General features: G+C 45.2%; 233 protein-coding genes, 5 pseudogenes, 1 riboswitch and 4 other annotated features (2 of these 243 running past the window's edge). Of the genes and pseudogenes, 171 read left to right on the forward strand and 67 right to left on the reverse strand.

Annotated features, from left to right (window positions below; translation table 11 throughout):
- Positions 1-495, reverse strand: partial view of a LysR family transcriptional regulator gene (locus tag ACQVGT_RS01180; protein ID WP_015385046.1) — the 5' portion only. It extends 381 nt beyond the left edge of the window; 495 of the gene's 876 nt are visible here — the first part of the coding sequence; its start codon is at positions 493-495; the stop codon falls past the left edge of the window.
- A gap of 129 nt (positions 496-624) precedes the next feature.
- Here ACQVGT_RS01180 and ACQVGT_RS01185 point away from each other — a divergent pair, with 129 nt between their 5' ends.
- Both ACQVGT_RS01185 and galE read left to right on the forward strand, forming a co-directional pair.
- Positions 625-1131, forward strand: coding sequence for a YbhB/YbcL family Raf kinase inhibitor-like protein (locus tag ACQVGT_RS01185; RefSeq protein WP_015385045.1), 507 nt, complete (start codon positions 625-627; stop codon positions 1129-1131).
- A gap of 114 nt (positions 1132-1245) precedes the next feature.
- Positions 1246-2268 carry a UDP-glucose 4-epimerase GalE gene (gene galE, locus ACQVGT_RS01190; protein ID WP_015385044.1) on the forward strand — a complete coding sequence of 341 codons (1023 nt, stop codon included), beginning with the start codon at positions 1246-1248 and terminating at the stop codon, positions 2266-2268.
- A gap of 34 nt (positions 2269-2302) precedes the next feature.
- Here galE and ACQVGT_RS01195 read toward each other — a convergent pair whose 3' ends face one another.
- The gene (locus ACQVGT_RS01195; RefSeq protein WP_015483896.1) at positions 2303-3232 is read right to left on the reverse strand and encodes a zinc ribbon domain-containing protein; all 930 of its coding nucleotides are present in this window, start codon (positions 3230-3232) and stop codon (positions 2303-2305) included.
- 270 nt (positions 3233-3502) lie between these two features.
- Positions 3503-3605, forward strand: a riboswitch (guanidine-I (ykkC/yxkD leader).
- 76 nt (positions 3606-3681) lie between these two features.
- Between ACQVGT_RS01195 and ACQVGT_RS01200 the strand changes: the two genes are divergently transcribed.
- Entirely contained in the window at positions 3682-4518 is an 837-nt protein-coding gene (locus tag ACQVGT_RS01200) for a YitT family protein (RefSeq protein ID WP_015483895.1), read from the forward strand.
- A gap of 41 nt (positions 4519-4559) precedes the next feature.
- On the opposite strand, the gene ACQVGT_RS01205 is transcribed toward ACQVGT_RS01200, so the two are convergent.
- Entirely contained in the window at positions 4560-6017 is a 1458-nt protein-coding gene (locus ACQVGT_RS01205) for an aldehyde dehydrogenase family protein (protein ID WP_015385041.1), read from the reverse strand.
- A 183-nt stretch (positions 6018-6200) separates the two neighbouring features.
- Here ACQVGT_RS01205 and ACQVGT_RS01210 point away from each other — a divergent pair, with 183 nt between their 5' ends.
- The 3 genes from ACQVGT_RS01210 (at position 6201) to ACQVGT_RS01220 (ending at position 9256) form a co-directional block, all read left to right on the forward strand.
- Positions 6201-7094: a PucR family transcriptional regulator gene (locus ACQVGT_RS01210; RefSeq protein ID WP_015385040.1), complete on the forward strand. Its 894-nt coding sequence runs from the start codon at positions 6201-6203 to the stop codon at positions 7092-7094.
- 120 nt (positions 7095-7214) lie between these two features.
- Positions 7215-8312 carry a maltodextrin ABC transporter ATP-binding protein MsmX gene (gene msmX, locus ACQVGT_RS01215; RefSeq protein ID WP_003242648.1) on the forward strand — a complete coding sequence of 366 codons (1098 nt, stop codon included), beginning with the start codon at positions 7215-7217 and terminating at the stop codon, positions 8310-8312.
- Positions 8313-8416: 104 nt separating this feature from the next.
- On the forward strand, positions 8417-9256 hold the full coding sequence (locus tag ACQVGT_RS01220; protein ID WP_038829093.1) for a polysaccharide deacetylase family protein: 840 nt from the start codon (positions 8417-8419) through the stop codon (positions 9254-9256).
- A gap of 13 nt (positions 9257-9269) precedes the next feature.
- Here the strand turns inward: ACQVGT_RS01220 and ACQVGT_RS01225 are convergent, their stop codons facing one another.
- The 3 genes from ACQVGT_RS01225 to cimH all read right to left on the reverse strand — a co-directional run bounded on the left by ACQVGT_RS01225 (position 9270) and on the right by cimH (position 12687).
- The gene (locus ACQVGT_RS01225) at positions 9270-9467 is read right to left on the reverse strand and encodes a hypothetical protein (RefSeq protein WP_041520077.1); all 198 of its coding nucleotides are present in this window, start codon (positions 9465-9467) and stop codon (positions 9270-9272) included.
- Between the two features lie 57 nt (positions 9468-9524).
- A complete protein-coding gene (locus tag ACQVGT_RS01230; RefSeq protein ID WP_080341615.1) occupies positions 9525-11213 on the reverse strand; it encodes a M56 family metallopeptidase in 1689 nt (562 codons plus the stop codon).
- Between the two features lie 121 nt (positions 11214-11334).
- Entirely contained in the window at positions 11335-12687 is a 1353-nt protein-coding gene (gene cimH / locus ACQVGT_RS01235) for a citrate/malate transporter CimH (RefSeq protein ID WP_046340289.1), read from the reverse strand.
- 554 nt (positions 12688-13241) lie between these two features.
- On the opposite strand from cimH, the gene cydA reads away from it, so the two are divergent.
- From cydA to ACQVGT_RS01260, 5 genes are all read left to right on the forward strand, one after another.
- The gene (gene cydA, locus ACQVGT_RS01240) at positions 13242-14648 is read left to right on the forward strand and encodes a cytochrome ubiquinol oxidase subunit I (protein WP_003243795.1); all 1407 of its coding nucleotides are present in this window, start codon (positions 13242-13244) and stop codon (positions 14646-14648) included.
- Positions 14632-15648 carry a cytochrome d ubiquinol oxidase subunit II gene (cydB, locus tag ACQVGT_RS01245; RefSeq protein ID WP_015385033.1) on the forward strand — a complete coding sequence of 339 codons (1017 nt, stop codon included), beginning with the start codon at positions 14632-14634 and terminating at the stop codon, positions 15646-15648. Before cydA ends, cydB begins: the two co-directional genes overlap by 17 nt.
- The gene (gene cydD, locus ACQVGT_RS01250) at positions 15648-17351 is read left to right on the forward strand and encodes a thiol reductant ABC exporter subunit CydD (protein ID WP_015483890.1); all 1704 of its coding nucleotides are present in this window, start codon (positions 15648-15650) and stop codon (positions 17349-17351) included. The genes cydB and cydD overlap by 1 nt, the downstream gene beginning before the upstream one ends.
- Positions 17348-19075, forward strand: coding sequence for a thiol reductant ABC exporter subunit CydC (cydC, locus tag ACQVGT_RS01255; RefSeq protein ID WP_015385031.1), 1728 nt, complete (start codon positions 17348-17350; stop codon positions 19073-19075). The genes cydD and cydC overlap by 4 nt, the downstream gene beginning before the upstream one ends.
- Positions 19076-19417: 342 nt before the next feature.
- The gene (locus ACQVGT_RS01260; protein WP_015385030.1) at positions 19418-20248 is read left to right on the forward strand and encodes an NAD(P)H-hydrate dehydratase; all 831 of its coding nucleotides are present in this window, start codon (positions 19418-19420) and stop codon (positions 20246-20248) included.
- A 14-nt stretch (positions 20249-20262) separates the two neighbouring features.
- On the opposite strand, the gene ACQVGT_RS01265 is transcribed toward ACQVGT_RS01260, so the two are convergent.
- On the reverse strand, positions 20263-21636 hold the full coding sequence (locus tag ACQVGT_RS01265) for a cytosine permease (RefSeq protein WP_015483889.1): 1374 nt from the start codon (positions 21634-21636) through the stop codon (positions 20263-20265).
- A 211-nt stretch (positions 21637-21847) separates the two neighbouring features.
- On the opposite strand from ACQVGT_RS01265, the gene sigY reads away from it, so the two are divergent.
- From sigY to ACQVGT_RS01295, 6 genes are read left to right on the forward strand one after another with little or no spacing between them, the layout of a single operon-like run.
- On the forward strand, positions 21848-22384 hold the full coding sequence (gene sigY / locus ACQVGT_RS01270; protein ID WP_015385028.1) for an RNA polymerase sigma factor SigY: 537 nt from the start codon (positions 21848-21850) through the stop codon (positions 22382-22384).
- Complete coding sequence (locus tag ACQVGT_RS01275; RefSeq protein WP_015385027.1) at positions 22377-22697, forward strand: YxlC family protein; 321 nt, start codon at positions 22377-22379, stop codon at positions 22695-22697. The genes sigY and ACQVGT_RS01275 overlap by 8 nt, the downstream gene beginning before the upstream one ends.
- Positions 22694-22900, forward strand: a complete 207-nt coding sequence (gene yxlD, locus ACQVGT_RS01280) for a sigma Y negative regulator YxlD (RefSeq protein WP_015385026.1) — start codon at positions 22694-22696, stop codon at positions 22898-22900. The genes ACQVGT_RS01275 and yxlD overlap by 4 nt, the downstream gene beginning before the upstream one ends.
- Positions 22897-23085 carry a sigma Y negative regulator YxlE gene (yxlE, locus tag ACQVGT_RS01285; protein ID WP_003227293.1) on the forward strand — a complete coding sequence of 63 codons (189 nt, stop codon included), beginning with the start codon at positions 22897-22899 and terminating at the stop codon, positions 23083-23085. The genes yxlD and yxlE overlap by 4 nt, the downstream gene beginning before the upstream one ends.
- Before the next feature lie 6 nt (positions 23086-23091).
- Positions 23092-23979 (forward strand): ABC transporter ATP-binding protein, encoded by an 888-nt coding sequence (locus ACQVGT_RS01290; protein WP_046340287.1) that lies wholly within the window; start codon positions 23092-23094, stop codon positions 23977-23979.
- Positions 23976-24752, forward strand: a complete 777-nt coding sequence (locus ACQVGT_RS01295; protein ID WP_015385025.1) for an ABC transporter permease — start codon at positions 23976-23978, stop codon at positions 24750-24752. Before ACQVGT_RS01290 ends, ACQVGT_RS01295 begins: the two co-directional genes overlap by 4 nt.
- Here ACQVGT_RS01295 and ACQVGT_RS01300 read toward each other — a convergent pair.
- Entirely contained in the window at positions 24749-25951 is a 1203-nt protein-coding gene (locus tag ACQVGT_RS01300) for an MFS transporter (RefSeq protein WP_015385024.1), read from the reverse strand. The two genes, ACQVGT_RS01295 and ACQVGT_RS01300, sit on opposite strands and share 4 nt — an antisense overlap.
- Before the next feature lie 103 nt (positions 25952-26054).
- The gene (katX, locus tag ACQVGT_RS01305) at positions 26055-27698 is read right to left on the reverse strand and encodes a catalase KatX (protein WP_015385023.1); all 1644 of its coding nucleotides are present in this window, start codon (positions 27696-27698) and stop codon (positions 26055-26057) included.
- A gap of 128 nt (positions 27699-27826) precedes the next feature.
- Here katX and ACQVGT_RS01310 point away from each other — a divergent pair, with 128 nt between their 5' ends.
- The 7 genes from ACQVGT_RS01310 (at position 27827) to licH (ending at position 34173) form a co-directional block, all read left to right on the forward strand.
- Positions 27827-28417: a DNA-3-methyladenine glycosylase gene (locus tag ACQVGT_RS01310; RefSeq protein WP_003227303.1), complete on the forward strand. Its 591-nt coding sequence runs from the start codon at positions 27827-27829 to the stop codon at positions 28415-28417.
- A gap of 28 nt (positions 28418-28445) precedes the next feature.
- Positions 28446-28604: a small protein YxzF gene (locus ACQVGT_RS01315; protein ID WP_009968374.1), complete on the forward strand. Its 159-nt coding sequence runs from the start codon at positions 28446-28448 to the stop codon at positions 28602-28604.
- A 162-nt stretch (positions 28605-28766) separates the two neighbouring features.
- Positions 28767-30686, forward strand: a complete 1920-nt coding sequence (gene licR / locus ACQVGT_RS01320; RefSeq protein ID WP_041518112.1) for a transcriptional regulator LicR — start codon at positions 28767-28769, stop codon at positions 30684-30686.
- Between the two features lie 128 nt (positions 30687-30814).
- Positions 30815-31123, forward strand: a complete 309-nt coding sequence (licB, locus tag ACQVGT_RS01325) for a PTS lichenan transporter subunit IIB (protein ID WP_003218755.1) — start codon at positions 30815-30817, stop codon at positions 31121-31123.
- A 15-nt stretch (positions 31124-31138) separates the two neighbouring features.
- A complete protein-coding gene (gene licC / locus ACQVGT_RS01330; RefSeq protein WP_015385021.1) occupies positions 31139-32497 on the forward strand; it encodes a PTS lichenan transporter subunit IIC in 1359 nt (452 codons plus the stop codon).
- Between the two features lie 18 nt (positions 32498-32515).
- On the forward strand, positions 32516-32848 hold the full coding sequence (gene licA, locus ACQVGT_RS01335) for a PTS lichenan transporter subunit IIA (RefSeq protein ID WP_003227313.1): 333 nt from the start codon (positions 32516-32518) through the stop codon (positions 32846-32848).
- On the forward strand, positions 32845-34173 hold the full coding sequence (gene licH / locus ACQVGT_RS01340; RefSeq protein ID WP_003244285.1) for a 6-phospho-beta-glucosidase LicH: 1329 nt from the start codon (positions 32845-32847) through the stop codon (positions 34171-34173). The genes licA and licH overlap by 4 nt, the downstream gene beginning before the upstream one ends.
- 32 nt (positions 34174-34205) lie before the next feature.
- On the opposite strand, the gene ACQVGT_RS01345 is transcribed toward licH, so the two are convergent.
- From ACQVGT_RS01345 to ACQVGT_RS01375, 7 genes are all read right to left on the reverse strand, one after another.
- Entirely contained in the window at positions 34206-35297 is a 1092-nt protein-coding gene (locus ACQVGT_RS01345; RefSeq protein WP_015385020.1) for a branched-chain amino acid aminotransferase, read from the reverse strand.
- A 141-nt stretch (positions 35298-35438) separates the two neighbouring features.
- Positions 35439-36197, reverse strand: coding sequence for an SDR family oxidoreductase (locus ACQVGT_RS01350; protein WP_015385019.1), 759 nt, complete (start codon positions 36195-36197; stop codon positions 35439-35441).
- A 90-nt stretch (positions 36198-36287) separates the two neighbouring features.
- Entirely contained in the window at positions 36288-37466 is a 1179-nt protein-coding gene (gene dltD, locus ACQVGT_RS01355) for a D-alanyl-lipoteichoic acid biosynthesis protein DltD (RefSeq protein ID WP_003227323.1), read from the reverse strand.
- Positions 37466-37702 carry a D-alanine--poly(phosphoribitol) ligase subunit 2 gene (gene dltC / locus ACQVGT_RS01360; RefSeq protein WP_003227325.1) on the reverse strand — a complete coding sequence of 79 codons (237 nt, stop codon included), beginning with the start codon at positions 37700-37702 and terminating at the stop codon, positions 37466-37468. The genes dltD and dltC overlap by 1 nt, the downstream gene beginning before the upstream one ends.
- Before the next feature lie 16 nt (positions 37703-37718).
- The gene (gene dltB, locus ACQVGT_RS01365; RefSeq protein WP_003227327.1) at positions 37719-38906 is read right to left on the reverse strand and encodes a D-alanyl-lipoteichoic acid biosynthesis protein DltB; all 1188 of its coding nucleotides are present in this window, start codon (positions 38904-38906) and stop codon (positions 37719-37721) included.
- Complete coding sequence (dltA, locus tag ACQVGT_RS01370) at positions 38903-40414, reverse strand: D-alanine--poly(phosphoribitol) ligase subunit DltA (RefSeq protein WP_015385018.1); 1512 nt, start codon at positions 40412-40414, stop codon at positions 38903-38905. Before dltA ends, dltB begins: the two co-directional genes overlap by 4 nt.
- Before the next feature lie 17 nt (positions 40415-40431).
- Complete coding sequence (locus ACQVGT_RS01375; protein ID WP_003227330.1) at positions 40432-40581, reverse strand: teichoic acid D-Ala incorporation-associated protein DltX; 150 nt, start codon at positions 40579-40581, stop codon at positions 40432-40434.
- A gap of 149 nt (positions 40582-40730) precedes the next feature.
- Between ACQVGT_RS01375 and ACQVGT_RS01380 the strand changes: the two genes are divergently transcribed.
- The 3 genes from ACQVGT_RS01380 to ywaC all read left to right on the forward strand — a co-directional run bounded on the left by ACQVGT_RS01380 (position 40731) and on the right by ywaC (position 42738).
- Positions 40731-40865 (forward strand): hypothetical protein, encoded by a 135-nt coding sequence (locus ACQVGT_RS01380; RefSeq protein ID WP_003227332.1) that lies wholly within the window; start codon positions 40731-40733, stop codon positions 40863-40865.
- 163 nt (positions 40866-41028) lie between these two features.
- Positions 41029-41964, forward strand: a complete 936-nt coding sequence (locus tag ACQVGT_RS01385) for a 1,4-dihydroxy-2-naphthoate polyprenyltransferase (RefSeq protein WP_015250916.1) — start codon at positions 41029-41031, stop codon at positions 41962-41964.
- A 141-nt stretch (positions 41965-42105) separates the two neighbouring features.
- Positions 42106-42738, forward strand: coding sequence for a GTP pyrophosphokinase YwaC (ywaC, locus tag ACQVGT_RS01390; RefSeq protein WP_003222250.1), 633 nt, complete (start codon positions 42106-42108; stop codon positions 42736-42738).
- 28 nt (positions 42739-42766) lie between these two features.
- Here the strand turns inward: ywaC and ywaD are convergent, their stop codons facing one another.
- The 3 genes from ywaD to ywaE form a co-directional block, all read right to left on the reverse strand.
- Entirely contained in the window at positions 42767-44134 is a 1368-nt protein-coding gene (gene ywaD / locus ACQVGT_RS01395) for an aminopeptidase YwaD (RefSeq protein WP_015483881.1), read from the reverse strand.
- Positions 44135-44288: 154 nt separating this feature from the next.
- On the reverse strand, positions 44289-45530 hold the full coding sequence (tyrS, locus tag ACQVGT_RS01400) for a tyrosine--tRNA ligase (protein WP_080030703.1): 1242 nt from the start codon (positions 45528-45530) through the stop codon (positions 44289-44291).
- A gap of 40 nt (positions 45531-45570) precedes the next feature.
- Positions 45571-45785: a binding site (T-box leader), on the reverse strand.
- Positions 45780-46295, reverse strand: coding sequence for a tyrZ transcriptional regulator YwaE (ywaE, locus tag ACQVGT_RS01405; RefSeq protein ID WP_015385015.1), 516 nt, complete (start codon positions 46293-46295; stop codon positions 45780-45782). It overlaps the preceding feature by 6 nt.
- 149 nt (positions 46296-46444) lie before the next feature.
- Here ywaE and ACQVGT_RS01410 point away from each other — a divergent pair, with 149 nt between their 5' ends.
- Both ACQVGT_RS01410 and ACQVGT_RS01415 read left to right on the forward strand, forming a co-directional pair.
- Entirely contained in the window at positions 46445-47158 is a 714-nt protein-coding gene (locus ACQVGT_RS01410; protein ID WP_015483879.1) for a YwaF family protein, read from the forward strand.
- A 109-nt stretch (positions 47159-47267) separates the two neighbouring features.
- Complete coding sequence (locus ACQVGT_RS01415; RefSeq protein ID WP_015483878.1) at positions 47268-48128, forward strand: glycosyltransferase family 8 protein; 861 nt, start codon at positions 47268-47270, stop codon at positions 48126-48128.
- A 52-nt stretch (positions 48129-48180) separates the two neighbouring features.
- On the opposite strand, the gene sacY is transcribed toward ACQVGT_RS01415, so the two are convergent.
- The 3 genes from sacY to epr form a co-directional block, all read right to left on the reverse strand.
- Positions 48181-49023, reverse strand: coding sequence for a transcription antiterminator SacY (gene sacY, locus ACQVGT_RS01420; protein ID WP_003244589.1), 843 nt, complete (start codon positions 49021-49023; stop codon positions 48181-48183).
- 53 nt (positions 49024-49076) lie between these two features.
- Complete coding sequence (sacX, locus tag ACQVGT_RS01425; protein ID WP_015385012.1) at positions 49077-50456, reverse strand: SacY negative regulator SacX; 1380 nt, start codon at positions 50454-50456, stop codon at positions 49077-49079.
- Between the two features lie 426 nt (positions 50457-50882).
- Positions 50883-52820: a minor protease Epr gene (gene epr, locus ACQVGT_RS01430; protein ID WP_015385011.1), complete on the reverse strand. Its 1938-nt coding sequence runs from the start codon at positions 52818-52820 to the stop codon at positions 50883-50885.
- Positions 52821-53047: 227 nt separating this feature from the next.
- Here epr and celB point away from each other — a divergent pair, with 227 nt between their 5' ends.
- Positions 53048-54382, forward strand: coding sequence for a PTS cellobiose transporter subunit IIC (celB, locus tag ACQVGT_RS01435; RefSeq protein WP_046340285.1), 1335 nt, complete (start codon positions 53048-53050; stop codon positions 54380-54382).
- Between the two features lie 78 nt (positions 54383-54460).
- A pseudogene (locus ACQVGT_RS01440) lies at positions 54461-55139 on the forward strand (DUF2711 domain-containing protein).
- Between the two features lie 205 nt (positions 55140-55344).
- Here the strand turns inward: ACQVGT_RS01440 and glxA are convergent.
- A complete protein-coding gene (glxA, locus tag ACQVGT_RS01445; protein WP_015385006.1) occupies positions 55345-55725 on the reverse strand; it encodes a glyoxalase GlxA in 381 nt (126 codons plus the stop codon).
- Between the two features lie 120 nt (positions 55726-55845).
- On the opposite strand from glxA, the gene ACQVGT_RS01450 reads away from it, so the two are divergent.
- Positions 55846-57033 (forward strand): class I SAM-dependent rRNA methyltransferase, encoded by a 1188-nt coding sequence (locus ACQVGT_RS01450; protein ID WP_015385005.1) that lies wholly within the window; start codon positions 55846-55848, stop codon positions 57031-57033.
- A 33-nt stretch (positions 57034-57066) separates the two neighbouring features.
- Here the strand turns inward: ACQVGT_RS01450 and ACQVGT_RS01455 are convergent, their stop codons facing one another.
- The 4 genes from ACQVGT_RS01455 to ACQVGT_RS01470 all read right to left on the reverse strand — a co-directional run bounded on the left by ACQVGT_RS01455 (position 57067) and on the right by ACQVGT_RS01470 (position 59648).
- Positions 57067-57264: a YwbE family protein gene (locus ACQVGT_RS01455; protein WP_015385004.1), complete on the reverse strand. Its 198-nt coding sequence runs from the start codon at positions 57262-57264 to the stop codon at positions 57067-57069.
- 33 nt (positions 57265-57297) lie between these two features.
- Positions 57298-58500 carry an MFS transporter gene (locus tag ACQVGT_RS01460; RefSeq protein WP_015483875.1) on the reverse strand — a complete coding sequence of 401 codons (1203 nt, stop codon included), beginning with the start codon at positions 58498-58500 and terminating at the stop codon, positions 57298-57300.
- Positions 58501-58602: 102 nt separating this feature from the next.
- A complete protein-coding gene (locus ACQVGT_RS01465; protein WP_003227371.1) occupies positions 58603-59280 on the reverse strand; it encodes a CidB/LrgB family autolysis modulator in 678 nt (225 codons plus the stop codon).
- On the reverse strand, positions 59262-59648 hold the full coding sequence (locus tag ACQVGT_RS01470; protein WP_015385002.1) for a CidA/LrgA family holin-like protein: 387 nt from the start codon (positions 59646-59648) through the stop codon (positions 59262-59264). Before ACQVGT_RS01470 ends, ACQVGT_RS01465 begins: the two co-directional genes overlap by 19 nt.
- Before the next feature lie 105 nt (positions 59649-59753).
- Here ACQVGT_RS01470 and cidR point away from each other — a divergent pair, with 105 nt between their 5' ends.
- From cidR to ACQVGT_RS01505, 7 genes are all read left to right on the forward strand, one after another.
- Positions 59754-60659, forward strand: coding sequence for a cidABC operon transcriptional activator CidR (cidR, locus tag ACQVGT_RS01475; protein ID WP_015483874.1), 906 nt, complete (start codon positions 59754-59756; stop codon positions 60657-60659).
- Positions 60660-60666: 7 nt separating this feature from the next.
- A complete protein-coding gene (gene thiM / locus ACQVGT_RS01480; RefSeq protein WP_015483873.1) occupies positions 60667-61485 on the forward strand; it encodes a hydroxyethylthiazole kinase in 819 nt (272 codons plus the stop codon).
- On the forward strand, positions 61482-62150 hold the full coding sequence (thiE, locus tag ACQVGT_RS01485) for a thiamine phosphate synthase (protein ID WP_015483872.1): 669 nt from the start codon (positions 61482-61484) through the stop codon (positions 62148-62150). The genes thiM and thiE overlap by 4 nt, the downstream gene beginning before the upstream one ends.
- Before the next feature lie 156 nt (positions 62151-62306).
- Positions 62307-63752 carry a ferrous ion permease EfeU gene (efeU, locus tag ACQVGT_RS01490; protein ID WP_015483871.1) on the forward strand — a complete coding sequence of 482 codons (1446 nt, stop codon included), beginning with the start codon at positions 62307-62309 and terminating at the stop codon, positions 63750-63752.
- The gene (gene efeO / locus ACQVGT_RS01495; RefSeq protein ID WP_015384997.1) at positions 63749-64906 is read left to right on the forward strand and encodes an iron uptake system protein EfeO; all 1158 of its coding nucleotides are present in this window, start codon (positions 63749-63751) and stop codon (positions 64904-64906) included. Before efeU ends, efeO begins: the two co-directional genes overlap by 4 nt.
- An 18-nt stretch (positions 64907-64924) precedes the next feature.
- Positions 64925-66175 carry an iron uptake transporter deferrochelatase/peroxidase subunit gene (gene efeB, locus ACQVGT_RS01500; RefSeq protein WP_015384996.1) on the forward strand — a complete coding sequence of 417 codons (1251 nt, stop codon included), beginning with the start codon at positions 64925-64927 and terminating at the stop codon, positions 66173-66175.
- An 89-nt stretch (positions 66176-66264) separates the two neighbouring features.
- Positions 66265-66885 (forward strand): DsbA family oxidoreductase, encoded by a 621-nt coding sequence (locus tag ACQVGT_RS01505; protein ID WP_014478353.1) that lies wholly within the window; start codon positions 66265-66267, stop codon positions 66883-66885.
- 12 nt (positions 66886-66897) lie between these two features.
- Here ACQVGT_RS01505 and ACQVGT_RS01510 read toward each other — a convergent pair whose 3' ends face one another.
- The 3 genes from ACQVGT_RS01510 to slrA form a co-directional block, all read right to left on the reverse strand.
- Complete coding sequence (locus ACQVGT_RS01510) at positions 66898-68439, reverse strand: solute symporter family protein (RefSeq protein ID WP_003227390.1); 1542 nt, start codon at positions 68437-68439, stop codon at positions 66898-66900.
- Positions 68436-68744, reverse strand: a complete 309-nt coding sequence (locus ACQVGT_RS01515) for a DUF485 domain-containing protein (RefSeq protein WP_003222190.1) — start codon at positions 68742-68744, stop codon at positions 68436-68438. Before ACQVGT_RS01515 ends, ACQVGT_RS01510 begins: the two co-directional genes overlap by 4 nt.
- 442 nt (positions 68745-69186) lie before the next feature.
- On the reverse strand, positions 69187-69345 hold the full coding sequence (gene slrA / locus ACQVGT_RS01520; RefSeq protein WP_003243648.1) for a transcriptional regulator SlrA: 159 nt from the start codon (positions 69343-69345) through the stop codon (positions 69187-69189).
- Positions 69346-69699: 354 nt separating this feature from the next.
- Between slrA and slrC the strand changes: the two genes are divergently transcribed.
- The 4 genes from slrC (at position 69700) to galT (ending at position 73570) form a co-directional block, all read left to right on the forward strand.
- Positions 69700-70371, forward strand: a complete 672-nt coding sequence (gene slrC, locus ACQVGT_RS01525; protein WP_015384994.1) for a transcriptional regulator SlrC — start codon at positions 69700-69702, stop codon at positions 70369-70371.
- 17 nt (positions 70372-70388) lie between these two features.
- The gene (locus ACQVGT_RS01530; protein WP_003227398.1) at positions 70389-70772 is read left to right on the forward strand and encodes a GtrA family protein; all 384 of its coding nucleotides are present in this window, start codon (positions 70389-70391) and stop codon (positions 70770-70772) included.
- A gap of 80 nt (positions 70773-70852) precedes the next feature.
- Positions 70853-72025 (forward strand): galactokinase, encoded by a 1173-nt coding sequence (locus ACQVGT_RS01535; RefSeq protein WP_015384993.1) that lies wholly within the window; start codon positions 70853-70855, stop codon positions 72023-72025.
- 3 nt (positions 72026-72028) lie between these two features.
- Positions 72029-73570: a UDP-glucose--hexose-1-phosphate uridylyltransferase gene (galT, locus tag ACQVGT_RS01540; RefSeq protein ID WP_015483870.1), complete on the forward strand. Its 1542-nt coding sequence runs from the start codon at positions 72029-72031 to the stop codon at positions 73568-73570.
- Positions 73571-73636: 66 nt separating this feature from the next.
- Here galT and ACQVGT_RS01545 read toward each other — a convergent pair whose 3' ends face one another.
- Positions 73637-73882, reverse strand: coding sequence for a GlsB/YeaQ/YmgE family stress response membrane protein (locus tag ACQVGT_RS01545; protein WP_009968363.1), 246 nt, complete (start codon positions 73880-73882; stop codon positions 73637-73639).
- Positions 73883-74396: 514 nt separating this feature from the next.
- Here ACQVGT_RS01545 and qoxA point away from each other — a divergent pair.
- Genes qoxA through qoxD form a run of 4 tightly spaced genes read left to right on the forward strand, consistent with a single transcriptional unit; the run spans position 74397 to position 78343 of the window.
- Positions 74397-75362 carry a cytochrome aa3 quinol oxidase subunit II gene (gene qoxA, locus ACQVGT_RS01550; protein WP_010886637.1) on the forward strand — a complete coding sequence of 322 codons (966 nt, stop codon included), beginning with the start codon at positions 74397-74399 and terminating at the stop codon, positions 75360-75362.
- Positions 75363-75389: 27 nt separating this feature from the next.
- The gene (qoxB, locus tag ACQVGT_RS01555) at positions 75390-77339 is read left to right on the forward strand and encodes a cytochrome aa3 quinol oxidase subunit I (RefSeq protein WP_003227407.1); all 1950 of its coding nucleotides are present in this window, start codon (positions 75390-75392) and stop codon (positions 77337-77339) included.
- Between the two features lie 13 nt (positions 77340-77352).
- On the forward strand, positions 77353-77967 hold the full coding sequence (qoxC, locus tag ACQVGT_RS01560; protein WP_015384990.1) for a cytochrome aa3 quinol oxidase subunit III: 615 nt from the start codon (positions 77353-77355) through the stop codon (positions 77965-77967).
- Between the two features lies 1 nt (position 77968).
- Positions 77969-78343, forward strand: a complete 375-nt coding sequence (gene qoxD / locus ACQVGT_RS01565; protein ID WP_015384989.1) for a cytochrome aa3 quinol oxidase subunit IV — start codon at positions 77969-77971, stop codon at positions 78341-78343.
- Positions 78344-78384: 41 nt separating this feature from the next.
- On the opposite strand, the gene ywcE is transcribed toward qoxD, so the two are convergent.
- Entirely contained in the window at positions 78385-78648 is a 264-nt protein-coding gene (ywcE, locus tag ACQVGT_RS01570) for a spore morphogenesis/germination protein YwcE (RefSeq protein ID WP_003227411.1), read from the reverse strand.
- A gap of 496 nt (positions 78649-79144) precedes the next feature.
- Between ywcE and rodA the strand changes: the two genes are divergently transcribed.
- The 3 genes from rodA to ACQVGT_RS01585 all read left to right on the forward strand — a co-directional run bounded on the left by rodA (position 79145) and on the right by ACQVGT_RS01585 (position 82356).
- Positions 79145-80326 carry a cell shape-determining peptidoglycan glycosyltransferase RodA gene (rodA, locus tag ACQVGT_RS01575; RefSeq protein ID WP_015384988.1) on the forward strand — a complete coding sequence of 394 codons (1182 nt, stop codon included), beginning with the start codon at positions 79145-79147 and terminating at the stop codon, positions 80324-80326.
- Positions 80327-80431: 105 nt separating this feature from the next.
- Positions 80432-81181 (forward strand): oxygen-insensitive NADPH nitroreductase, encoded by a 750-nt coding sequence (nfsA, locus tag ACQVGT_RS01580; protein ID WP_015483868.1) that lies wholly within the window; start codon positions 80432-80434, stop codon positions 81179-81181.
- 173 nt (positions 81182-81354) lie between these two features.
- On the forward strand, positions 81355-82356 hold the full coding sequence (locus tag ACQVGT_RS01585) for an LLM class flavin-dependent oxidoreductase (protein ID WP_015384986.1): 1002 nt from the start codon (positions 81355-81357) through the stop codon (positions 82354-82356).
- Between the two features lie 37 nt (positions 82357-82393).
- Here ACQVGT_RS01585 and vpr read toward each other — a convergent pair whose 3' ends face one another.
- Positions 82394-84814, reverse strand: a complete 2421-nt coding sequence (vpr, locus tag ACQVGT_RS01590) for a serine protease Vpr (RefSeq protein ID WP_015384985.1) — start codon at positions 84812-84814, stop codon at positions 82394-82396.
- A 529-nt stretch (positions 84815-85343) separates the two neighbouring features.
- Here vpr and ACQVGT_RS01595 point away from each other — a divergent pair.
- Positions 85344-85646 carry a hypothetical protein gene (locus ACQVGT_RS01595; protein ID WP_080030757.1) on the forward strand — a complete coding sequence of 101 codons (303 nt, stop codon included), beginning with the start codon at positions 85344-85346 and terminating at the stop codon, positions 85644-85646.
- Between the two features lie 39 nt (positions 85647-85685).
- On the forward strand, positions 85686-86516 hold the full coding sequence (gene sacT / locus ACQVGT_RS01600; RefSeq protein WP_003227423.1) for a sac operon transcriptional antiterminator SacT: 831 nt from the start codon (positions 85686-85688) through the stop codon (positions 86514-86516).
- A gap of 38 nt (positions 86517-86554) precedes the next feature.
- On the opposite strand, the pseudogene ACQVGT_RS01605 reads toward sacT, so the two are convergent.
- Positions 86555-87329: pseudogene (locus ACQVGT_RS01605) on the reverse strand (formate/nitrite transporter family protein).
- Between the two features lie 301 nt (positions 87330-87630).
- Here ACQVGT_RS01605 and scrA point away from each other — a divergent pair.
- The 3 genes from scrA (at position 87631) to ACQVGT_RS01620 (ending at position 90794) form a co-directional block, all read left to right on the forward strand.
- Complete coding sequence (scrA, locus tag ACQVGT_RS01610; RefSeq protein ID WP_015384981.1) at positions 87631-89016, forward strand: PTS system sucrose transporter subunit IIBC; 1386 nt, start codon at positions 87631-87633, stop codon at positions 89014-89016.
- A complete protein-coding gene (gene sacA / locus ACQVGT_RS01615) occupies positions 89013-90452 on the forward strand; it encodes a sucrose-6-phosphate hydrolase (protein ID WP_491798035.1) in 1440 nt (479 codons plus the stop codon). The genes scrA and sacA overlap by 4 nt, the downstream gene beginning before the upstream one ends.
- A 93-nt stretch (positions 90453-90545) precedes the next feature.
- Positions 90546-90794, forward strand: a complete 249-nt coding sequence (locus ACQVGT_RS01620; RefSeq protein WP_003243437.1) for a hypothetical protein — start codon at positions 90546-90548, stop codon at positions 90792-90794.
- Between the two features lie 90 nt (positions 90795-90884).
- Here ACQVGT_RS01620 and ACQVGT_RS01625 read toward each other — a convergent pair whose 3' ends face one another.
- A complete protein-coding gene (locus ACQVGT_RS01625) occupies positions 90885-91700 on the reverse strand; it encodes a bifunctional hydroxymethylpyrimidine kinase/phosphomethylpyrimidine kinase (RefSeq protein WP_014665830.1) in 816 nt (271 codons plus the stop codon).
- 191 nt (positions 91701-91891) lie between these two features.
- Between ACQVGT_RS01625 and ACQVGT_RS01630 the strand changes: the two genes are divergently transcribed.
- Entirely contained in the window at positions 91892-92698 is an 807-nt protein-coding gene (locus ACQVGT_RS01630) for a glycosyltransferase family 2 protein (protein ID WP_015384979.1), read from the forward strand.
- Positions 92699-92711: 13 nt separating this feature from the next.
- A complete protein-coding gene (locus ACQVGT_RS01635) occupies positions 92712-93389 on the forward strand; it encodes a uracil-DNA glycosylase (protein WP_015384978.1) in 678 nt (225 codons plus the stop codon).
- Positions 93390-93413: 24 nt separating this feature from the next.
- Here the strand turns inward: ACQVGT_RS01635 and ACQVGT_RS01640 are convergent, their stop codons facing one another.
- Positions 93414-94784, reverse strand: coding sequence for an aldehyde dehydrogenase (locus ACQVGT_RS01640; protein WP_015483861.1), 1371 nt, complete (start codon positions 94782-94784; stop codon positions 93414-93416).
- Positions 94785-94949: 165 nt separating this feature from the next.
- Between ACQVGT_RS01640 and ACQVGT_RS01645 the strand changes: the two genes are divergently transcribed.
- From ACQVGT_RS01645 to ACQVGT_RS01655, 3 genes are all read left to right on the forward strand, one after another.
- Positions 94950-95267 carry a YwdI family protein gene (locus ACQVGT_RS01645; protein ID WP_015483860.1) on the forward strand — a complete coding sequence of 106 codons (318 nt, stop codon included), beginning with the start codon at positions 94950-94952 and terminating at the stop codon, positions 95265-95267.
- Between the two features lie 19 nt (positions 95268-95286).
- Positions 95287-96609: a purine/pyrimidine permease gene (locus ACQVGT_RS01650; protein WP_015384975.1), complete on the forward strand. Its 1323-nt coding sequence runs from the start codon at positions 95287-95289 to the stop codon at positions 96607-96609.
- 61 nt (positions 96610-96670) lie between these two features.
- A complete protein-coding gene (locus ACQVGT_RS01655) occupies positions 96671-97042 on the forward strand; it encodes a DUF423 domain-containing protein (RefSeq protein WP_003227446.1) in 372 nt (123 codons plus the stop codon).
- Between the two features lie 43 nt (positions 97043-97085).
- Here ACQVGT_RS01655 and gerQ read toward each other — a convergent pair whose 3' ends face one another.
- Positions 97086-97631 (reverse strand): spore coat protein GerQ, encoded by a 546-nt coding sequence (gene gerQ / locus ACQVGT_RS01660; protein WP_014481253.1) that lies wholly within the window; start codon positions 97629-97631, stop codon positions 97086-97088.
- 319 nt (positions 97632-97950) lie between these two features.
- Between gerQ and spsA the strand changes: the two genes are divergently transcribed.
- The 23 genes from spsA to bacF all read left to right on the forward strand — a co-directional run bounded on the left by spsA (position 97951) and on the right by bacF (position 122788).
- Positions 97951-98721, forward strand: a complete 771-nt coding sequence (gene spsA / locus ACQVGT_RS01665; RefSeq protein ID WP_015384974.1) for a spore coat dTDP-glycosyltransferase SpsA — start codon at positions 97951-97953, stop codon at positions 98719-98721.
- A gap of 4 nt (positions 98722-98725) precedes the next feature.
- Positions 98726-100150, forward strand: coding sequence for a CDP-glycerol glycerophosphotransferase family protein (locus ACQVGT_RS01670; protein ID WP_046340279.1), 1425 nt, complete (start codon positions 98726-98728; stop codon positions 100148-100150).
- 20 nt (positions 100151-100170) lie between these two features.
- The gene (locus ACQVGT_RS01675; protein ID WP_015384972.1) at positions 100171-101340 is read left to right on the forward strand and encodes a DegT/DnrJ/EryC1/StrS family aminotransferase; all 1170 of its coding nucleotides are present in this window, start codon (positions 100171-100173) and stop codon (positions 101338-101340) included.
- Positions 101341-102210: a GNAT family N-acetyltransferase gene (locus tag ACQVGT_RS01680; RefSeq protein ID WP_015384971.1), complete on the forward strand. Its 870-nt coding sequence runs from the start codon at positions 101341-101343 to the stop codon at positions 102208-102210.
- Positions 102210-103331, forward strand: coding sequence for an N-acetylneuraminate synthase family protein (locus tag ACQVGT_RS01685; protein WP_015384970.1), 1122 nt, complete (start codon positions 102210-102212; stop codon positions 103329-103331). The genes ACQVGT_RS01680 and ACQVGT_RS01685 overlap by 1 nt, the downstream gene beginning before the upstream one ends.
- Positions 103324-104046 (forward strand): glycosyltransferase family protein, encoded by a 723-nt coding sequence (locus ACQVGT_RS01690; protein WP_015483856.1) that lies wholly within the window; start codon positions 103324-103326, stop codon positions 104044-104046. Before ACQVGT_RS01685 ends, ACQVGT_RS01690 begins: the two co-directional genes overlap by 8 nt.
- Positions 104047-104048: 2 nt before the next feature.
- Positions 104049-105068 (forward strand): PseG/SpsG family protein, encoded by a 1020-nt coding sequence (locus ACQVGT_RS01695; protein ID WP_015483855.1) that lies wholly within the window; start codon positions 104049-104051, stop codon positions 105066-105068.
- Positions 105069-105092: 24 nt separating this feature from the next.
- Entirely contained in the window at positions 105093-105833 is a 741-nt protein-coding gene (locus tag ACQVGT_RS01700) for a sugar phosphate nucleotidyltransferase (RefSeq protein ID WP_014478328.1), read from the forward strand.
- Entirely contained in the window at positions 105833-106780 is a 948-nt protein-coding gene (gene rfbB, locus ACQVGT_RS01705; protein WP_015483854.1) for a dTDP-glucose 4,6-dehydratase, read from the forward strand. Before ACQVGT_RS01700 ends, rfbB begins: the two co-directional genes overlap by 1 nt.
- 13 nt (positions 106781-106793) lie before the next feature.
- Positions 106794-107645, forward strand: a complete 852-nt coding sequence (gene rfbD, locus ACQVGT_RS01710; RefSeq protein WP_046340278.1) for a dTDP-4-dehydrorhamnose reductase — start codon at positions 106794-106796, stop codon at positions 107643-107645.
- Complete coding sequence (locus ACQVGT_RS01715; RefSeq protein ID WP_003222100.1) at positions 107638-108093, forward strand: dTDP-4-dehydrorhamnose 3,5-epimerase family protein; 456 nt, start codon at positions 107638-107640, stop codon at positions 108091-108093. Before rfbD ends, ACQVGT_RS01715 begins: the two co-directional genes overlap by 8 nt.
- Positions 108094-108416: 323 nt before the next feature.
- Complete coding sequence (bslB, locus tag ACQVGT_RS01720; protein WP_003227472.1) at positions 108417-108881, forward strand: biofilm surface layer hydrophobin BslB; 465 nt, start codon at positions 108417-108419, stop codon at positions 108879-108881.
- 176 nt (positions 108882-109057) lie between these two features.
- Positions 109058-110332 (forward strand): glutamate dehydrogenase, encoded by a 1275-nt coding sequence (rocG, locus tag ACQVGT_RS01725; protein ID WP_015483852.1) that lies wholly within the window; start codon positions 109058-109060, stop codon positions 110330-110332.
- Positions 110333-110558: 226 nt separating this feature from the next.
- A complete protein-coding gene (gene pruA, locus ACQVGT_RS01730; RefSeq protein ID WP_015384963.1) occupies positions 110559-112106 on the forward strand; it encodes an L-glutamate gamma-semialdehyde dehydrogenase in 1548 nt (515 codons plus the stop codon).
- Between the two features lie 73 nt (positions 112107-112179).
- Entirely contained in the window at positions 112180-113880 is a 1701-nt protein-coding gene (locus ACQVGT_RS01735) for a M20 family metallopeptidase (RefSeq protein ID WP_015384962.1), read from the forward strand.
- Complete coding sequence (locus ACQVGT_RS01740) at positions 113880-115292, forward strand: amino acid permease (protein WP_015483851.1); 1413 nt, start codon at positions 113880-113882, stop codon at positions 115290-115292. Before ACQVGT_RS01735 ends, ACQVGT_RS01740 begins: the two co-directional genes overlap by 1 nt.
- A 211-nt stretch (positions 115293-115503) precedes the next feature.
- The gene (locus ACQVGT_RS01745) at positions 115504-116742 is read left to right on the forward strand and encodes an MFS transporter (protein ID WP_015384960.1); all 1239 of its coding nucleotides are present in this window, start codon (positions 115504-115506) and stop codon (positions 116740-116742) included.
- Between the two features lie 152 nt (positions 116743-116894).
- On the forward strand, positions 116895-117509 hold the full coding sequence (gene bacA, locus ACQVGT_RS01750; RefSeq protein ID WP_009968341.1) for a prephenate decarboxylase: 615 nt from the start codon (positions 116895-116897) through the stop codon (positions 117507-117509).
- Positions 117499-118206: a 3-((4R)-4-hydroxycyclohexa-1,5-dien-1-yl)-2-oxopropanoate isomerase gene (gene bacB / locus ACQVGT_RS01755; RefSeq protein ID WP_003244300.1), complete on the forward strand. Its 708-nt coding sequence runs from the start codon at positions 117499-117501 to the stop codon at positions 118204-118206. The genes bacA and bacB overlap by 11 nt, the downstream gene beginning before the upstream one ends.
- A gap of 2 nt (positions 118207-118208) precedes the next feature.
- The gene (gene bacC, locus ACQVGT_RS01760; protein WP_015483850.1) at positions 118209-118970 is read left to right on the forward strand and encodes a dihydroanticapsin 7-dehydrogenase; all 762 of its coding nucleotides are present in this window, start codon (positions 118209-118211) and stop codon (positions 118968-118970) included.
- 18 nt (positions 118971-118988) lie between these two features.
- Positions 118989-120407, forward strand: a complete 1419-nt coding sequence (bacD, locus tag ACQVGT_RS01765; RefSeq protein WP_015384957.1) for an alanine--anticapsin ligase — start codon at positions 118989-118991, stop codon at positions 120405-120407.
- Complete coding sequence (gene bacE, locus ACQVGT_RS01770; protein WP_015384956.1) at positions 120404-121588, forward strand: bacilysin exporter BacE; 1185 nt, start codon at positions 120404-120406, stop codon at positions 121586-121588. Before bacD ends, bacE begins: the two co-directional genes overlap by 4 nt.
- Positions 121589-122788, forward strand: coding sequence for a transaminase BacF (bacF, locus tag ACQVGT_RS01775; protein WP_015384955.1), 1200 nt, complete (start codon positions 121589-121591; stop codon positions 122786-122788).
- Positions 122789-122803: 15 nt separating this feature from the next.
- Here bacF and bacG read toward each other — a convergent pair whose 3' ends face one another.
- Positions 122804-123583 carry an NADPH-dependent reductase BacG gene (gene bacG, locus ACQVGT_RS01780; protein WP_015483848.1) on the reverse strand — a complete coding sequence of 260 codons (780 nt, stop codon included), beginning with the start codon at positions 123581-123583 and terminating at the stop codon, positions 122804-122806.
- Between the two features lie 132 nt (positions 123584-123715).
- A complete protein-coding gene (gene hemQ / locus ACQVGT_RS01785) occupies positions 123716-124480 on the reverse strand; it encodes a hydrogen peroxide-dependent heme synthase (protein WP_015384953.1) in 765 nt (254 codons plus the stop codon).
- A gap of 269 nt (positions 124481-124749) precedes the next feature.
- Between hemQ and pta the strand changes: the two genes are divergently transcribed.
- The 4 genes from pta to ACQVGT_RS01805 all read left to right on the forward strand — a co-directional run bounded on the left by pta (position 124750) and on the right by ACQVGT_RS01805 (position 128717).
- Positions 124750-125721 (forward strand): phosphate acetyltransferase, encoded by a 972-nt coding sequence (pta, locus tag ACQVGT_RS01790; RefSeq protein WP_015384952.1) that lies wholly within the window; start codon positions 124750-124752, stop codon positions 125719-125721.
- 145 nt (positions 125722-125866) lie between these two features.
- Positions 125867-126766, forward strand: a complete 900-nt coding sequence (cysL, locus tag ACQVGT_RS01795) for a cysJI operon transcriptional regulator CysL (RefSeq protein WP_014481233.1) — start codon at positions 125867-125869, stop codon at positions 126764-126766.
- A 48-nt stretch (positions 126767-126814) separates the two neighbouring features.
- The gene (gene lipL, locus ACQVGT_RS01800) at positions 126815-127660 is read left to right on the forward strand and encodes an octanoyl-[GcvH]:protein N-octanoyltransferase (RefSeq protein WP_015483847.1); all 846 of its coding nucleotides are present in this window, start codon (positions 126815-126817) and stop codon (positions 127658-127660) included.
- Positions 127661-127826: 166 nt separating this feature from the next.
- The gene (locus ACQVGT_RS01805) at positions 127827-128717 is read left to right on the forward strand and encodes a carboxylate/amino acid/amine transporter (RefSeq protein WP_015384949.1); all 891 of its coding nucleotides are present in this window, start codon (positions 127827-127829) and stop codon (positions 128715-128717) included.
- Between the two features lie 143 nt (positions 128718-128860).
- On the opposite strand, the gene rsfA is transcribed toward ACQVGT_RS01805, so the two are convergent.
- Positions 128861-129637, reverse strand: a complete 777-nt coding sequence (rsfA, locus tag ACQVGT_RS01810; RefSeq protein WP_015384948.1) for a prespore-specific transcription regulator RsfA — start codon at positions 129635-129637, stop codon at positions 128861-128863.
- A gap of 213 nt (positions 129638-129850) precedes the next feature.
- Between rsfA and ACQVGT_RS01815 the strand changes: the two genes are divergently transcribed.
- From ACQVGT_RS01815 to ACQVGT_RS01845, 7 genes are all read left to right on the forward strand, one after another.
- Positions 129851-130075, forward strand: coding sequence for a YuzB family protein (locus tag ACQVGT_RS01815; RefSeq protein ID WP_003222050.1), 225 nt, complete (start codon positions 129851-129853; stop codon positions 130073-130075).
- 159 nt (positions 130076-130234) lie between these two features.
- Positions 130235-131536 carry an HD domain-containing protein gene (locus ACQVGT_RS01820; protein ID WP_015483845.1) on the forward strand — a complete coding sequence of 434 codons (1302 nt, stop codon included), beginning with the start codon at positions 130235-130237 and terminating at the stop codon, positions 131534-131536.
- A gap of 35 nt (positions 131537-131571) precedes the next feature.
- Positions 131572-132072 carry a YwgA family protein gene (locus ACQVGT_RS01825; protein ID WP_003227524.1) on the forward strand — a complete coding sequence of 167 codons (501 nt, stop codon included), beginning with the start codon at positions 131572-131574 and terminating at the stop codon, positions 132070-132072.
- Positions 132073-132183: 111 nt separating this feature from the next.
- Entirely contained in the window at positions 132184-132654 is a 471-nt protein-coding gene (locus tag ACQVGT_RS01830) for an Rrf2 family transcriptional regulator (protein WP_014478304.1), read from the forward strand.
- On the forward strand, positions 132654-134063 hold the full coding sequence (locus ACQVGT_RS01835; RefSeq protein WP_015384945.1) for an MFS transporter: 1410 nt from the start codon (positions 132654-132656) through the stop codon (positions 134061-134063). Before ACQVGT_RS01830 ends, ACQVGT_RS01835 begins: the two co-directional genes overlap by 1 nt.
- Positions 134064-134109: 46 nt before the next feature.
- Positions 134110-134338 (forward strand) — a binding site (T-box leader).
- Positions 134339-134371: 33 nt separating this feature from the next.
- Positions 134372-134593, forward strand: a binding site (T-box leader).
- 31 nt (positions 134594-134624) lie between these two features.
- Positions 134625-134846, forward strand: a binding site (T-box leader).
- Positions 134847-134899: 53 nt separating this feature from the next.
- On the forward strand, positions 134900-136816 hold the full coding sequence (gene thrS / locus ACQVGT_RS01840) for a threonine--tRNA ligase (RefSeq protein WP_015483843.1): 1917 nt from the start codon (positions 134900-134902) through the stop codon (positions 136814-136816).
- Between the two features lie 119 nt (positions 136817-136935).
- The gene (locus tag ACQVGT_RS01845) at positions 136936-137355 is read left to right on the forward strand and encodes a MarR family transcriptional regulator (RefSeq protein ID WP_003227535.1); all 420 of its coding nucleotides are present in this window, start codon (positions 136936-136938) and stop codon (positions 137353-137355) included.
- Between the two features lie 42 nt (positions 137356-137397).
- Here the strand turns inward: ACQVGT_RS01845 and thmT are convergent, their stop codons facing one another.
- The gene (gene thmT / locus ACQVGT_RS01850; RefSeq protein ID WP_003222038.1) at positions 137398-137586 is read right to left on the reverse strand and encodes a 2-hydroxymuconate tautomerase; all 189 of its coding nucleotides are present in this window, start codon (positions 137584-137586) and stop codon (positions 137398-137400) included.
- Between the two features lie 108 nt (positions 137587-137694).
- On the opposite strand from thmT, the gene ACQVGT_RS01855 reads away from it, so the two are divergent.
- Positions 137695-138354: a site-2 protease family protein gene (locus tag ACQVGT_RS01855; protein ID WP_003243167.1), complete on the forward strand. Its 660-nt coding sequence runs from the start codon at positions 137695-137697 to the stop codon at positions 138352-138354.
- Between the two features lie 13 nt (positions 138355-138367).
- Positions 138368-138886, forward strand: a complete 519-nt coding sequence (locus ACQVGT_RS01860; RefSeq protein WP_003244446.1) for a YwhD family protein — start codon at positions 138368-138370, stop codon at positions 138884-138886.
- A 293-nt stretch (positions 138887-139179) separates the two neighbouring features.
- Here ACQVGT_RS01860 and ACQVGT_RS01865 read toward each other — a convergent pair whose 3' ends face one another.
- Positions 139180-141255, reverse strand: coding sequence for a transglycosylase domain-containing protein (locus ACQVGT_RS01865; RefSeq protein WP_015384942.1), 2076 nt, complete (start codon positions 141253-141255; stop codon positions 139180-139182).
- Positions 141256-141457: 202 nt separating this feature from the next.
- On the opposite strand from ACQVGT_RS01865, the gene speE reads away from it, so the two are divergent.
- Both speE and speB read left to right on the forward strand, forming a co-directional pair.
- Positions 141458-142288 carry a spermidine synthase gene (gene speE / locus ACQVGT_RS01870; protein ID WP_003227543.1) on the forward strand — a complete coding sequence of 277 codons (831 nt, stop codon included), beginning with the start codon at positions 141458-141460 and terminating at the stop codon, positions 142286-142288.
- Between the two features lie 60 nt (positions 142289-142348).
- Positions 142349-143221: an agmatinase gene (speB, locus tag ACQVGT_RS01875; RefSeq protein WP_003227545.1), complete on the forward strand. Its 873-nt coding sequence runs from the start codon at positions 142349-142351 to the stop codon at positions 143219-143221.
- A gap of 291 nt (positions 143222-143512) precedes the next feature.
- Here the strand turns inward: speB and ACQVGT_RS01880 are convergent, their stop codons facing one another.
- From ACQVGT_RS01880 to rapF, 6 genes are all read right to left on the reverse strand, one after another.
- Complete coding sequence (locus tag ACQVGT_RS01880; protein ID WP_015483840.1) at positions 143513-144076, reverse strand: hypothetical protein; 564 nt, start codon at positions 144074-144076, stop codon at positions 143513-143515.
- A complete protein-coding gene (locus ACQVGT_RS01885) occupies positions 144069-144716 on the reverse strand; it encodes an ABC transporter ATP-binding protein (protein WP_015384940.1) in 648 nt (215 codons plus the stop codon). Before ACQVGT_RS01885 ends, ACQVGT_RS01880 begins: the two co-directional genes overlap by 8 nt.
- A 1475-nt stretch (positions 144717-146191) precedes the next feature.
- Complete coding sequence (locus ACQVGT_RS01890; protein ID WP_236822444.1) at positions 146192-146878, reverse strand: hypothetical protein; 687 nt, start codon at positions 146876-146878, stop codon at positions 146192-146194.
- Positions 146879-147137: 259 nt separating this feature from the next.
- The gene (locus ACQVGT_RS01895) at positions 147138-147614 is read right to left on the reverse strand and encodes a DUF2712 domain-containing protein (RefSeq protein WP_015384936.1); all 477 of its coding nucleotides are present in this window, start codon (positions 147612-147614) and stop codon (positions 147138-147140) included.
- Between the two features lie 227 nt (positions 147615-147841).
- On the reverse strand, positions 147842-147961 hold the full coding sequence (phrF, locus tag ACQVGT_RS01900; protein WP_009968329.1) for a phosphatase RapF inhibitor PhrF: 120 nt from the start codon (positions 147959-147961) through the stop codon (positions 147842-147844).
- On the reverse strand, positions 147945-149090 hold the full coding sequence (gene rapF / locus ACQVGT_RS01905; protein WP_015384935.1) for a response regulator aspartate phosphatase RapF: 1146 nt from the start codon (positions 149088-149090) through the stop codon (positions 147945-147947). The genes phrF and rapF overlap by 17 nt, the downstream gene beginning before the upstream one ends.
- A 2-nt stretch (positions 149091-149092) precedes the next feature.
- On the opposite strand from rapF, the gene ACQVGT_RS01910 reads away from it, so the two are divergent.
- Genes ACQVGT_RS01910 through ACQVGT_RS01920 form a run of 3 tightly spaced genes read left to right on the forward strand, consistent with a single transcriptional unit; the run spans position 149093 to position 152088 of the window.
- On the forward strand, positions 149093-149323 hold the full coding sequence (locus ACQVGT_RS01910) for a hypothetical protein (protein ID WP_015483838.1): 231 nt from the start codon (positions 149093-149095) through the stop codon (positions 149321-149323).
- Positions 149320-150675 (forward strand): YncE family protein, encoded by a 1356-nt coding sequence (locus ACQVGT_RS01915; protein ID WP_015384933.1) that lies wholly within the window; start codon positions 149320-149322, stop codon positions 150673-150675. Before ACQVGT_RS01910 ends, ACQVGT_RS01915 begins: the two co-directional genes overlap by 4 nt.
- Before the next feature lie 39 nt (positions 150676-150714).
- Positions 150715-152088 (forward strand): YncE family protein, encoded by a 1374-nt coding sequence (locus tag ACQVGT_RS01920; RefSeq protein ID WP_015483837.1) that lies wholly within the window; start codon positions 150715-150717, stop codon positions 152086-152088.
- A 5-nt stretch (positions 152089-152093) separates the two neighbouring features.
- On the opposite strand, the gene albG is transcribed toward ACQVGT_RS01920, so the two are convergent.
- From albG to sboA, 9 genes are read right to left on the reverse strand one after another with little or no spacing between them, the layout of a single operon-like run.
- Positions 152094-152795 carry an antilisterial bacteriocin subtilosin biosynthesis protein AlbG gene (albG, locus tag ACQVGT_RS01925; RefSeq protein WP_015384931.1) on the reverse strand — a complete coding sequence of 234 codons (702 nt, stop codon included), beginning with the start codon at positions 152793-152795 and terminating at the stop codon, positions 152094-152096.
- A complete protein-coding gene (locus ACQVGT_RS01930; protein ID WP_015483836.1) occupies positions 152792-154072 on the reverse strand; it encodes a M16 family metallopeptidase in 1281 nt (426 codons plus the stop codon). Before ACQVGT_RS01930 ends, albG begins: the two co-directional genes overlap by 4 nt.
- A gap of 4 nt (positions 154073-154076) precedes the next feature.
- Positions 154077-155237 (reverse strand): antilisterial bacteriocin subtilosin biosynthesis protein AlbE, encoded by a 1161-nt coding sequence (gene albE, locus ACQVGT_RS01935; protein WP_080030755.1) that lies wholly within the window; start codon positions 155235-155237, stop codon positions 154077-154079.
- Entirely contained in the window at positions 155227-156537 is a 1311-nt protein-coding gene (gene albD, locus ACQVGT_RS01940) for an antilisterial bacteriocin subtilosin biosynthesis protein AlbD (protein WP_041518103.1), read from the reverse strand. The genes albE and albD overlap by 11 nt, the downstream gene beginning before the upstream one ends.
- Positions 156530-157249, reverse strand: coding sequence for an ABC transporter ATP-binding protein (locus tag ACQVGT_RS01945; protein ID WP_015384927.1), 720 nt, complete (start codon positions 157247-157249; stop codon positions 156530-156532). Before ACQVGT_RS01945 ends, albD begins: the two co-directional genes overlap by 8 nt.
- Positions 157246-157407 carry an antilisterial bacteriocin subtilosin biosynthesis protein AlbB gene (gene albB / locus ACQVGT_RS01950; protein ID WP_003222006.1) on the reverse strand — a complete coding sequence of 54 codons (162 nt, stop codon included), beginning with the start codon at positions 157405-157407 and terminating at the stop codon, positions 157246-157248. The genes ACQVGT_RS01945 and albB overlap by 4 nt, the downstream gene beginning before the upstream one ends.
- A 12-nt stretch (positions 157408-157419) precedes the next feature.
- A complete protein-coding gene (albA, locus tag ACQVGT_RS01955; RefSeq protein ID WP_015483832.1) occupies positions 157420-158766 on the reverse strand; it encodes a subtilosin maturase AlbA in 1347 nt (448 codons plus the stop codon).
- 24 nt (positions 158767-158790) lie between these two features.
- Positions 158791-158943 carry a bacteriocin-like protein SboX gene (gene sboX / locus ACQVGT_RS01960; RefSeq protein WP_010886632.1) on the reverse strand — a complete coding sequence of 51 codons (153 nt, stop codon included), beginning with the start codon at positions 158941-158943 and terminating at the stop codon, positions 158791-158793.
- Complete coding sequence (sboA, locus tag ACQVGT_RS01965; protein WP_003222002.1) at positions 158900-159031, reverse strand: subtilosin A; 132 nt, start codon at positions 159029-159031, stop codon at positions 158900-158902. Before sboA ends, sboX begins: the two co-directional genes overlap by 44 nt.
- Positions 159032-159343: 312 nt before the next feature.
- Between sboA and ACQVGT_RS01970 the strand changes: the two genes are divergently transcribed.
- The 4 genes from ACQVGT_RS01970 to fnr all read left to right on the forward strand — a co-directional run bounded on the left by ACQVGT_RS01970 (position 159344) and on the right by fnr (position 163576).
- Positions 159344-159772 (forward strand): YwiB family protein, encoded by a 429-nt coding sequence (locus ACQVGT_RS01970; protein ID WP_003243604.1) that lies wholly within the window; start codon positions 159344-159346, stop codon positions 159770-159772.
- Complete coding sequence (argS, locus tag ACQVGT_RS01975; protein WP_015384925.1) at positions 159769-161439, forward strand: arginine--tRNA ligase; 1671 nt, start codon at positions 159769-159771, stop codon at positions 161437-161439. The genes ACQVGT_RS01970 and argS overlap by 4 nt, the downstream gene beginning before the upstream one ends.
- Before the next feature lie 134 nt (positions 161440-161573).
- A complete protein-coding gene (gene narK / locus ACQVGT_RS01980) occupies positions 161574-162761 on the forward strand; it encodes a nitrate transporter NarK (protein WP_041518101.1) in 1188 nt (395 codons plus the stop codon).
- A 98-nt stretch (positions 162762-162859) separates the two neighbouring features.
- Positions 162860-163576, forward strand: a complete 717-nt coding sequence (fnr, locus tag ACQVGT_RS01985) for a fumarate/nitrate reduction transcriptional regulator Fnr (protein ID WP_003227573.1) — start codon at positions 162860-162862, stop codon at positions 163574-163576.
- 32 nt (positions 163577-163608) lie between these two features.
- On the opposite strand, the gene ACQVGT_RS01990 is transcribed toward fnr, so the two are convergent.
- A complete protein-coding gene (locus tag ACQVGT_RS01990) occupies positions 163609-164328 on the reverse strand; it encodes a YwiC-like family protein (protein WP_015483830.1) in 720 nt (239 codons plus the stop codon).
- A gap of 143 nt (positions 164329-164471) precedes the next feature.
- Here ACQVGT_RS01990 and arfM point away from each other — a divergent pair, with 143 nt between their 5' ends.
- The 9 genes and pseudogenes from arfM to ACQVGT_RS02035 all read left to right on the forward strand — a co-directional run bounded on the left by arfM (position 164472) and on the right by ACQVGT_RS02035 (position 175931).
- Entirely contained in the window at positions 164472-164948 is a 477-nt protein-coding gene (gene arfM, locus ACQVGT_RS01995) for a Crp/Fnr family transcriptional regulator ArfM (protein WP_003243032.1), read from the forward strand.
- 216 nt (positions 164949-165164) lie between these two features.
- On the forward strand, positions 165165-168851 hold the full coding sequence (locus tag ACQVGT_RS02000; protein ID WP_015384920.1) for a nitrate reductase subunit alpha: 3687 nt from the start codon (positions 165165-165167) through the stop codon (positions 168849-168851).
- Entirely contained in the window at positions 168841-170304 is a 1464-nt protein-coding gene (gene narH / locus ACQVGT_RS02005) for a nitrate reductase subunit beta (RefSeq protein ID WP_015483829.1), read from the forward strand. The genes ACQVGT_RS02000 and narH overlap by 11 nt, the downstream gene beginning before the upstream one ends.
- A gap of 25 nt (positions 170305-170329) precedes the next feature.
- Complete coding sequence (narJ, locus tag ACQVGT_RS02010; protein WP_015384918.1) at positions 170330-170884, forward strand: nitrate reductase molybdenum cofactor assembly chaperone; 555 nt, start codon at positions 170330-170332, stop codon at positions 170882-170884.
- Positions 170881-171552, forward strand: coding sequence for a respiratory nitrate reductase subunit gamma (narI, locus tag ACQVGT_RS02015; protein WP_015384917.1), 672 nt, complete (start codon positions 170881-170883; stop codon positions 171550-171552). Before narJ ends, narI begins: the two co-directional genes overlap by 4 nt.
- A 191-nt stretch (positions 171553-171743) precedes the next feature.
- A pseudogene (locus tag ACQVGT_RS02020) lies at positions 171744-171949 on the forward strand (YitT family protein); the annotation flags it as partial.
- A gap of 129 nt (positions 171950-172078) precedes the next feature.
- Positions 172079-173581 carry a cardiolipin synthase gene (gene cls / locus ACQVGT_RS02025; protein WP_015384915.1) on the forward strand — a complete coding sequence of 501 codons (1503 nt, stop codon included), beginning with the start codon at positions 172079-172081 and terminating at the stop codon, positions 173579-173581.
- An 88-nt stretch (positions 173582-173669) separates the two neighbouring features.
- Positions 173670-175397: an ABC transporter ATP-binding protein gene (locus ACQVGT_RS02030; RefSeq protein ID WP_015384914.1), complete on the forward strand. Its 1728-nt coding sequence runs from the start codon at positions 173670-173672 to the stop codon at positions 175395-175397.
- A 9-nt stretch (positions 175398-175406) separates the two neighbouring features.
- Complete coding sequence (locus ACQVGT_RS02035; RefSeq protein WP_015384913.1) at positions 175407-175931, forward strand: dihydrofolate reductase family protein; 525 nt, start codon at positions 175407-175409, stop codon at positions 175929-175931.
- Positions 175932-175971: 40 nt separating this feature from the next.
- Here ACQVGT_RS02035 and ACQVGT_RS02040 read toward each other — a convergent pair whose 3' ends face one another.
- The 3 genes from ACQVGT_RS02040 to cls (ACQVGT_RS02050) form a co-directional block, all read right to left on the reverse strand.
- Complete coding sequence (locus tag ACQVGT_RS02040; protein WP_003227597.1) at positions 175972-176244, reverse strand: hypothetical protein; 273 nt, start codon at positions 176242-176244, stop codon at positions 175972-175974.
- An 80-nt stretch (positions 176245-176324) separates the two neighbouring features.
- A complete protein-coding gene (gene uvsE, locus ACQVGT_RS02045) occupies positions 176325-177287 on the reverse strand; it encodes a UV DNA damage repair endonuclease UvsE (protein WP_015384912.1) in 963 nt (320 codons plus the stop codon).
- Positions 177288-177299: 12 nt separating this feature from the next.
- Positions 177300-178496: a cardiolipin synthase gene (gene cls, locus ACQVGT_RS02050; protein WP_046340277.1), complete on the reverse strand. Its 1197-nt coding sequence runs from the start codon at positions 178494-178496 to the stop codon at positions 177300-177302.
- Positions 178497-178650: 154 nt separating this feature from the next.
- Between cls (ACQVGT_RS02050) and ACQVGT_RS02055 the strand changes: the two genes are divergently transcribed.
- The 4 genes from ACQVGT_RS02055 to pyrG all read left to right on the forward strand — a co-directional run bounded on the left by ACQVGT_RS02055 (position 178651) and on the right by pyrG (position 184457).
- Positions 178651-180768, forward strand: coding sequence for a heterodisulfide reductase-related iron-sulfur binding cluster (locus tag ACQVGT_RS02055; protein WP_015384910.1), 2118 nt, complete (start codon positions 178651-178653; stop codon positions 180766-180768).
- Complete coding sequence (gene acdA / locus ACQVGT_RS02060) at positions 180765-181904, forward strand: acyl-CoA dehydrogenase AcdA (protein WP_015384909.1); 1140 nt, start codon at positions 180765-180767, stop codon at positions 181902-181904. The genes ACQVGT_RS02055 and acdA overlap by 4 nt, the downstream gene beginning before the upstream one ends.
- 182 nt (positions 181905-182086) lie before the next feature.
- Positions 182087-182608, forward strand: a complete 522-nt coding sequence (gene rpoE, locus ACQVGT_RS02065; RefSeq protein ID WP_015384908.1) for a DNA-directed RNA polymerase subunit delta — start codon at positions 182087-182089, stop codon at positions 182606-182608.
- 241 nt (positions 182609-182849) lie between these two features.
- On the forward strand, positions 182850-184457 hold the full coding sequence (gene pyrG, locus ACQVGT_RS02070; RefSeq protein WP_003227612.1) for a glutamine hydrolyzing CTP synthase: 1608 nt from the start codon (positions 182850-182852) through the stop codon (positions 184455-184457).
- An 81-nt stretch (positions 184458-184538) separates the two neighbouring features.
- Here the strand turns inward: pyrG and ACQVGT_RS02075 are convergent, their stop codons facing one another.
- Positions 184539-185060, reverse strand: a complete 522-nt coding sequence (locus ACQVGT_RS02075) for a DUF2529 domain-containing protein (protein ID WP_015384907.1) — start codon at positions 185058-185060, stop codon at positions 184539-184541.
- 165 nt (positions 185061-185225) lie between these two features.
- On the opposite strand from ACQVGT_RS02075, the gene spo0F reads away from it, so the two are divergent.
- The 11 genes from spo0F to ACQVGT_RS02130 all read left to right on the forward strand — a co-directional run bounded on the left by spo0F (position 185226) and on the right by ACQVGT_RS02130 (position 195770).
- Positions 185226-185600, forward strand: a complete 375-nt coding sequence (spo0F, locus tag ACQVGT_RS02080; protein ID WP_003227621.1) for a sporulation initiation phosphotransferase Spo0F — start codon at positions 185226-185228, stop codon at positions 185598-185600.
- Between the two features lie 180 nt (positions 185601-185780).
- Positions 185781-186638: a class II fructose-bisphosphate aldolase gene (locus ACQVGT_RS02085; protein ID WP_003243339.1), complete on the forward strand. Its 858-nt coding sequence runs from the start codon at positions 185781-185783 to the stop codon at positions 186636-186638.
- A 119-nt stretch (positions 186639-186757) separates the two neighbouring features.
- The gene (gene fsa, locus ACQVGT_RS02090; RefSeq protein ID WP_003227626.1) at positions 186758-187396 is read left to right on the forward strand and encodes a fructose-6-phosphate aldolase; all 639 of its coding nucleotides are present in this window, start codon (positions 186758-186760) and stop codon (positions 187394-187396) included.
- Positions 187397-187773: 377 nt separating this feature from the next.
- A complete protein-coding gene (gene murA / locus ACQVGT_RS02095; RefSeq protein ID WP_003227628.1) occupies positions 187774-189063 on the forward strand; it encodes a UDP-N-acetylglucosamine 1-carboxyvinyltransferase in 1290 nt (429 codons plus the stop codon).
- A gap of 30 nt (positions 189064-189093) precedes the next feature.
- Positions 189094-190059 (forward strand): class II fructose-bisphosphatase, encoded by a 966-nt coding sequence (gene glpX / locus ACQVGT_RS02100; protein WP_014481197.1) that lies wholly within the window; start codon positions 189094-189096, stop codon positions 190057-190059.
- Positions 190060-190273: 214 nt separating this feature from the next.
- The gene (locus ACQVGT_RS02105) at positions 190274-190435 is read left to right on the forward strand and encodes a hypothetical protein (protein WP_003227632.1); all 162 of its coding nucleotides are present in this window, start codon (positions 190274-190276) and stop codon (positions 190433-190435) included.
- Positions 190436-190465: 30 nt separating this feature from the next.
- The gene (gene rho, locus ACQVGT_RS02110; protein WP_003221939.1) at positions 190466-191749 is read left to right on the forward strand and encodes a transcription termination factor Rho; all 1284 of its coding nucleotides are present in this window, start codon (positions 190466-190468) and stop codon (positions 191747-191749) included.
- Positions 191750-191867: 118 nt separating this feature from the next.
- The gene (gene rpmE, locus ACQVGT_RS02115) at positions 191868-192068 is read left to right on the forward strand and encodes a 50S ribosomal protein L31 (protein WP_003151132.1); all 201 of its coding nucleotides are present in this window, start codon (positions 191868-191870) and stop codon (positions 192066-192068) included.
- An 88-nt stretch (positions 192069-192156) separates the two neighbouring features.
- A complete protein-coding gene (locus tag ACQVGT_RS02120; protein WP_014478269.1) occupies positions 192157-192744 on the forward strand; it encodes a thymidine kinase in 588 nt (195 codons plus the stop codon).
- Between the two features lie 288 nt (positions 192745-193032).
- The gene (gene malS, locus ACQVGT_RS02125; protein ID WP_015384905.1) at positions 193033-194730 is read left to right on the forward strand and encodes an oxaloacetate-decarboxylating malate dehydrogenase; all 1698 of its coding nucleotides are present in this window, start codon (positions 193033-193035) and stop codon (positions 194728-194730) included.
- 80 nt (positions 194731-194810) lie between these two features.
- Complete coding sequence (locus ACQVGT_RS02130) at positions 194811-195770, forward strand: AEC family transporter (protein ID WP_003242497.1); 960 nt, start codon at positions 194811-194813, stop codon at positions 195768-195770.
- Between the two features lie 33 nt (positions 195771-195803).
- Here the strand turns inward: ACQVGT_RS02130 and racA are convergent, their stop codons facing one another.
- Positions 195804-196358: a chromosome-anchoring protein RacA gene (gene racA / locus ACQVGT_RS02135; protein WP_015384903.1), complete on the reverse strand. Its 555-nt coding sequence runs from the start codon at positions 196356-196358 to the stop codon at positions 195804-195806.
- A gap of 121 nt (positions 196359-196479) precedes the next feature.
- On the reverse strand, positions 196480-196866 hold the full coding sequence (gloA2, locus tag ACQVGT_RS02140; RefSeq protein WP_041520071.1) for an SMU1112c/YaeR family gloxylase I-like metalloprotein: 387 nt from the start codon (positions 196864-196866) through the stop codon (positions 196480-196482).
- Positions 196867-196991: 125 nt separating this feature from the next.
- On the opposite strand from gloA2, the gene prfA reads away from it, so the two are divergent.
- From prfA to ACQVGT_RS02155, 3 genes are read left to right on the forward strand one after another with little or no spacing between them, the layout of a single operon-like run.
- A complete protein-coding gene (gene prfA, locus ACQVGT_RS02145; protein WP_003227645.1) occupies positions 196992-198062 on the forward strand; it encodes a peptide chain release factor 1 in 1071 nt (356 codons plus the stop codon).
- A gap of 1 nt (position 198063) precedes the next feature.
- Complete coding sequence (prmC, locus tag ACQVGT_RS02150; protein ID WP_015384901.1) at positions 198064-198930, forward strand: peptide chain release factor N(5)-glutamine methyltransferase; 867 nt, start codon at positions 198064-198066, stop codon at positions 198928-198930.
- A gap of 59 nt (positions 198931-198989) precedes the next feature.
- Positions 198990-199277, forward strand: a complete 288-nt coding sequence (locus tag ACQVGT_RS02155; protein WP_015483822.1) for a DUF5316 family protein — start codon at positions 198990-198992, stop codon at positions 199275-199277.
- A gap of 16 nt (positions 199278-199293) precedes the next feature.
- Here the strand turns inward: ACQVGT_RS02155 and ACQVGT_RS02160 are convergent, their stop codons facing one another.
- A complete protein-coding gene (locus ACQVGT_RS02160) occupies positions 199294-199656 on the reverse strand; it encodes a UPF0715 family protein (RefSeq protein WP_014478265.1) in 363 nt (120 codons plus the stop codon).
- A 140-nt stretch (positions 199657-199796) separates the two neighbouring features.
- Here ACQVGT_RS02160 and spoIIR point away from each other — a divergent pair, with 140 nt between their 5' ends.
- The 18 genes from spoIIR to ACQVGT_RS02250 all read left to right on the forward strand — a co-directional run bounded on the left by spoIIR (position 199797) and on the right by ACQVGT_RS02250 (position 214076).
- Complete coding sequence (gene spoIIR, locus ACQVGT_RS02165) at positions 199797-200471, forward strand: stage II sporulation protein R (RefSeq protein ID WP_003227654.1); 675 nt, start codon at positions 199797-199799, stop codon at positions 200469-200471.
- A gap of 66 nt (positions 200472-200537) precedes the next feature.
- Complete coding sequence (locus tag ACQVGT_RS02170; protein WP_003244265.1) at positions 200538-200981, forward strand: GNAT family N-acetyltransferase; 444 nt, start codon at positions 200538-200540, stop codon at positions 200979-200981.
- Positions 200982-201137: 156 nt separating this feature from the next.
- Positions 201138-202178 carry an L-threonylcarbamoyladenylate synthase gene (locus ACQVGT_RS02175; protein ID WP_015384898.1) on the forward strand — a complete coding sequence of 347 codons (1041 nt, stop codon included), beginning with the start codon at positions 201138-201140 and terminating at the stop codon, positions 202176-202178.
- Positions 202179-202254: 76 nt separating this feature from the next.
- On the forward strand, positions 202255-202812 hold the full coding sequence (locus ACQVGT_RS02180; RefSeq protein ID WP_003227661.1) for a manganese efflux pump MntP: 558 nt from the start codon (positions 202255-202257) through the stop codon (positions 202810-202812).
- Between the two features lie 75 nt (positions 202813-202887).
- The gene (prpB, locus tag ACQVGT_RS02185; protein WP_015384897.1) at positions 202888-203340 is read left to right on the forward strand and encodes a protein arginine phosphatase PrpB; all 453 of its coding nucleotides are present in this window, start codon (positions 202888-202890) and stop codon (positions 203338-203340) included.
- A 156-nt stretch (positions 203341-203496) separates the two neighbouring features.
- The gene (gene rpiB, locus ACQVGT_RS02190) at positions 203497-203946 is read left to right on the forward strand and encodes a ribose 5-phosphate isomerase B (RefSeq protein WP_003221910.1); all 450 of its coding nucleotides are present in this window, start codon (positions 203497-203499) and stop codon (positions 203944-203946) included.
- Positions 203947-203958: 12 nt separating this feature from the next.
- Positions 203959-204501 carry a TIGR01440 family protein gene (locus ACQVGT_RS02195; protein WP_003227667.1) on the forward strand — a complete coding sequence of 181 codons (543 nt, stop codon included), beginning with the start codon at positions 203959-203961 and terminating at the stop codon, positions 204499-204501.
- Between the two features lie 206 nt (positions 204502-204707).
- Positions 204708-205955, forward strand: coding sequence for a serine hydroxymethyltransferase (gene glyA / locus ACQVGT_RS02200; RefSeq protein WP_003227669.1), 1248 nt, complete (start codon positions 204708-204710; stop codon positions 205953-205955).
- Between the two features lie 134 nt (positions 205956-206089).
- Positions 206090-206719 carry a uracil phosphoribosyltransferase gene (gene upp, locus ACQVGT_RS02205; RefSeq protein ID WP_003227670.1) on the forward strand — a complete coding sequence of 210 codons (630 nt, stop codon included), beginning with the start codon at positions 206090-206092 and terminating at the stop codon, positions 206717-206719.
- 422 nt (positions 206720-207141) lie between these two features.
- Positions 207142-207525 (forward strand): ATP synthase subunit I, encoded by a 384-nt coding sequence (gene atpI, locus ACQVGT_RS02210; RefSeq protein ID WP_003243159.1) that lies wholly within the window; start codon positions 207142-207144, stop codon positions 207523-207525.
- Between the two features lie 7 nt (positions 207526-207532).
- Positions 207533-208267 (forward strand): F0F1 ATP synthase subunit A, encoded by a 735-nt coding sequence (atpB, locus tag ACQVGT_RS02215; protein WP_003242621.1) that lies wholly within the window; start codon positions 207533-207535, stop codon positions 208265-208267.
- Positions 208268-208312: 45 nt separating this feature from the next.
- A complete protein-coding gene (gene atpE / locus ACQVGT_RS02220) occupies positions 208313-208525 on the forward strand; it encodes a F0F1 ATP synthase subunit C (RefSeq protein ID WP_003151167.1) in 213 nt (70 codons plus the stop codon).
- A gap of 162 nt (positions 208526-208687) precedes the next feature.
- A complete protein-coding gene (gene atpF, locus ACQVGT_RS02225; protein ID WP_003244051.1) occupies positions 208688-209200 on the forward strand; it encodes a F0F1 ATP synthase subunit B in 513 nt (170 codons plus the stop codon).
- Positions 209197-209742: a F0F1 ATP synthase subunit delta gene (locus tag ACQVGT_RS02230; RefSeq protein ID WP_015384896.1), complete on the forward strand. Its 546-nt coding sequence runs from the start codon at positions 209197-209199 to the stop codon at positions 209740-209742. The genes atpF and ACQVGT_RS02230 overlap by 4 nt, the downstream gene beginning before the upstream one ends.
- A 16-nt stretch (positions 209743-209758) precedes the next feature.
- Positions 209759-211267: a F0F1 ATP synthase subunit alpha gene (atpA, locus tag ACQVGT_RS02235; protein WP_015384895.1), complete on the forward strand. Its 1509-nt coding sequence runs from the start codon at positions 209759-209761 to the stop codon at positions 211265-211267.
- A gap of 76 nt (positions 211268-211343) precedes the next feature.
- Positions 211344-212207 (forward strand): ATP synthase F1 subunit gamma, encoded by an 864-nt coding sequence (gene atpG, locus ACQVGT_RS02240; protein WP_015483820.1) that lies wholly within the window; start codon positions 211344-211346, stop codon positions 212205-212207.
- Positions 212208-212232: 25 nt separating this feature from the next.
- Entirely contained in the window at positions 212233-213654 is a 1422-nt protein-coding gene (gene atpD, locus ACQVGT_RS02245) for a F0F1 ATP synthase subunit beta (protein WP_003227686.1), read from the forward strand.
- A 23-nt stretch (positions 213655-213677) separates the two neighbouring features.
- Complete coding sequence (locus ACQVGT_RS02250) at positions 213678-214076, forward strand: F0F1 ATP synthase subunit epsilon (protein WP_015483819.1); 399 nt, start codon at positions 213678-213680, stop codon at positions 214074-214076.
- Positions 214077-214109: 33 nt separating this feature from the next.
- Here the strand turns inward: ACQVGT_RS02250 and ACQVGT_RS02255 are convergent, their stop codons facing one another.
- The gene (locus ACQVGT_RS02255) at positions 214110-214583 is read right to left on the reverse strand and encodes a hypothetical protein (RefSeq protein WP_015483818.1); all 474 of its coding nucleotides are present in this window, start codon (positions 214581-214583) and stop codon (positions 214110-214112) included.
- A gap of 169 nt (positions 214584-214752) precedes the next feature.
- Between ACQVGT_RS02255 and ACQVGT_RS02260 the strand changes: the two genes are divergently transcribed.
- From ACQVGT_RS02260 to ACQVGT_RS02355, 20 genes and pseudogenes are all read left to right on the forward strand, one after another.
- Positions 214753-214983, forward strand: a complete 231-nt coding sequence (locus ACQVGT_RS02260; RefSeq protein ID WP_015384890.1) for a DUF1146 family protein — start codon at positions 214753-214755, stop codon at positions 214981-214983.
- Positions 214984-215117: 134 nt separating this feature from the next.
- On the forward strand, positions 215118-215858 hold the full coding sequence (locus tag ACQVGT_RS02265; protein WP_015483817.1) for a YwmB family TATA-box binding protein: 741 nt from the start codon (positions 215118-215120) through the stop codon (positions 215856-215858).
- A 33-nt stretch (positions 215859-215891) separates the two neighbouring features.
- Complete coding sequence (gene murA / locus ACQVGT_RS02270) at positions 215892-217202, forward strand: UDP-N-acetylglucosamine 1-carboxyvinyltransferase (protein WP_003227695.1); 1311 nt, start codon at positions 215892-215894, stop codon at positions 217200-217202.
- A 195-nt stretch (positions 217203-217397) separates the two neighbouring features.
- Positions 217398-218429 carry a stage II sporulation protein D gene (gene spoIID / locus ACQVGT_RS02275; protein WP_015384888.1) on the forward strand — a complete coding sequence of 344 codons (1032 nt, stop codon included), beginning with the start codon at positions 217398-217400 and terminating at the stop codon, positions 218427-218429.
- 385 nt (positions 218430-218814) lie between these two features.
- Positions 218815-219498, forward strand: coding sequence for a vWA domain-containing protein (locus ACQVGT_RS02280; RefSeq protein WP_003227700.1), 684 nt, complete (start codon positions 218815-218817; stop codon positions 219496-219498).
- 130 nt (positions 219499-219628) lie between these two features.
- Complete coding sequence (locus tag ACQVGT_RS02285; protein ID WP_015384887.1) at positions 219629-219769, forward strand: hypothetical protein; 141 nt, start codon at positions 219629-219631, stop codon at positions 219767-219769.
- Between the two features lie 52 nt (positions 219770-219821).
- Entirely contained in the window at positions 219822-220496 is a 675-nt protein-coding gene (locus ACQVGT_RS02290) for a vWA domain-containing protein (RefSeq protein WP_003243553.1), read from the forward strand.
- Positions 220497-220590: 94 nt separating this feature from the next.
- The gene (locus tag ACQVGT_RS02295) at positions 220591-220752 is read left to right on the forward strand and encodes a hypothetical protein (RefSeq protein WP_003227706.1); all 162 of its coding nucleotides are present in this window, start codon (positions 220591-220593) and stop codon (positions 220750-220752) included.
- Positions 220753-220997: 245 nt separating this feature from the next.
- On the forward strand, positions 220998-221786 hold the full coding sequence (fdhD, locus tag ACQVGT_RS02300; protein WP_015483815.1) for a formate dehydrogenase accessory sulfurtransferase FdhD: 789 nt from the start codon (positions 220998-221000) through the stop codon (positions 221784-221786).
- A 15-nt stretch (positions 221787-221801) separates the two neighbouring features.
- Complete coding sequence (gene moaA / locus ACQVGT_RS02305) at positions 221802-222827, forward strand: GTP 3',8-cyclase MoaA (RefSeq protein WP_015483814.1); 1026 nt, start codon at positions 221802-221804, stop codon at positions 222825-222827.
- Positions 222828-223019: 192 nt separating this feature from the next.
- Entirely contained in the window at positions 223020-224153 is a 1134-nt protein-coding gene (gene rapB / locus ACQVGT_RS02310) for a response regulator aspartate phosphatase RapB (protein ID WP_015384884.1), read from the forward strand.
- 155 nt (positions 224154-224308) lie between these two features.
- Positions 224309-224788: a hypothetical protein gene (locus tag ACQVGT_RS02315; RefSeq protein WP_015483813.1), complete on the forward strand. Its 480-nt coding sequence runs from the start codon at positions 224309-224311 to the stop codon at positions 224786-224788.
- Positions 224789-224860: 72 nt separating this feature from the next.
- Positions 224861-225049 (forward strand): stress response protein CsbD, encoded by a 189-nt coding sequence (gene csbD, locus ACQVGT_RS02320; RefSeq protein ID WP_003227718.1) that lies wholly within the window; start codon positions 224861-224863, stop codon positions 225047-225049.
- 222 nt (positions 225050-225271) lie between these two features.
- Positions 225272-225475 (forward strand): annotated as a pseudogene (locus ACQVGT_RS02325) (urea ABC transporter substrate-binding protein); the annotation flags it as partial.
- Positions 225476-225741: 266 nt separating this feature from the next.
- Positions 225742-225938, forward strand: a pseudogene (locus ACQVGT_RS02330) (hypothetical protein).
- Between the two features lie 158 nt (positions 225939-226096).
- A complete protein-coding gene (ureA, locus tag ACQVGT_RS02335) occupies positions 226097-226414 on the forward strand; it encodes an urease subunit gamma (protein ID WP_015483811.1) in 318 nt (105 codons plus the stop codon).
- Positions 226411-226785 carry an urease subunit beta gene (gene ureB / locus ACQVGT_RS02340; protein WP_015384879.1) on the forward strand — a complete coding sequence of 125 codons (375 nt, stop codon included), beginning with the start codon at positions 226411-226413 and terminating at the stop codon, positions 226783-226785. The genes ureA and ureB overlap by 4 nt, the downstream gene beginning before the upstream one ends.
- On the forward strand, positions 226782-228491 hold the full coding sequence (ureC, locus tag ACQVGT_RS02345) for an urease subunit alpha (RefSeq protein WP_015384878.1): 1710 nt from the start codon (positions 226782-226784) through the stop codon (positions 228489-228491). Before ureB ends, ureC begins: the two co-directional genes overlap by 4 nt.
- A 134-nt stretch (positions 228492-228625) precedes the next feature.
- A complete protein-coding gene (locus ACQVGT_RS02350) occupies positions 228626-229027 on the forward strand; it encodes an Rrf2 family transcriptional regulator (protein WP_003227734.1) in 402 nt (133 codons plus the stop codon).
- Between the two features lie 67 nt (positions 229028-229094).
- Complete coding sequence (locus tag ACQVGT_RS02355; protein ID WP_015483810.1) at positions 229095-229736, forward strand: NAD(P)-dependent oxidoreductase; 642 nt, start codon at positions 229095-229097, stop codon at positions 229734-229736.
- Positions 229737-229770: 34 nt separating this feature from the next.
- Here ACQVGT_RS02355 and ACQVGT_RS02360 read toward each other — a convergent pair whose 3' ends face one another.
- Positions 229771-230154, reverse strand: coding sequence for a DUF5362 family protein (locus ACQVGT_RS02360; RefSeq protein WP_014478231.1), 384 nt, complete (start codon positions 230152-230154; stop codon positions 229771-229773).
- A 144-nt stretch (positions 230155-230298) separates the two neighbouring features.
- Between ACQVGT_RS02360 and mta the strand changes: the two genes are divergently transcribed.
- Positions 230299-230686 carry the 5' portion of a transcriptional activator Mta gene (mta, locus tag ACQVGT_RS02365; protein ID WP_015483809.1) on the forward strand. The gene runs 386 nt beyond the window's last position, so 388 of the gene's 774 nt are visible here — the first part of the coding sequence; its start codon is at positions 230299-230301; its stop codon lies beyond the right edge, outside the window.

Genomic DNA, 230686 nt, shown 5'->3' on the forward strand with positions numbered 1-230686 from the left:
AAGCGTACCTTCGCATATATGCTGATAATAAAGAGTGTTGGTGTTCGGGTCTTTCCGTGACAAACCAATATCAGCTGCATTGTGTTCCACCGCTTGTTTAATAGCGTCAGATCCAGCCACATGAGTTGAAAGCTCGACATGCGGATGTTTTTGGATATAGGCTGGCAGAAAGCGAGGCAAGATATAGGACGCAATGTAGGGGTGTACGGCCAGCGTGAGTGATCGGCTGTACCCCTGTTTCCATTGGCTGACTTTCTGCTTTCCAGCTTGGTAAACATGGATCATTTCTTTGGCATAAGGCAAAAAGAGCCTGCCTTCGTCAGTCAGTACGACTCGTCTTCCGCTATGCAAAAACAACCTCATGCCCAGTTCATCTTCCAATTTCCTCATATGCTGAGAAACGGCAGGCTGTGTGAGATACAGACGCTCAGCCGTCTTCCTGAAGCTCTCTGATTCCGCTGCGGCAATAAAGGTTTGCAGCCACTTTAAATCCATGAAATATCTCCTTCACTGCAAGTTATCCATAACAAATTGTTACGTTTACATGCGCATTTGTTTATCACTGATTATACATCGATTCGTTTAGTATACCTATAGGACGAGAAAATAGAGAGAGGGATTCATATGAACATATACGTAGAAGCAAATCCATATTTACATGACAAGTATTCAAAATACGCGGATGAAAAATATAAGAGAGAAGGAAACCCATTTGTCTCCTTTCCGATTCATTTTGATGACATCCCGTCCGGAGCAAAGACGCTCGCACTTACTTTCATCGATCATGACGCCATTCCCGTATGCGGATTCAGCTGGATTCACTGGACAGCGGCTAATATTCCGGCTTACATCGGAGAGCTTCCTGAACATGCGAGTGAGGAAAGACAGGACTTGATGATACAAGGGCAAAACAGCTTTGCTTCACCGCTTGCGGGAAGCAACGATCCAAAGGTGATTCACCAGTATTGCGGGCCGACACCGCCTGACAAGGATCATGCGTATACATTGACGGTCTATGCTTTAGATGCTGAGCTGAATCTTCAGCCGGGCTTTTACTTGAACGAGCTCTACCAAGAAATGAAAGAGCACATTCTTGCTGAAGCCTCTATCGAATTGCTGGCAAGGGTTTAAGCTAAAAAATATGAAAAAACTATTAATAAACGATTAAACTTCTTAAAAATGGATGTGGACCGGTTCTAAACACTATATAATGAAAATAGGTCATTTTTTAGGAGGGTTTACATCATGGCAATACTTGTTACTGGCGGTGCCGGGTACATTGGCAGCCACACATGTGTTGAATTATTGAACAGCGGCTACGAGATTGTTGTTCTTGATAATCTGTCCAACAGTTCGGCTGAGGCGCTGAACCGTGTCAAGGAGATTACGGGAAAAGATTTAACGTTCTACGAAGCGGATTTATTGGACCGGGAAGCGGTAGATTCCGTTTTTGCTGAAAATGAAATCGAAGCTGTGATTCATTTTGCTGGGTTAAAAGCAGTCGGTGAATCTGTTGCGATTCCCCTCAAATATTATCATAACAATCTGACAGGAACGTTTATTTTATGCGAGGCCATGGAGAAATTCGGCGTCAAGAAAATCGTATTCAGTTCATCTGCGACAGTGTACGGCGTTCCGGAAACATCGCCGATTACGGAGGACTTTCCATTAGGCGCGACAAATCCTTATGGGCAGACGAAGCTCATGCTTGAACAAATATTGCGTGATTTGCATACAGCCGACAATGAGTGGAGCGTTGCACTGCTTCGTTACTTTAACCCGTTCGGCGCGCATCCAAGCGGACGGATCGGTGAAGACCCGAACGGAATCCCAAATAACCTTATGCCGTATGTGGCACAGGTAGCAGTCGGGAAGCTCGAGCAATTAAGTGTATTCGGAAATGACTATCCGACAAAAGACGGGACAGGCGTACGCGATTATATTCACGTCGTTGATCTCGCAGAAGGCCACGTCAAGGCGCTGGAAAAAGTATTGAACTCTACAGGAGCCGATGCATACAACCTTGGAACAGGCACAGGCTATAGCGTGCTTGAAATGGTCAAAGCCTTTGAAAAAGTGTCAGGGAAAGAGGTTCCGTACCGTTTTGCGGACCGCCGACCGGGAGACATCGCCACATGCTTTGCAGATCCTGCGAAAGCCAAGTGGGAACTGGGCTGGGAAGCGAAACGCGGCCTTGAGGAAATGTGTGCTGATTCCTGGAGATGGCAGTCTTCTAATGTGAATGGGTATAAGAGTGTAAAATCATAAAAAGAAGGGCAGGGTTTTTCCCTAGCCCTTCTTTTTATTTATCTAAGTTTATTTCAAATGTAAATGGATTGATTGTAATATCATAGTTTTCGGAAGATCCTTCTAAAATAATGTTTGCCGTTTTGCTGTCGATTTTAGGGAAAACAATAATCCCTTCAGTTTTAACTCCCGGTAAGATTTCACTTTGGATTTCAGGATACTCAGAAAGGTCGGATTTAGGCTCAATCTGTTTATTATCAGCTGTAATTTTGGCATTGAAGTCATAAAAGCTGATTTCATCTTGTGATTTGTTTTCTATCTTTACATAAAGGCGAGTTTCTTTTTCAGCAAGTTCCACTTTTTGAAGCGTGAGTGCAAATCCGTGTTGATTCTGTGTTTTATTCACATTAATTGTTTTTTGAGCTGGAGCAAACGCTGTTGCATAGTCGCTTTTTTCAATGGAATCAGCAATGATTCTTGGTGCTGAAACAGAACCGCCCAAAGCGTTTTCACCATCATATTTGTCTTTCACCGTACCGACTACATGAATAATGTCGTCATCTTTAATGTCTAATTCAGGGTCGTCGCTCATTATAAGCGTATTTTTGCTTAACTTTTCTGGATTGTTGTAGCCTTGAAGATATGTACCATCATCGTCTTGTTCAACGTCAAAAACCTTTACATACAGATCAACTTTATAATTTTTAAATTGATCGGCATTGGTATATAGTTTTTCTATATCAGTCTTTTGTACTGTTTTTGTCGACTTTTTAGAATCGGAGCTGGTTGTTGTAGTAGAAGCTTGGGAATCTCCGCTGTTTCCAATGTTTGCAATAATGATAATGAGTACTATCGCTAGAATGATCGTAATGATTTTATGTCTCATAAAAAAATTACGTTGGTCTTTACCGCAGTTCGGACATTTTTTAACACCCTTTGCAATCTCTTGACCGCAAGCTTTACAGTGTGTTAGTTTACCTGACATTATATTTCCTCCTATGTAATTAAATGTTTAATATATATTCTATTTTGCCTATATATTTATGTGTAGTCAATGATAAATCAGAAATATTATTTTAGTTTTTTCTTAAAAAAGGTACTTTGTATTATATCGGTCAAATTTTTCATTTATTAACAGCAGTCATCTTTTTTATTCCTATTAATTTACCGATTAAAACTCCGCAAATACCCCTTGAACCAATTCGAACCGTCCCTTATAATGCTAATATTGGAAAGTGAAAAGGATATGATAAAAACAGTGGTTTTCTAGGGTTCCGCAATGCAAATTGGACTGTGACCGAGAGAAAACACATAGCAGCTTGGCTGTTATGACACGGTGGGATAAAAGCCCAGGAGTTTCTGCTCTTTTTCGAGAGCGTTCTCCTGGGTTTTTTTATTTGCTAGAACAGAAAAATGAGAAGGAGTGTTTTCGTGATGAAAAAGAGAATGCTGGATGTACTTATGCTTGTGATTGGCGCTTTTTTCTTCGCGCTTGCGGTTAATTTATTTGCGATTCCCAATGATCTTGGGGAAGGCGGAGTCACTGGGATTACGCTGATTTTGTATTATCTGTTTCAATGGTCTCCTGGTGTCACGAACTTTACCTTAAATGCGTTTTTGCTTTTAATCGGCTACAAGTTTCTTGATGGAAAAACAACGGTTTATACGATCATTGCGGTTGCGGCAAATTCGCTTTTTCTTCATCTGACACATGGGTGGAGCATTCCGTCTGATGAATTGATCATTAATACGATTTTCGCAGGTGTATTTGCCGGAGTCGGGATCGGCATGATTATCCGGGTCGGCGGGACGACGGCTGGTTCCGCGATTCTGGCCAGAATTGCTAATAAATATTTAGACTGGAATATCAGCTATGCACTCTTGTTTTTTGATTTAATCGTAGTATTTAGCTCTTATTTTATTATTGGTGCAGAAAAAATGATGTTTACGATCGTGATGCTGTATATCGGTACCAAAGTGATGGATTTCATTATTGAAGGTTTGAATACGAAAAAAGCCATTACGGTCATTTCAGAAAATAAGAGTGAGATTGCAGAGCAGGTAAATACCTTGATGGATCGGGGCGTGACGATTTTATCAGGGAAGGGAAATTATACGGGCCAATCAAAAGAGATTTTGTATATCGTCATTAACAAACAGGAGCTGTCTGTGCTGAAAAAAATCATTAGAAGCTGCGACAAAAAAGCGTTTGTGATCGTTCATGACGTACGCGATGTGTTTGGCGAAGGGTTTGTGGATATATCTAAATAAAGAAAAATCCCTCTGTACTTGAAGCAGAGGGATTTTTTCATTTAGAACGGATATTTGCGGTATTGCTTCTGTATCGAAATCCAATTGGTCACGGTAAATTCCTCGACGACCCACGGATTACCGAAGCGGCCGACACCGCTTGCTTTGTTTCCGCCAAAGGCAATATTCGGCGAGTCATTGACGGACTGGTCGTTGACATGGGTCATGCCGCTGTCAATTTGCAGGGCGAACTTTTCGCCTTTTTCTACATCAGAAGTGAAAATCGCAGAGCTGAGGCCGTATTCGGTATCATTTGCCATGTCAATCGCTTCCTGGTCGCTGCCAGCTTTAATAATGGTTGCGATTGGGGCAAACAGCTCCGTTTGGGCAATTTTGCTGTTGTTGTCCGCACCGACAAAGACGTGCGGCGTCAGCACGTTTCCGACACGTTTTCCTTCAACCGCAAGCTCAATGCCGTCTGCCTTTGCCTGCTCAATGATCTCCAGCGCTTTTTCGATTTGGCGCTCGTTGATCAGCGGGCCGACAACGGTTTTCGGATCGGTTTGATCACCGTACGGAAGCTGTTTGACACGGGCGGTGAACTTTTCTACAAACTCATCGTACACATCTTGATGAACGATGATCCTGTTGATAATCATACAGATTTGTCCCTGGTGAATAAATTTTCCGAAAATCGCGGCATCCACAGCACGATCGACATCCGCATCTGAAAGAACGGCAAGTGGATTGTTGCCGCCGAGTTCAAGGGCCATTCGTTTGAAGGCGCGACCGGCGATTTCACCGATGTGGCGCCCGACTGCGGTTGATCCCGTAAAGCTGATTAATCTCGGGATTGGATTGGTCAGCATGCCGTCCCCGATTTCCTTTACATCCGTCAGCATGACGTTAAGGACACCGGCAGGAAGACCGGCGTGTTCGAACGCTTTCGCAATGATGGTTCCGCCGGAAAGAGCGGTTTGGATATCAGGCTTGTGAACAACGCTGTTTCCCAGCGCAATCGCGGGCGCAATGGATCTCATGGATAGATTCATTGGAAAATTAAATGGGGAAGTCGATGAAATGACACCAAGCGGAAGGCGGTAAATCTTATTGGTTTTCCCTTCAATGTTGGATGGCACCTCTTTGACGCCGCCTAATTCGCCGGTATACGTCATGGCTTCATCTAAAATCGCAATCGTTTGTTCCAGCTCGATCGTTGATTTAATGATCGTTCCGCCAGTTTCGCGGGCGATCATCATAATGATGTCATCACGGTTTTCCTGTAAATAGCCGCGCGCTTTTTGCAGGACGGCTTTTCGCTCTTCCGTCGTGCTCTTGGCCCACTCTTTTTGGGCTTTCTGTGCAATGTCAAACGCATCCTCCAGCTGTTTGCCCGTTGCCAAAGATGCTGTTGTGATCACAGACTGGTCATACGGATTCAAAATGTCCTCCGTATGTCCGCTTTCTCCCTCAGTCCATTTTCCATTGATAAAACTTTTGTTTAACGTTTCGAAACTCATAAGATGTCCCTCCTTTGGTCCTGTATGTCCTCTTCTATTTCCGCTGAAGCCAATATGTAAACGAATGAGGTTTTTCTTTCAGTTTCTCGTCTATCTATACCGGATATACTCTTTTTTAGTGGAGAACATGTGTGTTTCGCCTTATACTGAATATACAGATCCTTACATAAGAGAGGAGACTCTATGAAATCGCTGCTGGCTATTTATCCCGGTTCGATTGTGTCTGAGGGGCTTTGCATAAGGGAAGGCTGTCTATGTTTTTTTGATGAGAGCAATCAGAGATATATCTCCATTCCAAAAACAGAGATCAGTGAAAAAGAAGTATTGGTGCTGCAGGCATTTTTGACGCCTGCGGATGAGGGCAATCAAATGTCTATGAAATCACCTGAGGAAAACAAGTGGTTTTCGTTCCTTTTTTCCAGAGGGGAATTGCCGGCGTACATAAAGAAACGGACGAGATTTGTTCACTTTCATTTATTCGGCAAAATAGAAAGGACGTCCTTTACGGAAGCGGTTCGCCATTTTTGGCCGGTGTCTTTTGTGATTGTGTGGATCCATGAGGACAGAGGCGTGATTGTCGAGCAGGAAAGTGAAGCGGCGGCGGAGAAGGACGAACTGGAATCGCTCGCAAAGGTTCTTGAAAGTGATTTCTACTTCAGTGTCCGTTTTTACGCCGGAAGATTTTACGAGCCGGATGAGTGTCTGCGAAAACATTTCGCTCGTGAACAAGCGTATTTCCTGTTTGCTGAAAAACGGCTGCCTCAGGTGCAGAGTGTGACCTTTGAGATGATCTTTCCTTTTCTATTATTAGAAACAGAAAAAGATAAACTGGAAACGCTGCTCTCTGAAGAAGCTGAGCTTTTATTTGGAAGTGAAGCTGAGCTAAGGAAGACCATTAAGCTGTTTATTGAAAACAACTCAAACGTCACATTAACAGCGAAAAAGCTGCATCTGCATCGCAACAGCCTGCAATATCGGATTGATAAATTTATTGAGCGGTCAGGGATAGATATCAAATCGTACAAAGGCGCGCTTCTTGCCTATTTTATCTGCCTGCAAAATGAAAGTTCAGAATAAATTGGAAATATGCACGAAAAATGGCTGGGTGATTTTATGAACGCTGCCCATTTTAGCGAGAGGAAATTGCTGTTACACTCAATATAAGAAAGCGTTTACAATAACAAAGGGGGATGTTAGATGGCTGAATTGCGGATGGAGCACATTTATAAATTTTATGATCAAAAGGAACCGGCGGTTGATGACTTTAACCTTCATATTGCCGATAAGGAATTTATCGTATTCGTCGGCCCGTCCGGCTGCGGGAAATCAACGACGCTGCGAATGGTCGCAGGACTTGAAGAAATTTCGAAAGGCGATTTTTATATTGAAGGAAAACGGGTCAATGATGTAGCGCCAAAGGACAGGGATATCGCGATGGTATTTCAGAACTACGCGCTCTATCCGCATATGACGGTCTACGATAATATCGCGTTCGGGCTCAAGCTTCGGAAAATGCCGAAGCCTGAAATCAAAAAAAGAGTAGAGGAAGCTGCTAAAATTCTCGGGCTGGAGGAATATTTGCACCGTAAACCGAAAGCGCTGTCAGGCGGACAGAGACAGCGGGTTGCGCTGGGCCGGGCAATCGTGCGGGATGCAAAGGTGTTCCTGATGGATGAGCCTTTGTCAAACCTGGATGCGAAGCTGAGGGTGCAAATGCGGGCGGAAATCATTAAGCTCCACCAGAGACTGCAGACTACTACGATTTATGTGACGCATGACCAGACAGAAGCGCTGACGATGGCGACACGGATCGTAGTCATGAAAGATGGGAAAATTCAGCAGATCGGGACGCCGAAGGATGTTTATGAATTCCCTGAAAACGTCTTTGTCGGCGGGTTTATCGGATCACCGGCGATGAACTTTTTCAAAGGAAAGCTCACGGATGGCTTAATCAAAATCGGTTCTGCGGCATTAACCGTCCCGGAAGGAAAAATGAAAGTGCTGCGTGAAAAAGGCTACATCGGCAAAGAGGTCATCTTCGGCATCCGTCCTGAGGATATACATGATGAATTGATTGTCGTGGAATCATATAAGAACTCTTCGATTAAGGCGAAAATCAATGTTGCAGAGCTGCTCGGTTCTGAAATCATGATTTATTCGCAGATCGACAACCAAGACTTTATTGCGCGGATCGACGCCCGCCTCGATATTCAATCGGGCGATGAGCTGACGGTCGCATTTGATATGAACAAAGGCCATTTCTTTGACAGTGAGACAGAAGTGAGAATTCGATAAGATCAAAAAAACCGGACATGGGGATGTCCGGTTTTTTGCTATTGAAAATCTCAGAATCAAACCGATGAAAAAGGAGGAAGAAATAGACAGAAAGCAGGAGAACGATGAAACGATTGTTTTTAAGCGTCTTTCTTTTGGGCAGCTGTTTGGCGCTTGCGGCTTGCGCTGATCAAGAGGCGAATGCAGAGCAGCCGATGCCAAAAGCGGAACAAAAGAAACCGGAAAAAAAGGCAGTACAAGTTCAGAAAAAAGAAGACGATACATCCGCATGGATCAAAACAGAGAAACCGGCAAAGCTGCCGATTTTGATGTACCACAGCATTTCTTCAGGAAACAGCCTCCGTGTGCCAAAAAAAGAATTCGAGGCGCATATGAAGTGGCTTCATGATAACGGCTATCAGACATTAACGCCGAAAGAGGCGTATCTCATGCTGACGCAGGATAAAAAACCGAGTGAGAAGTGCGTGCTGATCACATTTGATGACGGGTACACCGACAATTATCAAGATGCGTATCCGGTGCTGAAAAAGTACGGGATGAAGGCAACGATTTTTATGATCGGCAAATCGATCGGACATAAGCACCATCTGACAGAGGAACAAATGAAGGAAATGGCACAGCACGGCATATCGATTGAAAGCCATACGATTGACCACCTTGAACTGAACGGATTAACGCCTCAACAGCAGCAAAGTGAGATGGCTGATTCGAAAAAGCTGTTTGACAACATGTTTCATCAGCAAACCACCATCATCAGCTATCCGGTAGGGCGCTACAATGAGGAGACGCTGAAGGCCGCTGAAAAAACAGGCTATCAAATGGGCGTGACGACAGAACCGGGCGCGGCTTCGAGAGACCAGGGAATGTATGCCCTCCATCGTGTGCGCGTGTCCCCAGGCATGTCGGGCTCGGCTTTTGGTGCGTACATCGAATCAATGAAATAAAAAAAGGCGGCGTTTAATCGCCGCCCCCTCCGCCGCCACAGCCGGAATCGCTGAAACCTCCGTCACTGCCGCATCCATCATGGTGCGAGCTATGATCTGAATAACCGAAATACCCGCTGTCCGCCTGCTGGCGGCTTTTATTTTCCGATGACTGCGGCTGAATGACTGAAAGAAAAACAATAATAGCTATTATCAATAAGATCACTATCACTTCTGGTCACTCCCTTTTTTCACCATATCTGTTATACGGATGAAACGCTGACCGGTTTCATTTCAAAGTGATCGATTCTTTCAGTCGGTCTCTGAGCCAGCGCTTTAGCACCCCATGTCCTTTGTTTGACAATAAAGTGCCGACACGCCAATACATAGGGGGATGAGGAGCGAACTGAAAATCAATCAATCTGAAAAACCAGCTTTTATCACGGGTGAGAGAGTCAATTTGAAGCTCGTCTTCACCTGTTTCAGAGCTGTAGGCACTTTGTTTCTGTATGTCCTCATCCTGCCGAACCGCCAAGATTCTCAAGGCTTCAGCCATTTGTTTGTAACCGCCCTCCAGCAATGATGCGCCAAGGTTGTCAGCACGCACCTCCATCCATTGTGAACAAAAGGATTGATAGAGCTGGAACAGGATAATGATTGCCATAATGAAAGCCCAAAGCGCAATTTTGTGGGCCTCGGAATGGGTGATATGCTGCTCAAACAAGAGGAAAATCCCAACGACAGCTCCAAGAAATAGAAAACGCAAAAGCTGTGATGACAGAACGTCACGTTTTTTGATATGAATTGCCTCATGGGCCAGAATGCCTTCGATAACACGCTGTGGAAGTGTTAGTGTGGCGCTTGTCAGGATGACCATTGACCTCCCGACATTCATGCCTACTGCCATTCCGTTGTAATCATCACTCTCCGTTTCGTATATGCGGACATGGGAAATGCCGGCCGATCGGAAAATCTTATCGGCCGCTGCCTGTACATGCGGATGATGACAAGGCTTGGCGTCCATCGCCGCCCGCAACACACGGTCTGACATATACATGTTGAATACCCAATACAGGATTACGGCAACAGCCATGACCCATGGAGAGGCATGTAATGCGTATAACGCGAGCACCAATAAGGCGTAAGCGGATACCCCTTTTACGCTGGCGGCAAAATAAAGCTTCCCGAGCAGCCGCTTCACATTTTTTCTATGATAAAATGGCAAAACAGAAATCACATTGTCCACATCGTTTTCTGCATCTGTGTATTCCTGGAGAATTGTTTTCCATTTTTGCGGTTCCTTCACCGTCAGAAACAGTGTTTCGCCGGGAAGAGACAGTTTAATGACTTGCTGAAAGCTTGTTGTCAAATCTAAACGGGATGAATACATCGTCAGTAGCGGATGGAGCTTTAAGAGATCTGCCGTTGATTCAAGCTGAATGTCCTTCAAATCGGAAAGCGGGTATGTACGGGTTTCATAGTGTGAGCTGATATGCAATTTTTCTAAGGCAGCTGAATAAAAAACCTTTACGCTGAAAACATTCAGTATACGCTTCACCAGTGCCCCTCCGCCGGAGATCATGCCGAGAAGGATCACATATTTGAGAGGGCTTGTGTCAGGTCCATAGATGAAAAAAATAACAGCCCCTGCAAACACAATGGCGGTCAGCGTAATGTCTGACAGGAGACGTGTTTTGTTTCTGGCCAGCTCAATTTCCTGCCAGTCTCCCGAAGGTTTTTCCACACGCTCTGAAACAATGAGATCCATTGCGGTCCAATAGCAGAAGAACATTGTCGCGATTGAGATAATGCCGTCCATGAATGAGAGATGAGAGAAGATGTAAACTGCAGCGCCGACCCAAAGAACAATATCAATCCAGAAGTCTACGGCCGGAATGAGTTTTGCTGCCAGGGCTGATATCAAATAAAATCCCAGCCCGAGTAGCATATAGAGAAATAGATGAGTTCCCATAGGCATGCCATATTCCTTTCTATCTAGTATTTCCAACTATTACTATAGCATGAGGCGGGAACTTGCAAAAACATGGACATGCAAAAAAGCAAGCTCTTTCGTTTGACGAAGAACTTGCTTGCGGGGATCAATAAAACTGGTGAAGCAGCAATAAGGTTAAGGATACTGTAATCGCGCCCCCGATGCGGGTAGACACTTGGGCGAAAGGCATTAGTTCAAGCCTTTCAGCGGCGCTTAAAATGGCAACGTCACCGGTGCCGCCTTGCCCAGAATGGCACGCATTGATAATGGCGGTTTCAATCGGATACATGTTCAGCCATTTTCCAGTGAAGAAGCCAACGGCCATCATGGTCACAACGACAGACAGAATCGTAATAATATTGCTGAGGTTAAAAGCGGCGACAAGCTTGTCCCACGGCGTCATGGATACCCCAATTGCAAAGAGAAGCGGGTAGGTCACAGCTGTTGAAAAAAAGCGGGACACTCCAAACGCGCCATTTTCAATTGAGGCAGGCACCAATCTGAACAGCTTGATTAGAACAGCCAGTAACAGCATGGCAACGGGTGCCGGAAAACCGAAAAAATCGTGAGCGAGCATGCCGACTAAGTATAAAGAAACAGCAAGGATACCGCCTGACGCAAATAAAGAAAGGTTGAACATTTGCTGTCCGCTTTGTGATTCCTCCAGCGCAGGGGACTCTTCTTCGGAGCGGTCCACTTTGCCGTTGCCTGTCCATTCCGGTTTTTTCTTTCCGATGCGGTTCAGCAATCCCGCTAGAATAATCGCGCACAGGCTGCCCAGCATAATCGATGGCAGAACAAGTGCAAACGCTTCCCCTTGAGAAATGGGCATGATGTCAGAATATCCGATGGACAGCGGGATAGCGCCTTCTCCGACTCCTCCAGCCATGATCGGAATGACAATGTACAGCAGGGTATGCTGAAATCCGAGTCCGAGCAATGTCCCGACAGCCAGTCCGACAATAGCGGCTGTGACAGAACCGACAATAAGCGGAATAAAGATTTTCATGAATGCTTTTACGAGTGTTTCTCTTTTCATGCCGAGAATGCTTCCGACGACAATACCGGCGATAAACAAATATAGAAAGTTTGAGTTTTCTGTAAATTCTGTGGTGGATTTGACGATATCATTAGGCAGCAGGTGATAGTACACGATAGCGGACGGAATAAAAGTAGCTAGGATGGCTGGGCCGCCGATAGAACGAACTATCGGTATCGATTTGCCGATTTGGGCAAAGGTAAACCCGAAAAACGCCATGACGGCGATGGATGTCAAAATGTCACTTTTTACATCGTGATGCATAACAAAAACAGTGATTAATATAAACAGCAAGGCATACACAGGAAGCGGTATGATGCCTACTTTTATATTCATGGCTTTCGCAAACCAATTCTCTTTTCGAACCCCTTCGTGAATTGTATCCGTTTGCAATTGCATGTGTGTTTGAAGCTCTCCCATTGAAAAACCTCCCCTATTCTTGATGCAGTGAAATTGTTCACTATGTTAAGTATACTAAAAAATTGAAATTATTAATATATTAAAAATTTACTATTCAACTTTTCTCCACTTGCCGTTTTAGTTGGAAAGAGGCATTCTGACTAAAATCGGTTTATGACGGAATGCTGGGAATCGAGTGCTGGTGCGGGGCAAGCATTTTGTTCGCAAGGAACGATGTGTTGATGTACGATAATAAAGGGTCATTTATCCTAGCAGCCGACATAAATAAGCAACAAAATAGACAAAAATCCGTCACATAGCGCGGGACTTTTTAGGTATTTTAGGCTTTATTTTTGAAATGAATCGTTGTAAAGTACTTAATATGAACCAGTCAGAGATTGTGTCATTTGGTCAGTCTAGCAATCTTGCATCATATTGAACGACTTTTTGACACATTTGTGAAATATTGAGCAATATTTTTTTCGTCTATTTTGTGAATTGCTGATCAAAGTTTTGGTTCTATTTGTGAAGTAGTGAGCAAATTAACAGTTTCAACCGGAAATGGAGGAGAAAGCATGAGTGAATTGGTATTAGCCCGCATACAATTTGCATCAACAACGTTGTTTCACTTCTTGTTTGTGCCGATGTCTATCGGGCTTGTGTTTATGGTTGCGTTGATGGAGACTCTTTATCTTGTAAAGAAAAATGAGCTGTATCTCAAAATGGCAAAGTTTTGGGGACACTTATTCTTAATAAATTTCGCAGTCGGTGTTGTAACGGGGATTCTGCAAGAATTCCAGTTTGGACTGAACTGGTCTGATTACTCCCGTTTTGTCGGAGATGTATTTGGCGCTCCGCTTGCGATTGAAGCATTATTGGCGTTTTTCATGGAATCTATTTTTATCGGATTATGGATTTTTGGCTGGGACCGCCTGCCGAAGAAAATTCACGCTCTCTGCATATGGCTCGTATCATTCGGAACGATCATGTCATCTTTCTGGATTTTAACAGCAAACTCCTTTATGCAGGAGCCGGTCGGCTTTACGATTAAAAACGGCCGCGCGGAAATGAATGATTTTGGCGCGTTGATTACAAACCCTCAGCTCTGGGTTGAATTCCCGCACGTCATTTTCGGTGCGCTTGCCACTGGAGCTTTCTTTATTGCCGGAGTGAGTGCTTTTAAACTGCTGAAGAAAAAAGAAGTGCCGTTCTTTAAACAATCTTTTAAACTCGCAATGATCGTCGGCCTTTGTGCCGGTCTTGGCGTCGGCCTTAGCGGACACATGCAGGCTGAGCACTTGATGGAATCACAGCCGATGAAAATGGCTGCCAGTGAAGGCCTATGGGAAGACAGCGGTGACCCTGCTGCTTGGACCGCTTTTGCGACGATCGATACAAAAAATGAAAAAAGCTCAAATGAAATCAAAGTTCCTTATGCCTTGAGCTACTTGGCTTATCAGAAATTCAGCGGAAGTGTCAAAGGGATGAAAACCCTTCAGGCTGAGTACGAAAAAATATACGGAAAAGGCGACTACATTCCGCCAGTGAAAACGACATTCTGGAGCTTCCGCATCATGGTTGGCGCAGGCGTTGTCATGATTCTTGCTGCGTTAGGCGGCCTCTGGCTGAACCGCCGCAAAAAGCTTGAAAACAGCAAATGGTATTTGCGCATCATGATCGCGTTGATTTCCTTCCCGTTTCTTGCGAACTCCGCGGGCTGGATTATGACAGAAATCGGACGTCAGCCTTGGACGGTTATGGGCTTGATGACAACGGCTCAATCTGTGTCGCCTAACGTAACTGCGGGTTCCTTGTTATTCTCAATCATCGCATTCGGTGTGATGTACATGATTCTGGGCGCGCTGCTTGTCTTCTTGTTTATCCGTGAGATTAAAAAAGGTGCGGAGCATGATAATCATCATGATGTGCCTGTATCAACAGATCCATTTAGTCAGGAGGTATACCATGGCATCTCTTCATGATCTTTGGTTTATACTCGTTGCTGTATTGTTTGTAGGATTCTTCTTTTTGGAGGGCTTTGATTTCGGGGTCGGCATGGCGACCCGTTTTCTTGGCCATAATGAATTAGAACGCAGAGTGCTGATCAACACGATCGGGCCGTTCTGGGACGCGAATGAAGTGTGGCTTTTGACTGGCGCAGGCGCCATTTTCGCGGCATTCCCAAACTGGTATGCAACGATGCTGAGCGGTTATTACATTCCGTTTGTCATAGTGCTGCTTGCGTTAATGGGCCGCGGGGTCGCGTTTGAGTTCCGCGGCAAGGTGGATCATTTAAAATGGGTAAAGGTTTGGGACTGGGTCGTTTTCTTCGGCAGTCTGATTCCTCCGTTTGTGCTTGGTGTGCTGTTCACGACATTATTCCGCGGGATGCCGATTGATGCCGACATGAACATTCACGCACATGTATCTGATTATATCAATGTATATTCTATACTTGGCGGTGTGACGGTAACACTTCTTTGCTTCCAGCATGGATTAATGTTTATCACGCTGCGTACGATTGGTGATTTGCAAAACCGCGCCCGGAAAATGGCGCAAAAGATAATGGGTGTTGTTTTTGTAGCGGTTCTTGCCTTCGCGGCCCTTTCTGCGTATCAGACAGACATGTTTACACGCCGCGGCGAGATTACCATTCCGCTCACTGTTTTGATTGTCATCTGCTTTATGTTCGCGGCTGTATTTATTCGTAAGAAAAAAGACGGCTGGACATTTGCGATGACAGGTGCTGGTCTGGCGCTGACCGTGGGAATGATCTTTATTTCCCTATTCCCTCGCGTAATGGTCAGCTCGATTCAAAGCGCGTTCGATTTAACAGTAGCTAACGCTTCTTCCGGAGATTATTCGCTTAAAGTCATGTCAATTGCAGCATTAACGCTATTGCCGTTCGTCATCGGCAGCCAGATCTGGAGCTATTATGTCTTCCGGAAGCGCGTCAGTCATAAGGAGCCTATGACTTATTAATGGGAAAAGACCTGTTTCGATATAAAGGAATGAAGCGGATTCTCACCGTGATTACTTGCTTAACGCTGATTCAGACAGCCGCTATTATCATGCAGGCAGAGTGGCTGAGTGAAGCTGTAACCGGGCTTTTCAACGGGAAGAGCATTGCCTCCCTGTTTCCGGTGATCGGCTTTTTCCTCATCGCTTTTGTCGCGCGGCACGGGGTGACAGTGGCGCGTCAGAAAATCGTCTATCATTATGCCGCCCGGACGGGAGCTGATTTGAGGAAAAGCTTTCTCGATCAGCTGTTCCGCTTAGGCCCCCGCTTTGCAAAGAAAGAGGGGACGGGGCAAATGGTGACGCTGGCGATGGAAGGCATCATCCAGTTCCGCCGTTACCTTGAACTGTTTTTGCCGAAAATGGTCAGCATGGCGATTGTGCCTGCGGCAGTTGTCATTTATGTGTTTTTTCAGGATCAGACATCAGCCATCATTTTAGTCGCTGCTATGCCGATTCTGATCATCTTTATGATTCTCCTCGGCCTTGTCGCGCAGAGAAAAGCGGATCGTCAGTGGAAATCCTATCAGAGACTTTCCAATCATTTTGTTGATTCTCTTCGCGGGCTGGAGACATTGCGTTTCCTAGGTTTGAGCAAGTCACACAGCAAAAATATTTTCTATGTGAGTGAGCGGTATCGCAAGGCAACGATGAGCACACTCCGGGTGGCGTTTTTGTCATCATTCGCCCTCGATTTTTTCACGATGCTGTCGGTGGCGACAGTCGCAGTATTTCTGGGCCTGCGCCTTATTGACGGCGATATTTTGCTTGGCCCTGCTTTAACGGCGCTTATTCTGGCACCTGAGTATTTTTTGCCGGTGCGGGAAGTGGGGAATGATTATCATGCAACGCTGAACGGCCAGGAAGCAGGAAAAACCATTCAAGAGATTTTGTCACAGCCTGGTTTTAAAGAAGAGACGCCGCTTCAGCTTGAGGCTTGGTCCGATCAGGATGAGCTGAAGCTGTCAGGCGTGTCAGTCGGCCGTTCGGTGTCTGATATTCATCTCTCATTCAAAGGCAAGAAAAAAATCGGCATTATCGGTGCAAGCGGCGCAGGAAAATCAACATTAATTGATATTCTCGGCGGATTTTTAGAGCCGGATGGCGGGATGATTGAGGTTAATGGTACAAGCCGGTCCCATTTGCAGGACGGCAGCTGGCAGAAGAACCTTCTTTACATCCCTCAGCATCCGTACATTTTTGATGAAAAGCTTGGGAACAACATTCGCTTCTACCATCCAAGCGCTTCGGCAGAGGATACAGCCCGTGCTGCTGCTGCGGCGGGACTGGCGGAGCTGGTGGATAGCCTTCCTGAAGGATTAGAGGGGCGGATCGGGGAAGGCGGCCAGGCGCTCAGCGGCGGCCAGGCACAGCGTGTCGCGCTGGCCCGCGCCTTTTTGGGAAACCGTCCGATCCTGCTGCTGGATGAGCCGACCGCCCATCTTGATATCGAAACAGAATATGAAATAAAAGAAACGATGCTGGATTTATTTGAGGATAAGCTCGTCTTTCTCGCGACTCACCGCCTTCACTGGATGCTCGATATGGACGAAATTATCGTGCTGGACGGAGGCAGGGTTGCGGAAGTCGGGACTCACGATGAATTGCTGGCGAAAAACGGTGTGTATACCAAACTCGTGAAGGCACAACTGGGGGAAAGAGCATGAAGAAAGAAGAATGGATTTTGCCGTATATCAAGCAAAATGCCCGCCTGTTTGTTCTGGTTATCTTTTTGGGCGCGGTGACGATTTTTTCTGCTGCTTTTCTCATGTTCACCTCGGGTTTTTTGATCTCTAAGGCGGCGACAAGGCCGGAAAACATCCTGCTCATTTATGTGCCGATTGTCGCTGTGCGCACCTTTGGGATTGCGCGCTCTGTATCGCGATATGTGGAACGGCTCGTCGGGCATCACATTATTTTGAAAATCGTATCCGACATGCGCGTCCGCCTTTACAATATGCTTGAGCCGGGTGCTTTGATGCTGCGTTCCCGTTTTCGCACGGGGGATATGCTCGGTATTTTGTCTGAGGATATTGAGCATTTGCAGGATGCTTTCTTAAAAACGATTTTTCCTGCGATCTCAGCCTTGCTCCTGTATGCTGTCTCAGTGATAGCGCTCGGCTTCTTCTCTTGGCCGTTTGCCATATTGTTTGCGCTTTATTTGTTTGTTCTTGTTGTATTGTTTCCGGTTGTGTCTTTGCTCGTGACGAGAGCGAAGAATGCGAAGCTGAAAAGCGGACGGAATGTGCTGTACAGCCGTCTGACAGATGCTGTGATGGGTGTCAGCGACTGGATGTTCAGCGGACGCCGGCATGCGTTTATTGATTCCTATGAAAAAGAGGAACATGATTGGTTTGAGCTTGAACGGAAAAAGCAATGCTTTACGAGATGGCGGGATTTTGCTGCGCAATGCCTTGTCGCCGGCCTTATTTTGCTGATGCTGTTTTGGACAGCGGGACAGCAAGCGGACGGCGAGCTCGCTAAAACGATGATTGCCGCTTTTGTGTTAGTGGTGTTTCCGTTGACGGAAGCCTTTTTACCGCTTTCCGATGCTTTAGGCGAAGTGCCGGGCTATCAGGATTCTATCAAACGAATGAACAGGGTGACTCCTCAGCCGGAGGCATCACAAACTGAATCAGGGGATCAAATGCTCGATCTTCAAGATGTCACCTTGGCCTTTCGTGATGTGACGTTTTCTTATGACAACAGCAGCAAAGTGCTTGACAACTTTTCCTTTACGCTGCGCCAAGGAGAAAAAATGGCGCTGCTCGGCCGAAGCGGCTCTGGGAAATCAACATCGCTTGCATTAATCGAAGGAGCCTTGAAGCCAGACTCCGGTTCTGTAACGTTAAACGGAGTGGAGACAGCGCTGCTAAAGGATCAGATTGCGGATGCGGTGGCCGTGTTAAATCAAAAACCGCACCTGTTTGATACAAGTATTTTGAACAACATCAGGCTCGGAAACGGAGATGCAAGCGACGAGGATGTGCGCCGCGCCGCAAAGCAGGTTAAGCTGCATGACTATATTGAGTCATTGCCTGACGGATATCATACCTCTGTACAAGAAACCGGCATCCGTTTTTCCGGTGGAGAGCGCCAGCGGATCGCACTTGCGAGGATTTTGCTGCAGGATACACCGATCATCATCCTCGATGAGCCAACAGTCGGCCTCGATCCTATTACCGAACGTGAATTGATGGAAACGGTGTTTGAGGTGCTGAAAGGAAAAACGATTCTATGGATTACGCACCATCTCGCGGGAGTGGAAGCGGCTGATAAAATCGTGTTTCTCGAAAACGGAAAAACGGAAATGGAAGGAACGCATGAGGAGCTTCTGGCGGCAAACGAACGGTACAGCCGCCTGTATCACCTTGATGTTCCTGTAAAATAGAAGACAGCCCATGAGGCTGTCTTTCATCGTGTCGACAAACCCTCGCATTCGTTGTCAGTCCTGCGCGTTGGTGCTCACGAATGACTAAGGAACAGCGGCTAAATGCTTAGGCGTCCTGCCCAAACACCGCTGTCATCACATCCTGTGAAAGTCTGCTCCGATGCTCGCCCTTCCTAGACTTCAAGGGTTTTCAATCACGCTGAATAGATGACATAATCATAAAATGAAAACCATTTTATGATTTTATCAACAATCTAAGACAGCCCTAAAAGGCTGTCTTTTTTTGTTTGAAAAAGAAAAGATGCAGGAAAAATAGGAAAAGAAAGCAGAGGAGGGATAGAGATGAATGTTGCATATTGGACGGAAGAGCATGTAAGGGCCACGCTTCCTGAAAGAGATGCGGAGAGCCATAAAGGCACGTACGGTACGGCTTTGCTGATGGCTGGAAGTGACGACATGCCGGGGGCAGCGCTGCTTGCAGGGCTTGGGGCCATGCGGAGCGGTCTCGGCAAGCTTGTCATCGGTACATCAGAAAGCGTAATCCCGTTAATTGTTCCTGTTTTGCCCGAGGCGACCTATTGGCGTGACGGCTGGAAAAAAGCGGCGGGTGCTCAGCTTGAAGAGACGTACCGGGCCATTGCCATCGGATCGGGCCTTCCGCAAACGGAAAGCGTACAGCAGGCAGTCGATCATGTGCTTACGGCTGATTGTCCTGTTATTTTGGATGCCGGAGCGCTGGAGAAGCGCACATATCCGAAACGGGAGGCACCCGTCATCCTCACGCCGCACCCGGGCGAGTTTTCCCGAATGACAGGGATGCCCGTGAACGAATTGCAGAAAAAAAGAGCGGAATATGCAAAGGAATGGGCGGCTCAGCTGCAGACTGTCATTGTGTTAAAAGGAAACCAAACCGTCATCGCGTTTCCTGATGGAGACTGCTGGCTCAATCCAACCGGAAACGGGGCGCTCGCCAAGGGCGGCACCGGTGACACACTGACGGGCATGATATTGGGGATGCTCTGCTGTCATGAAGATCCAAAGCACGCCATATTAAACGCGGTCTATTTGCATGGTGCGTGCGCCGAGCTCTGGACGGACGAGCACTCCGCTCATACGCTGCTCGCTCATGAGCTATCTGACATGCTGCCCCGCGTGTGGAAGCGATTTGAATGATAAAAAAGCTGTCTTCAGAGAGAAGACAGCTTTTCTTGATACCCCGCCCGTTTTTTCAGACGCGGTTTCATTAATACATAGTAAAGCACAGAAGGCACGGCCAAGCCGATAATCCATGCAATGTCTCCGCCGCCAAACACTTTGGCAAGCGGTCCGATGTAAAAGCTTGTGTTGATAAACGGAATTTCCAGCAAGATAGACAGAACGAACGCAATTGTGGTGATCCAATTGACCTTTCCATAAGGCCCGTTTACGTCGAACATGGCTTTGACTTGATACTTTCCGTGGCGGACGAAGTAGTAATCGACTAAATTGATTGCCGTCCACGGAATTAAGAAATAACTGATGAAAAAGATAAAATTCAAAAACAGCTCCATAAAATTGCTCTGTCCCAGTAGGCTTAAGACTGTGCCGACAAGCGTGACACCCAGGATCATGATGATTCTGACTTTGGGCGTGACTTTTAATTTCAGAAACGGCTCCAGCGTTGTTGTCGTGGACATGAAAGCCCCATACAGGTTAAAAACATTGATCGCCATTTGCCCAAATAACACAATGATCAGCATAATAAACGAGAAGGGACCGAACAATTGGACAATCTGGCTGCCTGAGTTTGCCGTAAAGTCAGGCAGTGAGGTTGTCAGCAATGCGCCGAGCAGCATCATCCAGATGGAGCTGACAGATGTACCTGCATAGCTGTACCAAAATGTTTTTGAAGCCGGTGTTTTAACTGGCAGATATCTTGAATAATCGGCAACATACGGCGCGTAGGCAAGCTGCCACGTCGCAACTGCGCTGACTGCCACCAAGAAAATTGGCAGATCAATCGCTCCGGGAATCCAGCTGCCTGCCGGAATCGGCAATTGAAAAATGAGAATCGTTGCAGCAAAAAATACAGCAAAAGAGGTCCAAGAAAGGATTTTTTGCATTTTGTGAATCAAATCATGGCCGAAAATGGTGAGTAAAAAACATACGGCGCTTAAGCCTATAATGCTCCATGATCCCGGGATGGGAACAAAGCTGCTTAAGGTTCCGGCCGCCAGAATCGTGCTGCTTGCGAAGAAACCAAGGTAGATAAACATGACTAAGAAGAGGGGAAGAATCGCTCCGATTACGCCGAATTGGGCACGGCTTTGAATCATTTGCGGGATGCCAAGCTGAGGGCCTTGCGCGGAATGAGACGCCATAAATATGGCACCGATTAAGGTTCCGCAAATAATAGCGGCAACACTCCAAAACAGATTAAGTCCCATTGCAACGGGAATCGTGCCAGTCACTAACGTGGTGATATGCATATTAGCGCCGAACCATACGGGAAATAAATCTTTCGCTTTACCATGTCTTTCTTCATTCGGAATATATTCAATCGTTCGCCTTTCTACTTTCAATGCATCGTCCTCCATATTGGATGTTTTTTTGAAATCGACATAAAGTCATAGCTTAACAGACTATGAGGGGGTTTACAAATAAGGATATGCAGCCAAACGGCCGGGAAGCTTGATCTGTCAATGGCTGAAAAGAATTGTAAAAAAGATGAACGCTTTTGAATCCGGTGTCGTCTCATAAGGCAGAAAAACAAAAAAGGGGGGATCACGGTCATTGGATACACATGAAGAACAGCGGCTGATCCAGCAGGCGAAAGAGGGAAACGACGAGGCGTTTACAGCCCTTTTCCACTATCACTATTCTTTCTTATATAAATACTTGTTAAAGCTTTCCCTTCACCCTGATCTCAGCGAGGAACTTGTTCAGGAAACCTTTCTGAAAGGGTACATCCATTTAAGAAGCTTTCAGGGCCGTTCAAAATTCTCCACATGGCTGATCTCCATTGCATCGCGGCTCTATCTCGATCACCAGAAAAAGAGAAAGAGAGAATGGAAACGGAATCAGACAGTTACGGAGGAAACAATCCGCAAGATTAAGTGGGACGTGTCAGTGAAAGGGGCAGAATGGAGCGAGACGCTTGATCTGTTTTCAAAGCTGGACCCTAAATTGCGCACGCCAGTTTTATTAAGGCATTACTACGGCTATACCTACGCCGAAATCGGAGTGATGCTTCAAATCAAAGAAGGCACTGTAAAATCCAGAGTTCATAAAGGGCTCCAGCAAATCAGAAAGGAGTGGAACGATGAATAAAGAAAAGCTTTCAATTCATTTCAAATCAGAATTGCAGAAAATTGATCAAACAGCCAATCCCTCTATACCAGATCAAAAAGAACTGCTTTACCAGCTGTTACAAATGAAAGCTGAACGCAGAAAAAAACTGATGAAAGAGATCGTCTTATTTGTATTCTGTGCGCTGATGGTTGTGAGTGCGGCAATCCTGGCATTCACTCAAGCTCCTGCTGTGTTTATTGTGCTTCAAGTTTGTGTGCTTGCGGTGCTGCCGATTTTGATTGCGGCTGAGAAAAAAAGGCATCTCGGCGAATGTGAGGTGAAACGCAGATGACACAAACAGAAATTGTCATAACGGTTGCGGCTTGTCTCGTCGTATTGTCACAGGGAATCTTTTTATTTATTGATGCGAAAAAACGTAATCGCATGGCATGGGTTTGGGGGATTGTCGGATTGATTCAAGCACCGATGCCTCTGATTTGTTATTACTTTTTTGTCATTAGGCCGGATCGGAAGAAAAGGGGGATCAAGCAATGAATATTTCTTGGGAAATGATTTTGCCGCTGATTGTATTACAGCTGGCTTTGGCGGTGTTTGCCCTCATCAGCTGTATAAAAGAAGAGCGGACGAACGGGCCAAAGTGGATGTGGGCTGCAATCATCGTATGTATCAATATTATCGGGCCGATTTTATTTTTCACCGTCGGCAGAAAGCAAAGGTGAGCTGGCATGCTGTCTATTGAGTCATTATGCAAAACATATCGGCATCATGAAGCTGTAAAGAATGTCAGTTTTCACGTGAATGAAAACGAGTGTGTCGCACTATTAGGTCCCAATGGAGCCGGTAAAACCACAACACTGCAAATGCTTGCCGGGCTGCTTTCGCCATCCTATGGAACCATAAAGCTGTTAGGGGAGAAAAAGCCGGATCGGCGTTTGATTGGGTACCTCCCGCAGTATCCAGCTTTTTATTCGTGGATGACCGCAAATGAATTTTTAACATTTGCGGGGAGACTGTCCGGTCTTTCGAAGAGAAAATGCCAAGAGAAAATCGGCGAGATGCTGGAATTTGTCGGTTTGCACGAAGTGGCGAACAAAAGGATCGGGGGCTATTCAGGAGGCATGAAACAAAGACTCGGTCTGGCACAGGCACTGCTCCATAAACCGAAGTTTTTGATATTGGATGAACCGGTGTCTGCTCTTGATCCGACAGGGCGGTTCGAGGTGCTGGACATGATGCGGGAGCTGAAAAAGCATATGGCCGTTCTGTTTTCTACACATGTTTTGCACGATGCAGAGCAGGTGTGTGATCAAGTGGTGATTATGAAAAACGGTGAAATTTCATGGAAAGGCGAGTTACAGGAGCTGAAACAACAGCAGCAAACGAACGTTTTTACTCTTTCAGTGAAAGAGAAGCTGGAAGGTTGGCTTGAAGAGAAGCCTTACGTCTCAGCTATTGTCTATAAGAATCCGTCCCAAGCTGTTTTCGAGCTGCCTGATATACACGCTGGCCGGTCATTATTAAGTGACTGTATCCGAAAGGGATTGACCGTCACCCGATTTGAACAGAAAACGGAGTCTCTAGAAGACGTCTATCTAAAGGTGGTGCACGCATGAAGGTGATGATGGCGCTATTGCAGAAGGAGTGGCTGGAAGGATGGAAAAGCGGTAAGCTGATTTGGCTGCCGATTGCGATGATGATCGTCGGGCTGACACAGCCGCTGACCATTTATTATATGCCGGAAATCATCGCACATGGAGGGAACCTTCCTGACGGCATGAAAATCAGTTTTACGATGCCCTCCGGGTCTGAAGTGATGGTCAGCACGCTTTCTCAATTCAACACGCTTGGCATGGCTCTGGTCATCTTTAGTGTGATGGGCAGTGTAGCCAATGAAAGAAATCAAGGGGTAACAACGCTGATTATGTCGCGGCCTGTGACGGCAGCCCATTATATCGTGAGTAAATGGCTCATCCAAAGCGTGATCGGCATTATGTCGTTTGCAGCTGGATACGGGCTTGCTTATTATTACGTTCGGCTGCTGTTTGAGGACGCATCATTCAGCCGCTTTGCCGCAAGCCTTGGCCTTTACGCGCTTTGGGTGATATTTATTGTGACCGCCGGCCTTGCCGGAAGTACGATATTCCGGTCTGTCGGAGCAGCTGCCGCTTGCGGGATCGGGCTCACAGCAGCCGTTTCCTTTGCTGTTTCACTATTTCCAGATGGTGCGAAGTGGCTTCCGGCTGAGATTTGCAAGCAGGCGGAGCATATCCTTCTTCATGGAGAGCGGGCAGATTTTTTCGGATGGTCACTCACTTTCTCCATTCTGTGCATCATGCTTCTGGCCGTGTTTTCTGTGTGGCGATTCCGGCGGTATGAAAGCTATTAATTGATCATGTTACGTTTTTGCGCGAGCATCACAAAAAAGGCAGCAAATGCCAGAGACCCGGCTCCATAAAAAACTCCCGCAAGCCCGATAAGCTGTGCGATTTTTCCGGCAAGAAGGGGCCCGAGGAAGATGCCTAGCGCATAAAATGATTGATAAAACCCCATCACTGACATTTTTAAACGGGCAGAACTGATTTCGACGACATGGCTTAGCAGCAGAGGAAAAACGAAGCCGAGCGCCAGCCCAATACAGGCGTGTGTGATGCAAACCGTGAACAATGCAGCTGAAAAAGGAACGTATAGCAAACAGACCCCGGTGACAGCGAAACTAATGAGCATCACGGAGTAAGCGATACGGTTTGTAAAGCGCAGAAACACAAAGCTTAATGTGGCGGCTGCGTGTGGGAGGAAAAAGGCGCTCATCACCCAAAGCAGCTCCGCGTTACCCATTCCGAGCTGATTCATGTAAAGCGGCGTAAAACCAAACACTGTGATAAATAATACGGCATGGGCCGTCATAGACAGGATGGTGAAAAGCTTCAGCTTTGGCAGCCGCAATGTATCTTTGATGTACTGATTGACACGAATGGTGTCACGGTTTGCGGGAGGAGCAGACGGATCCTTAATAAAGCAGCAGATCACCAAACCTGCGGCAGAGGCTGCCAGCGCCATCCAAAACGGGACCTGTCTTCCTAAGTGGGCTGCGGCGAGCCCGCAGAACACAATGCTGGCAAACTGAGGCATGACGGTAAAAAACTGCATGATGCCCATTGCTTTTGCTGCATTGCCATTGTTGAAATAATGTGCGTATAAGATGGTCGCCATCACCCACATAGAAGCAGTGATTCCCGCGAAAAGCCGGGCGGCCAGCACGAAGAAGAAAGAATCAAACATCAGAAAAAGCAGGCTGCTGAGGACAGAAAAGCCGAACCCGGAAATTAACAATTGCTTGCGCAAGGAAAATAGGATGTCTGACAAAAGGCCGAGTGGGAATCGCAGAAGGATTTGCGTGACCCCGTAGCTGCCGAGAATGATGCCGATTGCGCCATATGAAAAGTGCAGATCCTCCAAATACAGACTGAATACAGGAACGTAAATATAGCCTGAAAACCAGAAACAAAATACCATGCATAAAAAAACGGCGTGATCTAAAGCGCCGATTGTTTTTTTCTGAGGAATCAAGTCCTGCTGTAATTCCATCGTATCTCTCCACCCCTTTCCTTCCAGTACAACACAATTGTTGAAAGCGTTTCAATAGAAAAATAAAAAAACAGGGCTTCAAAAAAAGCCCTGTTCGCTGTTGTTAATACGGATCAGATGGGTGGCTCTCCTGTTCAGCCTGCTTTGCAGCCTGTTCCGTTTCAGTTGTGCCGATCGGCCCGTTGCTGTTGTTTTCGGAAACCTTTTTTAGCCCTTCTGCTACGCGTTTTCCGTAGTCAGGATCAGCTTTTGTGAAATTCTCAATCATTTGATCCTGAATTTCTTTTCGGCACGTAGAAAGCGTATTCACCAAATTCGTAATCAATTCGTTCCGCTCAAATTCAGTAAATCTCCGGTACGTTTCTCCAGCCTGTCCGAAGTTGTTTGTTCTGTCAATCGCTTCACGCTTTACATCACCTTCGACATGCGGCGTATGGTCTTTTCCGTCCTGCTTCGCTTCCTTCAGCCCGCCCATAATGGATGGCTCATAGTTGACGTGCGGGTTTTGTCCTTCTGCTCTATCGACCCGATATTGCATTTGCCCGCCTTCCTGGTTGGTGGCGACATGCTTTTTCGGCGAGTTGATCGGGAGCTGCAGGTAATTTGCGCCTACACGGTAGCGCTGCGTATCAGAGTAGGCAAACGTCCGTCCCTGAAGCAGTTTGTCATCGGAAAAATCAAGTCCGTCGACAAGCACCCCCGTTCCAAATGAAGCTTGCTCCACTTCCGCATGGTAGTTTTCCGGATTTTTGTTCAGCACCAATTTGCCGATCGGTTTCCATGGGAAATCGTCTTTATACCACAGTTTTGTCGGATCAAGAGGATCAAAGTCCAGTTCAGGATGCTCATCATCGCTCATGATTTGAGCATACACTTCCCACTCTGGATAATCGCCATTTTCAATCGCGTCATATAAATCCTGTGTGGCATGGTTAAAGTTTTTCCCTTGAATCTCTTCTGCTTCCTTCTGTGTCAGGTTGCGGATGCCCTGCTTCGGTTCAAAATGGTATTTCACGAGAACGGCCTTGCCCTCCTCATTCACCCATTTATAGGCATGTACGCCTGAACCCTGCATTTGCCGGTAGTTGGCCGGAATGCCCCAAGGCGAAAACAAGAAGGTGATCATGTGTGTCGCTTCAGGAGATTGAGAAATGAAATCGAAGATACGTTCACCATCCTGGATGTTGGTCACTGGATCAGGCTGAAATGCGTGTACAAGATCCGGAAATTTCAGCGGGTCGCGGATAAAAAAGATTTTCAGGTTATTTCCGACCAAATCCCAGTTTCCGTCTTCTGTATATAGCTTTACAGCAAAACCGCGCGGGTCTCTCAATGTTTCAGGCGAGTGTTTTCCATGATTCACAGTTGAAAAACGGACAAATGCCGGTGTTTTCTTGCCTTTTTCCTGAAAGAGTTTGGCCCGTGTGTATGTTGAAATCGGTTCGTCTCCGAAGCTTCCGTACGCTTCAAAATATCCATGTGCACCTGCTCCCCTGGCATGAACAACCCGCTCTGGGATGCGTTCCCGGTCGAAGTGGCTGATCTTTTCGAGAAAATCATAGTTCTCAAGTGTTGTAGGCCCTCTATTCCCGACGGTTCTGACATTCTGGTTGTCAGTAACAGGATGCCCCTGCCTATTCGTTAAGGTATCCTCTGACTCGTTTTTCCCGGATGTCTTATGAGAAAGCGCTTCCTCGCTCCCTTGGGCATTTGATTGGTGCTGCTTGTTTTGATGATCATCTTTCAATGGTTGGCCCTCCTTTTTTGAACGGTAACAATATTCCCTGAATGGAAAGATTTTAAAACAGCCGTTTTTTTTGATCTGCTTCGGGAATGGTACAATGTACAAAAATCGGTAAAAGGAGAGGTCGATTCGTGACAAGAGAAAAAAATCCTCTGCCCATCACGTTTTATCAAAAAACCGCTCTTGAGCTTGCCCCATCGCTTCTGGGCTGCCTTCTTGTAAAAGAAACAGACGAAGGCACAGCGTCAGGCTATATTGTGGAAACAGAGGCCTATATGGGGGCTGGAGACAGAGCGGCACACAGTTTTAACAACCGCCGGACGAAGCGGACTGAGATCATGTTTGCAGAAGCTGGGCGGGTATATACATATGTGATGCACACCCATACATTGCTGAATGTCGTTGCCGCGGAAGAGGATGTCCCGCAAGCGGTATTAATCAGGGCGATTGAGCCGCATGAAGGCCAGCTGTTAATGGAGGAGAGAAGGCCGGGCAGGAGTCCGAGGGAATGGACAAACGGGCCTGGAAAGCTGACGAAAGCGCTTGGCGTCACGATGAATGACTACGGACGCTGGATCACGGAACAGCCGCTTTACATCGAAAGCGGGTACACACCGGAAGCAATTTCAACCGGCCCGCGCATCGGCATTGACAACAGCGGGGAGGCACGCGATTATCCATGGCGTTTCTGGGTGACGGGAAACAGGTACGTGTCGCGTTAGCATGTTTAAGGAAGAGGCAATCAGGGGAATGGTTGAGAAAAAAGAAGGGAGAATCGGAGCTTTGAAAAAGATGATCAAAACCGTTATCAAATGGGCGCCGGTCATTTACCCGATTGTTCGAAAAATCATGAAGGACCGAAAGGCGTCTAAACAAAAGAATATGTCCGCATCTAGAACAGCCGGCTGACCCCGGCTGTTTTTTTATAGGTCAGTTTTCCCTCTAGTCCTCCGGATGTTCATTGACTTGCCATTCTCTCCATTATAGAATTTATATACATTTCGCATCCCTTCATCATCCTTTCTGCCTATTCACTGAATCCCTGCATCTACTAGATAGGAGGTTTTTCTCATGCTTCATGGGCGACTTCGTGATATTCTGCGCTTGCTGATGGCGGCTGAAGCCCCGGTGACAAGTTCGTTTTTTGCCGCGCAATTAAACGTAACGACGCGGACAGTCCGCAATGATATAAAGGAACTGCAAGGTGTGCTAAGCGGCCACGGTGCCTTTGTACAATCTGTAAGAGGCTCCGGCTACAAGCTCCGCATTGATGACGAGCAAGTATTCAGAACACTGCTGCAAGATGTATTTCAGCAAAAAAAGGGCCTGCCGGTATTGCCGGAGGAGAGAATGGCCTATCTTATGAAACGTCTGCTGCTGGCGGACCATTATCTCAAGCTCGATGAACTGGCTGAAGAACTATTTATCTCAAAATCTACACTCCAAACGGATTTAAAGGAAGTAAAGAAACGTCTGCTGCCTTACCGCATTGTCATGGAAACACGCCCGAATTACGGCTTCAAGCTGCGCGGGGACGAGGTACAGATAAGGTACTGTATGGCGGAGTACATTGTTGATGAAAGAGAAACGGAGATAGATGTTTTGAATGAAAAGGCTGATATTTTGCCAAAAGAAGAAATTGAGATCATCCGTTCCGCCATCTTGAAAAAAATGAAAAACGACCGCATCCCTCTGTCCAACATGGGACTGAATAACCTCATTATCCATATCGCTATCGCCTGTAAACGGATCAGAACGGAAAACTATGTATCTCTTTTCCCGAAAGATATGGATCATATCCTGCATCAAAAAGAATACCGGGCTGCAGAAGCCATCGTAAAAGAGCTGGAATCAGCGCTTGCCGTTACGTTTCCGAAAGACGAGACGGCCTACATCGCCATGCATCTCCTTGGCACAAAACGAATGACACAATGCGGAGAGGACACATTCTCAATAGAAGAAGAAACCGATCAGCTGACACTTGCCATGATCAAAGCTGTTGATCGTGAACTGAAGCTTGGCATCCTGCATGACAAAGAGCTGAAAATCGGCTTGGCCCTGCATATGAAGCCGGCGATCAGCCGCAACCGATACGGCATGAATCTTCGAAATCCGATGCTCGCAGCGATCAAGGAACATTATCCACTCGCTTTTGAAGCCGGGATCATAGCCGGAATCGTGATAAAGGAACAAACGGGTATTGAGATTCATGAAAACGAAATTGGATATTTGGCCCTCCACTTTGGCGCCGCGATTGAACGAAAAAAAACAGAAAGTCCGCCGAAACGCTGTATCATTGTATGCGCATCGGGTGCCGGAAGCGCCCAGCTTCTGCGCGAAAAACTGCGTTCCCATTTCGGCAAGCGGCTCGATATTCTTGGAACGGCTGAATATTATAGTCTTGATCAAATGTCCTACGAATCAATTGATTTTGTCATCAGCACCATTCCGATTAAAAAAGAGCTCCCTGTACCAGTACTGAAGGTTAACACCATCTTAGGCGGAACTGACTTTACAAAAATCGAATCTATTCTGAGTGATGAAAAGGAAAAAGCCAATCGCTACCTAAAAAAAGAACTCGTTTTTTTTCAGGAGGATCTGCGCTCAAAAGAAGAAGTGATTCAATTTTTAGGGCAGAAAGCGGTCGAATGCGGCTTTGCCGATGAAGAAATCATAGATTCCATTTTTGAAAGAGAAGACATGTCGCCTACGTGTTTTGGCAATCTTGTTGCCATCCCGCACCCGCTTGTTCCACAGACGAAAACAACGTTTTGGGCCGTTTGTACGCTCAAAAAACCGATCGATTGGGAGAGTCAGCGAGTTCAATTTGTCTGTCTGCTTTGTGTCGAAAAGGAGAACAAAGCGGATTTGCAAAGCATGTATAAACTGCTTGGCAGCATTTTGGATGACCCGGCGGCGGTGAACCAGCTGGTCAAATGCCGTTCATATCAAGAGCTTTCGGATGTGTTTGACCAAAAAATGCTGAGCTGACAGCCTGTATATACCTTTTTTCCGTTGCCTGCGGAAAAACCCTGAGTGTTTATGAAAGCGATTTCATAATATGATGATAGCAACAGCAGGACATTACAAAATTGATCAAACTCTAGGGGGTCTTTTACATGAATATATTACTCGTTTGTGCAGCAGGCATGTCTACTAGTTTACTGGTGAGCAAGATGGAAAAAAGTGCGCAGGAACAGGGAAAAGACTATACCATTTGGGCAGTTTCAGGCGATTCTGTACAAAATCATATCGATAAAGCGGATGTATTGCTTCTCGGTCCGCAAGTCCGTTACATGCTTCCGCAGCTCAAAAAATTAGGAGAGTCAAAGGGGGTTCCGGTAGACGTCATTAATACCGTCCATTATGGCACGTGCAACGGGGCGGAAGTGCTGAAATCAGCTGAACAGCTTGGACATGTGTCATAGAGAGGGGCGGGCTATGTGAATAAAGTCAATCAGATCTTAGAAGAAAAGGTCATGCCTATAGCGGGAAGAATTGCGGGACAGCGTCATTTGCAGGCGCTGCGTGATGGTATCATCCTCACGATGCCCCTGATTATCATCGGTTCCTTTTTCCTCATCATTGGCAACCTCCCGATCCCGGGATACGCTGAGTTTATGGCAAAAACGTTTGGCAGCTCGTGGTCTGAAAAACTGGCCTACCCAGTCGACGCGACCTTTGAAATTATGGGTCTTGTCGCCGCGTTCGGCATCGCCTACCGGCTCGCCGAGAAATACGGCGTTGATGCCTTGTCGGCCGGAGCCATTTCCCTTGCGGCATTTTTATTAGCAACACCTTATCAAGTGCCGTTTATGCCGGATGGCGCGACGAAAGAAATCATGGTTGGCGGCGGGATTCCGCTTTCGCTCATGGGAAGCAAAGGCCTGTTTGTCGCCATGATTATCGCAATGGTGTCCACAGAGATTTACCGCCTCATTATCCAGCGCAATTTAGTCTTCAAAATGCCGGACGGTGTTCCGCCGGCGGTAAGCAAGTCATTTGTCGCGTTAATCCCCGGCTTTGCCGTTATCTTCCTGATTTGGACAGCCCGGCTGATTGTTGAAGCGACACCGTTTGAAAGCCTTCATAATATTGTAAGCGTTTTATTGGGGACTCCGCTTTCCATTCTGGGAGGAAGCCTTGGAGGAAGCCTTGTCGCCGAAGCCGTCAAAATGCTTTTATGGGCCTGCGGCCTTCACGGTGCAAACATTGTCGGCGGCGTCATGGCACCGATTTGGTACGGCGCAATGGATGCCAACCGGATCGCATTCCAAGCCGGTGAGGAGCTTCCTAAGATTTTCACCCAGCAATTTTTCGATATCTGGGTCAATATCGGCGGAAGCGGCGCCACATTGGCACTGGTTGTCACGATGTTCCTGCGCGCCCGAAGCAAACAAATGAAGCAGCTCGGGAAGCTTGCGGTCGGCCCGGCCATCTTCAATATTAACGAACCGATTATATTCGGAATGCCGATCGTCATGAACCCAATGCTCTTACTTCCGTTTATCATCACGCCGCTTGTCACAGTGACACTCACGTACATCGGAATGAGCACCGGCCTTGTCGCCAAACCGGCGGGTATCGCAGTGCCGTGGACCATGCCGCCGATCTTTTCAGGCTACTTGGCGACAGGAGGAAAAGTCTCAGGCGCGGTCATGCAAGCCATTAATATTGCCGTGTCCTTTGTTGTCTACTATCCATTCTTCAGAATGTGGGATAAGCAGAAGCTGAAAGAAGAAAACGATCTGGAGCTGGTCCAAACGCCTGCAGCATCAGATGACAAAGAAGCGGCTCTGTAGAGAAAGGAAGTGAATCGCGTGAATGAGGAAATGGAACAAATCATTTTTCAAATCATCCTTCACGGAGGAAACGGTAGGAGCTCCGCAATGGAGGCCATTGCCGCTGCGAAAAGCGGTGACGCAGAAGAAGCGCGGAAAAAGCTTCAAGACGCTGCTGAAGAATTGTCAAAAGCCCATCATTATCAGACAGAGCTGATCCAAAATGAAGCGGGCGGAGAAAAGACGGAAATGACGCTTCTGATGGTTCATGCACAGGATCATTTAATGAATGCAATGACAGTGAAGGATATGGCTGCAGAGATCATTGAGTTATATGAAAAAATCACCGAGCAAAGGGGAGCAAGCATATGACAAAAGGATTGAAGATTGTAACGATTGGCGGAGGTTCAAGCTATACGCCCGAGCTAGTGGAAGGGTTTATTAAACGGTATGATGAGCTGCCTGTGCGCGAATTATGGCTCGTCGATATCCCTGAGGGCGAAGAAAAGCTGAATATTGTCGGCACACTCGCCAAACGGATGGTTGAAAAAGCTGGCGTCCCGATTGACATTCATCTTACGCTCGACCGGAGAAAAGCGCTGAAAGACGCAGACTTTGTCACGACTCAATTTCGCGTCGGACTTTTGCAGGCAAGAGCAAAGGATGAGCGCATTCCACTAAAATACGGAGTGATTGGCCAGGAAACAAACGGCCCGGGAGGCCTGTTTAAAGGATTGCGCACAATTCCGGTCATCCTTGAGATCGCAAAGGACATAGAAGAGCTTTGCCCGAACGCTTGGCTTGTTAACTTCACAAACCCTGCCGGCATGGTAACAGAAGCCTTGCTTCGCTACTCCAACCTGAAGAAAGTCGTCGGTCTCTGTAATGTTCCAATCGGCATCAAAATGGGCGTAGCCAAAGCGCTTGATGTAGATGTGGACCGCGTAGAAGTCCAATTCGCCGGACTGAACCATATGGTATTTGGGCTGGATGTTTTCTTGGACGGCGTAAGTGTGAAGGAGCAAGTCATCGAGGCGATGGGCGACCCGAAAAACGCGATGACGATGAAAAACATCTCAGGCGCCGAATGGGAACCGGATTTCTTGAAAGCGCTTAATGTCATCCCTTGCGGCTATCACCGTTACTATTTCAAAACAAAAGAGATGCTGGAGCACGAACTGGAAGCATCACAAACGGAGGGCACCCGCGCTGAAGTCGTACAGAAGGTCGAAAAAGAGCTGTTCGAGCTTTATAAAGATCCAAACCTTGCGATTAAACCGCCGCAGCTGGAAAAACGGGGCGGAGCTTACTACAGTGATGCAGCATGTAACTTAATCAGCTCCATTTATAATGATAAACATGACATTCAGCCGGTGAACACGATCAATAATGGTGCAATAGCGAGTATTCCAGACGATTCCGCAGTTGAAGTGAACTGTGTGATGACGAAAACCGGCCCTAAGCCAATTGCTGTCGGCGACTTGCCGGTGTCTGTCCGCGGCCTTGTCCAGCAAATCAAATCCTTTGAACGTGTCGCGGCAGAAGCGGCAGTTACAGGTGACTATCAAACTGCACTCCTTGCCATGACGATTAACCCGCTTGTCCCGTCCGATACTGTGGCCAAACAGATTTTAGACGAAATGCTGGAGGCGCACAAAGCGTATCTGCCGCAGTTTTTCAACAAAATTGAAGCGTGAAAAAAGCCGGCCTGTAATGGGCCGGCTTTTTTTTACTTGCTTTCAGTCAGCGCTGCGACTTCGGTCGTCCATCCGAATTCGTCTGCGACAGCGCCTTTTTGAATGCCTGTAATCGTGTCATATAGTTTTTTTGCGATTTCCCCTGTTTCGCCATTGTTAATTGACAGTGTTTCATCCTGCCAAATCAGCTCGCCTACTGGGGAAATAACTGCTGCTGTACCAGTTCCGAAGGCTTCTTCCAGGATGCCATCTTTATGGGCTTGGATGACCTCATCGATCGCAATTTTTCGTTCTGAAACTTGAAGGCCCCAATGCTTAAGCAAGGCGATGACTGAATTGCGCGTAATGCCTTCCAGGATGGTTCCGTTCAGCATCGGCGTTACGATTTCACCGTTGATTTTGAAGAAGATGTTCATGCTTCCGACTTCTTCGATGTATTTCTTCTCAATGCCGTCCAGCCAAAGCACTTGGGAAAATCCTTTCTCTTCGGCGACCTGCTGCGCTTTTAAGCTTGAAGCGTAGTTCCCTGCGGTTTTAGCATTTCCTGTTCCGCCTTTTACCGCACGGACAAATTCACTTTCAACAGCGATTTTGACCGGCTTAATGCCTTCTTTGTAATAAGAGCCGACCGGAGAAAGAATGATCAAGAGCTTATACGTATGAGATGCCGCAACACCAAGGAAAGGCTCGGTTGCGATGATGAACGGACGGATGTAAAGGGACGTGCCCTCCGCATTTGGAATCCAGTCTTTATCAATTGCGACAAGCTGCTTTAAGCCTTCAAGAACCTGTTCTTCATCAATTTGCGGGATGCAGAGGCGGTCGTTTGATTGATTCAGGCGTTCCATATTTTTTTCCGGTCTGAAAAGCAGGACATGGTCATCCTCTGACACGTAAGCCTTTAACCCTTCAAACACGGTTTGGCCGTAGTGATAGACCATTGCGGCCGGATCCATTGATAAGGGCTGATAAGGAATGATTCTTGGATCGTACCAACCTTTATCTGCCGCATAGTCCATTACAAACATGTGGTCAGTAAACACTCTTCCGAACGAAAGCTGATTTGGGTCTGGTTTCGGTTTTTTTGTTGATGTCAATTCAACGCGAATCGTTTGTTTAGTCATGGTCAATCTCCCTGCTGTTAAATTGTTTATATTATCAAACTTATTTGAAAATAATTATATTCTATTGTATACCTTCAACAAATAATCGCAATAGGTTTGCTCAAATTTGTAAGAAATTCATATGAAAAAAAGCAGGAGAAATTAATTCTCCTGCGTGTTCATTTGCTCGAATAACCTGTCATAATCGGCGCGAGTGGCATCCCGAAGACCTTCAACACGTTCATTTGTAATCTCCTGTTTGCCTTCCTTCAAGCCGTCCAAGAAATATTGAACATATTCTTCAGATGAAATGCCCCGGTACGTCAGGCCTTGTTTATCGCGTGATTTTTGGTTTAAGCCCGTGTCCACCATAGGCGGTGCCATTTCAATCACTTCCACGCTCGTGTCACGGAGCTGGTGTCTGAGCGTAAGCGAGAACGAGTGAAGTGCTGCTTTTGTTGCGCAGTACACCGGATAAACAGCTAACGGGTTAAACGCAAGCCCGGATGTGACCTGAACGATTGCCGCCTCAGGCTGCTTCATCAAATGAGGTGTGAAAAGGGCGGATAAATGGACAGGAGCTTGGAAATTAAGTTCAATTTCATCGCCGTCCACAAAAAGCTCTTCTGTCCCTTTTTTAAAGTCAATTTCCTTTTGAATGCCGGCGTTGTTGACGAGAACATTCAAGTTCGGATATTCCTTTAAAGCCCATTCATACAATGCTTCCCGCTGCGAACGGTCTGCAACATCACATTGCTTTGTATGGATGTTTGGGAGCTGCTGCTTCGCTTCTGCAAGACGTGCTTCGCTGCGTCCGCAAATGATAACTTCATTGCCGAGCTCCAGCAGGCGCTTGGCAAGTTCAAGCCCAATGCCAGCAGAACCCCCTGTGATTAAAACCGTATTGCCAGTCATCTTCATTGGATGTAACACCTCTTAATTAAGTTGGCTGTGATTCCTTTACTATTTCAAATCTTAGCAGGAAATATGCAACCGCGTCCTATGAGATGCTCAGGATGAAGTGACTTTTCCGGTTTTATAAAATTCGTCAATTGCTTTATCGACATACACCCAGCCTTTCCAGCCGATGTGAATGGTGTCTTTCATGAAATACGGGTCATATTCATGCCCTGAGAAATCAGCAACCTGGAAGCCCTTCGCTCTGATTTGTTTATTTACCTTTTTGTAATAGTCAGTGCGTCCTTTTTTCGGGAAGCCCGTGTAATCGTACCATTTCCCGTTAACCGGAATGGTGACAAACATAGGCTCTGCGCCCGCATCCTTCAGGATATCGAGCATCATTTCAAAGTCGCCATATTCCGGTGACACCGCATACGATCTTCCTTTGTTTTTCCCTTTTAGCTTAGGCACTTTCGGCTTCAGCTTTTTATAGACAGGGTTGTCGATGTGAAAATCGTTAGAACCGGAGTGGCGTTTGCCTGATTGATCCGCTAGTTTATTCAATTCAGACCATGACTTATCCTTTACTGACTGCGAGATATAGCGCTTTGGCCCGGATGATTCTGTCGTTGAATAATACAGATCTTTCTTTTCCAGCATGCTGTAATACACTTTCGCCGCCGGTTTCAGCGCGTTCACTTTCCACGTCTGGCCGTTTACCATTGCTTTGTACAGCTCAGAAAGAATGGCATCGTTTTGCACAGCCTTGAAGCGCAGCATGCGTTTCATCATTTTCTTTTTAATTTCAGGGTCGATCTGATCGTTAAATGCCAAATCAAGCCCTTGCAGCGCAGAATAGTTCGGCGCGAAATGCTGTTCATCAGACCCGCGCTTAATAAACCATTGCGGAGACACGATGAATACGATTTTTTTGCCCTTCAGCTGATCCATATGGGCAGCGAAGTTTAAAGAATGAATCAATGACTGGGATCCGCCTTTGCCGACAAGGTATGGCGTGAATCCCTCATTGTTTACCTGAAAATAATTAGATGGGTGGAACTCGTCCAGCCGAGAAAGCTCAGAAGACCCGTAAATCGGAAGATATGTCGGATCTTTGAGCATCTGATCTTGTAAATATAGCCCTTGAAACATACTCGGATTCAAGGCTGTTGCTGACTCTTTCACACGCTTATCGGTGATGAAGCCTGTCAGCCATGAAGATGGAATTGCGATGGCGCCTGCGAATAGAATAAACGCCAAAATAATTGGACCGAAAAAACGCTTTTTCATTATTTCAACTCAGACAGCTGATTTACAATGTTGTTAGGTGTATTCCAAACGTCCCGGTCAAATTCAGTGATCGGCACTAAAATATCAAAACGGTTTTCAATCGCAAGCAGCAATTCTACTGTTCCAAAAGAATCAAGCAAACCTTCTTCAAAAATTTCAATATCAGGATTTTCCTTTACGATGTCATCCTGGCAAACCTCTGCTAAAACGTCTAATACCTCTTGTTTAAAATCCATAGCTTTCTAATCTCCTTTAATGGTGGTGATGAAATGGTTTTCCTGAGAAAATATAAAACCCGAAGCAAACGAAATGGAATGTGATCACAATCGCGAGAATGGTTGTCCAGCGGTTGGACGGCAGCCATTTATATTTCTTATTCCACTTCTCGAAAAAGTTGTAACACGTCATCAGAACGGCATGATAGAGGCCGTAAATGATATATTGCGGCGCGAGCCCGTGCCAAACCCCCATCAGCATAAACAGCAGGAAATACCCGATGTTTGAGACGGCCATACGGTTTTTGATCCACTTTTTCTTAGTCATCCAAAATACGAATCTCATAAACACATAATCTCTGAACCAAAATGACAGAGACATATGCCAGCGATTCCAGAAATCTTTAATATTTTTACTGATAAATGGTTTATTAAAGTTTTCTGGTGATTTAATGCCCATAATGTAGCTGACCCCGACGGCAAACATCGTGTAGCCGGCGAAATCAAAGAATAAATACATGCTGTAGCCGTACATGTACAGCAGGTTCCCAAGAATCTTATTGTGCGTGATTGCGGGAAGATTCATGATGAAGTACGTATTGATCGCGTAGCCGATAATAAATTTATACAGGAAACCGATGAAGATTTTATGGATTCCCGTATACAGCAGGTCGGCGTATTCTTCTTTCGTCCAAGCCTTCTGTTCATCCTTGACGAACCGGCGGTATCTGTCGATCGGGCCGGAGGAAATCGTCGGGAAAAACAGGATGAAATACAGCAGGCGGTGCAATGGCAGCTGTTCTTTCAGCAGTCCGTCTCTTGCTTCCATAATCAGCTGAACGCCTTTAAAGGTTAAATATGAAATACCTAAAAAGCTGATCAGGTTATGCGGCGGATGATGCGGCTGCGGGTGTGAAAGAAACGGCCATATTTTTGACAGAAATAAAGGCAGAATAGACGCGATAACAGCTCCGCAAAAGACAAAGCCGCTGTTCGCTTTCTGCCGGTATGCCAGATAGCCGCTGATCAGGAGCACCTGCCATATTGTAAACAGGCACAGCGCGATGACCCCGTGTAAGTCGTGCGAAAAAATTAAAGCCAATATAATGATAGATATGAACATGTTGTATGCTTGAAATCTTTTTCCGTTTAAGCCGAGAATGATCGTCGGCAGAAGAAGAATGCCAAGCAGTATAAAGAATAAAAACGAGCTGTAAGGCGTCATACAAGAACCTCTTCGCCAATGCGTTTTCGGTCAATTTTGCCGTTAGCCGTCATTTGAATGTGATCCTGATAGATAAATTTTCTTGGGATCATATATGCCGGAAGAGAAGCGGCAAGCTCTTTTTTAATAGCGCTTGTCAGCTGGAATTCCTTCTCGAACTCATGCTCCTCAGGCACAATAGCAGCGATCAGGTACTCAACTGTTCCGTTTGGCTGATAAGGAATCACGACAGCAGAGCGAACGTACTGTGACTGTCTGACATGGAACTCGATTTCCTCCAGCTCCATTCGATAGCCGTGAAGTTTAATCTGAAAATCCAAACGTCCCTGGCAGAAAATCTGACCGTCTTGAATAAAGCCGGCATCGCCAGTTCGGTATGCCCACTGGCCTTCATGGGAGAAAAACGCTTTTTCCGTCAGCTCTGGCTCACCAAGGTAGCCTCGGCTTACACTCGGCCCTGCAATGACGATTTCTCCTTTTTCTCCATCAGGAAGCGGCTGTCCCTCTTCATCCATAATGAAAATATTCATATCTGGTTTGGCGAAGCCCACTGGAAGCGATTCGCTGCGGCTGATGACGTCATCCGTAATTTCAACCGATGTGACAGCCACTGTCGCTTCAGTCGGGCCGTACGTATTAAAAATCTTCGCTTTCGGAAAACGCTCAAGCAGCGCTTTTGCCACAGAAACCGGAAGAACCTCTCCGCAAAACATAAATGTGTCCGCATGAGGCAGCAGATCCTGTGAAAAACCCGGATCCATCAGGCACATTTGCACAAAGGAAGGCGTTGATGTCCACACATTCAGCCCGGACTTCTTCAGCTCTTCAAATAAGACTTTCGGCTTGTTCACAGCATCCTTTGTCACGCAATGTAAAGTCCCGCCTGATTGAAGGCACGGATATAGGTCCATGACAGACAAATCAAATGAGAACGGTGCTTGGTTTAAAAATATTTTTCCTCCGCTGACTGGAAAGTCTGCACAAATCCAGTCTGTGAAGCTTTGAAGGTTCGCAGCGGAAATCTGCACGCCTTTCGGATTTCCTGTGCTTCCGGAAGTGTAAATGATATAAAACGTTTCGTGTTCTTTGACCCATTGATCTTGGCTGACAGAGCTGCCTTCGTTTTCTAGCAGTTCTTCCGCAGAAACTGTCTGAATCTGCTGGCCGACTGCATCAATTGAGAGTCCTGCTGCATGGATCAGCAATTCTGCTCCAGAGCTTTCGATAATTTTCGCAATCCGTTCGGACGGAATGGACAGGTCAACCGGAATATAAGGATGTCCCGCTTTGACACTTCCCAAGAAGGAAACGATCATGTGCGGCTCCATGTGGCCGTACACAAGGATAGGAGATTTCTTTTCCCCAGAAATGCGTTTTTGGATCGCGGCAGCCGCGCGGTCAGACTGCTCCCATAATTCCTGATACGTGAGCGACTGGCCTTGAGAGCGGAAGGCATCGGTTTGCGGATAAGTTTCCGCATGTGTTTGAATAGCATGTAAAAGTTTCATAGTTATTCTCTCTCCAATTAGAAATCGTTATAAATATATGAACCGGTATTCGCGGTGTGAAAACCATACATAAAAAACAAAACAAGCAGTATCATCAAATAAAAGCCTGTATGACATGTCCACTTGACAGCGGGTTTTTCATACAGCTGTTTCATTAATTGCAGCATATCAAAAATTCCCTTCCCGTTTTTTCGACAATCACATGAGTATTTGACGATCAGATGCTCAAAAAGTTTCATTTTTTCCCTAATCTCCCTCAAATTAATATATCGGCGTATGTTTTTGAAAATGAATCTTTATACCTGCAAGGGCAAGAATGGAATGTTTCGAGCTGATTCATAATAAAGGAAAAGATACCTGGAGTCAAAAGATCTTTTTAACTTTTAAAAAGTGTAATGTACTTAAAAAAATTTTTCTGTACCTGTTCGTTCAAGTGAAAGCAGAAACCTAATGAAATCGGGGCGGAAGCGTATAATAAGAAAGAAAACGCCTTCTTGCGGTATCTTGTGAAATAGGGGAGAAGTCATTATGATAGATAAGGAAGCAAAAAAAGGAGTTTTTAACAAGCTGCCGGCTGAAAAAAAGTAAGCCTTTTAATAGAAAGGAAGAGGAAGATGAATCAAACAAATAAGGGTGAGGGTCAGACAGCGCCGCAAAAAGAAAGCATGGGGCAGATCCTTTGGCAGTTAACCCGTCCTCATACGTTAACCGCATCGTTTGTGCCTGTGCTGCTCGGAACCGTTTTGGCGATGTTTTATGTGAAGGTTGATCTGCTGCTGTTTTTGGCTATGCTGTTTTCTTGCCTATGGATCCAGATCGCGACGAACTTATTTAATGAATATTATGATTTTAAACGCGGGTTAGATACAGCAGAATCAGTCGGAATCGGAGGGGCAATTGTACGCCACGGAATGAAGCCTAAAACGATTTTGCAATTAGCTCTTGCCTCATACGGGATTGCCATTTTGCTCGGTGTCTATATTTGTGCGAGCAGCAGCTGGTGGCTCGCTTTGATCGGCCTCGTTGGCATGGCGATCGGCTACCTGTATACAGGCGGGCCGCTGCCGATTGCGTACACGCCGTTCGGTGAATTATTCTCAGGCATTTGCATGGGTTCGGTGTTTGTGCTGATTTCATTTTTCATTCAGACAGATATGATCAACACGCAAAGCATTTTGATTTCCATCCCGATTGCGATTCTTGTCGGCGCGATTAACCTGTCGAACAACATTCGTGATATTGAAGAGGACAAAAAAGGCGGCCGCAAAACATTGGCGATTTTGATGGGGCATAAGGGAGCTGTTACTCTGTTAGCTGCGTCGTTTGCTGTCGCTTATATCTGGGTTGTCGGCTTGGTTATTACCGGTGCCGCAAGCCCATGGCTGTTTGTCGTCTTTTTGAGCGTGCCTAAGCCGGTTCAGGCAGTGAAGGGCTTCGTCCAAAAAGAAATGCCGATGAATATGATTGTCGCAATGAAATCAACAGCCCAAACAAATACATTTTTCGGATTCCTGCTCTCGATCGGATTATTGATCAGCTATTTCCGATAATAAAAAAGACCGCTCGTTTCGTGCGGTCTTTTTTTGTTACAATCGACCGCATTTTGTAAAAAAATTCATAGAACCTTGCAGCAGACAGGGACGTCTAGTACATGGACAGCGGATAAAGTTCCGTTAAAGGAGATGACGAAAATGGATTTATCTGTAACACATATGGACGATTTAAAAACAGTAATGGAAGATTGGAAAAATGAATTATTAGTTTATAAATTTGCGCTAGATGCGCTTGATACAAAGTTCTCAATTATCAGCCAGGAGTATAACCTCATTCACGGACACAACCCGATTGAACATACAAAATCCCGTGTCAAAAGCTTTGAAAGCATCGTGAATAAGTTAATGAGAAAGGGCTGTGAGATTACGACGAAGGAAATGAAGGAGCATATCAACGATATCGCCGGTGTGCGTATCATTTGTTCCTTTATTTCTGATATTTACAATGTTGTTAACGTGTTAAAGCAGCATGAAGATTTGAGAATCGTAAAGGTGAAGGATTATATCCAGACCCCAAAACCGAACGGCTACCGAAGCCTGCATTTAATCATTGAGATGCCTGTGAATTTAACGAACCGTGTGGAATACGTCAAAGCAGAAATTCAAATCCGAACGATTGCGATGGATTTCTGGGCGAGCCTTGAACATAAAATTTACTATAAATTGAACAATGACGTTCCTAAGCAATTAACAGATGAGCTGAAGGAAGCTGCGGAGATCGCCCATTATTTAGATGAGAAAATGCTGGGGATTAAGAAAGAAGTGGATTAGAAAAGACGGCAGCAAAGTGCCGTCTTCTTTATTTGATATCTTCATAAATGTCGGAGGCTTTGGCCTTCATTTGTTTTTTAATGGCTTTTTGTTTCTTCTCTTTTTTCACAGCCTGATAGACAGCGGCTGTCACAAGATCGCCTGCTTGCTGGAGGCGTTCTTTGCTGATATGTTCGATCGAGTCTTCGGGGGTATGATACCATGGCTCAATTTCTTCTGTTTCCGGGTCTCCCCAAATAAAGTTGGCGGAATCAATGCCGGCTTCGTGGAATGGCACATGATCAGATGATCCTCCCTGTGTCAGAGACAGGCTGTCAAACCCAATTTTTTCAGCAGCCGTATGGCTGGATTCCCAAACATAGTTAGATTGGCCGTCCAATGTGTTGACATACAGCTCAGACGCTTTTTCCCAGCTTGTGCCTACCATATCTAAGTTGAAGTTCACTTCGCTTCGTTTCAGCTCTTTTTCCGATAGATGATCTACATAGTGAGAGGAACCGAGCAGGCCGAGCTCTTCGGCGCCGAAAGCGATAAAGCGGATTTCTTTATCAGATGGAACGCTTTTTAAGACACGCGCCATCTCCAGCATAACAGAGGTTCCTGAGCCGTTGTCATTTGCTCCGGGCGAAAAAGGAACACTGTCGTAATGGGCCGTCACGTACACAATGTCTGGATGTTTGATGTTCTTTGGTTTTTTGATTCCGATGATATTCTGGGAGGTTTGGTCTGTGAATGCTTTTAGTTTTAAGGTGGCTTCTTTTTGCTGGGTAAGCGCTTCGCCGTCTTCTTTCTTAATGCCGACGACCGGAATGCCGACTTTATTTCCCGACAGGTTTGGCGTCATAGGCACGAGGCTTTCTTTGTTGTTATAAATGATGACAGCTTTCGCTCCGGCGGCTTCGGCATTTTTGGCTTTCTCGTAATAAGTCAGGTCTCCTCTGGAAATTAAGGCGATTTTGCCCTTGGCGTCAGCGGTAAAGTCCTTTTGATAGCCCAATCCCGCATTGTAAAGCGGGGCCGTCAGCCCTTGTTCTTTAGTCGGAGCTGAACCGGACGCCGCTTGGAGAAGAATATCGCGTCCTGCTGAAGACAGTGTTCCCTCAAGCCGGTCAGGAATGTTGAATCGTTGAACCTTCACATCAAGCTTTAATTTTCTCAAGGATGAGGCGATCAATAGGGCACTCTTTTTTTCAGCTGCAGTTCCAGCTATTCTGGGGCCGATTGCTTCACTTAGCTGAGAAATGGTAGAGTACGCATGTTTTGCTTTGAATGGAAGCTCGCGCTCGCTATTTGATATTTGTACAGCGTGTGCGGCAGGGGTGACACTCTGTGCCGGCAAGAGCAGTGTGCCGGCAGTTAAAACAGCCATCGTCATGACAGTCAAAAGCTTTTTCATCAAAAATAAACCTCCCCTAAATGTATGGTTGGGGAATATTTCGGGATGCTAAAGGAGTTTCCTGCAAGATGAAGAGCGTTTTTGAAAAGACAGTGCTTTATACCTGCAAAAAACGCTTATGAATGAAGGGTCATAAGCGTTTCGGAATATCAGACTATTGGAGCTTTAAAAACTTGCGTTTGCCGACTTGGATGATCATATTCTCTCTTATCTCTGCTTTGGCGTGAACATCTGTTATTTTCTCTCCGTCGATGCGTACACCGCCGTTTTGAATCATGCGGCGCGCCTCGCTCTTCGAAGAGAGGAGCTTTAGCTTGACGAGCAGATCAATCATCGCTATCGTTTTTTCGCCTTTCCAGTTTACGGCCGGTATATCTTCCGGCAGGCTGTTTTCCTGAAAGACTGTTTTAAACGAGTGTTCGGCAGCTTCTGCTGCTTTCTCTCCGTGATACATTCGGACGATTGTTTTGGCTAAAAGCATTTTAGCATCACGCGGATGAACGGCGCCGGTTTCTAAGTCTTTTACGAGCTGTTTTTTCTCTTCAAGCTCTAAGTCTGTCGCCAAGTGGATGTATTTTTTCATCAGGCTGTCGGGCAGTGACATCGTTTTTCCGTACATGTCGTTTGGATGTTCGTTAATGCCAATGTAGTTGTGTTTCGACTTCGACATTTTCTCGACGCCATCCAAGCCTTCCAAGAGCGGCATAAGGATGACGACTTGTTTTTCTTTGTTGTATCGTTCTTGAAAATGCCGTCCCATGAGGACATTGAAATGCTGATCCGTTCCGCCTAATTCAATATCACTTTCGAGAACGACAGAATCATATCCCTGCATCAATGGGTAAAAGAATTCATGCAGTGAGATTGATTTTTGCATGGCGATGCGTTCTTCAAAATCGTCGCGCTCCATCAGGCGGGCTACCGTTATTTTCCCTGCTAATTCAATGACATCTTCCAGATTCAATGTTTTCAGCCATTTCGAGTTGTAGTGAAGCTCGACTTTTTCTGGATCAAGCACTTTTCCGAATTGCTCAAAGTAGGTTTTGGCATTGTGCTGAACTTCTTCATTAGTCAGTTGCTTTCTGGCTGCCGATTTTCCGGTCGGATCACCAATTTTTCCTGTGAAATCCCCAATTAACAGCTGGACAATGTGGCCGTTTTCTTGAAATTGGCGAAGCTTATTTAACACAACCGTATGGCCCAAATGTACATCCGGTGCAGACGGATCTAATCCGAGCTTAATTTTAAGCGGCGTGCCCGTGGAAATTGATTTCACGAGCTTTGCCTTTAATTCCTCCGGCGGTATGACTTCGTGGGCGCCTATCATGTATAGCTGAAGCTGTCTTTCTACCTCTTTTTGCTGTGACGCTGTGAGCTGCTCAAATGTTTTCATCACTCTTCCTCCTTTTTTTCAAACACAAAAAGAGCCCATCCCGATAAGGGACGTGGCTCAATGCACGCGGTACCACCCTGGTTGAAGACATCGTCTTCCGCTCATTCGAATAACGGTTTCCCGTTCTTTGCTACTTTTAAGGTTCACAAAGAAAGCTCGGGGAGGTAATTCACGTTTGCTGTGTGCCGGCTCGCACCTTCCGCCGGCTCTCTGAAACAGGGAGACAAACCGCTACTGGATTCCCGTCAAAGCTTATGTTGTATGAAGATTGTCAGCTACCTTTCTAAGCAGCCCTGTCAATATTTTCTGTTCGTCCTTCGTCATTCCTGCGATGAGCTCTGTTTCCCCTTTGTGAAACTCCGGGTAGAGTTCTTCGATCGCTTGTTTGCCGGAATCTGTGATAGAGACAAACACGAGTCGCCGATCTCTTGTGTCCATGCTTTTACGGCAAAAACTCTTTTTTTCGAGCGTTTTGATCACGTTGCTTGCTGTAGCTGTAGATATCCCTGACAGCTCAGCGATTTTTCTCGTTTCGAGCGCTCCCCATACCCATAGATCATAAAGAATGGAGAAAGCGGTCCAAGAAAGGTTATAGGAAGAAAGAACCTCAGTCTCCATTTTGACACGGAGCCTTTGTGCAGACCGATACAGATTCGTAGCGATCGAAATGGCTTCCAGGTTGAGTGACTCGACGGGCATTTGTTTGAGCTTAGAAAGTGTATCGTGTTCTTCCTTCCGAAGCTGCTGATGTTGATGTGAACGTTCCATTTTTTAGGCCTGCCTTAAATTATCAGAATCATTAGCTATGAAACGAATTTTAACAGAGTCTGGTGTGAACTTCAAGCCCATATATCGGTTGAATAAAAAAAGCCCAAACAACGCCAAAATAAACAAAAAACCGCAAACGGGGTGCAATCTTGCAAAAATATGTTCAATCCGTCTATAAGCATGATCCGTTTCATCTGTTTTCGACAGAGCATGTAGTGACGTTAGCGATTATCGCCCTTTTGGCCATTCTGTTGTTTTTGTTCCAAGATGGGGTCAAGCAGCCGAGGGCCAGCCGGTTTTTGCGTTCTCTGTTTGTGTTTCTTTTGCTTGGTTCGCAAATCGGCTATCAAATATGGATGGTCGCCACGGGCAGGTGGTCGGTGCGCACTTCATTGCCTCTCCAGCTTAGTGACCTGTCGGTGTATTTGTCAGCTATTATGTTAGTGACAAAAAGCAGAAAGCTGTTTGTGTTTTTGTTTTTTGTCGGCATCGGCAGTTCGATTCAGGCTCTTGCCACTCCTGACCTTGGTATGTTTTCATTTCCGCATATCCGATATATCCTCTTTTTTATTTCTCACGGGTCTGTGTTTTTATCCTGTCTTCTGATGGCTGTGATTGGTACCTACAGAATGGGCCAGCGCTCGTTATGGGTGACAGTCCTGCTTGTTAATGTGTACGGCGTCTGTATTTTCCTGATTGATCGCTGGCTTGGCGCGAATTATATGTATTTGACGAAAAAACCGGGCGGATCCTCTCTCTTAGATGTTCTCGGGCCATGGCCGTGGTATATCGTCTCGGCTGAAGCCATCACAATCGCAAGCTTTTTCATTCTTTATTGGCTTTATCGCATCTTCAAAAAATGACACCTTTTTTGTTGTATCACACATTCTGTTTAAAAAAATGTCGGAGAACGTGTTTATTTTTTTGAAAAAGGGTATGTAACTTGTACAACAAAAAGGGAGATGAATACCATTGAGGAAAGATGAAATCATGCATATCGTATCATGCGCAGATGATAATTATGCTCGTCATTTAGGTGGGATGTTCGTTTCTTTATTGACTAACATGGATCAGGAGAGAGAGGCAAAATTATACGTCATTGATGGCGGAATTAAGCCTGATAACAAAAAAAGACTGGAAGAAACCACTTTGAAATTCGGAGTGCCGATTGAGTTTTTAGAAGTGGATACCAAAATGTATGAACATGCGGTAGAGAGCAGCCATATTACAAAAGCCGCGTATTACCGCATTTCGATTCCTGACTTAATTAAGGATGAAAGCATCAAACGAATGATTTACATCGATTGTGATGCGCTTGTCCTAGAGGATATTTCTAAGCTATGGGACTTAGACATTGCGCCATACACCGTAGCCGCTGTTGAGGATGCGGGGCAGCATGAACGCCTGAAAGAAATGAACGTCACTGATACAGGGAAGTATTTTAACTCAGGTATCATGATTATTGATTTTGACTCTTGGAGAAAGCAAAACATCACAGAAAAAGTCATCAACTTTATCAATGAACACCCAGACGAAGACTTTCTTGTGCTGCATGACCAAGATGCACTGAATGCGATCTTGTATGATCAGTGGTATGAACTTCATCCGCGCTGGAACGCTCAAACCTATATCATGTTAAAGCTGAAAACCCCACCGACTCTGTTAGGGCGGAAGCTTTACAACGAAGCGAGACAAAACCCGGCAGTCGTCCACTTCTGCGGCGGTGAAAAGCCTTGGAATTCTAATACGAAACACCCATATCGCGATCAGTATTTCCATTACATGTCGTATACGAAGTGGAATACGATCAGCAACCCGGCGATCAACCAATAATACAGGTATAAAAAAACGCTTTTGAGATGATCAAAAGCGTTTTTTGTTTGCCTCAGCGTGCGACTGACCGTTGGTAGAACCGCTGAATATGCATGGCGATGTAGCACAATTCTTTTTCAGGAAACTCAAAGCCGTATTCCTTCTTCACAAAGGTGCCGATGCTTAGGGCACACAGGAAGGCATCCTTAAACTTCTCTTTAATGATGTCGATCATTTCTGCGTCCAGCTCGTAAATGGATTCGCCTGCTTTGATATGCTGAATGGCAAAGCGGAGATGGGTCACGAGCCGTTCATAAGAGATGGTATCTTCAACGATATTAATAGACAGTTGAATTTCGATAATCTCGATAATATCACGGATCATGGTTGTAATATCAAGCGTTTGTGTCATATCGCCAGCATTGTTTCTTGCTGTGTGGATATGCATGGCGATATTGCCGATTTCATCATCAGGAATGTGAATCCCCAGTTTATCTTTAATCAGGGCTCTGGCCCATAAGCCGATCTGGAACTCCTTTGGATAAAGGACTTTGATTTCATTCAGCAGCGGATTTTTGATAACCATCCCATTGCTCAGGCGTTCGATTGCAAAAGAAAGATGGTCTGAAAAAGCGACATGAATGCGCTCGTTGATTTTGATGTTCAGCTCTTTTTCGGCATGAGAGATAATTTGCTCAGAAATCTGAATGTGGTCTTCAGGCAATGTTTCTAAAATCTCTTCGAACTGCTTATAGTCAGGTGTATCTTTTCTGATAAAGGTTTTTTCTATTTTTGACGGATCGACAATGTCATTCTTCTTTTTGTTAAACGCAATTCCTGCACCCAAGAGAATCTTCTCTTCATTTTGATCCTTTACGACGATAGCATTATGATTTAAGATTCTTTTAATTTTCATAGCTTTTTTGTCCTTTCATCCCCCGTTTTATGAATGAAATCGAATAAATCCAGTTATTCTGTCTCTTCTTTAAACCCGAGAAACAATGTAGCTATAAAAGCAGAGACGGCTGCGATCAAGAAACCGATCATATAATGAACAAAATTCGCGGCGCCAAACGGCAGCACAATTGAAATCATCGGAATGCCTGTCAGCCCGTATGAATTTGCCACAACTTGTACCGCAACCACGTATGCTCCGCCAATAGCACCGCCGATGGCTGCTCCGATAAAGGGACGGATCAGTTTGAGATTTACCCCGAATACAATCGGCTCAACAATGCCTAAAAACGCGGTCAGAGAAGCGGGGAGCGCAATTTTCTTCAGGCTTGATTGTTTCGTTTTGAGGAATACCGCAAGCCCCGCTCCGCCTTGGGCCACATTCGCCATCGACCATATCGGCACTAAAAAGTTGACACCGACATGCGGATTAGCAAGCAGCGTTGCCTCAATTGCATAAAAGCTATGATGCAATCCAGATAGGACAATGGTAGAGTAGATGCCGCCGAAAAGGGCTCCGGCGGCAATGCCGGCGTGATCATAAATAAAGACGATCGATTGTGTCATGATCTGGCCGATGATGGACGCGGCGGGATTCATCACAATCAGCGCGAGGCATCCTGTCACCATGACCGTAATAAAGGGAATGATCACGACATCAAGCGACTTCGGCACAATCGATTTTAATAGCTTCTCAATTTTGCTCATGACAAAAACGGAAAGAAGAATCGGTATCATGGAACCCTGATAGCCCATCATTGGGATATGAAGCCCCCATATGTCTAAAGAAGACGGGGTTTTGCTGCCGAGCATAGACGGGTCCAGCAGATCAGGATGCGTCAAAAGCCCTGCAATCACTGCCCCTAGGTATGGGTTGCTGCCAAATTGCCGTGCGGCACTGAAGCCAACTAAAATTGGCAGTAAAATAAAGGCTGTGCTGGACACGAGGTCGAGCATTTTAATCCATGGGCTGCCGGCAGCGAACCAATGAAACACCTTAATCATGCCGATCAGCCCCATAAGCAGGCCGCTTGCTGTTATTGCCGGAATAATCGGCACAAAAATATCGGACAGTGTTTTTGCAAAAGCTGCGGCAGGGTTTAGCTTCCGGCTGGCTTTTTTCTGGTGGACAGGCTCTTCTGAAGGCGCGGTCTCCCATACATGAACGACTTCTTTATATATTTTGTTGACGACGCCTGCTCCGAAGATAATCTGGAAAAGGCCATAGCGGAAAAAGGTACCCTGCACACCTTGCAGATTCTCAATGGCATGTATATCAATTTTCGTCTCGTCCTTTACATCAAAACGAAGACGGGTCGTACAATGGCTGATGCTGATAATATTGTTTTTTCCTCCTGCGAGCAGCAGTAATTCTTTTGCAATCTCTTTATGCAAGCAATCAAAACCTCCTTTGCTGAAGAAAAGTCGGCTTGTTCATCGTATCAAATGAAAAGTTGACAATCAAAATGAAAAAAGTGAGAAATACCGGCTGAAAATGACAAAAATGCCCGCGTCAACGACGGAGCATGAGAATAGGGGTTGTCCAAGGCGCCGTTATGAGCCCAACACGAAAAGAAGAGTTAAAATGCCCTGCTTTTTAGGCACTAATACTCCCTTTGCATCATTGGGTCTTGCCTGCCTGCCCAGTCACAATCCCGCCATATGTGGTGATAACTGTAATAACGTTCATTTTATGCTGTTCATGGCTGTATAGCAATAGTATGAAAAGCCTGTACAATAGATGGGAAAAAGGTTGTGTGCGATGTTCTTAGAATGTAAAAAACCTTTAAGACCTGGAATGCAAGTCTTAAAGGTTTTTGGTTACTTTTTCGGTTTGACGGCGTTCAGCCGTTTTTGCAGCTTTGTTTTTTCATTGGATGCTTTTAATTGATTCACTGCAGACTGAGCGGATGTCTTTGATTTCTTTGTTTTGTCTTTTTCCGCTTTCTTCACTTTTGCCTTGGCAGTTTCGACTTTTTTTGCTTCAGCCGCCGCCACCTTTTTCTTCACTTTGTCTAACCGTTTTTGCAATGCCGTTTTGTCCTTGCCTGCTTGAAGCTGATTGACGGCTGATTGTGCTTTTGCCGCATTTGCATCAGTTGATTTCTTTTCAGCGGCAGATACGGATTGCTGTGCCGTCTTCAAATTGGTGCTCTTCACTTTGTTAAGGCGTTTCTGCAGGGACGTTTTTTCTGAACTTGCCGGCAGCTTGCCAATTGCTGATTGTGCGTTGTCCACATCTGTTTTCTTTTTGCTTTTTTCCGCTTTCGCAACTTTGTCTTTCGCTTGCTTTGACGCGATGTAGCGTTTTACTTGGTCTAAGCGTTTTTGAAGGTTCTTTTTGTCTGTTCCGTTCGACAGCTTGTTGACGGCAGTTTGTGCTGTATCAACGGTTTGCTGTGTTTTATATTTTTCTGCCTTTGCGACTTTGTCTTTCGCATCTTTTACATTTCTGTATGACTGTACTTTATCCAGTCTTTTTTGCAGGGCAGTTTTGGCGTCGGAGCCCGGCAGCTGGCTGACGAGTTCTTGCGCTTTGTTGATATCGATTTGTGCTTTTGTTTGTTCCGCTTTTTTCACCGCTTGCTCTGCTGCCGCGTACGCTGAATCTGTTGCCTGTGCTTTATATTGGATTAAGCCGTAGCCAAATTGCTGATCACGGCCTGCGGTACCAAGATCAACGATATTTCTCCGCATTTCCTCGCGAAGCTGGACGTTCGTCTCGGCAGGATCACGCTGTTTTAACAAGGCAAACATGGCAGCGGCGTGCGGTGTCGCTTGGGATGTTCCGCTTCCCGTTGCATAATACTGGTTTAAGTAAGTGCTTGTGATGTTTGTCCCCGGTGCTGAAAATTCAACTTCATCTCCAGTTGTTGAAAAGGGGGCAAGCTGATTTTTTTCGTTTGTTGCTGAAACCGCAACGACACTGCTGTATGCCGCCGGATAATTCACTGGCTTGCCGTTTCCGTCGTTACCGCTTGCGGCAACAAGCAGAACGCCTTGTTCATATGCTTTGTTCACGGCCTCATGAAGTATTTTGCTGTCTGACGTCGTGCCAAGGCTCATATTGACGATGTCCATCCTGTTTGCGATCGACCAGTCAATTCCTTGGAGAAGGCTTTGAAGATCCCCCGAGCCGTTCTGATCAAGCGCTTTAACCGCGTATATTTGTGCTTCCGGTGCGATGCCGTCAATTCCGTAGCCGTTATGCTTGGCTCCGATAATCCCTGCGACATGTGTTCCGTGGCCGTTATCATCTTTGTAAGAAGAGGTATAACTGACAGCTGAATACCCGCCGGCAATCGACAGGTCATCGTGGGGGGAGATCCCGCTGTCAATGACGGCAATTTTGATATTTTTACCTGTCAGTCCTGCCTTCCAAGCCTGTTTCACCTGAATGGGCTCAAGGTTCCATTGCTCAAAGTTGTCAGAGGTGTCAGTGCCGTCTGACAGCACTTTGAAATCCGTACTGTCTGCTGCGGTAAATGATACGTTGTTTTCTACATACAAAATATCAGGATCCTGCTTTAATTCTTTTACTGTCTCCTGGTCTGCTGTGACCGCTACCGCGGGAAGATGCTTATACTGCTGTTCAACATCAGCATCACTGTCCAGGATGGTTTCCTTTCCGGCCTTGTTTTTATAAACCACAATAACCTCTTTCTCACTGTTGTTTTGCGCATGAGCGAGAGGGCCTATGGTGAGAAAACTGAAAAACAGAGTGACTGATACAACAAGTTTGCAAGACATGTTTTTCATGATTCATCTCCTTTTTCTATGATGTTTGATATATATATCGGAGAAAAAAAGAGAGATTGATAGTAAGAAGGAAAAAATTTTTCATGGGCAGGGTTGTTTAGCAAAATGCAGATTTTTTCCGCATGAAGAGGAAATTTTCCGAATGAATTTGTAAGCGTTTTCAAAATAAGATAAAGAAAACATTGCGGAGGTTGTTCACAAAGCAATGAGAAAAGGGGGCTTTTAAGATGAGCACATTCACTCGGGTGATGGAGGAAAAAATAATGCCTGTCGCCGGGAAAATTGCCGGGCAGCGGCATCTCAGCGCTTTGCGTGACGGAATTATCCTGACCATGCCGCTGATTATTATCGGGTCTGTCTTCTTGATTTTAACGAGCCTGCCGATTCCGGGGTATGCTGATTTCATGGCGAGTGTGTTTGGGAAAGAGTGGGCTGATAAGCTCGGATATCCTGTTAACGCTTCGTTTGATATTATGGCGATGATTGCCGCTTTTGGGATCGCCTATCGGCTGGCAGAAAGCTATGGTGTCGATGCCCTTTCTGCCGGAGCGATTTCAATTGCCGCATTTCTGCTGGCAACGCCGTTTGAGGTGCCGTTTACACCGGGTGGCTCAACGGAACCCATCATGGTAGAGGGCGGAATCCCGATCACGCTGCTCGGCAGCAAGGGCTTATTTGTCGCCATGCTGATCGCCTTGTTTTCAACCGAAATCTATCGGTACATTATTCAAAAAAATATCGTCTTCAAAATGCCAGACGGTGTGCCGCCTGCGGTAAGCAAATCGTTTGTCGCGCTGATTCCCGGCTTTATCATTGTGTTTCTTGTGTGGCTGGCGCGCCTTCTGATTGAAATGACACCTTTTCAGAGTCTGCACAATGTCGTAGGAGACCTGCTTGGCACACCGCTTTCCATCCTTGGCGGCAGTCTCGGCGGAAGCCTGATCGCTGAATTTGTGCAGATGCTGCTTTGGTCGTGCGGGATTCACGGGGCTTCCATCATTGGCGGAATCATGGCGCCGATTTGGTATGGCGCGATGGATGCCAACCGTCTTGCCTTCCAAGCGGGCGAGGCGCTGCCGAGTATTTTTACGACTCAGTTCTTTCAAATTTGGATCAATGTCGGCGGGAGCGGGGCGACGCTGGCGCTTGTCCTGACGATGCTTGTGCGCTCCCGGAGCAAACAAATGAAGCAGCTTGGACGATTAGGAATCGGCCCTGCGCTATTTAATATCAACGAGCCGATCATTTTCGGCATGCCAATTGTCATGAATCCGCTCCTTATTGTCCCATTTATCATCGCACCGCTCCTCACGATTACCGCGACTTATATCGGCATGAGCACCGGGCTGGTGGCAAGACCGGCCGGAATCGCGGTGCCATGGACGATGCCGCCGCTCATATCAGGTTACCTGGCGACAGGCGGAAAGGTGTCGGGCGCCGTTATGCAGCTGGTGAATCTGCTGATCACCTGTGCCATCTACTATCCGTTTTTCAGAATATGGGATCATCAAAAATGGCGGGAAGAGAGTGCGGTTGAATCTGGGGATAAAAATGTGATGTGATAGATGATCAGCCTGTCATAGGCTGATCATCTTCTTTCAAATGAAAGGGAAATGTTAGAATATGTAAAGGGGGTGCGCATGCTAGATTATATATGGTTAGATGACGAATCACCGATCTTACAACAAGTACCAGTTGAATACTCATCTACCGCTATTATCTTTTCTCCTTTTATCCAAATGCCTGAAGGATGGGAGAAAGGAAAAAGAAAAAATGATTATGAGCATATTTATCCAAACGATGATGAAATAAGAGGAAAAGGCAAGGCTGTTTCCTGGAAGAAGGTTATGTCTTCTTGCGGCTTTCAAACACATGCTGAGCTGGCGCTGGCTTTAATGACGTCGATAGGCGCTGTAAGGGACGAGTGCGCAAGAGAGGATTTGGCTGAGGTGTTACATGAAAACATAAATGGAGACCTCTTATTATCCCAGTGAGGATCATATTTCAAATTTTCATATTCCGAGTTTGGTAAAGGTGTTAGGTGTGAACGGATCCAATCGGTTTTATTACGCAGAACCGATTGTGGAAAACCGCGGCGTTTTGGACATAACTGAGGCCAACTTGCGGACGGTTCTTGATGAAGCCGCAGCAGAGCTCGTTTTGACTGATGAGAAAATGGACTTTGTGTTTATGAGTGTATATGACTCATTCATTAATGTCTTTTTAGCCAAAGATGAAAACATCCATGAATTGGTTGAACGTATGGGCTGGGAAGCTATGATTTGCGATGAGTCAACGTATATCAGTTGGTATAGATAAAAAAAGAACGTACATCACAAAATGTACGTTCAGCGTGTCGACAAACCCTCGCATTCGTTGTCAGGCCTGCGCGTCGGTGCTCGTCCTTCCTAGACTTCAAGGGTTTTCAATCACGCTGAATAGATGACAAAATCATAAAATGAAAACCATTTTATGATTTTATCAACAATCTAAACGTACATCACAAAATGTACGTTCTTTATTTTTATCGCTGAAAGAACTCAATCCACTCACCGTCAGGACCTTCGATATAGAAATAACGGTATCCGTTTGGAAGTGTTGTGATCTCCTCGTCAATAAATTTCGCGTTCATTCTTTCCGCTTTTGTATATTCAGCCGCGATGTCATCAGTCAGCAGGGCAATGTGGTGCACTTTTCCTTCAGCGGGAAGCTCGCTGCTGTAGCCTTGAATCAGTTCGATTTCTGTTTCCGGGCCGTCTTCAAAGCCGAGAAAAGCAAGCTCGATTACACCGTTCGTGTGTGTGATGCGATCCTTCAATTTCATGCCGAGTACCTCTTCATAAAATGTGATGGACGCGTTAATATCTCTTACCATGATGCCTGTATGGTCAATTCGTTTTGGCATGCTGCTCCTCCTCGTAACTCTTTTTGTCTATCGTAGAAAAACCTTTCCTTTCTGTCAATGCAGACATCTTGGCGTTTTGTGGTACGATAAGAGAAAGCAAACAGAAAGAGGACGACATATATGAAGCTACTCACCCTAAAAAAAGCACACGCTGCCAAAATAAAAAAAGGCTATCCCCTTATTGAAAAAGAAGCTCTCGCAGGGAGTGCGGGGCACATGAAAGAAGGAGACCTCGTTGATATCGTGTCTGAGAGCGGCGAGTTTCTCGCGCGGGGCTATTACGGCCTGCAAAACAAAGGGGTCGGCTGGACGCTTACCCGCAATAAACATGAACAGGTTGACCAGGCATTTTTTCTCACCAAATTAACAAAAGCGGCCCAAGCGCGCGCCAAACTATTTGAGGCTCAAGATACAACAGCTTTCCGCCTGTTCAACGGTGAGGGCGACGGTGTCGGCGGCGTCACCATCGACTATTATGACGGCTACCTGCTGATTCAATGGTACAGCAAGGGAATTTACACCTTTAAAGACATGCTGATTTCCGCATTGGATGAGATGGATCTTGATTATAAAGCGATTTACGAGAAGAAACGCTTCGACACAGCTGGACAATACGTTGAAGATGATGACTTCGTGAAAGGGAGAAGGGGCGAGTTCCCGATCATCATCCAGGAGAATGGCATTCAATACGCGGTGGATCTGAATGAAGGCGCCATGACGGGCATCTTTTTGGATCAGAGACATGTGCGCAAGGCGATCAGAGACCGCTATGCAAAAGGGAAAACCGTTTTAAATACGTTTTCTTATACGGGTGCATTCTCCGTGGCGGCGGCGCTTGGCGGAGCAGAGAAAACAACAAGCGTCGACGTGGCAAACCGAAGCCTGGCCAAAACGATCGAGCAATTCAGCGTGAACAAACTGGATTACGAAGCGCACGACATTAAAGTGATGGACGTGTTTAACTATTTTTCATATGCTGCAAAAAAGGATTTGCGCTTTGATCTGATTATTCTCGATCCGCCTTCCTTTGCGCGCACAAAAAAACGCACCTTCAGCGCGGCCAAGGATTATAAAAACCTGCTGAAGGAAACGATTGCCATCACTGCTGACAAGGGTGTCATTGTTGCCTCTACAAACAGCAGCGCCTTTGGCATGAAGAAATTCAAAGGCTTTATCGATGCCGCATTTAAAGAAACAAACGAACGCTACACCATCATTGAGGAATTTACGCTGCCGGAGGATTTCAAAACGATTTCGGCATTTCCGGAAGGCAACTACCTGAAAGTGGTCCTTCTGCAGAAAAAATAATGAAAAAGCTGCCCTGTTCAGGGGCAGCTTTTTTTATGTAGAAATGATCTGCTGGACGCGGCCGATGCGGCCATCTTCAAGACGGACTTTAATGCCATGCGGATGAAAGCTTGATTTCGTCAAAATATCCTTCACTGTCCCTCTCGTCAGTTTTCCTGTTTTTTGATCTGCTTTCAATACAATATCAACCTGCAACCCTTTCGAAATGCTGTTTCGCTCTTGCCCGTTCATAACGCACATCCTTTCTTTTGTTCATTATAGTCATTATGGTTTAAAAGTAACAGCCGGCTGATGAAGTGTATTTTTGTTTTTTTCAGCCTTCATTAAATATAATGTCAGGCCAAAGCCTGCTATGCTCAGAATGCCAAAAAGCAAGTAGACTGCGAAGATCGACACGTAGTCAAAAATGTACCCGCCTGCAAATGTGCAGAACCAGTTGCCGAATCCATTGCCGATGGCGGCGTACATGGTCAGTGCCGTCGCTTCAACGTGTCTTGGGGTAATCTTTTTCACATATCGAAGCGCCGCCGGGATAAATAAACCGATGGCCACTCCCTGAAGAAAGACTGTCGCATAAATGATCCATAATGAAGGCGCCGTGAAATAGAGTGCCCACCTAAATAATGAAACCCCGCCTGACAGCATAATGACGTTGAGCAGCCCCATTTTATCTATAAATGTTTGGGCGAATCGCATAAATGGAATTTCTGAAATGACACCAATGAAAAATAAAATGCCAATAGCGGAAAGAGATGCGCCACTTTTGTCCAGAAAAAGACTGAAATACGTATTGTTCGCTAAGTTTGGAGCAAATGTCGTAAAGGTGATGATCATAAAGATGAGGAAAGTTTTGTTGCTGATAAGCTCCCGGAATCCTTTGCGGATATTGACCTTTGTTGTTGTTTTCTGCTGGCCGGGCATTTGTGAAGCTAATATGGCAGCAATGCACAGAAAGGCACAGCCAAAGATAAAGATCACGTGAATGGGGTACAGCTGGTTCGTCACCTGTCCCATGGCAAACACCGCGACACCGAAGCCGAGAGAACCAAACAGGCGGATTCCGCCGTAGTTGCCGTTTGTTTCTTGTGTGTACCTTAGTGAAATGCTGTCCGAAAGTGGAATAATCGTGCTTTGAAAGGCTGCAAAACAGGCCGCAATCAAAATAAACAGAGGGAAACTGTCAAATGCAATATAGGCTAATCCAATGATGCCTGTGATTGATGTGCAAACCGCCAGCAGGCCTTTCGTTTTTTGCGTATAGTCGCTCAGCATGCCCCAAAACGGCTGAAAGAAAATCATCACAATCGGGCCCAGCGACATGATCAAGCCGACCTGTGATCCGCTTAAATGCTGTTCCTTCGTTAAATACATACTGAGTAAGGGAATTATGCTGCCCGTACCGAGAAAAGCAAACAAATAAAATCCTTTTAACGCGGCGTAATGCCGCCTCACCTGCAAGTTGTGCATCAGGGTGCCTCCTTTGGTATCCACAAATACATTATATTGGAATTCGCCAGCTTTTCAATAAGGGGAAGCACATAAAAAAACTGCCCTCGAGAGGACAGTTTTTTACATAAATGAAAGTAAAAACGGCGCCGCGCAAAGCGTCATAATCGCAGCTAAGATCATCGACACACTGGAAATCGTGCCGGACACAGAGCTAAGCTCAAATGCCTTTGACGTTCCCGCTCCGTGCGCGCTTGTGCCAAGCAGCACGCCCCGCGCGATTTCGTTATCAATACGGAAATAGCGGATGACCATCGGGCCGATCACTGTGCCGAGCAAAGCGGTTAAAATCACAAACACGGCTGTGACGGCAGGCATTCCGCCGATCATTTCAGATACGTTCATCGCGATCGGCGTTGTCACTGATCTCGGGACGAGGCTGTCAATTAAGCCGGTGCCGAGGTGAAGCCATTTCGCAATAAGAGCGGTAGAAATAATCGCGATGCATGAACCGACGGCCACATTCAAAATAATTTCCACTGCGTATTTCTTTAAAACAGGGAAATATTTATATAACGGGATCGCGAATGCCACGGTGGCCGGCTGTAGCATATCGGTCAGCAATCCGCCGCCGAGATTATAGGACTCGTACGGGACATTCACCAGCAGCAGCAGACCGACTAACACAGCGGGCGTCACCAATAGCGGCGACGTATAAACACGCGGAAAGCGTTGATATACCTTTTTTGCTCCTAAATACACCAAAACCGTTAAAAACAAACTTACAATTCCGATGAACACGTATACTTTTTCTCCTTTCTCTTTGCGATGAGTTGTGTAAGCGTTCCTGTAGACACCATCACGACAAACGTGCTGATGATGACAACAAGCAGAATGCTGACACCAAATTTCGACATAATGTCTCCGTATTCAATCACTCCGACGGCAGACGGGATAAAAAATAAAAGCAGCTCCCCGAGAAGCCACGCTGCACCAAGCTCGATCCATTCAAGCTTGATAATGTTAAAGTGCAATAATGTGAAAAGAATCACAATCCCTATTATACTGCCGGGAATATTTATATGAAGAAGGGCTGTCACCCAATTAATCAGCCGAGCAAATATAAATAACAGAGCGATTTGAATAACGGTTAGCAACAGTTTTTTCATATTGATGCCTCCCTTATATACTTATTGTACATAAGGTCTCGCTATAGGTAAAATATATATTAAGAATAAGAAGTATTCCTTTTGTCTATAGAAAGGGTGAAGCACATGGATATCCGCCATTTAACATATTTCTTGGAAGTCGCCCGTTTAAAAAGTTTTACGAAGGCTTCCCAATCCCTTTATGTTTCTCAGCCGACGATATCAAAAATGATCAAAAATTTAGAAGAAGAGCTCGGAATTGAACTGTTTTACCGAAACGGCAGGCAGGTGGAACTGACTGATGCCGGTCATAGCATGTATGTGCAGGCGCAGGAAATCATTAAATCATTTCAAAACCTGACGTCAGAATTAAATGATATTATGGAAGTCAAGAAAGGGCACGTACGGATTGGACTGCCGCCGATGATCGGATCGGGGTTTTTCCCGAGAGTGCTCGGCGATTTCCGTGAAAACTATCCGAATGTCACCTTTCAGCTAGTCGAAGACGGTTCTATAAAAGTCCAAGAAGGTGTCGGGGACGGCTCTCTTGATATCGGCGTTGTGGTCCTTCCCGCAAACGAAGATACCTTTCATTCGTTTACAATCGTAAAAGAAACCTTAATGCTTGTCGTTCACCCTTCCCACCGGCTGGCTGATGAGAAAGAATGTCAGCTGCGTGAGTTGAAGGACGAGCCTTTTATTTTCTTCAGAGAGGATTTTGTCCTGCACAACCGAATTATGACGGAATGTATCAAGGCTGGGTTCCGGCCCCATATCATTTATGAAACATCACAATGGGATTTTATTAGTGAGATGGTATCAGCCAACCTTGGGATCGGGCTTCTGCCGGAACGGATCTGCCGCGGCCTTGACCCTGAAAAAGTGAAAGTCATTCCGCTTGTCGATCCGGTCATCCCTTGGCACCTCGCCATTATTTGGAGAAAGGACCGTTACTTGCCCTTTGCGGCCAGAGCTTGGCTCGAACATACGAAATCGTATTTATGGGACCCGAAAAAAGATAGTAAAGGATGATGCAAACATGGATGCACAATCAGCAGCAAAATGTCTTACTGCTGTCCGCCGGCATAGCCCACTGGTGCATAGCATAACCAACAATGTCGTAACGAATTTCACAGCAAACGGCCTGCTCGCGCTCGGCGCATCGCCCGTTATGGCGTACGCAAAAGAAGAGGTCGCCGATATGGCGAAGATTGCGGGTGCACTCGTTTTAAATATCGGAACACTGAGCAAGGAGTCAGTCGAAGCGATGATCATCGCGGGAAAATCAGCTAATGAACATGGCGTTCCCGTCATTCTTGATCCTGTCGGTGCCGGAGCAACACCGTTCCGAACTGAATCGGCACGTGACATCATTCGTGAGGTTCGCCTTGCTGCAATCAGAGGAAATGCGGCGGAAATTGCCCATACCGTCGGTGTGACGGATTGGCTGATCAAAGGTGTTGATGCGGGTGAAGGCGGAGGCGACATCATCCGGCTGGCTCAGCAAGCGGCACAAAAGCTAAACACGGTCATTGCGATTACTGGTGAAGTTGATGTCATAGCCGACACGTCACATGTATACACCCTTCATAACGGCCACAAGCTGCTGACAAAAGTGACAGGCGCCGGTTGCCTGCTGACTTCCGTCGTCGGTGCGTTTTGCGCTGTGGAAGAAAATTCATTGTTTGCTGCTATTGCGGCCATTTCTTCGTATGGGGTCGCCGCTCAGCTTGCCGCACAGCAGACGGCTGACAAAGGCCCTGGAAGCTTTCAGATTGAATTGCTGAACAAGCTTTCAACTGTTACTGAACAAGACGTCCAAGAATGGGCGACTATAGAAAGGGTGACTGTCTCATGACTCGTATTTCTCGGGAAATGATGAAAGAGTTATTATCTGTTTACTTCATTATGGGGTCAAACAATACGAAAGCCGATCCTGTTACAGTTGTACAAAAAGCGTTAAAAGGCGGTGCCACCCTGTACCAGTTCCGTGAAAAAGGCGGGGATGCGCTGACAGGAGAGGCTCGGATTAAATTTGCTGAAAAAGCGCAGGCAGCTTGCCGTGAAGCTGGTGTTCCGTTCATTGTCAATGATGATGTGGAATTGGCTCTGAAGCTGAAAGCTGACGGTATCCACATCGGCCAGGAAGACGCAAATGCGAAAGAGGTAAGAGCTGCCATAGGTGATATGATTCTCGGCGTTTCTGCCCATACGATGTCTGAGGTGAAGCAAGCCGAAGAAGACGGAGCGGATTATGTCGGGCTTGGGCCGATCTATCCGACTGAAACGAAAAAGGATACGAGAGCGGTACAGGGTGTATCTCTTATCGAAGCAGTGCGCCGCCAAGGCATCAGCATTCCAATTGTCGGCATCGGCGGAATCACAATAGATAATGCCGCACCTGTTATCCAAGCGGGGGCCGATGGTGTCAGTATGATCAGCGCCATCAGTCAGGCGGAGGATCCTGAGAGTGCTGCACGCAAGTTTCGTGAGGAAATTCAAACGTATAAAACAGGAAGATAATCGTTCATTTTCCTTCAAAGGGCTGTTCTGTAAAAGGACAGCTTTTTTGCTGTCCATCAAGGTTTTCAGACCTTCAAATTTTAATTGACAAAGGACAGGAACTGGCTATGATTATGTTATACAATGATAATCATTTTCAATTATAGGAGGAACATGATGGCTCGGGGGCTGGCACTTATTCTATTCAGCTTGTTGATGGTTTTCGGTTCTGCGGCACATGCGGAAGATGATCCGATCGCCGCATTAATTCAATTAAACAAGCAAATGATCAAATCCGTAAAAGACGGGGATATGGATTCGGCACAACAAACGTTTGACACCTTCAAAGCGAAGTGGAAAAAAGAAGAACCTTCTATTAAGAAAGAAAACCTTTCTTCTCACAGTGAAATGGACGCGAATATCGCGATGATTTCTCTTTCTTTTATCAATCAAGACGCAGGCAAGCTCAAATCACAGCTTGAAGAGCTTTCATCTCATTTAGAAACCTACCAGCAGGCTGTCGTGCTGAAAAAGACATCCTCAGGTCAATCAAGGGCGTCCTTAACAGCCTATATACACAGCTTGAAAGACACAAAACAGTTAATAGAAAAAAAACAATTGGATGAAGCGTCATCCGCAATCGACAATTTAGTTACATCCTGGCTCGCCGTTGAGGGAGACGTCGTGTCCCAATCGAAAGAAGCCTATACGACATCGGAGGAAAATCTGGCGCTGATGAAGGCGGAGATCGGCAGCCATCCCGAAAAGGTATCAAAGCAAATTGACGAAATGATTCAATTGCTCGAGCCGATCGCTTCTAGCAGCTACAGCTGGTGGGACGCGGCGCTGATCCCGATTCGTGAAGGAATGGAGGCTCTCCTTGTCATCGGAGCGCTACTAACCATGACAAAAAAAGCGCGGGTCACGCGCTCCTCGGCATGGATCTGGGGCGGGGCGTCCGCCGGCATGGCTGTTTCCTTAGCAGCCGGCATCGGTGTCACGGTTCTGTTCTCCTCCAGTGTATTCGGAGAAAACAATTTCTTGCTTGGCGGCATTACCGGCGTACTGTCTGCTGTCATGCTTTTGTATGTCGGGGTGTGGCTGCACAGAAACGCCTCAATGGATAAATGGAGAGAAAAAATCAATATCCAGAAGTCACAGGCACTAAAAAAACGAAGCCTGCTTTCCTTTGCGCTCATTGCATTTCTGGCAGTTGTAAGAGAAGGTCTCGAAACGGTCATCTTTTTCATCGGGCTTGTCGGGAAGCTCCCGCTCACTGAACTGATCGGCGGAACTGCCGCAGGGCTTATCGTTCTCGTCATCGTCGGTGTTCTGATGATCAAGCTCGGAATGCGCATTCCATTGAAGCCGTTTTTTCTTCTATCAATGGCGGTTGTCCTGTATATGTGCGTGAAATTTCTCGGAACCGGCGTTCACAGCCTTCAACTGGCGGGCATTCTTCCGTCTGATGCAGAAAGCTGGCTGCCGTCTGTATCGGTGCTAGGAATTTATCCGTCTGTGTACAGCACGATTCCGCAAATGCTGATTTTACTCTTTTTACTGATTGCGCTTGTTTCAGAAGCGGCAAAACATTTTACAAACAGAAAGGAACTGACAAAATGAATTTCACAAAAATCGCTGTATCAGCCGGATGCATCCTTGCGCTGTGCGCAGGCTGCGGAGCCAACGACACATCTTCAACCAAAGAAAAAGCTTCATCTGAAAAAAGCGGGGTCACTAAAGAAATCACCGCATCCGTAAATAAAATGGAAACCATCATTTCCAAGCTGAATGACTCAGCGGAAAAAGGAGACCAAAAAGAGATTGAAAAGAAGGGGAAAGAGTTAAACAGCTACTGGCTTTCCTTTGAAAACGACATTCGCAGCGACTATCCATTCGAATATACAGAAATCGAAAAACATCTTCAGCCAATCTACACAGAAGCGCAAAAAGACAAACCGGATACAGCAAAAATCAAGACAGAATCCGAGTCCCTGAAAGCGTCCTTAGAAGACCTGACAGAAGCGAAGAAGAGCGGCAAAAAGGCTAGCGATCAGCTGGCAAAAGCAGCGGATGAGTATAAAGGCTATGTCAAAAAGCAGAGTGGCCAGCTTGTCAAAGCGACTGAAGCATTTACAAGCGCTGTGAAATCCGGCGATATCGAAAAATCTAAAACGTTATATGCGAAAGCGCGTGTTTATTACGAGCGTATCGAACCGATCGCTGAAAGCCTTGGAGATCTTGACCCGAAAATTGATGCACGAGAAAACGATGTTGAAGAAGGAGACAAATGGACAGGCTTCCATAAGCTTGAGAAGGCCATTTGGAAGGATCAAGATATTTCCGGGGAAAAGGCAACAGCTGACCAGCTTCTCAAGGATGTAAAAGAGCTTGACGGTTCAATTCAATCACTGAAATTAACACCTGAACAAATTGTTGCAGGCGCGATGGAGCTTCTGAACGAAGCCGGAATTTCGAAAATTACGGGAGAAGAAGAGCGCTACTCACGAATTGATTTAGTTGACCTTATGGCAAATGTGGAAGGCTCCGAAGCCGTTTATCAAACAGTGAAAAGCGCGCTTGTAAAAGATCACTCCGACTTGACGGAAAAACTGGATACGGAGTTCAGCGAATTTGAAGTTTTAATGGCAAAATACAAAACAAATGATCAGTCCTATACGTCTTATGATAAATTAAGTGAAAAGCAAATCAGAGAGCTGAGCACAAAGCTGACGACTCTTTCTGAAACCATGTCGAAGATTGCGAATGTGCTATAAAAGGAGTTTTGTAACAGCATGAGCGATGAACAAAAAAAGCCAGAACAAATTCATAGACGGGACATTTTAAAATGGGGAGCGATGGCGGGGGCAGCCGTTGCGATCGGTGCCAGCGGTCTCGGCGGTCTCGCTCCGCTTGTTCAGACTGCGGCTAAGCCATCGAAAAAGGATGAAAAAGAGGAGGAACAGATTGTTCCGTTTTACGGAAAGCATCAGGCCGGAATCACAACTGCCCATCAGACGTATGTCTATTTTGCTGCACTGGATGTAACAGCAAAAGACAAAAGCGACATCATTACGTTATTTAGAAACTGGACAAGTCTCACACAGATGCTGACGTCTGGAAAGAAAATGTCAGCTGAGCAGAGAAATCAATATCTGCCGCCGCAGGATACAGGTGAGTCTGCTGATTTATCCCCTTCCAACTTAACGGTCACATTCGGATTCGGGCCTGGCTTTTTTGAAAAAGACGGGAAGGACCGCTTCGGGCTGAAAAGCAAAAAACCGAAGCACCTGGCCGCTCTTCCACCGATGCCCAATGACAACCTGGATGAAAAGCAGGGAGGCGGGGACATCTGCATTCAAGTATGTGCAGACGACGAGCAAGTGGCGTTTCACGCGCTGCGTAACCTGCTAAATCAAGCGGTCGGCACTTGTGAGGTCCGCTTTGTGAACAAAGGCTTTTTAAGCGGAGGAAAAAATGGTGAAACGCCGCGCAACCTCTTCGGGTTCAAAGATGGAACAGGCAACCAGAGCACGGAGGATGACAGCTTGATGAACTCGATCGTGTGGATTCAGTCCGGTGAGCCTGACTGGATGACGGGCGGCACCTATATGGCTTTTCGGAAAATCAAAATGTTCCTTGAGATATGGGATCGCTCTTCCCTTAAGGACCAAGAGGATACCTTCGGCCGCAGAAAAAGCTCAGGGGCGCCTTTTGGGCAGAAAAAGGAAACAGATCCCGTGAAGCTGAATCAAATTCCGTCTAATTCGCACGTCAGTCTAGCGAAATCTACGGGAAAACAAATTTTGCGAAGAGCTTTCTCTTACACAGAAGGACTTGATCCGAAAACCGGCTATATGGATGCAGGTCTTCTGTTTATCAGTTTTCAAAAAAATCCCGACAATCAGTTTATCCCGATGCTGAAGGCTCTTTCAGCAAAGGATGCGTTAAACGAATATACACAAACAATCGGTTCTGCTTTATATGCATGCCCAGGCGGCTGCAAAAAAGGAGAATATATTGCCCAGCGTTTGCTGGAATCATAAAAGAAGCCTAAATCGGCTTCTTTATTTAAAAAACAGTTGTAACTTTAATTGTTACAGTTTAAAATCAATTTATACGAAAGGAGATTATCATGACAGTACACATTAAAGTTTATTCAGATTACGTCTGCCCATTTTGTTTCGTTGGAAAAGCCGCTTTTGAAGAAGCGATAAAAGGAAAGGATGTTGAAGTCGAGTGGATGCCGTTTGAACTGCGCCCAAGCCCATCTCCTCAGCTTGATCCGGTCAATGATCCTTCCAAACAGTACATGTGGCAGACATCAATTCAGCCAATGGCGGAGAAATTAGGAGTCGAGATCAATTTTCCAAACGTCTCACCCCATCCGTATACAGACCTCGCGTTTGAAGGCTTCCATTTTGCGAAGGAATACAATAAAGGACATGAATACAACACCCGTGTCTTTCAGGCGTTTTTCCAGGAGGGCCAAAATATCGGCGACATTGACATCTTGACGAAGCTCGCCGAGGAAGTGGGATTAGACGGTGCATCATTCAAATCAGCACTGGAAACAAGAACATATCAGGACGTGCAGCGCCAAGCCTTGAAGCACGCTTATGAAGAGGCTGACATCACAGCCGTTCCAACCTTTATTATTGGCGACACTGTAATTCCGGGTGCTGCCGGCAAGGATGTATTTGAAAAAGCGATTTCTGACGAACAGAAGAAAAGACAAGGAAAAAGCTCTCTATAAAGAGAGCTTTTTTTATTCCTGTTCCATATGGACGCCAGTATGCGCCTTCACCTGTATTTCTGCAAACGTATCTTCATCAATTGTTTTATCAGACGACAGCACCGTTCCGAGCCACGCGCCGAGAAAGCCGAGCGGGATGGAAATAATCCCTGGATTAGACAGCGGAATGAGCGGATCACCGGTAAAAATAGCACCTCCGGCCGGGTCCCACACACTAGGGCTCATTGACACCAGCACAAGCGCGCTGATCAGGCCTGTCAGGCTGCCCCATAAAGCGCCTGAGGCATTGAATCGTTTCCAGAAGACAGTAAACACAATCAGCGGAAGGTTTGCGCTAGCGGCTACCGCAAACGCGAGTGCAACAAGGAACGCCACATTTAAGGATTGTGCAAAAATCGCAAGGAGAATCGAGAGTACTGACACGGCGACAGAAGCCCATCTGGCCGCTTTCATCTGTTCTTTTTCAGTTGCTTCTCCCTTTCTGATGATCTGGCTGTAAATATCATGGGCAAATGCTGAGGCGGCAGACAGCACCAACCCTGTCACAACAGCCAAAATGGTGGCAAAGGCGATGGCTGATACAAACGCGAACAGAAAGTCTCCTCCGAGTGCTTTTGCTAAAAGCGGAGCCGCCATATTTCCCGCTTGATCAGCCGCCGTAATCGCGTCAAAACCGACAAATGCCGCGGCACCAAAGCCGAGAAACACCGTCATAATATAAAACACACCGATAATCCATGTCGCTGACACAACGGATGTACGGGCCGTCTTGGCATCCTTAACGGTATAAAACCGGATCAATATATGCGGAAGCCCGGCGGTTCCCAGCACGAGCGCCAAGTTTAACGACAAGGTCTCAAGCGGCACCTTGTATTTATTTCCGGGATTCAAAAAATCAGCGCCCAGCGGAGTAGCCGTTTTCATCTGTTCAAACATGGTATTAAGGCTAAAGCCGAATTTCGAAAACACGATAATCGAAATCACGAGTGTGCCGGCCATCAGCAAAACGGCTTTAATAATTTGAACCCAGCTTGTCGCGATCATGCCGCCAAACACGACATAAATGGTCATCAGCACTCCGACGATGAGGACAGCCGCGGTATAATCCAGCCCTAGAAGCAGTTTGATCAGCGCTCCCGCCCCCACGAGCTGGGCGATCATATAAAAAGTAGAGATGGCAATGGTATTGAGAGCCGCGACACCGCGGATTTTCTTTTCTTTAAAGCGAGCGGCAATCATGTCTGCCATCGTGTACTTTCCGAGATTCCGAAGCGGCTCCGCCACGATGTACAAGACAACAAGATAAGCCACCAGAAAACCGATGCTGTAAAAGAAGCCATCAAATCCATATAACGCAATCATTCCGGCAATCCCGAGAAACGAGGCGGCAGACATGTAGTCACCGGCAATTGCCAGTCCATTCTGAACACCGGTGAGCCCGCCGCCCGCCGTATAAAACTCACTCGTCGTTTTCGTCCGCTTCGCGGCAAAATACGTGATAATAAGCGTCAGGCCAACAATCGCCAAAAATAATAAAAAAGCAGTCATATTCATGTCTGTTCACCCTTCAGATCCTCTTTTAAAGCGCTTACATACCGATCGAAATGAGCGGCTCTCCGGGAATACACAGTACTCAGTATCCAGGTCATAGCGAATTGGGCGATGGCGAACAGCCAAGCCCATGAAACAGCTCCAATGGCCGGTGCATTCAAAAAGGTGAAATAAGATGTCAAAACAGGGAGTGAAAAATAAAAGACAAAAAAGAAAATCGCAGAAGGAACAATAAAAGCGCGTTTCTGCTTTAAAAAAGCTTGAAAAGACGGCGTTGCAGCAATCTGTTTATAATCAGCTTTGTACATGGCTTTCCTCCTTTTATTCGCTAAACGTAAGCAAAAAGGTACACCAATAGGTATGTACTGAAAGTCCGATTTATGCGTTGAACAATATCTGGAGGATGAAAAAAGAAGGAAGTCGTGAAGAGGTGAACACAGTGGTCTAAAGACAGGCGAAGGTTTTCAAGCTCGGCCGTGTATAAACGAGTTTGCTTTCAAAACCTCACCGAATGCAGCTTGTTCTCAGCAAAGCTGCTGTTTACCAGAGCACGGTTATCATGTTCGCATCACCTCTTTATGACAATGCATGTGCCAAGAGGTGATCGCATCACCGGCTGTCTGTCGTAGTTAGCTGACACACCGTTTGTCCTCAAGCTCAGCGCAGCGATTTGCTTTTGAATAGAGGATATGGTGAAAACTCAGATCAGGTGATAGAAAAGCCAGAGGTACATAGATCCGCCTGTTCGGACTAGTCTTGCCGGACGGTTTTTTTGTGGTTTTTCTTTCTCGATGCTGTCTCAGATTCTAAAAACTGCCTCACATCATGAATGCCTAATCCAATGGATCTAGCTTCTTGAATTAACATATGCCAACCTTTGTCCAAATCTTTTTTAACATGAGTTTTCATAGTAACCTCCAATTGTATAAAATGTTTTCCTGCAACATGCGGGCAATAAAAGACAAGCCAGCGCGATGATGAGGCGAGTACAACAAATTTCACACATAGTTGCTCGGTGTTCACAAACTGAAGGAAAAACCACCTACCTATTCCCTAAAAAAATGACTAATATAACCAATGGACCTTATTTATAATAATAAACAATTAAATACTGACTGGATAGTATGTAAATGAAAATAAATCATTTAGCCTATTAAAAATGACCCCTGGGAAACCGAATAGCATAACCGTTCAAAGAAATAAATACCGCTAAAGATTGATCCGGTGTAATATAAGGGTAATCATTACCGCCAGGAGAAAAATATGAAAAAAAACAAATTTCAAATTAAAAGAGAAGCAACATTTGAAAGTTTTATAGACGCTGGCGTGAATTTGTTGATTGACCGAGCGTATGATCCGGTTTCTGTAGAAGATATCAGCAGAGCCGCCGGATACAGCAAAGGAGCATTTTATGTTCATTTTGTCAGCAAAGACGATTTTCTGCTGTATCTTCTCGAAAAACGTCAGATGAAAAAAAAGATCATTATAGGGTATCTTGATCAAATGGAGCGGGAGTCAGTGAAATCGCTGACATTGGACGAGGCTGCAAAACACGCTGCAGAACTGCTTTATTCCTATTACATAAATAAGCCGTCGTGGGACATCACCTCGTTTGCCATGAACATGCCGACATATAAAGTTTTAAAGAAATGCAAGGCCTATGTCCGGCTGTACGAATTGTGGGTGGAAGAAAATGTGTTATATATTAAGTGGCTGAAGGAGAGAAAGCTGATTGACGCCTGTATTGATCCTGAATATACGGCTAAAATAATATGTGCAGTCCTCGACGGAATCATCAAACAATCATATGTATTGGGCCAGCCAGCCACCTTCCGCAGCTTTTTAGACGCACTCTCGGTATTTTTCACTTTAGACAGAGAGCACGAGAGGCCAAGAATTTTGAAAAGTTTTGCAGAAAGCGAGGAACATCAGTGAAGTATAGAGAAATAATTATGTATATCATTATGGGGGTTTTCACAACCATTGTGAATATCGCCAGCTTTTATATATTGGTAGAGATCATGAATGTGGATTACAAAGCCGCCACTGTCGCCGCTTGGATTTTGTCCGTGCTGTTTGCTTATATAACAAATAAATTATATGTGTTTCAGCAAAAAACACATGATCTGCAGAGCCTGCTGAAAGAGCTCACTGCTTTTTTCAGCGTTCGGGTCCTGTCTCTCGGCATAGATTTAGGCATGATGATCATTCTTGTCGGCCAGTTCAATACAAATGAAACCTTGGCCAAAATACTCGACAACGCGGTCATTGTTGTCGTCAACTATGTTGCGAGCAAATGGCTCGTCTTTAAAAAAACAAAAGAAGAAGGGGTATGAGAGGACTGCAGCATATGATCTGCCGTTTTCTATGGAGAAATAAGGGGAATAAAAAATAAAAACCAGAAAGGTGATTGCACATGCGGGAAGAGCTAAAGGGGATATTTGCAAGTGTATTCGGAGAAAAAGAGGGATTACGGTTTTTTTTCGCACCTGGAAGAGTGAATCTGATTGGAGAACATACAGACTATAACGGCGGGCATGTATTTCCGTGCGCGCTGACAATGGGTACATATGCTGCTGTTGCAGAAAGAAAAGACGGGCTTGTCCGGATGTATTCAGATAATTTTAAAAACGCAGGCATCAAGGAATGCAGCCTTGACGATATTCGCTATCAAAAAGAAGACGACTGGGCGAACTACCCAAAAGGCGTGATTTATGAATTTCAACAGAGGGGATATGCAGTTCCCCATGGCTTTGACATTGTATTTTCAGGGAATATTCCAAACGGGGCGGGGCTGTCGTCTTCCGCTTCTATTGAACTGCTGATGGGGGTCGTGCTCCAAAGCTATTTACATCCTGAAGTAGATGCGCTTGAGCTTGTGAAAATGGCGCAGCATGCGGAAAACCATTTTATCGGCGTCAATTGCGGAATTATGGACCAATTTGCAATTGGAATGGGGAAAAAACATCATGCGATGCTGCTGAACTGCGACACGCTTGACTATGAATATAGCAAACTCAATGTCTCAGGCCTCGCGCTGGTCATCGCGAACACGAACAAAAAAAGGACATTGGCTGACTCAAGCTACAATACGAGACGCCAAGAATGCAATGATGCATTGCTTGATCTGAAAAAAGGCCTCGATATTGCAGCACTGGGCGACATCAAGCCTTCTGATTTCGATGCGCATTCCAGCCTGATCCAAAATGAAACGAACAGACGCCGGGCAAAGCACGCTGTATACGAAAATCATCGTGCTATTAAGACGGCCCATATGTTCAAAGAGAACAATATAGATGAAATCGGGCAGTTAATGAAGGAATCCCACCTTTCATTGAAGGATGACTATGAAGTAACATGCCCTGAACTTGATGAGCTTGTGTTTGCGGCATGGGATCACGAAGGTGTAATTGGATCAAGAATGACGGGAGCAGGCTTTGGCGGATGCACCATCAGCATTGTAAAAGATGAGTTCGTTGATGATTTTATTCAGAAGGTTGGAGACAGATATCAAGAAAAAACAGGGCTCCGAGCGGACTTTTATGTCGCGGATATCGGAGAGGGAGCGAGAGAACTAAAGGGGGAGTGACATATGAGTATTATTGAACATCTGGAACAGCTGCTTGAGTATGGCCTGGAACGAAAATTGATTTCGATCTGGGATCGGGAATATACGAGAAACCGTCTTTATGAAGCGCTGGGCATCACACATCCCGAGCCGGTCTCCGGGACCAGCATCAAGCAGTCACAAAGCCTGCCGGACTTGCTTGCTCCCATCTATAAATGGGCTGCCGAAACCGGCCGAATGGAAGCGGATACAGATACGTACCGTGACCTGCTCAGCGCAAAGCTGATGGGCTGTTTTGTACCTGCCCCGTCCGAGGTCATTCGCAAATTTGAAGAGACAAAAGCATTATACGGCCCAAAACAGGCGACAAAGGAATTCTATCAATATTCAGAGGATGTCTATTATATACGGACTGACAGAATCGCCAAAAATGTTCATTGGACGGTGCCGACCGAATATGGCGAGCTGGAAATGACCATTAACCTATCAAAGCCTGAAAAGGACCCGAAAGCGATTGCGGCTGCAAAAGAGCAGGAACAGACAAATTATCCGATGTGTTTGCTGTGTAAAGAAAATGTCGGCTTCGAGGGAAGCGTGAATCATCCAGCCCGGCAAAATCACAGAATCATTCCGGTCATCCTTGAGGACGAACAATGGTTCCTGCAATTCTCGCCATATGTCTATTATCCAGAGCACTGTATTGTCTTAAAAGGTGAACATGAACCGATGGAGATCAGCAAAAAAACATTTGAAAGGCTGCTGTCATTTCTTGGCCAATATCCGCATTATTTTATCGGTTCAAACGCGGATCTGCCGATTGTCGGCGGCAGCATCCTAAGCCATGATCATTTCCAAGGCGGCGCGCATGATTTTCCAATGGCACGTGCAGAAGCGGAAGACGTTTATGAATTAAATGATTATCCCGGCGTGTCGCTGGGCTTAGTGAAGTGGCCGATGTCTGTGCTCAGGCTCCAAGGAGACGAACCGGGTCATGTCGCCGAAGCTGCTGACCATATCTTCCGCACGTGGCAGACGTATTCCGATGAAAAAGCCGGCATTGCCGCCTATACAGGCGATACGCCCCATAATACGGTCACACCGATTGCGCGGCGCAGGGGAGACTTGTACGAACTCGATATCGTACTGAGGAACAACCGGACGGATGAGGAGCATCCCTTAGGGATATTTCATCCCCATAAGGAAGTTCACCATATTAAAAAAGAAAATATCGGCCTGATTGAGGTCATGGGATTGGCGATATTGCCGGGCCGCTTACAGGAGGAAATGAAAGAAACAGCAGCGGCGCTATGCTCTGCTGATCCGAAAACAGCTTTAGAACAAAATCCGCTCACGGCAAAACATAGTGAGTGGGCTATTCGGATGATGGAAAAAAGAACCATAACAAAAGAGAATGCAGATCTAGTCATAAAAGAAGAGCTGGGACATGTATTCGCTCGCATTCTTGAACACGCCGGTGTGTTTAAACAGACAACGGAAGGAAAACAGGCCTTCAGAAGGTTTATCGACCAGTTGGGCGTCAAACCAGTCAAAAGCCTCAACCGCTAGGTTGAGGCTTTTTCGATTTTTATGGCAAAACAAACACCCAAAGCGCATACGCTTCGGGTGCTGCTTTTATCCTCTTTTTCTGGTTAACAGGCTTACTAGAAAGACAACAATGGCTGCGCCGATTACCGCTGGAATAATGGCAAATCCGGCTAGGTGCGGCCCCCATGTTCCAAGCAGCCCGTGTCCGATCCAGGCGCCAATAAGACCTGCGATCATAGACCCGATAATTCCTCCGGGCATATCTCCTTTTACAAACAGGCTTCCAAGCCATCCGATAATAATAGCGACGATAAGTGAAATAAGAAAACTCATCATTCAACACATCCTATTTTTTATTTATTTGCTTATATCATTCCTCTTTTTTGTATAAGATAAACAACTGGATGCTCTCATTAAAAAATACGGACAATTCAGAGCATATTGGCTCTTCATTGCGCCTTTTCTTTCAATATTTGATGCGTTAAAATGGTAACCGTGTGAAAAGATGCTAGACAAGGAAAAAATAATTCCTATCTAGAAAGTTTAACAAAATGAAATTTTTGATTGACCTAAGTTTTTTATTGTGGTAAACCTTTATTTGTCAGAATTAGTTCTTCATCATCTTTTCTTACTTATATGCGGAAATAACTAGAAACTTTTCATCTTAAGCGATAGATGTGAATAAAGTTGGAGCGATTTTTGTCGATTTTATGACATTTAAGCGAAAATGGGATGAAGTTTATAAAAAAATAAAGCTAATATGTGAAGTTTTTGATAGCATAACAAAGTAGAGAAAAGATTTTGAGGAAGTATGCACTTCAGATTTATTACATCAATAGGAAGGATGGTGATCTTCTTGTTCAGAGCATTAAAACCGTTGCTTGTATTAGCGCTGTTAACTGTGGTTTTCGTCCTTGGGGGATGCAGCAATGCTTCAGTACTAGATCCGAAAGGACCTGTAGCTGAACAGCAAAGTGATTTAATCCTGTTATCTATCGGATTTATGCTGTTTATCGTCGGGGTCGTCTTTGTTCTATTTACCATTATTTTAGTAAAATACCGCGACCGTAAAGGCAAAGATAATGGATCTTATAACCCAGAAATTCACGGTAACACGTTTTTAGAAGTAGTCTGGACAGTGATCCCAATTTTAATCGTCATTGCACTTTCTGTGCCAACCGTACAGACGATATATTCGTTAGAAAAAGCTCCTGAAGCAACAAAAGACAAAGAGCCTCTTGTTGTTTATGCTACTTCGGTAGACTGGAAATGGGTATTCAGCTACCCTGAACAGGATATTGAAACGGTCAACTACTTAAACATTCCTGTCGACCGCCCGATCTTGTTCAAAATCTCATCTGCAGATTCAATGGCTTCGCTATGGATTCCTCAGCTTGGAGGACAAAAATATGCGATGGCAGGAATGCTGATGGATCAATACTTACAGGCTGACAAAGTGGGTACTTACGAAGGCCGCAATGCGAACTTCACAGGTGAACATTTTGCGGACCAAGAGTTTGATGTGAATGCAGTCACAGAAAAAGACTTTAACAGCTGGGTGAAAAAGACTCAGAACGAGGCTCCTAAGCTGACAAAAGAGAAGTATGATGAATTGATGCTTCCTGAAAATGTGGACGAATTAACGTTCTCTTCTACTCACTTGAAATACGTTGATCACGGACAAGACGCTGAGTACGCGATGGAGGCGCGCAAACGCCTTGGCTATCAAGCCGTTTCACCGCACTCTAAAACAGATCCGTTTGAAAACGTAAAGAAAAACGAATTTAAGAAGTCTGATGATACAGAAGAATGATATTGATCAGGAAAGGAGGAAGCCTGCATGAAATTCAAATGGGACGAATTTTTCGTAACTGGTGACCCATTAATTCTGGGCGCACAAGTTTCCATTGCGCTTTCAACCATTGCCATTATTTTTGTACTGACTTACTTCAAAAAGTGGAAATGGCTGTGGTCTGAATGGATAACTACTGTTGACCATAAAAAACTCGGAATCATGTACATTATATCTGCTGTAATTATGTTATTCCGCGGCGGTGTCGACGGTCTGATGATGCGTGCCCAGCTAGCGCTTCCGAATAACAGTTTTTTAGACTCAAACCACTATAATGAAATTTTTACAACTCACGGTACAATCATGATCATCTTCATGGCGATGCCGTTCTTAATCGGTCTTATCAACGTTGTTGTGCCTCTTCAAATCGGTGCCCGCGACGTTGCGTTCCCTTACTTGAACAACCTGAGCTTCTGGACGTTCTTTGTAGGGGCGATGCTTTTCAATATTTCTTTCGTTATCGGAGGTTCTCCGAACGCAGGCTGGACGAGTTATATGCCGCTTGCAAGTAACGACATGAGCCCTGGGCCGGGTGAGAACTACTACCTCCTCGGACTTCAGATTGCCGGTATCGGTACCCTGATGACAGGGATCAACTTTATGGTAACAATCTTAAAAATGAGAACAAAAGGCATGACATTAATGCGTATGCCAATGTTCACATGGACAACACTGATCACAATGGTTATTATCGTGTTTGCGTTCCCTGTACTTACAGTAGCATTAGCACTTTTATCATTTGATCGTTTGTTTGGCGCTCACTTTTTCACATTGGAAGCAGGCGGTATGCCGATGCTTTGGGCTAACTTGTTCTGGATTTGGGGACATCCTGAAGTATATATCGTTATTCTTCCGGCGTTTGGTATTTTCTCAGAAATCATCTCAAGCTTTGCAAGAAAACAATTGTTTGGTTACAAAGCGATGGTTGGTTCTATTATCGCCATCTCTGTATTGAGTTTCTTAGTTTGGACTCACCACTTCTTCACAATGGGGAACAGTGCGTCCGTTAACTCATTCTTCTCAATTACGACAATGGCAATCTCAATCCCAACCGGGGTTAAAATCTTTAACTGGCTCTTTACAATGTATAAAGGCCGAATCAGCTTTACAACACCTATGCTGTGGGCGCTTGCGTTTATTCCTAACTTCGTTATCGGCGGGGTTACAGGGGTTATGCTTGCGATGGCAGCAGCGGATTATCAATACCATAATACGTACTTCCTTGTATCTCACTTCCACTATGTGCTGATCGCGGGTACTGTATTTGCTTGTTTCGCCGGATTTATTTTCTGGTATCCAAAAATGTTCGGCCACAAGCTGAACGAAAGAATCGGAAAATGGTTCTTCTGGATCTTTATGATCGGGTTCAATATTTGTTTCTTCCCGCAATATTTCTTGGGGTTACAAGGCATGCCTCGCCGTATTTACACATACGGACCGAACGACGGCTGGACAACATTGAACTTTATCTCAACTGTCGGAGCTTTCATGATGGGTGTAGGATTCTTAATCCTTTGCTATAACATCTACTACAGCTTCCGTTACTCTACTCGTGAAATCAGCGGAGATTCATGGGGTGTGGGACGTACGCTTGATTGGGCGACTTCTTCTGCGATTCCGCCGCATTACAACTTTGCGGTGCTTCCTGAAGTCAAATCTCAAGATGCATTCCTGCATATGAAAGAAGAAAAAACTGAATTATACCCTGAAAGCAAATTCAAAAAAATCCATATGCCAAGCAACTCAGGCAGACCGTTCTTTATGTCTGTTGCCTTCGGTCTCGCTGGCTTTGGACTGGTATTTGAATGGTACTGGATGGGCGTAGTCGGATTGATCGGAGTCCTGCTCTGCATGGTTCTGCGTTCATTCGAATACGACAACGGCTACTACATTAGTGTTGATGAAATAAAAGAGACGGAAAGAAAGATTTCCGAATAAGGAGGCGTGAGTTATGGAACATGCAGAACACGGCAATTCTAACGCGCCTATGGAATATCAATCTGAAACCGGCAGACTTAATATTCTCGGGTTTTGGATCTTTTTAGGGGCAGAAATTGTGTTGTTCTCAACACTATTTGCAACCTTCTTCGTTCTTAAAAACAGAACAGCTGGAGGTGTCTTGCCAGACGAACTATTTGAAGTCAATCTGGTAATGATTATGACGTTCTTGCTGCTGATCAGCAGCTTTACCTGCGGGATCGCTGTTCATGAAATGCGTCGCGGAAGTTTAAAAGGCGTAGTCATTTGGACAATTATCACTCTTCTTCTCGGTGCCGGCTTCGTTGGGTGCGAGATCAACGAGTTTGTCCACTATGTACATGAAGGAGCATCTCTCGGTACAAGTGCGTTCTGGTCTGGATTCTTTGTTTTACTTGGAACTCACGGAACTCACGTAACAATCGGGATTTTCTGGATCACAGGAATTCTGATTCAGTTGAAGAAACGCGGCTTAACTCCGCAAACTTCATCTAAAATCTTTATCTCAAGCTTGTACTGGCACTTCTTAGATGTTGTATGGATTTTCATCTTCACAGGTGTCTATCTCATGGGATTGGGGGGTCTGTAAAATGGCAAACAAATCTGCTGAACACAGTCACTTTCCATGGAAGCACATTGTAGGTTTTGCACTGTCTATCGTTTTGACCCTGCTGGCTCTATGGGTTGCAGTGTATACTGACCTAAGCTCATCAGCAAAACTTTGGATCATTTTCGGCTTCGCCTTCATCCAGGCGGCGCTCCAGCTTCTCATGTTCATGCACATGACAGAGAGCGAAAACGGCACGATCCAAGTTGGAAACACGCTGTTCGGATTCTTTGGCGCGATCGTTATCGTACTTGGATCCATCTGGATTTTCGCGGCTCACTATCACCATGGTGACCATATGGACGGAAATCCTCCTGGAGGCGCTGAACACTCAGAGCATTCAGGCCATAACGAATAATACAAAAACCCTCTTCCAATGAAGAGGGTTTTTTGCTGTCTTCAGCTGCTTCGCTTTCTGCGAAGATACGGAAGGCCGTAAATGATAAATGCGGCGATATGAGCGACAATGACGTTGACGGCAAACAAGATAATCATGAGAGTGTGTCCAAGTGGAGAAAGGCTTTCTGTTGCGTAAAAGAAGAAGAATACCCACATTAAAATGATTGGCGGAATAGCTGAGAGTGCGACTTTTTTGTTATCAAGCCAAATAAAGAGAGGCGTTGCGCTGGCAACCAGTAAGTAAGCAAAAAACATGTCCATCATACCCGTCTCCTTTCATTTTGTGATAACGTTTACAAAAATGAAATAGAGGAACTGAGTTGTGTCTGTTTTGTGATTGTTTTTTGAACATTCTGTTACAATTATTATACCATGTTTTCCAGAAATTGATACGTGTTTTTGCAGAAATGGACTGGATCTATCGTCTTATTTTTTTCGTTTAATGTGCTAGGAGAATGTATGGGCATGGGGCTGTGAATTTTTAGCTGTTTCTATGTGAGGTATCACATTATTTGGGAACATAACACATTATCACATTCGTTTTTTAACAAATTCTTTTGGTATGGCGTTTTTTTCATTTGAAAAGTTTTGTGTCAATCGAAACATTTCGGTTTATGATACGTCATATTTCGTGTAGCTGAAAAAGCGCCGCAAATGCTGAAAAAACATAAAAGGAAGCGAGCTTCACGTGTCATCTTGAACGTGGTTCATGTATAATAAACATTAGTGATTTTCCGATGAAAATGTAAGGCGGGATAGAATGAGTCGATATAAGAAACAGCAAAGCCCCTTTTACCAGGGGGATTTGATTTTTATATTTGGTGTGTTTTTTATTATAAGCGTAGTATCAATTTATGCTGCCGGTCAGTTTGGGCAGTATGGGAACACGGATTGGATTCAGCAAATTGTGTTTTATCTTTTGGGGGCTGTTGCCATTACAGTTCTTTTATACTTTGATTTAGAACAGCTTGAAAAGTTAAGTTTATATATTTTTATTATTGGTATTTTATCTTTGATTGTTCTTAAAATCAGTCCCGAGTCTATTGCACCTGTTATTAAAGGGGCAAAAAGTTGGTTTAGGATCGGTAGAATAACAATACAGCCGTCAGAGTTTATGAAGGTTGGTTTGATTATGATGCTTGCTTCAGTTATTGGAAAAGCAAATCCTAAAGGAGTTCGGACGCTTAGGGATGATATCCACTTGTTATTAAAGATTGCGGGTGTCGCAGTTATTCCTGTAGGTCTTATCTTGATGCAGGATGCTGGGACTGCGGGAATATGTATGTTTATCGTTCTTGTAATGGTTTTTATGTCAGGGATAAATTGGAAATTGATTGCGATCATAGCTGGTTCAGGTATCTTACTCATTTCATTAATTTTATTAGTAATGATAAACTTTCCTGACGTTGCTAAATCAGTTGGAATACAGGACTATCAAATTAAGCGGGTCACTTCTTGGGTGTCTGCTTCAAATGAGACACAGGAAGATTCAAATGACAGCTGGCAAGTTGACCAGGCCATCATGGCAATAGGATCTGGTGGTATTTTAGGTAATGGTATTTCTAATTTGAAGGTTTATGTTCCAGAGAGTACGACTGACTTTATCTTTTCTATAATAGGTGAGTCATTTGGCTTTATAGGCTGTGCAATTGTTGTCATCATGTTCTTCTTTTTAATCTACAGGCTTGTCGTTCTGATAGACAAAATACATCCGTTTAACCGTTTCGCTTCTTTCTTTTGCGTTGGCTATACGGCGTTAATTGTGATTCACACATTCCAGAATATCGGAATGAACATCGGCATTATGCCTGTTACCGGGATTCCGCTGCTGTTTGTCAGCTATGGGGGAAGCTCGACACTATCCACGTTAATCGGATTTGGGATTGTATATAATGCAAGTGTGCAGCTGACGAAATACAGAAGTTATCTTTTTAATTCTTAATATGCAGACAGCCTTTACAGAGGCTGTCTTTTTTTGTGCAGAGCATTTCACTTTTGAGATCACTTTTTTTCGGATATGATAAAAAGTGATAAGGAGGTTTTTGTGATGAATAACACAATCGAAACCATTTTGAACCATCGGTCAATCCGGTCTTTTACTGATCAGCTTTTGACAGCTGAAGAAATTGATACATTAGTGAAAAGTGCGCAGGCTGCGTCTACATCCAGCTATGTGCAGGCATATTCGATTATCGGGGTTTCTGATCCTGAGAAAAAACGTGAGCTGTCCGTGCTTGCTGGGAATCAGCCTTACGTTGAGAAGAACGGACACTTTTTTGTATTTTGTGCGGATTTGTACCGCCATCAACAACTGGCTGAGGAAAAAGGTGAACATATTTCTGAGCTGCTCGAGAATACAGAAATGTTTATGGTTAGCTTGATTGATGCGGCGCTGGCAGCGCAAAATATGAGCATTGCCGCTGAATCTATGGGGCTTGGCATTTGCTATATCGGCGGCATTCGGAATGAGCTGGACAAGGTGACAGAGGTGCTGCAAACGCCTGACCATGTGCTCCCGCTTTTCGGACTGGCGGTAGGCCATCCTGCGAACCTTTCTGGCAAAAAACCGAGATTGCCAAAGCAGGCTGTTTATCATGAGAATACGTATAATGTGAACAAAGACGATTTCTGTCATACTATGAATACGTATGACAAAACCATTTCTGATTACTATAGAGAAAGAACAAACGGGCAGCGGGAAGAAACGTGGTCCGATCAAATACTGAACTTTATGAAGCAAAAGCCGCGTACGTATTTAAATGACTACGTGAAAGAAAAGGGCTTTAATAAAAACTAAAGCAAACCTCTCCGTCTGGAGGGGTTTTTATGTTTCACGTGTAACATATTCCGACAAATAGGGACAGGCTTTCACAAATAAATGGCGAATGATAGGGGACACTGATAAGCAGTGTGAGCGGCTTTGGAGAAAAAATAGAAGATCAGTGATACGATGAGGATGAGGTGGTAGGGATGGTTTCATTAAGTATATTAGATCAATCTCCAGTATCAGAGGGCAGCAATGCAGAAACGGCCTTACAGCAAACCGTTGCGCTTGCCCAAGCTGCTGAGGACCTTGGATATAAGAGATTTTGGGTTTCTGAGCATCACTTTTCAAAACGGCTGGCAGGGTCCAGTCCTGAGGTGCTGATCAGTCATATAGCGGCGAAAACAAAGCGAATTCGTGTTGGATCAGGAGGAGTCATGCTGCCGCATTACAGTGCTTATAAAGTAGCTGAAAACTTTCGTGTTCTGGAGGGGCTGACACCAGGAAGAATTGACCTAGGGCTTGGCAGAGCACCGGGGGGAATGCCGATCGCATCATGGGCGCTGAATGACGGCGGAAAGCGCAATGCTGATCAGTATCCGCAGCAAATCAAGGAGCTGACCATGTATTTGCATGATTTGGCGGATGACAAACACCGTTTTCCGAATCTGACCGCTGCGCCGCATATTTCAACGGCTCCGGATGTGTGGCTGCTCGGCTCATCTGGAGAAAGCGCGTTGCTCGCAGCTGAATCTGGCGCTGGCTATATGTTTGCCCATTTTATCAATGGAGAGGGCGGAGAGGGTACTGTCAGACAGTATAAGAGACGATTCAAACCGTCTGTGTTAGGGAATACGCCCCGAGCGGCAGTTGCTGTTTTTGTTCTTTGTGCTGACACGGAGGAGAAGGCAGAGGAGCTTGGGGCTGTGCTCGATTTTACGCTTTTGGCAGGGGAGCAGGGTATTCCTTTAGAGGGAGTTCCTTCGTATGAAGCTGTTCGGAAAAATACGTATTCCCCTTATGAACAGAGACGAATTGCTGATAATCGAAATCGAATGATTGTTGGTACGAAAGAACAGGTTAAGAAGCAGCTGCTAGCTTTGAGTAAAGCGTATGAAACAGAGGAAATCATGGTGGTGACCATTACACATCATTTTGAAGACAAGCTCCGATCGTATCGCTTATTGCAGGAGGCGTTTGCTGACTGATCTTTAAAAAGCCCTGCCGATTCGGCAGGGCTTTTTCTTATTCAACAGTGAAAGGTTCTTCGGTCAAAACCTGGCTTGACTTGCCTTTGTTCGCGGCATATGCGAGCAAGTAATACTCTCCGGCCGGAAGTTTGGTTCCGTCATTAATCGTGCCGTCCCAGTCAAAGTACTGGTAACCTTTATCTTGGTTTTTATAAATGCCGGCTTGGCCTGCGAAATCAAGGTTGCTGTCATAGACGAGAAACGCCAGCTCTTCCGCTCCCGCAGGAAGGTAGGTTTCAATTTGATAGGTACCTTGTACAGACCCTTCGCTGACAGAGACAGATGTAACTCTCGGATAATCGGGCTCTTTCACAATCAGTAATGTAGGTACCTTAGCGACCGTTTTTCCGCCTTCTCTGACGATAACCGTTCCTTCATAGGTGCCAGCTTTTGTTTTCTTCGTATTGACCTTTACTTTAGCAGTGGCTTTCCCGGTTTGATGTGCCGGAATCACAACACGGCTTGTGCCGGATGTGGAGATGCCGCTGCCATTAAATGAGTATTCCAGTGTGTATGATTTTCTAATGGAAGATTGATTTTCAATCGTAAACGTTTCTTTTTTCGTTTCGTTTCCGTTTTCTTTCAAGAACGTGCCGTATGAATAGCTTCCAGGTGAGACGAGCGAATCGGCTTTGATTGCGTTCATGATTCTTGCGCTGCCTGCGCCTTGAGCGTTATGCGGATATACTTCCCCATCGCCATCCTTTAAAGTGACAGCGGTATTCATGATGGCGGCTTTAATCTGTTCAACGCTCCATTTTGGTTTGGCTTGTTTAATAACGGCAACCGCTCCGGCAATATGAGGCGATGCCATGCTTGTTCCTTGTTTTGATCCGTAGCCGTATGGATGGCCAGGATCGTGTGTTGGGATCGTGCTCACGATATTGACCCCTGGCGCGGAAATATCAGGCTTAATCATCCACGTATCCATAACAGGGCCGCGTGATGAGAAATCAGCGACTTGTTCACCGAGCGCTTTTGAGACCGTCAACTTGAATGTTGTTTTTGTCTCACCAGCTTTCAGGGCGCTGACGAGTTTTTCGCCGTCTTCTAATGAAAGCTTAATCGTTGGGACAGACATGCCTGGCACATTGGCTTCAATTTCTCCAGAGAGGTTGTTATACACAACCATGCCGATTGCACCGGCTTTTTTAGCGTTATCCGCTTTATCCACAAATGCAATGCTGCCTCGTTTGACAACGGCGACTTTGCCTGTCAGGTCTTTCCCTTGAAAATCCTTTTCTTCGCCGATTCCCGCTTCGACAAGCTCAACTTCTTTGTTATTGAGCGCTTTGACGTCGTCCTCTTTGTTATAGCCCATCACTTTTGCTGAAGAATAGGAGCCGAAAGTGACGGCGTATTCATTGAGCGGCAGCTGAGTCGCACCGACAGAAATCGCTTCTCTTGATGTGCCCGGCGATCCGACTGTCCAGCCGTTCGGTCCGCTGTTGCCGTTTGAGGTAACAGCGACAACGCCTTCTGACATGGCCCAGTCAAGCGCTGTGCTTGTCGCCCAGTCCGGGTTGTTTAAAGAGTTTCCGAGAGACAGGTTCATCACATCTGCCCCGTCCTGCACTGCACGTTCCACGCCCGCGATGACGTTTTCCGTTGTGCCGCTTCCGCCAGGCCCTAACACACGATAAGCAAGAAGTGTGGCATCAGGCGCTACGCCTTTAATTGTTCCGTTTGCAGCCACAGTTCCGGCTACGTGTGTGCCGTGGTCAGTCGCTCCGCCCCTCGGATCGCCTGTTGGTGTTTCTTTTGGATCGTAATCATTGTCCACAAAATCGTATCCTTTATATTGTCCAAAGTTTTTCTTCAGATCTGGGTGATTGTATTCAACCCCAGTGTCAATAATCGCCACCTTGATGCCTTTTCCTGTGTAGCCTAAATCCCATGCATCGTTTGCTCCGATATAAGGCGCACTGTCATCCATTTGCGGAGATACGGCGTCTTCGGAGATTGTGACGTCTTTATCCTTCATATTGTCTGTTTTATATGTGACGTTCGGGTACACTGCCTTAACGTCTTTTACCGCGAGAAGTTTTGGAATCTCATTAGCTGGAAGCTTCATAGAGAAGCCTGAGAATACCTGCTCATATTCCCGGTTTACTTTTCCGTTTTTCACCGCTTTGATTGCTTTGTTTTTTGCTTTTGTGCGAGCGGTTTTCAGCTTGCTTTTCGATTGGCTTTCTCCCGCTTCCTTCGCTTCTGCCAAGGATTTTTCTTTTAATTCCACTATAACGGTTGTTTTTTTGCTTGTCGTCATGTCGATATCACCGAATACCTCGGCTTTTTCCAGATCAGCCGACGTTTTTGAAGAAGCCGGAGCTGCCTGGACGCCCGTAATACCTGTGGATAACGCAAAAAATAAGACAAAACTTACAAGCAGAAAGCGAATGATCCCCTTTTTCAATGTGTTTCCCCCTTTGTATTTAGAAAAAATGTGAAAGATCTAGTATATATTTCTTGAAAATTCAAAAAAATCCTTGTGTCATTTGGACCATTTATTGGATTTTGTTTGTGTATAACGAAGGAGTTATACACAGAACCCTGTGTATAAGTGAATAAACCTGTGTATATATATAGTTAGGAATATATGTTCGTATACAAAATATAGATAGAGTTTGTGGACATGTGGATATCTCTTGTGATTAAGTTGTTCTTATCTTTGGGATAACTTGTGTATAAAGTTTTCAAAGCAGTTCTCCAATTTTCATTTCAATTCTTTCAGCTTTCAACAAAACTTCTAAAAACTAGTTGGTTTTTTCACTCATATTGTGACAAAGAATTCTCTTTCCACGGTCTATCATAGAGTCATGAGTTTTGCTAGAGCCGCTAGTTTGCGAGAAAAGAAATCGGCCGTCTTTTCTTGCGGGCCGCGGCTGAGAAAACGGGCTGCTAAAAAGGCTGCCTGCCAAAAAGAAGCGGAGGGATGTTTTTCTATGAAACGTTTGCTTGTATCTTTACGGGTGTGGATGGTCTTTTTGATGAACTGGGTGACGCCGGAAAGAAAAACTGCGGCTGCCGCGGTCTATTCGGCTCAGCGTACATACCAAAGAAAGGCGGCTGTGCAGGCCGCAGGACTCGTTTCGTTTTATGAGTGGCGGATGGCTGTGAATGAGGAAGAAAAGCAGAAAGCGAAAGCCGCCGCGCTTTATAAAAGAAGATGTTTGCAAGCCTTCAAGGAATCGCCAAAGCAGGAGAGAGCGGGCCCGCATCTTTACATGGCGGTCAAAAGGAGGTAAAATCCCAGTCAAAAGCAAATTGGCGGGAGAGATAACCTCTTGAAAATCTATAAAGTATTAAACAACAATGCGGCTTTAATAAAAGAGGATGATCAGGAAAAAATCGTGATGGGGCCGGGAATCGCTTTTCAAAAAAAGAAAAATGATCTCATCCCTATGAATAAAGTGGAAAAAATCTTTGTCGTGCGCGACGAGAATGAAAAGTTCAAACAAATCCTGCAAACACTGCCGGAGGAGCATATAGAAATAGCTGAGGATATCATCAGCTATGCGGAAGGAGAGCTCGCGGCGCCGCTGAGCGATCACATTCATATCGCGCTTTCCGACCATTTGTCCTTTGCGATCGAAAGGATTCAAAATGGGCTGCTTGTGCAGAATAAATTGCTGCATGAGATAAAGGCGCTCTATAAAAAAGAATACGAGATCGGCCTGTGGGCGATCGGACATGTAAAAGAGACATTGGGCGTGTCTCTGCCTGAAGATGAAGCGGGTTATATTGCCCTTCACATCCATACGGCGAAGATGGATGCGGAGAGCATGTATTCGGCGCTGAAGCATACGACCATGATCAAAGAAATGATAGAGAAAATAGAACAATACTTTAATCGAAAGGTGGATGAAAACAGCATTTCCTATCAACGCCTTGTCACGCATTTGCGATACGCGGTCAGCCGGTTGGAATCAAATGAAGCGCTCCATCGTATGGACGAGGAGATGCTTTATTTCATCCAAAAAAAGTATTCATTCGCCTATCAATGTGCGCTGGAGCTGGCGGAGTTTTTGAAAAATGAATATCAATTACATTTGCCGGAATCCGAGGCCGGCTATATCACGCTGCATGTCCAGCGTCTTCAAGATCTCTCGGAATAACCGCCTTGACTTGCAGGGAGTGATCTCTGGAAGTTTTTTTATTGATCAGGATTCAGTGTGTAGTACATCCAGCCCATCATGACTATTCCCGCGGTCAGATTGCCGAGCGTAACGGGAATTAAGTTTCTGACTGCTCCCATCAGTGTCACTGTATCAGGGTGCTCAATCAAAAGCGAGATGGCGAATGTGCACATATTGGCAATGCTGTGTTCAAAGCCGGAAATAAAGAAGCAGAAAACGAATAGCATCATGGTAAACAGCTTTGCTCCTTCTCCTTTGAGAGACATTGGAATGAAAAAGGCGAGGCACACAAGCCAATTGCACAGCATTCCTCTGAAAAACAATTCGGAAGCCGGCGGTTCCATTTTGTGCTCTGCCAAATGAATCAAAAAGGAATGAACAGAAGGCTCCTCAAAAAGTCCCGTCGCGCTGATCAGGATGGCAAACAGAATGGCGCCGATTAAATTGCCGGCATAGCTTGACATCCACAAGTACAGGGTGCCGCGCCAGCTGAGTTTTTTCCGAAGCGCGGTATAGGTGAATGAAATAAAAGGTGTTGCCGGTAAATAAATCTCCGCCTCCGTAAGCAATCATCAGAATAGCGGCCCCGAAAGTGACAGCAGCTGCCGGAAAGGCAAACGGAGAATCAGCCATAAAGAAATAGCTGCCTGTTTTGCTTGCGGCTGTAATGCCAAAACCAATAAACATACTGGCTAAAATGGACCGAAGCACATAACGGATTTTGCTTGAAGCGAATATGTTTTGTTTTTTCAAAGCATACTGTTCAACCTTTTGCAATGCTTGAGTTTCCATTGTCTTTTCCTGCTTTCTTTCATGATTGAGCATAGTATAGCACGATATTGTGAAGTATTTCACAATTAATTTTTACGAATTTTTGTCTACATGTTTTATCAAACTATTTAACTAAAAAAATAGTTGACGAAAACGCTGTCATGTTTTATGATGAAAGCGTATTCTTAATCTGAATAAGCGGGATTGTGACTGGTAAAGCAGGCAAGACCTAAAATTTGCGTAAATGAAAAAGGATCGCTGTGTCCTTTATTCGTTGGCGAATTTTAGGTCTTTTTTGTTTAAATAAAAGGGGGAGAAATAGATGGATTACAAAGAGACTGCAAAACGCCTCATTGAGCTTCTCGGAGGGAAAGAAAATATTATCAGCGCGGCTCATTGTGCAACAAGACTGCGTTTAGTGATGAAAGATGAATCAAAGATAGATCAAGCACAAGTAGAAGAGCTTGATGGCGTCAAAGGAGCTTTCAGCAGCTCTGGCCAGTACCAGATCATTTTTGGAACAGGCCTTGTGAATAAAGTATTCGATGCCTTTTCTAAAGAAGCTGATATCGAGCGTGAAGAACACGTAAATCATCAGAATGCGGCAAAAGAAAAGCTGAATCCCGCTGCGAGATTTGCGAAAACGCTTTCTAATATTTTTGTTCCAATCATCCCGGCTATTGTAGCCAGCGGCCTATTAATGGGATTGCTGGGTATGATCAATGCGTTTCATTGGATGAGCAAGGATTCTGCGCTTTTGCAGCTGCTTGATATGTTTTCAAGTGCAGCATTCATTTTCTTGCCGATTTTAATCGGGGTCAGCGCTTCAAAAGAGTTTGGCAGCAATCCATACTTGGGAGCGGTCATCGGGGGAATCATGATTCATCCGACTCTTTTAAATCCATGGGGATTGGCGGAAGCAACACCTGATTACATGCATCTTTTCGGATTTGATATCGCGCTTCTCGGCTACCAGGGAACTGTTATCCCTGTCCTGCTTGCGGTGTATGTGATGAGCAAGGTAGAGAAATGGACGAGAAAAGTGGTTCCACATGCGGTAGATTTGCTTGTTACACCATTTGTTACTGTAATTGTCACCGGGTTTGTTGCTTTTATCGCGATTGGCCCTCTGGGCAGAGCGCTTGGTTCCGGCATTACGGTTGCTTTAACTTATGTATATGACCATGCCGGTTTTGTTGCGGGTCTGATTTTCGGGGGCACGTATTCACTCATCGTGCTGACAGGTGTTCATCATAGCTTCCATGCGATTGAGGCGGGGCTTATTGCAGATATAGGCAAAAACTACTTGCTGCCGATCTGGTCAATGGCGAATGTCGCACAGGGCGGCGCCGGGCTTGCCGTCTTCTTTATGGCGAAAAAGGCAAAGACAAAAGAAATCGCACTTCCGGCTGCATTTTCCGCTTTTCTCGGCATTACTGAGCCCGTCATCTTCGGAGTCAATCTGCGCTACCGAAAACCGTTTATCGCCGCGATGATCGGAGGCGCATTGGGTGGGGCATATGTCGTCTTTACACATGTAGCTGCAAACGCTTACGGGTTAACGGGTATTCCGATGATCGCCATTGCGGCTCCGTTTGGCTTCAGCAACTTGATTCACTATCTGATTGGCATGGCGATTGCGGCAGTGTCAGCGTTCATTGCAGCATTTGTCATGAAGATTAATGAGGATGAGGAGAGGAAAAAATGACAGCACATGACCAGGAGTTTCGTCGCCGGGCTTATGAAGAAGTGGAGAAAAAAGAACCTATCGCTGACAGCGATCCGCACCGCCAGCATTTTCACATCATGCCGCCGGTTGGGTTGCTGAATGACCCGAATGGCGTGATTTATTGGAAGGGCAGCTATCATGCATTCTTTCAGTGGCAGCCGTTTCAGACAGGGCACGGCGCAAAATTTTGGGGGCATTATACGACACAGGATGTTGTGAATTGGAAGCGGGAAGAGATTGCGCTGGCTCCGAGTGATTGGTTTGATAAAAACGGCTGCTATTCGGGCAGCGCTGTCACGAAAGACGATCGGCTCTATCTGTTTTACACAGGAAATGTCAGGGATCAGGATGGAAATCGGGAAACGTATCAATGCCTGGCTGTTTCTGATGACGGGCTGTCCTTTGAGAAAAAGGGTGTCGTCGCCCGCCTCCCTGAAGGATATACGGCGCATTTTCGCGATCCGAAGGTATGGGAGCATGAAAACACATGGTATATGGTGATTGGTGCGCAAACAGAGAATTTGAAAGGGCAGGCTGTATTGTTTGCTTCTGATAACCTGACAGAGTGGAGATTTCTTGGCCCGATAACCGGAGCGGGCTTCAACGGGCTGGACGATTTTGGATACATGTGGGAATGCCCTGATTTGTTTTCCCTTCAAGGATCGGACGTACTGATTGTTTCGCCTCAAGGGCTTGAGGCTGACGGTTTCCGTTATCAGAACGTATATCAATCAGGTTATTTTGTCGGCCGTCTCGATTATAACAAGCCTGAACTGAAGCATGGTGAATTTACGGAGCTTGATCAAGGTTTTGATTTTTACGCGCCGCAAACACTTGAAGACGATCAGGGAAGGCGGATTTTGTTTGCATGGATGGCGGTGCCTGACCAGGATGAAGGGTCCCATCCGACGATTGACTATCACTGGATTCACTGCATGACGCTGCCGAGACAGCTGACGCTTTCAGGCCAGAAGCTGATTCAGCAGCCGCTGCCTGAGCTAAAAGCCATGCGCAGAAATGAGAAAAAAATACACATCAACATGCATGAATCATCTGGCGCACTTCCAGTGGAAAACCCTGAAAGAGCTGAGATTCTGCTGGAAGACATTCATACGGAGTCCGGTTTTTCAATCAGTATCCGCGGAACGGCTACGTTTTCCTTCTACAAAGACGAGGGGATTGTTACGCTGGAACGGACGAGCTTTGACGGAAAAAGAACAGAAGCGAGACATTGCCGCATCAAGGATTTGCATACCGTACACATGTTTCTCGACGCGTCATCTGTGGAAATCTTTATGAATAACGGAGAAGAGGTCTTTAGTGCGAGATATTTTCCTTTCCCGGGAAATCATGAAGTAACAGCCAGTTCGACCGGGAAATCTGAAATGAATGTCGGAATTTGGACACTTATGTAGAAAATCCTTCTATTTTCTTATGTGAAATCTGAGCCATCTGTGCTATTCTTCAACGATAACCTACTATTTTTTTCTGTAAAAGGAGTTGTTTTCTTGAATATACATGAACAGAAGATAACACCGGAATGTTTGGAAAAGGCTGCTAACCAAGTTGAAGATAAGCGGGAAGAATATAAGGATGTGCTGCTTCAGCTGAAAAAAATGCTTGGCGGAACAACGCCGCACAGTGAAACGGCGGAAATTCTCACGCGGGCATATGAACAAATGAAGGAATATGCACTTTTTGTTCAGTCGATAGAAACATTTTTGAGGAAATCTGCAAACAATTTAAAAATCAAATAAACAGGCTGCCGAGGGGATCGGCAGTTTTTTCTGTGAAAAGTCTTCGGTGATTTAAAAAGGGCTGCCTCTCTGTAAGGCAGCCCCTTTTGTTTATGATTGTTGATTCAGGCGCAGTGCAGAATGCTTCGTAGGACCAACATACTGGTTTAGCGGGAAGGATTCTTTAATGGCCGCTGTGATGAATTCTTTTGCTGCGTAAATGGCTTCTTTGACTTCCGCACCTTTGGCGAGCTCCGCTGTCACGGCTGCTGAGAACGTACAGCCTGCGCCATGTGTATAAGGCGTATCGATCATTTCGCTTTCAAGGACTTCCGCTGTTTCTCCGTCATAGAGAACATCAACGGCTTTCTCATGTTTGAGTTTGCCTCCGCCTGTAATGACGACATATTGAGCGCCGAGTGCGTGAATTTTTTTCGCGGCTTCGATCATATCGTCAACTGTTTTTAGTTCATCCATGCCGCTGAGCTGGCTGGCTTCAAACAAGTTTGGCGTAATGACAGTGGCTAGCGGAGCCAATTGCTCACGCAGGGCTTGGGCGTGCTCCGGATAAAGGACTTCATTAGCACCTTTGCAAACCATAACCGGGTCAATTACCACATTTTTTAATTGTTTTTCTTTGATCGTTTTTGCCGCAAGCTCGATAATGTCAACGGTTGGCAGCATTCCTGTTTTCATGGCGTCCACACCGATGCCGTCCGTAATTGTTGCAAGCTGGGCGCGGATTGTATCAGTATCGATCGGGAATACCTGATGGTCCCAGCTGTTGTTTGGGTCCATCGCAACGATCACCGTTAAGGCGGTCATCCCGTATACGTTTTTTTCTTGAAATGTTTTTAAATCAGCTTGAATCCCAGCACCGCCGCTGGAATCTGAGCCGGCAATGGTGAGTGCTTTATGCATAGACATGTCTTGAACCTCCATCGTGTTTTGTCTTTCATTATAGTTAGATTTTCTCTGTATCACAATATAGAAGGCTTAGCAATTCATCTAGTATTTTCATTATCACCTTATCCTGTTTCAGTAGGATATTCCCACTGATCTCCCGTCCAATATATGTTTTAATAGTACATGACTATGAAAATGAGAAGGAGAGCATCATGAAGATTTCTATCGTAATTGTGACCTATAATCGGATTCCGGCTTTGTGTGAGCTTTTGGAGTCGATTTCCCGCCAGACCTTGAAGCCGTATGAAATTATTATTGTGAATGATGCCGGGGAATCGGTCGTGCCGGTCAAAGCACTTTATCCGGAGCTGCCGATTGCTGTCATCAATTTAGAAAAGAACTCGGGGCATGTGGCTGCGAGAAATGCCGGTGTAAAAGAGGCGTCTGGCGATTGCATTATGCTGTGTGATGACGATGATTTCTTTACGCCAGGGCATGTGGAAAGAATGGCGAAGGAAATAGAAACGGCAGATTTCGTTCATTCTGATGCGGAAATAGTTTCGTTTGAAGAGAAAAACGGAACAAGATATCCAGTGTCACGGAAATTGTTTGCTTATACCGCTGACTATGAGGATATGAGAGTGTTTTCTACATACGTGCCGTCGGGCAGCATGTACAGACGTTTTCTGCATGATGAAATTGGGTATTTCGATGCTGATGTGCACAATTACTGGGATTGGGATTTTTATCTGCGCGCAGCCAAGGATTACCGGGTGAAGCGTGTCCCTTGCGCCAGTGTGATTTATGCCTTCAGTGACGCGGGAGACAATCAGTCTGCGGACCTTGGCGCCAAGCGGAAGCAATATTTGGATCGGTTAAGTGAAAAGCACGGACTCGGGGAGCTGCCGACGAAAAACTTTGCCGTCCTGCTTGAAGAGCCTGAGATGAAGAGGCGGGAAGCAAAAAGTGAAATGGTTTGGGATGGCGAGCCTGTATATTCCAGACTTCATCATTCGTAAGGGGGCCTGAATCTTGAAACAGCTTTTACAAGACAGCTGGTGGAATCAGCTAAAGGAAGAGTTTGAGAAACCGTATTATCAAGAGCTCAGAGAAATGCTGAAGAGGGAATACGCGGAGCAAACGATTTATCCGGACAGCCGGGATATTTTCAATGCGCTGCATTATACATCATATGATGATGTCAAGGTCGTCATTCTGGGACAAGATCCGTATCACGGGCCGGGACAGGCTCAAGGTTTAAGCTTCTCTGTCAAGCCCGGTGTAAAGCAGCCGCCTTCGTTAAAAAATATTTTTCTTGAGCTGCAGCAGGACATCGGGTGCAGCATCCCGAATCACGGGTCGCTTGTCAGCTGGGCAAAGCAAGGCGTTCTTTTGCTGAATACTGTGCTGACAGTAAGGCGCGGACAGGCGAATTCCCATAAGGGAAAAGGCTGGGAGCGACTGACGGACCGAATTATTGACGTGCTGAATGAAAGGGAGCAGCCGGTTATCTTTATTTTATGGGGACGGCATGCTCAAATGAAAAAAGAACGGATCGACACCTCCAAGCATTTTATCATTGAATCGACGCATCCCAGCCCGTTTTCGGCGAGAAACGGATTTTTCGGGAGCAGACCGTTTTCCCGGGCAAATGCCTATCTGGAGAAAATGGGAGAGGCGCCGATTGATTGGTGTATTAAGGATTTGTAAAAAGCGCAGGTTATCTGCGCTTTTTTATTTGAGTATTTTTCGAATCATACGCAGCCCGTTTTTGGAGGAAGGATAACGAAATGCGAAGTCGAAGCGGTTCGTTTGTTTGACGACGCTTTTTTTGTGCGTGAATGTGTTAAAACTGTCAAACCCGTGATAGCTGCCGATGCCGCTTTCCCCGACGCCGCCGAATGGCAAATACGGCGTCGCCACATGCATTAAAGTATCATTGACACAGCCCCCGCCAAACGACAGATTTCCTAAAACAGCGCGCTCAATTTCTTTGTTTATGGTGAAGAGATACAGGGCGAGCGGCTTAGGGCGCGATTGGACTTTTTCAATGACTTCCCCGATATTGAGGTATGTAAAGAGCGGAAGAATCGGCCCGAAAATCTCCTCCTGCATCACTGGAGAGTCATCTCTCACTTGTTCGAGAATGGTCGGCGCAATTTTGTGATGATTGGGATCAGATTGTCCGCCTGTGAGTGGGATGCCGTCATTCAGAAAGCTGAGCAGCCGCTGATAGTGGCGCTCACTGACGATTTTGCCATACTGCGGATTCTGTTCCGGCTGAGGGCCGTAAAATTCTATGATCGCACGCTTCATTTCTTCTGTGAGCTTCGTTTTGATGTCCTCGTGTACAAATAAATAATCCGGTGCGATGCAGGTTTGTCCCGCATTTGTAAATTTCCCGAAGACGATGCGTTTGGCGGCAAGCTGAATGTCAGCATCTTTATGGACGATGCAGGGGCTTTTGCCGCCGAGCTCCAAGGTTACGGGAATTAATTGTTTAGCGGCGGCCTCCATGACGATTTTTCCTACAGCTACACTGCCTGTAAAAAAAATGTAGTCAAAGGGCTGCTGTAATAATGCTGTGCTGACGTCGGGCCCGCCTTCTGCCATAGCGACATAATCGGTCGGAAAAACGCTGCTGATGAGTTTGGAAAGAATAGCAGAAACAGCCGGCGTATATTCTGATGGCTTGAGAACGACCGTGTTCCCCGCCGCAATGGCTCCAATCAACGGAGAAAGCGCCAGCTGCAAGGGATAGTTCCAAGGCGCAATCACCAAAACGGTTCCATACGGCTCAGGAATGATGATGCTTTTAGAGCCTAGATGAGTCAGCGGCGTTTTGACTCGTTTCGGCATGGACCATTTTCTCAGCCGTTTCATGACAAAGCTGATTTCCTCCAAGACAATTCCGATTTCTGTTGAGTATGCTTCTTGCTCGGATTTGTGGAGATCCTGGTAGAGAGCGGCTATGAGATCGGCTTCATGAGTTCTGACGGCTTGTTTCAGCTTCCGCAAAATGTTCAGTCTCGATTCAAGCGGTCTCGTATGTCCCGCCGCAAAATAGGCTTTATGCTTGCTGATGATAGAGGGGATGCTGTTCATTCCGTCTCTCCTTTTTGTAAGGTATGGTGATTTATTATGTGAAAAATCTCTTCTGCTTGTCAATCGCAAGGTTTGTCAGAAAAAATAACAAACTCATATCTGCGTTTACAGCAGGAATTTGATAAAATGCAGGAAGACAACATTTATTTTTTTGGAGGGTGCTTCATGAACATTCATATATCTGCATTAATTCAAAAGATGGAAGAGGAGCTGAAAAAAGCAAAAACAGCTGAACGGGATGAGGAGCTGAAGCGTTATGTAGCGGTTGTCCGTTCTCTGTGTGATGTCGTGCTTGATCAGCCGGAGAACGCGAGCGGGCCCCGCATACAGCCGAGCGTTACGACAAGTCCTGCCGCGCCGCCATCGACAGACCAGCTGATGATGGAAAAAATGATGGGGAGCGCGGGATTAAACAAATATCGAAAGCAAGAAAAAGAGAAGCAGGAAGAGGATGGAAACGGAGAGTCTTTATTTGATTTTTAAAGAGAGAGGTTGAGCTTACGTGAAATTGGTTCTTGGCGCGCTGCAATGGACAGCGTTTATCATTGCTGCGGCGATAGTTGTTCCGGTGGCGGTTGCCCAGTCGTTTCATCTGGATCACTCAGATTCTGCGAGATTAATTCAAAGCACTTTTTTTGTACTGGGAATTGCCGCCGTCATTCAGTGTTTGAAAGGCCACAGACTGCCGATTAATGAAAGCCCAGCCGGCTTGTGGTGGGGAGTGTATACGATTTACGCAGGGCTGACGGGAACTGTGTTTGCGACATATGGAGACACACTGCGGGGGTTGCAGGGAGCCCTTCTTGTAAGCGCTGTATGTTTCTTTTTGTTAAGTGTTTTCAAGGTCATTGACAGACTTGCAAAATTGTTTACTCCGGTTGTAACGGGCGTCTATTTATTGCTTCTTGTCATGCAGCTGAGTCAGCCCATTATAAAAGGAATTCTCGGAATCGGTTATCGACAGGACGGGGTGGACGGTCTTGTATTTGGCCTGGCGCTTGTTGTGATCGCTGCCGCCTTTATAATGACAAATTCGAACATCATGTTTTTTAAGCAATATTCTATTTTATTAGCCTTGTTCGGCGGATGGGTGCTGTTTGCGGCTGCCGGAGCGGCAAAGCCGATTGAAATGCCGGACCGGCTGTTTCAGCTGCCTTCCCTGTTTCCTTTTGGGACACCGTTATTTAACAGTGGCCTGATCATCACTTCTATTTTTATTACCATCTTGCTGATCGTGAATATGCTGGCGAGCATGAAGGTCGTGGACATCGCCGTGAAAAAATTCAGCAAACAGCCTGATGGAAAGCATCATGAACGCCATGCCGGTTTTGCCGCTTCATTCAGCCATCTGCTTAGCGGTTTGACGGGAGCTATTGCGCCTGTTCCGATTTCGGGAGCCGCGGGTTTTATTGAAACGACCAAAATGCCTTCTAAAAAACCGTTTATGCTCGGCAGTATTCTGGTTATCGTGATCAGCGTGATCCCGTTTTTTATGAATACGTTTGCGAGCCTGCCGTCACCCGTTGGATTTGCGGTGAATTTTGTTGTGTTCTCCGCAATGGGCGGTCTGGCCTTTGCCGAATTTGATTCATATGAGAAAGAAGAATCAAAAAGGGTGAGGTCTATCATCGGCATCTCGCTGCTGACAGGGGTCGGTATCATGTTTGTTCCTGAAACTGCGTTAAAGGGATTGCATCCGGTATTTATTTCTCTATTAAGCAACGGGCTCGTATTAGGGACGCTTGCTGCAATAGCAGCTGACCAGTTCCAGCTTTGGCGCAGGAGAAAATCCGACAATCTCGTGTCAACAGAGAACAAACATTGAATTTTGGTGCAGGTGCGATAAGATAAATGATATGAGTTTAACGAAAAGGCGGGAGAGATAGATGAAAGTTTTTATCATATTAGGGGCCATTAATGCCCTGCTAGCCGTGGGACTCGGAGCATTCGGCGCTCACGGATTAGAAGGGAAAATACCTGATAAATATCTTCAGGTTTGGCACACAGGCGTGCAGTATCATATGTATCACGCCCTTGGGCTATTCGTTGTCGCGTTTCTGGCTGATAAATTATCCGGCATAGGCAGTGTCACGACAGCCGGCTGGCTGATGTTTGCGGGAATTGTGCTGTTTTCCGGAAGCTTATATATTCTAAGTGTGACGCAAATCTCCATTCTTGGAGCGATCACCCCGCTCGGCGGTGTGGCGTTTATTATTTCTTGGATTATGATCGTTGTCGCAGCCGTCAAATATCTATAAACAAAAAAGCCAATCCTCATCATATGAGTGATTGGCTTTTTTCTTATCTTGGCGAATAGGACGCCATGGAATATGGATACGTATAAGCAATTTCTTCATCAAATGTAATGTAATCGAGGTAGATTGTCAGGAGCAGGTAGCGTGTTCCTGATTTCGGGTCGCTGATAATAATGTGATCCCGGCCCGCAGCTTCGATGACGCCGCGAAAAATCTTCGAGCCCCATTCCTTGCTGTTTTCAAATGTCATATAAATGGTGGCCGTTTTTCCCCGATTCAGGCGCAAAATATTCTCGATGTAAGATTCCTCAACAGGCAGCATGCCGGGAACGCTTTGGCCCGGTCCTGACGGTGTAGGCCCCGATGGAATTTGAAAACCGCCGCCCTGCTGCTGGCCCGGGAATCCAAATCCCTGCTGTCCTTGTTGTCCTTGCTGTCCCTGCTGCATTGGCATCATTGGCTGCATCCCCATTGGCTGCATTTGTGAGCCTTGGCCTTGCTGCGGGTACGGGTTGGCACCAAACTGAGGCTGATACCCCTGCATATTATCAAATGCCTGCATTTGCTGATATTGATTTTTTTTCGGTTTCATATCGTTCCTCCTTTTTATGAAAACCATTCAAAACATGTTCTGGATGTATAGGTGAACGCTCCGCGATGACTCACCTCCGATGGAAAACGATCTTAGTCGCTGGTGCGATTTTTATCTCTTTCACCTTATGAGGCTGATGCCTGGATTATGCTGAAAAAGAACAGCGGACCGATCAGATTTCGCTCTGGGCAGCCGCTGTTTTTCAGAGACACACACAAACTTTTCGCATATTGGTTTGTATCCCTAGCGCAACTTGAGCATAAGCAACATAAGATAACGATAGTTTCAGGTGTGAAGTTCCAAGAAGGAGGTGTAGGATTTGCCGAAAGTATCAGTCATTATGACGAGCTATAACAAAAGCGATTATGTGGCAAAGTCCATTTCTAGCATACTCTCACAAACGTTTTCAGATTTTGAATTGTTTATTATGGATGACAACTCCAATGAAGAGACGCTGAATGTAATCCGTCCTTTTTTGAATGATAACCGAGTGCGTTTTTATCAAAGCGATGTATCTGGAGTGAATGAAAGAACAGAAAAAACGAGATACGCTGCACTGATCAATCAGGCGATTGAGATGGCGGAGGGTGAATATATCACCTATGCGACGGATGACAACATCTATATGCCGGACCGCCTCCTGAAAATGGTGCGGGAGCTCGATACCCATCCTGAAAAGGCTGTGATTTACTCAGCCTCCAAAACCTATCATTTAAACGAGAATCGCGACATTGTAAAAGAAACTGTCAGGCCTGCCGCTCAAGTGACATGGAACGCGCCGTGCGCAATCGATCATTGCTCGGTTATGCACAGGTATTCGGTGCTTGATAAGGTAAAGGAGAAGTTTGGCTCCTATTGGGATGAAAGCCCGGCGTTTTACCGTATAGGAGATGCCCGGTTCTTTTGGAGAGTCAATCATTTTTATCCGTTTTACCCGCTGGATGAGGAGCTGGACCTGAATTATATTACCGACCAATCGATTCACTTTCAGCTGTTTGAATCAGAAAAAAATGAATTTGTCAGGAACCTTCCTCCGCAGCGAAATTGCCGAGAACTGCGTGAATCATTAAAAAAGCTTGGAATGGGGTGAGAGCTTGTCGGCCTATTTAAGCAATTATTGGGTGCTGTACCGGAAGTACGTGGAGCTTTTTGACAAACTTCGCTACAAAGGGATTCCGCTTGGGCTTATCAGTAATTTTTATCAATACATCAGTCCTGAGCTGAGGGTGATGATGGAAGAAGAACCGGAATTATTCGGATCGGTGGATCAGCATATCGATGAGGGACAGATTCAGCCGTTTTTTGAAGAAAGAATCCAAAAAATCGTAAAAACAAATGACGAACCTGTTAAAGGGAAAGTCATTTTGCACTTTGATTACCTGCGTTTTTCAAACGAAAATTACTATCAATTTGATCCTGAAAAAACGGCTGTTTTGGCCAGATGGAGTTTGCCGGATTATTGTGATCTGCCTGTAATTAGCAAGCGGGAGATTGCGGATTCATGCCAAAAAGGCGATTCGAAGCAGTATCTCGAAACAGCCTGTTCGCTTCTTGCCCCTTATGATGATCACCCGGCATTTGGTGATCAAGCGTTTCGCGACCGGCTTTTCAAAGATATTCCTTTATTTATAGAGGCCATTGATACAGTTGATGCGCTGTTTGAACAGGAAAAGATTTCAGCTGTTATTGTCGGAACGGCAGAAGACATTTACAGCAGGGTGCTCGCTCTCATGTGTCAAAGAAAAGGGGCCGTCAGCATTTGTCTTCAGCATGGCGCATTGATGGGAGATGAAGCCTTCATTCCTGTTTTTACAACCTATCAAGCTGTATTTGGTGCGTATGAAGCAGAGTGGTTCATGCGAAAAGGCTGTAAACCCGAGCAGATTCTCGTAACGGGACATCCCCGCTTCGATCAGATTTTTAACAGAACGCCTATGGATATGTCCATATTCTATCGAAAACTTGCTTTTCAGCCGACTAAAAAAATTGTGCTCATTGCCACTCAGCCCTTTTCAGAAGATTTTTATTCCGGTGTGCTGCAGGGGCTTTCTGATCAGAAGCAGCTGCAGATTATTATCAAACCCCACCCGTGGGAAATCGGAAAAAACAAGCTTGATCTGTATCACGAGGCGGCGAAAAAACATAAAGCATGCAGAGTCATCAAAAAGGAGCTGGAGCTTTATGATTTGCTGCCGTATGCTGATGCCGCAGTGACGCAGACCTCGACAGTCGGTCTTGAAGCCATGCTGTTTCAAAAGCCTGTGCTGATCGGAAAATCGTCCGGAAATCGCTCGTATCCGTATTATGAGTCTCTTGGCGATTTTATGTTTGACCAGCCGGATGAACTTGCGCAGACCTTGGTTGAGGTTCTTCGAAGTCCCGGCGTGCATCAAAAAGCAGAAGAGGCGCGCCTGGCATTCATAGCGGCTAATTATCCGGTGGCAGAATCAACAAATGCTTTATTTGCGGAACTGAAAGCCAAAACAGGAGTTGATTACAGGCGGGAAGATACTGAATAAAATGATAGGAGCGCAAAGAAATGGTGCAAAAGAGAAATCATTTTCTCCCTTACTCATTGCCGTTAATCGGTAAGGAAGAAATTCAGGAGGTTACAGAAACGCTTGAATCGGGATGGCTCTCTAAAGGCCCGAAGGTTCAGCAGTTTGAAAAAGAGTTTGCCGCGTTTGTCGGGGCGAAGCACGCCGTGGCGGTGAATTCATGTACCGCAGCTTTATTTTTGGCTTTGAAAGCAAAAGGGATCGGGCCCGGGGACGAGGTCATTACCTCTCCGCTTACGTTCAGCTCGACTGCCAATACGATTATTCATACGGGAGCGACGCCTGTGTTTGCGGATATTGACGAAAACACGCTCAATATTGACCCGGTAAAGCTTGAGGCGGCCGTCACACCGCGAACGAAAGCAGTTGTGCCTGTCCACTTTGGCGGGCAGTCCTGCGATATGGATGCAATATTGGCTATTGCCCAGAATCATGGTTTATTCGTGCTGGAGGATGCGGCACATGCGGTATATACGACTTATAAGCAAAGAATGATCGGTTCTATCGGGGATGCAACGGCATTCAGCTTTTACGCCACCAAAAACCTCGCGACAGGGGAAGGCGGCATGCTGACGACTGATGATGAGGAGCTTGCCGATAAGATCCGGGTGCTAAGCCTTCACGGCATGAGTAAAGCCGCATGGAACCGTTATTCTTCAAATGGCAGCTGGTACTATGAAGTCGAATCGCCCGGCTATAAGATGAATATGTTTGATTTGCAGGCGGCCCTCGGACTTCATCAGCTGAAACGGCTGGATGATATGCAGAAACGGAGAGAAGAGATTGCCGGCCGCTATCAAACCGCTTTTCAGCAGCTTCCTGGGCTGATCACGCCGTTTGTCCATGATGACGGCAGGCACGCCTGGCATCTATATGTTCTGCAAGTTGATGAAAAAAAGGCCGGGGTTACGCGCAGCGAAATGATTACGGCTTTAAAGGATGAGTACAATATCGGCACTAGCGTTCATTTTATTCCAGTACACATTCATCCGTATTATCAAAAGCAATTTGGATATAAGGAAGCGGACTTTCCGAATGCCATGAATTACTATAAACGAACCCTTTCTCTCCCGCTCTATCCATCAATGTCTGACGACGATGTACATGATGTCATTGAAGCTGTGCGGGATATCGTAAAAGGGGCTGATTAAGTGTATACGGTAAAAGAAAATGTCTCCAAAGAGTTGATTGAGGAATTTCTCCAAAGCAGAAAGCTTACACTGGATGTTCCGTATCAATTTTCCCTCGGCCTTTTTGAAAACAGCAGGCTCCAAGGCGTATTGCTTTACGAAGATTCTTTGTGGGAAAGTAAGGTGCTTCAGAAGAAAGTCATGAACGTCAAACTTCTGGCGGCAAATAGTACCGGGCAGCTAAAGAGGCTGTTTGAAGCTTTTTATACTGTACGCCAAATGGATGAAACGGATTTTATCTTTGTCCGTGTTCCGGCTGAAGATATCGGAGCCGCGCATGTGATACAACAGCAGCCATCCTCTTACTTTGTCGGGAGTTTGCTGAAGCTGGCGATGCCTCCGTCTTTTTATGACAAAACACCGCCATTTTTTGAACTGGGCCCGCCTGAGCCCGGAGACACAGAAGCGATATGTGAGCTGGCCCGAGACTCGTTTACAAAAAGCAGATATTTTCAGGATCCTCATCTCAGCCGCGATGCAGCAAACAAAATATTTCAGGAGTGGACACGAAACAATCTGAATGGAAGGGCGGCGGTCAATATTGTCGCTAAACACAATGGCGAGGTCATCGGCTATCTTCAGGGCTTATCAAAAGATGATGAGTGCATTCTCGATTTGATGGCTGTAAAACCGGGATTTGAAGGAAAACGTATTGCGTTTCATTTATTGGCGAATCTCATAGAACAACCGGAGATCCAGAAGCATAGAACGGTAACAGCGGGGACGCAGCTTCACAATGTAAGGGCGATCCGCCTTTATGAACGAATGGGCTTCACCGCTGAACAATCGTATTACTATTATCATATTTGGCCGGGCAAGGAGGCGAAATAATGGCAGCGTTTCAGATCGCGAATAAAACTGTAGGCAAAGACGCTCCTGTTTTTATTATTGCTGAGGCGGGGATTAATCATGACGGGAAGCTTGATCAGGCTTTTGCGCTGATTGACGCCGCGGCGGAAGCGGGAGCGGATGCCGTGAAATTTCAAATGTTTCAGGCTGATAGAATGTACCAGAAAGATCCTGGTTTGTACAAGACGGCAGCGGGCAAGGACGTCTCTATTTTTTCTTTGGTTCAATCTATGGAAATGCCTGCTGAGTGGATTTTACCGCTATTGGATTACTGCCGTGAAAAGCAGGTGATCTTTTTAAGTACGGTATGTGACGAGGGGTCAGCTGATCTGCTTCAGTCTACCTCGCCGAGCGCTTTTAAAATCGCATCCTATGAAATTAACCATCTCCCGCTGCTCAAATATGTCGCCCGGCTGAACAGGCCGATGATTTTCTCGACAGCCGGAGCTGAAATCTCTGATGTTCACGAAGCTTGGCGCACCATCAGGGCAGAGGGAAACAATCAAATTGCCATAATGCATTGTGTGGCGAAATACCCAGCACCGCCGGAGTACAGCAACCTCAGCGTCATTCCGATGCTTGCCGCCGCTTTTCCTGAGGCGGTAATCGGCTTCTCCGATCATAGCGAGCATCCGACAGAAGCGCCGTGTGCCGCGGTTCGGCTCGGAGCAAAACTGATAGAAAAGCATTTTACGATCGATAAAAATCTGCCGGGTGCCGACCACTCGTTTGCATTAAATCCGGATGAATTGAAAGAAATGGTCGATGGCATCAGGAAAACGGAAGCTGAGCTGAAACAGGGGATCACAAAGCCGGTCTCTGAAAAACTGCTTGGCAGTTCATACAAAACAACAACCTCCATCGAAGGAGAAATCAGAAATTTTGCATACAGAGGCATTTTTACAACAGCTCCGATTCAAAAAGGTGAAGCCTTTAGTGAAGACAATATCGCAGTGCTTCGGCCCGGACAAAAGCCGCAGGGGCTGCACCCGAGATTTTTTGAACTGCTGACCAGCGGGGTTCGGGCTGTAAGAGACATTCCGGCCGACACAGGCATTGTCTGGGATGACATTTTACTGAAGGACAGCCCGTTTCATGAATGATATTCTCTTTATCATTCAAGCCAGAATGGGTTCAACAAGGCTTCCGGGAAAAGTGCTTCGGCCGCTCGGATCGAATCGTTTACTTGATATTCGCGTTCACCGTGTCCGGCAAAGCGCATTTTACCAAAAGGATCGGGATAATCTTGTCATCGCCACGTCTGACAAAGAAACTGACGACATATTAGAGGCGCACTGTATCAAACAAGGCTTTCGTGTTTTCCGCGGGAGCGAAGAACGTGTCCTCGATAGGTTTGTGAAGGTCATAGAAGCTGTTAAACCGTCAGTCATCATCCGGTTAACGGGTGATAACCCGTTTGTCGATCCGGAGCTGCTCGATGTAATGATTAAGGCGCATTTTGATCAAGGCTCGGATTATACGTATATCCTGAATGCCCCATTAGGGATTTGCGGCGAAGTGGTCAACGCCAACCTGTTAATTGACATCAGCCGTATTCAGGCTTTGGAGGATCAATATCAGAAGCATGTCACGTTATATATAAGGAATCATCCAGCTCTTTATCGTGTTCAGTTTTTAGAGGCGCCGGAACGATTTCGCGCCCCTCGATATCGGCTGACCATTGATACAAAGGAAGACTATGAATCGATAAAGGCCCTCTATCAAAAAGCAGGCGAGCGCCCCGATGTATCCGCCTCAGAGCTTATCACCCTTCTGAACCGGAACCCCGATGCGGCAACCGAACGAGAGGCTGAATAGCCATGCATGTTGGGATCTTCGCAGACGGCGGCTATGAAAAGGGAATGGGCCATGTTGTCCGGATGAAGAGACTTGCGGAAGAACTCAAACAGAGCTGCTTGATTACGTTTTACACGAATCAGGAGTCTGAAGCGTTTCTTCATGAAGAGCATTGGCGTGTCATCTTAAAGCCGGAGCTGCAGCAGCACGAATTTATTCTCCGGGAAATAAAAAGCAAGAAGCTTGATTTGCTTTTGTTTGATATTCTAGGCGCCCCTGCAGAGCTGTTAAAGAAAATAAAGACGGAGACAGATGCGAAAATTGTTCTTTTTGAAGAGAAAAACGGTAAATCGATTCAATATAGTGACGCAGTCATTAACGGAATTTACGGTGACATCAGAAGCAGGGTGTACGTTCAGGGAAACACACGCATCTATGAAGGCCCGGACTATCTTATTCTTCACCCCGCCTTTCAGGCCGCTAGAGAGGATTACACACTTAAGAAAGACTGCCGCAATATCCTTGTTGCATTAGGAGGAAGTGATCCGAAGCAGCTTATTTTTAAAGTGCTGGCTGCCGCTGATCAAGTCCCCGACATAAAAGACAAAAACATGATGTTTGTGATGGGGAGCGCTTCACTGCATCAAGAGGCAGTCCGAAGGCGGATCGAAAAGAAGCCGCAGTACAAGATGATCGAACAGACAAATGATATGGCAGGTTTGATGAAACAAGCGGACGCAGCCATTGTCGCCGGCGGCATCTCTCTATATGAAGCCATTTGTATCGGCGTGCCGTGCCTTGTTCTTTCTCAGGTTGAGCATCAAACGGCTACAGCCAAAACATTTGCTGACCAAGGCGCCGCTCTTGATCTTGGATTGGGTGAGCTTGTACCGGATGAAACACTCATCTATCAGATGTCGCGCATTATGAGCAGCTATCCTCTTCGCCTTTCTTTGCACAAGGGAGGAAGGCTGCTCGTGGATGGCAAAGGCATCAAGCGGGTAACAGCTATTCTTCAAGATTTATATGAACAAGAGATATAAAAATGCATGTAAGGAAGTGTTAATGTGAAAGGTGTTATTTTAGCCGGAGGAAACGGCTCACGCCTTATGCCCTTAACGAAAGCCGTCAACAAGCATTTGCTTCCTGTAGGCCCGTATCCGATGATATACTGGTCGATTATGAAGCTGGAGGAAGCCGGAATAAAAGACATTTTACTCATCAGCCAAAAAGAGCATATGCCGCAATTTTATAAACTGCTTGGGAACGGAGAAGAGCTTGGCGTTACAATCACTTATCAAGTACAGCCTGCCGCCTCGGGCATTTCGGATGGGCTGTCTTATGCAAAGCGCTTTACGAAAAAAGAGTCTTTCATTTTATTATTAGGTGATAATATATTTGAAGATTCATTAAAGCCTTATACAGAACGCTTTGAACAGCAGGGGAAAGGAGCAAAAGTGCTTCTGAAAGAAGTTGATGACCCGGAACGCTTCGGGATTGCTGAGATTGATGAGAAAAACAAGCGGATTCGTTCCATCATCGAAAAGCCCGAACAGCCACCGACTAACCTTTGTGTTACCGGCATTTATATGTATGATGCAGAGGTGTTTTCGTATATTGAACAAATATCACCATCAAAGCGCGGCGAGCTGGAAATCACCGATGTGAATAATCTATACATCGAAAACAGCCAGCTTACGTATGATGTGTTATCAGGCTGGTGGGTAGATGCCGGAACTCACGAATCGCTTTATCTCGCTTCCCAGCTTGTACACCAGGCTTTACGGAAAGGACAGGACGAAAAGTGATGGCAAAATCATATTTAATTACAGGCGGGGCCGGCTTCATCGGGCTCACGTTTACAAAGCTCATGCTAAGGGAAACCGATGCGCGCATTACCGTTTTAGATAAACTGACGTACGCCAGCCACCCGGAGGAAATGGAAAAATTACAGCAAAACAGCCGATTTCGCTTTGTAAAAGGGGACATCAGCGTTCAGGAGGATATCGACCGGGTGTTTGACGAGACCTACGATGGCGTCATTCACTTCGCAGCAGAATCGCATGTGGACAGAAGCATTTCCCAAGCGGAGCCGTTTATCACCACAAATGTCATGGGGACATACCGATTGGCGGAAGCGGTCTTGAAAGGAAAAGCCAAGAAGCTGATTCATATTTCAACAGATGAGGTATACGGGGATTTAAAAGCGGATGATCCCGCGTTTACAGAAACGACGCCGCTTTCTCCTAATAACCCATACTCAGCCAGCAAAGCAAGCTCAGATTTGCTCGTGTTGTCTTATGTGAAAACCCACAAGCTTCCGGCCATCATTACACGATGCAGCAACAATTACGGACCTTATCAGCACAGCGAAAAAATGATTCCGACGATTATCCGTCATGCGAAGCAGGGCCTGCCTGTTCCGCTGTATGGCGATGGACTCCAGATCCGAGACTGGCTGTTTGCGGAGGATCATTGCCGCGCGATCAAGCTGATTTTAGAAAATGGAACCGACGGCGAGGTGTATAACATCGGCGGCGGAAATGAACGCACGAATAAAGAGCTGGCGAGTGCCATTTTGAAGCATCTGGGCTGTGAGGAATTGTTCGCCCACGTGGAAGACCGAAAAGGGCATGACCGGCGCTATGCGATCAATGCATCAAAGCTGAAAAACGAACTGGGCTGGCGGCAGGAAGTGACGTTTGAAGAAGGCATTGCGCGTACGATTCAGTGGTATACAGACAATGACCGATGAGAAGGTGATCTGATTGACAAAGGTATTGGTGACTGGGGCGGGAGGACAGCTTGGCTTGGAACTATGCCGCCAGCTGAAGCAATCCGGATATGAGGTCATTGCGTTAACAAAGAAGATGATGAACATTACTGACCAGCGCTCAGTACGGCATTCGTTTGGCCATTATCAGCCGGATATCGTGGTCAATAGCGCCGCGTTTACGTCGGTTGATCAATGCGAGAAAGAGCTTGATAAAGCGTACTTGATTAACGGAATCGGCGCTTATTATACAGCGCTTGAGTCAACCCGCATCGGAGCTCAATATGTTCATATCAGCACGGACTATGTATTCAATGGGAAAGGAACCCAGCCATATAGGGAAGACGATCCCCTCGATCCGAAAACCATTTATGGCAAAAGCAAAAGGCTCGGAGAAGAACTGATACGATTAACGACAAAAGACAGCACGATCATCAGAACATCGTGGGTGTACGGACATGGCGGCAGTAATTTCGTTGAAACCATGCTGAAGTTTGCTGAAACGAAACAAGAGCTTCGGGTTGTCAGCGATCAAATTGGTTCGCCGACTTATACGAAGGATTTAGCAGAAGCGGTCATCAAGCTGTTCAGCCATCCGCCGGGCATCTATCATGTCAGCAATTCAGGCATATGCAGCTGGTATGAGTTTGCGACGGCAATTATGGAAGAAAGCGGGCTGGAAACAGCCATTTTGCCTGTAACGACAGAGGAATACGGGAACAAAACGCCCCGCCCGGCATACTCTGTGCTGAGCCATCGGGCCATTGAAGAAGCCGGCATCCGCCCCCGCCACTGGCGGGAAGCGTTACGAGAGTATTTGCAGGAAAGGAGCAGTGCATGTGATTGATGGAGTCAAGGTGAAAAAATTGACGAAGCATAGCGATGACAGAGGCTTTTTTGCTGAGCTGGTCCGGGACGATGAGAATCTCCTTGAGCATTTTGGGCAGGCTTCTTGGTCGAAAAGCTATCCGGGTGTGATTAAGGCATTTCATTATCATGAGAAGCAGGATGATCTCTGGTTCTTCCCAACCGGCCACGCTCAGGTTGTCCTATACGATCTTCGAGAGGATTCAAAGACAAAAGGAGAAACGGACGTCTATTATATGGGCGAAGACAACCCGATGCTGTTATTAATCCCAAAAGGGGTGGCTCACGGATATAGAGTGCTGGGAGAGACGCCGCTGACAATTATCTATTTTACCACCATGTCGTATAACCCGGATCAGCCTGATGAAAAAAGAATTCCGTGGAATGATGAGACGATCGGTTTTAACTGGAACACTGAATTCAGATAAAAATAGGAACGTGATCAATCGAAGAGCAGAGGCATCTTCGACTTTTTTTGCCCTTTTTTAAAATAGGATAAAAGATAGAAAATGCCAGGCGGATGTTACTAGAAAAAGAGAGAGAAATCGTCCATTTGAACCTTGTATAAACAGGAAGTAATTCTCATTGAATTCCAAGTGTTAATATTCCTTAAAAAACATTTACTTCCATGGAAAATGATGATAGATTAATTTTTAAGAAAAAGAACTGGTAATTCGCGAATTATGAAAAAGCGCTTTTTCTGCAGAGGACGCTCTGGCCAAATTTCAACAATCAATTAGGGGGAAATGTCATGCTAAAAAGAACTTCATTCGTATCTTCATTATTCATCAGTTCAGCTGTTTTACTATCAATCTTACTTCCTTCGGGCCAAGCTCATGCACAGTCTGCATCAATCGAGGCAAAAACAATTAACAGCACGAAAGAGTGGACCACTTCTGATATTGAAGTGACATATAAACCAAATGCGGTGCTTTCTCTCGGAGCGGTAGAATTTCAATTTCCTGACGGGTTTCATGCTACGACAAGAGATTCAGTGAATGGAAGAACACTGAAAGAAACACAGATTTTAAACGATGGAAAAACAGTCAGACTCCCGCTTACGCTTGATTTGTTAGGCGCATCCGAATTTGACCTCGTCATGGTGCGCAAAACGCTTCCTCGCGCAGGCACTTACACGATTAAAGGCGATGTAGTAAACGGTTTGGGAATCGGCAGTTTTTATGCTGAAACGCAGCTGGTGATTGATCCCCGTTAATCAATAGATTTGTAGTCAGAGACTGAGATGTTTTCAGTCTCTTTTTTTGTGGATTCAAAAGCTGGTACGGATCTTGCATGATGATAAGGGTGAATCCAATGCAGAAAGGAATTGGCGGGCTGATTTTTAAAAGCGCTTACATTACAGCCGGTCAAAAAAACAATGAGGTGAAAAAGATGTCAGCAAAGCAAGTCTCGAAAGATGAAGAAAAAGAAGCTCTTAACTTATTTCTGTCTACCCAAACAATCATTAAGGAAGCCCTTCGGAAGCTGGGTTATCCGGGAGATATGTATGAACTCATGAAAGAGCCGCAGAGAATGCTCACTGTCCGCATTCCGGTCAAAATGGACAATGGGAGCGTCAAAGTGTTCACAGGCTACCGGTCACAGCACAATGATGCTGTCGGTCCGACAAAGGGGGGCGTTCGCTTCCATCCAGAAGTTAATGAAGAGGAAGTAAAGGCATTATCCATTTGGATGACACTCAAATGCGGGATTGCCAATCTTCCTTACGGCGGCGGGAAGGGCGGTATTATTTGTGATCCGCGGACAATGTCATTTGGAGAACTGGAAAGGCTGAGCAGGGGGTATGTCCGTGCCATCAGCCAGATCGTCGGTCCGACAAAGGATATTCCAGCTCCAGATGTATACACAAATTCGCAGATTATGGCGTGGATGATGGATGAGTACAGCCGGCTGCGGGAATTCGATTCTCCGGGCTTTATTACAGGTAAACCGCTTGTTTTGGGAGGATCGCAAGGACGGGAAACGGCGACGGCACAGGGCGTCACGATTTGTATTGAAGAGGCGGTGAAGAAAAAAGGGATTAAGCTCCAAAGCGCGCGCATCATCATACAGGGCTTTGGAAACGCGGGTAGCTTCCTGGCCAAATTCATGCACGATGCGGGCGCGAAGGTGATCGGGATTTCTGATGCCAAAGGCGGGCTCTACAACCCGGACGGCCTTGATATCCCTTATTTGCTCGATAAACGGGACAGCTTCGGTATGGTCACCAATTTATTTACTGACGTCATCACAAATGAGGAGCTGCTTGAAAAGGATTGCGATATTTTAGTGCCTGCCGCGATCTCCAATCAAATCACAGCCAAAAACGCACATAACATTCAGGCGTCAATTGTTGTCGAAGCAGCGAACGGCCCGACAACCATTGATGCCACTAAGATCCTGAATGAAAGAGGCGTGCTGCTTGTGCCGGATATCCTGGCGAGTGCCGGCGGCGTCACGGTTTCTTATTTTGAATGGGTGCAAAACAACCAAGGATATTATTGGTCGGAAGAAGAGGTTGCAGAAAAACTGAGAAGCGTCATGGTCAGCTCGTTCGAAACAATTTATCAGACAGCGGCAACACATAAAGTGGATATGCGTTTGGCGGCTTACATGACGGGCATCAGAAAATCGGCAGAAGCATCGCGATTCCGCGGATGGGTCTAATTTGAGAAGCCTCCGCAAAATAATTTTGCGTTTGTTTTTTGCCTAAAGAGCAAAAATCGCAAAATAAATTTGCGTTCAAGATCGGAAATAGAGAAAGATAATCACCTGTTAGACAAATTTCTGTTCGATTCAACAAGTTTTTTCAGTAAAAGACAAGAAAATGGCATGATTCTTGCATTTTTATTCATATGCGAAGATATATTTCATAACACGAGGGGGACTACATATGACAGTCACATACGCGCACGAACCATTTACCGATTTTACGGAAGCAAAGAATAAAACTGCATTTGGGGAGTCATTGGCCTTTGTAAACACTCAGCTCGGCAAGCATTATCCGCTGGTCATAAATGGAGAAAAAATTGAAACGGACCGCAAAATCATTTCTATTAACCCGGCAAATAAAGAAGAGATCATTGGGTACGCGTCTACAGCGGATCAAGAGCTTGCTGAAAAAGCGATGCAAGCCGCATTGCAGGCATTTGATTCCTGGAAAAAACAAAGACCGGAGCACCGCGCGAATATTCTCTTTAAGGCAGCGGCTATTTTGCGCAGAAGAAAGCATGAATTTTCAAGCTATCTTGTGAAGGAAGCGGGAAAACCGTGGAAGGAAGCAGATGCGGACACGGCTGAAGCGATAGACTTTTTAGAGTTCTATGCGCGCCAAATGTTAAAGCTCAAGGAAGGGGCTCCGGTGAAGAGCCGTGCTGGCGAGTTCAATCAATATCATTACGAAGCGCTTGGCGTCGGCATCGTCATTTCTCCATTTAACTTCCCGCTCGCGATTATGGCGGGAACAGCGGCGGCAGCGATTGTGACAGGAAATACGATTCTCTTAAAACCGGCTGACGCAGCCCCGGTAGTGGCAGCAAAATTTGTCGAGGTCATGGAGGAAGCGGGTCTGCCAAACGGCGTTCTGAATTACATTCCGGGAGATGGAGCGGAGATCGGTGATTTCTTAGTTGAGCATCCGAAGACACGGTTTGTCTCATTTACAGGTTCCCGTGCAGTCGGCTGCCGGATTTATGAGCGAGCCGCCAAAGTGCAGCCGGGCCAAAAATGGCTCAAACGGGTAATTGCTGAGATGGGCGGAAAAGACACAGTGCTTGTTGACAAGGACGCTGATCTTGACCTTGCTGCATCCTCTATCGTGTACTCAGCATTTGGATATTCAGGACAGAAGTGTTCTGCGGGCTCCCGCGCGGTTATCCATCAGGATGTTTATGATGAAGTGGTGGAAAAAGCTGTGGCGCTGACCAAAACGCTGACTGTCGGCAATCCAGAAGATCCAGATACGTATATGGGTCCCGTGATTCATGAAGCATCCTACAACAAAGTGATGAAATACATTGAAATCGGCAAATCTGAAGGCAAGCTATTGGCCGGCGGAGAAGGCGATGATTCAAAAGGCTACTTTATTCAGCCGACGATCTTTGCAGATGTTGATGAAAACGCCCGCTTGATGCAGGAAGAAATTTTCGGCCCGGTTGTTGCGATTTGCAAAGGGCGTGATTTCGATCATATGCTGGAGATTGCCAATAACACGGAATACGGATTAACAGGTGCGCTTCTGACGAAAAACCGTGCGCACATTGAACGGGCGCGCGAGGATTTCCATGTCGGAAACCTATATTTTAACAGAGGATGTACCGGAGCAATTGTCGGCTATCAGCCGTTCGGCGGTTTTAATATGTCAGGAACAGACTCAAAAGCAGGCGGTCCCGATTACTTAATTCTTCATATGCAAGCCAAAACAACGTCCGAAGCTTTTTGATTTGAGAGAAATAAAATCGTGCGATTCTTTAGCAGATCGCACGATTTCAACTTTTTGATCAGGAGGACAATTTATGCAGTATACAAAAATCAGTCACATGAATCCGGCTGAAAGAGTGGAGGCGCTGACAGCATCTCTGGTCAGCCTCAGCAGCGTGAACGGTACTGTTGGAGAAGGGACAAAAGCAGATTTCATCAAAGAAGTGATCACGAGCTATCCTTATTTTCAGGAAAACCCCAGTCATGTGTGGGAACAGGCCATTCCCAATGACCCATACAATCGCAAAAATATTTTTGCGTTTATTAAAGGACATGGAGAAAGCCGTAATACAGTCATTTACCATGCCCATCTGGATACAGTTGGAATTGAAGATTTCGGCCCTTTAAAGGATATCGCTTTTGATTGTGAGAAATTGGCCGAGTATTTCAGCCGCTATGAGTTCGATCAGGATGTTCAGCGGGATGCCGAATCAGGCGATTGGATGTTCGGAAGAGGATCTGTCGATATGCAAAGCGGCATCGCCGTGCATTTAGCCAATCTCCTGCATTTTTCGGAGAACCTTGAGACGTTGCCGGGAAATGTATTGTTTATGGCCAATCCCGATGAGGAGAGTCAGCATTCGGGCATTCTCGCGAGCATTTCAGAGTTGAACCGGCTAAAAAAAGAAAAACAGCTTCACTATTTGGCTGCTATTAATACGGATTTTATTACCCCGCTTTACGATGGTGATCAGACAAGATATATCTATACCGGAGCCGCGGGAAAACTGCTGCCTTGCTTTTACATTTACGGGCGTGAAGTCCATGTTGGCGATACACTGGCAGGGATTGACCCAAATTTCATTTCATCTGAAATCACAAGCCGTCTCCACAATAACATCCATCTGGCAGAAAAGGTTGAAGGGGAGTTGGTTCTGCCACCATCCTGTTTGTATCAGCGTGATAACAAGGAATCCTATAATGTGCAAACGGCTGTCAGCACCAGCTTGTATTTCAATTGTTTTATTTATGAAAGAACAGCAAAAGAAATGATGGATTTGCTTATTGCAGTCACTGAGGAAGCGTGCCGAGAGACAGAACGAAAATTATCAGATTATTATGAAGAATATGTAAAAAGAGCCAACCTGCCAAAGAAACATTTATCATGGGGCATTCAAGTGTATAGCCTGGAACAATACTTAGAAAAGCTGAGAAACCGGGGGATAGATCCTGAGCAGTGTATCGAGCAGACATTCAAAGCCAACGAGCACCTTGAACTTCGCATGAGATGCTTTCAGGCAATCGAAGAGCTTCAAAAGCTTGACCCCGATCAAGGCGCAAAAGTCATTCTATTTTACGCACCTCCTTACCTGCCGCATAACTATTTGAAAGAAGATAGCGCAAGAGATCAGCTTTTGCAGCATGTGATTAAAGAAGCGGCTGACAAAACCGCTGAATCGACAGGCGAAACATTTGTCTTCAAAAAGTTTTTCCCCTACTTGGCAGACGGCAGTTTTTTATCACTGCACGAAACCGATGGCGAAATTGATTCTTTTATCAGGAACTTCCCTGGGTGGAATGTGATTGGGACCATTCCGTTCAAAGATATACGCAAGCTGAATATTCCATCCATTAATATGGGTGTGTACGGAAAAGACGGCCATAAATGGACAGAACGAGTCTATAAACCGTACACATTTCATGTATTGCCTCTCCTCATACAGCAAACCACCGTTCACCTTTTGCAGAGCTACCGGATGACCATCACGGCAAAAGAACCAAAGGGGGAAGGATGATGCAGAATCATAAAAATGAATTGCAGCGCAGCATGAAAAGCAGGCATTTGTTTATGATTGCTTTGGGAGGGGTGATTGGCACTGGGCTGTTTCTAGGCTCTGGCTTTACCATTAGCCAGGCGGGACCGCTCGGCGCCATTGCCGCTTATATCATCGGCGGATTTTTAATGTATCTCGTCATGCTTTGTTTAGGAGAATTGGCTGTTGCCATGCCGGTGGCCGGATCGTTTCAGGCTTACGCCACTAAATTTCTGGGACCGTCGACAGGCTTTATGATTGGCTGGCTGTATTGGTTCAGCTGGGCGAATACAGTGGGGTTAGAGCTGACGTCAGCAGGCATTTTGATGCAAAGGTGGCTGCCCTCCGTTCCGATCTGGATATGGTGCCTCGTGTTCGGCATCGTCATCTTTTTGATTAATGCGCTCTCTGTCAGAAGCTTTGCAGAAATGGAATTTTGGTTTTCAAGCATCAAAGTGGCGGCGATCATATTATTTATTGTGATTGGCGGAGCCGCTGTGTTTGGCTTGATTGACTTTAAAGGCGGACAGGAAACACCCTTTTTGTCTAACTTTATGACTGATAGAGGGCTTTTCCCTAATGGGGTGCTGGCCGTTATGTTTACGCTGGTCATGGTGAACTTCTCGTTCCAGGGAACGGAGCTTGTCGGCATTGCGGCAGGGGAAAGTGAAAGCCCGGAAAAAACACTGCCAAAGTCCATTCGAAATGTCATTTGGCGCACGCTGTTTTTCTTTGTGCTCGCTATGTTCGTCTTGGTTGCCATCCTTCCGTACAAAACGGTGGGGGTGATTGAAAGCCCGTTTGTGGCGGTACTCGATCAAATCGGCATCCCATTTTCGGCAGATATCATGAACTTTGTCATCTTAACGGCCATTTTATCTGTTGCTAATTCGGGATTGTATGCGGCGTCGCGCATGATGTGGTCACTTTCATCAAATCAAATGGGTCCATCCTTTCTCACCAGACTGACAAAAAAAGGCGTGCCGATGAATGCCCTGCTGATTACGCTAGGCATTTCAGGCTGTTCGCTGCTGACAAGTGTCATGGCCGCAGAAACAGTGTATTTATGGTGTATCTCAATCTCGGGCATGGTGACAGTTGTCGCGTGGATGTCCATTTGTGCGTCGCAATTTTTCTTTCGCAGACGTTTCCTTGCTGAAGGCGGAAATGTGAATGATCTGGAGTTCAGAACGCCGCTTTATCCGCTAGTCCCGATTCTCGGATTTTGTTTATATGGCTGCGTGTTGATCAGCCTTATTTTCATTCCGGATCAAAGAATCGGCTTATACTGCGGTGTGCCGATCATTATTTTCTGCTATGCATACTATCATCTAAGCATCAAAAAGCGTATAAATCATGAACCGATTGAAAAAAAGCAGACAGAGGCGCAATAGAAAAAGCTCTCCGGGAGGCCGGAGAGCTTTTTTTACGCGTTACATCCTCATGTATTTTTTTGAATGAAATATAGAAATATATAATGGGATTTAAATGAAAATAATAAAACTTATAAATATTTCGTTCGAATTGTAAATAGTGAAAAAACAATGCTAAACTATAATACAACTTTTATGATAAGAAGATTATGGAAGAGGTGTTTGAGAAAGAATGAACAGCAATCAAAACAATGACATCAAAACAAAACATCATTTTCCGTTATTGTTGGCATTGGCTTTAACGATGGGGGTATTTGCAGCCGGATCTGAAGAGCTTGTGATCTCACCGCTGCTGCCGGATTTAGCAAAAGCCTTCAGCTCAGATGTCAGTGTCCTTGCATTATCTATCAGTATTTACGGCATTATGATTTTTATCGGTGCGCCGCTTTTGGTTCCATTAGGCGATAAATACTCCAGAGAACTGAGCTTATTGGCCGGGCTTATGATCTTTATCATAGGAACGGTGATATGCGCTCTGGCTCAAAATATTTTTTTCTTCTTTTTAGGCCGGGCGCTTTCGGGATTGGCTGCGGGAGCGTTTGTTCCGACCGCTTATGCAGTTGTCGGTGATCGTGTTCCTTATACATACCGGGGCAAGGTGATGGGACTGATCGTTTCAAGCTGGTCGCTGGCGCTGATTTTCGGAGTGCCGCTCGGATCATTTATCGGCGGCGTCCTGCATTGGAGATGGACGTTTTGGATTTTCGCCTTGATGGGCGTTTTAGTTGTCCTGCTGATTCTCCTTGAAATGCGCCGCCATGCCCAACATAAAAACAGCGGCAAGGAAGAAATAGAAGAGCCGGCAGGAACATTCCGGGATGCGCTGAAAGTCCCTCGTGTACCTGTTTATATCACGATAACCTTTTGTAATATGATTGGTTTTTACGGTATGTATTCCTTTTTAGGCACCTATCTTCAGGACGTTTTTACCGGAGGAAACACGGCTGCGGGCTTATTTATCATGATTTATGGAATCGGGTTTTCCATGAGTGTGATTACAGGAAAGATAGCCGACCGCATCGGAAAAATGCGCTCCCTTTTGATTGCGCTGGGGGTCATCAGCGTTCTGCTGGCGTGTTTACCATATGCGCCGGCGTCAATGTTTCTGTTAATCGTCAGCCTATTTATTTGGGGATTAATGCAAAGTTTGACGGTGACGCTGCTCAGCACCATTTTGAGTGACTGCTCAGAGCGTCATCGCGGAAAAGTCATGGTGTTTTACAGCCTCGCCTCGAATCTGGCCGTGACATTAGGTTCTGCTTTAATGGGACCCGTCTATGTGGCATACGGCTATGCAGCTGTCGGATTGATTTGCGCAGCCATCACAGTCCTCGGATTTGTGCTCAGTATATTCGCATATAAAAAGTACGGCAAACTTGAGCAGAAGGCCGATCAGTCCTTATCTCAATAAACAAAGTTTCTAAATTCCTATAATTAAAAACCCTTTATAAAGGGTTTTTTTTGTTTGTATGGGAATAATTATCAATATTTTCAAAAAACATTGACAGTTCAATTGCCGCTGGATAAAATTTACTTAAAATTTTAAAAGATTGGTTGGTGCTCATGATTATATTGGATAATAGCATTCAGACAAAAAAAAGAACTGATTCACTATCCAAACTCATTACAGTCAACACGCTCGGCCCTGAGGGGACAAGCAGTGAGTACGCAGCAAAGCATTTCATTTCCAATTTTACTCTTCTACAAGGGCTGAACAGTAAATTGTCCTTGCATGATACTTTTGAATCATGCATCGAAAGGACGCTCCAAAGCCCGCTGGAATATACCATCGTCCCACATGCTTACGATGGTATTAAGCATTTCTACATGAGGCCGGATTTGCAGCTATTGCAGATCTTCAGGTGCGATACACCGATGTACGGCCTGGCTGTTCGTCCTGATTTTGAATTCAGAGACGATATGCTTGATACATCTGTTATTGTTTCACATCCTTCACCTATTAATTTAATCAAATATTTTACCCGCAAAGATGTTCGTTTCAAACTAGTCAATTCAACCAGTCAAGCCGCAAGAAAAGTAAAAGAAGGTTTGTATGACATTGCCTTAACCAATGAGCTTGCACGGCAAAAGTACGGGCTAACCTTTGTAAAAACATTCAAAAGTATTCCAATGAGCTGGTCATTATTTGGAAAAGGAGACGTTGATGATGAAAACTAAAGAAGATATGCAGGAGCTTTATTTCCCGACACCGAAATTAATTGAATGGGAAAACGGAGTGAGGCAGTATTCAACCGTACGAGGGGATACTGAAGTATTAATGTCTTACGTCCCGCCGCATACCAATGTTGAACCCCATCAGCATAAGGAGGTCCAAATCGGCATGGTCGTTTCTGGCGAGCTGATGATGACTGTCGGAGATGTGACAAGAAAAATGACAGCCTTGGAATCTGCCTATATCGCGCCGCCGCATGTGCCTCACGGGGCAAGAAACGACACAGACCAAGAAGTGATTGCTATTGATATCAAGCGGCTGAAAGCTGATGAAACATATACAAGTCCTGAGGACTACTTTTTGGATATTTTCAAAACAAGAGACCTGCTGCCGGGCATGGAAGTTACGTTTTTTGTTGAGGATTGGGTAGAAATTATGCTTGCCAAAATCCCTGGAAATGGCGGAGAAATGCCTTTCCATAAACATCGAAATGAACAAATCGGCATCTGCATCGGCGGCGGCTATGACATGACGGTCGAAGGCTGCACAGTCGAGATGAAATTCGGCACAGCCTATTTCTGTGAGCCTCGCGAAGATCATGGTGCGATCAACCGTTCAGAAAAAGAATCAAAATCGATTAATATCTTCTTCCCGCCGCGCTACAACAGAGCAAAAGCGAAAAAAATGAAGGCGGATGAATGATCATGAACCTCACCGATAAAACCGTCCTCATAACAGGAGGCGCATCAGGCATTGGTTATGCTGCGGTTCAGGCTTTTTTGGGCCAGCAGGCCAATGTGGTTGTGGCGGATATTGACGAAGCGCAGGGAGAAGCAATGGTACGAAAAGAAAATAATGACAGGCTGCACTTTGTGCAAACGGACATCACAGACGAAGCTGCCTGCCAGCACGCAGTTGAATCGGCGGTTCATACATTTGGCGGGCTGGATGTCTTGATTAATAATGCAGGCATCGAAATCGTGGCACCTATTCATGAGATGGAGCTCAACGATTGGAACAAGGTGGTGCAAGTCAATTTGACCGGCACGTTTTTAATGAGCAAACATGCACTCAAGCATATGCTGGCCGCCGGCAAGGGCAACATCATTAATACGTGCTCTGTCGGCGGACTCGTGGCATGGCCTGATATTCCTGCCTATAACGCCAGCAAAGGCGGGGTTTTGCAGCTGACTAAATCAATGGCCGTTGATTATGCGAAACATCAAATTCGTGTGAACTGCGTATGCCCGGGGATCATCGACACACCGCTGAATGAAAAATCATTCCTTGAAAATAATGAAGGCACACTTGAAGAGATCAAAAAAGAAAAGGCGAAGGTAAATCCGCTGCTGAGGCTTGGGAAACCTGAAGAAATCGCAAACGTGATGCTGTTTTTAGCCTCGGATTTATCAAGCTATATGACCGGAAGCGCCATCACCGCAGACGGAGGATACACCGCACAATAGAGAAGGAGTGTTTTACATATGGAGAGAAAAACAGTATTGGTCATCGCTGATCTTGGAGGCTGCCCGCCGCACATGTTTTATAAAAGCGCTGCTGAAAAATATAACCTGGTCAGCTTTATTCCAAGACCTTTTGCAATTACAGCCTCTCATGCAGCATTAATTGAAAAATACTCGGTCGCGGTCATAAAAGATAAAGACTATTTTAAGAGTTTAGCTGATTTTGAGCATCCTGATTCCATTTATTGGGCGCATGAGGATCATAACAAGCCTGAGGAAGAGGTCGTCGAGCAAATCGTCAAGGTTGCCGAAATGTTTGGGGCGGATGCCATCACAACAAACAATGAATTATTCATTGCTCCGATGGCGAAAGCCTGTGAACGTCTGGGCTTGAGAGGTGCCGGCGTGCAGGCAGCCGAAAATGCCAGAGATAAAAATAAAATGAGGGACGCTTTTAATAAGGCCGGAGTCAAATCGATCAAAAACAAACGAGTCACAACTCTTGAAGATTTCCGTGCTGCTCTTGAAGAGATCGGCACACCTCTTATCTTAAAGCCTACATACTTAGCGAGTTCAATCGGTGTAACGCTGATTACGGACACTGAGACGGCAGAAGATGAATTTAACAGAGTCAATGACTATCTGAAATCAATTAACGTGCCAAAGGCGGTTACGTTTGAAGCGCCGTTTATCACTGAAGAATTTTTACAGGGTGAGTACGGAGACTGGTATCAAACAGAAGGGTACTCCGACTATATCAGTATAGAAGGCATCATGGCTGACGGTGAGTATTTCCCGATCGCCATTCATGATAAAACGCCGCAAATCGGGTTTACAGAGACATCCCACATTACGCCGTCCATTCTGGATGAAGAGGCAAAAAAGAAAATTGTCGAAGCTGCCAAAAAGGCAAATGAAGGGCTTGGCCTGCAAAATTGCGCAACACATACAGAGATCAAGCTAATGAAAAACAGAGAACCGGGTTTAATTGAATCGGCAGCCAGATTTGCCGGCTGGAATATGATCCCTAACATTAAAAAGGTTTTCGGCCTTGATATGGCGCAATTATTATTAGATGTCCTCTGTTTCGGAAAAGACGCCGATCTGCCGGACGGATTATTGGATCAAGAGCCTTATTATGTTGCCGACTGCCATTTGTACCCGCAGCATTTCAAACAAAATGGCCAAATTCCTGAAACTGCTGAGGATTTGGTCATTGAAGCGATCGATATTCCGGACGGGCTTTTAAAAGGGGATACTGAAATCGTTTCTTTTTCGGCCGCAGCACCAGGCACTTCAGTTGATTTGACATTGTTTGAAGCTTTCAATTCCATTGCTGCATTTGAACTGAAAGGCAGTAATTCACAGGATGTGGCTGAATCAATCAGACAAATTCAGCAGCATGCAAAGCTGACGGCAAAGTATGTGCTGCCAGTATGAAACAGCTGAAACCCAACTCTAAATACTTGCTTTACGGGCAGGCGCTATCGTTCATGGGAGACTATTGTGTTCTCCCTGCCCTGCTCATTTTGTCTACATATTATCACGATTATTGGGTGACGTCCGGGGTCATCGTGGTCAGAAGCATTCCGATGGTGTTTCAGCCGTTTTTGGGGGTTCTGGTCGACCGGTTAGACAGAATTAAGATCATGCTGTGGACGGATATCATCAGAGGCATCATCTTTTTGGGGCTCACATTTCTTCCAAAAGGCGAGTATCCGCTGATCTTTCTGGCCCTGCTGTTTATTTCTTATGGAAGCGGCGTGTTTTTTAATCCCGCCCGTCTCGCTGTCATGTCGTCCTTGGAATCAGATATTAAAAGCATCAACACGTTATTTGCAAAAGCGACAACCATCTCCATTATCGTCGGGGCGGCTGCCGGAGGGCTCTTTCTGTTAGGCGGATCTGTAGAGCTGGCTGTTGCCTTTAACGGTGTGACATACCTGGTTTCGGCATTTTTTATCAGCCGTATCAAGCTGCAATTTGTGCCGATTCAACCTGAAAACATAAAAGAGGCCTTTCAGTCTTTTAAGGAAGGGCTCAAGGAAATCAAAACCAATGCATTCGTATTAAACGCCATGTTTACGATGATTACAATGGCTTTGCTGTGGGGAGTCGTGTACAGCTATTTTCCGATTGTCAGCCGCTTTCTGGGTGACGGGGAAATCGGCAACTTTATCCTCACATTCTGCATCGGCTTCGGCGGGTTCATCGGAGCGGCGCTTGTCAGCAAATGGGGCTTTAACAACAATAGAGGCCTTACGTACTTTACCGTTTTATCCATTGTCTCACTGGCGTTGTTTTTATTCACGCCGATTTTCGCTGTTTCTGTCATCGCGGCGATCCTCTTTTTCATCGCGATGGAATACGGGGAAGTGCTTGCAAAAGTGAAGGTTCAGGAAAATGCGGCAAACCAGATTCAAGGGCGCATTTTTTCAGTGGCCGAAGCGTCTATCGGATTATGCATTTCTATTGGTTCAATGTTCATTAACATCCTAAGCGCTCCGGTCATTATGGGGCTGATTGTCGTGATCGTATGCGGTTTGTTTCTGCATACGAAGCTCGTCAACAAATCGTTTTTGGAACGGGATAACAAAACGGAGCAAAAAGGAGTCTTTTAGATGGAAATAACACCGTCCGATGTCATCAAGACACTTCCAAGGCAGGAGTTTTCTCTCGTTTTTCAAAAGGTAAAGGAATTGGAAAAAACGGGGGCCCACATCATTAATCTCGGACAGGGGAACCCTGACCTTCCCACTCCGCCGCATATTGTGGAGGCTTTGCGGGAGGCTTCTCTGAATCCTTCGTTTCATGGATACGGCCCTTTCAGGGGCTATCCTTTTTTAAAGGAAGCGATCGCTGCTTTCTATAAAAGGGAATACGGAGTGACAATCAATCCTGAAACGGAGGTCGCGCTTTTCGGAGGCGGGAAAGCAGGCTTGTATGTGCTGACACAATGCCTGCTCAATCCGGGAGACATCGCTTTAGTCCCGAATCCAGGCTACCCTGAATATTTATCAGGGATTACGATGGCGCGAGCTGAGCTTTACGAAATGCCGCTGTATGAAGAAAATGGCTATCTGCCGGATTTTGAAAAGATTGATCCAGCCGTGCTGGAAAAAGCGAAGCTTATGTTTTTAAACTATCCGAACAACCCCACTGGAGCTGTGGCTGATGCGGCTTTTTATGCAAGAGCTGCTGCTTTTGCGAAAGAGCATAACATCCATTTGATTCATGATTTTGCATACGGAGCGTTTGAATTCGATCAAAAACCGGCCAGCTTTCTTGAGACAGAGGATGCAAAAATTGTCGGAGCAGAGCTTTATTCATTTTCAAAAACATTTAACATGGCCGGCTGGAGAATGGCGTTTGCGGTTGGGAACGAAAAGATCATTCAGGCCGTCAATGAATTTCAGGATCATGTATTTGTCGGCATGTTCGGCGGGCTGCAGCAGGCAGCGAGTGCGGCGCTTTCTGGAGATCCGGAGCATACGGAATCGTTGAAACGAATTTATAAGGAACGAATTGACTTTTTTACGGAGCTTTGCGAAAAGGAACTGGGCTGGAAGATGGAAAAGCCAAAAGGAACCTTTTACGTATGGGCTGAAATTCCGAATACGTTTGAGACATCTCACCAATTTTCCGATTACTTGCTGGAGCATGCCCATGTCGTAGTCACACCGGGCGAAATTTTTGGAAGCAACGGAAAAAGACATGTCAGAATCTCAATGGTGTCGAAGCAGGAGGATCTGAGGGAATTTGTCATGCGGATTCAAAAGCTGAACCTGCCGTTCGGGTCATTACAAGAAACATCCCGCTAAAAAGCGGGATGTTTTTTATATGCTTTTCATGCTGCCGCCATCAGCGGAAATTTGCTGTCCCGTGATGTAGGAGGCTTCCTCAGAGGCAAGAAACGCGGCGAGCGCTGCGGTTTCTTCGGCTGATCCGACCCGTTTCATCGGAATCCCGGAAGCAATCTGTTCCTCTGCTTTCTGTTTGGATATGCTGTTCTTTTTCATCACATTTTCCACAAATTGATGATAACGGTCTGTAGCGATAAAACCAGGATTCAGACAGTTGACAGTAATGTTGTGAGGAGCAAGCTGGATGGAAATATTTTTACTGGCGTTAATTAAAGCGGCATTCATCATACTGTTTGTGAACATGTTGGCGCCGGGTTCTTTCCACAGATTTCCGACAATGTTGATGATTCTGCCAAACTCGTTTTGTTTCATCAGTGAGGAAGCACGCTTGATTGCGTCAATATAGGCAACGGTCTTTTGAGTGAACGTGGCCGTCATATCGTCTATATTGCAGTTATCAAATGTATCAGGCGCGCCGCCCGGGATATTATTAATCAGAACATCAAGCCGTCCGCATTGAGATTCGATTTCCTGAAAAATGCCCGCTCTCGTATGCCAGTCAGACATATCTCCCGCAAGGACAATGACGCTCGCCTCAGGATGCTTGGCCAAAATGTCTTCTTTGACAGATTCAATATTATCCAAATTTCGCGAATTAATGACGAGGGAAAAATGCTGGTCTGCTAATTTCAGAGCGATTGCTTTCCCGATCCCTTGACTGGCTCCCATAACAAATGCGGTTCGTTTTGACAAATAACTGCACCCCTTTGAAAAAATTGGATTATTATCTACATCGTAAGAAAAAACGAAGAAAATAGCAAATTTTATTTAAATTCTGATAAAGGGGATTTGAAAAACTCCCGCCGGATAGGGCGGGAGGGGATATTATACATATAGGAATTGAGGAAGTGTATCAAGCGAAAGGTGATTGCCGACAAAGAATGAACCAAATTCGCCATAGCGAGCGCTGACTTCGTCAAAACGCATTTCATACACAAGCTTCTTGAATTGAAGGACATCATCGCTGAATAATGTAACGCCCCACTCGTAATCGTCAAAGCCGACAGAGCCGGTGATGATCTGTTTGACTTTGCCGGCATAGCTGCGGCCGATTAAACCGTGGCTTCTCATCAAGTTTCTGCGTTCTTCCATTGAAAGCATGTACCAGTTGTCATTGCCGGATCTTCTTTTATCCATTGGATAGAAGCATACATATTTTGATTCCGGCAGTTCAGGGTAAAGGCGCGCGCGCACATGCGGATTTTCGTAAGGATCGCCGTCACCGCTTGCCAAGTAGTTGCTCAGCTCTACCACTGATACGTAGGAGTATGCCGGAAAGGTGAACTCAGCAAGTCTTGATTTGTTGAATTCAAGCTCAATTTGATTTAATTCTTCCATTGTAGGACGAAGGATCATCAGCATAAAATCAGCTTTTTGGCCGACGATGCTGTAAAGAGTTTGCGATCCTTTTCCTTCTTTTTGGGCTACGCCCCATTTTTCAAGCAACCCGGTGAATTCATGTATGATAGATTGGCGCTCATCACTGGACAGCAGCTTCCAGGAAGTCCAATCCATTGTGCGGAAATCATGAAGCGCATACCAGCCGTCAAGCGTTTTTGCCGCTTCATTTGTCATTTGCTGTTCACTCATTTATCTTCACTCCCATTATCTTTTCATGATTGCCTTCACTATACCATAGTTTATCCGATTCTACTGTGGAGAAACCTTGAACATCCCTTCCGTATAACTCCATCAAAATAGAAGAACCTATAAGGGTAGATTGAGTCACTTAAATTAGTTAGAAAAATAAGATTTTTTTATGAAAGCGCTATAATGAAAGTTGGCTGTTTGAATTTGATTGGAAGAAGAGTATGCTAGTAAAAGAAAGCGTTTTTGTAACTTTTTGAGGAGGTTTTATTGTGGCAGATTTATTTTCAACAGTGCAAGAAAAAGTAGCTGGAAAAGACGTTAAAATTGTATTTCCTGAAGGCTTAGACGAGCGTATTTTAGAAGCGGTCAGCAAGCTTGCAGGAAACAAAGTGCTGAATCCGATTGTGATCGGCAATGAAAATGAGATCCAAGCAAAAGCAAAAGAATTGAACCTTACGCTGGATGGCGTTAAGATTTATGATCCTCATACATATGAAGGCATGGAAGACCTTGTACAAGCATTCGTAGAACGCCGCAAAGGCAAAGCGACAGAAGAACAGGCTCGCAAAGCGTTATTAGACGAGAACTACTTCGGTACAATGCTGGTGTATAAAGGCCTTGCAGACGGACTCGTAAGCGGAGCTGCTCACTCGACAGCTGACACTGTCCGCCCGGCTCTTCAAATCATCAAAACAAAAGAAGGCGTGAAAAAGACTTCAGGCGTGTTCATCATGGCTCGCGGGGAAGAGCAATACGTATTCGCAGATTGCGCGATCAACATTGCGCCTGACAGCCAAGACCTTGCCGAGATTGCGATCGAAAGTGCCAATACGGCAAAAATGTTCGACATTGAGCCTCGCGTGGCAATGCTCAGCTTCTCTACAAAAGGCTCAGCAAAATCTGATGAAACAGAAAAAGTAGCGGATGCAGTGAAAATCGCGAAAGAAAAAGCGCCTGAACTGACACTTGACGGCGAATTCCAATTTGATGCTGCATTTGTTCCATCTGTAGCTGAGAAAAAAGCGCCGGATTCCGAGATCAAAGGGGACGCTAACGTATTCATATTCCCAAGCCTTGAAGCAGGAAACATCGGCTATAAAATCGCTCAGCGTTTGGGCAACTTTGAAGCGGTAGGACCAATCCTGCAAGGTTTAAATATGCCTGTAAACGACCTTTCAAGAGGATGTAACGCTGAAGATGTTTACAATCTCGCATTAATTACAGCGGCGCAAGCACTGTAATAAAAATGAAGACGATGGCAGCTCTCGACCGAGGGCTGCCTTTTTTGCGCTTCCGTATAGCCTTCTTTACCAAGACGGATGATATGAGTACAATAAAGAAAACTAATCATAACCATATATTTCATTAATGACAGGGGTGGGGTTTTTGTATTACGACGTGCTGAAAACGTTTATAGCGGTGGTAGAAGAAAAAAACTTCACAAAAGCGGCAGAAAAGCTGATGATCTCCCAGCCCAGCGTCAGTCTGCATATCAAAAATCTTGAGAAAGAATTTCAAACGGCTCTTCTGAACAGGTCGCCAAAACACTTTACGACAACGCCGACAGGAGACATTTTATATCAAAGAGCAAAGCAAATGGTGTTTCTCTACGAACAAGCCAAGGCTGAAATCTATGCGCATCATCACTATGTGAAGGGCGAATTGAAAATAGCTGCAAGCTTTACAATCGGTGAGTATATTCTTCCGCCGCTATTGGCCCAGCTGCAAAAGCTGTATCCAGAGCTGAACCTCGATGTCATGATTGGCAATACAGAGGAGGTCAGCGAGCGTGTGCGTATGCTTCAGGCTGATATCGGGCTGATTGAAGGACATACAAACGAGAATGAGCTGGAAATTGAACCGTTCATGGAGGATGAAATGTGCATTGCCGCTCCAAATCAGCATCCGCTCGCCGGGCGGAAAGAGATTTCGATCAGCGATTTGCAGAACGAAGCGTGGGTGACAAGAGAGAAAGGCTCAGGGACGAGAGAATATCTCGATCATGTACTCAGTTCAAATGGACTTCGGCCGAAATCAATGTTCACCATCAGCAGCAATCAAGGTGTAAAGGAAGCGGTGATCAACGGCATGGGACTTTCGGTTCTATCCAGAAGCGTGCTGCATAAGGATTTGATCCACCGCGAAATTTCAATTCTTCATATTAAAGATTTCTCGTTAAAGCGCAAGCTGTCTTACATTCATTCTCCTCTCATGGAGAATACAAAAAATAAAGAAATTTTTATTACGATGCTGAAAAGCAATTATCAATCACAGCTGCTGAAATGATATAATAGTTTTCGTTCAATAAGCCTAACATGAAAGGGTTTTACATAGATGGCAAACCAACCGATTGATTTACTGATGCAGCCGAAATGGAGAGTCATTGACCAATCCAGCCTCGGCCCTTTATTTGATGCGAAGCAATCCTTCGCAATGGATGATACGCTGTGCATGTCCGTCGGAAAAGGCGTGTCGCCGGCGACAGCGCGCTCATGGGTGCACCACGATACAATTGTCCTTGGAATACAGGATACACGCCTCCCGTTTTTGCAGGATGGCATCTCCTTGCTGGAGAGTGAAGGATACCGTGTGATCGTACGCAATTCCGGCGGTCTTGCCGTCGTATTGGATGACGGTGTTTTAAATATCTCTCTCATATTCGAGGACGAAAAGAAAGGCATCGATATAGACAAAGGATATGAAGCGATGGTTGAGCTGATGAGGCGAATGCTGAGACCGTACAACGCAAAGATCGAAGCCTATGAAATTGAAGGGTCTTATTGTCCCGGCAGCTATGACCTCAGTATAAATGGCAAAAAGTTCGCCGGCATCTCTCAGAGACGCGTTCGCGGCGGAGTCGCTGTTCAAATTTATCTCTGTGCGGATAAAAGCGGCAGTGAAAGGGCCGACTTGATCAGACGATTCTATCAAGCGGCGCTGAAAGACAAACAAAACGATAAAAAAGGCGTCTATCCGGAAATACGTCCGGAAACGATGGCGTCCTTAAGTGAGCTTCTGCAAAAAGACATCTCCGTACAAGACTTAATGTTCGCTTTATTGACGGAATTAAAAGTGTTAAGCACCCATCTTTATTCAGCTGGACTGTCCATTGATGAGGAAATGGAATTTGAGAAAAACCTCGTGCGGATGGCTGAGCGGAATGCAAAGGTATTTGGGTGAACGTTCTTCGCATGCCGGCTGTATATGCCGGCATGCATTTTTTATTTCAAGCGGCATTTACCCCAATAATCTTATTTTCAGATAAATCCTTCTTACATAAAGATAACCACGACAAAAAGAAAAACGATAAAATGACATCAGCATCCATATTAAAGGGGAGAGGCAGATGAAGGGGAATATTTACAGCCTTTTTGTATTGATTGCGGCTTTTTTCTGGGGGACCACGGGAACCGTTCAGGCGTTGGCTCCAGAAAGCGCCACACCGCTGGCATTTGGAGCGTTCAGGTTATTAATAGGAGGAAGCGCCATGCTGCTTGCGGTTTGGATCAGCCGGGAGCTTCACGTGAAAAATTGGTCATGGCCGCTCGTATTTTTAGCCGCTGTTTGTATGGCGTGTTACCAGCCGCTGTTTTTCACAGCTGTTAAAGAAACGGGAATTGCGGTGGGAACTGTGATTGCCATCGGCAGTGCGCCTATCATTGCCGGGACCCTCGAGTGGGCCGTATTGAAGAAACGCCCGCGAAACTCCTGGTGGATTGCGACTGTGCTGGCTTTAGCGGGTTGCTGGCTTCTGTTTTCCGACAGTTCCAATGTTCGGATTGATGTGGCTGGTGTTCTTATGGCGCTTGGAGCTGGTGCTTCTTTTGCGGGCTATACGCTCATCAGTAAAGCGATGATGATAACCCAGCCTCCGCGAGCGACCTCCGCTGTTGTCTTTATGATCAGCGCCATCTTGCTGACGCCGCTACTATGGCAGTCAGATATCTCGTGGATATTGACCCCTAGAGGACTGGGAACAAGCCTTTACATCGGGTTAATTGCAACATGCTCCGCATACTTTTTGTTTGCGAAAGGGCTTACAGGGGTTCCGGCTTCGGCGGCGGTCACGCTGTCTTTAGCTGAACCGCTGACGGCTTCATTGCTTGGCGTGTTTTTCATAGGGGAAATGCTTTCGCCTTCCTCGTGGCTGGGCATTGCGCTTATGATGCTGGGTCTTTTGGTCATTTCTGCTGCGCCTCGGAAACAAAAAACGGCCGAGGCAGCTCACATGTCTTAATAGATTCACATAAGCTTGGCCTCATTTTACAAGAATAGCTGATCCGGCTGCAAAATGAGGGAATTCTCTTTTCTCAATAGAAAAGGGAATTTTGCACATGGCGAAAATCCCAAAACAGCTGCCCGTTTTGGGATTTTTCTATGTCATTCCGCTAATTTTTCTAAATTGCCGTTCCGGTCCATTTTGAAGGACGGAGAGGCATGTTCATCTTCTTCAAATAAAACTAGCTTTCTGGCTCTGTTCATAATTTTCACCAAGGTTTCATAATCTTCTTGGATCGTTTTTTGGTCTTTTTCAAGCTTTTGAACTTCTGCCTCAAGCTGCTCTGTTTTGTTTTGCAATTCCTGATTTTCTTTCTTTAAACGCTCGTTTTCCATTTTTAATGCTGATGATTGCTCGTTATTGCCTTCGTAATTCTGAAGGAAGCGGATCACATCATTCATCGTCATCTCAGGCGCAGCTGCAGGCGTTTGAGGAGACAATAAGTGTGATAGACTAGCTAACTCTTCCTTAAAGCTCTCATCAACAAAAGGCATATGTTCGCCAGACATTAAAGGTTGCTCATTTTCGACAGATGGTGTTTCCGTTTTAACCGGCTCTTCTGCAGCGGTTTCTTGAGTGATTTCAGGATCAACGGCAGGAGGCTGATATAATAATCTTTTTTTCGCAGGCTGCCCGTTTCCGAGCGCTCTCATCCGCTGCTTTCGTTGTTTCTTCGCAAGCTGAAGCGCTTTTTCATATTGATGGCGGACCACTGCGTTCCATCTGAATCCGCAGGCTGCGGATGTCCGGTTTAATTTATCGCCGACTTCTTCAAAGGCGTTCAGCTGAGTGCTGCCCTCCCTCACATGCCGAAGCACTGTTTCGGCTAAAAGCAGATCGTTTTCCTCTGACCAAGCGTCTTGTCGCTGTTTTGTCATTTATCTCAACTCCCATTTTTCTTTTCATGGTATTAGAATGTCCAGGTTGGAAAATATTTATACAAATTGGCTGAAAGAATAGGAGATACGAAGGATGGAGCGGCTTGCAGGAACAGTCGAATCCTTGTAAAATGAAGAGTGATGTGATTTTTTTTTAAAACGATTTTAGGTTATTCACATAGATGAACATAGAAATGAAGGGAAGCGTACGTCATGGCTAATGAATTTCGAGTGTGTGATGATTGCCAAGCCACTAATATCAAAACATTGCTGCCGCGTTTGAAAGAAGTGGACCCGGACGCAAAGGTTGAGGTAGGATGCCAATCTTATTGCGGGCCCGGACGGAAAAAATCATTTGCTTTTGTGAACAATCGCCCGCTGTCAGCTCCGACAGAGGATGAGCTGATTGACAAAGTAAAAAAGAAAATAAAAAAGTAAACATATTTTTTCTTAGCCTCGGCCCTCAGGTCAGGCTTTTTTGCTTCACAAGATGTGTTTTTCATGAAGATGGAACAAATCGCCGGGCAAATTCAAGGATGTTTTCAAAGAATAGAGTCGATATAATAGAAACACGGCTAAAAAAAAGAGGGAATGACGATGGCGTATCCAAATGGAAAATTATCAGAAGAAAAAGTGTTTAAAGATCCGGTGCACCGCTATGTTCATGTTCGGGACAAGCTGATATGGGATTTAATCGGAACCCGTGAATTTCAGCGTCTCCGCAGAATTAAGCAGCTCGGCACGACCTATTTGACGTTCCATGGGGCTGAGCACAGCCGGTTCAACCATTCTCTCGGTGTCTATGAAATTGTCAGAAGAATGGTTGATGACGTCTTTAAAGGCCGCCCTGAATGGGATGACAGTGAGCGCGAACTCTGTTTGGCCGCGGCGCTGCTTCATGACCTCGGGCACGGGCCGTTCTCGCATTCATTTGAAAAGGTCTTTCACCTTGACCACGAGGATTTTACAAGAGATATCATTTTGGGAGACACGGAGGTTAATCAGGTGCTCAGAAAGGTGAGCCCGGGTTTCCCTCAGGATGTTGCAGAAGTCATTGCCAAAACATATAAAAACAAGCAAGTGGTCAGCCTGATTTCGAGTCAGATTGACGCAGACCGCATGGATTACCTCCAGCGCGACGCATATTATACGGGCGTCAGCTACGGCCATTTTGATATGGAGCGGATTCTTCGGGTGATGCGGCCGCGCGAGGATCAGATCGTCATTAAAGAAAGCGGAATGCACGCTGTCGAAGACTATATCATGAGCCGTTACCAAATGTACTGGCAGGTCTACTTCCATCCTGTGACTAGAAGTGCAGAGGTTATTTTAACGAAGATTCTTCACAGGGCGAAGCAGCTGCACGATGAAGGCTATGTCTTCACTCACGCTCCGGTTCATTTCTATTCTATTTTTGAAGGGAAATTGACACTGGAGGATTATGTAAAGCTGGATGAATCTATTATTTTGTATTACTTCCAGGCCTGGGAGGAGGAAGAAGACGCGATTTTATCCGACTTGTGCCGCAGATTCATTAACCGCCAGCTGTTCCAATACGTTGAATTCAATCCGAATGAAGAAATGTCGGCTTATTTTGAGCTGACCTCATTGTTCAAAGAGGCGGGAATCGATCCGAGCTATTATTTGGTCGTTGATTCTTCATCAGATCTGCCATACGATTTTTACCGACCGGGAGAGGAAGAGGAGCGTCTGCCGATCCATCTCTTGACGCAAAACGGCCAAATTAAAGAGCTGTCCAGGCAGTCGGCTATTGTGGAATCCATCTCAGGTAAACGGCGGACGGACCACAAGCTTTACTATCCAAAGGACTTGATTTGTGACGGCTCTAAACATCCGGAAGCGAAAATGAAAATCCGGCAGCTGCTGGGACTGACATAGAAATTGGAAAGAAGGAAAAAGGAGATGTCGGGAATTTGTTGAAAGAACATGCAAAACTGATGAAGGTGTTCTCGGATTCTGGAGAAATCATCGGGCGAAAGAAGCTGCAGAAAATGATTTATATCGCCAAGAAAATGCAGTTTCCTTTCTATGAGAAATATGATTTTCACTTTTACGGACCATATTCAGAGGAACTGACGCTCCAGATTGAAGAGCTGTGCAACCTTGGATTTCTGCATGAGGTGAAGGAAAAAAAGGGCGGCTACTTTCAATACCGGTATTCGCTGACTGAGACAGGCTCCGCATTTTTAGACCATGCTGATCTGGACATGCCGGATATGAAAGGCTATATTGACAGTGTAAACAGCCGTTCATCACGGTTTTTAGAGCTTGTTTCCACGATCCTTTACTTTGACGGGCTTGAGGATGAGGAAAAGAAAGAAAAAGTCTTTACCATCAAAAGCAAGCAAAAATATACAAATGAAGAATATGACGAAGCGCTTCAATACATAGAGGAACTGAAGCAGATTTGTTAACCATACCAAGCAAAAGAAATGATCCGTTTCTTTTGCTTTTTTTATTGACAAAAGCTGCTAAGAGATTCATTATGGATAATAGTTATCCATAATGAATCAGGAGTGAATAGGATGAAAATGAAATCAGGAATGGAGCAGGCGGTTTCTGTGCTGCTGTTACTGTCACGGCTGCCGGTACAGGCTTCTTTGACGTCAGAGGCTATAAGCCAGCGATTGCGTGTGTCTCCGTCTTACTTGAAGAAGCTGATGAGAACATTAGTTCAAGCCGGTTTGGCAGAATCCTTACCAGGGACGAAGGGCGGTTTTACCCTGACGAAGCCTTTGGCGGACATTACGCTTTATGATGTTTATCAAGCGGTTGAAGGCAGAGGTTCGATGTATCAGGGGAAAGGCCTGCTGCAATCTGTATTTGAGGGAGAAAGTCACTGTGTGCTGGAGACAGTCATGGGGGAAATCGAGGATAAATGGGCCAATCTCATGAGAGAAGAATCCTTGCAGCATGTCATGGACAGAGTCGGGGAATTGTATGATCTTGAAAAAATAGATGATTGGGTAATCAAGCAAGTGAAAGGGCAATTGTAATGAAAAATAGCGGATCTTTACACAAAACAGATTCATCTACAGGAATATCTGTACTGATCGTGCTCGCACTTGGTTTCCTCATGGCAACTCTTGATGTGACCGTTGTGAATGTGGCGATGGCGGATATGAAAAACACTCTTTCAATGTCACTTTCAGGTGTAACATGGGTTGTGGACGGGTACATTCTTACTTTTGCGTCGCTTCTGCTGGCGGGCGGAGCCTTGGCTGACCGTTTCGGCTCGAAGACGATCTATATCTTAGGTCTAGCCGTTTTTGTTCTGGCCTCCTGTGTATGCGCTGCATCTATAAATGGGCAGATGCTGATTGCCGGACGTCTCATACAGGGAATTGGAGCAGCTTTGTTTATGCCAAGCTCACTCAGCCTTTTGGCTGCCTCTTATCCTGATGAGCGGGTGCGGGCGAGAATGTTTGGGCTGTGGGCCGCGCTTGTTTCCGCCGCTTCAGGCCTTGGGCCCTTTATCGGGGGAGTGCTGGTACAGTTGGCGGGCTGGCAGAGTATTTTTCTGATCAATGTGCCAATAGGGGCTGCTGCGCTCATTTCAGCTTACCGAATCCTCAGCCGCGTTCCGGGAAAAAGCAGCCGCGTGAACATCGTTGGGCATCTGCTTGGCATGATGGCTCTCGGGTTTCTTTCCTATGCTTTGATACAGGGGCCTTCAGTGGGCTGGCGCTCGCCAGTGATTCTTGTAGCATTTACTGCAGCGATTTTGGCATTTGTGCTGTTTTTGCTGCGGGAAATTTCTGCAAAAGCACCCATCCTGCCGGCGTCCTTATACAAAAGCGGCCGCTTCTCAGCTGCCCAATTTATCGGGTTTTTGCTGAATTTCGCCCTTTTTGGCGGCATGTTTATGCTCAGCCTTTTTTTGCAGGAAGCAGGAGGCGCAAGTTCCTTTATGGCTGGAGTGGAGCTGCTGCCGATGATGGCGGTCTTCGTGATCGGCAATCTGCTGTTTGCCCGTCTGGCGAATCGGTTTGAAGCCGGGCAGCTTATGTTTGTATCAATGGCGGTCAGCTGTATCATTGCATTGCTGTTGTTTGTGCTGATTTCTCCGGATTTTCCTTATTGGCAGCTGGCGGTATTGATGTCTGTTATGAACCTCTGTACCGGTATTACAGTTCCTGCCATGACAACTGTGATCATGCAGGCTGCCGGGCAAAGACATGCGAATATCGCCGGTGCGGCGTTAAATACAAACCGGCAAATCGGAGCCTTGGTCGGCGTAGCGATAACCGGGGTGATTATTCATCTGTCCGCCACTTGGTATGCCGGTGCCGGGTTTACGTTTTTGATGATGGGAGCGGCATACAGCCTCGCTGCATTGCTTGTATGGCTGTTTCTGGTTGCCCATAACGGAACTGTTGCGTCAGAAAAAAATGTAAATCACTGATTGCGCTTTGTGGGAATATATAGTAAGATATAAAAAATTATTGAAACAACAGGCACTGATAAGGACACGAGATGCTTTTTACGGTTTCCAGAGAGGGAAGGACAGCTGAGATCTTCCTAACGCAGGGAAAGCAGCTTACCGCCTTTGAGCCGTATCGGGGAAAACAAGTATCTGATACCGTCATGCTGCGTTACAGCATCTTCAAGCCGATCACCATGTGTAATTGATCGGGAATTTGGGTGGAACCACGGATGATCAACACATTCGTCCCTTTTAGAGGGATGGGTGTGTTTTTTTATATGAACTACATAAATGCGTTGAAAAGGACACGAATGATAGTTACGGTTTTCAGAGAGGGAAGGAAAGGTGAGAGCTTCCCAGCTTAGGAATATCATTTACCGCCTTGGAGCAGCATTGGGGAACTGAAGTATCCAATGCCGTCTATGCTGCGTTACAGCACCGAGCCGACAATATAGTATTTGTCGGGAACTTGGGTGGAACCACGGGTTAATCACACACTCGTCCCTATCTGTGGGACGGGTGTGTTTTTTTATGAATTGAATACATGCGATGAAAAGGACACGAATGATAGTTACGGTTTTCAGAGAGGGAAGGAAAGGTGAGAGCTTCCCAGCTTAGGAATATCATTTACCGCCTTGGAGCAGCATTGGGGAACTGAAGTATCCAATGCCGTCTATGCTGCGTTACAGCACCGAGCCGACAACATAGTATTTGTCGGGAACTTGGGTGGAACCACGGGTTAATCACACACTCGTCCCTATCTGCGGGACGGGTGTGTTTTTTTATATACAACAATGAATAAGGAGTGTTCTAAAATGAGTAAACATGTACACATTCAGCTTCCGGACGGACAGATCCAGGAATATCCGAAAGGCATCACAATCAAAGAAGCGGCTGGTTCTATCAGTTCCAGTCTGCAAAAGAAAGCGGCCGCAGGTCAGGTCAACGGCAAGCTTGTTGATCTCAGTTTCAAGCTGGAGGAAGATGCTGAGCTTTCGATTGTCACACTCGATTCACAAGAAGGCTTGCAGGTGCTTCGCCACACAACAGCGCACGTGCTGGCCCAAGCAGTAAAACGGCTGTACGGCGAAGTGTCATTGGGGGTAGGGCCTGTGATTTTAGACGGCTTCTACTATGACATGAAGCTGGGGAAAAGCTTGGCATCAGGAGACTTAGAGGCCATCGAAAAAGAAATGAAAAACATAATAAATGAAAACCTTGAAATCAAACGTATGGAGGTTTCTTACGAAGAGGCTGAAGAGCTGTTTGCACAAAAAGACGAGCGGCTCAAGCTTGAGATTTTAAAGGATATTCCGCGTGGGGAGGATATCACACTGTACCAGCAAGGGGAATTCGTTGACCTGTGCCGCGGGCCGCACCTCCCTTCTACAGGAATGATCAAGGCGTTCAAACTGACAAGAGTATCAGGCGCTTATTGGCGCGGAGACAGCAAAAATGAAGTCCTGCAGCGGGTGTACGGGGTTGCGTTTCAAAAGAAAAAAGATTTGGATGCGCACCTGCATATGCTGGAAGAAGCGGCAAAACGAGACCATCGCAAGCTCGGCAAACAGTTAGGGCTGTTTATGTTTTCTGAAGAAGCGCCGGGGATGCCGTTTTATTTGCCGAAAGGGCAGATTGTCCGCAATGAGCTGGAGCGCTTCTCGCGTGAGCTGCAAACAAATGCCGGCTACGATGAGGTGCGTACGCCGTTTATGATGAATCAGCGGTTATGGGAGCAGTCAGGCCATTGGGACCATTATCGCGACAATATGTACTTTTCAGAAGTGGATGATACAAGGTTCGCAATGAAGCCGATGAATTGTCCCGGCCATATGCTCATTTTTAAAAACAGCCTGTATTCTTATCGGGATCTGCCGATTCGCATGGCGGAATTCGGACAGGTGCACCGCCATGAATACAGCGGCGCTTTAAACGGAATGCTTCGCGTTCGGACGTTCTGTCAGGATGACGCCCATATTTTCGTTCGGGAGGATCAGATTGAGAGTGAGATCAAAGAAGCGATTCGGCTGATTGATGAGGTATATCGGACATTTGGTTTCGAGTATTCAGTTGAGCTTTCGACTCGCCCGGAGGATTCATTAGGCGATGACAGCCTTTGGGAAGCGTCGGAATGTGCCTTAGCACGCGTCCTTGAGGAGCTTGGCCTCTCTTATGAGATCAATGAAGGTGATGGGGCGTTTTACGGGCCGAAAATTGATTTCCACATAAAAGATGCCCTGAAACGGAGCCACCAATGCGCGACAATTCAGCTTGATTTTCAAATGCCGGAAAAATTTGATTTAACATATATCAACGAACTCAATGAGAAGGTTCGTCCCGTTGTCATCCACAGAGCGGTTTTCGGCTCAATCGACCGTTTCTTCGGCATTTTGATCGAGCATTACGGCGGGGCTTTTCCAGTCTGGCTCGCACCGCTCCAGGTTCAAATCATACCGGTTTCGCACGTTCACTTAGACTATTGCAGAAAAGTGCAGGCGGAGCTGAAGCAGGTGGGGATAAGAGCCGGCATTGATGAGCGCAATGAGAAGCTGGGCTATAAAATCAGAGAATCGCAGGTGCAGAAAATCCCGTACGTGCTGGTGCTTGGAGATCATGAGGAGCAGGAGGATGCGGTAAACGTCCGCCGATTCGGACATCAGCAGAATGAACATGTTCCTTTTCAGACATTCAAAGATAAGCTTGTGAAACAGGTGGAAAATCGAGGCATGTAGGATAAAAGCTGTGAATTCACATTTTGCTTTTTTGACTTTCCCTATTCGGAATCAGTAAAATAATAAGTAAATCATATCGTTCGTATGTTATGAATGCATCTCGAAATGGGGAAATTGACATGGACCATGACAAACTGGAAGCAAATTTGCTGGATCACGCACTTACAAAATATTTGAAAAGCACGAAGCAATTAGATGAAGCCACCGTTCCGAAACACGTGAATAATGTAAGAGGGTTTATTCTGCGGATCATATACAGACATGGGAGCTGCACCATAAAGGATATTTTGAAGGAGGTCACACTGTCTCCCTCTGCCACGACCACAGCTCTGAATCATTTAGAGCAGGAAGGGTTTATTGAGAGATCCAGAAATAACAATGACCGCCGCACTGTATGGATTACGCTTTCTGAATCGGGCCGGGGAGCGGCTGAACAAATGATCGAAAACCGCCAGCAGCTGATTGACGGCATGTTTGAACGTTTAACAGCCGAAGAGAAAGAGACGTTCTTGGCGATTATTGCGAAGCTGGCTCAATAGGGATAATAAAAGCCGGTGCGCGAAGCGCCGGCTTTATAGAGATTATTCCATATCGCTCAGGCGTTTGCCTGCGACGGCATAATGGTCTTTTCTCATTTCTTCTATAAAGACAACAATTTTTTCTTCAGAAGCACCGGTTGTTTCCTTTACGGCTTCTGTTACTTTCTCGACAAGATTGCGTTTTTGCTCGTCTGTACGGCCTTCGAGCATTTTGACAGTTACGTATGGCATGGGTGCTGAATCCTCCTTTATCTCGTTTCCTCTCTTTAGAAAAAGAGGCTTCTTATAGTATACTGAATAAAGTAAATTCTTGCATTTTGAGAAAGAGGGATATCTCACTTGGACCGTTTCTTATATTATCCGTTATCTTTAATGCCATACCTCGTCATCACGCTAATTGTGTCGTTTACGATGCACGAGCTTGCCCACGCTTATGTCGCATACAAATTCGGTGACGATACGGCGAAAAAACAAGGAAGACTGACGCTGAATCCCATTAAACACCTTGATCCGTTCGGAACCATTTTGATTTTGGTGGCCGGCTTCGGGTGGGCGCGCCCCATTCCCGTGAATCGCCGCTTCTTTAAGAAACCCCGGCTTGCCGGTGTGCTCGTATCTATAGCCGGGCCCGTCAGTAACCTGATTCTTGCGTTTATTGGTTTCTTTTTGTTAGTGTTGATGCATGCGTACGGAATGGAAATGCTTGCGGCGTTCAGCACGGGGCTGGATCAGTTTTTTTCTATTTGGATACAGCTGAATCTTGTCTTGTTTTTATTTAATCTGCTGCCGCTTCCTCCGCTCGATGGCTATCGAATTATAGAAGATCTCGTTCCGCCGGGCGTGCGTGCCAAAATGACGCAGGCGGAGAGCTACGGCTTTATCGTATTTTTGGTGCTGTTTGTGACACCGCTCGGATCTTACGTGCTGTGGCCGATGCTCAATGCAGGAAGAGATTCGATTTTAAAGCTGTTTTCAGCGATATTTCAACCGCTTTTGTAGGAGGTAGAACTTCATGGAAGAAAAAAAGAAAAAATCAATCGGGTTTAATATTATCAAAAGTGATCCGACAGACGGACACGGTGGTTTTGGCGTAGGGGCACTCAGCCTTGATAACATTTCTCCCGTATTCGTTGATGTAGAGGAAAAAGAAGCGTTCGTAGACATCGGCGCCATGCATGCCCGCAGCACCGTTGAAAAAGGAATTAAATTTCTCCCGAATAAAGAAGAAGTTCCGAACGGAAAACCATACTGGCTTGTGTGGGTAACGATTGACAGAAAAGAAGAGGGGCCTTATTACGCTGGTGTGACAGCCTGTGAAATGACGGTCGACAGAAGCATCAGAAGAGGCTACAAGTCGCTGCCTGAGCATGTGAATTTGATGGATAAATCCATGAAACGGAAAATCATCGTTGATAAAATGGACGACAGCTCGAAGCGTGTACTAGGCGAATTTCTGAAAAAGCATGATCAGGGCCTATGGGACCGTTCCTCAGATGAGTTAAAAACGAGCCTGCTTCCGGAAAACAATTAATTTATGAATTTTCTGTGAACTTTTAAAGTATTTGAGATATTTTTCGTAAACATTGAGTAAACTGGTGATACAGAAATAGGACATGGAAAATCCCGAGCCGAAACAAGACTCGGGGTTTTTCATTTTTTAGGGGGATATGAGTCGGCGACTGGGAGATGAAAGCCGGCGTCGAAGAAATAAGAAATTCACCACTTTATCCCAAAACTGATTGTTCAGCTCGATTGTCTAACATTCTTCCATCGATTATGAAGGAACCATACGAATAACCCGGCCTCCGAGGAGCCGGGTTATTTTCAATGATGTCGCCCCAGCCATTTGTCCCACCACTTTTTCTCGGAAGCGGGCTTTTCTTTGGATGGAAGCCGGTCTTTTGTTTGTTTTGCGGGTTCTGCCCCGTAGCACACGTTTGCTGGTTCTGTGCCTTTCACAAAATATGTGTAATGCTTAGCGGCACAGCCGGGACCTGATGAGTAGCCTGTTTCCGGATCAATGTACACACCGGTTACGCCTTTTGGCGGCTTGAACGCGGTTTCTGGTTCGCCTTTGAGCGCGTCCTCCATGAAGTCCGCCCAAATGGTTTTAGCATAGCTTTTTTCTTCGACCGAGTCGATGGTGCTGTTTTTGTCATAGCCGGTCCAAACACCTGCGGCCAGCTTCGGATTGAAGCCGATCATCCAGCTGTCTGCGCTGGTGGTTCCTGATTTTCCGGCATACGTTCTTGTCAGGCGGTTGGCTATCGTTCGCCCCGTAACCGACGTATATCCATTTAAATCGGTATCAAACATGCCTGTCATCATACTCGCTGTGACAAAAGCGGCTTTTTCATCAAGCACCTGTTTATGCTGATTCGGGTTTTCGTACAGCACGTGGCCGGCTGCGTCCGTTACCCTTGAAATAAAAGTCGGTTCGATTTTCTTTCCGCCATTTGCGAGCATGGCATAGGCGTTGACCATCTCAATCGGGCGTACGGGTTCGGTGCCGAGTGCCAGAGACGGCAGTGCTTGAAGATGGGCGGTAATGCCAAATTCCTTTGCCGTCTTTACAAGTTTGTTCGTGCCGAGAAAAAGATGCGTTTTCACAGCGTAGATATTGTCGGAAAGCGCCAGCGCCTGCAGAAGCGTAATCGGCTTGTTGGCATAGTATCCGTTATAGTTGCTTGGAGAATAGGTTTCTCCCTTTGCGTCAATTTGAAACTCGGTTTCTTCGCTTTTCATCAAAGTGACTGGCGTAAATCCGCTCTGAATCGCTTTATAGTACAGCAGCGGCTTGATCGTCGAAGCAGGCTGGCGCTTCGCCTGTGTCGTCCGGTCAAACGGGCTTTTTTGATAATCCCTGCCGCCGACAAGAGCGAGAACGTTTCCGGTGCGGGGATCAATGGCTGAAAACCCGACTTGAATGTCAGAGCCCGCGTTAACCGTTTCGGTAATGGTCTCCTCGGCGATGCGCTGCATCCGTTTATCTACCGTTGTATAGACGTTTAACCCGCTCGTTTCAATTTGCTCCCGTGTCATGCCGAGCTTTTTCTCCAGCTCTCTCATCGCATTGTCATAGAAATAAGGAGCCTTTCTCTTGGAAACTTGTTTATTCAAAGGCTGATAGGAAAGAGGTTCCTTGATCAGTTCATCCGCTTTCTTTTGGCTGATCATCTGCTGCTTTTCCATCATCCGCACAATCGTTTTCTGGCGCTCCTTGGCCTTCGTCTCATTGACATACGGTGAATAGCCGGAAGGTCCTTTCGGGATTCCTGCCAGAAGCGCCGCCTCCGCATCCGTCAGGTTTTTGGCATGCTTGCCGAAATACAGGCGGGAAGCTGCTTCAATGCCGTAGGCGCCGTGTCCGTAGTAAATCGTATTTAAATAGCCTTCTAATATCTCGTCCTTAGAATAGTTTTGTTCCAGACGGATCGTATAGAACGCCTCATTCCATTTCCGTTTCCACGTTTTGTCGTGTTCAAGGTATAAGTTTCTCGCATATTGCTGGGTGATGGTGCTTGCACCCTGAACCTTGGCAAATGCTTTCAGGTCAGCAAGCGCCGCGCCGGCCATGCGTTTATAATCAAAGCCGTGATGATCGTAGAAATTCTGGTCCTCAATCGCCACTGTCGCTTTTACGATCGTCGGATTCATGTCCTTTAAGGGGACCCAATAGCGCTTTTCGCCGTAGTTCGTTTCCCCGAGCTTTGAGCCGTCACTCGCATACAAAATCGTGGATTGCGGCACTTGCACCGAGGGAGCGCCCTGGTATTTGGCTATCAAGATGACAGTCATAAACACGGCAGCTGCCGCCAAGGCCGCAAAAGCCCCTAAAAAGATAAAGGCGCGAACGGTTTTCAGCGTCAGTCTCAGCCGTTTATTTGTCATTGCATCCACAACGGGTTCCCCCCTTTTTTTATGTTTCTACTATTATGAGAAAAAAAGATCGTTTTTAAACATCGCAGAACAGGACGCATCTTTACTTTTTCCCCGCCATCCTCTATACTTTTTCCTTAGGTGAAAATGAGATTTCAACCGAGAATAAAAGCTGATAAGACGCTTACAATAAATGAATACAGCCTCGAAAGGGAGATGACAATTGAGCGAACTTTGGTACACAGAGAAGCAGACGAAAAACTTTGGCATTACGATGAAGGTTAACAAGACGTTACATACAGAACAAACGGAGTTTCAGCATTTAGAAATGGTGGAAACAGAAGAGTTCGGCAACATGCTGTTTTTGGACGGCATGGTGATGACATCTGAAAAAGACGAATTCGTTTATCACGAAATGGTGGCGCATGTGCCATTATTTACGCACCCAAATCCGGAGCACGTTCTTGTAGTCGGCGGCGGTGATGGCGGCGTTATCAGAGAAATCCTGAAGCATCCAAGCGTGAAAAAAGCGACACTTGTAGATATTGACGGCAAGGTGATCGAATACTCTAAAAAGTTCCTTCCTTCTATCGCAGGCAAACTGGATGATCCGCGCGTTGACGTGCAGGTAGATGACGGATTTATGCACATTGCAAAATCTGAAAATCAATACGACGTCATTATGGTAGATTCAACTGAACCAGTCGGACCGGCTGTAAACCTGTTTACAAAAGGATTCTACGCAGGAATCGCAAAAGCGCTGAAAGAAGACGGTATTTTCGTTGCGCAGACGGACAACCCATGGTTTACACCCGAATTAATCACAAATGTACAGCGCGACGTGAAGGAAATCTTCCCGATTACGAAGCTGTATACGGCGAACATTCCGACATATCCAAGCGGTTTGTGGACATTTACAATTGGCTCGAAAAAATATGATCCGCTTGCAGTGGAAGACAGCCGTTTCTTCGATATTGAGACGAAATATTACACAAAAGATATTCATAAAGCGGCATTTGTTCTGCCGAAATTTGTGAGTGACCTGATTAAATAATGAAGGTATGGCGCAGGAGCGAATCTTGCGCTTTTTTACAGGAAAGCGAGGGTATTATAGATGAGATTTGATGAAGCTTATTCAGGAAAAGTATTTATCGCGAGCCGTCCCGAGTGGGAAGAGGCGGACGCCATTCTTTACGGCATGCCGATGGACTGGACAGTCAGCTATCGCCCGGGCTCACGCTTTGGTCCAAGCAGAATCCGTGAGGTGTCAATCGGCCTTGAGGAATACAGCCCATATTTAGACCGCGATCTGGCTGACTTGAACTTCTTTGACGCCGGCGACATTCCGCTGCCGTTCGGAAATCCGCAGCGAAGCCTGGATATGATTGAAGAGTACGTGGACAGCATTTTAGAAAAAGGGAAGTTCCCAATGGGTATGGGCGGGGAGCACCTCGTGTCATGGCCTGTCATTAAAGCAATGTACAAGAAATACCCAGACCTTGCGATTATCCATTTTGACGCACATACAGATCTTCGTGTTGATTATGAGGGAGAACCGCTTTCTCACTCCACGCCGATCCGTAAGGCGGCAGAATTGATCGGACCGCACAATGTGTATTCATTTGGAATCCGTTCCGGCATGAAAGAAGAGTTTGAATGGGCGAAGGAAAACGGCATGCACATCTCAAAATTTGAAGTGCTTGAACCGCTGAAAGAGGTGCTTCCGAAGCTGGCGGGCCGTCCGGTTTATGTCACAATTGACATTGACGTATTAGACCCTGCACACGCACCGGGTACAGGAACGGTTGACGCCGGCGGCATCACGTCTAAAGAATTGCTTGCATCCGTCCATGAAATTGCGCGTTCAGAGGTAAACGTAAAGGGCGCTGATTTAGTGGAAGTAGCACCGGTGTATGACCACTCAGAGCAAACGGCAAACACAGCCAGCAAAATCATCCGTGAAATGCTGCTTGGGTTTGTGAAATAAGAAGGTAGGCCCGTGTTGACTGGTATAAGCCATTCAGTACGGGCTTGTTTTATTTTTTTCAATCTTAATAGGTGCTTAAAGTGGAATGAATTAAGGAGATAAGAGGTTTTGAATTATTATGATTTTCAATGAAAATTATTGAAGCGGTGTTGGCAATCATAATATCAATATAGATGAAAATTAAATTGAAAGATATTGAATTCTATAATTTAACTTTTCAGGAGAGAAGGAAGAGAATATAAAAATACAATTCAGGAAATATGAATTGATTTCCTGAATTGTAATACAAGATTAATTAAGTGGGAATTTATATGTTATCCTTTTATTTGATTTGTTTATCAAGGAATAATAAACAAATAATTTAGAGGTTGTGGGATCAAAATTTTTATAGTTAAAGTTTACGTCTTTGCCTTTTGTCATTTTCAAACCGACATAGCCTCGTATAGTTTTCCCAGCAGGAATTGAAGTATTGAATTGATACTTTTCTGGAAGATCTAAATTATACGCCATTAAATTGTAATAGTGATCAAAGCCACCAAAAAAAAGATATTTCATTCCATCAGGTGAGAGCTGTTCCAGCGTTATTTCGTGCTTGGATGTATTTGTTATATCCAGCGGCAAAATGTATAACAATCTTTTCATATTAAGATCCTCATCCATAAATTCAATTGGTTTTAATGGTTTGAGAACATGATAAGTAATCCCGGCACCCGTATCGATCATACGATTTTTCGGAAGGTTTGTGATATGAGGAGAGTAATTATCATTATGATTATTCAGTTTATAATAACGAAAACTACTACCAGCAACAATAATTAAAAAAATGGTTATTAACAATATTGCTCGTTTATTCATTATCCTCACCCAGTCTACCATTGCTAATATGTATAACTCTGTCTACAATATTATTTTCAGTCAGGGTTTCATCATGACTTGCAACGACTATTGTAGTTCCCTTTTCTTTTTCTTTTTTCAATAAATCAGTGATTAGCTGAATTCCTTTTTTGTCGAGTGCGTTAGTCGGTTCATCTAAAAGCAGCAGTGATGGAGACTCCATTAGTGCTTGTGCTAGGCCTAAACGTTGCTTCATTCCTAAGGAATAACGTTTTACCTTACGGTTGTCTTCAGGATCTAATCCTACTTGCTCTATCATTTTTCGGATCTCTTGGTCTGAAACTTTCTTATTAATTGAAGCTAAGAATTTCAAATTTTGATAACCGGTATAGACAGGTATAAAACTGGGATATTCAATTAATATCCCAGTATTTATAGAAAAATCTGTATCTTTTCCTATAATGAGATTATTGACAATAATTTGCCCTTTGGTTAATTTTAAAAGCCCTGCGATTGCTCTTAAAATCATTGTTTTTCCAGAGCCATTATGTCCTTTTAATACTACAAACTCATTTTTTTTGATAGTTAAATTAATATCATTAAGTACAAGATTTCCTTTTAACTTCTTATATACATTTGTACATTCTATAAATGCAGTCATAATTAATCTCCTAAAATGTCTATTTTTTTTATGCGAATCATTCCTACAAAGCAGCATGAGATGCAAAATAAAGCAATTACACCAATAAATATTGGCAAATGAATAGCAGAGCCATTAGAATAACTCATATTTATTGATGAATGATCGGCGAAATACCATCTGCCTGGTATGGCTAACGAGGTAAAAAAGAATTTTGAATGAACAAATATGGATATGATGAGATACACAATTGAAATAACTAATGAAATAATAAACGAAAAGAAATACGTTAATGTTTCAAAAACTAGAGTATAAACAGCTGTCACTGAATATTGAATTAACATTAAAGAAAGAACAGGTTTGATCTCTCCAATTGTTATTGTACCTTTGAATATTAGAAAGAAAATGAAATAGAATGAAAACCAGACAATCCAGATTATCAAGCAAAAAAACCATAAGGAAAACACTTTGCTTAACCAAAAAGCTAATTTATTGTTTAATTTAGGTATTAATAAAGTTCCTGATTTTTGAAAGTCATTATATGAAAAATGCCCAATAATAAGTAAAGGGAATAGCTGAAGGCAAATCCACGTAAAGGGGATTGAAAATTTATGTTGTGAATAAAGCTCATGTAATTCAAAAAAGTTTAGTGAATGAAAGACATTCATATAATTATTTAAAAGATTGTGCTGGTCTAGTTGGCCAGATTTATAACTATTCCAAAAAGAAACAAAATAGACTAGCAAAGCTGCTAAACTTATAAAAAGAAAAGTTGCTTTACAATCATGCAGCCTCATCATAATATCCCTTTTTAACAAATGAAAAATAGAATGCATTAGTACGTTCCTTTCTGGTCGTTAGGCCTCAAATAGTCTTGTTTTTTAACTATTTGAATACACACTCCGAACAAAATAAACATCAGCCCTACTCTGAATACCAATAGATCCTTTAAATCATCAAAATTTAATAAAAATCCGTTTAAGAAGAGAATGCCGTTACATTCTAGATAATCAAACAAAAATAAAATTATTTCTATTATTACAACTAATATTTGATTTGTTAAAAGGATTAAAAACGATGTCAAGTAAGCAATGAATATATAGGCGAATACATGAGTTGAAAAATTACTAACAGTTAACAGATTATTATCAATATTATATGTAAAGCACAATATATAGATTTCTCCCATAACAATAATGCCTAGTATAGCTGAAAAAGAAATGCTTTTAAGGAAATAGTACCCTACTATCTTAAATGAACTATTCAGCCGAATCACGGCATGATCCATGAAATAATCGGAAGACACTAATAGAGTAAATACTACAATTAATGGAGCTATCAATAATACAAGGTGCTGATATGTAAAGATTTGATCGATAATATGGTCATTTTGCGTCTGTATTGATCTCTTAAAAAATATAAATATAATTATAGCATTGATAGAAAAGAGTATAGAAAAACCAAAATATTTGCTTATGAATTTTTGTTTTAAAAGATTATAATAAAACACGGCGCTTTTTACCCCATAAAAATATTAAAAGACCTAATATAATTAATACTAAGTTTAATAAAGAAAAAATTTGTAAATTAAAAAAACCATTTTTATTAATAATATATCTTTGAGGATTATAATCTGGATTCAAGATAGTAATGCCAAGTAAATTCACAACAAACGGTATAATATATACAAAATAAGTTTTTTTAATGAAAAAAGAAAAAGATAGCCCGACTGTTGATAAGATAGCACCGTATAGTCCATTTATAAGTATTAGGATTAACGTATAGAGCAGTGGATGTTCATAATAAATGTTAGCAAGGTCACTACCATTAGAAACCACATTTTGCATGTAATTTATGATTCCATCAGGTTTAATGGATGGATAAGTCATCAAAAATAAATATAAATTAATACTTAAAGGAATTATAATAATCAAAAAAGAGCACAAGAAATTAAACACGATAAGTGTATTAAAGTATTTGCTTTTAGTTGTTTTTATTATAGTGTTCATAAAATATCCAGAATTCACATCAAATCTATATATACTTGTAATTGGCAAGGTAGCCAAAATAGGAAGTATCATCAACCATACTGTTGAAGGAATAACAGAATTACCCTGTAATATGTTCGATAAAAAAGGTGATTTGTGAACTTCGTAAGGCAGATTTGAATGATTATTAAACACTACAATATCCAAGTACTGGTATAGTACTATGAGAGTACTAAATATAAGTGAAAAATATAGTGTCTTGCTTTTTAGAAGCCTGTAAATGAAAAAATAGGTCATATTTATACCTCCTGTTATTAAAATGAATTAAGGTAATCATTTTCATATATTACCACATTTATAAATCATCATGATTAATTTAAGGGAAAAATAAACTTTAAAAAGCGGTTTTACATATCGTAAAACCGCTCAAACCCTATTTAGAAGCAAAATTCCATTAATATTCTATGTATTTGCCTTTAGGTTTAACACTGTCAGGACTCCAATTTGTTTTGTACGCATTATTTTCCCAGCTGTAACCACCAAATCGAACGGGAACATTTTTACCATAACTTTCAACTGCTGTGTTCACAAATAAATAAGTGTTTCCTGGCTTTACCTCTCCTTCATGTTTTTTTCCAGATACGTTTTTCCAGTCTCGTCCTTTAGAGTGAACGTTAGCATCTGCTTCAGTCCAAACATTAAAACTGCTGTTCTTGTCAGAGCTTATCACTTTCATATACATAGAGCTTTTGTTCTGTTTTCTGCGTGCAGTTGTATAATCATAAGGAGACCATACTCTAAAAGTAAAATGGACAGTTGAATCAGAAGTATTGGCAGCGGCATGCACAGCACTTGTGACTCCAAAAGATGAAACAGCAAGCCCAAATATTATAAACATTTTACTTATATGTTTTTTAACTGTAAATTTCATTTGTTATTATTCCTCCGAGTATTCTTCAATTGAAGATTAAAGATAACTTAAGTCCTATATATAATAATGTATAATACAGGAAAAGTAAATGAAATTTAAGGAAAAAATTCATTTGTTTATTAATATTTAATTTAAAGGAAGTGAAAAGACTGATAAATTTCTAAGTGAATAAATATAAAAAGGGAAATGTTAACGAAATAACATTTCCCTTTTTATATTTTAAGTGTTTAAATCATTCCTCGTTGTGCAACTTCAATTTGGTGTGTAGGTGCATTTGCAATAGTTGTTGCCACGAACACAGTGCTTAGAGCCAGACAAGAGAGTAATAGTTTAGACTTCAATTTCATACAAACTCACTCCTCCTTGAATAAGTTGCCTTACTTGTTCCACCTTCAAAAAATAAGCAGAAGCTTTTTGAAAATTTTTACGTTCATGATAATATTTTGCCACATCAATAGCGAAATCTTCAAGATCAGCATACAACATTTTACTTTCGAGAAAATCAAAAAATCCTTGAATTGCTTCTTCATCCGGGCCTGATAAGTATAAAGATTTCAAAAATTCAAACTCTGATAAATATATTACATCTCCGGCCTTTTGTGAATAAGCCATTCCCTTACTATGATATTCATGAGCTTTATCCATTTTTCCTAATTTATAATGGATCTGTGTAATTAAAAAATACGCTTGAGGTAAGGAAGGAAGAATATTTGATTCTTCAAAAACAGCTATTGCTCTTTTGAAATAAGTTATGGCATCCTCATATTGGCTTTGGCTGTTTTTACAAAGCCCGATATTGTACAAAGTTCTTCCCATTAATTGGGGCTGCTTTTCAGCTTCTGCCATAGAATAAGCTTTTTGAAAATGTGAGATGGCATCCTCATACTGTTTTAAATCTAAAAAATTGGTGGCAAATAAAGAATGACACTGCAGCAATCTTATATTATAAGCTTCATTTTCTTTGTATATTTCATATGCTTGCCGTGCATAGTCCATTGAAAAATACGTTTGTTTCATATAGTAATAAGATTCAGACATCTTAAAGAAAAACTCAGCTTTCTCTATCCGATCCTTAACGAATATCAGCTTGCTTTCGGCCTTCTTGAAAAATTTAATAGCCGACAGATATTCCCGCTGGTCCAGCTCATACATGCCTCTGAAGAAATTAAAATAGTACTCAAGCAGACCAGTTAAACGAGCCTGTTTTTTATCAATCTCAAGCAGCAGATCAGACAGTCTCGGCTGTTCCTCAATCCTCATTTTTTCTAACGGTTCAAGGTACTCAAGCATCAGGTTGTGCCGAAACTCCATTAGTGAATAGTACAAATGAAGGTCTTGATCTTCTTCCATGTGATCCAGCTCTTGCTTGATTTCTCGTCGCAAATATTCTGCATCGGGTATGCTAAATCGGCGTATGTACATATACCATTCGTTAATCTTTTCTCCGATGGAAGAAGAAGATATGACACCTGTCACGTTTGCAAATCCCTCCCTTCATAATTCTATATATGTCATATTTTATCATCAACATTCTTGTGAGAAGCGCAAAAAAACCGCAATTTTTTCTTTCGTTACACCGCATGTTTGGAAATATATTTTCAAAAAGAAGCGTTTACCCTCAGCAATTTGTACAAGCAAACACGTTATCCTTCCATATTCTGTTATATCTGCGTGAGCAGTGTATGTCTGAAAAGGAAGTGAAGGAATGAGAAAAAACAAGCTTTCCTTTAAAGAAAAAGCAGGAACAGAACAAGAAGAGTGCTTATGTTTTTGTGAGGGAGAAGCAAGCCGAGAAGCCATGTTTCAAGCACCGATTGAATTACCTGAAGGGTTTGTCGTTGATCCGGCTGAAGCTGTTGCAAACGTGACGTGGAATGCAGACAGCCTTTCTTGTGTCAGTGACCGTTGCTTAATTCAAACGGGGCCTGAGCCTGATGAGGTCGGTGTTCAATTTGCAGTGAGCCTGCAGGGAACCGTTACGCTACTCGTCAGTGTCTCACCTGTGCGAAATCAATATGGACAAGGGGACGGGGCTGTTTCCGTCATTCACAATGCAGAGATCGATCAAGTCGTCTATTATTCCGATGAACCGGATGATTGCCCGGATATCAGTGACATCACGATTGAGAACCTTGTTGTTGTTCCGCCGTTTTACGGCAGTCCTTTATCGGTGACGGGGACGATTGTGCTTGTGCCGGAGCCGGAACCCGTCTATGCGTTTACAGCGAATTCAAATGATCAATCAGTTTCTGTGATTGATACAAACACTCATTCTGTTGTGACAACGATTGCTCTTCCGTACAATCCGGCAGGTATTGAAATTACCCCAGATAAAAGCGCTGTGTTTGTCTTACATCCCAACAATAATGTGATTTCTGTCATCGATTATGACACATTAACAGTGACAGCATCTATATTGCTGGATCAGCCGCCTCGATTGATTAGATTTATCCCTAATCATGAGTTTGCTTATGTTTTCACCGGTACTGCGGTTTCTGTGATTGGAATTGATACGTTAACTGTGGATAGGTCGATTCCTGTGGAAGGGTATGATGTTGCAATCGATCCCAATGGGTTATTTGCCTATGTTCTAAATTTTGGCATCGTGCAAAAAGTGGACCTAACTACCGGTGAAGTCACAGGAACAATTGAACGAGAGCTTATCGTATCAACCATAGAAACAAATTGGCCGGAGCGGTATGCCTATGTATTAGAACAAGAATTCTTTTTTAATTATTTGACGGTTATTGATTTAAATACGTTTACCATCAGCAGCACCCAAGAGCTGGAGTATGAAGGGGAATATCGAATGTTTACGAGTGGAGCAGAGGTGTATTTATATGACGGCTTCACTGGCAATTTATATTCTGTCAGTCCAAATGGAGCAGGCGTTATAGGAAATGTTCCGCAGTCGGCAAGAGACTTTGCGTTTACCCCGAATGGCGAATTTCTGTATGCAACTCATGTTCTAGAACAGAGCATCACTGTTTACAACACGGAGGATTACTCCGTGGAGACTGTCATATCTCTTGGGGTTTCACCGGGAGCTATTGCGATTTAATCAACTATGTGTGGTGCATTTCTAAAAGGACGTGAAATCATGAAAAAGAATGATCTTTCTGCTTTACAGGAAAATTGTTTCTGTTTTTGTGATGAGGAAATTAGCCGGGAAGCGCCGTTTCAAGTGCCGATAGATATCCTTGAGGGCTTCAAGGTTGATTCGGCCGAAGCGTCAGCGGCTGTTACATGGAGTACAGACAATTTGTCCTGTATCAGTGAGCCTTGCTTAATCCAGACTGGGCCGGAACCAGATATCGGTGTTCGATATGCCGTGAGAGTACAAGGGACCATTACGCTTCTTGTCAGTGTGTCGCCTGTACGAAATCAATATGGACAAGGGGACGGGGCTGTTTCTGTGATTCATACTGAAGAGATTGATCAAGTTGTTTATTATGCAGCACAGTCTGACCGCTGTCCTGATTTTAATCAAATGACAGTGGAAGATCTTCTCATCGTGCCGCCTTTCTACGGCAGTCCGCTCACGGTGGCCGGGACACTTGTTTTACCGCCATCGCCAGACCCTCAATCGTATGTGTTTACTGCCAATACTGGAGACAGCATGGTTTCGGTCATTGATGCAGATTTAAACACTATTGTAAAAACAATCCCGTTTTCTGCTGTGCCAACTAATCTAGGCGTTACTTTCGATAAAGCATTCACGTATGTTCTCCATGGGAATACCAACCTTGTCTCAGTGATTGATAATAAAACATTAACCATCATAAATACTATCACTGTTGGAGGAGGGCCGAGAAAGATTGAATTTGATCCAACAGATGAGTTCGCGTACGTGATGGCAGCCGGATCTATATATATGATTAACACGGCCTCTCAATCGGTCATTGATGTCATTCCGATACCCGGCGCTTTAGACTTTGCTCTTGATCCGAATGGACAGTATGTCTATACCGCTAATGGAAGCAGTTGGTCGGTTGATAAATATGATGTAAATACTGGGCAGTTGGTAGAAAGTATCATAGATACATTTGAATTTCCCAGTTTAATTGCAACTCCTTACGCTGGAAATTTTGCGTACGTGTTGAATGGTGAGCTGTGGCCGAAAGGTGTAACGGAGATTAGTTTGTCACCATTAAGCAGGGGAGGGGACTTCAGCCGTTTATTTGAAACGCTGAGGACGATTGTATTTTCTCTCGATAGTACTAGAGCTTATTTTCTAGAGCCATATAGTGAACCGTTTCTCATTAATAACTTATACGTAGTTAATACGGCCAGACAGAGGATCATTGCAAACGTGTCTCTCCCCGGCGCTTTTGACCTCGCCGTAACGCCGGACAAACAGTATATTTATGCGGCACAGCCCAACGACAATGCTGTGACCGTGTACCGCACAAGTGATTATACAGCCGTGACGGTGATTCCGGTTGGCGCGGGTCCGTCTGCGATTGCGATGTAGCTATTTTATAGATCAAGAGAAGCGGTGCTGCGATAAGAGAATCGTTTATAAATAAATGATCCGATTTGCTGGATGGCAGCCAGGATAATCAGAAACAGCAGTTCACTTATAGAGAAACTGAGCATCCACCAAAGCCCGGCTGCTGCCAGCACTCCCGCAAACACTTTTCTGAACAGGCTGCCGTGCCGGAAAAGCTGCCGCAAATACGTTCGCATGCAAAACAATAAATACAGGATCAGTAGCATCGCAAGTCCCATTGAAAGGGCAGGGGGCGTGTGAAGGCGGAAAGGGACGGCTTTAACGATTTCGAACATGCAGCCGAATATGATGACTTGGCACAACACGGCAGCCATCACGTATGTTTGGCGGACGTTTTTATAGCTGTCACGCAGCGATTTGACGTCTTCTGCATATCGGCTGCACAAGTTGTGTTGCTGAAAGTCACAGCAGCTTTGATGAGACTGTGTGAGTTTCTGAAAAGCTGCTGTCATGTTTTTCACGGATTGGGTGACATAATGAAGATAGAGAAAAGCAGGCAGCATCAGGAGGGCAGCGGTACAAGCCAGCAGTCCGAGCCGCACAGCATCATTGTTGATCATCTGTACATATTGGGCGGCGGCTTCGGCAACGGCCTGAACCCAGCCGAAGGAATAAGCCGCCATACCTATAAGCAGCAATGAAAGGGTAAAGACAGTGTTTTTCTTCATTGTCTGATCGCCTCTTTCTGAGAAACGTGAATGATCGCTTTGTTAGAAGATGCCATTGCATCAATGAGAGACAAGAAAACCTGCGTATCCATATCTTGAATGATGTGGTACATGTCAAGAAACGAGCAATCGCACCTGTCACACTCGGCTGCCCACTCGAAGCATTTACGCACATAATCGCTGTCATAAATGATCGCGTAAGTCAAAGAGTCCTTGCCGTATTGAAGCCAGGCGGCAACCTGTTCTTTCTTCTGTGTGACATAGTATGAAGCCACATCGATATAAGCTGAAGAATGGGTCCCTTGACTGTGAAGGATCAAGAAACCGCCATCCTCATATATATAAGTCTCGGCGGACAAGCGATCGATTTCCAGACGGTACGTTTGCTGAATCTCTTGAAAAAACGGTGAATCTAATTGAAATAGAATACGAGCCGCGATATCCCAATAAAGCTTTATCGACAACAGATCGTTTTGCCCGGGAAGTGCGCCGATCTGTAATCCGGTCCATGTATCATTCATCCGCTCCTCATCACCCAGCACCATTTTTTGTGAGAGGGCTGGAGGGCATGCCGGGATGATTTTTCTTTCAGCATGATAATCCGGACGCTTTTCCAGCTGGAGGTGAGGAGGCAAAAGCGTTTCTGTATTTTCTGAGCCCCCAATCAAAAACAGCGTCATCCGATGGGCTTGGTAGGCAGCCTTATAGGCTTTTTGTAAATCACTGATGTCCAGCGCCTCAATATCTTCGATTCTGCCTGCGGGGAAAACGGCAGCTGGTGATGAGGGAGAAAGCATGCTGATCAGCTGATAATGATATGAGAGCTGATGGTTAAGGTGTGCTGTTTGAATTTCGCTTGTAATCACAGCTTTTTCCTGAGCGATAATCTTCTTGTCAAATGAGTGGTTCCATAAAGCATCAAGCAGGATGGGGATCGTTTGTCTGAGCCGATCCGGTAATGAGGTAAACATGAAATTGGTATCGGTGTAGGTAGTGAATGCGTTTAAAAGCGCGCCATGCGCAAAAAAATCACTGTACAGATTGCGGCCGTTATGCCAGAAGAGAAGATGCTCTAAAAAATGCGCTGTGCCATACGGAAGCAGTGTATCACCGGATTCTGCCCGTATACATACATCCCGGCTTCCAAAATTGATTTTTACATTGCACAGCCGCAGGTGGGCGCGGGGGAATTTCAATCTGAATATTTTTAGTCCGCTGTCTGTGTATCTGATATCGGTTCGTTCATCCAGCTGTTGAAAAAAGGCTTTCTTTTCCATCTCTTCATCCCCTTACTACATGAGCTCCGATATAATTGATGGTCGCTATGAATTGCAATACATCACGGCATGTAACCGCTGAGATGCCATCCAGCAAGGCTTCTTTCGTGCAGGAGAAGCGGCGCAGGATCCCCATATAGGCCAATAGACCTTCGGGAGAATCGAATTGCAGCAGCAATTCATTGCGTAAAAACTGCTTTGCCTGTTCTAGTTCCCTCTCATCTGTATGAAAAGCTGAAACAGCTTCCAAAACGCGCGGGGGAATGTCTTTCTCATGAAGCTGATCTGTACATATTGAAACAAGCAGCAAATTGTTCATGACATCGTAACGGGTGATAACGTGATAGACTGCCAGATCCTTCTCTCTGAAGTGCTTGAATAAAGCGGAATGGCCGTACTTTCCCAGTAATCCGTCTATTAGCTGTATTTTGATATAATCGCTGGCATCTTTCATCTCTCCGCAGTCAAATCCGAGTGTCAAGACGGAAGGACCTGCAGCGCTGCGTGTCTCTGTTTCAAAAACATGCCGGTTTACGGGTATTCTTCCGGACGTTACAGCGGACGTTTGCGGGGCATGTCCCCGAACATCACATGCTTGTGCTTGTCCCAATATGTTCAGCTGTTTTTGCTGGGACCCTAAATCAACGATAAAGTCCGTTGCGTCGAGAAACCGTTTAGGATGAATCGCCTTTATCCTGTCTCTCCGGCCAAACATGCCTGTGCCGTACATCGGGTTTCCGAAGACCTCCTCAGCCAAGCGCGCCGCCGAGTAGGAGAAGGGATCAGTGAATTTCTTTTCGATTCTCAGCAGCAGCTCATTCCTGGCCTTTTCAACTGCTTCGAATGAAAGAGAAGAAGGGAAAGACAAGTCTGCAAAAGTTTTCATCAGGGCGTCAACATGAAGATTCCCGTTATATAATGGGTGAATCAAACGGGTCCCGCAGGTTTTCAGCTGCTGATCAAAAAAGAGATTCGCTGAGTACATGAAACGGCTGCCGGCAGCATAACCAAAAGCGTCAATCATCTGCTCCTTCAGGTATGCAGCGGCGCCGTAAAAATAAATCGTTTCTTCCTCAGGTTCCGCCGCGCTTTCGATTGGTTTCAGAAAGCTCGCGGCGATTGAAATAGTTGAAAATTGATGAGTCTTCAGCAGGTTAACTTCCAAGCCGTTCTCTTTTGCTTGTATCAAAGAAACCACCATCCTGTTTTTGCAGGTAATAGACTATGACCAGACCGGCTATCGGAATGACCGCCAAGGATACAGCGGTGCCGGCTAATGTGGCTAAGAATAGGGGAAGACAAAACAGATAAGACCGATATTTTGAGAAACCGCTCCATAGCTGCTGCTCCGTCTGCCAGCTGAAGGAGGGCCTTTTTTCATCCGCAGTTAACCTGATATACGCTCCCGCCAGCAGCAACTCAATGCACTGCAAAAAAGTGAGAACTGAAATCGGACGGCCGCTGATGAAACCCACAATCATCACGACAAGGAGAAATCCGCCTGCCAATAGGCCTGAATAAAAGCGATATTTCGCCCAAAACATCGTTTTCCGCTTGATCGGAAGCGTGATGAGCAGCATCCGGTCATTTTTTTCAATCGAGTACAAAAGGGCGATCGGCGAGCAGATGAGCAAAAGCGCGGAAATCACGATATAAATCACTTGCTGATTGAAGATGCCGGTATTCATCATCTGGAACGAAAAGAAGCCGCTGAACGCCGCCATTACCGCGTAATTTAACAGCATCGCTTTAGAAGAGATAAATCGGTTCCATTCTCTTTTGTAAAACGAAAATTTAGATCGCCGCATAAATGAATGCATCTTGCTCTGCTGCGGAGGCGCCTGTAGAAAGACAGGAAAGTCAATGATCACCGCCCACAGCATATGCACCGCGCAAAGCGGAAGCGTGGCGGCCGGCATCAAAGCGGCGCTGAGACATACACAGGCGAATATCGCCGCATGCAGCAGAAACATCAAGTTTTTCTTTTTGACGAAATGGTTGCTTAGCACAACTCCGAAAATAATGGAGTAAACGGTAAAAAACGAAAACCTGCCGAGCCAAAACAATGTTTGCGCCCCTAACAGCGTTCCGTTTCCAAATAAGAACAGCGGTAAAATAAAAAAGAATAAAGTTCTTCTCAAACAGGTATCGACAAACAAAACGACACTCTGGGCGAGCCAAAAGCTCCGTGAAGAAATCGGCAGCAGGCAGCTCAGTTTCATATAAGATTCCTTCCATTGAGATGTCACAGAAAGAAACACCATATATGCGTTCATTAAGAGAAGCGCGAGTATGATATACGTTTTGCGCAACACCGATTCATCAATGCCGGCCTGGCGGATCAGCCCGATTTCAAACACGGCGAGAATGACAAGGCCTGCGGCAATGCGGATGGCGTCCTTTTTCCCTTGCCGGCTGTAAAGCTGTTTGAACAGCAAAGACATGATGGGGATTATGTTATTCATGGCCGATCACCTCGAAAAATTCCCGCCGCAGATCGGTCTCCTCTCCAATCGGAATGACCTTTTGGATCTGTTTGTTGTGAAGAATGGCCGCATAATCACAAAATCTTTGCACGACATCGAGCAGATGAGAAGAAAACAAAATGGTCCCGCCTTCTTCACAGTACTCACGCATTTTTTGATAAAAGACCTCTATCGATTCCACATCCAAACCGACGAGCGGCTCATCCAAAATAAACAGGGGAGCGCGCAGCAATAAGCCTGTCATCAATACAACCTTTTGCCTGTTCCCCAAGGACAGCTCTGAAATTCTCCTGTTGATGTATTTCGAAAAATGAAAGGCCTCGGCCAAACTGGCAAACTGCTGCTCTGAAAAATCCTTTTGATAAAGCGAATGGACGAAAGACACATAGTCCTTCGCCGTAATTTCTGTAAATAGCAGCGGGTAATCGGCGGCGAAGTAACGGTGAGTCTTCAGCTGATCTGATGTTTTCTGCGGCATGCCGGCCTCCGCTTCAATTCCGCACAGTGTAAAGCGCCCGCTGAAATTGCGGTTCACGCCTGTCAGCGTATTAATCAGTGTCGTTTTTCCGGCGCCGTTTACCCCAAGCAGCCCGTAAACGGCGCCTTTTTCTAAATGTAAATCCACTTGTTCTAAGATGACGTTGTCCCGTTCATACCAAACGGATACATCGTGTATATCCAAAATGCTCATCGCGAGTCAGCCTTCCGCGCGCGCATCCCGAACAGAATGGCAATGGCAATGAAAATCAGCGTAAACAGATAATCGCTTTTGACAAAATAGACGACTGCGCCGATGACAAAGATAAATGAAAGGATATACAGTAAAATTCTTCTTTGTGCTGGTGACAAATCGTTTCCCTCCTAAATAAGCTGGACCACGTCTTCTAATTGTTCATTTTTCGCCCAAGAGCAAATGTTTTTTCGGTGATATTTGTTAGAGTTCAGCCCTTTTAAGTAACAGCCTCCGCAATAGCCGCTGAACGGGCATTTGTCTTTCATGCAATGTTCGCTGAACCGCGGCGCTTGCGCTTGCCACAGTTTATGGACGAGAGGGGAGTTAAAGATGCTTTCATAGGAATCTTGAAAAATATTTCCCAATGAAAATTCCTTTGGAAAGAGGGCGCAAGGACGTACTTCGCCGAACGGGCTGATCACAATGGACTTCCAGCCAGCGCCGCAATTTGCCGCGCGTTTTCTCTCATAGGGAATAATCGGAATCAGGTCTTTAAACTCATCAATCACATTTTGCTCGTATTCCATAAACTTGCGGTGCTGCTCGGCGTCTTTCGTTGGATGGACAATATCCCTGCCTCTTCCGAAATCGTCAACCCAATTGTAAGAAAACGCCTTCGCCCCGAGATCCCGAACCTTTTGGGCCATATCGTGGATTTCCCACATGTTTTTTTCGAAGACAGACATGGCGACTCTGACAAATATACCGTGGTCACTCAACAATTTTATCGTTTTACAAGTTTGGGCAAAAGAGCCTTTTCTCCCTCTAAAGGAGTCATGGACCTCGGAATTGACACTATCAAGAGAAATGCCGACGATGATTTTTTGCTTGTAAGTCTTCAAAAGCTCCAGGCTCTCTTTTCGCATGAGTGTTCCGTTTGTTAAGACAGCGACTTTTTTGAACTTTTTACACACATAGTCAAGAATCTCATTGGCATTTGGATGGACAAAAATTTCCCCGCCCGTGATTTCGCATGTCAATACACCGTTATCAAACAGCATATCAGCCGTTTTTTTGAATTGCTCAATCGACACGGTGCCGAGCGCTTCAGGTGAGCTTTCCAAATAACAGTGGGCGCATTTCAAATTACAGCGGTGCGTCAGTTCAAAGGTGGCGTGCAGGGGCATCGGAAATTCATTGCTTCCGCTCGTGGTGATTGTATGGCGGCTTGCCCGGTTTCCAAGCTGAATAACCTGCTTGTTCTGGAGCATGTTGAGCATGTCGTAATACCAATCTTTATGGTCTTCCGGTGATTCATCATACACTGCACATTGCTCAGCTAAAATCTGCTCAGCTGTTTTTTGGCCATCCATGCGCATGCAGAGCTCGTAAGCCGTTTTGTTGAGATCCAAATACTCAAAGTCAGAAATGGAGACATTATCGCGCAAGTAGTCGATTTCTAACACGCCGCCCTCAGGAAGCTGGTGAACTCTTACACTTTCATTAATAAATGGAAACATCTGCTCTATAAACAAAATACCATCCCCTATACATATGATTCAAATGAAAAACGGTTGTGTATGTATATCCAAGAGGTAGATTTTAGTTAAAAATTGTAATTTACTTAAAAAGGGCATAGTAGAATGACTATGCCCTTTTGGGAGATCCTTACCCCCATAGACCGAATAGACCTGTTGCACCGGCAATTTCAAAATCAGGGATAGGACCGTCCACTAGACAAGCGGCTCCGATCGAGCATGTTGCACAACCTTTGTTTTCTACAATGACAGCTTTTTTCATAATTGAATCCTCCCTTTTTTTGTTTTTCTAGCAGATCTATGTTGTACTTTTATCTTAAAACTATCAAATTACTAATTCAATACATATAATTTGAAAAAAATGTGAAAAGGAAATGATAGATTTCGGAAAAATGTAACATTTCCTAAAGGTAATTAGTGATATGATTTTCTCTTCTATATAAGGAAATGCTTTTTATGAGGTTTATCTTCAAATCTGATGAGCAATGATGGTAAGATAGAAGCAGTTGAAGTTTACAAACCGAATGATTATACTATTCAAGTCAAAGTGGAATGATGAAAAGGACGTGTCAGAATGAAGCAAGAGACACCGATAACACTCCATGTGAAGTCTGTGATCGAGGATGACGGAAACCAAGAAGTCATCGAATTCCGCACCACCGGATTTTACTATGTAAAACAAAATAAAGTGTATCTATCTTATTATGAAGAACACGACTTAGGCAAAGTCAAAACGATTGTGAAAGTAAGCGAAGGCGAAGTCCTGGTCATGAGGTCAGGCGCTGTCAAAATGAATCAGCGTTTCGTAACGGGAGCCTCCACAATTGCTAAATATAAAATGTCATTTGGTGAGCTTGAGCTGAAAACAAGCACAAAATCGATTCAATCTGATCTCGATGAAGAAAAAGGCCGTATCAGCATCGCATATGACATGCATGTCGGAGACGAGCAGGAGCATTTACATAATATGACGATCACGTATGAGGGAGGAACTCACGCATGAACATTGCGGAACAAATGAAGGACGTGCTGAAAGAAGAAATCAAAGCGTCCGTTCTGAAAGCGGGACTGGCTGAAGAAAGCCAGATTCCTAATGTTGTTTTAGAAACACCGAAAGATAAAACACACGGCGACTACTCAACGAATATGGCGATGCAGCTGGCAAGAGTGGCAAAAAAAGCGCCGCGTCAAATCGCTGAAGAGATTGTCGCTCATTTTGATAAAGGAAAGGCTTCGATTGAAAAACTGGATATCGCCGGCCCGGGTTTTATCAATTTCTATATGAACAATCAATATTTAACAAAGCTGATTCCGTCTGTACTGGAAGCGGGGGAAGCATACGGGGAAACGAACATCGGAAACGGTGAACGAGTTCAGGTAGAATTCGTATCAGCGAATCCGACGGGAGACCTTCACCTCGGGCATGCGCGCGGGGCGGCTGTCGGCGATTCCTTGTGCAACGTGCTTTCAAAAGCGGGTTACGATGTAAGCCGCGAATACTACATTAACGATGCGGGAAACCAAATCAACAATCTGGCGCTTTCTGTTGAAGTCCGTTACTTTGAAGCACTCGGATTGGAAAAACCGATGCCGGAGGATGGCTACCGCGGCGAGGATATCATTGCGATCGGAAAGCGTCTCGCTGAGGAATACGGTGATCGTTTCGTTAACGAAGAGGAAAGTGAACGCCTCGCGTTTTTCCGTGAATACGGCCTGAAATACGAGCTGGAAAAGCTTCGCAAGGACTTGGAAAACTTCCGTGTGCCGTTTGATGTGTGGTATTCAGAAACTTCACTGTACCAAAATGGAAAAATCGACAAGGCGCTTGAAGCGCTCCGCGAAAAAGGCCATGTCTATGAAGAAGACGGCGCGACTTGGTTCCGTTCCACGACGTTCGGCGATGATAAAGACCGCGTATTGATCAAGAAGGACGGCACGTACACGTACCTGCTTCCTGATATCGCGTATCATAAGGACAAGCTTGACCGCGGCTTTGATAAGCTGATCAACGTTTGGGGCGCCGATCACCACGGCTACATCCCGCGTATGAAAGCGGCAATTGAAGCGCTGGGCTATGAAAAAGGAACGCTTGAAGTAGAAATCATTCAGCTCGTTCACCTTTACAAAAACGGCGAGAAAATGAAAATGAGCAAACGGACGGGTAAAGCGGTAACGATGCGCGACCTGATTGAAGAAGTCGGCTTGGATGCCGTGCGTTACTTCTTCGCGATGCGAAGTGCGGACACCCATATGGATTTTGACTTAGATCTTGCTGTATCAACATCTAACGAAAACCCTGTGTATTATGCACAATACGCGCATGCCCGTATTTGCAGCATGCTTCGCCAAGGGGAAGAGCAGGGACTTAAACCGGCGGCAGATCTTGATTTCAGCCATATTCAATCAGAAAAAGAATACGATCTGCTGAAAACGATCGGCGGCTTCCCAGAGGCAGTGGCGGAAGCAGCGGAAAAACGAATTCCGCACCGTGTCACAAACTATATTTATGATCTGGCTTCTGCTCTGCACAGCTTCTACAACGCAGAGAAAGTCATCGACCCTGAAAATGAAGAGAAAAGCCGCGCGCGCCTGGCTTTAATGAAGGCAACGCAAATTACGCTGAACAATGCGCTTCAGCTGATCGGCGTATCGGCTCCGGAAAAAATGTAATCACGATCAAAAGGACAAAGTCTTCGGGCTTTGTCCTTTTTTATGAGAAAAACGTGTGATGTAATTCACAATCCTGGTTGCCGGGTTTTTGTATGATAAGACTGATTATTGAATCATTGAAAGGGGCAAGCCAAATGATCAACCGTCAACACATTCAATTATCGTTACAGTCATTAAGCTTGGTGGCAGGGTTTATGGTTTGGGTGCTGATTTCATCACTCATTTCCCAAATCACATTAGATATTCATTTAAGCAAGGGTGAGATTTCTTTGGTGACGGCGATTCCTGTGATCCTCGGGTCGCTTCTCCGCATTCCTTTAGGGTATTTAACGAACAGGTTTGGCGCGCGGCTGATGTTTATGATCAGCTTCATCCTGCTTTTATTTCCTGTATTTTGGATCAGTATCGCGGATTCTCTGTTTGATTTAATCGCGGGCGGCTTTTTCTTAGGGATCGGGGGAGCGGTGTTTTCCATTGGAGTGACCTCCCTCCCGAAATATTATCCGAAAGAAAAGCACGGTGTCGTCAATGGGATTTACGGTGCAGGAAATATCGGGACAGCCGTTACGACATTTGCAGCGCCGGTTATCGCTCAAGCCGTCGGGTGGAAATCAACCGTGCAGCTGTATCTGGTTTTGCTGGCTGTCTTTGCCTTACTGCACGTTTTGTTTGGCGACAGGCATGAGAAGAAGGTCAAAGTTTCTGTTAAGACTCAAATCAAAGCCGTTTACCGAAATCATGTGCTATGGTTTCTGAGCCTGTTTTATTTTATTACGTTTGGCGCTTTTGTCGCCTTCACTATCTATCTGCCGAACTTTCTGGTGGAGCATTTTGGGCTGAATCCTGCAGATGCCGGCTTGCGGACGGCTGGCTTTATTGCGGTTTCTACGCTGCTCAGGCCTGCGGGCGGATTCCTGGCTGATAAAATGAGCCCGCTCCGCATCTTGATGTTTGTTTTTGCCGGGCTTACATTATCAGGCATTATCCTATCGTTCTCGCCGACAATTGGCCTTTATACGTTTGGATCATTAACCGTGGCTGTCTGCTCAGGCATAGGAAACGGGACTGTTTTTAAACTGGTGCCTTTCTATTTTTCGAAGCAAGCGGGGATTGCCAATGGGATTGTGTCTGCCATGGGCGGATTAGGCGGCTTTTTTCCTCCGCTCATATTGGCGAGTGTATTTCAGGCAACAGGCCAGTACGCGATCGGGTTTATGGCGCTTTCAGAGGTGGCATTAGCCAGCTTTGTCCTTGTCATATGGATGTATTGGCAGGAAAGAATGAAAACACACACGGAGAGAAACAGCCAGAGCATCAACTAACACTGGGGCATTCACAAGATTGTTAGTTTTTTCTCGATGGGTACAAATCAATTCACGTTACAATAAACACACAACGTGACTTTCTTCGAGGTGAGCTCATGAATTTTCTCTCTGTTCGACCATCTGATAGTGATCTTATATCCAGCGATCTGCATGAATTGCTGGAATCGATCAGCACGAAAAGAAAAATGGAAAAACACACGTATTTGTTTCGAGAAGGAATGGATGCAGAAGAGCTTTATCTGATTCAATCAGGACTTATTGAAATCGGCAAGCTGACATCTGACGGAAAAGACCTGACGCTTAGAATCTGCCAAAAGCATGATATCGTCGGAGAATTAACACTTTTCACTGAAGAACCGAGGTATATGCTCAGTGCAAAAGTGCTAGAGGATGGCGAGGTGCTCGTCATTAATAAAAATAAGCTGGAAAAAGAATTAATCCAAAACGGCGCTTTGACATTTGAGTTCATGAAATGGATGAGCACGCACCTCCGGAAGATTCAGTCCAAAATCAGGGATCTGCTTCTTCATGGCAAAAAGGGGGCGCTCTATTCCACCCTTATCCGTTTATCAAACAGCTACGGAGTGGAGCGAAGCGACGGCATTCTGATTAACATTGTCCTGACAAATCAGGATTTGGCAAAGTTTTGCGCGGCTGCACGGGAAAGCGTCAATCGTATGCTCGGAGATCTCCGTAAAAAAGGGGTTATTTCGATAGACGAATCCGGAAAAATTATTTTGCACAAGCGGGACTATTTACGATGTGAGATTGAGTGTGAAAATTGCCCGCTGGAGATTTGCAATATTGACTGAAAAAAACAAGGACAGCGGTGTCCTTGTTTTTTTCACCTTGTGATAAACAGGCACATGACGGCAAGAAAGAAGCAGGCATTCACGATTTCCAGAATGCCAATCGTTTTTACGGGCCAATCCCTTCCATGAAAAAACCATGCCCGCAAGCTGCTCGGGATAAAAGCGAGAAACGCCCATCCTGCTCCGAAAAGAGCGGATAAAAAGGGGAGCAGCAGGTGATATCCCCATGACCAGTATGCAAATGCCCTGTTTTTTCTTTCACGAATCACCGATTTCACATAAAAGGAACTCCCGATAAAAAATAAAGCAGACTGCAAGAAAATAAACCAAGCCCAGCCGTCGAGGGTTCCCATCCCCAGCCAGCAGCTCGCAAACCCGCCCGAACAAAAGAACAAGACACCTGCAACATCATTCAATAGGGCCCGTTCGTTTTTTCGGCGGGCAAAATACATATGTATGAAAAACAGCGGCAGTAAAGAAACGCCCACCCAGATGAGAGGCGGCTTATGAAAGACCGAGATCATCAAAAAGCAGCAGGCGGGAAAACCGTAATAACACATCCACTTTTGATATGGTTTGCTTTGTTTCTTTTTTAAGGCAAGCGTAACGGGATAAACCGCTAAGTATAGGAAAAGCCAACCAAGGAAGAGCGGAATATGCCAAATAACGGGGCCTCCCTTGACCATGCCGAGTAAAAATGGAAGCAGCAGCATCGCCCACGCGCCGTGCTGCTTCGGAATCAGCGCCTTCATCGAAATCCTCCTTTTTTCTTTCATTATAAATGCAGTCACCCTCCTGATAAGTGACATTCATCATACAGGCTGTGAAATACATCACTGCTGTACAGGCTCGATCGAGCTACACTAAAGCTATCCTTAGCACAGGAGGTTTTCCTATGAATCAGTGTGACTATTTATTATTTCTGAAACAACTTCCTATGTTTAATGAAGTGCCTCTATCCATTGTCGAAACCTTGCTGAAAAACGGCACGTTTATCCGCGGCTCATGTGATCAGTCTCCATCTTTTCTTCATTCTCAATCTGTTTATATTGTATTAAAAGGCAGTGTCCGTTTCATGGACACGAGGCTCCCTGAAGGATCGAAAACCGTTGCGCTGTGGGAAAAAGGCGATGTGTTTCCGATTGATGAAAAAGGCGGGCTTTATTTATCGCCCTTTATCTCAGTCAATGCCACTTCAGACATTCTGATTCTCAACATCCCATATTACATATTTAAGAAAATGATGTCTTATCATCCGCAGCTGCAAATGAACTTTTTGGCTATGCTTCAGCAAAATGTTTTTTGTTCCTATCAATTATTTTTGCGGTATCTGCATACATCACAGGATGAAAACGCTGAGCCCGGTTCTTAAATAGAGCCGGTTTTTTTGATCTTTGAATGAAAGGCGGCTAATGACCCAAGTGTCCTCCTGAACGCAGCCTTCCTCACATCCTGTGAAAATCCTTCCTTCTCCTTTGTGTGAACGTTTTGTGAAAAAAGCAGAGTGTGTGACATAGTTCACAAGGAAACACGCTGTCCCTGTTTATAGTGAACTTAGCATCACCTGACTCGGAAGGAGTGAACTCTCATGAAGAAAAAGAAAATGAGTCCGTTGTTTAGGAGATTGAATTATTTCTCTCCTATCGAACACCATTCAAATAAACATAGCCAAACCACCCGCGAAGATCGCGATTGGGAGAATGTATACAGAAACAGATGGCAGTACGACAAAGTCGTTCGCTCCACCCACGGCGTCAACTGCACGGGTTCCTGCAGCTGGAATATTTATGTGAAAAATGGAATTGTCACGTGGGAAGGACAAAACTTGAATTATCCTTCAACAGGCCCGGATATGCCTGATTTCGAACCGAGAGGCTGTCCGCGGGGGGCCAGTTTTTCATGGTATATCTACAGCCCGCTCCGTGTGAAATATCCATACGTGCGCGGTGTGCTGATCAATTTGTGGCGGGAAGCACTGCAAGAACATCAAAATCCATTGGAAGCCTGGAAATCGATCGTCGAAAACCCTGAAAAAGCGAAGTCCTATAAACAGGCGAGAGGGAAAGGCGGTTTTGTGCGCGCTGAATGGCCGGAGGTGCTGAAGCTGATTTCAGCCTCTCTGCTGTATACAGTGATGAAATACGGGCCTGACCGAAACGTCGGTTTTTCTCCGATTCCGGCCATGTCCATGATCAGCCATGCATCAGGCTCTCGGTTTATGTCGTTAATCGGAGGCCCTATGCTCAGTTTTTATGACTGGTATGCGGATCTTCCTCCGGCATCCCCGCAAATTTGGGGTGACCAGACGGACGTTCCGGAAAGCAGTGATTGGTACAATTCCGGCTATATCATCACATGGGGCTCCAACGTTCCGTTAACGAGAACGCCTGACGCGCATTTTTTGGCGGAGGCCCGCTATAAAGGCGCTAAGGTCATTTCGATCAGTCCGGATTTTGCGGAATCCTCAAAGTTCGCGGATGACTGGCTGAGTATTCGCCAAGGGACTGACGGGGCGCTTGCGATGGCGATGGGTCATGTCATTCTGCAGGAATTTTACGTGAACCAAGAAACTGAACGTTTTATTGAGTACGCGAAGCAATACACTGATTTTCCATTTCTCGTCACCCTGTCAAAAGAAAATGGCGTATACACAGCGGGACGGTTTCTGCATGCGAAGGACATCGGGCGGCAGACAAAGCATGATCAGTGGAAGCCTGCGGTTTGGGATGAACAAACAAGTTCATTTGCCATACCCCAAGGGACAATGGGATCGCGCTGGGACGGGCAGCAGAAATGGAACCTGCACATGATTGATGAAGAAACCGGGGAACCGATTGAACCCCGTCTCTCTGTGCTGGGAATAGAGGACGAAATCGGCACGGTGCGCATCCCGTATTTTTCAAATGACGGAAACAAAGTGCTCGAGCGGGATCTTCCTATTAAAAAAATGAACCTGAACGGCGAAGAAACGTACATCACGACCGTGTTTGACTTGATACTGGCTAACTACGGCGTGAACCGGGGCATCGGTAAACGATCGGCTGTCTCCTATGATGATCCTGAGCCGTTTACGCCTGCTTGGCAGGAACAAATGACAGGAATCAAAAAAGAAGCTGTCGTTAAGATTGCCAGAGAGTTTGCCCAAAATGCGATCGATACAGACGGCCGGTCCATGATTATCGTAGGGGCCGGCATTAACCACTGGTTCAACTCCGACACGATCTACCGAGCGGTGTTAAATCTTGTTTTACTTGTAGGCGCCCAAGGCGTAAACGGCGGAGGCTGGGCCCATTACGTGGGGCAGGAAAAGCTCCGACCTGCTGAAGGGTGGCAGACGATTGCAACTGCAAAGGACTGGGAGGGCGTGCCCAAGCTGCAAAACGGCACCTCATTTTTCTACTTTGCGACAGATCAGTGGCGTTATGAGGACCAGCCGATCAGTGATTTGGCATCACCGATTGCTGCGTCATCCCGCTACAAGCACCACGCTGATTACAATGTGCTGGCCGCGCGGCTGGGATGGCTTCCGTCTTACCCGACTTTCAATCAAAATGGCATCGATCTGTATAAAGAAGCTGAAAAAGCAGGGGCAGCAACACCCGAAGACGTAGGTGCGTACGTGGCCTCACAGCTCCAAGAGAAAAAACTGAAATTCGCGATTGAAGATCCTGATAATGAAGTGAATTTCCCAAGAAATCTCTTCGTATGGCGGGCAAATCTGATCTCAAGCTCAGGAAAAGGGCATGAATATTTTCTCAAGCATTTGCTGGGGACGACGAACGGTTTAATGAATGACGATAGCGACAGCATCCGCCCTGAAGAAATCAAATGGCGGGAGCAGGCGCCGGAAGGAAAGCTCGACTTGTTAATCAATCTTGACTTCCGAATGGCCGGTACGGCGCTGTATTCCGATATCGTGCTGCCGGCGGCGACATGGTATGAAAAACACGATCTCAGCAGCACAGATATGCATCCGTTCATTCATCCATTTGCTCCTGCGATCTCGGCTCCGTGGGAATCGAAGTCAGACTGGGATATTTTCAAGGCGCTGTCAAAAGCCGTTTCCGATCTGGCAGAAGAAGTCGATATGGAGCCGGTGAAAGAAGTGGTTGCGACGCCGCTCCTCCATGACACCATGCAGGAATTGGCCCAGCCATTCGGCAAAATCAATGACTGGAGCAAAGGCGAATGTGAAGCCATTCCGGGAAAAACGATGCCGAACATCCAAGTCGTTGAACGGGATTACAAACACATTTTTCATAAAATGACTGCACTTGGTCCGAACGTTGCTTTAAAGCCGAGCGGAACAAAAGGGATGAGCTGGTCAATAGCCGATGAATATGAATCACTCAAACAGAGATTGGGAGAAATCACCTCGGACAGTGTCGCAAAGGGTTGTCCAAATATAAGTGAAGCAAAGCAGGCAGCAGAAGCGATTTTAACCCTATCATCCACTTCGAATGGAAAGGTCGCAGTAAAAGCATGGGAATCACTTGAAAACATCACGAACCTGAAGCTGAAAGACCTGGCGGAAGAACGCGAGGAAGAATGCTTTACGTTCGAACAAATTACAGCCCAGCCGAAAACGGTGATCACGTCTCCAGCGTTTTCCGGATCTGAAAAAGGAGGGCGCAGGTATTCGCCGTTTACAACGAATGTTGAAAAATTAATTCCGTGGCGGACGCTGACAGGCAGACAATCCTATTATGTCGATCATGAACTGATGATGGAATTCGGTGAAACGATGGCGACATTCAAACCGATCCTCCAGCATCGCCCGTTTCTGAGCAAGCGGCCTGATCAAGAGGGAAAAGAAATCGTCCTCAATTATTTGACGCCGCATAATAAATGGTCTGTCCACAGCATGTATTTTGATTCTCTGCCGATGCTGACGCTGTTCCGCGGCGGGCCGACCGTGTGGATGAATAAAGATGATGCAGAGGACACGGATATCAAAGACAACGATTGGATTGAATGCTTTAACCGAAACGGTGTTGTCGTCGCGAGAGCCGTTTTGTCTCATCGGATTCCTAAAGGAATGGCGTTTATGCACCATGCCCAAGACCGCCACATCAACGTGCCCGGCACAAAGCTGACGAATAACCGCGGAGGCACCCATAACAGCCCGACAAGGATACACGTCAAGCCGACACAGATGATCGGGGGCTACGCCCAGCTCAGCTACGGCTTTAATTATTACGGTCCAACGGGGAATCAGCGCGACCTGAACGTCGTCATCCGCAAGCTGAAGGAGGTCGATTGGCTTGAAGATTAAAGCGCAAATCGGTATGGTCATGAACTTGGATAAATGCATCGGCTGCCACACGTGCAGCGTCACCTGCAAAAACACGTGGACAAACCGTTCCGGTGCGGAATATATGTACTTCAATAATGTAGAAACAAAGCCGGGCATCGGCTACCCGAAGCAATGGGAGGACCAGGACAAATATAAAGGCGGCTGGACATTGAAAAAAGGAAAGCTCGAGCTGAAATCGGGCTCGAAAACCAACCGGCTTGCAGGCCTTTTCTATAATCCGAATCAGCCGTCGATTGATGATTACTATGAGCCCTGGAACTATGATTATGAAACATTAACGAACAGCCCGCAGAAAAAACACCAGCCAGTAGCACGCCCGAAATCGTCCTTGACGGGGGATTTCATGAATATCGAATGGGGACCGAACTGGGAGGATGATCTCGCGGGCGGCCACATAACGGGACTTGAAGATCCCAACGTACAAAAGATGGAGGAATCGATCAAAACAGAATTCGATGAGGTCTTTATGATGTATTTGCCCCGTATTTGCGAGCACTGCATCAACCCGGCGTGCGTCTCATCCTGTCCATCCGGCGCCATGTACAAACGCGAGGAGGACGGCATTGTGCTTGTGGATCAGAACGCATGCCGTTCATGGAGATATTGCGTCTCATCCTGTCCTTATAAAAAAGTCTATTTTAACTGGCAAACAAACAAAGCGGAAAAATGCACACTCTGCTTTCCGCGTTTGGAGGCGGGACTGCCGACCATCTGCTCTGAGACGTGTGTTGGCAGAATCCGCTACCTCGGCGTCATGCTGTATGACGCGGACAAAGTGGAGGAAGCGGCATCTGTTGAAAATGAAAAGGATCTTTACCATTCCCAATTGGACGTTTTTCTTGATCCAAATGATCCTGAGGTTGCCAAACTGGCAAAAGAACAAGGCATTCCGGCTGAATGGATAGAGGCTGCGCAGCAATCGCCGATCTATAAAATGATCATTGACTGGAAGATTGCGCTGCCGCTTCATCCTGAGTACCGCACGCTGCCAATGGTGTGGTACATTCCGCCGCTCAGTCCGATTATGAATCTCTTTGAAGGAAAAGGCAGCCGGCAATCCGCAGAAGATATTTTTCCGGCTATCGACCAAATGAGAATCCCGTTAGATTATTTGGCGCAGCTGTTAACAGCCGGTGATACGGATCATATTCGGTCAACGTTAAAGAAAATGTCTGTCATGCGCCAGTATATGAGAGCGATCCAGACGAATAAATCAATCGACCCGGAACTGATCTCCAGTGTCGGCTTAACAGAACAGCAAATTGAAGATATGTATCGGCTGCTTGCGATTGCCAAATATGATGACCGCTTTGTGATACCGAGCAGTCATCGAGAAGAAGTTTCAGATTTATATGCTGAACAAGGGAGCTGCGGCTTATCATTTTCAGGCGGCCCCGGCTCCTGTTTCTAACTTTTGATAAATGAGGTGTAACAAGATGAACACCACAGACCGGCAAATGACGTTCTCCGCTCTTTCCTCTCTTCTCTCTTATCCGGATGAAGAGTGGAGAGCTGAGATTCCCGATTGGAAGGCTCTTATCCATGAAATCAGCAACCGGCAAATCCGGGAGAAGCTGCTGCACTTTTTCGAGGCGTCAGCTAGCTTTTCACCGGAAGCGCTGATTGAACACTATGTCTATACATTCGACTTTGGGAAAAAAACAAATATGTATGTCACCTACTTTAACTCGGGCGAGCAAAGGGAACGCGGCGTTGAATTGCTGCATTTAAAAAACACATACGAGCAATCCGGTTTCCTGCCGACAGAGAAAGAGCTGCCTGATTATCTGCCGCTGATGCTAGAATTTGCTGCGGCTGCAGAAATTGAAGCAGCGAGAAGCGTGTTTGAGAAATATCTGTCCAATGTGAGGGAGCTGGCATCCCGTCTCGAAAAAAATGACAGTATATACGCTGAACTGCTGCACGTGCTGCTGGCCGCGCTTGAAAACATCGGCGTACGTGAAAGCGTTGAAGGGGCTGTTCAGGCATGAGCGGGCAGATCCTCTGGGGCGTGATGCCATACATTGTATTGACAATCTTTATCGGCGGCCATATTTACCGCTACCAGCATGACCAATTTGGCTGGACGGCGAAATCAAGCGAGATGTTAGAAAAGAAAAAACTTGCGGCGGGCAGCACACTTTTTCACTGGGGACTGCTGTGCGTTGTCGGCGGGCATGTCATGGGGATTCTGATCCCGGAAGGCGTGTATGCTTCCCTTGGCATTTCAGAGCATATGTATCACAAAATGGCGATTGGCGCTGGCTTGCCGGCGGGCATTGCGGCATGTACCGGACTTGTCATCCTGACGTACAGAAGGCTGTTTGACAAAAGGATCCGCAAAACGAGCTCGCCATCCGATATCCTTACGCTCCTCCTGCTGCTGTTCATGATGCTGTCAGGCGTTGCGGCCACGTTTCTCAACATTGATTCGAAAGGATTTGATTACCGGACCACAGTCGGGCCCTGGTTCAGGGAAATCGCTTTGTTCCGGCCTGACCCCTCGTTGATGGAGAGTGTCCCGCTATGGTTTAAGTTTCATATTGTGATAGGATACGTCGTTTTTATCCTGTGGCCGTTTACGAGATTGGTTCATGTGTTCAGTCTGCCGCTCAAGTATCTGACCCGCAGCTACGTTGTATATCGAAAACGCTCGTGAAAATCCCCCTTGCAAGAGGGGGATTTTTTTATCTTGATGAAAACATAAGATATCTTCTGCCAAGGTAATGGCTGGGCGGCCGGGAATCCTGTTGTGTTTGTATTTGGAAATAACATCAAGAATGAAACGGATTTTACTCATTTTAAACCGGGGAACAGCCAGATTATGACTCAGCCTGACTAACTTGTTTCATTCCTTTCTTTCTGATCAATATCCCGTTTTATATATTTTCTCTCATCAGAATGGGTATCAAATTCACTCTATCCACCGTATTTGCAGTCACAGCGCCGCCTCTTTTTCGGCGCTTGCCGGAGTGCTGAGCGGGTTCGGCCTGCCGCTCATGTTGTCACTCGGCGTTGCCAATAGTCTTGCTTTATTTCTGCAGAAACGATGCGGATGAATTCCGTGACAGTTAGTTTTCTCTAAACTTCTCCTCCTTGGCGGAGAGGTTTTTTACTTACAAGGTTTATCGATTAGAAAAAAGAGGTAATACAGAGGTAATTGAATCAGATTGGAGAGAATCAGGATGCTGAAAAGGAGACTGGAATTTTTCTTTTTATATATGATGCTCATCGGGGCATATGTCATTTGGTTTTTTCCGGTTTCCAGGCTTGAGTTTTACGGAGGATTGCTTTGCTATATAAGCATTATTTTGTTCAGCATCTATTCATTAATTCTTGAAAACCGCACCTCGCAGCACACGCTGCTATGGATCCATATTCTTGTCTTTTTTCCAATCGTCGGCTACGTGTTTTATCTGTTTTCGGGACAGCTTTATGTAAAGGGAAAGCTATTTAAGACAAAACGAATGTACAACAGGGAAAAGCTCAGGAAGCTGTTTGACAAGGAGGAAACGCCCGAAGTGACAGGGCTTAAGGACAACCAAGAGAGGTTCTTTACATATTCCATCAGGGCTGCCCATATGAATATCAATACGAAAAGCAACATCAAAGTGCTGAAAAACGGCGAAGAAACCTTCCCGGACATTTTCAAAGCAATGAGAAAAGCGGAATCTTACATACATATTGAATACTACATGTTTAAATCAGACATGCTCGGACGCGGCATGATGGACATTATGATGGAGAAAGCGCGCCAGGGTGTCGAGGTGAGGTTTTTATACGATGCGGCAGGAAGCATTAAGCTGGCAAGAAGAGATATTATGAGAATGAAACAAGCGGGGGTGGACATCGTACCGTTTTCTCCGCTGAAATACGGGTTTTTCAACCAGAAGCTGAATTTCAGAAATCACCGGAAAATCGTGATCATCGATGGGAAAACCGGTTTTGTGGGTGGATTAAATGTCGGGAAGGAATATATCAGCAGAGATCCGTACATCGGATTTTGGAGAGATACACACCTGAGGCTTGAGGGGGAAATTGTGCAAACGCTCCACGCTATCTTTATGCTGGATTGGGAATACGTCTCCAATGAAGTGCTAATTGATCAAGAGGAGTACAATACCCCGGTTCCCGTGGAAGGAGGAGGCATTTATCAAATTGTCGCGACAGGCCCTGACATGAAGGAAAGCATGAGCGACCTTTATTATGAAATGATTTCTTCAGCGCAGAAATCAATATGGATCGCCACGCCCTATTTTGTCCCCAATGAATCCATTCGCACGGCGCTAAAAGCAGCGGCGACAAAGGGGGTAGAGGTAAGGGTTATGGTGCCGGAGAAGAACGACAGCTTTTTGACCCAATACGCGTCGAGGTCCTATTTCCCGGAGCTGCTTCTTGAGGGCATTGAAGTGTACTCCTACCAAAAAGGCTTCATGCATCAAAAAGTCATGATCATTGATGGTGATCTCGCCTCCGTCGGCACCGCGAATATGGACATGCGCAGCTTTCAGCTCAACTTTGAAGTGAATGTGTTCTTCACGGATGCCGAAGCGATCCGAACCCTTGAGACCCATTTTGAAGAGGATATGCAGGAAAGTGAAAAGCTCAGCCCTGTCGGCTTTTATAAAAGAGGCGTGGCTGACCGGACAAAAGAGTCATTTGCCCGCCTGTTTTCAGGTGTTCTGTAAGAAAAAAGAAATCTGATCTTTCAAAACAGCCCGTGTATAGTATAATTGAGAAATATTATCAGTTATTTATACATTGGGGGAAGATAGGGTGCTGCGGCAATTTTTTTCATATTATAAACCATATAAAACGTTGTTCTTTCTCGACTTTTTCTCAGCGATCGCGGGAGGTTTAATGGAGCTGAGTTTTCCTTTGATCGTCAATTATTTTATTGATACCTTGCTGCCGGGCAGGGACTGGGGGCTGATCATCGCGACCTCAATCGGCTTATTTGCGGTGTATGCGCTTAGCTCGGCTCTTCAGTATATCGTGACCTACTGGGGACACATGCTTGGTATCAATATTGAGACTGATATGAGAAAGTCGCTTTTTGACCATTTGCAAAAGCTCTCGTTCAAATTTTACGACAACAACAAGACGGGAACGCTGATGTCGAAGCTCACGAACGATTTAATGTATATCGGTGAAGTCGCCCATCATGGTCCGGAAGACTTATTTATTGCAGTCATGACCATTCTCGGGGCGTTCGGAGTGATGCTGTTTATTAACTGGCAGCTTGCTTTATTAACGTTTATCATTATGCCGATCGTCATTTGGCTAGCGCTTTATTTCAACAAAAAAATGACCAAAGCGTTTACCACGCTGAACAAGGATATCGGAGACTTCAGCGCGCGTGTAGAAAATAACATCGGCGGTATCCGGCTTGTGCAGGCGTTCGGAAATGAAGCGTTTGAAAAAGAACGCTTCGCCGTCAACAACCAGCGTTTTCGTGTCACAAAGCTTTCTTCCTACAAAATCATGGCGAAAAACGGGTCAATCAGCTATATGCTGACCCGGTTTGTCACGCTGTTTGTCCTTTTGTGCGGGACGTGGTTTGTCATTCGCGGCTCCTTATCGTACGGGGAATTTGTGGCGTTTGTGCTCCTGACGAATGTGCTGTTCAGGCCTATTGACAAAATTAATGCCATTATCGAAATGTATCCGAGGGGGATCGCGGGTTTCAAAAGCTATATGGAGCTCATGGAGACAGAGCCGGACATTCAGGATTCACCTGATGCGAGAGATGTTTCCGGCCTGAAGGGCAATATCCGCTATGAACATGTTTCGTTTGGCTATGATGGACATCACAATGTCCTCAATGACATCAACCTATCCATTCAAGCGGGGGAAACGGTGGCGTTCGTTGGTCCGTCAGGTGCGGGGAAATCAACGCTTTGCAGTCTGCTGCCGCGTTTTTATGAAGCATCGGAGGGCGACATTACGATTGACGGCACCAGTATAAAAGACATGACGCTTTCTTCGTTGCGCGGGCAGATTGGCGTCGTGCAGCAGGACGTTTTCTTATTCTCGGGCACGCTTAGAGAAAATATCGCCTACGGCCGATTAGGCGCATCAGAAGAAGACATTTGGCAAGCTGTGAAGCAGGCGCATCTGGAAGAGCTCGTCCATAACATGCCCGATGGGTTGGATACTATGATTGGCGAACGCGGCGTGAAGCTTTCCGGCGGGCAAAAACAGCGTCTGTCAATTGCAAGGATGTTCTTGAAAAATCCGTCGATCTTGATTCTCGACGAAGCCACCTCAGCCCTTGATACAGAAACGGAAGCGGCGATCCAAAAGGCGCTTCAAGAGTTGTCTGAGGGGCGCACGACGCTTGTCATCGCCCACAGGCTGGCGACGATCAAAGACGCGGACAGAATTGTAGTCGTCACAAACAACGGTATTGAAGAACAAGGCCGTCATCAAGACCTGATCGAAGCCGGAGGCCTATACAGCAGGCTGCATCAAGCGCAATTCGGGCAAATGGTGCATCGATAGGAGGAGAACATGGAAAGAAAAACTGTGCTGTACATTGCTGTTTCATTGGACGGGATGATCGCAAAAGAAGATGGAAGCATCGATTGGCTGGATGAATTTGAAGGTGAAGGTGACAACGGCTACAGTGATTTTTATCAGACTGTTGATACAGTCATTTTAGGGCGGAGCACATATGAGCACGTTAAAGTGCTAACACCGGTTTTCCCGTATCAGGATAAAACCTGCTATGTTTTTACAGGATCGCCCGACAGTTATCAAGATGAACATGTGACGTTTATCAATGAGGGAGCCAGAGCCTTCACTGCCCGTTTGAAACAGGAAAAAGGCTCAAACATCTGGATAGCTGGCGGGGCAGAGCTGATGAATGCCTTTATGAAAGAAGATGCCATTGATGAATTCATCATCACTGTTATTCCCGTCGTTTTAGGAAGCGGCATCCCGCTGTTTCACGAACTAACAAATGAAACAAAACTGCGGTTAAAAGGGACAAAACAATTTGGACAAGCGGTTCAGCTCCATTATGTAAGAGCATAAGAAAAAGGATAGACAGATGTCTATCCTTTTTGTATGTAAGTTAGAGCGCTTCTCTCTCAGCAGGCTCGATGAGATTTTGGAATTTTTCAATGAGCTGTGATGCTTTTGTTCCTTCAACTACGATCAGATATTCCTTTTCATTATGAGCCATGCGGAATGTTTCAAGCTCAATTAAGCTTTTGATTTTGCACATCGTTTTCTTTGAATAAATATAAACCTCGTGGCTTCCGGAATGGCACATTTTATAAAGATGAATCAAATTTCTTAAAGTAAAGGCCTGTGCGGCTACTTTCAGAGACTTGATATTTTTCATGATCTTTCTCCTCCATCGATTGTTGTCTTATATAGCCTAAGTTCCCAAAGCGGACAAGTAGTAAACCTATTTTTGCACATTTATGATTTCCATTGCAGCGCACCGCCCCCGAGGCGTTTGACACCGCGGATGGAGCTTAATTCATCCATCAAGCGGAGAAGCGCCTTGTCTTTCTGCTTTGCTTCAATCATGAAATCAATATTAGTTCCCCATTGCCTAAAGCGTTCCAACAGCGGCAGCAAAAAGTTAGCATCAACATAATCGGCATGGCTGCGTATCGCTTGCTCCGATTTTGGGGAAGACAAGTGAACCTTTGGCTGAAGGCCGATCCGCTCCCACGTTTTGATCATGCGGGGCAGTGCTTCATTCAGGTCGGCGTGATCGTCTGGATTGGCATAAAAATGATGAAAGTCAAAGACAAACGGAACATCCTCCTGCTCACAGACCTGAAGCGTTTCTTCCGTTGTATATGTTTTATCATCATTTTCAAGTGTCATCCGCTCTTTGATCTCCTGCGGCAGCTGTTTTATATTTTGATGAAATTGTGCAGTGGCGGTGTCTTTATTTCCGTAAGCGCCGCCAATATGAATGTTGATAACGGAGCGATCAGCAATGCCCATGGCCTCAAGCATGCGGTAGTGATACGCCATATCGGTTACCGCATTTTTTGTGACGGATTCCTTCGGGCTCGTAAACAGAGTGAATTGATTTGGATGAAAGCTTGTTCGCAGTTGATGTGTTTTAACAAGCTCTCCAATCTCCCGAAACTCTTTTTGAAACGGTGTTACAAAATCCCACATCACGTCGGGATGCGTAGCCAGCGGCACAATCGAACTGGAAAAACGGTACAAAGGAATGCCGTGGCCGATGATATAGTGAAGGGTTCTCATCGTATTGCGCAAATTGGCTTTTGTCACAGTCAGAAGCGCTTCTTTTCTTTCAGTCTTTGAAAGCTTTGAATAACGCGCGAATGTCAATGTTTTAGCGGGAGACGCATCCCAAAGGCTCATCGCATTTGAAACGAACCCGAATCTGAAAATCATAGGAACTCTCCTTTATAAGAAATAAGATAATGCCCTGCCGAGCCATTCCGCCGGGCGCTGCCTGAATGTGCGCTTGCTGAAATCCTCCATGGTCAGCCGCTCCGACTTTTTCATATCCTCCTCAATCGTGGCATAGACTTCACTTGTAAACGCTTCGTCATCAATTTCGACATTCACCTCTTCATTTAAAAACAGGCTTCGTTTATCGAAGTTGGCTGTTCCGATAATGCTAAGATGGTCGTCTATGATGAGGGCTTTTACATGATAAAACCCTTGATAATAACGATAAATAAGACAGCCGGCATCCAAGAGCTCCGAATAATACGTAAAAGCTGCTTCTCGTACCAGCGGATGGTCTGATTTCATCGGTACAATGATTCTCACGGATACGCCGTTTTTTCTTGCGTTAATGAGGGCCTCTTGAAGCGGCTTTGATGGAATGTAATAAGGCGTGCAAACCGTAAGGCGATTCTTCGCTTGGGCAATATTGACCAAGTATTTGTTTTCAAGGGAATAACCGTCGGTCGCATATATCTTGTGAGAAATAGTCCCTTGCTGAAGCTTTGGCCAAACATCCGAACCCAGTTCGATTCCGGTATTTCGTTTTAGATCAGAAGCAAAAAGCGTTTGAAGATCATGTACGCCTTCTCCCATCATGCGCAGATGATAATCCTCCCAATTGCCGAACTTCGCCTTCTTTCCAAGATATTCTTCGGCGATGTTAAACCCGCCGATATAACCGATTTTTCCGTCTATCACAGTAATCTTCCGGTGATTCCGTTTTTGCATGTGAAAAAAGAAAAAAGGAAAACGGGGACGATTCATCACATGGACATGGACGCCGGCATTTTTCATCGTCTGCAGCGCCGTTTTTTTAATTGCCCGGCAGCCCGCCCAATCCAGAAGCAAATAAACGGAGACGCCAGCTTGGGCTTTTGTTTTCAGCAAGGTATACATATTGTGGCTGACCTCATCATTTTTCATAATAAAAAACATCATGTGAACAGAAGAGGCGGCCTGACGAATATCATTCATCATCCGCTCAACGAGATCAGCGCCGCAGTGGATCAATTCGATGTCACTCTTCTTTTTTGAAAAAACAGGCTCGTACGCCTTTTTTCTGTATCCGGCACGGCCCATGAAGATATCAAGCAGAATCAAGGCAAAGAAAATAACGACAATGATCATAATCACGATAAATACCTTCATACCGGCACTCCTTTCCGTAGTAAAGGTAGTGTGCCCGAACAGCAGGAATTTAATTATTGACTGAACACTCATTCATTATTTATCATAAAGATAATCTTATACAGATTCGGGGGTAGGGGATCGCGGTCTTTATCAGTAAAAAGGGGGAATTGGAATGAGCGGCTTTCTCATCGCAAATGCATTATTATTTCTGATTGTAACCGCTTACGCTGTCTATTTGTTTGTATACTTGGTCAAAACGAGACTGGCCTACATCAAGCTCGGCCAGAAAGAACAATTTGATCAACGGTTCAAGGAACGGCTTCACGCCATATGGGTGAATGTATTCGGACAGAAAAAACTGCTCAAGGACAAGAAAAGCGGAATCATTCACGTCATGTTTTTCTACGGATTTATATTGGTTCAGTTCGGAGCAATTGACTTTATCATCAAAGGACTGGCTCCCGGCCGGAATCTGCCGCTTGGCCCGGTCTATCCCGCCTTCACCTTTTTTCAGGAAATTGTTACGTTTCTCATTTTAATTGCTGTTGGGTGGGCATTCTACAGACGTTATATCGAAAAGCTCGTGAGGCTGAAACGCGGTTTCAAAGCCGGACTCGTTCTCATTTTTATCGGAGGATTAATGCTGACCGTTCTGCTTGGGAACGGGATGAATCTGATTTGGCATGAGCATGGGCTTTCTTGGAGCGAGCCAATCGCCTCAGGTATTGCGTTTATGCTTAGCGGTGTCGGGAAAACAGGCGCGGCGGTGATTTTCTATATCGCTTGGTGGATCCATCTTCTGTTCTTGCTTAGCTTTTTAGTGTACGTGCCTCAGTCGAAGCATGCCCATTTAATCGCCGGCCCGGCAAACGTCTTTTTCAATCGAATGGAATCTGCCGGAAAACTTGAAAAAATTGATTTTACCGACGAAACGAAAGAAAGCTACGGAGCGGGAAAAATTGAGGATTTCAGGCAGTCTCAGCTGCTTGATCTGTACGCGTGTGTCGAGTGCGGCCGCTGTACAAATATGTGTCCTGCAACAGGCACCGGAAAAATGCTTTCTCCGATGGATTTGATTTTGCGTCTCAGAGACCATCTCACGGAAAAAGGCGCTGCCGTCACCTCGCGCTCCCCATGGGTGCCCGCAGCAGCATTTCGGCATACGAGAGGCAATCAGCTGGCTGCGGCGTCAGCGGGCAGCGGATCGCAGGAAGCCGCAGCGGCGCTTGATTACAATCCAAGCTTGATCGGCGACGTCATCACAGAGGAAGAAATTTGGGCATGCACCACTTGCCGGAACTGTGAGGATCAATGCCCGGTCATGAATGAGCACGTGGATAAAATCATCGATCTCCGCCGCTACCTCGTACTGACAGAAGGAAAAATGGACAGTGACGCCCAGCGCGCAATGACAAGTATTGAGCGGCAGGGGAATCCGTGGGGACTCAACCGCAAGGAACGTGAAAATTGGCGTGACGAGGCGCCGGATGCTGAGATTCCGACTGTAAAAGAAATGAAAAAAGAAGGAAAAGAATTTGAGTACCTTTTCTGGGTAGGCTCCATGGGGTCTTACGACAACAGAAGCCAGAAAATCGCAATTTCCTTTGCCAAGCTGCTCAATCACGCGGGCGTGTCCTTCGCGATCCTAGGCAATAAAGAAAAAAATTCAGGAGACACGCCGCGCCGCCTCGGAAATGAATTTTTGTTCCAAGAGCTGGCTGAGAAGAATATTTCTGAATTTGAAAAAAATGATGTCAAAAAAATCGTTACGATCGATCCCCATGCATACAATTTATTTAAAAACGAATATCCGGATTTCGGATTTGAAGGCGAGGTTTATCATCATACAGAAGTGCTGGCCGAGCTTGTGAAAAACGGAAAATTAAATCCGCAGCACCCGCTTCATGAGACGATTACCTTTCATGATTCGTGCTATTTGGGCCGGTACAATGAAGTCTATGATCCGCCGAGAGAGATTTTGAAAGCCATTCCGGGCGTGCAGCTTGTTGAAATGGAGAGAAACCGGGAAACCGGCATGTGCTGCGGAGCTGGCGGGGGATTAATGTGGATGGAGGAAGAAACAGGCAACAGGATTAACGTCGCCAGGACAGAGCAAGCGCTCGCAGTCAACCCATCGGTGATCAGTTCCGGCTGTCCGTACTGTCTCACAATGCTTGGGGACGGCACAAAGGCGAAGGAAGCCGAAGACCAAGTCAAAACGTACGACGTCGTCGAGCTTCTGGCTCAATCCGTTTTAGGCGCTGATCTGAAAATGGGGGAGAAGCAATGAATTTTTCATTATCAGAAGAACATGAGATGATACGAAAATTGGTGCGCGATTTTTCGAAGCATGAGGTGGCCCCGACAGCGGCAGAACGAGACGAACAAGAACGCTTCGATCGCGAGCTGTTTCGGGAAATGGCAAATCTGGGGCTGACGGGAATTCCGTGGCCTGAAGATTACGGCGGAATTGGAAGTGACTATTTAGCCTACGTCATCGCGGTGGAGGAGCTGTCAAAAGTGTGCGCCTCCACCGGTGTGACGCTTTCCGCCCATATCTCTCTTTGCAGCTGGCCGCTGTTTGCCTTTGGGACGGAGGAGCAGAAGACAGAGTACTTAACACAGCTGGCCCTCGGAGAGAAAATCGGCGCATTCGCTTTGACTGAAGCAGGGTCTGGCTCTGACGCCGGCAGCATGAAAACAACTGCTGAACGAATCGGCGATGACTATGTGTTAAATGGTTCCAAAGTGTTTATCACAAACGGCGGCGTTGCTGATATTTACATTGTTTTTGCCGTCACCGATCCCGAGAAAAAGAAAAAAGGCATTACCGCTTTTATAGTAGAAAAGGATTTTGAAGGATTTTTTACAGGCAAGAAAGAAAAGAAGCTGGGCATCCGTTCTTCACCGACAACGGAAATCATGTTCGAAGATTGTGTAGTGCCCGCATCAAAGCGTCTCGGAGAAGAAGGAGAAGGCTTCAAAATCGCGATGAAGACGCTTGACGGAGGAAGAAACGGCATAGCCGCACAAGCCGTGGGCATCGCCCAAGGAGCGCTTGATGCGGCGCTTCAATATGCAAAAGAGCGAAAGCAATTCGGAAAATCGATCGGCGAGCAGCAGGGCATCGCTTTTAAACTCGCGGATATGGCGACAATGATAGAAGCTTCAAGGCTATTGACCTATCAGGCTGCGTGGTTAGAATCATCGGGCCTTCCATATGGAAAAGCTTCCGCCATGTCCAAACTGATGGCTGGGGATACGGCGATGAAGGTGACGACCGAAGCCGTGCAGATTTTCGGCGGCTACGGCTATACAAAAGATTATCCGGTAGAACGCTATATGCGTGATGCAAAAATCACGCAAATCTATGAAGGCACTCAAGAAATTCAAAGACTGGTCATCTCCAGAATGCTCGCGGATTAACGGAAAACATCTCTCAGTCGGATCACTCTTGTAAAATTATTTAAATTAACGCTGTTAAGGGTAGCATATTCTGTTTTATTTTGTTTATAATGAGAGGTATGGTTTGTATAAGAACGATACAAAATCGCTTACATTATTGATAAAACAGATACATATAAGTAATAGAAAGGGAGTGTCCGACCTTGGGTATCAAACAATATTCACAGGAAGAGCTAAAGGAAATGGCTTTAGTTGAAATCGCTCACGAATTATTTGAAGAACATAAAAAACCAGTTCTGTTTCAGGAGCTTTTAAATGAAATCGCATCTTTGCTCGGCGTGAAAAAAGAAGAGCTTGGAGACCGCATCGCTCAATTTTATACAGATTTAAACATTGACGGCCGCTTCCTGGCGCTTTCTGACCAGACGTGGGGGCTTCGCAGCTGGTATCCGTATGATCAGCTTGATGAAGAAACTCAGCCTACAGTCAAGGCGAAAAAGAAAAAAGCGAAGAAAGCAGTCGAAGAAGATCTTGATCTTGACGAGTTTGAAGAGATCGACGAAGACGACCTTGATTTGGATGAAGTTGAGGAAGAACTCGATCTTGAAGCCGACGATTTTGACGAAGAAGATCTTGATGAAGACGACGATGATCTTGAGATCGAAGAAGATATTATTGATGAAGATGATGAAGACTATGATGATGAAGAAGAGGAAATTAAATAGTATCAGATTTCATCTTCAAAACGATCTTGACTTTCATAGTCGAACTATGTAGTATGTATTTTGGGCTCTTCAAAAACGAAGAGAGAACATAGTACGTTATGCTCCCTTTCAAGAAATTGAAAGGGAGCTTTCTTATTTTCACCCCTCATTTTTCTTATAAATCATTTAAAAGGCTAAATGATTTTTTATAAAATAGTACATTTTAAAAATGTAGCTAAGAGCGAAGAGAGGAGCAAACGAAATGACGAAATATATTTTTGTAACCGGGGGAGTTGTATCCTCACTTGGAAAGGGTATTGTAGCAGCTTCATTAGGGCGTTTGCTGAAAAACCGCGGACTGAACGTGACGATTCAGAAATTCGATCCATACATCAACGTTGACCCGGGAACAATGAGCCCGTACCAGCACGGTGAAGTATTCGTAACGGATGACGGCGCTGAAACAGACTTGGACCTTGGTCACTATGAGCGTTTTATCGACATTAACCTGAATAAATTCAGCAACGTGACAACAGGTAAAATCTATTCAACAGTTCTTAAAAAAGAACGCCGCGGAGATTACCTTGGCGGAACCGTACAGGTCATCCCGCACATCACAAACGAATTGAAAGACCGTGTTTACCGCGCAGGGAAAGAGACAAACGCAGATGTTGTTATTACAGAAATCGGCGGTACTGTCGGAGACATCGAATCACTGCCATTCCTTGAAGCAATCCGCCAAATGAAGAGCGACATCGGCCGTGAAAACGTAATGTACATCCACTGTACGCTTGTACCTTACATTAAAGCTGCTGGCGAATTAAAAACAAAACCGACACAGCACAGCGTAAAAGAATTGCGCAGCTTGGGCATTCAGCCAAACATCATCGTCGTTCGTACAGAAATGCCGATTTCTCAAGATATGAAAGATAAAATCGCGCTTTTCTGCGACATCGATACAAAAGCGGTTATTGAATGTGAAGATGCGGACAACCTTTACTCCATTCCGCTGGAGCTTCAAAAACAAGGGCTTGATAAGCTTGTTTGCGAGCACATGAAATTGGCTTGCAAAGAAGCGGAAATGTCCGAGTGGAAAGAGCTTGTTAACAAAGTCAGCAATCTGTCTCAAACGATTACAATCGGCCTTGTCGGCAAATACGTTGAGCTTCCTGACGCATACATTTCTGTTGTCGAGTCTCTCCGCCATGCGGGCTATGCGTTTGATACAGATGTAAAAGTGAAGTGGATCAACGCAGAAGAAGTGACAGAAAACAATATCGCAGAACTCACAAGCGGAACAGACGGCATCATTGTGCCGGGCGGATTCGGAGACCGCGGTGTTGAAGGCAAAATCGTCGCGACAAAATACGCGCGCGAAAACAACATTCCGTTCTTGGGCATTTGCTTGGGCATGCAGGTGGCGTCTATTGAATACGCACGAAACGTATTGGGCTTAAAAGGCGCTCACTCAGCGGAAATTGATCCGTCAACTCAATACCCGATCATTGATCTTCTTCCTGAACAAAAGGATGTTGAGGATCTCGGAGGAACGCTTCGTCTCGGCCTTTACCCTTGTAAGCTAGAAGAAGGTACGAAAGCCTTTGAAGTGTATCAGGATGAAGTGGTGTACGAGCGCCACCGCCACCGCTATGAGTTTAACAATGAATTCAGACAGCAAATGGAAGAGCAAGGCTTCGTATTCTCAGGCACAAGCCCTGATGGACGCCTTGTTGAAATCATCGAGCTGAAAGACCACCCTTGGTTCGTGGCTTCTCAGTTCCACCCAGAGTTCAAGTCAAGACCGACAAGACCTCAGCCTCTATTCAAAGGCTTTATCGGAGCGTCTGTCGAAGCTGCAAATCAGAAGTAATAAAAAAGACTTGCCGTTTGTCAAAAGCGGGCAAGTCTTTTTTATTTGTTTCCGGTAAGTTCCAGCATGTACAATAAGATATTATGCATACTCTTGCAGAATTTCTTTTAGTGTAAACGATAAAGCGTGATAGACATACAGTGCTGTCATTAAAGAGGGAAACCCGTAACGGGTGCCGTCTTCATCGGGAACAAGCGGCATTTTTAATTTAGAATCAATATGCACATCACAATACTGTTCTAATCCCGTACTGTCTTTGGCTGCGGGCGATACGCATACGACTCCCGCACCTTTTTCATAAAGCTCTTTTGCGAGCGCCTGTTCTTCGGCTGTGCCCGTCCCTGAGCAAAACATCAGCACCCTGTCGCTTTCTGTCACTTCCTCAGCGCTTTCTGGAAAGGCTTTGACAGATGGGAAGGGTTCTTTGCTTTCGGTGGCCTCATAAAAGACGCCCTGAAGCTCATTCGCTCCGTATAAATAAATGGAATGCCCGCTGATCACCGCTTGAGCAAGCAGCCGCGCCCCATCTTCAATCGCGTCAGATTCCTTATCCTGAATGCGGGAAAAAATACCTGTTAACTGCGTCGTGAATATTTTCAACATAAGTGAATCCTCCTTTATAACGTACAATATCAGTATACAACAAAAGAGAAAATGCTCAGAAAATGTCGTAAAGTAGACTATTATAATTAAAGGAAATAGGAAAATCAAACAGAATACATACAATACTGCTTACTTTTGACGAAAATCATAATATTGGGGTGTAAAATGATGAATGAAAAAATTTTAATCGTTGATGATCAATACGGCATTCGTATTTTGCTAAATGAAGTGTTCAATAAAGAAGGCTACCAGACGTTTCAGGCTGCGAACGGCCTGCAGGCGCTTGACATTGTGACAAAAGAACGGCCCGACCTTGTGCTTTTGGACATGAAAATTCCCGGCATGGACGGAATCGAAATCTTAAAACGGATGAAGGTCATTGACGAAAACATCCGGGTCATTATCATGACGGCATACGGAGAGCTCGACATGATCCAAGAATCGAAGGAATTGGGCGCTCTGACGCACTTTGCCAAGCCGTTTGACATCGACGAAATCAGAGACGCCGTCAAAAAATATCTGCCCCTGAAGTCTAACTGACAAAAAGAAGAAACAAATGAATCATGTCATTATGTTGCCGATTTGTCGAAAAGTTGGTATCCTAGTTATGGAGAAAAAGCGATCTGAGTATTTACATATGACAGCAATATATGGGTCATGCTAGGGTGGAAAGCTTTTTTCGCTAGAAGACAATCAGGCTACATAAGGAGGACATTCGACATGCCTTTAGTTTCTATGACGGAAATGTTGAATACAGCTAAAGAAAAAGGGTATGCTGTAGGACAATTTAACTTAAACAACCTTGAGTTTACTCAAGCGATTTTACAAGCAGCTGAAGAAGAAAAATCTCCAGTGATCCTTGGTGTTTCCGAAGGTGCGGGACGCTACATGGGCGGCTTCAAAACAGTCGTTGCTATGGTAAAAGCACTTATGGAAGAGTACAAAGTGACAGTTCCTGTTGCGATTCACTTAGACCACGGTTCAAGCTTTGAATCTTGTGCGAAAGCGATTCATGCAGGTTTCACATCTGTAATGATCGACGCTTCTCACCATCCATTTGAAGAAAACGTAGCAACAACTGCTAAAGTTGTTGAGCTTGCTCATTTCCACGGAGTATCTGTAGAAGCTGAGCTTGGAACAGTAGGCGGACAAGAAGATGACGTTATCGCTGAAGGCGTAATCTACGCTGACCCTAAAGAGTGCCAAGAGCTTGTTGAGCGCACTGGCATCGACTGCCTTGCACCTGCATTAGGTTCTGTTCACGGCCCTTACAAAGGTGAGCCAAACCTTGGCTTCAAAGAAATGGAAGAGATTGGAAAATCAACTGGTCTTCCGCTAGTTCTTCACGGCGGTACTGGAATTCCGACTGCTGACATCAAAAAATCAATTTCACTTGGTACAGCTAAAATCAACGTGAATACTGAAAACCAAATTTCTTCTGCAAAAGCTGTTCGCGAAACATTGGCAGCTAAGCCTGACGAGTACGATCCACGTAAATACCTTGGACCAGCTCGTGAAGCGATCAAAGAAACAGTTATCGGTAAAATGCGTGAATTTGGTTCTTCAAACCAAGCTTAATTCAATTGGAACTTTTTATAGCCGCCTGACAGCTTGACAGGCGGTTTTCCGTCTATCTTTAGAAAGCGCAATCATATTCGCAGTTCAGAAAATTTCTTAATCAGGGAGGCTTTTTGAAAATGTTATTCTTTGTTGATACAGCCAATATCGATGAAATTAGAGAAGCGAATGAATTAGGAATTCTCGCCGGTGTAACGACGAATCCTAGTTTAGTAGCAAAGGAAGCTAACGTATCATTCCACGACCGTCTTCGCGAGATCACAGACGTCGTGAAAGGGTCTGTAAGCGCAGAGGTTATTTCTTTGAAAGCTGAGGAAATGATCGAGGAAGGAAAAGAACTGGCGAAGATCGCTCCGAACATTACGGTGAAAATCCCAATGACGTCTGACGGTTTAAAAGCGGTAAGAGCACTTACTGACTTAGGCATCAAAACAAACGTTACATTGATCTTCAATGCCAACCAGGCGCTTCTTGCTGCCAGAGCGGGGGCAACATATGTATCTCCATTCCTGGGACGTTTAGATGACATCGGCCACAACGGGCTTGACCTGATTTCAGAAGTTAAACAGATTTTTGACATTCACGGGCTTGACACGCAAATCATTGCAGCGTCAATCCGCCATCCGCAGCACGTGACAGAAGCTGCTCTTAGAGGGGCTCATATCGGCACAATGCCGCTGAAAGTCATTCATGCGCTCACTAAACACCCGTTAACAGACAAAGGAATCGAACAATTCCTGGCAGACTGGAACAAATAATGAAAGGGGCGGCAAACAGCTTTATGCCTGTTTGCCGCGGCCTTTGTATTTCACCGACCTGATACAGCGGATCTTCAGATGCTGACGCCGCTTTACAGAGAAGGAATCATTGGGCTGCAGAAGCTGATATCGGAATGAAGGGTATGCGTACTGCTTTTGCCGGATGACGACGATGTCTCTCGAGCCGGCGGGTCTCTGTGCATCTTTTGAAACCTGTACCCCCAAAGCTTCGCTATTTTCTTCCTGATATTTTACAATGTGTTGTATTCTTTCTCTTCGAATTGGCTAGATTTTGGACATGAGCTTTATTTGCAGAGACAGAATAAAATGACATTTTATTTAGCTCCGCAGCTATCTTCTTATGGAAGGAGACTATCATGGAAAAGTTGAATATTGCCGGCGGTGACTCGTTAAACGGTACAGTACATATCAGCGGCGCTAAAAACAGCGCTGTTGCGTTAATACCTGCAACCATTTTGGCAAATTCCGAGGTGACAATTGAAGGGCTTCCAGAGATTTCAGATATTGAAACGCTGCGTGACCTGTTAAAGGAAATCGGCGGAAACGTGCATTTTGAGAATGGGGAAATGGTTGTTGATCCTACGTCGATGATCAGCATGCCGCTTCCTAACGGGAAAGTAAAAAAGCTTCGCGCGTCATATTATTTAATGGGGGCGATGCTCGGCCGCTTCAAGCAGGCGGTCATTGGATTGCCTGGCGGCTGTCACTTAGGGCCCCGTCCGATTGATCAGCATATCAAAGGCTTTGAAGCACTCGGAGCTGAAGTAACCAATGAACAAGGCGCCATTTATTTGCGAGCTGAAAGGCTCAGAGGCGCACGGATTTATTTAGATGTCGTAAGCGTTGGGGCAACGATTAACATTATGCTCGCCGCTGTTTTGGCAGAAGGGAAAACGATCATCGAAAACGCTGCCAAGGAGCCTGAGATCATTGACGTCGCGACATTGCTTACCAGCATGGGCGCCAAAATCAAAGGTGCGGGCACCAATGTGATTCGAATCGACGGCGTGAAGGAACTGCACGGCTGCAAGCATACGATCATTCCGGACAGAATTGAGGCCGGGACATTTATGATTGCAGGGGCTGCAATGGGCAAGGAAGTCATTATCGATAACGTCATTCCCACTCATCTAGAGTCGTTAACGGCAAAGCTGAGAGAAATGGGCTATCATATCGAAACAAGCGACGACCAGCTTCTCATTGTCGGCGGGCAGAAGAACTTAAAGCCGGTTGACGTCAAAACCCTCGTATACCCGGGGTTTCCGACTGATTTACAGCAGCCGATGACGGCGCTCCTGACAAGGGCGAAAGGGACGAGTGTCGTCACAGACACCATCTACTCAGCAAGATTCAAGCACATTGATGAGCTGAGACGAATGGGTGCCAATATGAAAGTAGAAGGCAGATCTGCCATCATCACAGGTCCTGTCGAGCTTCAAGGCGCAAAAGTGAAGGCGAGTGATCTGCGTGCCGGAGCCTGCTTGGTGGTAGCCGGACTGATGGCTGATGGCGTCACGGAAATTACGGGACTGGAGCATATTGACCGCGGATACAGCAGCCTTGAGAAGAAGCTTGAGGGGCTTGGAGCGACAATTTGGCGTGAAAGAATGACTGACGAAGAAATAGAACAGCTTCAAAATTCATAATGGTTTCTTGTGAGAGGAGATCGTGTTGAAATGGAAAGAAGTTTATCAATGGAATTGGTACGTGTGACCGAAGCTGCGGCATTGGCATCAGCAAGATGGATGGGCCGGGGAAAAAAAGATGAGGCTGATGAAGCGGCAACAAGTGCAATGAGAGACGTTTTTGATACAGTGCCGATGAAAGGGACCGTTGTAATCGGTGAAGGGGAAATGGACGAAGCGCCGATGCTGTATATCGGGGAAAAACTCGGAAACGGGTACGGCCCTCGCGTTGATGTCGCAGTTGACCCTCTTGAAGGCACAAACATTTTAGCAAGCGGCGGCTGGAACGCGCTGACGGTTATCGCAGTCGCAGACCATGGCACGCTTCTGAATGCTCCTGACATGTATATGCAAAAAATCGCAGTCGGTCCGGAAGCGGTGGGCTGCATTGACATCGAAGCACCTGTCATTGACAACCTTAAAGCGGTGGCAAAAGCGAAAAATAAGGACGTTGAGGACGTCGTTGCCACAATTTTAAACCGTGAAAGACACGAAAAAATCATTTCCGAGCTTCGTGAGGCCGGCGCCAGAATCAAATTGATCAATGACGGCGATGTCGCAGGCGCCATCAACACGGCTTTCGACCACACGGGCGTTGATATTCTGTTCGGATCAGGCGGCGCTCCTGAGGGTGTGCTTTCCGCTGTTGCGCTAAAAGCACTCGGCGGAGAAATCATTGGTAAACTTCTTCCGCAAAGCGAAGAAGAAATCACACGCTGTCACAAAATGGGCCTTGATTTAAGCAAAGTCCTTCGCATGGAAGACCTTGTGAAGGGTGATGACGCGATTTTTGCAGCTACAGGGGTTACTGACGGCGAGCTGTTAAAAGGAGTTCAATTCAAAGGCTCTGTCGGTACAACTGAAAGCTTAGTTATCCGTGCAAAATCAGGTACTGTCCGTTTCGTTGACGGCAGACACAGCTTGAAAAAGAAACCAAATCTTGTAATCCGTCCATAACAAACAGAAAAAGCGGGTGTGAGCCCGCTTTAACTTTTGCAGAAAAGCGTCAACTCTATCAATTCCGTGTCAAAACCTTATTTCAGTTGAATAATTTTTTGAAATAAGGTAAAAATAAAGAGTGCTGCGAATTTTACTGCGTAATACCTTCTTTTAAGCACTAGGAAAGTTTCAATTTCTACCGCATACAGACGATATAAGTATTGATCTTCTCATGTTTTTGTCCTCGCTTCCTTCAAAACTCATTAAGACAATCCTTTTAACAAAAGCGCCGATCATGGGTGGAAGTGTTACCGATAGAAGTTCCTTTATGTTAAAAAAAGAATGTGCTTTGGCGGATGTTGTGCAAAAGCAGCAGATGACATGTTCAGAGTAAGATATTGACTATGAAAAGCGTGGTGTTTTTATGAAAGACGTATCTATTTCCTCTTTGGAAAATATGAAATTGAAAGAGCTTTATGAACTTGCAAGACATTATAAAATCTCCTATTACAGCAAACTGACAAAAAAAGAACTCATTTTCGCCATTCTGAAAGCGAATGCAGAACAGGAAGATCTGCTGTTTATGGAAGGCGTTCTTGAGATCATCCAGTCTGAAGGTTTCGGCTTCCTGAGACCGATCAACTACTCTCCAAGCTCAGAAGACATTTACATCTCAGCTTCACAAATCCGCCGTTTCGATTTGCGGAACGGAGACAAAGTATCAGGCAAGGTTCGCCCGCCAAAAGAAAATGAGCGTTACTATGGACTTTTGCACGTTGAAGCAGTAAATGGGGATGATCCCGAATCTGCAAAAGAGCGTGTGCATTTCCCGGCTCTTACGCCACTTTATCCAGATCGCCAAATGGTGCTTGAAACAAAGCCGAACTTCTTGTCTACAAGAATTATGGACATGATGGCGCCGGTCGGATTTGGACAGCGCGGATTGATTGTTGCGCCGCCGAAAGCCGGAAAAACGATGCTGCTGAAGGAAATTGCCAACAGCATTACAGCGAACCAGCCTGAAGCAGAGCTGATCGTGCTTTTAATTGACGAAAGACCTGAGGAAGTAACCGATATCGAGCGTTCTGTAGCTGGGGATGTCGTCAGCTCAACGTTTGATGAAGTGCCGGAAAACCATATCAAAGTGGCCGAGCTTGTGCTTGAACGTGCAATGCGTCTCGTGGAACACAAAAAAGACGTCATTATCCTGATGGACAGCATCACACGGCTTGCCCGCGCCTACAACTTAGTGATTCCGCCGAGCGGAAGAACGCTTTCCGGGGGGATTGACCCAGCGGCGTTCCACCGTCCGAAACGTTTCTTCGGCGCTGCGAGAAATATCGAAGAGGGCGGCAGCTTAACCATCCTTGCTACGGCTCTGGTTGATACTGGTTCACGTATGGATGATGTCATTTATGAAGAATTCAAGGGAACAGGCAACATGGAGCTTCACCTTGACCGCTCTCTTGCCGAGCGCCGCATCTTCCCTGCTATCGATATCCGCCGTTCAGGAACGCGCAAAGAAGAGCTGCTTGTGCCTAAAGAGCATCTAGATCGTTTATGGTCTATCCGCAAAACGATGTCTGATTCACCTGATTTCGCAGAAAAGTTCATGAGAAAAATGAAAAAAACCAAAACAAACCAGGAATTTTTCGATATTCTCAATCAAGAATGGAAACAGGCAAATCTATCATCTGCAAGAAGGTAAATTGTATTTGCAAAAGAAGTAAATCACTGATATAATTTTCTCATATGCGTTTCGGACAATGCTCCGAAATAATAACTCTGTTTCCACACGGGATTCAGGGCGGAAGGAGATGGATACAATGAAAGCAGGAATTCATCCTAATTTCAAAAAAGCAACAGTTAAATGCGCTTGCGGAAATGAATTTGAAACAGGCTCAGTAAAAGAAGAGGTACGCGTTGAGATTTGCTCTGAATGCCACCCATTCTACACTGGCCGTCAAAAATTCGCTTCTGCTGATGGTCGTGTTGATCGCTTTAACAAAAAATACGGTCTTAAGTAATAATAGATTTCTCAACAGGCAAGCAGCAGTCTTGCCTGTTTTTTATATTGTTTAAAACACAGCTGGCAGAGAGAGGGGAGCGAAGCCCATGTACATAATGAAACAAAGCGGGTGGCTTGAGCTGATTTGCGGCAGCATGTTCTCGGGGAAATCTGAAGAGCTGATCAGAAGAGTGAAGAGAGCGACTTACGCCAAGCAGGAAGTCAGGGTATTTAAGCCTGTAATTGATAACCGATACAGCGAAGCTGCTGTTGTCTCCCATAATGGAACATCGATGACGAGCTATGCCATTTCGTCTGCTGCGGACATTTGGGATCACATCAGTGAAAGTACAGATGTGATTGCGGTTGATGAAGTGCAGTTTTTTGATCAGGAAATTGTTGAGGTTTTATCATCTCTTGCCGATAAAGGCTACCGTGTGATAGCAGCAGGCCTTGATATGGATTTTAGGGGAGAGCCGTTCGGTGTCGTCCCGAATATCATGGCGATTGCGGAAAGTGTGACAAAGCTGCAAGCCGTCTGTTCTGTTTGCGGATCACCGGCGAGCAGAACACAGCGCCTCATTGACGGCAAACCTGCTTCTTACGATGATCCGGTCATTTTGGTTGGTGCATCTGAATCATATGAAGCAAGATGCAGACATCATCACGAAGTCCCAGGTAAATCTAAAAAATAGTCCAAAACATGGGTATAAAGATAGAATGCACCGGCTAAAACACCGGTGTTTTTTTTATATTCTGATAATATCCAATTAAAAAATTTAATTAAGTATATTAAAAAATTAAGTAATTTTCTTCCCTTGAATTTTGATTTTGACAGGCATACAATAGCTTACGTAATGTAAATAGTTTTGAGACATTGTTCGAATAATTGTCACAAAGTCGCATAAAGATCATGATCGGTCATATTTTAGATGGGTTATTACTTAACTTGGTTAACTATTTCAAGAAAGAAGGAGATTTGCTTGAATAACATAAAAAAAACGAAAGAAGGCCACTTAGAAACAACTCTTAGAGGAAAAGAAGTTTTATCTATTCCTACTTTAAATAAAGGCGTTGCTTTTTCACTAGAAGAAAGACAAGAACTCGGCTTAGAAGGGCTTCTGCCGCCAACTGTACTTTCTCTTGATCAACAAGCACAACGCGCGTACGAGCAATTCCAAGCGCAGCCTGACCGCCTTCGTCAAAATGTTTACTTAAGTGATCTTGCAAACCGTAACGAAGTTCTTTTCTATAAATTGCTGAAAAACCATCTTCGCGAAATGCTTCCTGTTGTGTACACGCCAACAGTTGGTGAAGCAATTCAGGAATACAGCCATGAATATAGAAGACCTCAAGGAATCTACTTGTCAATTGATAACATTGACGGTATTGAAAAAGCGTTTGAAAACCTTCATGCGACAGCAGGCGATATTGATCTTATCGTTGCTACTGACTCCGAAAGCATTCTCGGTATCGGTGACTGGGGTGTAGGCGGTATTAATATCGCAATCGGTAAATTGGCTGTTTACACTGCTGCAGCCGGTATTGACCCTAGCCGTGTTATCCCGGTTGTGCTTGATGTCGGTACGAACAACGAAAAACTTCTAAACGATCCTTTATATATTGGTAACAAGCATGAACGTGTTCAAGGTGAACGCTACGAAGCTTTCATTGACGCTTATGTAAAAGCTGCATTGAAATTCTTCCCTAAAGCGCTTCTTCACTGGGAAGACCTTGGCAACAAAAATGCACGCAACATCATGAAAAAATACAATCATGAAATCCTGACATTTAATGATGATATTCAAGGTACTGGCGCGATTACACTTGCAGGTGTGCTTGCCGCTATGAAGAAAACCGGCGCTTCTATTAAAGATCAGCGTGTTGTTATCTTCGGTGCTGGTTCTGCTGGTATCGGTATTGCTGACCAAATCCGTGACACAATGGTGCTAGCCGGATTATCTGAAGAAGAAGCTAACAAACGTTTCTACACACTTGATTACAGAGGCTTGCTGACTGAAGACATCGAAGGCATCCTTGATTTCCAAAAACCTTACCTTCGCAATGCGGATGAAGTGAAAGACTGGAAGCGCGACGAAAAAGGTCAAATTCCATTCGATGAAGTGGTTCGTCAAGCGAAACCAACGATCTTAATTGGTACTTCAGGGGTTTCAGGTGCATTCACAGAGGAAATTGTAAAAGAAATGGCATCTCACGTTGACCGTCCGGTTATCATGCCGATGTCTAACCCGACTCACCTTGCTGAAGCTGTTCCTGAAGATCTGTTCAAATGGACTGACGGAAAAGTGCTTATTGCAACAGGAAGCCCATTTGACAATGTAGAATACAACGGTGTTTCTTATGAAATCGGACAATCTAACAACGCATTCGCATTCCCTGGTCTTGGACTTGGTTCAATTGTAGCTGAAGCGCGAATCATTACACCTGCTATGTTTGCTGCAACTGCTGATGCGATTGCTGAAATGGTTGATCTTGAAACACCTGGAGCAGGATTGCTTCCAAGCATTGATAAGCTTCAAGAGGTTTCTATCCAAGTTGCGATTGCCGTTGCTGAAGCAGCAATTAAAGACGGCGTGGCAAATCGTCAGCCTGAAGATGTGAAACAAGCGGTACTTGAAGCAATGTGGACACCTGAATACAAAAAAGTCATCGCGAAATAATTAGCGAGTAAATTTTTCGTCCGAGGGAAAGCTTTTTGTAAAGCTAAAGTATACGGACATAGGATTTGGAGGAGAATATTTTGAGCATCTTAGATATCTTAATCCTCCTGGCGCCGATCTTCTTTGTTATCGTGCTGGGTTGGTTTGCAGGACATTTTGGAAGTTATGATGCCAAGTCGGCAAAAGGGGTAAGTACGTTAGTAACGAAATACGCACTTCCAGCTCACTTTATCGCTGGTATTTTGACAACTTCCAGAAGTGAATTTTTATCACAAGTACCTTTAATGATTTCTTTAATTATTGGGATTGTTGGTTTCTATATCATCATTCTTTTGGTTTGCAGATTTATATTCAAGTATGATTTAACGAACTCATCTGTATTTTCTTTGAACTCTGCACAGCCGACATTCGCATTTATGGGTATCCCGGTATTGGGAAGCTTATTCGGAGCGAATGAAGTTGCGATTCCGATCGCGGTCACAGGTATCGTGGTTAACGCGATTCTTGATCCGCTCGCGATCATTATCGCTACTGTTGGTGAGTCTTCTAAGAAAAACGAAGAGAGTGGCGACAGCTTCTGGAAGATGACAGGAAAATCAATCCTGCATGGTCTTTGTGAGCCGCTTGCAGCTGCTCCGTTAATCAGTATGATCTTGGTGCTGGTTTTCAATTTCACTCTTCCTGAGCTGGGTGTTAAAATGCTTGATCAGCTTGGAAGCACAACATCTGGTGTTGCTCTCTTTGCTGTCGGTGTTACCGTTGGTATTCGTAAAATTAAACTCAGTATGCCGGCTATCGGTATTGCGTTACTAAAAGTTGCGGTTCAGCCTGCATTAATGTTCTTGATTGCTCTTGCTATCGGACTTCCGGCTGACCAAACAACAAAAGCAATCCTTCTTGTTGCATTCCCTGGTTCTGCCGTTGCAGCCATGATTGCGACTCGTTTCGAGAAACAAGAAGAAGAAACTGCAACTGCGTTTGTGGTCAGTGCGATTCTGTCATTGATTTCACTTCCAATCATTATCGCGCTTACTGCGTAACAAAAAAAGCTCCCTTTACGGGAGCTTTTTGCTTTAGGTTTGAAATTTGAACAGTGACAGCAGCGGTTTTTTTCTTGTTTTGGTTGTTTCAGAAGCAGCAGCGGTCTCGGGGGTCGGCTGAGCGGTGAATTCTTTCATTTGTGAGGTCAGTGATTGCAGATCTGCAAGAATATCATCGATTTCTCTGCGGTGCTGAAGCAGCTGGTAAGATACACCTTCATCGGCTTTTTGTTTCAGCTGGCGTTCCAGTTCCGACAACCTTGCCATCAATTCGCTTTCGTCCTGCCTTTGCTGTAAAAGGCTGTCCAGCTTTTGTTCAAGCTGCTCGATTCTTCGTTCTGTGTCGCTATTTGTTTTTTGGACAAGGAAGCCTGTGCGCTTTTTAGCGCTTTTCGGCAGATGAATATCCTGAATCGCCGTGCCTTCAGAGATTTGTTTTTGAACGGATTTTAGAACCTTCACGTCTTCTGCCGAGAACGAATAGTGTCCGAGCTCATTGCGTTCGGCCGGAAGATTCAGCTGCTTTACCCACCGCTGCACCGTTTTTGCGGAGACGCCGAGTTCACTTGCTACCATATTTGTATTCATGATCCCATACCTCCTTTTAAGCTAGGTATTCGACCATAGAATGAGGTTCCCTTCCCGTTAGACAAAACAAGAAAAGATTCGGCAAAGAAAGTGGGTATCTCCTTTTTTTCTTCAAAAACTGTTATTGTTCATACAGTTCTAATGGAAGTCGGTCAGGATCAAAAAAGAAGGTGAAACGCTTGCCGGTCAGCGGATCTGTTCTGATTGGCTCTGTTTCGATTCCTTTTTCATGAAGCTCCTGAACCGCTTTATCCAAGCTGCCGACTGTAAAGGCGAGGTGGCGCAGGCCTGCGGCTTCAGGCCGGGTTTGTCGTTCGGGTGGATCGGGAAACGAGAACAGCTCAATGACATACGAGCCGTTAAGCGACAAATCAAGCTTATAGGAGCCGCGCTCTTCGCGGTACGTTTCTTGAATCACCTGAAAACCAAGCTTATGTACGTAGAAAGCTTTCGACTTTTCGTAATCTGAACATATGATTGCAATATGATGTATGGATTTCAGCAACATCATCCCTCCTCGAATTCCAGTATAGCAGAGGGAGCTTTTCCAGCTGGGATTGAAATGCTTTTGACTGGGGTTAATCACTATACTATAATGAGAATGTTACGCACAGGAAAACAGAGGTGAAGACCGTGTTAGACCGTTTAAAATCAATTGAAGAACGATACGAGAAATTAAATGAGCTTTTAAGCGATCCAGAAGTAGTCAACGATCCGAAAAAGCTAAGAGAATATTCAAAAGAGCAATCTGATATACAAGAAACAGTTGACGTATATAGACAATACAGAGATGCGTCAGAACAGCTGGCTGATGCAAAAGCGATGCTTGAAGAGAAGCTGGATGCTGAGATGCGCGACATGGTGAAGGAAGAGATTTCTGAACTTCAGAAGGAAACGGAAACACTGTCCGAACGCCTGAAAGTGCTCTTGATCCCGAAAGATCCTAATGATGATAAAAACGTTATTATGGAGATCCGCGGAGCCGCGGGAGGCGAGGAAGCCGCTTTATTCGCGGGCAACCTGTACAGAATGTATTCCCGTTATGCCGAGCTTCAGGGCTGGAAGACAGAGGTCATGGAAGCGAATGTAACCGGAACAGGCGGCTACAAAGAGATCATCTTTATGATTACGGGAAGCGGCGCGTATTCTAAACTCAAATATGAAAACGGCGCCCACCGCGTACAGCGTGTTCCGGAAACAGAATCAGGCGGACGCATCCATACATCCACTGCAACAGTAGCATGTCTTCCTGAGGCAGAAGAGGTAGAGGTTGACATCCATGAGAAGGATATCCGTGTCGATACGTTTGCTTCAAGCGGACCGGGCGGACAAAGCGTTAACACAACAATGTCTGCGGTTCGTCTGACTCACTTGCCGACAGGTGTTGTTGTATCATGCCAGGATGAAAAATCTCAAATTAAGAACAAAGAAAAAGCAATGAAGGTTCTCCGTGCCAGAATCTATGATAAATTTCAGCAGGAAGCCCAGGCTGAATATGATCAAACACGGAAATCAGCAGTCGGATCTGGTGACCGCTCTGAACGTATCCGCACATACAACTTCCCGCAAAACCGTGTGACGGATCACAGAATCGGTTTGACGATTCAAAAGCTTGATCAGATTCTTGAAGGAAAACTTGACGAAGTGGTTGAAGCGCTGATTGTTGAAGATCAGGCAAGCAAGCTTCAGCAGTCGGAAGGTTAAGATGAAGACGATATTCGAAGCCCTGAAATGGGCTTCTTCTTATTTAACCGAAGCGGGAAGAGAAGAAAATGCTGCCGAGCTCCTATTGCTTTATGATACCGGAATGGAGAGAAGCAAACTGCTCGCAAGCTTACAGGAACCGATTGGTGAAGACGAACTGTATCGCTTTAAGCGTCACGTTGAGATGCATAAAGAGGGCGTGCCGGTTCAATACATTATAGGAAAAGAGTTTTTTTATGGACGGGAATTTATGGTGAATGATGATGTGCTGATCCCGCGGCCGGAAACTGAAGAAGTTGTCTTTCATTTGCTTGAAAAATATCGGAGTGTCTTTTCTGAAGACGGCAAGCTCGAAGTTGTTGACGTTGGTACAGGGAGCGGCGCAATAGCCGTCACGCTTGCGCTTGAAAACCAAAGCTTTTCTGTGTCGGCGGTCGATATTTCAAAAGAGGCGCTGCAAGTCGCCTCTGCCAATGCAGAAAAACTCGGAGTGAATGTACGCTTTTATCAGGGCGATCTGCTTGAGCCTTTTATTAAGGCGGGAAAAAAAGCGGATATCATTGTCTCAAACCCGCCATATATTTCAGAGGAAGAAATGGCTGATCTATCGGAAATTGTCCGTTTTCATGAGCCGCTGCACGCTCTCACCGATGGCGGAGACGGGCTGAAATTTTATAAGCGGTTTATGGAAGACATTCCGCTTGTCATGAAGGATAAAGTATTTGTCGTTTTTGAAATCGGATGGAAACAGGGAGCGGCGGTCAAAGACCTGATCCTCAAGGCGTTTAAGGGAGCGGAAGTGGAAGTGCTGAAAGATATTAATGGAAAAGACAGAACCATATGCGCTCTGATTCATAAAAATAAATAAGCAGCTTGCTGGCGAGTGGATGGATCAAGCTGTTTAACACCAGCAAAGGGGATGTAAACATGAAAAAGGCCCTGACAGCAGGAATCCTGCTCATTGCGATTGAGAGTATGATTGGCACCATTTTTCCGCAGTCTCTTTCATATGAAGCGATTTTTGGCGTTGCGTCTCTCGTTTTAGTGGGGCTCGCGATCATTACATCGGGTTTGGCTGTAAGCGGAAGCGATCAGCGGGCAAACTACCATTCAGAAACCAAAGAAGGCCGTACATCTCGCATGAAAATGGCGGCCGCTTTCTTTGTTGCGGCGATACCTTCCATTCTATGTTATTTGCTGACGATTTTGTTTTAATAAAAAAGGAAGCCTCTTAGGCTTCCTTTTTTTGCAGTAAAACAGAGTCCCATATCCAATAGATAAGAGCTGTTAATACAGCAAAAAGATAGAAGGCTGTATTTTGAAACAAAGATTGTCCCGAAGGCTGAAGCACGCCGAAAATGATCGCGTTGGCAATAAAAGCAGCGGCAAGGTAATACAGCAGATACAAAGGGCTGAACCGTTTCGGCTTTTTATTCATCATGATTTGAAGCGGCAGTGCGAAGATCAAATAAGGAAACAGAAAATAAAATGCCATTGTGATGAGAGCGGCAATGATAAATGAATGAATATAAATTACTGAATAAAGAACGGACATCGTGAATGCTGATAAAAGCACTGTATAATTGTATTTCATCTTAAACCTCCTAAAACACTATCGTACCATAAATAAGATTAACAGCTTGCTAGATTTTTTTCACCCTGCACGTTTACCCCCGGCTCTCCTTGTCCATAATAGGTCTAGAAACAAAGCACGGAGAGGAACGGTGGGGACCGATGAAAAAAACAGTAATCATTTGTATATATATCTTTCTTTTACTATCTGGAGCGCTCGTAGGGCTGGCAAAAGAAGAGACGGCACAGAAATCGGAAAATCAGCCGGTGGTCATACCGGATCAGGCGATTCGTTTGAGAATATTGGCAAATAGCGATAGTGACCAAGATCAGCAATTAAAACGTCATATAAGAGACGCGGTGAATAAAGAAATCACAACTTGGGTAAAGGATATTACTTCTATTGAAGAAGCGCGTCGCGTGATTCGTTCAAAGCTGCCTGAAATCAAAGCAATTGCAAAGGAAACAATGGAGAAAGAAGGAGCGAATCAGTCGATATCCGTTGATTTTGACAAAATTTCATTTCCGACAAAGCTTTACGGCAACATGGTATATCCCGCTGGTGAGTATGAAGCGATTTTGATTACGCTTGGAAACGGAGACGGCGCCAACTGGTGGTGTGTGCTGTTCCCGCCCCTCTGCTTTCTCGATTTTTCTAACGGGGAAGCCGTCAAAGAACAAGAAGATAAAGAAGCCTCAAAAAAGCAGACTGAAAAAGTGCTTGAGGACGTAACCGCTAAAGCGGAAAAAGCCAAAAAAGAAGAGAACGAAGAAAAAGAAGACGGCACAGAAGTGAAATTCTTTTTAGTCGAATGGATTTCCGACCTTTTTTCCTAATCATCTGGTCTAAAAATAGATTTGCCTCATAGATTGGAAGAAAGAACGCAAAAACGGGGTGAACGGATGTTTTATCAACTGCGGGTGGCAAGGGAAAAAGACGGAGATGTGCTCGAGGCATTTTTAAAACAGGCAAAAACCAGCTATGAAGGCGTGAAAGAAGGCTTCACTCAATTTCTTATGCTGGAGGACAGTGAGAAAAACATTGCCGGATGCCTCGGTATTGAAAAAATAAGCTGTGACCAGGGGCTGCTGCGATCACTTGTCATATCGGACAAGCTTCACCAAGGCCATATCGTCACGCTTTTTCAAAGCATGGAGGTGCTGTGCGAAAAGCATCAGATCAAAACCGTGTACCTAGTAGCAAATCAGCATTCCTCTGCGGACTTTCTGACGGCCATGGGTTTTGAAAGAGCTGAGAGTGTACCGGAGGAGCTGTTTTCTTCTGATCACTTCTGTGAATCGCGGCAAACAGAAGGAGCCGTTTTGATGAAAAAAGCGTCTGGATAAGTGCAGTTTATACACATACTTATCCACTTCTTTATTAGCGTTGTCCACAATTTGTGGATAACGCTTGTTTTATTACAGGACATCTTTTATACTTTCAAAAGGATTACACGCGTAAAACAATCGTTTTATTGTTGTGAATAAGGAGTTTGGTCAGAAATGAAAACGAAAAGATGGTTTGTGGATGTAACTGACGAGTTATCCACAAATGATCCACAAATTGCACAAGCAGCCGCTTTGCTCCGAGAAAATGAGGTCATTGCCTTTCCGACAGAAACAGTATATGGCCTAGGCGCAAACGCAAAAAATACGGATGCCGTCAAAAAAATATATGAGGCGAAAGGGCGGCCGAGCGATAATCCCCTGATTGTCCACATTGCGGATATCAGCCAGCTTGAGGATTTAACGGGCCCGGCGCCAGAAAAGGCGAAAACATTGATGAAACGGTTTTGGCCGGGAGCACTTACGCTCATTCTGCCTTGTAAACCTGGTGCGCTTTCACCTCGTGTAACGGCAGGTCTTGAAACGGTTGCCATTAGAATGCCGGATCATCCGCTTGCCCTTGCATTGATTCGCGAATCGGGACTGCCGATTGCAGCACCGAGCGCCAATCTTTCAGGCAAGCCAAGTCCCACAAAAGCGGAGCATGTGGCTCACGACTTGGATGGCCGCATAGCCGGCATTATGAATGGAGGCCCCACCGGAATCGGGGTCGAATCAACTGTGCTTTCATGTGCGGACGACATCCCTGTTCTTCTGCGTCCGGGCGGCATTACGAAGGAACAAATTGAAGCGGTGATCGGGCCGATCCATGTGGATAAAGGGCTCAGCGACCAAAACGAGAAGCCGATTTCTCCAGGGATGAAATATACACATTATGCGCCGACAGCCCCGCTTGCCATTTGCGAAGGCAGCCCAGAGCGCATTCAGCACCTCATTCAAGAATATCAACAGGGCGGAAGACGGGTCGGCGTCCTGACGACAGAAGAAAACGCGGGCGTTTATTCCGCTGATTATGTGAAGAGCTGCGGAAGACGTGCTCAGCTTGAGACTGTTGCGGCAGGGCTGTATGATGCTTTGCGCAGTTTTGATGAGAATCAGGTGGATTTCATTATCTCGGAATCCTTTCCGGACACAGGTGTCGGCCTCGCCATTATGAACAGGCTGATGAAAGCAGCCGGAGGAAGAGTGATTCGCTGACAAAGTCAGAAGTTCTAACCCCTTTTGGACACGCATAGGCTAAAAAAGCGGGCGTGTCCAAGGGGGTTATTTATGTATGTCGGATTTGTTTATAGGCGAACTGATTACATTAAGCATCATGGCGTTTGCTTTAGGGATGGATGCTTTTTCTGTCGGCCTTGGAATGGGCATGGTCAAACTTAGAAAGAAGCAGATATTCTATATTGGTTTCATCATCGGCCTCTTTCACGTCATCATGCCTCTCGCAGGGATGGCGGCCGGTAACATGCTGTCAGGGCTCCTCGGCGTGTTAGCGGTTTATATCGGTGGGGCGCTGCTTTTTGTTCTTGGGGTTCAAATGCTTATGGCCTCTTTTAAACAGTCAGAAGAACGATTTATGTCACCGGCAGGGCCGGGCTTATTGCTGTTTGCCATCGGCGTCAGCCTTGACAGCTTTTCCGTCGGCTTGAGCTTGGGGATATACGGCTCGCATCCACTCCTCACAATTACCCTGTTCGGGCTGTTCAGCATGATGTTGACATGGCTGGGCCTGCTGGTCGGAAAACAAGTGCAGTCTTGGCTTGGCACATACAGCGAAGCGCTCGGGGGCATCATATTAATCGTGTTTGGACTAAAGTTGCTTTTGCCAATTTAATATACCAATAAAAGAAACGAAGTCGCCGTTTCTTTTTTCTTCATATATAATAGAGAAAAATAAGGGGTGACTGACATGGATATTATTTTTGTCTGTACTGGAAATACGTGCCGCAGCCCAATGGCTGAGGCGCTTTTTAAATCAATTGCAGAAATGGAAGGGCTGAATGTCAATGTCCGCTCGGCAGGCGTGTTTGCTTCGCCAAATGGGAAAGCGACGCCTCATGCAGTCGAAGCGCTGTTTGAAAAACACATTGCCCTTAATCATGTGTCTTCTCCATTAACTGAAGAACATATGGAATCCGCTGATTTGGTTCTGGCTATGACCCATCAGCACAAACAGATCATTGCCAGCCAATTTGGACGTTATCGTGATAAAGTGTTTACGTTAAAAGAATATGTCACAGGCAGCCATGGTGATGTCATCGATCCGTTCGGCGGCTCAATTGACATCTATAAACAAACGCGAGATGAGCTTGAAGAGCTTCTTCGGCAGCTGGCAAAACAGCTGAAAAAAGACCGCAGATAAGTTGTCAGAAAATCTGCAAACAGGTCATTTGCAAATCCTGCGTGAAGGAGTAGAATATAGTGAAAAGCACATCATATGGTGTGAATCAAAGAGCGGACAGGCTGCGCGGTCAATAAAGCGGGCGGGCCGCATCACACACGCTGGGAGGAAAAGCAGATGAAAGTAGCCATTGCATCGGATCATGGCGGCGTTCACATTCGAAATGAAATCAAAGAGTTAATGGACGAATTGCAAATTGAATATATTGATATGGGCTGTGACTGCGGCAGCGGCTCTGTCGATTATCCGGATTATGCTTTTCCGGTGGCCGAAAAAGTGGTTAGCGGCGAAGTTGACAGAGGCATTTTAATTTGCGGGACAGGCATCGGCATGAGCATTTCCGCTAATAAAGTAAAAGGGATTCGCTGCGCGCTGGCGCACGATACCTTCAGCGCGAAGGCGACGAGGGAGCATAATGACACAAACATCCTTGCGATGGGTGAACGGGTGATCGGACCTGGTTTGGCTCGGGAAATCGCAAAAATCTGGCTGACCACTGAGTTTACCGGGGGAAGACACCAAACGCGTATTGGAAAAATCTCAGATTATGAAGAGAAAAACCTGTAGGGGTGCTGTTTAATGAATGAGTTGAAACAAACGTGGAAGACGATGCTGTCTGAGTTTCAGGACCAAGCGGAATTGAAACAAGATCAGCTCTTCGTCCTTGGATGCAGCACGAGCGAAGTGGCCGGCAGCCGGATCGGAACATCGGGCAGTGTAGATATCGCTGAAAGCATCTACAGCGGACTTGCCGAGCTTCGGGAAAAAACGGGAATCCATTTGGCGTTTCAATGCTGCGAGCATTTGAACAGAGCGCTTGTCGTCGAAGCAGAAACAGCCAAGCTGTTCAGGCTTCCAACCGTTTCTGCCGTGCCCGTTCCAAAAGCGGGCGGCGCGATGGCGTCTTATGCGTTTAAGCAGATGAAGTCTCCTGTTCTTGTTGAAACCATTCAGGCTGACGCCGGAATTGATATAGGCGATACGTTTATCGGCATGCATCTGAAGCCGGTGGCTGTCCCTGTGCGTGTCTCTCAAAACAGCCTCGGTTCAGCTCATGTGACATTGGCGCGTACACGGCCGAAACTAATCGGCGGAGTGCGGGCGGTTTATGAGTGCGAATGAAAGGACTGCATAGCCAGTCTTTTCTTTTATTTTAAGACAGTGGAATAAATTCCGAACTTTAAATTAAATTTAAGTTATTAATATTCGTTTTTACCAATAAAAATTTAGATTTTTTAAAAATAATCTTTTACATCGGCCTTAAAAACCATGTACAATAGTGATGGTAAAAACAAAGAACAGGATACGGATAGGAGAGGATCTCGCTGATGAAACATTTACCTGCGCAAGACGAACAAGTGTTTAACGCCATTAAAAATGAGCGTGAACGCCAACAGACTAAGATCGAATTGATTGCTTCTGAGAACTTTGTAAGTGAAGCGGTTATGGAAGCACAAGGATCTGTTTTGACAAATAAATACGCAGAAGGATATCCGGGCAAACGCTACTACGGCGGATGCGAGCACGTCGATGTCGTTGAAGATATCGCTCGTGACCGCGCGAAGGAAATCTTTGGAGCGGAGCATGTAAACGTTCAGCCTCATTCAGGCGCACAAGCAAACATGGCAGTGTACTTCACGATTTTGGAGCAAGGCGATACTGTACTTGGGATGAACCTCTCCCACGGCGGCCATTTAACACACGGAAGCCCAGTCAACTTCAGCGGTGTTCAATATAACTTTGTTGAGTACGGCGTAGATAAAGAAACTCAATATATTGATTACGATGACGTGCGTGAAAAAGCCCTCGCTCATAAACCGAAGCTTATCGTAGCAGGAGCAAGTGCGTATCCTCGTACAATCGACTTTAAGAAGTTCCGTGAAATTGCTGATGAAGTCGGCGCTTACTTCATGGTGGATATGGCACATATCGCAGGACTTGTTGCGGCAGGCCTTCATCCAAACCCGGTTCCTTACGCTGATTTCGTTACAACAACAACACATAAAACACTTCGCGGTCCTCGCGGCGGTATGATCCTTTGCCGTGAAGAGTTTGGCAAGAAAATTGATAAATCGATCTTCCCTGGAATTCAAGGCGGCCCGCTAATGCACGTTATTGCCGCAAAAGCTGTTTCATTCGGTGAAGTATTGCAGGACGATTTCAAAACATATGCACAAAACGTCATTTCAAATGCGAAGCGTCTGGCTGAAGCCTTAACGAAAGAGGGTATCCAGCTCGTTTCAGGCGGAACAGACAACCACCTTATCCTTGTTGACCTTCGTTCGCTCGGACTGACTGGTAAGGTTGCGGAGCATGTACTTGATGAAATCGGTATTACGTCTAACAAAAACGCGATTCCATATGATCCTGAAAAACCTTTCGTAACAAGCGGCATCCGTCTTGGTACAGCTGCTGTAACTAGCCGCGGTTTTGACGGAGACGCATTAGAAGAAGTCGGTGCTATCATTGCGCTTGCATTGAAAAACCACGAAGATGAAGGAAAACTTGAAGAAGCAAGACAGCGTGTAGCTGCTCTGACTGATAAGTTTCCTTTATATAAAGAATTAGATTATTAAGATCCTAAAACCCGCTTGGGCTTATGCCCGGCGGGTTTTTTGACGATGTTCTTGAAACTCAATGTCTTTTTTTGTAGAATCAATAGAAGTGTGTAATTGTTGATGGGACAATAAAAAAGGAGCTGAAACACAGTATGGGAAAGGTTTATGTATTTGATCATCCTTTAATTCAGCACAAGCTGACATATATACGGAATGAAAATACAGGTACGAAGGATTTTAGAGAGTTAGTAGATGAAGTGGCTACACTCATGGCATTTGAAATTACCCGCGATCTTCCTCTGGAAGAAGTGGATATCAATACACCGGTTCAGGCTGCGAAATCGAAAGTCATCTCGGGGAAAAAACTCGGAGTGGTTCCTATCCTCAGAGCAGGACTGGGAATGGTTGACGGCATTTTAAAGCTGATTCCTGCGGCAAAAGTGGGACATGTCGGCCTTTACCGTGATCCAGAAACCTTAAAACCCGTGGAATACTATGTCAAGCTTCCTTCTGATGTGGAAGAGCGTGAATTCATCGTGGTTGACCCGATGCTCGCTACAGGCGGTTCCGCAGTTGAAGCCATTCACAGCCTTAAAAAACGCGGTGCGAAAAATATACGTTTCATGTGTCTTGTAGCAGCGCCGGAGGGTGTGGAAGAATTGCAGAAGCATCATTCGGACGTTGATATTTACATTGCGGCGCTAGATGAAAAATTAAACGAAAAAGGTTATATTGTTCCAGGTCTCGGAGATGCGGGTGACCGCATGTTTGGAACAAAATAAAAAATGAAATCCCCAAAAGGGGGTTTCATTTTTTTATCCAGTTTTTTGCTATTCGGTGAATCTGTATACAATTATAGGTGAAAATGTGAACATTCTGTGGAGACGTAAAGTATAAAAAGTTTTTTAACTTTAAACAGATTGACACATGTTAGGGGCTATTGTATGCTAAACGAGGGTATTATGAGAAGGTTTTCATAGCTTTCATTATAGTCCTCATCCTCAATGTAAATCCTCTCAGCAAACCCGTATTATGAGGATTTATTTAAGCGAATGAAACAGCATCCCTGCAAGGCTTGCGGATGAATGATTTTTTCGAACAGGCCCGTTTTGCCGGTCAAAAAAGGTCTTCTACTAAGGGTTAACCGCTGATTTTTGCCGTATCCAAGCTATACATTATTTTTTCATCAGGAGACAGATAATTGATGGACGATCCCAAGCTTACATTTAGCAGACAACGCAAATATTTATTGTTCATTTTGGCAGTGTATGTACTGGGTTATGGTTTAACAGCGTATAAAACCGTTTTTTTAGGCCTTATTCTGGGAACTGTTTTCAGTTTGTTTAATTTTTTACTGCTCGTCAGGAGAATGAATGCTTTTGACAGAGCTGTTGAGAAAGGAAAGTCCATACGATCTCTCGGGAGCGCAGCGCGGTGGTGCAATGCGATTCTTGCTGTGGCTGTTGCCTATAAAAATCCCGAATATTTTCATATGGCAAGTACAGTTATTGGATTAATGACAATATACCCTGTCATTATGATAGATTCCTTTATCCAGCTTAAACGTTCATCAATGGAAGAGAGGTGAAAACCCTTTGAATCATGGTTACAGAACTATAGAATTTCTAGGTCTTACTTTTAATCTGACAAACATTCTGATGATTACTGTGGCGAGTGTGATTGTTTTATTGATTGCTATATTGACGACAAGAACGCTTTCGATCCGTCCCGGAAAAGCCCAGAACTTTATGGAATGGATTGTTGATTTCGTCCGCAATATTATTGGCAGTACAATGGATTTAAAAACAGGGGCTAACTTCTTGGCACTTGGTGTCACATTGCTGATGTACATATTTGTGTCGAATATGCTGGGGCTGCCGTTCTCTATTACAATCGGACATGAGCTCTGGTGGAAGTCTCCGACAGCCGATCCTGCCATTACATTAACGCTAGCCGTGATGGTTGTTGCTTTAACCCACTACTATGGTGTGAAGATGAAAGGGCTCAAGGAATATTCCAAAGACTATTTAAGACCTGTTCCATTCATGCTCCCGATGAAAATCATCGAAGAGTTTGCGAATACGCTGACTCTAGGTTTGCGGCTGTATGGTAACATCTTCGCCGGTGAGATTCTTCTCGGCCTGCTTGCGGGATTAGCAACAAGCCATTATTCGCAAAGCGTGGCTCTCGGTCTTGTCGGTACAATCGGTGCCATTCTGCCGATGCTGGCATGGCAAGCATTCAGTTTATTTATTGGTGCTATCCAGGCATTTATCTTTACAATGCTGACGATGGTGTACATGTCTCATAAAATCAGTCATGATCATTAAAACATTATATCCAAACGGATAACATTTTAAAGGAGGAACTTTTTCATGAATTTAATAGCAGCTGCGATTGCAATTGGTTTAGGCGCACTTGGTGCAGGTATTGGTAACGGTTTGATTGTTTCACGTACGGTAGAGGGGATTGCCCGTCAGCCGGAAGCAGGTAAAGAACTGAGAACTCTTATGTTCATGGGTATCGCATTAGTTGAAGCCCTTCCTATTATCGCTGTCGTTATCGCATTCTTAGCGTTCTTTGGCTAAGCATAAAAGCCTTATATGAACTAAAAATGGCGAAGATCATTCCAAGAGAACCTTCGCCATTGCTTTATGTCTGATAAGCACCCCGCCTTGCCGGCTGAAAAGAGACAAGTGCGGCTGCTGGATCAGCAAAGAAAAACCTGCAGAAGGGAGTTGCCGTAGTAGATGTCTCAATTACCACTTGAACTAGGATTGTCGTTTAACGGCGGAGATATCCTGTTCCAACTGTTAGCTATGTTAATCTTATTAGCGCTTCTGAAGAAATACGCTTTAGGGCCGCTATTAAACATAATGAAACAGCGTGAAGACCACATCGCTGGAGAAATTACGTCTGCTGAAGAAAAAAATAAAGAAGCGCAGCAGCTGATTGAAGAGCAGCGCGTTCTTTTAAAAGAAGCAAGACAGGAATCCCAAACTCTTATCGAAAACGCAAAGAAACTGGGAGAGAAGCAAAAAGAAGAGATTATTCAGGCTGCACGTGCAGAATCTGAACGTCTGAAAGAAGCAGCAAGAACTGAAATCGTGAAGGAAAAAGAACAGGCGGTTTCTGCTCTCCGTGAGCAAGTAGCGTCTCTTTCTGTCATGATTGCGTCGAAAGTGATCGAAAAAGAACTGGATGAACAAGCTCAAGAGAAATTGATCCAGGACTATCTTAAAGAGGTAGGAGAAAGCCGATGAGTGGATCAGCTGTCTCTAAACGATATGCATCAGCTCTTTTTGATATAGCCAATGAGTCCGCTCAGCTGAATCAAGTAGAAGAAGAGCTAACTGTTGTAAAACAAGTATTTCAAAATGAAAAAGCGCTTAATGATGTGTTGAACCATCCGAAGGTGCCGGCTGCGAAGAAAAAAGAGCTGATTCAAAATGCATTTGGCTCTTTGTCACAGCCCGTCCTTAATACGATTTTTCTTTTGATTGACCGCCATCGTGCCGCGATTGTGCCTGAGCTCACAGATGAGTTTATCAAACTCGCAAACGAGGCCCGTCAAACAGAAGACGCAATCGTATATTCAGTGAAACCGCTGACGGATGCGGAAATTTTACCATTATCACAAGTGTTTGCCAAAAAAGCCGGAGTCGCTTCACTGAGAATCAGAAATGAAGTGCAGACGGATTTAATAGGCGGCATTAAAGTCCGCATTGGAAACCGGATTTATGACGGCAGCGTAAGCGGGAAGCTTCAGCGCATTGAACGTCAATTAGCCGGGGAAAATCGATAGAAGGGGTGAAACCTAAGTGAGCATCAAAGCTGAAGAGATTAGCACGCTGATAAAACAGCAAATACAAAATTATCAATCTGATATTGAAGTTCAAGACGTAGGTACAGTCATCCAAGTCGGTGACGGTATTGCTCGTGTGCACGGCCTTGACAACTGTATGGCCGGTGAACTTGTCGAATTTTCAAACGGTGTTTTGGGTATGGCTCAAAACCTTGAAGAATCAAACGTAGGTATCGTCATCTTAGGACCTTTCAGTGAGATCCGTGAGGGAGACGAAGTAAAAAGAACAGGCCGCATCATGGAGGTTCCTGTTGGTGAAGAGTTAATCGGCCGTATTGTAAATCCGTTAGGCCAGCCGGTAGACGGACTTGGCCCGATCCTTACAAGCAAAACTCGCCCGATTGAAAGCCCTGCACCAGGCGTTATGGACCGTAAATCCGTTCATGAACCGCTTCAAACCGGTATCAAAGCAATTGATGCACTGATTCCAATCGGCCGCGGCCAGCGTGAGCTGATCATCGGTGACCGTCAAACAGGTAAAACATCTGTTGCGATCGATGCGATCCTGAACCAAAAAGACCAAGACATGATCTGCGTATATGTTGCGATCGGTCAAAAAGAATCAACAGTCCGCGGCGTAGTAGAAACATTGCGTAAACACGGCGCGCTTGATTATACAATTGTTGTAACGGCGTCTGCGTCACAGCCGGCACCGCTTCTGTACCTGGCACCGTATGCTGGGGTTACAATGGCAGAAGAATTTATGTACAGCGGCAAGCACGTTCTTGTTGTATACGATGATCTTTCTAAACAAGCGGCTGCTTACCGTGAGCTGTCCTTGCTTCTTCGCCGTCCGCCAGGCCGTGAAGCGTTCCCTGGGGATGTATTCTATCTTCATTCCCGTCTGCTTGAGCGTGCAGCAAAGCTTAGCGACGCGAAAGGCGCAGGATCAATTACAGCTCTGCCGTTCGTAGAAACACAAGCCGGAGATATCTCTGCTTATATTCCGACGAACGTCATTTCCATCACTGACGGACAGATCTTCCTGCAATCTGATTTGTTCTTCTCAGGCGTACGTCCAGCGATCAACGCCGGATTGTCTGTATCCCGTGTCGGCGGCTCAGCGCAAATCAAAGCGATGAAAAAAGTATCAGGTACTTTGCGTCTTGACCTTGCGTCATACCGTGAGCTGGAAGCATTCGCTCAATTCGGTTCTGACCTCGACCAAGCGACTCAGGCAAAACTGAACCGCGGTGCGCGTACAGTTGAAGTGCTGAAGCAGGATCTGAACAAGCCGCTTCCGGTTGAAAAGCAAGTAGCCATTCTTTATGCGCTGACAAAAGGATATCTCGATGATATTCCTGTGGCGGATATCAGACGTTTTGAAGAAGAGTACTACATGTACCTTGACCAAAACCATAAAGACCTGCTTGACGGAATTGCGAAAACAGGAAACCTTCCTGCTGATGAAGACTTCAAAGCTGCACTCGAAGGCTTCAAACGCACATTTGCACCAAGCAACTAACTCGAATGCTGATGAGAGAAAAAGGTTCTCTTTTTCTCTCTTTTTACGCAGATGAAGAGAAAAGGTGGTGAAATCTTTGGCCTCATTACGCGATATTAAGTCAAGGATCACGTCAACGAAAAAAACAAGTCAGATTACAAAAGCCATGCAGATGGTATCTGCAGCTAAGCTGAATCGTGCTGAAAACAATGCAAAATCATTTGTGCCATATATGGATAAAATCCAAGAGGTTGTGTCAAACGTCGGAAGAGTTTCCGGCAACGTGAAGCACCCGATGCTTCTCAGCAGAGAAGTGAAAAAAACGGCATACCTTGTCATTACGTCTGACCGCGGTCTTGCCGGCGCTTTTAACAGTTCGGTTTTACGGAGTGCTTATCAGGCCATGCAAGAACGCCATCAGTCTAAGGATGAGTATGCGGTGATTGCCATCGGAAGAGTGGGCCGTGATTTCTTTAAAAAACGTGAGATTCCGATCATTTCCGAGTTAACAGGACTTGGGGATGAAGTAACGTTTACAGAAATTAAAGATCTTGCCCGTCAAACGATCCAAATGTTTATAGACGGTGCGTTTGATGAATTGCACCTTGTTTATAACCATTTTGTCAGCGCCATAACTCAAGAAGTAAAGGAGAAAAAACTTCTGCCGTTATCTGATTTGGGCAGCGGCGGCGGAAAAAGAACGGCGTCTTATGAATTTGAACCATCTGAAGAGGAGGTTCTGGAGGTTTTGCTTCCTCAATATGCAGAAAGCTTAATCTTCGGTGCGCTTCTTGACAGTAAAGCAAGTGAGCACGCTGCAAGAATGACGGCGATGAAAAATGCGACAGACAACGCGAAGGAACTTATCGATTCACTTTCGCTCTCTTACAACCGCGCTCGCCAAGCAGCCATCACACAAGAAATTACGGAAATTGTCGGCGGAGCAGCCGCTTTAGAATAGAAAGATTTTGTCAGGAGGGATAGCGATGAAGAAAGGACGCGTTAGCCAGGTATTAGGACCGGTCGTCGACGTGCGTTTTGAAGACGGTCACTTGCCTGAAATTTATAATGCGATTAAAATTTCACAGCCAGCTGCAAGTGAAAACGAAGTAGGTATTGATTTGACGCTTGAGGTCGCTCTTCATTTAGGTGATGATACAGTCCGTACAATCGCAATGGCATCTACGGATGGTGTTCAGCGCGGTATGGAAGCTGTAGATACAGGAGCGCCAATCTCAGTACCGGTTGGTGATGTAACACTTGGACGTGTATTTAACGTTCTCGGAGAAAATATTGATTTGAATGAGCCGGTTCCTGCGGATGCGAAAAAGGATCCGATTCACAGACAGGCGCCTTCATTCGATCAGCTTTCAACAGAAGTTGAAATTCTTGAAACAGGTATTAAAGTTGTTGATTTGCTTGCTCCTTACATTAAGGGCGGTAAAATCGGATTGTTCGGTGGTGCCGGTGTAGGTAAAACCGTATTGATCCAGGAATTAATCAACAACATCGCGCAAGAGCACGGCGGTATCTCTGTATTCGCCGGCGTAGGAGAGCGTACTCGTGAAGGGAACGACCTTTTCTACGAAATGAGTGACTCTGGTGTAATCAACAAAACAGCCATGGTATTCGGACAAATGAACGAGCCGCCGGGCGCACGTATGCGTGTTGCTTTGACAGGCCTTACAATGGCTGAGCACTTCCGTGATGTACAAGGACAGGACGTACTGTTCTTCATCGATAACATTTTCCGTTTCACACAAGCGGGTTCAGAGGTTTCAGCCCTTCTTGGCCGTATGCCTTCAGCGGTTGGTTATCAGCCGACGCTTGCAACTGAGATGGGTCAGCTCCAAGAGCGTATCACGTCTACGAACGTTGGATCAGTTACATCTATCCAGGCGATCTACGTGCCTGCCGATGACTACACTGACCCGGCGCCGGCGACAACGTTCGCTCACTTGGATGCGACAACAAACCTTGAGCGTAAATTAACTGAAATGGGTATTTACCCTGCGGTTGATCCGTTGGCATCTACATCACGCGCCCTTGCTCCTGAAATTGTCGGAGAAGAGCATTATGCGGTTGCACGTGAAGTACAGTCAACGCTTCAGCGTTACAAAGAGCTTCAAGATATCATTGCGATTCTCGGTATGGATGAATTAGGCGAGGAAGACAAACTTGTCGTTCACCGCGCACGCCGTATCCAGTTCTTCCTTTCTCAGAACTTCCACGTGGCTGAACAGTTCACTGGACAAAAAGGTTCTTACGTGCCTGTAAAAGAGACGGTACAAGGCTTCAAAGAAATCTTAGCCGGTAAATACGACCATCTTCCAGAAGATGCGTTCCGTCTTGTAGGCCGTATCGAAGAAGTTGTTGAGAAAGCAAAAGAAATGGGTGTAGAAGTTTAATCTGGTCCTAGGAGGGTAAAAGCATGAAGACCGTTAAAGTCAATATCGTTACTCCCGACGGCCCAGTATACGATGCGGATATCGAAATGGTGAGTGTGAGAGCCGAAAGCGGCGATCTCGGTATTTTGCCAGGCCATATTCCAACCGTGGCTCCTCTTAAAATCGGCGCTGTCCGTCTGAAAAAAGACGGGCAGACTGAAATGGTTGCCGTCAGCGGCGGATTTGTCGAAGTCCGTCCTGATCATGTCACCATCCTTGCCCAGGCTGCCGAGACAGCAGAAGGCATCGATAAAGAGCGCGCTGAAGCTGCACGCCAGCGGGCGCAGGAGCGTTTGAATACTCAATCAGATGATACTGACATTCGTCGGGCTGAGCTTGCGTTACAGCGGGCTTTGAACAGATTGGATGTAGCAGGGAAATAAGAAAAAATCCTTCTCTTTATGAGAAGGATTTTTTTATGAACGCACAAGAGAATCAAACAGCGACAACAGCGGGCGATCCTCTTTTTGGCGCAGGTATAAACCATCACAGGTATTCATTGTATGCCACGATTTGCGATGTCTTCTAAAGCCAAGTGTATAAGCGCCGTCTTTATAGGGATAAGGTTTTACAACCCATTCAGCATCTTCATGGCGGGCAATCACGCAATCTATAAGATAAACACTGATCATTTTCTCGAATTCTTCAATAGGAAGATTCCAATCAGCAAGCAAAAGCTCTTGTATACTTTGAAAATAAAGGTTTTCAAGCTCTTCAAGGCTTTCTCTCGTATAGGTAAGAGAAATGTTAAAAAACTGACACAATTCATTCAGTTCTTCAATCTGTGACTGTCTATAATCATAATAGAATGCAATTGCTTCCCATTCCTGATCAAAAATTGGCAGGTCCTCACCATATTGCTTTTCAGGCTGAAAAAAAGAATGATTCACATTTGCCAGCTCCTTTCCAATAAAGTATACCATGTAAAAGAATCGCACTTTAAGCGGGGATTAGCCCTAGATTTGGCTGATTATTCCGTTCTGTATAAAATGTATCATCTTTATCTGTGCTTCTTATATAATAAGAAAGGGTATGAACGCAGAGAAAGGAGTGTAATAGATGAGTGTATTGGAACAGCAGGCTGCAATCGGCATTGTCGTTCACCTGATTTTTATAGCAGTGACTTGGTGGGCGTTGCAAGCCGTCAATATAGATCCGTTAATCAAAAAAGGCAAAGTCGTGCAGGCAAGACTCCTGATGATTTTGCTGACAATTGCCATTGGAACGGCCGTTGCCAATTTCTTTTTAGATTATCTCAATTATTCACAGCAGCTTCCCTATCTATTTTAATAGGTTTTGAACATTATTATCATTAAATGGTTGGGAGAAGCGGGTTGAAGCGAATAGCTCGAGTTTTGACGAAGATTTTTACGTATGGCGCCTCTTGCCTCCGGTAAAACTGGGGATAAGGGGGAGAGATGAACATGAAGAAAAAACAAGTAAGCCACGCTATTATCATTTCAGTCATGTTAAGCTTCGTCATTGCTGTTTTCCATACCATTCATGCGAGTGAATTAACGCCGTTAGCACAAATGGCAGAGGGGATGGAACGCCAAGATGTGTCAATAGATAAGTGGACATTGCATGCAAAACAAAACATGTCACTGACCGAAAAAGAATTTTATCAAAAAGTGCAACGTTTAAAATCAGAGTATCGTCAATATGATTGGGTGATTGCACGGGAAGATAAAATGATAAAGGCAATTGGCACATATACTGACAAAAAAAATCGTACTTCTTTTAGACTGCAGCTTGTCACAACCCTCAAAAAACACAATCCAACTTCGTATTTATTATATGAGCAAATGAGTCTAGAGACACCGGATAGCTGGAATGATACATATGAACAGTTTGAACGGGAGACACTTGGGATATTCCAAGAAAAAGTAGTTATTTTTACTTGTCTAAATGGTCACTTAGATGATAATATGAATATTGTTTTGCAAAAAAAAGCAAATCAGTTATTAAATGAATTTCAAGCAAGATCAGTAGAACATGTAGTTGAGCCAAATTTCGTTTCTATTTCTGCGTTTACAGATGAGTGGGAAGAGTACATTATGACCTCGAAACATAAAATGAATTTGCAAATTGCACTTAGAAGTGCAGGAATGGGCGGAAAACATACCGTTACGGTTGGCACACCAATCGTTACGACTGAATATTAATATAGAGAATTTAGGGACGCGGAGGGGAATACCTTGGAAAAAATCATCGTCCGCGGCGGTCAGAAGTTAAACGGCACAGTCAAAGTTGAAGGCGCTAAAAATGCCGTTTTACCTGTTATCGCTGCATCTTTATTAGCAAGTGAAGAAAAAAGCGTAATTTGTGATGTACCTACGCTCTCCGATGTATATACAATTAACGAAGTGTTGCGTCATTTAGGAGCAGATGTGCATTTTGAAAATAATGAAGTGACTGTAAATGCTTCATACGCTTTGCAAACTGAAGCACCTTTTGAATATGTTCGTAAAATGCGTGCGTCTGTGCTTGTCATGGGGCCGCTTCTTGCGCGTACAGGTCATGCAAGAGTTGCACTTCCGGGCGGATGCGCAATTGGTTCCAGACCGATTGATCAGCATTTAAAAGGTTTTGAAGCAATGGGCGCAGAAATCAAAGTCGGTAATGGCTTCATTGAAGCTGAAGTAAAAGGCCGACTGCAAGGCGCAAAAATTTATCTGGACTTCCCAAGTGTAGGAGCTACAGAGAACCTGATTATGGCAGCCGCTCTAGCTGAAGGAACAACAACGCTGGAAAACGTGGCAAAAGAACCCGAAATCGTTGATTTAGCAAACTATATCAACGGCATGGGCGGAAAAATCCGCGGAGCTGGCACCGGCACCATCAAAATTGAAGGAGTCGAAAAGCTTCACGGTGTAAAACACCATATTATTCCTGACCGTATTGAAGCGGGCACATTTATGGTTGCTGCTGCAATCACTGAAGGAAACGTATTAGTAAAAGGAGCGGTTCCTGAGCACCTCACCTCTTTAATTGCAAAAATGGAAGAGATGGGTGTAACAATTAAGGATGAAGGTGAAGGTCTGCGTGTCATCGGCCCGAAAGAACTTAAACCGATTGACATCAAAACAATGCCTCACCCGGGCTTCCCGACTGATATGCAGTCACAAATGATGGCGCTTCTGCTTCGTGCAAGCGGCACAAGCATGATTACAGAAACCGTTTTTGAAAACCGTTTTATGCATGCGGAAGAATTCCGCCGTATGAATGGTGATATCAAGATTGAAGGACGTTCTGTCATCATTAACGGTCCTGTACAGCTTCAGGGAGCTGAAGTTGCAGCGACTGATTTGCGTGCAGGTGCAGCGCTGATTCTTGCGGGGTTAGTGGCTGAAGGTCACACACGTGTTACTGAATTGAAGCACTTAGACCGCGGTTACGTTGATTTCCATCAGAAGCTTGCCGCTCTGGGCGCAGACATCGAACGTGTAAATGATGAGTCTGCTTCTGAGCAAGAGAATAAAGAAGTCGTTTCTGACTTAAATGCATAAACTTACTTGAAAATCAGTATGTCACTCTGGCATACTGGTTTTTTATTTTTTGTGTATTATCATCATTATGCGCAAAATAGCAAAAAAGAATACGTAAATGACAAATAAAGTTTCTGTCCAAAACGAGAGTCATATTAGCTTGTCCCTGCCCATAGACTAGACTAGAGTCGAATCCCGAGCAGGAGGCAGCTGAATATGAAACAATTCGCAATCACACTATCCGTACTATGTGCATTGATTCTCTTGGTTCCCACACTCTTGGTTATACCATTCCAGCATAATAAGGAAGCGGGGGCCAGCGTAGAATCAGAAAAGACAGCAGTCAGCACGAAACCAGCATCGAAAGGAGCAGAAACATTGAAAGCATCACCTGTTTCTATTCCCGTCTATCGAACCGCAAATCAATCCGTAGAAGACATTCCGCTTGAAGAGTATGTGATTGGAGTCGTCGCCTCCGAAATGCCGGCAACCTTTGAATCTGAAGCACTGAAAGCCCAGGCCCTCGCCGCCAGAACATTTATTGTCAGACTGATGGTGTCGAATTCAGCGGTTGAGGCTCCTAAAGGCTCATTGGTGGATGATACACAGATGTTCCAGGTGTATAAAAACAAAGCGGAGCTGAAAAAACAGTGGGGCACAAGCTATGAGACAAAACTGAAGAAAATCACAGCTGCGGTAGCCAGTACGCAAGGCAAAATCTTAACGTACAACAACCAGCCGATTGAAGCCTCCTTTTTCTCCACAAGCAACGGCTACACAGAGAATGCAGAAGCTTATTGGACAAGTGCTATCCCATATTTAAAAAGCGTCAAAAGCCCTTGGGATAAAAAGTCTCCGAAATATATGGCAACGAAAACCTTTACAGCGGCAGAATTTCAGCAAAAACTTGGCGTCAAGCTGGATGGATCTAGCGCAGTAGGGAAGATTACCGGCGAGACACCGGGCCACCAGGTCGCAACTGCCGTCATTAACGGCAAGACGCTGAAAGGAAGAGACATACGTGAAAAGCTGGGTCTCAACTCCGCCGATTTTGAATGGAAGCGGAATGGAGACACAATTACAGTCACGACGAGAGGATTTGGCCACGGTGTGGGGATGAGCCAATACGGAGCGAATTTTATGGCCAAAGAAGGCAAAACGGTTGATGACATTGTAAAGTACTATTACCAAGGCACACAAATTTCTGAGGCAGATGCGTTTTTGAATAAATATATGGCGAAAAAGTAGAAAAAGACGCTCATTGGGCGTCTTTTTCTGTTCCTGAATGTCTTTTATCTAAGAGCAGCTGAAACGGTTTAGAGGAGCTTCTGACCGTCTTTAAGGATCAGTCCTTTTTTCCTGATTTCAGGCTTTGAGATTGTGGTAAAGTCATCCACATTTGTCGACAGACTTCGACAGACTCATATAACGAAAGCCGAAAGGCGGACAATCTTCTCTTTTCATAGGGGCGTTAGGTGGAAATCACTAATAAAAACATAGGTTTCTATGCAAAAGTAAACAACAGCAATGGGGAAGCCCGCCCTATTTATTTCTCGGTTTTTGTTGATTACGATAGATTATGTTCAGCGTTGAACATCTGCACGCAGAAACAAATTGGTAAAGGGGTACGAACATGAAGAAAAGATTTTCACTGATCATGATGACAGGATTGCTTTTTGGATTAACTTCACCTGCTTTTGCAGCTGAAAAGACAGAAACGGAGGCTAAAGCGCCGGCGAACGTGGCGGTCTTGCTTGATGCCAGCGGAAGTATGGCGAAAAGAATAGACGGTGTATCTAAATTTAATTCAGCCAAAAAAGAAATTTCAAAGTTTGCGAGCTCACTGCCAGAAGGAACTCAGGTGAAAATGAGCGTGTTTGGCTCTGAAGGAAACAATAAAAATTCCGGAAAAGTTCAGTCATGTGAAGCCATTCGCAACGTATACGGCTTCCAAAGCTTTAACGAGCAAAGCTTCCTCAATTCTCTCAATACAATTGGGCCGACTGGCTGGACGCCAATTGCCAAAGCGCTGAACGAGGCGAAATCTTCTTTTGACCAGCTTGATGCAAAAGGGGAAAAAGTGGTGTATCTGTTGACAGACGGTGAGGAAACGTGCGGAGGAAACCCGATTAAAACAGCAAAGGAACTGCAAAAAGACAATATCACTGTTAATGTGATCGGCTTTGATTATAAAGAGGGATACAAAGGCCAGCTGAACGCAATTGCGAAAGTAGGCGGCGGTGAATACTTCCCGGCTTATACCCAAAAAGATGTTGAGAAAATTTTCACTCAGCAATCACTAATGTTATCTAAATAAGAAAAAAGAGGCTGGTGATGGTCAGCCTCTTTTTGTATGTAACAAAAACTTCAAAACTAATTAGCTGTCTGCCTGTAGCATAGTAGCAGATTTCCGTTTTTCTGTCATAATCAAGGCGAAAAAAGAATGAATGATCACACAATCTGTTTATGCTTTCTGGGTGGAAATGGCTAAAAATGAACGGCATTTCAAGCGATTTTGGACAGATCGTGAAAGCAGCACAAAAGGCAGCATGTCCTATATCTTTTTGCATTTTCGTATTCTAGCATAAAGAAGAATCCAACATATAGTTGGAAAATATGAAAAAGAAAGGAAGTAATCATATGAAAAAGTTGCTGGCTGCCGGTATCATTGGATTGTTGACTGTTTCCATTGCCTCCCCGTCTTTTGCCGCTGAGAAACAGGCTGATACAAATGTAGCTGTTTTGTTTGACGGAAGCGGAAGCATGGTTCAAAAAACAGGAGGAGAGCGCAAAATAGACATTGCCAAAAAATCAGTAAAATCTTTTGCCGAACTTCTTCCGAAGGATACAAATCTTATGCTTCGCGTTTTCGGGCATGCAGGGAACAATAAACTGTCCGGTAAAGCCCTTTCGTGCAGTACGACGGAAACCATTTACGGCCTTCATCCATATGAAGGGTCTCTGTTTGACAATTCATTGAGTGAGCTCAAGCCGACTGGATGGACACCGATTGCCAAAGCACTTGCAGACACAAGAAAAGAATTTGAAGCATTTGACGCAGACGGGAAAAACGTGGTGTATTTAATCACTGACGGTGAAGAAACGTGCGGCGGAGACCCTGCGGCAGAAATCGAAAAGCTCCGTGCATCAAATGTGGATACGATTGTAAACATCATTGGCTTCAACTTTGATGTCAAGGGTAATGAAGAGATGAAACAAGCAGCTGTCGCTGGCGGCGGAGAATATATTTCAGCGAACAGTGCGGATGAGTTCGAACAGGCTTGGGAAAAAGAAGCACAAAAATTTACTGAGTAAGGAACCTAAAGATCAGGCGCTCCCCCAGGCGCCTTTTTTTATTGGTTTAAAAACAGTTTGGGCGGGAATGATACCCTAAAAAGGGGTTGAACATATGAAATTATTCGGAATGATTTTTCTTATAGCCACCGTTGCATTCATATTGCTTGGTGTTCTTCTAAAACTGGCAGCCTTCTTTTTTGTCAGCATTCTCACCTTGATCGCAGCTATTGTGCTGTTTACGGTTCTGAAAAAGAATCAGCATAATCAAACATAGAGTCCTTTATACAGAGGTGTCTCAGCGTGTCGACAAACCCCGCGTTCGTTGTCAATGCACATTGGTGCTCACGTGTTATAAAAGGAACGGCGGCTAAATGCTTAGGCGCCCTGCCTAAACACCGCCGTCATCACATCCTGTGAAAGCCCTTTATATAGAGGGCTCTTTTTGTGTCTCAGAATTCGACAAAATCCGAGGAGTGTGAAAAAATATAAAGGCAGGAACATTGCGGAGGGGAAGAGACATTGAACGATAAAGTAACTGCGGTCAGGGATGTATGGCGCTATGAACAAGGGAAAATAAGCAAAGTAGAAGACCGGATGGTGACGGAATTCCCTTTGACAGTGATACTGAATGGCAGTGAATTTGTGACGCTCGTTTGTACGCCTGAGCATATCGAAGAGCTTGTCATCGGATTTCTCGCATCAGAGGGTGTTATACGATTTCAAAAAGAAATTAAAAGGTTTACAATAGATGAAAGTCTCGGTTTTGTATATGTCGACCTCGTTCACCCTGAGACATTGGATCAAAAGGATTATACGAAACGGGTGATCGGCTCATGTTGCGGAAAGGGCCGTCATTTTTATTTTCAGCAGGATGTCAAAACAGCCAAGACGGCTGTCAGCCAAATCAAGATATCGCCTGAGGCATGTTTGGCGCTTATGAAAGACATGCAGCAAGGGAGCGGGACGTTTCAGGATACGGGAGGCGTCCATAATGCGGCGCTTTGCGACACAGAGAAGCTTCTGTTGATGCGCACAGATATCGGTCGGCACAACGCACTTGATAAACTATACGGACACTGCCTTCTAAACGGGATGTCCGTACGTGACAAACTGATTGTGTTCAGCGGCAGAATCTCATCAGAGGTCCTGTTAAAAGCGGCCAAAATCGGCGTGTCGATTGTCATTTCCAAATCGGCCCCGACGGAGCTTGCGGTTCAAATGGCTGAAGAATTGAATATCACAGCGATTGGATTTGTCAGAAACGGATCATTTAATGTATATACACACCCTGAGAGAATCAGGGGATAGGAAGGGGCTGTAGCTATGATTACAGAGTCGCGTCAGATGTTGGATAAAAGAAACAGACCGCTGAGAGACCTTCGCATTTCTGTTACAGACCGCTGCAACTTCCGATGCACGTACTGTATGCCCGCCGAATTATTCGGTCCGGATTATCCTTTTTTAAAGAAAGAGGAGCTGCTTTCATTTGAGGAGCTGGAACGGCTTGCGACATTGTTTGTCACAAGATTTGGCGTTGAAAAAATCCGCCTGACCGGCGGAGAGCCCCTCATGAGAAAGGATATGCCGGAGTTAATCAAAAAACTGGCTCGCATACCGGGTATTCGTGACATCGCGATGACGACAAACGGATCACTGCTGCCTGTTTATGCAAAGAGGCTCAAGGAGGCTGGGCTGAAAAGGGTTACGATCAGCCTTGATTCTTTAGAAGACGAGCGTTTTAAGAAGATAAACGGGCGCGGTGTTTCTGTCAGCAAGGTGCTGGAAGGCATTGAAGCGGCGAAGCAAGCGGGGCTCGGTGTTAAAATCAATATGGTCGTTCAAAAGGGCGTCAATGAAAAAGATATACTGCCTATGGCCCGTTATTTTAAAGAAAAAGGGCATATCCTGAGATTCATAGAATTTATGGACGTAGGCAACACCAACCAATGGGAAAAGAAAGACGTCATGACAAAGGCGGAAATCATAGATTTGATCAATGAACACATGCCGGTTGAGCCGATAGCGCCTAATTATATAGGCGAAGTGGCTTCCAGATTCCGCTACTTGGACGGCTCCGGAGAAATCGGCGTCATATCATCTGTATCTGATGCGTTCTGCGGATCTTGCAACAGAGCCCGTCTTTCTGCGAGAGGAGAGCTGTTTACCTGCTTATTCGCTTCAAGCGGATTTGACCTCAGAGCTCCGGTTCGCCAGGAATTAAGTGATGACGAACTATCAGAAATGATCGGGACAGTATGGAAAAATCGGATCGATCAGTATTCAGTCGATCGTACGCTATCAAAAGCATCTGGCAAAAAGAAAGTGGAAATGTCTTATATTGGCGGTTAATTTGAAGTCAAAAGCTTATCGGCACTGTCCGATAAGCTTTTTTTATTAGAATCCGAGTGCAAAAAATACGTATAAAAACCGAAATATATAAGGATAGGCATAAAGAAGGAATCATTGTAAGAAAATTTAATTCCAAAGCCATACATTATGATAAAATATAACCAATTAGAAAATAGAAAGGGTTGGAGGGGCATGGCCGCGTACGAGATCCCGTCATCTCAAGTAGGAGTGAAAATCAATAAGTGGTATAAGCACATTTTAGCATTTCAAGTGGCTGATGCCGTAAAGCTGAAAGAAGAAATTGATCTAGATATAGAACAGATGGAAGAGGATCAGCTGCTTCTCCTGTATTATCAGCTGATCAGCTACCGGCACCAAATTATGCTGGATTATGTAAAGCCTGACCTGCACGAGGAATCTCAGCTTCAATATCGTGAATTGATCAAAACGCTGGAAAGCAATCAGGACAGCATCTCCGGATTATCTGAGTATTATTTTCACTTGTTTAGAGGAATGTACGAATTTGAACAGAACAATTACATCTCGGCTATATCCTTTTATCGGAAAGCTGAGAAGATGCTTGCGTTTGTAGAAGATGAAATTGAAAGAGCGGAATTTCATTTTAAAGTGGCGGAAGTCTTTTATATTATGAAGCAGACGCACTTTTCCATGAACCACGCCGTACAGGCGCTGGAGACGTATAAGGCTAATGATTTTTACAGAGTCAGAAGAATTCAATGTCATTTTGTCATATCAGGAAACTACATTGACTACAGAAATTATGAAAAAGCGCTTGAACATTTAGATGACGCGTATCGCCTTGCTTTATTGGAAGGGCAGCCCCGTTTGATCGGATCAGCCCTTTATAATATTGGGAATTGCTATGATGACAAGGGGGAGCTGGATCAGGCCGCCGAATCCTTTGAAAAAGCGCTTCCTGTCTTCGAGGATTATCAGCTGGAACAGCTTCCAAAAGCGCTCTTCAGCCTGACTCGCGTTCTTTTCAAAAAACAAGATAGCGAAGCCGCGATGCGGTACTATGAAAAAGGGATTGCCATTGCCCAAAAACGAAACGACTTCTTCAGTCTGGCAAAATATAAATTTCTGCAGGCTTTATTTGTGGAATCTGTCAATTTGGATATGATTCAAGAAGTATTTAATTATATGGAAGAAAAGGGCCTGTACGTATATATTGAAGAATTTGCTTTAGATGCTGCCTCCTATTTCAGTCATCGCGAACAATATAAAGAAGCGGTGTATTTTTATGAAAAAGCGGTCAGCATGAGAGAGATGATTCAAAGGAACGATTGCTTATATGAAGTATGAGACAAAACCATCTGCTGGCAGATGGTTTTTTTTTATGCAAAAAAAGGGGAGCATCGGAACGTTTATTTCCGGGGAGAACAGGAAAAATCGCTACAGCACTGTTTTTTGAACAAAAGCCGTTTTGGGATGCAGATCTGCACGTGAGGGGGAATTCAATGTTTGGTTTTAATGATATGGTGAAGTTTCTGTGGTCTTTCCTCATTGTTCTGCCGCTTGTACAGATTATACATGTTTCAGGGCACAGCTTTATGGCTTTTATTTTTGGCGGAAAAGGATCGTTGGATATAGGCATGGGAAAAACGCTGCTTAAAATTGGACCCATACGGTTCAGAACGATTTATTTTATCGATTCTTTTTGCCGGTACGGGGAGTTGAAAATTGACAATCGATTCTCACATGCACTCGTGTATGCAGGGGGCTGCTTGTTTAACCTCATCACGATTTTTGCAATCAATCTGCTGATTTTACACAGTGTATTAAAGCCGAATGTGTTTTTCTATCAGTTTGTCTATTTTTCTACGTATTATGTGTTTTTTGCCCTGCTGCCGGTCCGATATTCGGAGAAAAAGTCATCAGACGGGCTGGCGATATACAAGGTGCTCCGTTACGGAGAGCGCTACGAAATCGATAAATAACATTAGAATGTTTATTGCCTCTCAGATCGGGAAGGTAACAAGTACACACATAATTGAGAGGGGAGAATTAACATGGGTAACGATAGTGTAAAAGACAAAATGAAGGGCGGCTTCAATAAAGCCAAAGGAGAAGTGAAGGATAAAGTCGGAGATATGGCTGACAGAACGGACATGCAGGCTGAAGGCAAAAAAGATAAGGCGAAAGGCGAAATCCAAAAGGATATCGGGAAAGCCAAGGATAAATTTTCAGATAAAGATTAATCGTACGGAAGAGGCAGGAAACGAAATGTTTCTTGTCTTTTTTTGTTCGCTTTTTCTGATGTGAATAAATATAACAAAAAAAGAAACTGATTTGGTCAAGGTAACTAAATTTTTTAAATATTCTTTGAATTAATAGGCCTCTTCTATATAATAATGACATAAGTTGTAAAGTTTTATAACATCATTTGGAGAAATCAAACAAAGGGGTTTTGATGACGGAAATGTACTGCACCGAAGAAAGTGTCGGAAGCCAGCGGGAGTGCGAAAAAACAGTTAATATCGACACAAGCGGGATTCAGTGAAGGCCGGGATTCTTCACTCGTTAAGCCGAACGGTGGCGATCAGCGAAGTGACCGTCTATGCTGCGGAGTAAATGGCAATAGTCGGGTTCTCGGTATCGTGGAGGACGGCGCCTCAGACTGGCCTCCATGCCATGCTTCCGGTTGCGGAGCAAAACAACGGGCTGCCATCAGGAATGTAACGTCTGGTTATGATCAATCGATGGTTTAGCACAGCCTCAGCATGGAGGTTCACCCGGGGCAGATTGTCGCTGTATTAGGCCGAAATGGAGTCGGCCAATCCACTTCATAGGCCTGCTTCCGGCTAAACAGGGGGGCTATTTGTTTTAATCAAACGTTTGTTCAAAACGAAAAGGCGGTCAACAGCAGCAGCTTGCAATCGACAGAGCACTGATGGTAAATCTGAAAAATATTTTACTAAATGAACAATTGGAAGGAATTCAGATTTTAATTGTCGAACTAGTCAGACAAGTTATTATAGAAATTCCCAGAAAAAAAGACATTTCTGTTATCTTAGTCGAGCGCAGTCTGGAAAACACGTTAATCTGTGCTCACTATCTTTCCGTGATCGACAGGGGAACGGTTGTTGACCATGGCAAGGCTGATGAAGAATCGGCATGCCGCTTTGAAAGGCACCCTACCGTATGACCCCCATTCTCGAAGAAAGGGAGGTGATGTCCCGCCTGCATGCTCCACAAATTCGTAGTAACCGCATCCGCTTTATATGACAAAAGAAGGAGGATTACAGATGAAACTGACACCGGTTGAACAAGAAAAATTGCTCATTTTTGCAGCGGGGGAATTAGCCAAACAGCGAAAGGCGCGGGGCGTTCTGCTGAACTATCCTGAGGCTGTTGCTTATATCACCTGCTTTATTATGGAAGGCGCACGTGATGGGAAGGGAGTAGCAGAGCTGATGGAAGCCGGCCGCCATGTATTAACGGAAAAAGATGTGATGGAGGGTGTGCCTGAGATGCTGGACAGCATTCAGGTGGAGGCCACATTTCCGGATGGAGTAAAGCTTGTTACGGTACATCAGCCAATTTCTGCGGAGGTGAAGTCATGAAGCCGGGAGCATTTCAAATTGCTGTGGGAACCATTACGATTAATGAAGGCCGTGAGATACGGGAGGTAACGGTAAAAAACACCGGATCACGCTCCATTCAAGTCGGCTCGCATTTTCATTTTGCGGAGGCCAACGGGGCTTTATTATTTGACCGTGAGCTGGCGATCGGCATGCGTCTTGATGTTCCATCAGGCACGTCGGTCCGTTTTGAGCCGGGTGAGCAGAAAACGGTCTCACTAGTGGAAATCAGAGGGCGCAAGACAATTAGAGGGCTGAACGGAATGGCCGACACGTTTATCGATGAACGCGGCAAAGAAAAAACGTTGGCCAACTTAAAACAAGCCGGCTGGATGGAGGGTGTAATCCGATGAAAATGTCACGGGAGGAATATGCGGAACTGTTTGGCCCGACAACGGGCGATAAAATCAGATTGGGCGACACGGATTTATGGATCGAAGTCGAAAAGGATTTCACAGTATATGGTGAAGAAATGATCTTTGGCGGCGGAAAAACAATCCGCGACGGCATGGGCCAAAACGGCAGAATCACAGGGAAGGACGGCGCTTTGGATTTGGTTATCACCAACGTCGTGCTATTGGATTACACAGGCATTGTCAAAGCGGATGTCGGTGTGAAAGACGGCCGGATTGTCGGTGTCGGAAAAAGCGGAAATCCTGATATCATGGATGGAGTCGATCCGCACATGGTCATCGGAGCGGGGACAGAGGTAATTTCCGGTGAAGGCAAAATTTTAACAGCCGGGGGAGTGGACACGCACATTCATTTTATTTGTCCTCAGCAGATGGAAGTTGCGCTTTCTTCAGGTGTGACGACCCTTTTGGGAGGCGGAACAGGACCCGCTACAGGAAGCAAAGCGACAACATGTACGTCCGGGGCGTGGTATATGGCGAGGATGCTGGAAGCGGCCGAGGAGTTTCCGATCAATGTCGGCTTCTTAGGAAAAGGGAATGCATCCGATAAAGCGCCGCTGATCGAGCAGGTGGAAGCGGGCGCCATCGGCCTTAAGCTTCATGAAGACTGGGGCACGACGCCAAGCGCCATTAAAACGTGTATGGAAGTTGTGGACGAGGCTGATATTCAAGTTGCCATCCATACCGATACGATTAACGAAGCGGGCTTTTTGGAAAACACGCTCGAAGCGATCGGGGACCGGGTCATTCATACATATCACATTGAAGGGGCAGGCGGCGGCCACGCTCCGGATATTATGAAGCTCGCCTCTTACGCGAACATTCTGCCGTCATCTACAACGCCAACCATTCCTTATACCGTTAATACGATGGATGAGCATCTTGACATGATGATGGTCTGCCACCATTTAGATGCGAAAGTGCCTGAAGATGTGGCGTTCAGCCATTCCAGAATCAGGGCGGCGACGATTGCCGCGGAGGATATTCTCCATGATATCGGTGCGATCAGCATGACATCATCGGATTCCCAAGCGATGGGGCGGGTCGGTGAAGTGATCATCCGAACATGGCAGGTAGCCGATAAAATGAAAAAACAGCGCGGCGCTCTTGCCGGCGAAAACGGGAATGACAATGTGCGCGGAAAACGGTACATTGCCAAATACACGATTAATCCGGCAATTACGCACGGGCTCAGCCATGAGGTCGGCTCGGTGGAAAAAGGGAAGCTTGCTGATCTCGTTCTGTGGGACCCGGTATTTTTCGGCGTAAAACCGGAACTGGTCTTAAAGGGCGGCATGATTGCACGTGCGCAAATGGGAGATCCGAACGCGTCCATCCCGACTCCTGAACCGGTTTTCATGCGCCAAATGTATGCGTCTTACGGAAAAGCCAACCGCTCAACCTCGATTACATTTATGTCTCAGGCAAGCATAGAGCGTGGTGTGGCGGAAAGCTTAGGGCTGGAAAAAAGGATTTCTCCAGTCAAAAATATCAGAAAGCTGAGCAAGCTGGATATGAAGCTGAATTCGGCTTTGCCGAAGATTGAGATTGATCCAAAAACCTATCAGGTCTTTGCTGACGGGGAGGAGTTGTCTTGCCAGCCTGTCGATTATGTCCCCCTTGGACAAAGATATTTCTTATTCTGATAAGACGCGGCCGGAGTGCATCCGGCCGATCTATTGACTAAAAACGGTGCACAAAACCCGTGTATTTAGTGTATATTAGATGTTGACAAACGAATCAAATGTAACTATTATAGTTACAACGGTGGTGAAAAAACATGATTAACAGCCGTCTTGCTGTTGCCATTCATATTTTATCCCTCATCTCGATGGATGAAAAAACATCTTCAGAAATCATTGCTGACAGTGTCAACACAAATCCGGTAGTTGTGCGAAGAATGATCAGCCTGCTGAAAAAAGCTGATATTCTCACATCACGCGCCGGGGTGCCGGGTGCAAGCCTCAAAAAAGATCCTGCTGATATTTCTCTTTTAGAAGTGTATCGGGCTGTCCAAAAGCAAGAAGAACTCTTTGCGGTTCATGAAAACCCGAATCCGAAATGTCCGGTAGGGAAAAAAATTCAGAACGCTCTGGATGAAACGTTTGAAAGTGTGCAAAGAGCGATGGAAAATGAACTGGCGAGCAAGTCATTAAAAGATGTTATGAATCATCTCTTTTAATCAAAAGGGATGACTTCTCACCGTTAACATGTAACTAAAGTTGTTACAAATAAGGAGGAAATGAAAAATGAAAATTGGTATTATAGGCGCAAGCGGGAAAGCGGGAAACGAGATTTTGAAAGAAGCGAAAACAAGAGGCCATGAAGTGACAGCCATCGTCAGAAACGCTTCAAAAGTGAAGGAGCAGGACGTAGCGGTTTTGGAAAAAGATGTGTTTGAACTGACTGCGGAAGACATCAAGCCTTTCGACGCAGTCGTAAACGCTTTTGGAGCAGCACCCGGCCAAGAACATCTTCATGTTGAAGCAGGAAGAGCACTCATCAGCATCTTAAAGGACGCGAAGCACACAAGATTGCTTGTTGTTGGCGGAGCGGGAAGCCTGTTTGTTGATGAAGCCAAAACAACCCGTTTAATGGATACGCCGGAATTTCCGAAAGAATATTTGCCAACTGCATCAAATCAAGGCGAGAACCTGAAAGATTTGCAGCAGACAGACTCTATTTCCTGGACGTTCCTCAGTCCTGCGGCATTTTTTGATCCAGCAGGAAAACGGACTGGCTCTTACCAAAAAGGAAAAGACAATGTCATCGTAAATGCAAAAGGCGACAGCTATATCAGCTATGCAGATTATGCCATTGCCGTGTTGGATGAGCTTGAACATCCTGAACACAAAAATGAACGCTTCACAGTGGTAAGCGAAGCGGAATAATAAAAAACCCGGAGCCAGCTCCGGGTTTTTCTCATTAATAAGTGCTGTACGTATCGCTGAAAAGGCCGTCAGCAATCCCAAGCATTAAAAAGATGAAGAAGGCGATAATCGCAAGAATGGATACAGCAATGCTTACGATCAAATAAATCCCTTGCATCTTTACGAATTTCGCGTAATTCTCCAGCATTAAGTCTTCAGACTGTCCGCTATTGTGTTCAGCCATTTGGCCTGCTTCCCTAGCTGACCTCATCAAAAAGATACCGGAAATAATTTGCAGTACGCCTGGCACGGCACCGATTAGAAAAATGAACGCGCCTGAAAGCGCGGTAATTGCGCCCATAATAATAAATAAAATGCCTGTAGCTTTTCCCCATTTCGAAATGCTGATGAGGGTTTTGTTCATTGTTTCAGGATTCATGTATACTGGCTCCCCTTTACAAAAAAATACTCACTTTTCTTTTATACACTATTTGTGAGAAGTTTTGTATATAGAAAATAACATTTTGGGGATTGACCCTAACGTTGCGTGATTGTTTACGATAAAAAAGAGGAGGTGTTATATATGAAATATCAAGTTAAACAAGTGGCGGAGATATCAGGTGTCAGCATTCGGACGCTTCATCACTATGACAATATTGAGCTTCTGAATCCTTCAGCGCTTACTGATGCTGGGTATCGTTTGTACAGTGACGCAGACCTGGAAAGACTGCAGCAGATTTTATTTTTCAAGGAAATCGGGTTTCGTCTGGATGAGATTAAAGAGATGCTGGATCATCCGAATTTTGACCGGAAAGCGGCACTTCAGTCGCAAAAGGAGATATTGATGAAGAAAAAACAAAGAATGGATGAGATGATTCAAACAATTGACAGGACGCTTTTGTCCGTTGATGGAGGGGAAACGATGAATAAGAGGGATTTATTTGCCGGATTAAGCATGAAAGACATTGAAG

The sequence above is a fragment of the Bacillus sp. SCT118 genome, assembly GCF_058566435.1.

Coding starts and splice junctions, on each gene's coding strand:
- ACQVGT_RS01185 (WP_015385045.1), top strand. CDS start 625: ATGAACATATACGTAGAAGCAAATCCATATTTACATGACAAGTATTCA.
- galE (WP_015385044.1), top strand. CDS start 1,246: ATGGCAATACTTGTTACTGGCGGTGCCGGGTACATTGGCAGCCACACA.
- ACQVGT_RS01195 (WP_015483896.1), bottom strand. CDS start 3,232: ATGTCAGGTAAACTAACACACTGTAAAGCTTGCGGTCAAGAGATTGCA.
- ACQVGT_RS01200 (WP_015483895.1), top strand. CDS start 3,682: ATGAAAAAGAGAATGCTGGATGTACTTATGCTTGTGATTGGCGCTTTT.
- ACQVGT_RS01205 (WP_015385041.1), bottom strand. CDS start 6,017: ATGAGTTTCGAAACGTTAAACAAAAGTTTTATCAATGGAAAATGGACT.
- ACQVGT_RS01210 (WP_015385040.1), top strand. CDS start 6,201: ATGAAATCGCTGCTGGCTATTTATCCCGGTTCGATTGTGTCTGAGGGG.
- msmX (WP_003242648.1), top strand. CDS start 7,215: ATGGCTGAATTGCGGATGGAGCACATTTATAAATTTTATGATCAAAAG.
- ACQVGT_RS01220 (WP_038829093.1), top strand. CDS start 8,417: ATGAAACGATTGTTTTTAAGCGTCTTTCTTTTGGGCAGCTGTTTGGCG.
- ACQVGT_RS01230 (WP_080341615.1), bottom strand. CDS start 11,213: ATGCCTATGGGAACTCATCTATTTCTCTATATGCTACTCGGGCTGGGA.
- cimH (WP_046340289.1), bottom strand. CDS start 12,687: ATGGGAGAGCTTCAAACACACATGCAATTGCAAACGGATACAATTCAC.
- cydA (WP_003243795.1), top strand. CDS start 13,242: ATGAGTGAATTGGTATTAGCCCGCATACAATTTGCATCAACAACGTTG.
- cydB (WP_015385033.1), top strand. CDS start 14,632: ATGGCATCTCTTCATGATCTTTGGTTTATACTCGTTGCTGTATTGTTT.
- cydD (WP_015483890.1), top strand. CDS start 15,648: ATGGGAAAAGACCTGTTTCGATATAAAGGAATGAAGCGGATTCTCACC.
- cydC (WP_015385031.1), top strand. CDS start 17,348: ATGAAGAAAGAAGAATGGATTTTGCCGTATATCAAGCAAAATGCCCGC.
- ACQVGT_RS01260 (WP_015385030.1), top strand. CDS start 19,418: ATGAATGTTGCATATTGGACGGAAGAGCATGTAAGGGCCACGCTTCCT.
- ACQVGT_RS01275 (WP_015385027.1), top strand. CDS start 22,377: ATGAATAAAGAAAAGCTTTCAATTCATTTCAAATCAGAATTGCAGAAA.
- yxlD (WP_015385026.1), top strand. CDS start 22,694: ATGACACAAACAGAAATTGTCATAACGGTTGCGGCTTGTCTCGTCGTA.
- yxlE (WP_003227293.1), top strand. CDS start 22,897: ATGAATATTTCTTGGGAAATGATTTTGCCGCTGATTGTATTACAGCTG.
- ACQVGT_RS01290 (WP_046340287.1), top strand. CDS start 23,092: ATGCTGTCTATTGAGTCATTATGCAAAACATATCGGCATCATGAAGCT.
- ACQVGT_RS01295 (WP_015385025.1), top strand. CDS start 23,976: ATGAAGGTGATGATGGCGCTATTGCAGAAGGAGTGGCTGGAAGGATGG.
- ACQVGT_RS01300 (WP_015385024.1), bottom strand. CDS start 25,951: ATGGAATTACAGCAGGACTTGATTCCTCAGAAAAAAACAATCGGCGCT.
- ACQVGT_RS01315 (WP_009968374.1), top strand. CDS start 28,446: ATGGTTGAGAAAAAAGAAGGGAGAATCGGAGCTTTGAAAAAGATGATC.
- licR (WP_041518112.1), top strand. CDS start 28,767: ATGCTTCATGGGCGACTTCGTGATATTCTGCGCTTGCTGATGGCGGCT.
- licB (WP_003218755.1), top strand. CDS start 30,815: ATGAATATATTACTCGTTTGTGCAGCAGGCATGTCTACTAGTTTACTG.
- licH (WP_003244285.1), top strand. CDS start 32,845: ATGACAAAAGGATTGAAGATTGTAACGATTGGCGGAGGTTCAAGCTAT.
- ACQVGT_RS01345 (WP_015385020.1), bottom strand. CDS start 35,297: ATGACTAAACAAACGATTCGCGTTGAATTGACATCAACAAAAAAACCG.
- ACQVGT_RS01350 (WP_015385019.1), bottom strand. CDS start 36,197: ATGAAGATGACTGGCAATACGGTTTTAATCACAGGGGGTTCTGCTGGC.
- dltD (WP_003227323.1), bottom strand. CDS start 37,466: ATGAAAAAGCGTTTTTTCGGTCCAATTATTTTGGCGTTTATTCTATTC.
- dltC (WP_003227325.1), bottom strand. CDS start 37,702: ATGGATTTTAAACAAGAGGTATTAGACGTTTTAGCAGAGGTTTGCCAG.
- dltB (WP_003227327.1), bottom strand. CDS start 38,906: ATGACGCCTTACAGCTCGTTTTTATTCTTTATACTGCTTGGCATTCTT.
- dltA (WP_015385018.1), bottom strand. CDS start 40,414: ATGAAACTTTTACATGCTATTCAAACACATGCGGAAACTTATCCGCAA.
- ACQVGT_RS01375 (WP_003227330.1), bottom strand. CDS start 40,581: ATGCTGCAATTAATGAAACAGCTGTATGAAAAACCCGCTGTCAAGTGG.
- ACQVGT_RS01380 (WP_003227332.1), top strand. CDS start 40,731: ATGGAATGTTTCGAGCTGATTCATAATAAAGGAAAAGATACCTGGAGT.
- ACQVGT_RS01385 (WP_015250916.1), top strand. CDS start 41,029: ATGAATCAAACAAATAAGGGTGAGGGTCAGACAGCGCCGCAAAAAGAA.
- ywaC (WP_003222250.1), top strand. CDS start 42,106: ATGGATTTATCTGTAACACATATGGACGATTTAAAAACAGTAATGGAA.
- ywaD (WP_015483881.1), bottom strand. CDS start 44,134: ATGAAAAAGCTTTTGACTGTCATGACGATGGCTGTTTTAACTGCCGGC.
- ywaE (WP_015385015.1), bottom strand. CDS start 46,295: ATGGAACGTTCACATCAACATCAGCAGCTTCGGAAGGAAGAACACGAT.
- sacY (WP_003244589.1), bottom strand. CDS start 49,023: ATGAAAATTAAAAGAATCTTAAATCATAATGCTATCGTCGTAAAGGAT.
- epr (WP_015385011.1), bottom strand. CDS start 52,820: ATGAAAAACATGTCTTGCAAACTTGTTGTATCAGTCACTCTGTTTTTC.
- celB (WP_046340285.1), top strand. CDS start 53,048: ATGAGCACATTCACTCGGGTGATGGAGGAAAAAATAATGCCTGTCGCC.
- glxA (WP_015385006.1), bottom strand. CDS start 55,725: ATGCCAAAACGAATTGACCATACAGGCATCATGGTAAGAGATATTAAC.
- ACQVGT_RS01450 (WP_015385005.1), top strand. CDS start 55,846: ATGAAGCTACTCACCCTAAAAAAAGCACACGCTGCCAAAATAAAAAAA.
- ACQVGT_RS01455 (WP_015385004.1), bottom strand. CDS start 57,264: ATGAACGGGCAAGAGCGAAACAGCATTTCGAAAGGGTTGCAGGTTGAT.
- ACQVGT_RS01460 (WP_015483875.1), bottom strand. CDS start 58,500: ATGCACAACTTGCAGGTGAGGCGGCATTACGCCGCGTTAAAAGGATTT.
- ACQVGT_RS01470 (WP_015385002.1), bottom strand. CDS start 59,648: ATGAAAAAACTGTTGCTAACCGTTATTCAAATCGCTCTGTTATTTATA.
- cidR (WP_015483874.1), top strand. CDS start 59,754: ATGGATATCCGCCATTTAACATATTTCTTGGAAGTCGCCCGTTTAAAA.
- thiM (WP_015483873.1), top strand. CDS start 60,667: ATGGATGCACAATCAGCAGCAAAATGTCTTACTGCTGTCCGCCGGCAT.
- thiE (WP_015483872.1), top strand. CDS start 61,482: ATGACTCGTATTTCTCGGGAAATGATGAAAGAGTTATTATCTGTTTAC.
- efeU (WP_015483871.1), top strand. CDS start 62,307: ATGGCTCGGGGGCTGGCACTTATTCTATTCAGCTTGTTGATGGTTTTC.
- efeO (WP_015384997.1), top strand. CDS start 63,749: ATGAATTTCACAAAAATCGCTGTATCAGCCGGATGCATCCTTGCGCTG.
- efeB (WP_015384996.1), top strand. CDS start 64,925: ATGAGCGATGAACAAAAAAAGCCAGAACAAATTCATAGACGGGACATT.
- ACQVGT_RS01505 (WP_014478353.1), top strand. CDS start 66,265: ATGACAGTACACATTAAAGTTTATTCAGATTACGTCTGCCCATTTTGT.
- ACQVGT_RS01510 (WP_003227390.1), bottom strand. CDS start 68,439: ATGAATATGACTGCTTTTTTATTATTTTTGGCGATTGTTGGCCTGACG.
- ACQVGT_RS01515 (WP_003222190.1), bottom strand. CDS start 68,744: ATGTACAAAGCTGATTATAAACAGATTGCTGCAACGCCGTCTTTTCAA.
- slrA (WP_003243648.1), bottom strand. CDS start 69,345: ATGAAAACTCATGTTAAAAAAGATTTGGACAAAGGTTGGCATATGTTA.
- slrC (WP_015384994.1), top strand. CDS start 69,700: ATGAAAAAAAACAAATTTCAAATTAAAAGAGAAGCAACATTTGAAAGT.
- ACQVGT_RS01530 (WP_003227398.1), top strand. CDS start 70,389: ATGTATATCATTATGGGGGTTTTCACAACCATTGTGAATATCGCCAGC.
- ACQVGT_RS01535 (WP_015384993.1), top strand. CDS start 70,853: ATGCGGGAAGAGCTAAAGGGGATATTTGCAAGTGTATTCGGAGAAAAA.
- galT (WP_015483870.1), top strand. CDS start 72,029: ATGAGTATTATTGAACATCTGGAACAGCTGCTTGAGTATGGCCTGGAA.
- ACQVGT_RS01545 (WP_009968363.1), bottom strand. CDS start 73,882: ATGAGTTTTCTTATTTCACTTATCGTCGCTATTATTATCGGATGGCTT.
- qoxB (WP_003227407.1), top strand. CDS start 75,390: ATGAAATTCAAATGGGACGAATTTTTCGTAACTGGTGACCCATTAATT.
- qoxC (WP_015384990.1), top strand. CDS start 77,353: ATGGAACATGCAGAACACGGCAATTCTAACGCGCCTATGGAATATCAA.
- qoxD (WP_015384989.1), top strand. CDS start 77,969: ATGGCAAACAAATCTGCTGAACACAGTCACTTTCCATGGAAGCACATT.
- ywcE (WP_003227411.1), bottom strand. CDS start 78,648: ATGATGGACATGTTTTTTGCTTACTTACTGGTTGCCAGCGCAACGCCT.
- rodA (WP_015384988.1), top strand. CDS start 79,145: ATGAGTCGATATAAGAAACAGCAAAGCCCCTTTTACCAGGGGGATTTG.
- nfsA (WP_015483868.1), top strand. CDS start 80,432: ATGAATAACACAATCGAAACCATTTTGAACCATCGGTCAATCCGGTCT.
- ACQVGT_RS01585 (WP_015384986.1), top strand. CDS start 81,355: ATGGTTTCATTAAGTATATTAGATCAATCTCCAGTATCAGAGGGCAGC.
- ACQVGT_RS01595 (WP_080030757.1), top strand. CDS start 85,344: ATGAAACGTTTGCTTGTATCTTTACGGGTGTGGATGGTCTTTTTGATG.
- scrA (WP_015384981.1), top strand. CDS start 87,631: ATGGATTACAAAGAGACTGCAAAACGCCTCATTGAGCTTCTCGGAGGG.
- sacA (WP_491798035.1), top strand. CDS start 89,013: ATGACAGCACATGACCAGGAGTTTCGTCGCCGGGCTTATGAAGAAGTG.
- ACQVGT_RS01625 (WP_014665830.1), bottom strand. CDS start 91,700: ATGTCTATGCATAAAGCACTCACCATTGCCGGCTCAGATTCCAGCGGC.
- ACQVGT_RS01630 (WP_015384979.1), top strand. CDS start 91,892: ATGAAGATTTCTATCGTAATTGTGACCTATAATCGGATTCCGGCTTTG.
- ACQVGT_RS01640 (WP_015483861.1), bottom strand. CDS start 94,784: ATGAACAGCATCCCCTCTATCATCAGCAAGCATAAAGCCTATTTTGCG.
- ACQVGT_RS01645 (WP_015483860.1), top strand. CDS start 94,950: ATGAACATTCATATATCTGCATTAATTCAAAAGATGGAAGAGGAGCTG.
- ACQVGT_RS01655 (WP_003227446.1), top strand. CDS start 96,671: ATGAAAGTTTTTATCATATTAGGGGCCATTAATGCCCTGCTAGCCGTG.
- gerQ (WP_014481253.1), bottom strand. CDS start 97,631: ATGAAACCGAAAAAAAATCAATATCAGCAAATGCAGGCATTTGATAAT.
- ACQVGT_RS01675 (WP_015384972.1), top strand. CDS start 100,171: ATGGTGCAAAAGAGAAATCATTTTCTCCCTTACTCATTGCCGTTAATC.
- ACQVGT_RS01685 (WP_015384970.1), top strand. CDS start 102,210: ATGGCAGCGTTTCAGATCGCGAATAAAACTGTAGGCAAAGACGCTCCT.
- ACQVGT_RS01690 (WP_015483856.1), top strand. CDS start 103,324: ATGAATGATATTCTCTTTATCATTCAAGCCAGAATGGGTTCAACAAGG.
- ACQVGT_RS01695 (WP_015483855.1), top strand. CDS start 104,049: ATGCATGTTGGGATCTTCGCAGACGGCGGCTATGAAAAGGGAATGGGC.
- rfbB (WP_015483854.1), top strand. CDS start 105,833: ATGGCAAAATCATATTTAATTACAGGCGGGGCCGGCTTCATCGGGCTC.
- bslB (WP_003227472.1), top strand. CDS start 108,417: ATGCTAAAAAGAACTTCATTCGTATCTTCATTATTCATCAGTTCAGCT.
- rocG (WP_015483852.1), top strand. CDS start 109,058: ATGTCAGCAAAGCAAGTCTCGAAAGATGAAGAAAAAGAAGCTCTTAAC.
- pruA (WP_015384963.1), top strand. CDS start 110,559: ATGACAGTCACATACGCGCACGAACCATTTACCGATTTTACGGAAGCA.
- ACQVGT_RS01735 (WP_015384962.1), top strand. CDS start 112,180: ATGCAGTATACAAAAATCAGTCACATGAATCCGGCTGAAAGAGTGGAG.
- ACQVGT_RS01740 (WP_015483851.1), top strand. CDS start 113,880: ATGCAGAATCATAAAAATGAATTGCAGCGCAGCATGAAAAGCAGGCAT.
- ACQVGT_RS01745 (WP_015384960.1), top strand. CDS start 115,504: ATGAACAGCAATCAAAACAATGACATCAAAACAAAACATCATTTTCCG.
- bacA (WP_009968341.1), top strand. CDS start 116,895: ATGATTATATTGGATAATAGCATTCAGACAAAAAAAAGAACTGATTCA.
- bacB (WP_003244300.1), top strand. CDS start 117,499: ATGAAAACTAAAGAAGATATGCAGGAGCTTTATTTCCCGACACCGAAA.
- bacC (WP_015483850.1), top strand. CDS start 118,209: ATGAACCTCACCGATAAAACCGTCCTCATAACAGGAGGCGCATCAGGC.
- bacD (WP_015384957.1), top strand. CDS start 118,989: ATGGAGAGAAAAACAGTATTGGTCATCGCTGATCTTGGAGGCTGCCCG.
- bacE (WP_015384956.1), top strand. CDS start 120,404: ATGAAACAGCTGAAACCCAACTCTAAATACTTGCTTTACGGGCAGGCG.
- bacF (WP_015384955.1), top strand. CDS start 121,589: ATGGAAATAACACCGTCCGATGTCATCAAGACACTTCCAAGGCAGGAG.
- hemQ (WP_015384953.1), bottom strand. CDS start 124,480: ATGAGTGAACAGCAAATGACAAATGAAGCGGCAAAAACGCTTGACGGC.
- lipL (WP_015483847.1), top strand. CDS start 126,815: ATGGCAAACCAACCGATTGATTTACTGATGCAGCCGAAATGGAGAGTC.
- ACQVGT_RS01805 (WP_015384949.1), top strand. CDS start 127,827: ATGAAGGGGAATATTTACAGCCTTTTTGTATTGATTGCGGCTTTTTTC.
- rsfA (WP_015384948.1), bottom strand. CDS start 129,637: ATGACAAAACAGCGACAAGACGCTTGGTCAGAGGAAAACGATCTGCTT.
- ACQVGT_RS01815 (WP_003222050.1), top strand. CDS start 129,851: ATGGCTAATGAATTTCGAGTGTGTGATGATTGCCAAGCCACTAATATC.
- ACQVGT_RS01820 (WP_015483845.1), top strand. CDS start 130,235: ATGGCGTATCCAAATGGAAAATTATCAGAAGAAAAAGTGTTTAAAGAT.
- ACQVGT_RS01830 (WP_014478304.1), top strand. CDS start 132,184: ATGAAAATGAAATCAGGAATGGAGCAGGCGGTTTCTGTGCTGCTGTTA.
- ACQVGT_RS01835 (WP_015384945.1), top strand. CDS start 132,654: ATGAAAAATAGCGGATCTTTACACAAAACAGATTCATCTACAGGAATA.
- thrS (WP_015483843.1), top strand. CDS start 134,900: ATGAGTAAACATGTACACATTCAGCTTCCGGACGGACAGATCCAGGAA.
- ACQVGT_RS01845 (WP_003227535.1), top strand. CDS start 136,936: ATGGACCATGACAAACTGGAAGCAAATTTGCTGGATCACGCACTTACA.
- thmT (WP_003222038.1), bottom strand. CDS start 137,586: ATGCCATACGTAACTGTCAAAATGCTCGAAGGCCGTACAGACGAGCAA.
- ACQVGT_RS01860 (WP_003244446.1), top strand. CDS start 138,368: ATGGAAGAAAAAAAGAAAAAATCAATCGGGTTTAATATTATCAAAAGT.
- speB (WP_003227545.1), top strand. CDS start 142,349: ATGAGATTTGATGAAGCTTATTCAGGAAAAGTATTTATCGCGAGCCGT.
- ACQVGT_RS01880 (WP_015483840.1), bottom strand. CDS start 144,076: ATGAATAAACGAGCAATATTGTTAATAACCATTTTTTTAATTATTGTT.
- ACQVGT_RS01885 (WP_015384940.1), bottom strand. CDS start 144,716: ATGACTGCATTTATAGAATGTACAAATGTATATAAGAAGTTAAAAGGA.
- ACQVGT_RS01895 (WP_015384936.1), bottom strand. CDS start 147,614: ATGAAATTTACAGTTAAAAAACATATAAGTAAAATGTTTATAATATTT.
- phrF (WP_009968329.1), bottom strand. CDS start 147,961: ATGAAATTGAAGTCTAAACTATTACTCTCTTGTCTGGCTCTAAGCACT.
- ACQVGT_RS01915 (WP_015384933.1), top strand. CDS start 149,320: ATGAGAAAAAACAAGCTTTCCTTTAAAGAAAAAGCAGGAACAGAACAA.
- ACQVGT_RS01920 (WP_015483837.1), top strand. CDS start 150,715: ATGAAAAAGAATGATCTTTCTGCTTTACAGGAAAATTGTTTCTGTTTT.
- albG (WP_015384931.1), bottom strand. CDS start 152,795: ATGAAGAAAAACACTGTCTTTACCCTTTCATTGCTGCTTATAGGTATG.
- ACQVGT_RS01930 (WP_015483836.1), bottom strand. CDS start 154,072: ATGGAAAAGAAAGCCTTTTTTCAACAGCTGGATGAACGAACCGATATC.
- albD (WP_041518103.1), bottom strand. CDS start 156,537: ATGAATAACATAATCCCCATCATGTCTTTGCTGTTCAAACAGCTTTAC.
- ACQVGT_RS01945 (WP_015384927.1), bottom strand. CDS start 157,249: ATGAGCATTTTGGATATACACGATGTATCCGTTTGGTATGAACGGGAC.
- sboA (WP_003222002.1), bottom strand. CDS start 159,031: ATGAAAAAAGCTGTCATTGTAGAAAACAAAGGTTGTGCAACATGCTCG.
- ACQVGT_RS01970 (WP_003243604.1), top strand. CDS start 159,344: ATGAAGCAAGAGACACCGATAACACTCCATGTGAAGTCTGTGATCGAG.
- argS (WP_015384925.1), top strand. CDS start 159,769: ATGAACATTGCGGAACAAATGAAGGACGTGCTGAAAGAAGAAATCAAA.
- narK (WP_041518101.1), top strand. CDS start 161,574: ATGATCAACCGTCAACACATTCAATTATCGTTACAGTCATTAAGCTTG.
- fnr (WP_003227573.1), top strand. CDS start 162,860: ATGAATTTTCTCTCTGTTCGACCATCTGATAGTGATCTTATATCCAGC.
- ACQVGT_RS01990 (WP_015483830.1), bottom strand. CDS start 164,328: ATGAAGGCGCTGATTCCGAAGCAGCACGGCGCGTGGGCGATGCTGCTG.
- arfM (WP_003243032.1), top strand. CDS start 164,472: ATGAATCAGTGTGACTATTTATTATTTCTGAAACAACTTCCTATGTTT.
- ACQVGT_RS02000 (WP_015384920.1), top strand. CDS start 165,165: ATGAAGAAAAAGAAAATGAGTCCGTTGTTTAGGAGATTGAATTATTTC.
- narJ (WP_015384918.1), top strand. CDS start 170,330: ATGAACACCACAGACCGGCAAATGACGTTCTCCGCTCTTTCCTCTCTT.
- narI (WP_015384917.1), top strand. CDS start 170,881: ATGAGCGGGCAGATCCTCTGGGGCGTGATGCCATACATTGTATTGACA.
- cls (WP_015384915.1), top strand. CDS start 172,079: ATGCTGAAAAGGAGACTGGAATTTTTCTTTTTATATATGATGCTCATC.
- ACQVGT_RS02035 (WP_015384913.1), top strand. CDS start 175,407: ATGGAAAGAAAAACTGTGCTGTACATTGCTGTTTCATTGGACGGGATG.
- ACQVGT_RS02040 (WP_003227597.1), bottom strand. CDS start 176,244: ATGAAAAATATCAAGTCTCTGAAAGTAGCCGCACAGGCCTTTACTTTA.
- uvsE (WP_015384912.1), bottom strand. CDS start 177,287: ATGATTTTCAGATTCGGGTTCGTTTCAAATGCGATGAGCCTTTGGGAT.
- cls (WP_046340277.1), bottom strand. CDS start 178,496: ATGAAGGTATTTATCGTGATTATGATCATTGTCGTTATTTTCTTTGCC.
- ACQVGT_RS02055 (WP_015384910.1), top strand. CDS start 178,651: ATGAGCGGCTTTCTCATCGCAAATGCATTATTATTTCTGATTGTAACC.
- acdA (WP_015384909.1), top strand. CDS start 180,765: ATGAATTTTTCATTATCAGAAGAACATGAGATGATACGAAAATTGGTG.
- pyrG (WP_003227612.1), top strand. CDS start 182,850: ATGACGAAATATATTTTTGTAACCGGGGGAGTTGTATCCTCACTTGGA.
- ACQVGT_RS02075 (WP_015384907.1), bottom strand. CDS start 185,060: ATGTTGAAAATATTCACGACGCAGTTAACAGGTATTTTTTCCCGCATT.
- spo0F (WP_003227621.1), top strand. CDS start 185,226: ATGATGAATGAAAAAATTTTAATCGTTGATGATCAATACGGCATTCGT.
- ACQVGT_RS02085 (WP_003243339.1), top strand. CDS start 185,781: ATGCCTTTAGTTTCTATGACGGAAATGTTGAATACAGCTAAAGAAAAA.
- fsa (WP_003227626.1), top strand. CDS start 186,758: ATGTTATTCTTTGTTGATACAGCCAATATCGATGAAATTAGAGAAGCG.
- murA (WP_003227628.1), top strand. CDS start 187,774: ATGGAAAAGTTGAATATTGCCGGCGGTGACTCGTTAAACGGTACAGTA.
- glpX (WP_014481197.1), top strand. CDS start 189,094: ATGGAAAGAAGTTTATCAATGGAATTGGTACGTGTGACCGAAGCTGCG.
- ACQVGT_RS02105 (WP_003227632.1), top strand. CDS start 190,274: ATGTTTTTGTCCTCGCTTCCTTCAAAACTCATTAAGACAATCCTTTTA.
- rho (WP_003221939.1), top strand. CDS start 190,466: ATGAAAGACGTATCTATTTCCTCTTTGGAAAATATGAAATTGAAAGAG.
- rpmE (WP_003151132.1), top strand. CDS start 191,868: ATGAAAGCAGGAATTCATCCTAATTTCAAAAAAGCAACAGTTAAATGC.
- ACQVGT_RS02120 (WP_014478269.1), top strand. CDS start 192,157: ATGTACATAATGAAACAAAGCGGGTGGCTTGAGCTGATTTGCGGCAGC.
- racA (WP_015384903.1), bottom strand. CDS start 196,358: ATGAATACAAATATGGTAGCAAGTGAACTCGGCGTCTCCGCAAAAACG.
- gloA2 (WP_041520071.1), bottom strand. CDS start 196,866: ATGTTGCTGAAATCCATACATCATATTGCAATCATATGTTCAGATTAC.
- prmC (WP_015384901.1), top strand. CDS start 198,064: ATGAAGACGATATTCGAAGCCCTGAAATGGGCTTCTTCTTATTTAACC.
- ACQVGT_RS02155 (WP_015483822.1), top strand. CDS start 198,990: ATGAAAAAGGCCCTGACAGCAGGAATCCTGCTCATTGCGATTGAGAGT.
- ACQVGT_RS02160 (WP_014478265.1), bottom strand. CDS start 199,656: ATGAAATACAATTATACAGTGCTTTTATCAGCATTCACGATGTCCGTT.
- spoIIR (WP_003227654.1), top strand. CDS start 199,797: ATGAAAAAAACAGTAATCATTTGTATATATATCTTTCTTTTACTATCT.
- ACQVGT_RS02170 (WP_003244265.1), top strand. CDS start 200,538: ATGTTTTATCAACTGCGGGTGGCAAGGGAAAAAGACGGAGATGTGCTC.
- ACQVGT_RS02175 (WP_015384898.1), top strand. CDS start 201,138: ATGAAAACGAAAAGATGGTTTGTGGATGTAACTGACGAGTTATCCACA.
- ACQVGT_RS02180 (WP_003227661.1), top strand. CDS start 202,255: ATGTCGGATTTGTTTATAGGCGAACTGATTACATTAAGCATCATGGCG.
- prpB (WP_015384897.1), top strand. CDS start 202,888: ATGGATATTATTTTTGTCTGTACTGGAAATACGTGCCGCAGCCCAATG.
- rpiB (WP_003221910.1), top strand. CDS start 203,497: ATGAAAGTAGCCATTGCATCGGATCATGGCGGCGTTCACATTCGAAAT.
- ACQVGT_RS02195 (WP_003227667.1), top strand. CDS start 203,959: ATGAATGAGTTGAAACAAACGTGGAAGACGATGCTGTCTGAGTTTCAG.
- glyA (WP_003227669.1), top strand. CDS start 204,708: ATGAAACATTTACCTGCGCAAGACGAACAAGTGTTTAACGCCATTAAA.
- upp (WP_003227670.1), top strand. CDS start 206,090: ATGGGAAAGGTTTATGTATTTGATCATCCTTTAATTCAGCACAAGCTG.
- atpI (WP_003243159.1), top strand. CDS start 207,142: ATGGACGATCCCAAGCTTACATTTAGCAGACAACGCAAATATTTATTG.
- atpE (WP_003151167.1), top strand. CDS start 208,313: ATGAATTTAATAGCAGCTGCGATTGCAATTGGTTTAGGCGCACTTGGT.
- atpF (WP_003244051.1), top strand. CDS start 208,688: ATGTCTCAATTACCACTTGAACTAGGATTGTCGTTTAACGGCGGAGAT.
- ACQVGT_RS02230 (WP_015384896.1), top strand. CDS start 209,197: ATGAGTGGATCAGCTGTCTCTAAACGATATGCATCAGCTCTTTTTGAT.
- atpD (WP_003227686.1), top strand. CDS start 212,233: ATGAAGAAAGGACGCGTTAGCCAGGTATTAGGACCGGTCGTCGACGTG.
- ACQVGT_RS02250 (WP_015483819.1), top strand. CDS start 213,678: ATGAAGACCGTTAAAGTCAATATCGTTACTCCCGACGGCCCAGTATAC.
- ACQVGT_RS02260 (WP_015384890.1), top strand. CDS start 214,753: ATGAGTGTATTGGAACAGCAGGCTGCAATCGGCATTGTCGTTCACCTG.
- ACQVGT_RS02265 (WP_015483817.1), top strand. CDS start 215,118: ATGAAGAAAAAACAAGTAAGCCACGCTATTATCATTTCAGTCATGTTA.
- spoIID (WP_015384888.1), top strand. CDS start 217,398: ATGAAACAATTCGCAATCACACTATCCGTACTATGTGCATTGATTCTC.
- ACQVGT_RS02280 (WP_003227700.1), top strand. CDS start 218,815: ATGAAGAAAAGATTTTCACTGATCATGATGACAGGATTGCTTTTTGGA.
- ACQVGT_RS02285 (WP_015384887.1), top strand. CDS start 219,629: ATGATCACACAATCTGTTTATGCTTTCTGGGTGGAAATGGCTAAAAAT.
- ACQVGT_RS02290 (WP_003243553.1), top strand. CDS start 219,822: ATGAAAAAGTTGCTGGCTGCCGGTATCATTGGATTGTTGACTGTTTCC.
- ACQVGT_RS02295 (WP_003227706.1), top strand. CDS start 220,591: ATGAAATTATTCGGAATGATTTTTCTTATAGCCACCGTTGCATTCATA.
- moaA (WP_015483814.1), top strand. CDS start 221,802: ATGATTACAGAGTCGCGTCAGATGTTGGATAAAAGAAACAGACCGCTG.
- rapB (WP_015384884.1), top strand. CDS start 223,020: ATGGCCGCGTACGAGATCCCGTCATCTCAAGTAGGAGTGAAAATCAAT.
- ACQVGT_RS02315 (WP_015483813.1), top strand. CDS start 224,309: ATGTTTGGTTTTAATGATATGGTGAAGTTTCTGTGGTCTTTCCTCATT.
- csbD (WP_003227718.1), top strand. CDS start 224,861: ATGGGTAACGATAGTGTAAAAGACAAAATGAAGGGCGGCTTCAATAAA.
- ureA (WP_015483811.1), top strand. CDS start 226,097: ATGAAACTGACACCGGTTGAACAAGAAAAATTGCTCATTTTTGCAGCG.
- ureB (WP_015384879.1), top strand. CDS start 226,411: ATGAAGCCGGGAGCATTTCAAATTGCTGTGGGAACCATTACGATTAAT.
- ureC (WP_015384878.1), top strand. CDS start 226,782: ATGAAAATGTCACGGGAGGAATATGCGGAACTGTTTGGCCCGACAACG.
- ACQVGT_RS02350 (WP_003227734.1), top strand. CDS start 228,626: ATGATTAACAGCCGTCTTGCTGTTGCCATTCATATTTTATCCCTCATC.
- ACQVGT_RS02355 (WP_015483810.1), top strand. CDS start 229,095: ATGAAAATTGGTATTATAGGCGCAAGCGGGAAAGCGGGAAACGAGATT.
- ACQVGT_RS02360 (WP_014478231.1), bottom strand. CDS start 230,154: ATGAATCCTGAAACAATGAACAAAACCCTCATCAGCATTTCGAAATGG.